We start from the raw sequence: 230,686 nt of genomic DNA, 5'->3' as shown, positions 1-230,686 counted from the left end.
AGCTAGCGAATAGTTTAGAGCAGCAATAACGAAGGCCCCCGCGACAGCTATAAAAGGAATCCAGTGAACACTGTATCCTGTGAATAGCGTCATAAAAGCTACAACCGCAACTGACGCCCCTCCGGTCACACCCAGCAAATCTGGTGATGCAAGCGGATTCCGTATCACGCCTTGAAGCACAGCACCAGCAACCGCCAAGGCAGCGCCGACTAAAACAGCTGCCACAATTCGCGGCATACGGAACTGCATAATAATTAAGTCGCTGCCCTCTTTATTTTTACCCAGCAGTGAAAGGAAGATTTCCTTAACAGGAATGCTTACACCGCCTATGGATAAACAAAGAATAGACAAAGCAATCAGTGCGATGCTTAATATTGCGAGTATTAAGATAGATTTCCCTATTCCTTTATGCATGTTTACTCCTTCTCGCCACATAAATCAAGAAAGGAACACCAATAAGCGCAGTAGCGACACCTACAGGCACCTCCTTGGGCATAAGGATAAACCGTGAAGCAATATCAGCGAATACGAGGAGAATTGCTCCTACCAGCCCACAATAGGGCAATAGCCAGCGATAATCATTTCCAAATATATATCTGCAAAGATGAGGCACAATTAATCCAATGAACGCAATGGGCCCCGCCACCGCAACTGAGCTTCCTGCTAGAAGTACAACAGCAAGGACAGATACAACCCGTATAAGCATCATTCGCTGGCCAAGGCCTTTGGCACTATCATCACCCAAAGCCATGACGTTTAAAGAGCCTGCCAATAGCAGCGCTAAGACCCATCCTAGAAGCATATAAGGAAATACGATAGTTAGATGAGATAATTGTCTCCCAGATACAGAACCGACCATCCAAAACAATGCCGAATCAAGAGATTCTTTATTTATCAACATAATGCCTGAGGAAAGAGAGGAAGCAAATGCAGCTACAGAAGCCCCGGCCAACGTAAGCTTAATTGGCTCAAAACCGCTTCTACCCTGCATTCCCAGTGTAAAAACAAGCAAAGAAGTAGTGGCAGCGCCTGCTAAAGCAATCCAAACCATTCCGTTCATGGTTAGTGACGAGCCCAGCATAGCCAAGCTGACAACAATAAATAGAACAGCGCCTGAATTGATGCCGAATATAGATGGAGAAGCTAACGGATTTTTGGTTAACACTTGCATGATTGCACCCGCAATAGCAAGACTCGCCCCTACTGCTGCCGCAATTAATGCTCGAGGAACTCGCGTATTTCTAATAATTAAATGTGCGTCCGAACCATCAAATTGCGTATAGGCACGCCATAAATCTTTTAATTCGAATAGATGGATGCCATATAGAATACTAACGAGCATACCGATGAGCAGCAACACGGCGCCTGCCCCCAGGCTCACCAGCTTTTTTTTGCGGCTATGGAGCCTTAATGCCATGTTAACTTCACCCCTTTCATCAAAAACAAGCTGACGTCTGATAGTCACGACGTCAGCTTGCTGACTAACAATGCTAAGCTACTTTACATCAAAATAGGCAACAATCTCATCGAGCAATAAATTTGCAGCCTTGTAGCCTCCAGCAGAATTCCAAATCGCTTCATCTACTTTTATTACCTTGTTGTTTTGCACGACATTTAGTTTTTTGAATAACGGATCGTTCATCCATTCCTCTACCACCTTGGATGCATCTGTCTTCCCTGCTGCCTCCGTGACGAAGTAGAATAATACATCCCCATCCATGCTTGGAATCGTTTCTTTGGACATCACTTCAATAAATGAATCCTTATCCTGCGACTCAGGCCGTGCAAATCCTAAATCATTTAAGAGGACGCCCGAGAAGGTTTGCTTCTGATAGATTCGCACCTGGGAAGCGGAGAAGCGTGCAACCGAAATTTTGGTATCGGCTTTGGTGCCTAGCTTCGCTTTCACTTCAGCAACACGCTTGTCGAAATCAGCCATCGCCTTTTCGCCCTCTTCCGTCTTATCCACGGCTTCCATATATAGCTTAAAGTTGATTTTCCAATCTCCAACCAAGTCCTCTGCGAATACGGTTGGCGCAATTTGGCTTAGCTGATCATATATTTTTTCCTGTCTCACCTTGTTCCCGATTATTAGATCTGGCTTCAGGCTCGCGATCATTTCAATATTCGGCTGAAGTTCATCGCCTACAACGGTAACGTCCTGCATCTCATCTTTGATATGGTCGTACCAAGGGTCGCCAATCCAAGATTGCACCGCGCCGATCGGTTTAATGCCCACGGCAAGAAGCGCTTCCGTTCCTTCGTTTGTAAGTATGACAACACGCTCAGGCGCGCCAGTTATCGTTGCTTCCCCCATCGCATGTTTTACTACGCGGGTAACATTTGCTGGTGTGGAGTCGGTTGCAGCTGCTTCAGACACATTAGTGGTTGGTGCAGACGACCCTCCATTTGTTGAACTCGTATTTGACGTACCCGCAGAGCAGGCGCTGAGAAATAAAACAAAGCAAAGCAATAATGATGCAGCCATTGGTGTTCTTGATCCTCTATACATTTTGAATATTCCCACTTTCTTGTATTGATAATGATTTTCATAACCATTACCACTATAACGCCTGATTCTGCGTGGGACAATTGTATATCTTGAACGATCCACAGGATTATTTTGAACCTTTGCTTTAAATTGACCAAGCGACATGCCTACATGTTTTTTGAACATGCGATTGAAATAACTGTCATCTGAGAAACCTACGCTCTCGGCTATTTCTTGCAGCGTTGCATCTGTATTTTGCAAAAGTTCCTTCGCTTTGTCGATTCGAACAGCAATCAAATACTCAATTGGACTTTTACCTGTCGCATGCTTGAATTTTCTTGATAAGTAACTGACGCTGCAATCCAGCAGCTCTGCAAGCTCGTCCAATGTTACTCGGTCTGAAGAGTGCTCATGAATATAACGAACCACTTGTGACACGAGGTCCACCTTTTGGGTCTTCACGTTTTGACTGCTCATTTGACTTAAAAGCTCATAGGCAAATTGATAGAATAGCATTTTTATATGTAATTTCTCCAACAGTTCTGGCTCACGCCATTCCTTGCTCATTAGCTCAACACTATGATATAAGGGGATCGGATAATGAGGTACAAAGCTATATTGCAGTTGGAATGGGTTCTCCGTCTCCATTAGCTTCATTAAAGGTTGGCGAGAAGGCAAAGCGAGAATAGCTTTATAAAAAATCATATAATATTCAAAAGCATCATGAGCGGTAATATCCAGGCACATTCCTTTGCCGCCATGCAAAACATGAAATCGATTCACCATGTGCATCGTTCCATCCGACCACATCTGCGCACTGCCGCGAATCGCATAAAAAAAAGCGCTGGTTGGCAAGCGATACGATCGCAGCTCCTCGCCTGGTTCCATGACCGTATGCCGTATATCCATCACTTTGATCGAAGCATGATTCCATAACATTAGGTGATCACTCATTTTCATCGTGTCGGATCACTCCCTTCTCCCTGTGAAAGCATTACATATAAACATTCATTATCATTATAAATGATAACGATTATCATTTGCAATGTCTGACAGCGTAAATCATGACATTATTTTCAGCAAAGAATCTACTATTGGCTCCAATTTGCGTTTATTTTACTTTTCGCCGTATATGATGCATCAATGGCATAACATTTCTACATATCAAGCAGACCATACGTATCGCGCAGCATTCTAGCAAATTTTGTTCCAATATGTATTTTCTTCATATATACTATTCTTCTTAAGCTATTGCGGACAGGAAGAGAAACGGAGAGGAACAAGTATCATGTCTAAGAAAAGTATCGTTAATCCATTCACTCTGCTCTCACGTCAATTTCAATCCGATCGAACGGAATATAGCAAAATATTTTATTTATTCGGTTATCTGTTTTTCATCGTCGCTGCTTCTACTATCAGTCGAACAGCTGCAGATACTTTATTTCTCAGCAGATACGACGCATCCGTCTTATCGTATATGTATTTGCCCCAAGCAGCCACCCTTCTCTTAACCGGATTTATATACCAAAAGCTATGCGGACGCTTCCGCACCGATCAACTCGTTGTTAGAGTTATAATCATTGCTTCTATGCTCGCACTTCTTTCGCGACTTGCTGTCGGGATTGGCTTTAGCTGGATTTTTCCCGTCATCTACGTCGGATACGATGTACTAAACTTTCTGATGATCGTCTGCTTCTGGCAGTTTGCGACCTCCATTATGGATCAGCGCAAAGCGAAACGCATGATTGGTTTTGTAGGAAGCGGCGGACTCGTTGGCGGTATTTTGAGCGGCTTTGGTCTAAAGCTGCTGGTACAGCCGTTAGGAACCGAAAATTTAATCTTCATCTATGCCGCTGCGCAGCTGCTTTGCCTGCTATTTGTCCTTAAGCTTCTGCGAGGAGTGCCAAATCCTGCCGAGTTTTTCGCGATTAAATCTACTGATAAAAAGTTATCCAAAGCACAAACGCGAGCCGTTGAAGAGAAACAAGGCTTATTCCAAAGCGTGCCTCATCTTAAATATGTGGCGATCATGGCCGGAACACTTACAATCTCGCTTACGCTTATTGATTATCAATTCAAAGTTATTCTTCGCGGCACCTTGCAAAATGAAGAGCTCGCCAGCTTTATGGGCAGCTTTTATGGATTTGCGGGATTGCTCGCGCTAGTTGTCCAATTATTCATTTCCGGCAAAATGATAACCCGCTATGGTGTCATGACTGCCATTCTTGTTTTTCCGATCGTCTTGTTTACAGGTAGCTTCGCTCTCCTCATCATGCCTGTACTTGCCATTGCAACTGCAGTTAAAGCAAGCGATAAGGTGCTTGGCGATACGATATACTCCTCCGTAAGTCAGCTCATCATGTTTCCCGTTGCTCCTGAATGGCGCGGCAGAGCCAAAGGTTTCCTCGATGGCATCGTACGAAATGGTGCCAAAGGGATCGCGGCAATCAGTCTCATTATGCTTTCGCAATGGTTCGCGATTGAGCAATTCAGTTATTTTATTCTTGCGTTAATTGGCTGCTGTATAGTTGCGGCGATAAAAATTAAGAAAAACTATTTAAGCATGCTTTTATCAACTCTTCAATCGAAAAGCATGGACCTGCAAGATGAGCCGGATTTCGTAGATCCAGCAAGTATTCAAATTTTAGCGGCAGCGCTGCATAGGCACGACAAGCAGCAGGCTTTATATGCTTTTGCGATTCTTAGCGGCATTCAAGAGTTTGATATGAATGAGCAGATCACGCCTCTGCTACAGCATCCCGTTCAGGAGCTGCAGATCGAAGCGTTAAAATACCTTCAGTTAAGCACGCCTGCCCTTGGTGAAAGGAAGCTTGAAGCCCATCTTTCTTCATCATCAGTTACCATTCGCGCCTATGCCATCCTTGCCTTATCTGCCTATGCGCTGGAGGAGCAATTAGATCGCATTACTGCCTATCTGCATGATGAGGATGTTCATATACGAGCAGCAGCCATCGTCGGATTAATTAAATATTACGGCATAGAAGGCATGTTCCAAGCCGTCGGCGTATTAAAGGAGCTGCTCAAAAATGGTCAGGAAGAAGAGCGTATTGCCATGGCAGGCTTGTTCGGACAAATTGGCATTGCCAGCTTTTACAAACCGTTGATCCCGATGTTCGAGGACTCCTCCCATCTCGTTCGTATACGGGCATTGGAGTCTGCTTCCACATTGCGAGTACCCGAGCTGGTTCAGTTCATTATTCCGCTTCTTGATGATAGCAAGGTCAGGCTTCAAGCTACTGCTGCATTAACAAGCTATGATGAGGCTATCATCATTCCTATACTTGAAAGCCGCATGACTGCGAAAGAGCTTAACCTTCATTTGCCACGCGTATTAGAGGAAATCGGAACACAAGCTGCACTAGATGCCTTATTGAGGCATTATTTGCTCTTTTCCAGCGAGCTTAGGGAGAAAACGCTTGAGTCTGCAACTCGGATTCATGCTGGAACCAATCAAGTTGACAAAAAACATGCTGAGCATTTGATCGATCAGGAGATTTCCTATTATTTTAAATGGGTGGAGCAACTTGCACTTATGGGTAATACAAATCGTATGAGTGATCTAGCTGAGGCGATTGAACAGATGCGGGTTCGTCATGTAAAAAGGATTTTTCAGCTGCTGGCCTTTCTTTATGACTCAAGGTCCATTCACGCTGTGTATGCCAATTGGCAGGATGGCAATGCTAGGCAGCAGGCTAATGCCATTGAAGTAATTGACCAGCTGCTTAAAGGAAAATTGCGGACTGACATGACAAAAATCATTTCATCGTCTCCCACTCCTGGAGAAGAAGCTCCCTCAGAATTGCATGTTAAAGAAGCAATACAGTGGTTTTATGATCAAAGCGATCCTTGGATTAATCTAAATATTGATTATTTAACACAATCAGACGATAAGCTTGAGCAGGATTCACTTATGAAACAAATTCATTTGCTCAAACGCGTAGCGTTGTTTGCTGGTTTAACAGGCCGTGATTTCTTCAACATCGCGATGCGCCTGCAAAAGGTATGGGTAAATAAAGGAGTCAAAATCGTTCGCGAAGGAGATGCTGGTGACTCTCTCTATCTTATTGAACAAGGCCGTACAGGCATTTATATCCATGGCCACAAAATTAATGAGCTCAGCGCTTACGATTATTTTGGCGAGATAAGCGTCATCACGCAAAGAGTTCGCTCTGCAACCGTTATAGCGGAAGAGGATGTCGTCCTATACGAGCTGACTTCGAGTGCATTTTACGAAATGATTTTTGATCGAACCGAAATTGCTATGGAGCTGATGAAGCAGTTGTCGCTTCGATTGCGTAACACCAATGAGAAGGTTTCAAGAGTCGTTCTGGATGCTGCAATAGAAGAAGCCGCTGTCGAGGATCATGCTCTTGCGTCAATTGAAGCTGAAGACCGAAACGAGACGATTATTAGGCGTATTCTAGTGCTGCAGAAGATTAGCCTTTTTGCCCATTGCTCACAAGAAGACTTTATAAAGCTGGCTCGAATGGTGGAAGAATCCGTGTATGAGCCCGGTGAGAGAATTTGTGGCATTGGTGAGGATGGTGACACCATGTACGGAATTATTGAGGGGAAAGTGCAAGTGCATAAGGGATCTGAGCAGCTTGCAACACTCGAGGTCGGACAATGTTTTGGTGAGATGGCCATCATCGACGGACAGCCGCGTTCCGCCGATTGTACAGCCATTAGCCGCACCATTTTGCTAGAGCTGACTAGAGAGCAGGTATTTGCTTTTTGCTTCCAAAAAATTCATGTTTTAAAAGGCTTAATGCGCGTGTTGGTTGAGAGAACGCAGGATACAGAGCGGTTGGTCTGAGTTTATTTTCCAAAAAAACGATAAGAATACTAGACCAAAGTCGAGCACGCTATCCAGTCTTTGGATCAATGCTTAAGTAGAATGATCCCTCTATACTGAAGGAAGTGTTGGTATGAGAGGGGTTTAAACATGCAAAAACAAAGTGCCGTAAAAGCTTGGGCCATGCTTCTAATGTCGCTTCCGAAAGGAATCATAGCATTTGTAATAGCTGTTACAGGTTTATCAGTAAGTTTGCCGCTGATCATCTTATGGGTTGGGTTGCCCATGTTGTGGGCGACACTTGCCGCGTGTCGCTGGATGATGGTCAAGGAACAACAATCTACTCTAGCTTGGTATCGAGGCAATTCCCAATCGCTTCATCGGGTCGACGATCAACTATCTCTTAGCTGGGAAGGCTCGCGGTCATTGTTTCGTCTTCTTGGAAAGGGTCAAACCTACCAAGGTATTCTGTACAGCCTATTGCAGCTTCCGATTGGTATTACCGGGTTTACATTAGGGATTGTCCTGCCGGTTACCGCCTATGCAGTCATGCTTTCCCCATTTGCCTATAAGGTGAGTGCAGACTTCTTCAATTTTGATCTATTTCAGTCCACTTGGACCTTCTTTCCTTTTTACGCAGACATTACTTCTGCACAGCGCTCTTGGATAGCTGGCGGGATCGGCTTAATACTCGTATTTGTGCAACCGATGTTATTGCGAGCGCTCGGACGTATGTATGCCGCATATATTCAGATGATTTCGAAGTCCATTTAGCCACTACGTTACAGCATACAAACAAACCCAGCACCTTTATTAGTACATTATCACGATGTCAATTGCGGTGCTGGAACTGCTATTTTTTTAAGAATGCTGCATACTGCTGCATACTCGAAATAACGGACATGGCATCCGTTATTTCCAACAAGCACAACCTTAAAACGTCGCTGGGCATTCTTAGGCTTGCACCTAACGGACATAGGTTCCGTTATTTCCAATAATTACGTCTAATCTGGATTTTAACGGACATAGGATCCGTTATTCTAGTAAAAAGACAATAAATTCAAGCACTTTAGCCCAAATAGCGGAACATATGTCCGTTAGCTCTACAAAAACAGCCGATTCTACACAAATAAGCGCTCTGGTGTCCGTTACGCTCAAGCAGGTCTGCTTCATCCATCCACTTAGCAGCATTCTACAACGAATCATTTGCCACACACACAACATCCGCGCTGCTCCCGGCCCAAACACACCACCATTATTGTTCCACAACTAATTGTCCACTAACTACACACAACCCGCTAGCACAATTCCACACATGAGCGTCCGCTACAAACACACCACCATTGCCGTTCCACTCTTAATAGTCCACTACATACAACCCGCAAGCACAATTCCGCACATGAGCGTCCGCTATAAGCATACACAATTACTGTTCCACAACCAATTGTCCACTACACACAACCCGCGAGCATAGTTCCGCACATAAGCGTCCGCTATAAGCACACCACCATTACTGTTCTACAACCAATTGTCCACTACACACAACCCGCGAGCACAATTCCACACATGAGCGTCCGTTACAAACATACCACCATTACCGTTTCACACCCACTAGTCCACTACAGACTACCCGCTATCAAAGTTCCGCACATGAGCGTCCGACATTCATTCATTTAATCATTCACTTACTGAATTACTGACTTACTAACTATCTACTCACCGCCAACACCGCTCCATAAACAACATTCCACCTCGCAAGCACCACCCGCTCTCTCCCCCCTTTTTATCTTGTTCATTCCACCCACCTCCTCCCCCATTCGCACCGCATAACCCATCACACAAAAAAAAGCCCGCAGAAGACTCTGCGGGCCAAGATCTTTATTTCTTAGAAACGGATTGGAACCACTCATTAACTTCTTTCGTGATTTGGTCTCCGCCATTTGCTTTCCAGCTGGATACAAACTCATCGAAAGCATCAACCGGCAATTTGCCGTAGATGATTTTGTTGAACGTTTCCATCTCGGATTGACGCAGCAAATTCCATTTCGAAACCATTGTTTCTGTTGCTGCACCTGTAAAGTAGTTTTGTTTGCGAATATCCTTTTGATCCATAACGACTTTTGCTGCATACCAGTTTTCAGGTTTGCGGAATTCAGCCGTTTGTTTCTCGTAAGGTGTTTCCGGAGCAGCTCCGTCAGCAAGCTTAACCAAAGTTGTCATAAATAGATCAGGAATACGAGCCGGACCAGTAATGAACGGGAATTCGTTCGTAAATCCAGGGATTTTATCCTTGTTGCTCGTTGGTTGACCGTCTACGATATCCCAGTCATAACCTTGAGCAAAGCCATGCTCATATTTGCTTCCAACAGTAGGATTAGCTAGGTTTTCAAGCAAGTAGTTGTAGTACAAGAAAATAGCTTCCGGATGCTTCGCATCCTTGTTGATCATAATACTAGCGTTTACGCCAGAGTTCTGCCATTTTGTACCCATGTAACCGTCCGGACCTGCAGGTACCGGGTATGCTTTATATTTGGAGCCTGGTACGTTTTTCAACAAATCTGGAGCCGGCCAATCTGGTACCCAGTTTGCGCCTGGCAAGATGCCTGCTGCGCCTTTTGTCCAGCTTTCTGCTGACTTGCCTTCATCCCACAAAGCGGAGTCTGCATGGATATAACCTTTGTTCATCCATTCTTGAAGCTTCGCAAGTGCTGCTTTTGCTCCTGGATTTACGGAACCGTATTCAAGATTTCCGTCTTTATCTTTGTTCCATTGCTCTTGAACAGAACCGTAAGCACCGAATAACCAGTCAAGTCCGCCCATCCAAGTGTTCGTAGCGCCTTTCAAAGAAATCGCTAGTGGATAAACATCTTTTGGCGCTAGGCCGTCAGGGTTTTCGTTTTTGAATTTGTCCATAATGACTTCAAGATCTGCAATTGTTTTTGGAGCCTCTAGTTTCAGCTTCTCCATCCAATCTTCACGAAGCCAAAGCAGCGTGTTGTCATTGTTCGTGTACTCCATCAATGGCACATTGTATTTCTTGCCATCTCTTGTGAAGGGATACCAAAGCTCAGGGTTTTTCTCAGCATGGTCCTTCCAAACTTTTGTTGCGTACTTGTCAAACAGCTCATCAATTGCAATAAATTGACCAGAATCGATAAGTTGGTTAGTCAATACAGCGTTTGTTGGTACCTTTACAAAATCCGGAAGCTTCTCGCCTGAAGAAATAGCAAGTTGAAGCTTTTGTCTGTATTGATCATCACTTGCTGGATACCAAGTATCCTTATGTTTAATACCAAGTGTTTCAAGCATCCAACGATCGTGGACGTTGTTTTCCTTCGTATCGCCTTTACCGCCATAGTTCTTAATCGGCATCAATACGGTGCTGATTTCAATCGGTGGATCGTATTTGCCAGCGGCGAATGCGCTATCAGCTGTACTAGTACTAGTATTCGTTGAACCTGACTCTTCTTTGTTTACGTTCTTGCCGGTATTACCGCTGCAAGCTGTAACGAAAACGAGTCCCAAAGCTGCAAGTAGAAGCCCTGCTTTTTTGAATTTAGCCATTTTTCTTTTCCCCCTACGGTGTAAGATCCTTACATGAGTAACTTTAACAATTTGTACGGGGGGGTATCTATAGGACATTGTTAGTTTCCATAGGACTCTGTTAGGCTATTGATTGCCGTCCCTATATTCCTGCGGTGTTACACCATACTGGCGTTTGAACACTTTGATAAAATAAGCCGGGTCCAAATAGCCGATTTCCATGCTAATTTCATAAATCTTTTTGCTAGTCGTTTTCAGCTTATGGCAGGCTCGTTCCATGCGCAGACGTGATATATAATCACTTATGCCTTCACCCGTCTCAATCTTATATATTTTGGACAGATGGGTAGGATGCAAATTCACATGGTCAGCGAGCGCTCGCAAAGAAACGTCTTCGTGAAGATGCTCCTCCGCGAAATTTTGAATCTTCTTCACATAAGAAGAACGTATATCTTTAATTTCACTTGAGGTGCCGTCCTTCAGCTTCGAAAGCACGTTAAGCGACCATTTGCGCAGCTTGCTGATCGATGTAAAAGCTTCTCCGCTTTGCAAAGGCTCCATATCTGCCCCTAGCAGCTTGACCAGCGTATGCCCGTTCCGATGTGCCAGCTGTGTGAACGAGGAGGCGATCAAAAATCCAGCCTCCATGCAATGCTCCCATGAGTCGGACCATCTCTCGTCGAGCTCCGCGCAAACGCTTACCAGCTTATCCTCCGCAGCCTCCCAGCGCCCTGCCTCTAATAAGCTAATCAGAGACGGCGGCATATAAAGAGCGTCCAACGGACCATGCGATACGCTTGGCTCCATATCGCCAACCCGCATAACAAATTCTCGCTCGTCCCCTACGATTTGCCTAAAGTAAGCAAACGATTTGCGATAATTATCCTGAAGCTGTTCAGGAAACTTGAAAGATTCTGATAGTACGATGGATAAGGAGCCTTTCAAAAATTGTTTTACTTTATGCTGAAGCTGAATCGCAAGCTTCTCCAAAATCTTCTCTTTTCCAGGGATTGAACCCTTATCCTTCAGTTGAAGCAAAAACACTAAATAACCATGCTCCTCCTTTACTCCCCATACTTCAGAAAATTCACTGAAGATCTCTTCCGCCATATTGATAATGGCATATTCCATCAGCTGTTGACCGTTACTTGTATATTGCCCAAATTCCTCTTCCATACGTACAAGCAGCAGTGTGCAATCTCCATAACTGAACGGCAAGCCATAGCTTTCAAGCTTTCGAGTCCATTCATCCGCAGACATTCGGTAGCCTTTTAACGCATCAATCAGCAACTGACCGCGCAGCAGCGGCAGATTCTCCCTCAGCGTGTACTCTGTCCGCTCCTGCGAGCTGACCGCTTCCCATTCCGCTTGCAATTGGTCAATCGCAGTCTTAACCGCGCTGAACAGTTCGTTATCCGTTGGCGGCTTTAGCAAATAATCTACCGTTTGATTTTGGACCGCTTTTTTGGCAAATTCAAAATCCGAATGTCCTGATAAAATAATACATTTCATTCTTTTATCGCGTTCCCGTATTTTCTCTATGAGTTCAAGCCCCGTCATTTCGGGCATTAAAATATCGGATATGACAATATCAATGGGATTCGTTTCTATAATTTGAAGCGCCTCATGTGCAGAGTAAGCTTTATGAACCTGCTCAATACCAAGAGTATGCCAAGGCTTGTGCATCGATAAATTCTCTACCCAGTGTGCTTCATCATCTACGATTATCATCTGCATGTTGTGTATCTCCTTGTAAAGTAGGATAAGGTCTCTGTTCTTCTCCAGATGCTGTTTCCCATACGATTTCTGTCCGAAATCCTCCTAATGGCGATTTTTTGAAGCATAAATAAGATTTATCGCCAAATTGATGAATGATACGCTGATTCGTATTCCAAAGTCCGCAGCCCATTTCCTCTTTCAATGGCTCACTCATTTTTGTATTCAACGCTTCAAGCACACTTGGCTCAAGCTCCGGGCCATCGTCATCGATATATATTTTGCATAACCCGTCTGACATCTCGCCGGTAATTCGAATTTCTCCAGATGTATAGGATTTCCCTATACCATGAATGACCGCATTTTCTACGATAGGCTGAAGCATAAGCGGCGGTATGCGCTGCTTCAGCATTTCTGCTGGGATATCTATTGTATAATCAATTCTGCCGTTGCGCAGCTTCTGAATGTCCAAATAATTAATGAGTAATTTAATTTCTTCATCCAGCGCGGCGGTTTGTCTCTCCGTTCGAGTCGTATAGCGATAATAGGCGCTTAAATTGTATGCCATCGACACAACCGCTTCCTGTTCTTTCATCTGTGCCATATTAATTATATAGCCCAAACAGTTATATAGAAAATGCGGATTAATTTGAGCCTGTAATTGCTTCAATGTCGCTTCCCTTGACCGAATTTTTTCATTCAGTACATTTTCAATTAAATCTTGGATTTGTCGTGACATATCGTTAAAACGGTAAAATAAAAATGAAAATTCATTATTTACGCTTGAGCTGATCCGAAACGAGAAATCCCCCCGCTGTACGCTTTGCAAACCTTTAATCAATTGCCTGATCGGCCGCTGCACATTACGGTAAAGCAGGATGGAAGCAGATATGCCCACAACAAATAACAAAATCATCGAAACATAAAACAAATTGCGAGTGATCGATATCGGCTTCAATATTTGATCGAGCGGAACAACGTCAACCAAATGCCAGCCCAAATAAGTGGATTTAACCGAGCTCACCAAATAGTTCTCACCATGCAGCTTCACTACCTGCTGTGTTGTGTCTTCCAGCGACTGCTCGTCCAAGTAGGAAACCAACTCTCCTGAAAGCTGTTGATCCGCACTGCGGTTCGTAATCGGAGCGTCACCTTTATGATAAAAAATCGGATCACCCTGTCCGCCTGATTTATAGGTGTCCAGCATGTTTTGGATATTTTCATAACTGAAGCTCGCTTCAATGACCAGATTGCTTCCATTCAGTTTACCTTGCTGGCCATATGATTCGGTATAAAACCAATGAAAGTAACTGGGCTCATTATCGGCCTTAGCTTCGCCATTGCCATAGGTCCATTTCCCGCTCATGTTTCGCTTTAAAAATTCCTCATCGTACTCAGCAGGATTGTTGTAATTTGATATCAACTCTTTGTTTTGTTGCGAGTATACGGTGTATCTGACTGGCCATATGTTAATGACGCCTGATTGCAGTGCCATCTTCTCTTGAACGATAAACCTAGTCTGCATGCGGTCATAACGATCTTCCCATATTTTAAGCCCATTAAATCTCTGCACATTCGGATCTTTCGAGAATGTATTGGAGAAATCGACCATCTGATTAATCCGCGAGTCAATTTGACTGGACAAAAAGGACAACTGTCTCGTGTTCGATAGCTTAAGCTCCTTGCTGACAACGTTAAAGGCCACGTCGTTTGAATACGTATACATGATCACAATGGGGATGAACAAAATTAAGATCAACCCATTCATTTTAGAAAACAGACTAAACCGAGCACCCATCTTTCTTTTGACAAAAGCAAGACCGTTACTAATCTCCATCATTCATTCCTCCAGACGATATCCCCTAACAAAACCATATCAATCCTAACATTATCCTATAGTCCAGTAAGAGAAATGCTTGTTACTATATATAGCAGGGTTTCTTATTATACACAAACCAATTTTATGGAACGGGGGATAGCTATGGAAGCAAACACAGAAAAGCAAGTGACTTTGGAGACCACACCACGAGCAAAAACAAAACACAAATATAAACAACCTTGGATGCTGCATTTCATGGTGCTGCCGGCGGTACTTTCGGTTTTCATCTTCTCCTATATACCGATGACAGGTATTATGATGGCATTTCAAGACTATAAAGCTTCACTTGGAATGATGGGCTCTCCATGGGTAGGCTTGAAGCATTTTGAATACATGTTTCAAAATGATTATTTCTTGCAAATTACGTGGAACACCCTATTTTTTGCTTGCTCCAAAATCGTGCTGAACTTAATCATTCCGTTCATTTTTGCTTTGCTTCTGAATGAAGTCAGGAACATGGGGCTCAAAAGATCAATCCAAACGCTCGTCTATCTGCCGCATTTCCTTTCCTGGGTCACGCTATCCGGAATTTTGATCGATATGCTCGCACAGACAGGAATTATTAATCAATTTATTAGCAATGTATTCGGCATTAAGCCGATTTTCTTTTTGGGCGATGGCGCCTGGTTCCGCTTCACCATTATTTTTAGTGATGTGTGGAAGGAATTTGGATTCAATACGATTATCTTCCTTGCAGCGCTTGCCGGTATTAATCCAGCACTTTATGAAGCTGCTGAAGTTGACGGTGCAGGCCGTATCAAGCAAACGACGCATATTACGATTCCATCTCTCATTCCAATTGCGATTGTAGTTGCAACCTTGGCGCTTGGTAACGTACTAAATGCAAACTTCGACCAAGTGTTCAACTTGTACAGTCCTTTGATTTATCAGCAGGGTGATATTATTGACACCTTTGTCTATCGTGAAGGTCTACTCAGCGGTCAATTCAGCTTTGCAACAGCAGTTAGCCTGTTTAAATCAGGGATCAGCTTGATTCTAATCGTAATTTCTTATCGTCTTGCTTATAAATTTGCCGGTTACCGAATCTTCTAGAAAGGGTGACAACGTATGCACCATAAAACACTGCCATACCGTATTTTCAGCATATTTAACAACGTGTTTTTGATTCTTCTTTCCATATTATGCTTGCTGCCGCTATATCACCTTCTCATGGTTTCCATGAGTGCGTCCGCTCCCGCCAACGCGGGATTGGTCACTTTTTGGCCGATCGGTTTCACATTAGAAGCCTATGCCAAGACGTTCAACAATAGCAATTTCCTAACTTCCTTGTGGGTGTCGACACAGCGGACCATCCTTGGTACGGCGCTTGCTATGCTAGTTAGTACACTTGCTGCTTATGCGCTGTCCAAAGATTCTCATATCTTCCGTGCTCGCAACGTTTATCTTTGGTATTTTGTCGTTACGATGCTATTTGCAGGCGGACTTATTCCAAGCTACCTCCTCATCCTTAAGCTCGGACTAATGAATACTTTATGGGCGCTTATCCTACCAGGTACAGTCGGCGTTTATAACGTTATTCTTTTGCTAAACTTCTTCCGTACTGTTCCTAAGGATCTGGAAGAAGCTGCTTTTATTGATGGAGCCGGCCAGCTGCGCACTTTCTTCATGATTTATTTGCCGATCTCCTTGCCTGCGATTGCAACGGTTTCCTTGTTTATTATGGTCGGACATTGGAATTCCTATTTCGACGGTATCATCTATATGAAAGATGCCGAGAAGCTGCCTCTTGCAAGCTTCATGCAAACGATTATCGTTCAAAAGGATATGACTAAACTTGATCCACAAATGGTTGCCAATATGTCGCAAAGAACCATTAGCGCATCGCAAATCTTTATCGGCGCATTACCGATTCTATTGGTTTATCCTTTCTTGCAGCGTTACTTTGTAAAAGGGATTGTCATTGGTGCGGTTAAGGAATAAGCTCTTGCTGCTTCCCAGCTCCGATTAATAAAACTAAAAGCAGCCCGATTGGGCTGCTTTTTTGTTTTATTCGGCATAGCATCGTTTATATCTAAATTATTGTAATGATTCGCATTTCGTTTCTCCGGAGTGTAACTTGTGATATTCTAATGTTATCCAAATTTTCCAGGAGATGATACCGTTGTTCGATGAAGATATTGATGTTCAAGCGGCGAGCGAGAAAAAGAAAATTTTAAAAAAGCTGCTCATCATATTCATTTCTATCTGCACATTCTTCGCCTTAACTATTGGTGCTGGTGTTTATTGGCTCTTCTATGACATGGGCAGACTGCCGAAGGGAAAATTTCTTATAGAGGCAGCTTCCCCTGATGGGACTTACAGTTTAAAAGCGTACCTTACAAATGGAGGAGCGACTACTCCTTTATCGATTCGCGGTGAATTGGTATTCAATAAACGCAATCATAAAACCAAAAACATTTATTGGAGCGCCCCTGAGGATCTAGCGGTCATCACTTGGAGCGATAACGATACCGTCATCATTAATGGTCACAGTCTTGATGTTCCTCACGATAAATTCGACTTTAGACATCCATAATGACGAGCTGGCTTGCCCTGCACAGCATACATTATCATTTCGGGAATGCGCGTAAACACTTAGTCTCTTCTGCCCTCTATACTCGATTCAAACAAATTTAGATCTACATTCTAGTCCTATTTTCGTCCAATCAGCCCTCATCACAAAAATAGGGCTAGAAAATAGGCTTATTACCGCTCAAAATCTGCCAATTTCCCCATAGTATCCGTTTCAGACATAAATAGAGCTACAATCTAGTCTTATTTTCGCCCAATCAGCCTTCATCACAAAAATAGGGCTAAAAAATAGCCTTTTTATCGCTCACGACCTGCCCACTAAGCACACTATGTCTCATTATGCATATGTGAATCAATTAAAAACGAGGCTGTCCCAAGAGGTCTAAATGACCTCAGGACAGCCCCGTTTCGTTACTATATTATTTACCGCCGGTAAACGTAATTCCTTTAATAAAGAATCGATTGAAGAACGCATAAATCAGCAGCGCTGGAAGCGTAAATACCATCGATGCAGCCATAATGTAGTTCCAGTGGCTAATGTACTGCCCTTTGAACGTATTCAGACCGAGCGTCAGCGTAAACATCGACTTGTCGGACATGAACATGAGCGGCTTCAGGAACTCGTTCCATGCACCCATGAAAACGAAGATCGTTTGAGCTGCTAATGCAGGTATCGCAAGCGGCAGTGCAATGCGGAAAAACACGCCGAACCGATTAAGCCCGTCCATCTCGGCTGCCTCCTCAAGCTCTTTCGGGAAGCTGAGGAAAAATTGCCGCATCATAAAGATAAACGTCGCATTCGCCATCATCGGCAAAGTCAGTGCGGCATACGTGTTCAACAAATCGAGCTGCTTCATAATTAAGTAAGCGGGTACGATCGTCAGTTGGCCTGGAATCATCTGCACCGCTAAGATAAGGATGAACATGATTTTGTTGCCGGCAAATTCAATACGTGCAAGTGCATAACCCGCCATTGAGTTGAACAGCGTATTGCAAACCGTCGCAACAACTGCAATCAAGGCACTGTTGTACATCCACCTGAGGAAAAGCGGCTCTTTCACGAAAATATCATAATAGTTCTGCAAGGTGAATTCTTTCGGAATAAAGTTGATGCCCCCGGAAACAATCTCACTGAGCGGCTTAAACGAAGAGGAAAGCGCCCATAGAAAGGGAGCAACAGTGATGCAGCCGTATGAGAATAACAGGAAATAAAGAATCGCCTTTCCCCATTTGGATTGTTGAAATACCATCTAGTCGCCCTCCTAGTTCAGCTTTTCTTCGGCAAATAGCTTACGCTGTATCAGCGTCACGATCATAATGACAGCAGCCAGCATGACAGCGAGCGCAGAGGCATAGCCGAAGTCGAGATTTTTGAAAGCATATTGATAAATAAGCAGAGCTACGGTCAAGGTCGAGTTATTCGGTCCGCCTGAACCTGCTGAGAAAATATAAGATTGGTCGAAGAGTTGGAAGGTACCGATAATACCCATAACGACCGTAAAGAAGGTCGCAGGCTTAATTAGCGGCAGCGTGATGGAAATAAATCTCCTCCAGCCTCCTGCTCCGTCAAGCATAGCTGACTCGTACAGCGCATCAGGAATGTCTTGTAATGCAGCCAAGAAAACAACCATAAAGAATGGAGCGGTAGACCATATATTCATAAGCATGATCGCCTTCATGGCGACCGCAGGATCTCCAAGCCAGTTGTATCCATGCAAACCGATAAATTCAAGCACTCGGTTCAAAAGACCGTTTGAATTGTAAATCCACATAAAAATAAGTGATAGTACCGCCGACGAAGTGATGGTCGGCATAAAAAATACGATACGGAAGAAGTTTTTGAATTTGAGCTTGGCATTCAAAATAACAGCTAGTAAAATAGCAAACACCGTTTGCAGCGGCACAACAAACAAAGCAAAGGATGCCGTGTTCTTAAGCGCTATCCAGGCTCTTTCATCGCCTGCCATACGCGTGAAGTTTTTAAATCCTACCCATTTGTAACTTACTTCGCCAAGCAGATTGACCTTATGTCCCGATAAATAAAGGGAATAGAATACAGGCAAGAACAAAAAAGTACCAAGAACTAGAATGGTTGGAAGCAAGAACAGATAGCCGGTTACGTTATTTTTCAGCTTTCTTCTCCATGAAGAGACATGGCTCATGCTGCACCTTCTCCTTTCATATCAAAATCAGAGATTGAAGGAGGGAGCGTCTTTCGCTCTCCCTCCTTCACCTCGCTTACTTCGCTGCTGCGATTTCCTTATTCGCAACCGTTTCTGCTTTCTTCATTGCATCTTCAAGCTTCGAATTACCCATAAATGTATCAACGAATTGGTTGTTGAAGTTGCTCATGATTGTAGGAAGTGTGGAGCCTGCTTGCCAAGGCGTTGCATAAGAAGCGCCTGCTACAATTGCACTGCGAAGCTCATCTTTATCGTAGCCAAGCTCTTGTGATACCGATTTACGAGTTGGAAGCGCGAAACCTTTGCTCGTCCACGTTTTCATTCCTTCTTTACCAGTCAAGAAGGAGATCAACTGCCAAGCTGCTTCTTTTTTCTTCGATTCCTTGTTCATTACATAAGCAACAGTGAAAGCCATAGTGCCTTGTTTGCCATTTACAGTTGGAAGCTCAGCTGTGCCGTAATCTAGATCCTTGTAGTTGGATTCCAAGAATGGAATTGCCCAGTTTCCTTCGAATACGATGGAAGCTTTGCCTTGACCGAACATTTCGCCACCCCAGCCAGCACCTACTTCTTTTGGCTCGCCGGATGATTTGTCTACATTGTGCATATCCGTTACAAGCTGCAAACCTTTAAGAGCATCTGGAGCCGCGAATGCAGCATTGCCATTCTCATCTGCAACTTTACCGCCGAATGCTTGAATCATGAACATTTGACGTGCAAGCTCAGGCGCAACACCAAAGCCGAAGCGAACCGTTTTGTCGCCTTCTTTTTTAGTAAGCTTAACTGCTGCTTCTTTCAGCTCATCCCAAGTTGTTGGGGGAGCAGTAATTCCTGCTTCTGCAAAGTCTTTTTTGTTGTAGAACATTGCAAGCGTAGAGAAATCTTTAGGGAAACCGTAGGAAACGCCATCTTGTTTGAAAGCGTCAACCATCGGCTGTTCAAAGTCTGCAACATCAAATTCTGGTGTCACATAGCTATCAAGCGGCTCTAGAACATTACGCTCAATGAGTGCAGGTGCTTCGAATGCATCCAGGTAGAAGACGTCTGGGCCTTCACCGCCAATAAGTCTTGTTTTGATAACATCCATGTATTGATCGGCAATTACTTCATAATTAACCTTTACATTTGGATATTTTGCTTCAAATTCCTTCAACGTTTGGTTTAGCAAATCCTGCTCTTCTGGACTTGCTCCCCAACCTGCAAGTGTAACGGTTACCTTCTCAGCGGCTGGCTCTTTTGTCGCCTCTTGTTCTGTACCGCCGTTCGTTGCTGTATTACCTGTGTTTTTGTTGCCTTCATTGCCCTTGCCACAAGCCGTTAACATAAGAACAACTACCAGCATTAAAGATAAAATTAAAACCCCTGTTTTCTTCATCTTACATACAACCTCCTTAGTAATATGAACTTTGTATATAAAGCATAAAGCGTGAAACCTATGAAATGAGAAGCTCATATCCTGTCAGATTAGACAGTATTTCCACCTCTGGGCCATTGATACCGCGAGTGACGCGCAGGCTTAGAGCGCCGCTACCAATTTGCATTTGCTCTACCAGAAGCTCGTTCATCCCTTGAAGCAAAGATGGCTTAATTGTAATCTGCTTCGTTAGAGCGTTAGGCTGAAGCCCAAGCAACGCTTGCACAAATGTGAGCGGTGTCCCTGCTGCCCATGCCTGCGGAGAACAAGCAACGGGGTAAGGAACTGGCGCACCAAGCGAATCATCATACCCGCAGAACAGCTCAGGCAATCTGTAATACTCAAACTTTGCTGCTGCATCCAATAGTCCTTGCATGACGGTAATCGCTTCTTCTTGGAAGCCTAAATGGCTAAGACCAAGCAAACAAACGGAGTTGTCATGCGGCCATACGCTTCCGTCATGGTAGCTCATCGGGTTGTAGCCGGCTGCTTCCATACTCATCGTACGAATGCCGTAACCACCGAACATGTCAGGAGCAACCAGTCTTTTCGCAACTGCGCTTGCACGCTCAGGAGAAGCAATGCCCGACATTAGAATATGTCCTGAATTCGAAGTGACGGAATCTACGCGCTTCTTATCCTTATCAAGCGCAATCGCGTAAAACTGCTCATCCTCCATCCAGAAGTCGCGCTCAAAGCGAACTCTAAGCTGTTCTGCATCTTGCTCCATGCCAGCGGCTTGTTCCTCATGGCCTAAGCTCTTGAATATAGGGGCAAGCCTTGTAAGCGCTTGGTAAACATAACCTTGAACCTCGACGAGCGCGATTGGAGCCTCTGCATAATCGCCGTTGCGGTGAACAACGGAATCCGCAGAATCTTTCCACCCCTGATTGGCAATCCCTTTAGAAGATTTCTGATAGTACTCCACAAAGGAATCATCGTCGCAGTCACCATATTCCTTCACCCAAGCGAGTGCTGCATTAAGATGAGGCATTAGCTCTTTAACAAACTGAGCATCTCCGGTCCAGTGATAATACTCGGCAGCTAATAGAAGGAATAGCGGCGTCGCATCAATCGTGCCGTAATACGGCGTAAATGGAACCTGATTTGTGCTTGCTAGTTCGCCATACCGAATTTCATGCATCACTTTACCTGGCTGCTCATCGCGCCACTCATCTTCATTCTGGCCTTGATAAGCGGCCATCGTGAGCAGCGTTCCCTTAGCAATTTGCGGGTTTAAGGATAACATCTGCAGCGCAGTAATTAAACTATCACGGCCAAATGGCACCGAGAACCAAGGCAAGCCTGCCACTGGGAATGCTCCATATCCGATATCCGTAAGCAGAACTCTTAAGTCTTGCACTCCGCGATGATGCAGCTTGTTAAATAGCGGTACATCCGTTTGGATGGATGTGGATGAACCATTCCAATCCGCATACGATTGTCTAAGCTTAACCATCGCTTCCGCCGGATCGTGCTGCTGCGGCTCATTGCCGTCAATGATTGGCGCAAAATAGAAAGCGATTGCATGGCTTTCCCGATGGTTCAGTTCCACATCGAAATGGAGCTCGCCTGTCTCGCCTATGCGACTTTCATTTGTATCCCATTTAATCTTCGTTTCACGGCGTACATCGTCAGCTCCAAGATAGCCAATTACTCTTTCCCGTTGGCCGCTTTTCTCTGCCGTCTTTCTTCCCAAATCGCCGTGCTGAAAGCCGCGAACGACAAACATATCTGCAAAATCCGCATCCAATAACACGGAGAAATCAAATTTAATGGCTTTAGGATAATAGCTGGTGAGCTTGAACGTCTCATACAATGCTCCATCATAAATGAAGCGTGTACGTTCAATTTCTACGGACTCACGCCACAAGATAAGCTCGCCCTTCTCTTCCATATGTGGATTGGTAAGGCGAATCGTAGAAATATAATTCTCATCCGCTGCTGAAGACAGCAGTATCGGCTTCTGACCGTTGATTCGGATTTCCATCCTGCTTATCAACCGGGTATCTTTTGTGTAAAGACCCTGACCTGAAACATCACCTTCCGGAATATCTCCATTCCGGTCCGTCATGAGGAATAGATCGTTTTCTTTGATGACTCGATAATCCAAGTGTTTCCCTCATTTCTTCTTGTAATAGCTTTTTTATTCCCTTAAATCAAACAAACATTCGTTTATCCGAAACGTTTCGGAAAAGAGGCAAAAAAATATGCTTACTCATTTTCGACGAAGCAATCTAACTTTCCAAAACGTTTCGGATAAGTTATAATCGAATTATAGATCATGATGAAAGCATTTACAAGAGTCAATTTATTTTTTAATTTTTATCATAATACATTACATGTTTTCAACATTTCGGAGGTATTGTATGGTTACGATTAAAGATATAGCTAAAGCTGCTAGTGTATCTGTTACTACAGTATCGCGTGCCTTGAACGGCTATGACGACGTTAACGAGGGCACTCGGCTCAAAATTAAGACTATAGCAGACCAGCTCGGTTATAGCCCTAATATGGCTGCAAGGTCGCTCATATCGAAAAAAACAAAGACACTTGGCCTCCTTCTCTCCAATGTTACAAGAGACAGCTCCAAAGACAATATCGCTTTCGAAGTCCTTTGCGGAATAAATGACCGTTCAGGCGAACTCGATTATGACCTTGTCCTATTCAGTACAACACCTCAGAAACAAAAGGTAAAATCATATAAAACATTATGCCAGGAACGAGGCGTAGACGGGGTTATCATCATGGGTATTCGATTAGACGATCCTTATTTGGAGGAAATCGTATCGTCTGATATTCCATGCGTCCTTATTGATATCACTCTCCAAGGTCCTAACGTTGGATACGTTACTTCGGATAATACAACGGGTGCTCTTGCGGCAACCAACCATCTGCTCGAATCGGGACATCGCCATATCGCCATGATAAACGGCCATGAGCAAGCAGCTGTAAGCCTGCTTAGGCTAGAGGGCTACCGTCAAGCACTGCAAAGCAGCAGTGTTCCCTTTGATGAAACACTTGTGCTGAATGGTTCATTTTCCGAGCATGGCGGAAGAGAGGCCGCACGCCAACTATTGTCCAGCCGTCCTGAAGTGACTGCTATATTTTGCTCAAGCGACTTAATGGCTCTCGGGGCTTTGCAGGGCGTTAAGGATATGGGGAAAAAGGTACCTGATGATATATCGATCATCGGCTTCGACAACATTGATTTGACGGCTTATTGCACACCCGCGCTTACTACCGTTCACCAGCATAAATACGAGTTAGGCTCCCAAGCGGCGCAAATTCTTATTGAAATGCTCGAAGGTAAAGAAATCATTCACCATGTCATGCTGGGTACAGAACTTATGATTAGAGACAGCGTACGCAGTATTTAATATGTGCTTTGACACGAGAGTGGCAAACAAAGTACATAGTCAAGCAGCAATAACCCAAGTCTACTTACCTTGGGTTACTGTTGTCTTTGAGCAGACTATATTTAGTTCTCAGCCGTTACCGCAAAATAAACCGGAAACACCCCCATTTTCATCCATTCTTTATGGGTGTGCACCTTCATGTCTCGAAATCCTGCAGCAGCCAGCTTCTCTTTCAAATCCTTTGCGGTCAAAAAATTCGCTTGCGCGCGGTTAAACTCCTTAGCCTTACTGCTTAAATGAAAAAACTTATGTATTGCAAATTTCAAACTTTTTTTATTCAATATAGCTCTTCGCGCAAATAAATAATCCAAAATATATCCCGAACCATGTACGAGAAAAAACACCCTTCCTCGCGGGGACAATACACGAAAAACCTCCTGCAGCACCTGCTCCACATGAAGATATTGCAGCGCTACTCTACAAACGACAAAATCAACTGAATGGTTTGCAAGCGGTATATGGTGCGCATCTGCTACTGTTGTGACTACTTTGTTAGAAGCTTCACTTCTATGGAGCAGTGCTTCTAGAAGGCCGATCTGGTGCGCGTCCGAATCGATTCCATATATAATATCTGGCTCGTTCTGAAGTAAAGAGAATACGGTAGCCCCTCCCCCACAGCATAAGTCCAGCATTTTCTTTCGATTTTTGGCCTCTGCGATAAGAAGGTGGTCAAAGGAATCGGGATCATAAAGCTGCCTGTAATATTCATAACAAGCGTAACCAAATGATTTTTCCACAAGCTTAAGATCTTCGGATACAATGCCGTTCATAAGGAGTGTATTCACTTCTTCTGCCGATGGTTTCTGTATCTTTACCCTTCTAATCCCCATTTCTCTGCAAAATAAATAAGCGACACCATCCAATAAACGCCGGTTAGACATAATCTCCGTTTTCGTGGTCACGCTAATGTATCCCCCCGATTTGAGGATCATATTTACTTATGGACATACAGTTGAAATCCGACAATAATTGTTTTATTTTTGCGTATGTATCCCTTAATCCGTAGTATCTTCGAATGCCATTTGACCAAGAGGTGTTAAAAATTTGCGGTTGATCGTAGTCTAAATCATAGGGATGGATATAATAAACGAAATAATCTTTATCGCCTATAATTTTTCGTGCTCCGCTATAAAAAAAACGATAAGGATAAATTCGAAAATACCCTCCTCCGCCCCATGGAATATTAACGCCGCCTAAGCGAAAAGCAGGCAAAGGCACTTCCCATAGATGATCTTTTATTTTAAAAGAATGCGCAACTTTCGAGGACAAATTAAACTTGGAATATAGGTTATTTGGTGTATTCGGACTAATACTAGAATCGTAAGAAAATCCTTCTTCTATTAAAATATCAAGTCCCCAATCTGTCATAGAAAAACAGGGGGCACGATACCCACTCACCTTTGAACCGATCAAATGCTCTAAAATATCTTTTGACAGCCTAATATCCGCTTTAAATTCTAGTGTTGATTGATCATAAACGAGACGATGTGAATAGCCGTGTGATGCAATTTCATGACCTCTTCGATATATTTCTTTCACCAAATCAGGCCTTTTCTCAGCGATCCAGCCTAGGACAAAAAAAGTGCCCGTCGCCTCATATTCGTCGAGAAGGTCCAATATTTGATGAACAGGCTGCTCAAGCCTTAATTCGCAGTCAGCCCATTCGGAAAGAGACAGGTTCGGACTGCAAAACCAATCCTCTACATCGACAGTAAAAGCCATTTTCATGACCATCCCCCCTTCTCCCCCTATTATTCATCAAACCTCACATTATGGCAACATTTGTATTTGATTGAATAATTTTGTATAGGATGGAGTAGAGTTTCTCGTATACTCCTTACCCCGGAAAATCGGTAATAACCCCATCCACTCCAAGCTTTTTCATCCGTATCATATCTTGCTCTGACTGTATCGTCCACGCCATGACCTTCCGGTTGCGATGATGAATTTGCTCTACAATCTTCTCGTCAAGCAATTCATGATTGTAATGAATGTAATCCGCGAAAGAAACAAGTTCATCCAGCGTCTTCTCTGACAGAGGATGCTGATCCTCCTGAATAAGCGCAGCAATTGGGATGTCCGGCAGCAGGGAGTGAATTAGACGGGTCGATTGAAAGTTATAGGATTGAATAATGATACCCACGCTATTTTTCACATGTTCAACCGCTGTAAAATTTCGGCCCTCCTCTAAGCCATTAACTTGGAGCAAAAGCTCATAACGACGTACGACCTCAGCCACCTTCTCTTCCACGCCAGGATAAAGCTTTGATTCTTTAATCTCGATAAGCATGCCTAGCTTTCCAGCAAAACGGTGCATAACTTCTTCGAATGAAACGATCTTCTCATCCGTATCGTCTGTTTTTTTATCATTTTTGGCATCCATATTTTCAAGTTCATTTAATGTATAATCGTCCACAGCGCCTGTATACTGCGTCGTTCTATCCACCGTATCATCGTGAATGACTACTAGTTCACCGTCTTTGCTCAGCTGTACATCAAATTCGATAAAATCAGTACCTAGACGCTCCGCTTGCTCGAAGGCGGCCATCGTATTCTCAGGAGCATCACCAGAAGCCCCGCGATGTGCGATAATTAAAAAACCTTCAGGGGTATTTGGATTAGAAGCAGATACGATTAACGTCATGCAGCAAAGCATGAGCAATAGCAAACCAATACTGCGCCAAACCCGTGATGTTTTCCATTTGCCCATGTTCTAATCTCCTTCTCTCTTAACTCTCACCCTGACTATATGCATAACCAATATTTGTTGCAGCAGGGTCTTACTTTATTAAACATTCAGTGTGTGATCCGAAACGCATTTTCCCAAAACAGTTGCTGCCAATGAACTCACACTCCGTCTTCCTCATGGGGTTTTTCAGAAAAAAAAGGATGTCCCTAAAGGTCATAGACCTTCAGAGACATCCCATCTAAGATTGATGCAAGACGTGCAAGAGAACACTGCTTAATCAACCTTCATTTACCTATGAGCGACTGCATCAGGCCTATTGCTCGCAACAGCATGATCATCTTGCTCAAAAAGCATACCGTCCTTGATTGTTACGATCCGGTCACATAAATCCAATACACGCTCGTCATGGGTGACCATAACAGCCGCCTTGCCCCGTTGCTTAACCTCAGTAGCCATGAGCTCCACTACCGCTCTACCCCGTTTAGAATCGAGGCTTGCTGTCGGCTCGTCGGCTAGAATAACGCCGGGATCATTCATGAATGCCCTAGCAATGGCAACCCGTTGGCGTTCTCCGCCGGACAGCTTCTCAGGATAATAATTCATCCGATGCAGCAGTCCTACTTTCTCAAGAAGCGCTTTAGCTTTCACAAGCGCTTCTTTTCCATCAGTACCTGCTAGCTTCGATACGAGCAGCAGTTGATCCACTACTCTTAAATAAGGGACAAGATTGGATGCTTGAAAAATAAAACCAAGATTTTTGACTCTAACCTCACTTAATTCACTTGAGGATAAATTCGTAACATCCTTCTCATTAATTAAGATCCGTCCGCTTGACGGTGAGAGCAGCGCCCCCGCTATGGAAAGAAAAGTACTTTTGCCCGAACCCGATGGTCCGACAACAGCGACAAACTCACCTGCTTTTACGCTTAAAGAAACCTTTTGCAGCGCCGTAACAGCCGTTTCACCTTCGCCATACACTTTATTTACATGTTCAAGAATAAGTTTTTCCTTCATTATTCAACCCTCCCAATCGCTTCAATCGCATCTACTTTTGCAATCCGATTTAAGGACAGCAACGCACCGATAATCGAGACTAGAATAAGTAAACCGGAATATTGAGACAATATATTTACACCTAATTCAAAAGGCATGCTCGCTGGCAAAATCGCACTTACGCCAAAAGTAAGTCCGATACTGATTGCAACAGCCACAATGGCCAAAAGCAATACTTGACCCACTAAATTTGCTGCCAGATAGGACGTCTTTGCTCCGATTGCCTTCAACACTCCAAATTGGCTAATTTTCTGCAGTGTAATGACATAGAAGAAAACAGCTTGTATGAAAGCGGCAATAACAATTAAGAAAGCGATCATCATCGTCAGGGAGCCTTGCTCTTCTTTAAAGCCCGGAATGCCCTGTACCGCTTCTTTTTTTGTAATAACCTCCGTATCTGCTACACTTTTTTGCAATGATTCTTTGTTTAGATTATCTGTATGAATGACAATAGCGTTATAGGAAGCTGTTTGTTTACCAAAGGATGCTTGCATCAGCTTATTAAAATTTTGGATATCCATAAATGCAACCGGCGTATGACTGAACTTCTGATTAGTGGCAAAACCGACGACCTTCCATTCAATGCCGAGCTCTTGATCACCTAGCGTATCGCCAATTTGCACGCCTTGTTCTTTTAACGAGGAGTCAACGACCACTTCATTGTTCGCCCCCATGCTTTTCCCTTCAGTAATACTAGGCATTACCTTTCCACTTGGCTCGATACCAAACAAAGCAATATCTATCTTCTTCTTGGAATCATTCCGATATACCGAAAGCATCGTTTGCCCAAGCGGTTCGGATTGTGAGAGTCCTTCTAATTGCCTGACCTCCTCCAGCTTCTCGGTACCTAGTGCGGACCGCGTCAGCTTATGCTCGGAATCCGTCTGAAGCACGAAATAATCGGCGTCCATATTTTTTAGAATGGATGCATTATCTGATGAAAGCCCATTGGCTAATCCTGAAACCATAAAGGTTAACCATGCGACCAGAACCATTATTAATCCAATTAGAAAATATCTGCCTTTCGCATATTTCAATTCGCGCAGCGCTAGAAACATGTTCAACCATCTCCATTCCTTCTCTTGATAGCTGAAGTTTACGTTTGGAATATGAACAGAGCGTGAATGGCTCATTACAATGTGAAATTAACCTCAAAATAAACAAAAAAAAGCTCGAGCCGCGATGGGCTCAAGCTTCTACTTGCCTATAATTGACGCAATGCTGGCACTTCTACTGTTCTACTTGCCGCTGTATTCCGAAGTTGCTGTATCGAGCATAGACTGCCAATTGGCAAAATCCGTTTCTCTTGCAACGTGTCGATCAAATAGCTCATCCGGAATGTTCTGAACATCTTCTCTTGTTTCTACTTGAAAGTTGCCCTTCTCAAGAAACGCGCTAAAGCTTGTAAAGCTGGAATGCTTGCTCATAAACGATTCTTTAAACAAATCATCAAATGAAACATGATTTGGATCTTCCTGAATCGACTTCTGTCCTTGCAATTCCTTCAACAAATCTTCGAATGACATTGGCTTTTGCTTTCTCAGACGATCACCCCTAGGTCAATTTATTATATTTCGGCTTTCTTCGTTGCTTAACTGATCAGAACCCCATCAGGACGTTCGGTTACTACAGGTATAGTTTTGCGAATCATTTTCTCAATATCCTTCAAATAAGGAATTTCATCCACTTCGCAAAAAGAGATGGCGATTCCACTTAATCCAGCTCTGCCTGTACGGCCAATGCGATGAACATACGTTTCTGAAATATTAGGAAGGTTGAAATTAATGACATGCGAAAGCTCGTCAATATCGATACCTCTCGCCGCAATATCTGTGGCAACCAGTACTCGAGTTGCACCGCTTCTAAAATTAGTTAACGCATTTTGGCGGGCATTTTGAGACTTGTTTCCATGAATAGCCTGTGCAGAAATATTCACTTTAGTCAGTCCGCGCACTACGCGATCTGCTCCATGCTTCGTCCGAGTAAATACAAGCGCCGAAGCGATGGATTTATCCTGCAGCAGGTCATTCAATAAATCTTGTTTATTACCTTTATCTACAAAATAGACAGATTGCTCTATTCGATCCACTGTTGAGGAAGCTGGAGTTATTTCCACTTTCGCCGGATTAACAAGCAGCGTTTTGACAAGCTTCGAAATTTCTGGAGGCATCGTAGCCGAGAAAAAGAGTGTTTGCTTTTTTCTTGGCATTTTGGCGATGATTCTCTTCACGTCGTGAATAAAGCCCATATCGAGCATTCGATCTGCTTCATCAAGCACTAATATTTGTACATATTGCAAATCAACAAACTTTTGATTAATAAGATCGATAAGTCTGCCTGGAGTGGCAATAATAACATCAGCGCCTTGTCGAAGTGCACGCTCCTGAACCTTCTGTGAAACGCCGCCCACGATAGCTACACTGCGCAGGTCGGTAAATTGTCCGTACGCACGCATGTTTTCTTCTATCTGGAGGGCAAGCTCTCTTGTAGGTGTCAAAATCAATGAGCGAATACGTCGCTGTGCCCCCGGTTTAGTGGGTTGGCCGCTTAATAACTGAATGATGGGTAATGCGAATGCAGCCGTTTTCCCTGTCCCTGTCTGAGCGCAGCCAAACAAATCTTTGCCCGCTAGTACGACGGGAATGGCCTGCTCCTGAATAGGCGTAGGCTTCGTGTAGTTTTCCTTGGTTAGCGCCTTCAGTATTGCAGGGCTAAAATTTAGATCATTAAAAGTCATCTTTTCTCCTTCATTTGAAGCCTTATATTCTCAATCATGCTGCTTTTATAATCGCATAGCATTTCCAAAAACCGTTCCTTTAAGACATAACAAGTAAGTATAGCATAATAAAACGATATAATCGACATAAACCTCTACCCTTGAGACAGTAGCCTATGCCCATTTTTCAACCTTTAATTAAAAGTCATCCAAACGGTATTTCCCAAAGGCTCAAAGCCTTGCTTATACCAAAAGTTCCTTGTTTTATCCAACGTATATACATACATCTTTTTATTCGGATATTTTGCTTTAACCCATTGAATAAAGGTAGCAGCGTAACCCTTGCCTTCAAATTCCTTTAAAACATCAAGTGCTTCTATAAATACAAAGTTCTTTTTGTTTTTAATCTCAATATAAAAGTCCCGCTCCAAATACTTCTCATCATCGCTAAAATAATCTTGTTCTGCTTTCTGAATCAGCTGCTTGGCGTTATCGTACTCCCAAACGACTCCGTATCCAACCATCTCGTCCTCAGCCTCGATGACGTAAATGTTTTCCGGAAGCTCTGATTTGTCCTTTTGGCTAAGCTCCCCTGCGTGATAGGCGGAGTGTATATCGCTTAACAGGTTCTGCATTTCTTGATCAAATGGTTTCGCAATAATAGTAGGCATTTTCAATCCCCTTTTTGCTACTCAAAGCATATAACGTTTCCAAACAAAAAGAAGCAGGGTATCATCTTGTACCCTGCTTCTCCTATTGATTGATTTTGTATCGTTTATTAGTCTTAGACATCTTACCATAAATGATCGAAGCCAACTAGTCGTTCTCTTTTCCAATTGTCATCTAGGCTGATTTGCCGAGCCCAATATCGATTATTCCATTAACGATTCTTTTTCCTGAAATTTTGCAGCGTATGGACAAGCTTATCTCGCGCATCCTTGTTTTTCATTAAATAAGTGACGCCAGCTCCAATTGCAGTTATCAATAGTTTTTTCTTGCTCATGGGTACTACCTCCCTGAATTCGTCTTTGTATGAATGTACCCTGTTTATTGAGTTTTTAAGCACGTTGAATACGAAAATTACCTGCGGAGCCAGCAAGGCTAGAACAGAAATAAAGCACGCTGCATCTAATGTTCATGATTTCCCTCGATTAGTGATAAAAATCATTAGTATGTATAAGAAGTAAACATAACCATTTGAAAAATAGACGATATAATAGAGATACAGCAAAAAACCTCCTTTTGACAGGAGGCCAGTTATCATGATTACAGTGTCATAGCTTGACCATGCCTTGCTAGAAACTCTTCCTTCTCTTTGTAATCCGGCATAATGCTGCCCACTCGTCTCCAGAAGGAACGATCATGATTCATATGCGTCAGATGGCAAAGCTCATGGATGACGACATAATCGATTACCTCAAGCGGAGCCATCGCCAGTCGATAATTAAAGGTTAATTTTTTACTTGAGCTGCAGCTTCCCCACTTCGTTCTTGACTCTTCGATTTCGAAGCTTTTATGTTTTACTTTCAGCTGCTCTTGATATCGTTTGATTCGTTCTCCAATGATTTTCTTACAGCTTGCAAAATAAAACTTTTTAAGATTGATTTTTAACTCCTCTTCACTCAGATCAGCTGTGTCGATCAATTCATGAAGAAAGTACTCTTTTCCAAGGTGAAGGAATTTTCCTTGCTCTTGATATTCTTTTGTCTTAGGGGTATCTCGAACCTTCGCGATCTGCTGCAATCTCTGAGTGAGCTGTTTACCATGCTGCTCCACGGCCCGCATGACATTCTCTTCCGTTGTTCCATTGGGAGCCTTCACGGTTATGAATCCCAATGAGTCCATTTGGATATATATCTTTTTTCTATTGGCATATTCAACATTAAACTCAATGATATGATTTTCAAATTCGATTTTCATAGCGACCATCATTTCTATTAGGTTATTTCTGAATCCCTTTCATTTTATCACAACTACAACAATGACCGTTCAAAATGCTTTTTTCTAGCATGCTATGGGTTTAACTCGATGTTGTTTTTAAAGATCGAGTTAAACCTCTATTTCCTGTGCGGAATATCCCATTTTTATTATATTTTTGTAAAATATTCCCCTTTTATCATCGTAATTTACCCCTTCCTTTCATGAAATCAACGTCTCATGCTAGGAATAGTTATACAAAATAAATGCAAGTTTTGCAGGAGGTGATACCAAATTATCCCCTTTTAATTCCGTGACAGTTGGTGATTGTGACTGCCAAATTCGGTCTCGGAAAAGCAAGAACCCGCCCAAAATACTCCGTAACACATTGAGAAAACAACCACACCCAGACTTGCACATGAATGCTAATGCTGCAATGTTCGACTATGAAAATTAGAGGTGATATGGTGAATATTTTTGCAAGAAAAAAAGGAATGAAGTTTGTCATTATGTTTATGTGTCTCGCACTTCTCGTTTCTCCTTTCCTTGACACAACAACAGCTTATGGGAATGAAGCAGCGTTGCCAGCATTGAACGAAGCTGCTCGAGCCGTAACGGATGCTGTCTATGAGGCAGCCCCTCCCGTCCCTCAAAACCTAACTGTTGTAACCGATTCCATCACTGCGACGAGTGCACAGCTTAAATGGGATGTTCATCCAGAGCAAGCTGACGTTGATGTATGGTACTACGTAACTCCAGACCCTGCTAATCCAACAAAAGAAGATATAAACAACTATTTAGCTACAGGGAAAGGCGGCAGTGTGGAGCTGCAAAACTTGCAGCCTAATACGACGTACAAGCTGTATACCACTTGGTACAAGAGACCTTACACGCGGGTGTTGCGAAGCAACTACGTTGAATTTACGACACTTGCCGGCGAGCCTTCCAATGAGCCGACTGGCAATCCAGGACCTAGCAACCTAAGTATTGTGAATGTTACACATAATACGGTAACCGTTACCTTTGATCCTGCGCATAAGCTAGATGATTACTGGGTTTGGAATCCGGACAATCCTCCTCTTAACAAAGATCCTTATTCCGGCTTCACACAAGTAGGAGGCAGTACGATTGGCGGATTAAAGGAAGAAACCAAATATACCTTCTTCTTAGGTCCGAACGGTACTCAATATGCTAATCTAACAGATAAACAGAAGAGCAATTCGATTACTTTCACTACGCCAAAGGATACAAGTGAATATAAAGAACCGCCATTAACGCCTCCTCAATATTTAAAGGTAAGCGATATTACATCATCCAATATTACGTTCAAATGGACAGGCAGTCCTGATGCCAACGGCTATGACTTCTATGTTAACGGTGGATGGAAAGGCGGAATATGGAATGGCTCCGACACATTCATCTATACGTTCCCAGAAGGTGGACTTACAGCAGGCAGCATCTACAAATTTATGGTTGGCGCGCAAAATGGCGCTTCCGGCAAAGATCCGGTTAACGGCCCACCTTTAGAAATCAAATGGGGCGAGCTTGCGGCGCCGCTCGATCTTCAAGTCATTACAGCCAACCGCACAACTGCTTCTCTAGGCTGGGCACCGACCCCTGGCGCAACGAGCTACGACATCTATGAAGCAGGCAAGCTTATCGGCTCCAGCGATTCCAATCGGTATGTTGCTGAGGGTTTAACAGAAGGCAAATCCTACAGCTTTACAGTTGCAGCCAAAAATGCGCTATGGAAATCAGCTGCCAGCAGCGCAGCAACGACGATTCCAGGTGCGGACTACACTAATTTCACCTATTACGGCAGCTGGTTTTCCTATGACAATAATCGTCAATACTTTCCAGAAGACATCGATGTTTCACAGCTTACACATCTCAACTACGCCTTCTCCGATATATGCTGGCGTAAAGTTGGTTCAAACGGTGTAGCTTGCCAAAATAAAGACATTCCGCTGCAAGAGAATTATGTTTTCGACGGAGAGCTTGTGCTTGGAGACCAGAAGGTCGATATTGAGCAGATTGCTGCTTTTAACAAAATTAAAAATAATAACCCTGAGCTGAAGCTGATGGCTTCCGTAGGCGGCTGGACATTCTCCAATCATTTCTCCGACATGGCTGCATCTGAGGTCACACGTCGTACGTTTGCGAATTCCGTCGTTAAATATTTGCGTACGTATAAGATGGATGGACTCGATATCGACTGGGAATATCCGGTTGAGGGCGGAGAATCGGATAATATCAATCGTCCAGAGGATAAACAAAACTTCACTCTTCTCATGCAAACCGTTCGTGCAGCGCTTGATGCAGCCGGCTCCATCGATGGCAAATATTATTTGCTCACCATCGCATCCGGTCAAGGAGATGATTTCGTAGTCAATGCTGACTTCGTAAATTCTGTTCAATACCTAGATATGATCAACATTATGAGCTATGACTATAGCGGAAGCTGGGAACTGCGGGCTTTCCATAATTCGCCTCTCTATCAAGACCCTAATAATGTAAGAGCCTCTGCGAAGCGCAACAATGTTAGAGGCGCCTTGCTTGGTCATTTGAACGGCGGCGTTCCGGCTTTTAAACTAAACATGGGTGTTCCTTATTATGGAATAGGCTGGAAGGGTTGTTCCGCAAACGGTGAATATCAAAACTGCACATCCATTCCTTATGGATCATGGGAGAGCGGTAAGTTCGATTTTGCCGAGGTTGAGAACAATATGATAGACCAAAACGGATATACCCGTTACTGGAACGAGCATTCAAAGGTCGCTTATGTTTACAATAGTGAAACCGGAATGTTTATTACTTATAATGACCAAACAACAATGATGTATAGCACTTCGCTTGTCAAAACGTTGGATTTGGCTGGCGTTATGACTTGGGACATTAGCGGTGACCGCAACAAAACACTTACAACGCAGTTGATCAGTGATCTTCCGATTGACGGGAAGGTGAATGAAAACGCACTAGCTGCTCCTCAAAATGTAACAAAGCTCAGCGCGGACAAACAATCCTTTGAAATCAAATGGGATGCTGTCCAAGGGGCTGCTGGCTATGAGGTATTCGTGAACGCCATATTTACAGGATATACAGCGAATACGCAGTTTAAAGCAGACAAGCTGAACCTTGGATCAGACTACACCGTTACCGTGCTCAGTATCAGAAAAGACGGCAATAACATTACAGAGGTTTCTCCTGCAAGCAGTGCACTGGTTGTAAGTACAGCAGGCGTAATATCTCCAGCTCATCTCACGGTTACGAGTTCAACCTATGACGCGATTAGCGTTCAATGGACAGCTTCTCCGAAAGCAGATGGGTATGACGTTTATCTGGGTGATAAATTGGTGGAATCTACAACTGCTACAAACTACACGTTTACGCAACTAACGCACAGTACGACCTATTCCATTGGTGTAGTAGCCATTACTAAAAATGAGGATGAGATAATCGAAAAGTCCGAAATGACAAAACTAGAGGCAAAAACATTAGATTACACGGCTCCGCCAGAGTCGTCATCTGGGAACCCGCAAGCGGTCAAAGATAAAAATGAGCTTGATTCCAACGTTACGAAATCCGGCGGCAAGTGGACCGTTACGATTTTGAAAGATGCGGCTATTCAAACGATTGGAGCGGCTAGCTCCGCCGAGCTAAAAGTGACTGTCGGCAACGATGCAGCCCAAGTGGATGTCATCCTTCCTAAGGAAGTTATTGCAGCGCTTGCCAGCAAAAACGATAAGGCGAATTTGTCCATCATCTGGAACGGAGTTACCTATGTCATTCCAGCCCATGCGATTCACCTGAAATCAGATATCAAAATTTCGATTACTCCACCGACTGCGAGCGAAGCAGCTACAATTGAACAAGTGACGAAAAAGAATGGCTATACGCTAAAAGTTTCGTCGCTTGATTTTAAGATTTTTAAGCTAATAGCTGACAACAAATATGAGGAAGTCACTGATTTTGGCCAGTCTGTTCTCACCCGTATTTATCAATTGAATGCTAAAGATATAGATACAAACCGTGCAAACGGCGTTGTTTACTTGCCTGGCACAAATGAATTCCGTCCACTCCATACGGTGTTCAAAAAAGACGATAAAGGCGGAGTTACCGCTCATCTGGTCAGCAACGGCAACAGCATCTATACCATTGTCGAATCCAGCTTCAACTTCAAAGACGTGACGGCTGAATGGAACAAAAACCATATCGAGCGTGCAGCAGCCAAATTAATCGTTTTTGGACAATCGAATGAACAATTCGGAGGAAACACGATCATCACTAGGGCTGAATTTATTTCCATGATCAGCAGAGGCCTCGGCATCGTGCCAAAAGTAGAAGGCGCTCCATTTGATGATGTAGCGGCAGATTCCAAATATGCTGGAGATATTGCATTAGCTAAGGAATTAGGCATCATTACAGGCAAGAGCGAGCAGCTATTTGATCCGAACGGTACGATTACTCGCCAGGACATGGCAGTCATTTTGGCAAAAGTGATGAAGCTGATTGATCGTACGGCAGACGGTGACGCAGCATTGCTTGAGTCATTCCGTGATCAAGCTTCTATATCATCCTATGCTAAAGCTTCCGTTGCACTATTAGTTAAAGAACAAATTTTGCAAGGCGTATCCGAGACGAAATTTGATCCTCAGTCGAAAGTGACGAAAGCACAGGCAGTCGTAGCCGTGATGAGATTGCTTGATGATTTGGGATTAGCGAGCAAATAACCTTTTTAAAAAATGCAAAAGAGGGACGGCGCAGTTTGAACTGCTCCGTCCCTCTTCTATTACTGTACTGTCTGCATTTTCTCGTATAAATTAAATTCCCCCATCGCATTGGAGGATAAACCTTTATGTTCATACCCGCAGCTTAGGTAGAATGCATTGAGCTTCGGATTATTCGCAATACAGTCCAGCCGAATACGGTCTTTTCCCTCAAAATGAATACCTGATCCTGCCCAATCCACAATGGCCTCACCTAAGTTTTTGCCTGCAACCTCACGGTTAATGTTAAGTCGATGCAGATAGATGGACTGTTCATGCCCCTCTTCGCCCCATAGCTCGCGATCCCAAGCGCTTGCTTGCTGCATAAGCATGACCATTCCTGCCAATCGGTTGCCTTGCCTAAATAGGTATACTTCACCGCGTTTAATTGCCTCAGGCGTTTGATGAGAATCCTCACCCTTCAACAAGCCGCTCCACTGCGTAGAGCCTTTGCTCTTTAGCCATTTAGCTGTTTGGATGAGAAGCTGCAATACAGCTTCCGTATCCTCTGGTTTTGCTTGATATACGTTGATATCCGGTTGAATGACGCCAATATGATCCGTGCGTGTAAATATAGACATGTTGATTAACCTCCATATAATAGGTCCTTCTATTATAACCCTTCTCGTCTTATTTCAGCTATGTCAGCCCTCTTCCATGCGTCCTTCGCATTACATACTGAATCACATGCAGATAAATTTCCTTTTTGTTCCATAAATCGACAGACTCTGCATCTATTATTATTTAAAATTACTCATTGAAGGCATAAACGCAGAATCTTGCTTTTTCTTGTGATTTCATGAAATGAAGGAGGCCTACATAAGAAAGAATTGCAGAATTAAGCTGAGGCATCTCTAAATTAGATTGTTTAAGATGAGAGGATGAATAAAATGAACCAGAAGAAAAAATCTATTTGGCTTAAATGTACCGTATTTTTGTTATTGTTAACTCTTTTCGTTCAGTTGCCAGTAAACGCATTGGCGGCAGATGCGAATAGTGATACTGCAGCACCAGCAATCCTAAATGTAAATCCATCAAATCAAGCGATCGTATATACATCTATGCCAATGATTACAGCTGTACTGAAGGACGCAGGTTCAGGGATTGATTCAGCAACCATATCCGTGAAGGTTAACACCATCAAAGTTCCTCATATTTATGATCCAGGTTCTAAAATCGTGGCAGCAGCTACTGCTAATTTGCCAAATGGCACGTATTCGCTAACGATCGATGCTAACGATCAAGCAGGAAATAAAGCGTTGCAATGGAGCTCTACTTTTAGTGTTTCCGTTGATCAAACGAACGGTAAAATCTATTACCTCGCATTAGGTGACTCTTTGGCAGCTGGATTAGCCCCAGATACATCTATTGGTATCGGCTATACCGATATGCTGGCACAATATTTACACAGCTCCGGGTTTCTTGGGGAATTCAATAAAAATCATACCTCGCCAGGCTACACCACACAAAACATACTCGATAATATAAAAAATAATGTACCTACTCCAGATCGAGTGACTATCAAACAGGCTATTGCTAAATCCAATGTCATTACAATTGATGCCGGAGCAAATGATTTTATACAAAAGCTAGACAGTCAATTTAATATGGACCCCGTGCTTGTAAAAAGCTTGTTAGAGCAAGTCGGTGCCAATATGGCCGCTATCCTAACGGAGATCCGCCAGTTAAATCCAAAGGCCAGCATTTATATCATGGGGTATTATGATGCATTCCATAACTTCGCATTACCTGCTCTGCAGAAGCTATTGCTAACATCCGTTTTAGATGAACTAAATGCGGTAATTGCAGCCGTATCCCAAAAAGCCGGAGCCGTATTTGTACCAACCAAAGAGGCCATTGCTATAGATTATACGAAAAACTTACCGGTCCCTACCAATATTCATCCGAGCCAACAAGGATATAAGGCGATAGCTGATGCCATCTGGAATGTGATGCAAACGCAATACGCTTGGTCACCTAGCAGCACATTAACTGCAAAAGATATTGCTTCATCAAGTCTGACCTTGAACTGGACACCTGCGAATGGTGCGATTTCAGAATATAAAGTTTTTGCAGGTGCAAAAGAAATAGGCACGGTATCAGGAAGCGTATATAACTACAACGTAACCTCTTTATCGCCAGATACTTCGTATGCTTTTAAAGTAGAGTCTAAGCTCTCGAACGGTTTATGGAGCACAAATGGACCCGAGCTCACGCAAAAGACAGCCACAGCCACAGCCCCGCCTACGTCCGGATCTGGTGGAGCTCCGTCGTCAACAGTCAACCAGCTTACCGCAGCTCAGTTGAACGATCTTATTAAATCATCTGGAACAGCTTCTAATGTTGCGATTGAACTAACAAAAGATTCTTACACTTTATTGCCTAATAATGCGGGTGAATTATTACAGTCAAGCAAAAAAGGCTTAGAAATAAAATCAAACGGACAATCCGTTGTCATCCCATCTGCTGTGCTAACCGCACTAGCGAAAAAGCTGACAGCTGATGCTTTGAAGGACGCTCAAATTAAAGTTTCCTTTAAAGCCATCGAAGCTGCCTCCGTCAGTTCTTCCGTATATGCTGCCAATGCGGCAAGTGGTGCTGTAATTAAACAATATGGTTCTTTGTATGAGTTTGATTTGGCGATAGAATCGAAGGACGGCAAATCAACAAGACTGGATCATTTTATCGATCCCGTCACTTTAAATTTCAAACTAGCTTCAAGCACTGCTAATCCAGAACTGCTTGGCATTTACTACCTCAATGAATCCTCGAAGAAATGGGAATACGTAGGGGGAAAAAGAAGTACAGACAATGGCGCAATTGAAGCTGCATTAACCCATAATTCAAAATATGCTGTGCTGGAATACACGAAGACGTATAAGGATGTGCCATCGACCCACTGGGCATTTACTACAATTCAAGCATTAAGTGCTAAGCAAGTGATCGAGGGCGTATCAGAAGAAGAGTTCGCACCTTCAAAAACTACAACAAGAGCACAATTTGTGACCATGCTAGTACGCTCCCTTGGCATTCAAGCTGCGGGTACACCATCTGCCTTTGCTGATGTTGCTCAAGGAGCATGGTATTCTGAGGCTGTATCAACAGCCGTTCAAGCAGGCATTGTCAAAGGAATCGATGATTCACACTTCGCTCCTAATGCCAGCATTACCCGTGAGCAAATGGCTGTGCTCCTCGTTAGAGCATATGAATACAAATCAGGAATTTCGCTGCAAGCAAGCGATAAGCTGTCTCTCTATGCAGATGCCAATAAAGTCTCATCATGGGCGATCGCAGATTTAAACAAAGCCATAGCTGCCGGACTCATGACTGGACGAGACGAAGAAAGCTTTGAACCAGAGGCTGTTACTGTGCGTTCCGAAACCGCTAAAGCGATCTTCAACTTGCTTACTAAATGAAGCTGCCATACAACAAAAACCACGTCCTCGGACGTGGTTTTTGTTCATAAATGCGCTATATTAAAGGTAATTTTGTTGTTATGCACGAATTTCAGTTGAAATAACGATTAAAATTTTAGGAGTGAAGTGCTATGATACATCTGTTTCGCTATAACTGGGTTGTTCGAGACGAATGGTTTGAATTATGTAATCAACTTTCCATAGAGCAATTGACGCTTAAGCGTATTGGAGGACCGGGCAGTATTCTTTACACACTGTTTCACATCGTTGATGTAGAATATAGTTGGATGCGCGGAATACAAGGTAAACCAGACATTCAAGTTCAGTTTGAAGACTATATGTCGCTCCAACAAGTGAAAGCACTATCCGATAGCTGGAACAAAGAAATGCGCGAATACCTAGATACATGGACAATCGAATTTGACCATGAACAGGTAACCATTCCGTGGAACGATGGACATTATACAAAAGGTGAAATCCTGCGTCATGTGATCGCTCACGAAATACACCATATGGGACAGCTCTCCGTCTGGATAAGAGAGCTTGGGCTAAAGCCAGTGTCAGCAAATGTGATTGGAAAAAATTTATCATAAAATAAAGTTAGGGATCATATTTAAAAAACTGGATAATCCATATGTCGAAGCTAAAAAACATAAATAGTGCTTCACCGGAGGAAGTAGCTGATTGGCTTGAGCATGATGTGAGGTATTAGAAAAAAACAGAGAGTCTATCGAGGACGAAGAAAAATAAATAAAAACAACGGTAGTTTTTAATAGATCGTTGCTTTTAGAATTAAATTTCTAAAAATCATCTATTATAATAAGATACCTCTATAATTGTTTATGGGTGTTGGATTTAACTTTAATTTGGGGGTGTTGGAAATAGATAACGGTGCTTTTGTTGCAATTTTTTCGAGTTTTATGGCAAACACTCCATAGCTTCATGCTCATCTACAACAATGTGAAAGAATGCTTGCCTTTTGTTTGAGAGCTTCGTCAGATTCCCCCTTTCATTTCTTACTGCTGTACTATCGTTTGACCGATCAAGCTAGTATCATCGACCCATTGTCCCCCTGCTGTACTCACCAGGAGTTATTCCTACTATCTTCTTGAATGCTTTAGAAAAATGATGAATATCTGAAAACCCACAATAACTTGCGATCTGCTCTTGTGTCAGCTTGGATGCAAGCAGCAGATCACAAGCATGATCTATGCGTGTTTTTAACAAATATTGATGCGGTGTTACACCGTACTGCATTTTAAATACATCGTTAAATCTTGAAGTAGATAGATTAGCTCTTCGCGCCATATCAACTACCGATAAAGGTTCGCTCAAGTTAAACGAAAAATAAGAAGTAATCCAATTTAATGCCTGCGGTGACATTTGCTTCACATGATTGGCAGGTATGTAATCCTCTAGTATGGAGGTGATCAATTCCATCATTCGGGTTTGTGCCTTCAATTGCATAATGGAGTCTTTATACTGCCAAAATTCCACCACTTGCAAAAATGTATCCCGAAATTTAGATGGATGACTTAGCTTCAGCTTCACCGGAATATGAGTTTGGAACTGCTCGTCCAATCTCGGCTGCATAAGATGCTGATAGGGGGTCAAATCCAATTGGCCCGCTCGTGTTGGGAAGCTTTGGTCGCTAGTCGTGCTATAAAATATATCAAAGTGTGCAAACGGCGTTACCGTATTCGTTGTCCCTTCCAAACGATTCACACTATTCGGCTGAATGAAACAAAACTCACCTTTTTCGAATGGATAGGCCACCCCATCAACTGTGAACAAGCATTCCCCTTCCTGTACATAGACAAGCAAGTAATCAAGCAAGCGGCGTTCCGGCAGTACCCACGGTTTTCGCAGCGCAAAATCGCACTCCCGTATATAGGGCACGATCCGGTGGTTCATCGTTGCATCCATGCCAGGTTTCATGAACATCCTCATCCTCTACTCGTAATTACTCACAGAATATCATATCTATCCCACAATTACAGTTGTTTTTGACAAACTTATTTGAAGCTTTGACAAAGCCAGATCATAGAAGAATCCTTTACACTGTATGTATTGCGAAGCTGAAACAAACACATACAATTAGGAGGAAATATGATGAATGAAAACAATAGGTTAAGCACGCTGCCCCTGCTTGAAGAAAGCTATTCTCTCACGCAAGAACAAATCGCTTCTTATCAAAAAGATGGCCATCTCTTTTTAAAAAATGTCGCATCCGCAGAAATGATAGAAACGTATGAACCAATCATTAGTGACTTGGTATTTAAGCACAATTACCATGATAAACCGGTCTCTGAACGGGATACTTACGGCAAAGCTTTTATACAAGTAGGCAACCTTTGGGAGATGAGTGAGGCTGCAGCTGCATTCACACTGGCAAAACGTTTTGCAAGAATAGCTGCAGAATTAATGGGTGTTGAGGGTGTCCGGATTTATCATGATCAAGCATTATTCAAAGAACCTGGCGGCGGTCATACGCCATGGCATCAAGACCAAATTTATTGGCCTTTCGATACCAATAATACCATTACGCTGTGGATGCCGCTGGTCCCTATTCCTGAAGAAGTGGGTACAATGAACTTTGCTTCCGGCACCAATCATTTGGGTTATGTCAGCAGGCAAGAAATTTCGGATGAATCACATAAAACCCTTGGTCAATTCATCGAAGGACGCAGCATTCCTCAAGTAAATTACGGTGCTATGGCGGCTGGAGACGCTACCTTCCATGCAGGTTGGACCATCCACTCTGCTCCGGGTAATCCAACTGACCATATGCGCAAGGTGATGACCATTATCTACTATGCAGACGGTACACTCGTTGGTGAGCCAGACAGCAAGGCAAGACGCTCTGATCTTGAAAATTGGCTGCCAGGCTGCAAGCCGGGCGGAATCGCAGCGAGTATTAAAAATCCGTTGGTTTATAAGAGGGAAAACGAATAATAAATAGTTTTAATAAAACAAAAAGAAGAGGGGCTGCGTGCACCCCTCTTCTTGATTTATTCAAATATACCCTGACTTGTTTTAACTCTTTAAGCTTCTTCTAATTATTATACAGCTCACTCTTAGTCTTATTTGTTTTCACACTAGCTTTCTTAAGAGCCGATTTCACAAGAGATTTCAAATAGCTATTCAATTCCCCTTACATTCTATCAATTCCAGTCCGTATATAAGGAATCGCTAATTTGATAAATTCTTCCGGCGGTGTCTTGTGACTATTTCTTCGCCATTCTACAGAAACCCCATAAATTCCCCAGCTTAATAGGACAGCTGTAAGTTTTAGAGCTTCATCCTTCTCCGCTTTATGCTGCTTTAACAACATTTTATAAAAAATAATTTCAAGCTGTTCCCTAATAATACGGGCAATGGTATCTTCGTAGCCTCTATGGCAACGACTGGATAATGACTTTTGAAAATTTGTTACAGCTTCAAAGATGCTAACAAATACTTCTTCATTTAGTTCGTCATTTTGATAAAAGTCATAATTCAAATTGACTAACAATACTTCTGACAGTACTTTTTCCAATAAGTTGTGTATATCTTCAAAATGATAATAAAAAGTTGCACGATTAATCATCGCTTCTGTAGTTATATCTTTTATCGTAATATCTTTAAATTCCTTTTTCCCTGAAAGTTCAATGAAAGAATCCATAATTAATTTGCGGGTACGTAGAACTCGGGGGTCCGACTTTGATTCTGTCATTTTGTTAACCTCCTACTTTTTAAACAACTTCTTAAATGTGTTGTATAAACGACACATCCGCAGAACTATTGGTGTTGATGATTTTTATTATGATTTAAAATTTAATTGCAAGCAAATAAATATGTATTTCGCTAGCGAGGTATAAGTATTTGCTTTTCATCGCTTATCTTTACTTATTAAAAGAGAAATGAGGAATTAAAATGGGGAACAATAATAATATGGTTTGTGATCTACAAACAGGCGTATGCGGAGTAGCTGAAGAGGAGGAAGTGGAGATTATTGATTTTAATCAGCCCACAAAAACAGTTAATCTTTACTATGTAACCGATCCTATTTGTTCGCATTGCTGGGCGCTTGAACCTGTGCTTCGTCGTTTTGTAGAGCAATACGGGAACTTTTTTAACTTTCATACGGTTATGGGCGGTTTGCTGGAAAAATGGCATGATGGACCAATCGATCCGGCAAACGGCATTCATAAACCAGCCGATGTGGCCCCTCACTGGAGAGAAGTTGGAGAGCATTCAAGAATGCCAATTGATGGGACTTTAATGATAGATAATCCAGTTCAATCATCCTACCCGCCTTCTCGTGTATTTAAGGTGATTCAAAAAAATCATACTGATGCAAAAGCAACAGAATATTTGCGTCGTTCAAGAGAAGCACTGTTTGCATTTAATCAAAATATATCAGATAAATCGGTTATGATTGAAATCGCAAATCATATCGGCCTTGATGGAAAAGCAATTGTAAACGAAGCTGAACAACAGGTCGGTCTTCAATTGTTACATGAAGATTTTGATCTAGTTAGAAGGTTGGGTGTCAGAGGTTTCCCTACCATTATTATGACTAATGAGGAGAATAAGGGCGTAAAAATTGTTGGCAGCCGTCCGTTGGATAACTATGTTGACGGTTTGAAAAAAGTTCTGAATCTCGAAGATTTACAACCCAAACCAATCGCTTCCCTTTCTGACTTGCTTGAAAAAGAAAAGCTTCTTTTCTCCAAAGAAATTGAAGTCATGTATGATGTTGAACAAGCAGTCGTAAAATTTTTTATTGAACAAGAGCTTCCAACAAATCATTATCAAGTGAATGAAATTTTAGGAGAATTATATTTTACCGCTACTAAATAAACAAAGGGAAGTGACTATAATGTCGTACGTATTACAAGTGGATTTTAAAATGATTGGTCCGTTCGGAGATGAGATGGCAGAGGCGTTTTCTGATTTAGCAAAAATTATCAACGAAGAAGATGGATTCATATGGAAAATCTGGACAGAAAATTCCGAAAAAAATGAAGCCGGTGGAACTTATTTGTTTGAAACAAAAGAAACGGCTGAAAAATATAACATTATGCACACTAGCAGATTAGTTGACTTTGGTATAACAGATATCAATGCTAAAATCTTTTCCGTCAATCCCAAACTTACTGAAATCAATAAGGGACCTGCTTATTGCAATGAGAATTCTAGTCCGGGAAATCCTACTTCATAGTTATCCCTAGCGTAGAATACGTTCGGGCTTTAAATGGCTCTTAAAATGCTAATTACTAACGAGCGACACAAAGCACTCCACATGTGTGGAGTGCTTAACATAGCGATATAAACTATTACAAAGCTATTACCTTCTTCAGCTCGACTTCCGTCAGAATAACCTTGTATTACTTGCTCGCTAGCGCCATAACAATCCACGAAGTAACCTTTAGCATCTTACATGCTTGCGTTTGAAGCCAAGCCGCTGTTTATCAACTGCTTTTTGAAGCTGTTCAGATGCGACCAAAAAACTGTTTTTTTTCTTGTCCCGATTAACTTCTACCGGACCAACTTCCAATGCAATATCCATTGCTTTATCATGGAGCCGCATGTAGGATACCCCTACTGTGTAAATAAAATTATTCATTGCATATTTTGTTCGTTCGGGAGCATCATGAATCGTATTTTTCACAGTTTCGAGCAGATAGGCCATTTTGCTTTCGGTAAATTCATCATCCGGCCGACTCCCCAAAAGCCAGCAGTAACAACTCCAGCCCGCAGACATTTTCAGTTCTTCTCCGCTTTCGATCCACTTGTCAGCCACTTCTTGTGCAATATCGGCTTCTGCCAAGGTTACCGCAACAACATAGTCGGACAGCATATAAAAATAAGCTCCATCCATCCAACGGTCATAATCCGCTTCCGTCATCGCATTGGGATCTGCAATAATTCCGGCAAAATACATGGCGTCGTAGTTCCCTGTAGCATAAAGCTGCTCAGCCAACGGTTGATTTATTTTTGTTTTTTTGAAAATGGGCTTCATTTGGCCTGTAGCAACACCAAAAAGCGGTTCCTGTGCGCCATTGGATTGGTATATTTTTTTAGTTCGATCCTTGCCAAGAGCTTCAAGCTCCTGCATAACCATTTCTAAATTCATTGTTTTACACTCCCTTTTGAGATTTCACCGTCTTCTCCTACACCAGCAGTTTGTTTCAGTTGCATTAGTAACTTTTCATCCTATTTCAATGACCTTCTATGAAAAAACCACAGATCAGTAAGATTTTATTTAACCTTAAAAATCATTTTTCGCGTCCGTTTCACATCAAAACCTCAACGAAGACAAGTATATGTTACCACTATTTGAGCACAGAGAATATGAAATGAAGTTAAAAAATCTTTCCTTACTAGAGCTCAACTACATGAACCTTACATGGGATTATATCTAGCTTCGGCACTTCATGCTTGAACCTGCCCCAATACCTTATTCGAAAATGTCGTTCAAACGAAAAATATGCCCCAGAGAAAATTCTCTGAGGCATTTATTCAATGGAGCATCTCTGCTCCTATTTCTTTTTCTTCACTTTCTTGTTCGCGGCTTTTTCAATATTCTCAGCAACTCTGTATTTTACGATCTCACCAATTAATTCGTAAGGTATAGGCTCGTCTAAAGGGAAGCTAATCGACCCTTTTGCCCCTTTATACGGGGATAATTGCTGTTTAAAGGCCTCAATTCCGCTTGGAGCCGGATACAAGCCGATATGATTTTTGTATGCTGCAAAATGAACAAGGTTCCCAAGGAACACGAAGGTCGGCATTTGATAGCTGATTTTTTCTGTCGCTTCTGGTGCAGCCACTTTAATCACGCCTCTTATCTTCTCCAAAATGTCCTGAATCTCAGGAGAATAATGGGCGATATACTGATCAATTGTCTCAAATGTGATTTTATTGCCTTCCATGGCTGCTCCTTTCGGGCCTTCGTTATTTGCGGCGCTTCTGGGCCATTCTCGAATAAATGATAAATGCTGCGACAAGCATGCTAATGAAACCAACATTTTCTGCCGGTCCCTGTTCCATCCCAAATACCATACAAAGATTCGTAATAAGGCTTTTTACAAGCAGTGCTATGACAATCAGCATTAACGGACGAATAAAATTATATTTCTTCATCTTTAGTACCACTCCTGACGACGCCCATAGTAGATCAGCTCCCGCTAAAACTAGCAATTGAAATCGCTTTAATAGGAGCAATCCCGGCAAGTATACCAGTTTCCAGCCTGATCGTCCAACCTTTCCGCGCAGCTGGCTTCTACAAGGTCCTCGCCTGTCCATGCCTTGCCAGAAACTCCTCATTTTCTTTGTAATCCGGAATGATGCTTCCTACGAGTCGCCAATAAGAACTATGATTTATATGGGTAAGATGGCAAAGCTCAAGGATGATTATATAGTCGATCACCTCAATAGGAGCCATCGCACCAGATTCCCCCATTATATCCCCATCTTTAACAGCCAAGCAGAAAGCTTTTCCTCCCGCCCCTTAACATCGTCGCTATCAAAATGATATTTCCCTAAATACTGCTCGCCAACAATCTCTCCATCCTCCATCAACAGGACGCGCTCGGTTTTGGCAGCGACCTTGACGTCGTGCGTGACCAGCAGTATGGTGGTTCCGGATTGGTTGATACTGCCAAGCAGCTCCATGATGTCAGATGTCGCTTTCGAGTTTAGTGCTCCCGTCGGCTCATCTCCGAGAATAATCTTCGGCTGGTTCATGAGCGCCCGGCAAATGCTCACCCGTTGGAGCTGTCCGCCGGAAGCCTGCGTTATATCGCGGTCTGCGAGCGCAGAGATTCCTGTTTTCTTCATCAACTCCTCCGCTCGCAGGCGAATGGAGTCCCGGCTCTCTTTGGCTGCAAAATATTCGGAGAGAATGATATTATCGAGCATGCTGAGATTTTTGAGGAGATGGATCTGCTGAAAAATAAACCCCATTTTGTTCTGGCGCAGCTGATCCAATTCCTTCTCTGAAAGGGAGGAAATATTTTGCCCATCAAACAAGACTTGTCCGGAAGTCATCCGATCCATTCCGCTAATTGTGTAGAGCAAGGTCGACTTTCCCGAGCCTGACGCCCCCATGACGGCAACGAACTCGCCCTCGTGTATCTGCAGATTAATATTTTTCAGTACGGCTTGTTCTTGCCCTTTGCTTATTGAATAGGTTTTATTCAGGTCTGTAATCTCCAATATGTGGTTCATGCTTTATCCCCTCATTCGGTTATCATTCTCGTCATGCTGTATTTTTTCATCGATAGCGTGCCTACCAGCGTTGCAATGGTGACAACTAAACCAAGAGCTAATGGATACAAGAAATAAGATACCCATGGGTTCGTCACAAACTGGATATTGGAGGCTCCCATCGAAGACATCAGCAAACCTACCAGACTTTGCCCAAACGTATGGGCCATAAGCGTACCCATGAGAATACCGCCTGCAAGCACAACCAGTATCCGTATCACGTACTGCTTTCGAATATGTGCGGCGGCAATACCAAGGCTTCTCATAATGGCGATGCCGGAATAATCTTTTGCGGTCAGCAGCTTTAAGAAAAGCGAAGTAATCAGAATGGAGATAAACACAGCAATGATAACGGCAAGTACCGTAACCATCTTGATCTGCTTAATCGTCGAGCCGAGTGTCTGATGCATATAATCTTGGAGATGCGTCACTTTCACCCCTGGAAAAAGACCCGTATATTCGGTTATTTTGGCCCCTATATCGCTGCCATGTCTAATGTCCGCATTAAGGGTATACCAGAGTACATCCTCCGGTTGATAGGGCAGCAGCGCTTTGGCTGTTTTGCCGCCATTGGTCACGTCCTGATAAATGCCGCTAACGGTCATCTCATGCTGCTTACCGTTAATGACTAATATCAGCGCGTCTCCCACTTTTTTCGACAGAGCGTCAGCGTTCAGACTGGAGAGAGCCATATCGTTTTTGTTGATAGGAGCGTTGCCGCTGCTGTATTTCAATGGAAAAATGGAGAAATCCCCCGTTTCAACCTGTATGCTCTCTAATGCTCCTTCACTTCCTACGACGCTGTATTTACTCGTCACGAGCGGAGAAAATTTCACGATATCCGTATCTTGAGCAAGGTAATGCTGAACTTCGTCAAATCTATCCTGCATGTGATCGGATTGCTGCAAATCCATTCGCATATCACTTTGTCCGACCCCCATATACGCAACGAAGCTAGGTGACTGCATCGTATGCAGGAAATTGACCGGAACAATGATGATGAAGAAGCAAATGACAAAAATAATAAACAATAAAAGATACATTTTAAACCGTCCGACGACATCTTTCAGCGCCAAAAATACGTTAACACTAGGAATTCTGCTTTTATAAAGCGGCAACCGCTTCGTATTCACCTTAAGCTCGCCCATCGCACCGGCTCGCAGCGCTTCAACCGCCGAGATTTTATGAAATCGTCTCAGCACAAGGGTGCAGAAGAGCAGAACGAAAGCAAACACCAATCCAGCTACCAAAATAGGAATCAAGCTTTGTAGAATGCTTTGCGGAGCAATCCCGATATACAACGCCATATTGGATAGGAATAGCGGACGAATACAAAGGGAAACCACATATCCGAAAAGACTAGCGCCCCCCGCCAGAACAATATATTTGGTCAGATAGATGTTGCGAATATGCTGTTGACGGATGCCGAAGGCTTTCATAACGCCAATCTCTTTATAATCCTCTTCCAGCGTGGTCAGTATGGTGAACCGCAGACACAGCACCGCAATAAGAATTAATAAGCTGCTGACCAGAAAAATGATGACGGCGACCACCCCGTCCGTTAATGCATGAAGCATCTGGAACAAGGAATAGTCAATAGCAGGGCCTTTTGCCGGTAATCCGGCTGACTGGTATGCTGTCTTGAATTCATTGAGCTTGCTTAGTTCCTTAAGCTGAAATGCAATCATATACTCGATTTCTCCGGTCATACTCTTCAACGTTTCATGATCCGCTGCGCTTACGACGAATCGCTTGGAGCTGATAATCGAAGGATTCATTTGAACATCCCGCACAAAGTCTGTAATGGTGAACGTCATGTCTGATGATCCAGCCGAAACTCGAATCGTATCGCCCAGGTTCAAATGATGCTGCTGCCTATAATAAATAGGAACCGCAATCTCCCCGTCCAAAACCTCAATTCGCTTATTATCTAATGTAAGTAAATAATCAAAGCTCTTGTTCTGCACGACAAAGCCGTTATCCATTACGCTGCTGCTATCGGCTTCCTGATTGTCGCCAAAATAGAGATTAGCATTGTCGATCACCAGCATTTCAGAGATTTGTTCACTCTTGACAAGGGAGTTCTCTGCCGCAAAGCTCTGAATGGCAGCTCTATCCACGGGTCCGGCGTGCATCTGCACGTAGTGCGGCGCACTAGATACAGTAAACAAATGGTTAATCGAGCGAAATAGCTGCGTCATCATCGTTGTCCCGCTGGAAGCAAGCAGCACAGACAGCATAATGAACACGAAAAGGATAATCGTAATCGCCTTATTTCGTTTAAAATCTTTTTTTAATATTTTCGCTAGCATGTCAGCCCCTCCTTTCCTTACTTTGTCTCCAGCGCCCGAATCGACTTCATCCTTGCCATTACAAGTGCTAAAACGATGACCAAAACGCCAGAAATAATAAATAACAAGCCGATACCGCGCCCTTGGCCGCTGCCAATCCATTTTCCAACCGTGGAGGCTAGAAGCCCTCCTTCATCCATTAGAGGATTAAATATATGGTCGGATAAAAGACCCGCCGATGCATACGCAGCGACATAGCCGAATTGGGAGACCACTCCGATCATTCCCCAAGCTCTGCCTTGTGCTTCGTTTGGTATATTTGTTCGAATCAATACATCCGCGCTTGTATTAACGAAGGGCAAGGTTGCAAAAAACAGAAAGCCCGCGGCTGCGATTACGTAAATATTCGATGATACTCCAATAAGCGAGAAGAAAATACCAGCGACCAAAAGACCGACCGACAGCACGCGCGTATACCGCTGATTAACGTTGAAGACGCCAATAAACAAGCTGCCAAGCAGCAGCCCTGTCGCACTGACCGATTGGACGATCCCTAATGTCTTGGCATTAGATAACGGAAGCACCATGGGCGTAAATAAGGTTTGCAAAATGCCCATATAAAAGGTGACTACGGTCAGCAGCAGCGTAAGCGCTAAGACTCCTTTTCTAGATACAAGAACTTGCCAGCCCTCTTTCAAGTCCTTTGCTAAGCTGAACTGCTTCTTGCTGACAGATTTAGTAACCAGGCTTCGGCGAACGGCAGAAATCGTAATAATCGTGATAAATACCGTGCTTATATCGATAATCAGAAGTGCTTCGATATCCACCACAGCAAGCAGCATGCCCGCGAGAAGAGGGGAAAATAAATACTTAGAAGAGCCGGCAAGCTGCACAAGTCCACTCGCTTTCGCAAACTGTTCTTCGGGCAGCAAATCGGTAATCGTCGCTTTATAAGCCGGATCGGTCAACGATGCGAATATAGAGCTGATCGTCACCCCCACACAGAGCTGCCAAAGCTGTGCCTCGCCAGAGAACATGACGATTACAATATAAATGAGCCCAAGCGCCGAACCCCCATCACCTAGCAGCATCATGAGCCGTCGATCGAATCGGTCAGCCAATACCCCGCCAACAGGACTTAACAGGATCATCGGCAAAAAGGTGCACAGCGTTACCAGCGACACCGCCGTGGCGGAATGGGTCGTCTGGAAGACATAAACCCCTAAGCCGAACGCGGTTAAGCCGCTTCCGATACTAGAGACAAGTTCTCCCAACCATAAAATGATAAATTTTCGAAAAGCATTATTGGCCATTTGGCTTACCGTCTACCGGGTCCGCTTGCTCAAAGAGTCTTGCCACGTACGCGAAGCTGCCTTTCTCTGCTCCAAGCAACGTTTCCATGGCATAAATGAAGCCTTGAATTTTTTGAGATATCTCCTGCGGCTGCCAGTTGAATATGCCCTCATCAAATAGGGTTACAGCAGACACAAGCAGTAGCTCTATTGCTTCCTTCGGATATGGCGTGGCAAACAGCTTTTCTCTTATTCCTTGTTGTGTAACCTCCTGCAAAATAGGAGTCAGCTTGCGCACCGTCTCTGACAAGCTTTTTTGATGCATTTGGGCGTTATTGACGTCATGCAGCGTATCCATCAGCTTGCTTTTGGGGCTGCTAGATGCCGGCTTTTGAGCTAGCATAATGTATAGAAACTTTTCGTGGACGGTAAGGCTAGCGTTGGCTGCGATTTCTTTGGCTGCCAGCACCCCGCTATCCACAATTCTGACGACGATTGCATCCATCACTTCTTCTTTCGATTTGAAGTAATAGTAGAAGGTTCCTTTTGCAATTCCGATTTCTTTCAAAATATCGTTGATCGTCGTCTTGTCGTAACCCTTGGTATGGAATAAAGCTTCCGCAGTATCCAATATTTCATTTTTCCGTTCTTCCGGCTCTTTGAGCGTTCTCATGAAAACTCCTCCGTTCTCTAGACCGACCGTCAGTCTATGAAAGGATTATAATATATGATCCTTATTTTGTAAATAAGGAGAATGAAGCGGGGTAACACAGCCGAATGAGTAATACGCAAAAAAGACGCATAAGAGCTCTGCTCTCTGCGCCTTATTGGTGATGGTACCTGCAATCATGTGGAAACAGTTGAAGGCTATACAAAACAGTTATAATAGCTGGCCAAATCTGCATATGAATCTAGTTTATACTTATCAACTCTCTATTTCACTAGCGTAATACCGAAAGCAGATCCCGCATTTCCAGCAAATACGATATATCCGTTCGCAGGCAGTACGACTTCATTTTTACCGCTAATGACCGTATTATTCACCAGTGCACCCGCTTCATCGTATACCATAAAACCACCTTTAGCTGGCATCTTGACTACCATTTTCTTGCCAGCAGCTGTTTCGGGAACGCTGAACCATCTAGCATAACCGTCAGCTTGAATTGTAGTTATCGACGATTTGCCTTTATACAGCGGCTTCACTCCATCCTCGCTCATATACACGGTTGCAGCCGCATTAAGGTACTCTACGCTCTCTTTAGCATAAAAAAGAATACTCAGTGTATCTCGGCCTGCTGTTCCAGGAATCTGATGCTGGCTCTCAGCCGTATTGGCACCTGTTATTTTTATATCATTGAAATAGCCTTGGCTTGTCTTTATTGTTGGCCTAATCATGTTCATATTGGCAATGGAACTGAATTTCTCGTTGACTGGATAGTAGGATTTGCCTTCTCTTTTTGCCCACGCATCTGCCGTTTCTTTATCCAGCACTGCACCTTCCAATTTCTCCGCTTTGTATTCAGAAAATGCAAGCTGGCCTAATTCAGGTACTGAAACATACTGGCTCATCCATAAATAAGTCCGTCCGTTGCTTTCTTTTACAAAACTAACCTTCGTGCTTCCATCTTCATCAACAAAAGTTCCATCCTTGGTGTATATAAATTTCTGATCTGGAGCAACCATTCCTGACAACGACAGTTCCCCGTCTTTTATTGCTACATTCCACTGATCGCCTTGAGTACTGTAATAACCTGCGTACTTCGCAAGATCTTTTGGCATGTCAGCCTTAACCGGTTTGCCAAATGATTTATCTGGCTTGATCTCTTTAATTACGCCCTTCTCTTTCATCGCCTGAAGGAGCAATTCACTCGCTAGCAGCTGATTTATTGAGGAGCTACCGCCTGATGTAATGACTGCTGCAGCCATGTTCTGCTCGGGAAGCACGACGAAGGAGGAATGATACATCTGTGTGTCTCCTCCTTTGACGAGGGCTTTTATACCATAATCATTGAAAGGGAATAAGCGTACGCTATCCCAACCAAGTCCGTAGTCCATCGAGTTATCCGCTTCTTCGGGCCATAATCCCTTCCTATACTCTTCTTGCTCCATGGCCTGTGATGATTTGATGGAGAGTACGTCCGCTCTCTTCCCAGTAAAGATTTGCGAGAATCGAACCAAATCCTCCGCAGTAGAGTAGACTCCGCCTGTACCAATCGCATTGGTCGTCTCCGTTGGAAGCTGGCCCTCATAGGTAGGAGAGTAAAGGCCGGCGAATTTGCTCGTCTCTACCATGTCTTGTGGCGTCATGGTATGGTTCATACCCAAAGGCACAGCAAAATTGTCATGAATGAATGCAGTAAATGTCTTTTTACTGACTCTTTCTACAAGAATTTCTGCGAGCGTGAATCCATCATTACAATACACTGAAAAAGCTCCCGGTTCTGCCTTTAATTTCTGTGTAGACAAGTTCTTTAGCAGCGAATCGTGTACGTATGTATCTGGATCATTAAATAAAAATGCACTGTTTAAACTCGAACCCTGCAAACCAGATGAGTGATTCAACAACATGCGTGGAGTAATCTTTTTATAACGTTCATCTTCCATCTTAAAATCCGTAATATAGTGTACGACGGGGGTATCGAGATTGATCTTACCTTCATCCACTAATTTCATGACTGCTGACGCGGTAAACATTTTGCTCGTAGAGCCAATACCATAGATGGTTTCCTTCGTTAAAGGGATTTTTCCTTCTATGTCGTTAACTCCTGATTGTCCCGATACTTTGATCACTCCATTATCGATCAAGGCATACTGCACGCTAGGTATTCCATATTGTTCAGTTAGAAGTGCCGCTTTCTCAGAAGCAATCTTCTCTAGCGTCTTAGAAGAAACCGAAGCTACGGTGCTGGAAGCCATTGCGTTTGTAGGAATAAGCGGGGTCAGAACTAAGGCCGCTGCAAGCGTCCATATAACTCTCTTTTTCATATCATCCACATCCCTTTTTCTCTCATTTTGTACGATTACGAATTTTTATGATTCAATTCTAGCCTGTACTGTGTCTCCTTTCTTACCGTCATTCTAGCATTCCAGTCTTACACGCTATTAAACTTAACCTTAATTCCATCTACGATATTTAGAAAACAGTTAAGTTTCTGTTAAGGCTTGCTCCATAATTGAGTAGTGTTCTGAAAATAAAAAAAACCGCGTTAATCGCGGTTGGGATAAAACAATGTTTTATATGTCATTTCTATTAGTAAAATTTATTTGGATCCTTATATACTTCATCATCTGTATTTAGATTCAATCTTATTTTATGATTTGTATATGAAATAGAATAACTCAATTTTTCTCTCTGTTCATGTTTTGTTAATCTCTTAAATTTATTTCCACTAACCATCATATCAAAATAAATCGTATTGTCCTTATCCATATGCCAGGCCGTTGTTTTTATTATCTGATAGACAGTGAAAAAGTTCTATATCAAAGTTGGTCTGGCGCCTCTTATCTCTTAGCTCTTATAAACCAAAAAATTCCTCAGACGTTTTTCTCGTAGCCTCAGCTACCTCTTCTACTGGTTTTCCTATACACCGTGATACAGTTTGCAAAATGTGTGGTAAGAAAGCCGGCTCATTCCGTCCATCCTGCGGCTTCCCTTTCAAATCCCGTGGCGTTAAAAATGGCCCATCCGTCTCGATCATGAGCCGGTCCAGCGGAATCATCCTTACAAGCTCTTTCAGGTGTTTGCCTCTTCGCTCATCACAAATCCAGCCTGTGATTCCAATATGGAATCCCATTTCGAGATAAGCCTTAAGTTCTGGCAAAGTCCCCGTAAAACAATGGACGACCGCTTTCCGAACCGATTGTTCCTTAAGAATGGCTATAAAATCCGAAAATGCTTCCCGCTCATGCAGAAACAGCGGCATATCCTGCTCAAGCGCTAAATCAATTTGCTTGGCAAACCATTTGCGTTGTACATCCCGTGGAGAGAAATCTCGGTTATAATCTAGTCCGCATTCTCCGATAGCAACCACCTGTGGCTGTGCCGCCAGTTGTTTGAGCTGCTTCATTGTCGCATCTGTACAGCTCTTCGCATCGTGTGGATGAACACCCGCAGTAGAGTACAGCTTTCCGGGTAAACGACCTGCATAGCGGGCAGCTTCCATGCTGTTCCTCAAGCTTGTTCCCGTAATAACAAGTGGAGAAACCCCATTTGCTTCCGCCCTTTCAACCACCTGTTCACGATCTTGATTATACAATCGATGCATCAAGTTGACGCCAATATCTATAATTTTATGCTCCATTTTTTATTTGCTCCGTTCGATTTCATTTCTTGTTGCTTCTAATGTACATACATACTCACCACATCCAAATTATTCTAATTATATTATAAGCATTTCAAATCAATGGAGGGTAGGGACTGTTTGATTAAAAGCATTTTTTACAATGAAATGATATTGCTTCAATGGTTACTTTCATTTTTCAACTTAGCTATATTCCTTTGCATCCAACACATGCATTTCACTTTGAAGCCACAGAAAAAAGCTAATATAGGCGTGGAATCATCTCCTACATGAACTGTTGCTCCACTACCCAATAATCACAATAAATTAAAATATTGACGCAAAAGATAATAGTGTATATATTATATATATACGGTAGATACTCTATCAACGAGAACGAGGTAATGAAACATGAAAATTATTATATCCAACGCATCAAGCGATCCGATTTACATCCAAATAATGAACCAGATTAGGCAGAGCATCTTGAGCAATGAAATACGTGCAGGTGAACTCCTTCCCTCCATTAGGCAGCTTGCCAAGGATTTGCAAGTTAGTGTAATTACAACTAAGCGTGTTTATGAAGAGTTAGAGAAAGAGAAGTTAATCGACTCAGTTGTAGGTAAGGGCTGTTTCGTATCAGGAGCAAATAAAGACTTTATTCGGGAGCAGCGTATGAAACTATTAGAAGAGAAAATGATAGAAATCATTCGAGAAAGCAAGGAACTAAACATGAGTCAACAAGATCTAATCAATCATTTCACTCTCTTTTTCGAGGAGGAACAGACCCCATGAATGCAATAGAATTACGTAATCTTACGAAAACGTACAATCAATTTACAGTCGATAATGTATCTTTAGATGTAAAAAAGGGCTACATAACCGGACTGATTGGTCCGAATGGTGTTGGTAAAAGCACTTTGATCAAAATGATGCTCGGCATGATCCGTCCAGACTCCGGTAGTGTAAAAATATTAGGCCGCGCTATGCCTGAACATGAAGTTGATATTAAGCAGCGCATCGGCATCGTGTCGGATGACTGCTTCTATTATGAACATCTTACGATTCGTGATATGAAGGAGATGATCGCACCTTTCTACAAAAAGTGGAGCAATACTAAGTTTAACGGCTTACTTGAACAATTCGAGTTGTCTCCTAAGAAGAAGATCGATGAGTTATCAAAGGGGATGAAAATCAAGTTTTCACTTGCAGTTGCCTTATCGCATGAGGCAGAGCTCTTAATTATGGATGAGCCAACCTCTGGACTTGATCCTGTGTTTAGAAGAGAATTGCTTGATCTACTTGGGGATATGATGCAGGACGAGAGAAATACCATTATATTTTCGACCCATATTACAACAGATTTAGATCGCATTGCTGACTACATTACTTTCATCAATCGTGGAAAGCTCGTATTTAATGAATCAAAAGATGAAGTATTCGAGAGGTATGCAATCGTCAAAGGTGACTTGCAACTGCTTGATTCGGATATACGAAGCAATTTTATCGGGATTCGTGAGACTGATGTTGGGTTTGAGGGCTTAGTAAACAATAGGCAAGATGCCTTACAGTTGTTTGGCAATTATGTTGTTTTCGATAAACCATCCTTAGAAGACATCATCTATTACACCGCTAAGGGAGGACGAATTCATGCTTAACTTGCTTCGTAAAGACTTCATCGCTTTAAAAAGCTCACTAGGGCTTATTATACTTTTTCTCGCTGTATACAGTATTGCATTTATACCAAAACATGAATCTTCTATTCACCTTGTGGCTATCTATACAGCTTGTGCATCACTTAGTCTAGGTATGATGATTGATATCAAAAAAAATCACCATAATTTTCTGGTCACGCTGCCGATTAGCCGTAAACATATTGTAAAAGCGAAATACATAACAGCCATCATTTACACACTTTTTGGAGTCCTTGCTTCTTATGGGATTCACTCTCTCGTTAAACTAGCATTCCCTCAGCTAAACAAGCCGGATTATTCGGTCATAGACATGCTAGTTCCATTAGGAATAGTGCTTGTTCTAACTTCCATCTATATGCCGCTCTTTTACACACTTAGTAAAAAAGGAACCGGTATTATAAATTTCGTATTTATGATTATCCTAATTGCTCTGGCGCAGCCTACAGCTATGTTTATGAATATGATAAACAACCAAGGCTTTAGCAATGACCAAACGCTATTTCTTATCCCGATTGCTGTCTTACTGTTATTCATTGCTTCCTATTACTTAACTGTACATCTGTTTACTAGAAAGGACTTATAGGAGGCCGCACAAGTATATAATAGTGATTAAATGATAAGGAGAACTGGTCAAATGAAAGTTACACCAAACAAAGGTCGATCTAATCTAAAAAGAAGTTGGATGTTTCCGTTGGGGCTATTTCTTGTTTTACAATTATTCTTTATTATCTGTGATCGTTTTTCATGGGCGCCAAACTTGCAAGAAGGGGCATTATTTAACCGGATCTATAACTCCATATCTCATTCGAAGCTGTTTACAGAATGGTTCGTCCCTTATAAAACCACACAATTCAACATATTCACAGCAATCTTTTCTATTACTTTACTTCCCGTTGCATTAATAAGTGCAGTAAAAAGCAACGATTCCAGAAAATGAATGGTTTAGTACTTATATTGTCTGCCGTTCCTCTAAACACAAAACCAGCTCATGCAAATTCCGCATGAGCTAGTTCAATGTCTATTGTTTAGTAAATATGGATCAGACTTTTCCGATCAATTGTTTATACGATGTAGTAAAACTACAGCCTCCACATGAACCGTCCAAGGAAACATATCCACCGGCACAACCTCAGCCGTCCTATACCCGCCGTCCTCCAGCACGCGCAAATCCCTTGCCAGTGTAGACGGATTGCAGCTCACATACACCACTCGCTCCGGCTTCATTGCCAGAATCGTCTCAAGCAGTGCAGGATCGCAGCCTTTGCGCGGTGGATCCACGACAATAACATCGGCCGTTATGCCTTCCTTGCGCCAGCGAGGAATAACAACCTCCGCAGGGCCCGCCTCGAACGAGGCATTCGTAATGCCGTTAAGCGCTGCATTCCGCGCAGCATCCTCGATTGCCTCGGGTACGATTTCAACGCCATAAACGCGTCCAGCCTGCCTTGCAAGAAACAACGATATCGTACCAATGCCGCAATAAGCGTCAATCACGGTTTCCGAGCCTGTTAAGCCTGCATACTCGACCGCTTTACGATATAACTCCACCGTTTGCATCGGGTTCACTTGATAGAACGATCTCGCCGATATTGCGAAGCGAATGCCGTCGAGTTCATCATAGATAACCTCGCTGCCCCAGAGGACACGAGTCTCATCACCGAATATAACGTTCGTATTCCGCTCGTTCACATTTTGAACGATGCTCTTCACGCCCGGGAGCTCCTCGCGGATGCGCCTAACCCATTCATCCGACGAAGGCAGCTTCCTGCTGTTCGTGACCAACACGACCATGATCTCGCCGGTGACAACGCCTGTCCGTGCCATCACATGGCGCAGTACGCCGCGGCCAGTTTCCTCATCATAAGGTGTGGCGCCAAGCTCACGTCCAATTCGTTTTACGACACGAATAACCTCATCATTATGCTCATGCTCAATCAGACAATCGTCCATATCGATAATCCGATGGCTGCCGCGGGCGTAGAATCCTGCAATTAATTGACCATCTTTAGAACTGGTGCCGATCGGTACTGATGCTTTATTGCGATAACGCCAAGGCTCGTCCATTCCAACAGTAGGGTGAACAACAATCCCAGTAGACGCATTCTCACCATCCGACAGATTGCCTTCACCATCCACATTCAGTTTGCCGATTCGCATCAAGTTATCCACAACATGCTGGCGTTTCCACTCCAGCTGCGCCGGATAATCGAAATGCTGCAGTTGGCAGCCGCCGCATTCCTTATAAATATCACAAGGCGGTTCTATACGCGATGGGCTCTTAAGCATCAGCTCTTCAAGCTTCGCATAACCATACTGCTTCTTTACCTTCATCACCTTCGCGCGCACACGCTCACCAGGAAGTGCTCCCTGTATAAAAAGGGTAAAACCGTCAGCGCGGCCTACCCCTTCTCCATCATGTGTCAGGCCGATAATATCGACGGTGACTTCTTCATTTTTCTGAAAAGGCGCATCTGCTGAAAACGCCGCTGCACGAGTACCCGTACCCGCAGCACTGCGCGATCTGCCTTTGCCGCCTCTGCTTCTACCTTTGTTCATAAACTCTCTCCGCTCTATCTTCAATGCTGTTGCATGCTAGTTCCTATTTATCATTCCCAGATTTCCGAATACATAAGGGCTTAACGGTAAGTCGATTCCCCAGTCTCATCAGCAAAAATACGCAAATGCGACGGCAGCACCGAAAAAGTACACGGCAGCACGCCGCCATATTCGCCATCGAGGTTAATTTGCACATAATCCGGTGTAGTCACCTTTAGTTCATTCGTCCGAAAATGAATCACATGTGGATCGTTCAAATGCTCACCGCGCAGCGCAAGCGTCACAAGCTTTATAAATTCCGGCAGATTGCATTTGCGGATAAGCAGGACGTCAAGAAGCCCGTCATCAAGCTTGGAGTCCGGCGCCAATCGCTCGAAACCGCCAACCGAATTGCTGTTGCATATGAGGAACATCATGAACTCATCATGGAATTCACCTACACCAGCTGCATGAAAAGTCAGCTCAGTTGGCCGAAGTCGGGTCATTTTCTCCATGCCCTTCATATAATATGCCAGCTGCCCAATCATCGTCTTAAGCTTGCTAGGCACATCATAGGTCAGTTCCGTTAAGGAGCCGCCCCCAGCAATATTAATAAAATAGCGATCATTCGCCTTACCGACATCAATCGGCCGGCTATATTGCTGAATAATAAGGTCGACTGCGTACTCCCAATGCTTCGGAATACCCATCGCCCGTGCGAAATCATTGGTTGTGCCTACTGGCAATATGCCAAGCGGAGGTCGATTCGCCTTGTTCGTCAAGCCGTTGATAACCTCATAAAGCGTACCGTCACCGCCTGCAGCAATGATCATATCATAACCGCGGTCCGCGGCTTCAGCCGCTGCAAGCGTAGCATCACCCTCGCCTATCGTGGCGTGGCAGCTCGTCTCAATACCGCCCTGTTCAAGACGCTGAAGAATATCTGGCAATCTTTTTTTCATTTCTTCTCTTCCCGATGTCGGGTTATATATAAGTCTTGCTCGTTTGATTGCCATCTCGGTTCACCCCTAACAATCATTCAACCTAACATTTATTCTGTAAACGTGACATGCTTCTCTTCGCGCAACCGTTGTAAACCGTCGATCATCTGATGCTCCAGCCACTGCTCAATCGCTGCATTAGGAAGCATCGCCTTGCCGTTATAGCGATATACAAAACCATTAAGCCGATTTGGAATGACATGATTAGTAAAATAGCCTTGGCTCAGAAATAGCGGCACAACAATGACCGCTTCCTGTGGATTCGCTGCCTGCATCACTGCCAGCTTTCCTGCCGCTTGATCTGGCAATAGCATGGCATACTCTGCGCGCTTATATCCACCGAGCCCTCTAACCCGCTCGCCAAGCTTCTTCAGCCCTTCCTGCCAGCGCTCATGAAATACCTTTTCTTTGCTTCCGTGGCCAATAAGCAGTAATGATTCTGACTCTGGTCTTGTGGATAAGGGTGCAATGTTTGAAGCCAGCAGCTCTGCAATTTGGGGATCATCGTCAATTGGGAGACCATAATGAATTGTAGCTTTGACTCGAAATGTACCTAAGTCACCCTCCAGATCGGAAACCCATGGAAAACCAAATGCTTGCCCAATTTCATCCACATGTGTACTACCCGAAGAAACGAACAGCGGCACTACGAACATATCCGTAACACCTTGCCGCTCTAATTCATCAATGCCATCCTGAATAAGCCGTCCCTCCACGATCTCGAGAAAGGACGACATAATTGGAACACCTGATAAACTGGGCGAAGCTGCTGCTGCTGCAATCGCCTCATCGACTAACTGTACCCATGCAGCTTCTCTGGAGCCGTGGCTAATGATTAGAATGCCTGGCTTCATCGAATGATTCCTACCTTCCAAGCCGTTCTAAAGCCATTTTATAACCGTCATTGCCATAGTTCAAGCAACGCTTCACTCTCGATATTGTTGCTGTACTCGCGCCTGTCTCGGCTTCAATCGCATTATAAGTGCTGCCTTTTCCGAGCATCCGTGCTACTTCAAGTCTTTGCGATAACGATTGGATCTCATTCACCGTACACAGATCATCGAAGAAAACATAACATTCCTCAACTGACTTCAATGTAAGCACCGCTTCGAATAATTGATCTATTGCTTTATCGTTCAGCTTTTTAAGCTGCATGCGAATTCACTCCTATTAAAACTAATGCTACTATTGTAACTTTTTTACCCGTTTTTTTCAAACATTACCGAATTAACGCAAGGAAATGCTCCACTTATTTGACGCGAACTCACATACAAGCAGCAGGCATTTATCTAGAAAAAAATCTGCACCCCGAGACATTCGTCCAATCCTTATGTTCGCCTACTCCATAAACTGTTATAAAAGAAGGGTTGTGATCCGTGTGAACTATCGCAATAACCCCGGTACCGGCAACCAGCAAAACGATTGGCACGGCGGCCAGCGTCTGGCACAAGAGCCGTTCAGCAAATCGTCTGGCGCAAAGTCGAGCGGTTTCAGCTTTGGCGGAAACCTGCCAACAATGCCGCCGGCTTCGCAGCAGGCGCAGGATATCCTGCCCGTCGTTGTACCGGATACAGCTGCTGAGCTTATAGAATCGACCACTAGCACCAAAGCAAGCGGCTTCTCACTTGCCAATCTAGGCGAAATTAAAGGTTATATCGATCGTTTGGGCGGCATCGACGGTATCTTAACGACCGTGACAAAGGTCCAGAAGGTCATGTCGAGCGTTTCTCAGATGGCTCCGCTAGTCAAAGTGCTTATGGGCTCCTTCAGCAAAAAAGACAAATCTGATGACGATGATTCTGACGAATGGAAACCAAAGCGCCGCAAACGCCGCAAGCCAAGAGCTGGTTCCGGCTCAGGCAAAAAAACAGTTCGTCGTCGCCGTACTACGCCTAAGAAACGTTAAAAACAAATTCCAAGGTTTATTCTAAACATATTTAACCTACATCTATTAAAGTGAAGCACCCTGATTGCCGCGAATAGCGCAGCGATCGGGGTGTATTTTATTTCATCCATTTATGCACATGATCACACTAAAAATAAAATAGTTATCCAGCTGTGGATAACCCATTTCCCTTGTCTGTCCACATAAAAACTGTTTGAATTCGTATATCATTGTTATGAACTGTGTACAAGTACAACCTTCGACAGCTTTCGTCAGCTTCCATCTTGCAATCCATACACAGCTGTTCGTACAATGTGCATATGTTTTCTGCTTATGCTGAAAATATATAAATATTCAAAAGAAAAACGAATCAATTCTGCCGCATATTATGGTAGCAACGAAGCTACAGCGGCTTTAAAACCATCAAATGTGGAACTCATACACAGCTGTTATTAATTATGTGCATAGATGCAATTTTCGCGAATTTTCGATAAACGTTGTCCACAGTGGGTAAACGTTAGAAGAGAACACAAAAAATAGTGAGGAACATCTCATTCCCCATGAGCCTAGGCTCATGGCGAGTGAGGTTTTCCTCACTATCTCATTTAAAGAGTCAGATCACTATATTACCGAAGAGTAATCTTTTTTTCAAGCTTTTCTTATAGGAAGAAGAAATGAATGATCCAGTAGAAAAACATCGCCATGATGATTGTAATGGGAATTGTAATAACCCACGCAACGATGATACGACCTGCAACTCCCCATTTAACAGCGGAGAAACGTTTCGCGCTGCCGACACCAAGGATTGAAGACGTAATAACATGTGTTGTACTTACTGGAAGATGAAGCATCGTAGCCGTCAAAATAACGGCTGCTGAACCAATGTCAGCTGCAAAGCCGTTGATTGGCTCGATTTTGAAAATTTTTGTCCCCATCGTTTTGATGATTTTCCAGCCGCCGACTGAGGTACCGAGCGCCATTGCTGTCGCCGCGGAAATTTTAACCCATAGCGGAACGTCCATCGTGGTTTGAATACCGGAAGCAACTAGAGCAAATACGATAATACCCATTGCTTTTTGAGCGTCATTCGTACCGTGAGAGAACGATTGGAAAGCAGCTGTCAGGATTTGACCGAAGCGAAATCCTTTATTCACCTGATGCGGACTTGATTTGGCAAAGATTTTCTTGAGAATCCACATAATGATAAAACCTGCGGAGAAAGCAATGAGCGGTGAAAAAATCAACGCTTGTACAATCTTGATCAATCCGCCGCTGTTAATTGCGCTCATGCCTGCTCCGCCGATTACTGCGCCTGCGAGGGAGCCAATCAAAGCATGTGAGGATGAGGAAGGAATACCGAACCACCAAGTAATCAGGTTCCATGCGATTGCTGACAATAGAGCCGCAATAACTATGGGAACGCCGTGCTCCAGCTCTGCTGGATTGGCTACACCTTTACCAATTGTGGCCGCAACGCCTGTAAACGTAATCGCACCGACAAAGTTCATTACGGCGGCCATTACGATTGCAACTCTAGGTTTTAACGCCCGAGTCGACACGGCAGTTGCAATCGCATTTGCCGTATCATGAAATCCATTTATAAAATCAAACGAAAGCGCTAGAAATACGACAATCCATAGAACCATTAAATCCATTGTAAAAGACTCCCACTCTCTAGATTAGCTATTACGCATAATGATCGATTCCAGCGTATTGGCAACGTCCTCGCAGTAGTCGGTCGTTTGCTCTAGCATCTCATAAATCTCTTTGCGCTTCATCAGCTCAATTGGATCTGTGACATTTGCGAACAAGCTCTTGATGCAAACCCGAAGCAGATCGTCAGCTTGGTTCTCCAGCTCGTTAAGTGCAATATTTGGCTCGCGTATAGCAAGCAGCTTCCGTTCTGTAAGCAAATAAATTGCTTTCTTAATTTGATGCGACGAACGAACGAGAATATCGCCAAACAACGTTATGTACTCGTCCTTCTCAAGAATGTTGTACATTTCAAAACGAGATGCGCAAGCTTCGATGCCATCAAGCACATCATCAAGCGAAGTCGTCAGGGCCATAATATCTTCACGTTCAATCGGAGTGATGAACGTTTTGTTCAGCTCCTTCAAAATCGTGTGTACATGCTTGTCGCATCTACTTTCGTATTCCTTCATGGTCTTGGCGAAAGCTGATACATCCGATAGGTCTGACAATCCTTTGGCAAAGTACTCCACAGCCTCGACAATTGCGTCAGCCATTTCTTCGAACGTCTTAAAGAAAATATCCTTTTTCTTGAACATCGTAATCCCCTTTACACGACTTGATGTTTAGGCGCACTGCTATGAGCCCACAATATCTTAACATAGTTTACATGTGAATTGTTAAGAGAATGTAAAGGTTTTATGAAAAATTTTAGATTTTCATAAAAAATATAAAAAAGACGCAATCCTGTAACAAGATTGCGTCCTTTTGATCCTTGGAAGCTCATCCGTCAACGTCTGTTAACAGTGTCTCCAACTTGCTACGTTTGTACCCATGTTACATGCCCTTCGAATGTCGGTTTGTTTGGCACGATATGAAAGAAAGTTTTTCCAGGGACAAACGGCAGCTCTGCTCCATTCTTTACAATTCGAATCATTCCATCTGGAGCTCTTACCCATTCTGCTTCGATCGCTTTACCTTTCTGGAACAGAATCGCCGAGCCCCCTTTTGTCAGATCGACGGCCAATCGTCCCTCTTTATCAAGCGTCTTGTGATCCGCTCCAAGAACAACCAAATTTGTACCGGAAAGCTGTTCATTATTGTTCATATCAATATGCGGTTTGTCGCCTATCGACCGTTTGTATAAGCCTGATACTGAATCGTACTTGTATCCAACGTTATAATTTTTGAGCATAAAATTTATTGTAATGTCGGCTGCCGGGACACCAACCTCTGTGGAACCCGCTTCCGCGAACGTATAAGGCGGAACCTGCTTGTCCATGCTGTATTTCTTTTTCTCTGCGCCTGTACGCAGCTTCTCTAGATTTGAATACAAATTATGGGGAGCCTTGCGTTCCTTGCTTCTCCAGAAGTAGCTGCCTGCATTCGAAATTTCATCCAAATAAGGTTTGCCTTGCCTTTGCAGCACTGCATAACCATCATTGCTCGCCCCTGCATGGGCAAGCACAGCGCCATAACTGTCTCCAATATCAATAAGATAAGGTCTAATGCTGCGTATAGGTCCAATCGTATCGGTTATTGCGCTCGTACTCTGAAATACGGCAATTAAACGAGTAATGCCGCCTTCCGCAAGCACTTCCCAGATTACGTCAGCGTTTGTTAAACCAGATTGTGGACGAGCTGCTGCGAAATTATTAATCATAACAACAATCGGTCTTGAGGTTGCCGCATTTTCCAATTTCAGTCCGCTTAGCGGAGCATCATAAGGGAGCGGCGTCGGGGCTGTCACTGGCTCATCCGTGCTATTAGGATCAATAATATCATTTGTCTCTGTCGGTGTATCGTTGCTGCCTTTCCCTCCACTGCAAGCTGTAATAAGGAGTATAAGCGATAATAATAGCAAAACTGCCGATTTTCGAATTCTTTTATTCATGCGTTAACCTGCCTTTTCCCGCTAAAACATAGCTTGTATTCGTTTTCATATTACTTCCATTTAAACACAATTGAGGGCGTATGTCTCGACAAATAAGTTGCTTTCCAGGTTAAAAAATCCAATTTTTTCATATCATATCCCAATTTCCCAACATAAAGCTTGGTCTTAGCACCGCATGGACGTACGACAAAAAAATAGAAGGGACAAGCTCTTGGCTAACAAGAACTTGCCCCTTCTATTTGTTCATGCCGCTTTAAATACTCCAGTGATGCCATTCTTCTTGCTGTTTATCAAGTCCGTTTAGCCAATCTGAGGTTACGCGAATCGCTTCCTCCTGATGATTGCGAGCGGAGTAGGTGTGATTCGCTTGAAAAATAATTTCCTTATCGCAAAGGCCCTCATTGCGGGTCCAGAACACCTTCTGGTATAAGAAGCTGTAATCGACAGGTATAAGCTCATCGCTAGTACCGTGAACCAGCAGCACCTCGCCGCCAAATTTAGTAGCTGCTTGGAAAGGCTGATGTTGAAGCAGCGAATCAAAAAATACAGGCTGCAGCGTATACCCTTGATAATCGGAGCTTCCTCCAGTTACAGCATCGTCATAGCTGCTGCGTCCTACGATCCGTACAATATCATTGAACGGATAAGCAACAGGCGACCAAAGCACAAGACGTTTAGCGCGCTTATCTTTAACTGCTGTCATAATCGCTACCGCCCCGCCAAGGCTGTGGCCAAGCAATACGATTCTGAGCGGATCAACACATTCCATGCTTGATAAATAATCAATCGCGCTTCTAGTCTGATCTACCATGGAATCAAAGCCGAGAGCACCGTAATCACCGCTGCTCTCGCCGCAGCCGCCATAATCGAAACGAAGGACATAAGAGCCTTGCGCCGCAAGCGCTCTAGCCGTTTTTACAAACAAACGGTCAACGCCTATGCGAGAGCCTATGAATCCATGGCATATAATGATGGCTTGTTTTTTTTCTGAATCGTTTTTATTTCCATCCGTAGGGTAATGCAGCGTTGCCGCAAGCTCAAGCTCGTTATGTCGCAGCGTCAAGTGCTTTTCCATCCGATAACCTCCTGAAAGCCTATATATAATAATTCCTACCCGTATACTATGAATTAATATTAAAACCATAATATCATCACTGCTCTGTACCTGTCAATCTCACAAAGAAAATAAAACCAGCAAACTTTATACTGCTCCTAATCGGGACATACTACCCATATGTTTGGCAGATTCACATTTTAGGAGGTGCAAAGCTATGCCTTTATGGATTGCCTTTATAAAGGATCACTGGCTGTCCTTGCTGCTTATTATAGGAATCGCAGTTGCGATATCGTTTGTATATGCGAACCGCAAGCTGCTGTTCTATAAAGAATGACGATAGGAGCACCGCGAGCAGCTGAGGGAATGGATTATTCCTCATGCATGATCGGCACTCGAATCGTCACAATTGTTCCGGCTCCACGTTCGCTGTCAATGGTTAACTGACCGCCGTGGAGCTCAATGATCTCCTTGCAAATAGCTAGTCCGAGTCCAGATCCGCCATGGCCGGTACTCGCTTTATAAAACTTTTCAGTGACATGAGGCAAGTCCTCTGCTTCAATTCCACAGCCTGTATCCGCTATCGTGAGCATCGCGCTATCTTGTTCGATGGTCGTTGCTACATGAATGGTGCCGCCAGCAGGTGTAAACTTGAGCGCATTGTCAATTAGATTAATGATTACCTGCTTGAGCCGATTCGCATCCCCTCGAACAACAATTGGGCTTTTTCCATAGTTAGCCAAAATACGTACCCGCGTATGCTCCTCGCGAACCCCTAGCTGATTAACCGTTTCTTTAACCGGACCATTGAAATCAAGCACTTCACTATGCAGCTCCATCGTCCTAGCCGACAGCTTCGAGAAATCGAGCAAATCTTCAACCAGCCCCGATAAGCGCTCCGTTTCCTTGCTAATAATGGATAAGCCCAGCTTTACCTCTTCATCATCCTCGGTAGGCTCGCTTTCCTTTAATGTTTCACTCCAGCCCTTAATCGATGTAAGCGGGGTGCGAAGCTCATGGGATATCGAAGAAATAAAGTCATCCTTCAGCTTCTCACGTTTGCTAAGCTCTAATACCATTGCATTAAACGTTTCCGCTAGCTGACCAATTTCATCATCATTCCGCTGAATAGCCCGATGCGTCCAATCTCCCTCGGCCATATAGCGCGCCGCTCGAGTAAGCTCTCGAATCGGCTTCACGATTCGCTGGGCGAGAAACAAGCTTAAGCCAAGAAACAACAGGACAACTCCGATTCCAACCGCTGTTGCCATCCGGATAAGCAAGCTCACCATCGCATCTACTTGATTTAAGGAAGCTGAATAACGAAGCATGGATACGACCCGCGTTTCATTCCAAAGCGGTATCGTGACCGACATGACCCGCTCTCCATAATAAGGGTCAACTCCCCGCCAGCTTCCCGTTGTCCCTGCAATCGCGGACTTTACGTCAGCAGTCGTATAACGAATATCTGGTGCAAAACCGTCGGAATCGATCCGAATTTGCCCCGTGCTATCAAGAAGCTGCAGCCTAGTGCCGCTTTCAACCATGTATTGCAAAATATAATCGCCCTGATCCTTCACTGTAAGCGAGGAAAGCGAACGGCTGTGCAGTGTTAACGCCGACTCCGCACGTTGTTTAACGGAGCTCTGCGCGCTTCCGTAATAGTAGTTCCACATTAATGCTGCGAACACGCCACCAAGTACGCTGACGACAAGCACGATGAGCAGCAAATAGCTCCACACCATTCTCGTTTGTACGCTTTTCATTCGTCGCCGCCCCGCTTCCACCGATAACCATAACCCCAAACCGTTTCAATAAAGGCTGGATCGGATGGGTTTTTCTCGATTTTCTGGCGAATTCTTCGAATATTCACGTCCACTACCTTAAGATCTCCAACATAATATCTGCCCCATACCTCTGTCAAAATATGATCTCGGCTGACGCTCTCGCCGACTCGTTCCATCAATAGTCGTACAAGCGTCCATTCCGTAGGCGTCAAAATAATTTCCTTGCCCTGCTTCCACAGCTTCCGCTCTGCTACAGAGAGCCGGAACGGCTGTACATGCAGCTCCTGATGATGAAAGCCCCCGCTTCCATAATTCATCGTAGGCTGCTGTTCTTCTATCGGACGCTGTACATTAAATGCAGATGTCGGTGCCGCTATAGGCGCTGCTTCGCCACGGTACACTTCCTCACTTGCCGCAATCGATTCAGATGCAGCACCAACCTCTTGCTCCTGATCATCCAGCTGAGGCTTCATTCTCCGATAGAGCGACTTAATCCGCGCAATAAGCTCGCCTGGACTGAACGGCTTTTGCACATAATCATCTGCACCTAGCTCCAGCCCATGAATTTTATCCTCTTCCTGCGACTTCGCCGTTAGCATAATAATACCCATGCGCGGATAGCGGGCACGCAGCTGCTCGCACACTTCAAACCCGCTGATCGTCGGCAGCATAACGTCGAGCAGCGCAATATCGATAGGCCCTTCTGTATCTGCAAGCGCTAACGCTGATTCGCCAGTTTCCGCCTCTATCACTTCCATATCGTTGCGCTTTAGATTAATGCGGACAAAGCCGCGGATGGACTCCTCGTCCTCCAACAATAATATACGCATAGCTTAAAGCACCCGCTTTTCTCTCTTAATCGTTACGGATAGTAAGCGAAGATGCAAACTCTGCTTCTACCCCTGCCATCTCGCTAAAAGCTTGCCGATCTGCTTCAGGCCACTCGGCTGGAGCTTCCACTACGAATGAAACCGCAAAAACATTACCGCTGTCCGTCATAAGCTGCCGATATCGTTTAGATTGCTGCTTCCAAGTTGATTCAACGCTATCCCACTGCTTCTGCGGTACTGCATATAAGGTCGCCAGTTTGGCTGTCTTATTCAATTTTTCATTCCAGTAATCGATAGACACAAGGGCATGCGGCTCGTTCAAGCTGTGCATCGTATAACGGCCTAACCATTGTTCAGGTATACGAAGCTGTATACCATAACTATAATCAGAAAATTCCTCTGTTATTTTCACAAAATCAGATTTACCGTCCCATTGCATCCATTCATCCAACCATTTGGAATCGGAATAAGGAACCTCTGAATAACCCGGAGCCTCTTTCGTCCATGGCAGTTCAAAAATGCCATCGCCATTTATATCCTTGCTCATCGTTGGCGTTCCGCTAATTCCTTCCTGCCCTATAGAACGATTCGGATAAACGAGCCTGAGCTTGTTTCGCTCCCAAACGTACATAGTGGTATAAGTACTATGCGCGCCGGTCGACGCTTCCAAAATAATACCTCTACGAGTAGGTGAAATCCGTCCAATGAGCAAACGATCATAACTATTCACTTCTTTATACAGGTTCTCTGTATGTATTTCCCGCATGCTCCCGTTGATCCAATTGTAAATGGTTAAATGGAATTCAGGCAGCGCCATTTCTTGATTCGTACCGATCTCCGATATAATCGCAAGCTCAATTCGTCCATCTTCATTAATGTCGCCCGTATCTCCATAAGAATAAGGCAAGGTCTCCATAGGCTTCAATGTCAATTTGCCGACGTCGTTGCGTACTGGCTTCGATTTAAACGAATAAATCTCGAGCACATTCGGACTATCAAAAGCTCCGATCCACCCGATCATGATTTCCATTTGACCATCGTTATCGAGATCCTCTATTTTCAGCCAATCGATTAATCTGGCCAGCGGCTGCTGAATAAGCACCCACGGCTTCCATACTGAATTCGTATATTTGAACACCATTAACTCAGGTGAACTGTATTCATTGTAATAAGAAACGATAGCCTCTTCCGTTCCGTCACCGTCCACATCAATGAGGCGTATGGCTTCCATATGATCCTCTCTAAGAGGAAGTGTCAGCTTGCTGTAATCCGGTAAATTTTTTTCAATTGCCTGCACGATAGCCTGTTTCTCGGGTGAAATAGCAGGCTTCTGCAGAAGATCTGCAGGCGCGGCTGTATAACGACAGCCAGCTGCGAGCAATAGGAGTGGAATCAAGCCACCGAGCATTAAGCTCCATCTCATGATTGGTCCACGCCTATTTCTCACATTACTATCACTTGCGTTATCCAACGTTGCAGCCTCCTCGTGCATGTTCCCAGTTAAGCCAATTGATCGGCAGTCACTAACGTATAACCCATATTTTCCAAAAGATCAATGATAGCAGGTAAAGCGTGTACCGTATTTTTAACATGTTTGCTTCCAAAAGAATGCATTAATATCATACCATTTGGTTTAGCTTCTTTCTTAATCATTTTAATCATATCGGAAGACGAGGTGCCCGCCCAGTCGCGCGTGTCGATATTCCAGCCAATTAGTTCACGATGATTTTCTTTCACTAATGCTTTAACTGTATCCGATACCGCCCCATAAGGTGCGCGGACCATTGCTGGTGTTATGCCGATCGCTTCTTTAATTGCGTTGTCTGCTTCTTTAAATTGTTCAATAATTCCCTGCTCGTCTAGCTTAGATAAATCCTTATGATTATTTGTATGATTGCCAATTGCATGCCCTTCGTCTACAATACGCTGCAGCACTTCTGGATTTTTCGTAACTTGTTGCCCGACTACAAAGAAAGTGGCCTTAACTCCTTTTTCCTTCAGGATATCCAAAATATCGGTTGTATAACGCTTGTCTGGACCATCGTCGAACGTGAGCGCGATAAGTTTTTTACCTTTGTCAGGCTTTGATGCTGCTATAACTTGATCCGGCTTGTCCAGCTTTTCCGTTACAGGAACTTCAGGTTTTCCCTTGTCTGGTTCGACTGGCTTATTATCCACATCGCCATGAATGATATCACCGTCTTTGCCTCCGTTGTTACCGATAATAACGACATCTCCGTCACCAGTGGTTCCGCTTCCCGTTTCTGGCCCTTTCTCGTTGTTCCCATTATCTACAATGGAATTTTTCTCACCTGTCAAAAGCGTTGATAAGCTTAATCCGCCTTTTGCCCCACAAGCACTGAGGCTCATGATTACTACAATCGATAGAACTCCTAAAAACAAAAAACGACGCTGTCTTACTTTTTTCATTACACTCACCTTCTATTCCTCGCTGATAGATTCATTGTAACGCTGCGGCATATTGATAGAGTTACAAATTAGTAACACCTTTCGAGTGATTTTGACACACTTGGCACAAAAATAGGCGAAAATAAAAAAAAGCCAACCAGAGATTTCTGGTTGACCAAAATAAAGGAAAGACCATATTTTTATTTCGTACTAAGCAACTTAGATTAGTGCTTTAGCTGCGATGTCCGTTCGGTTTTGCTTGCCTTCAAAATCGATCACGCTAACCGCTTCATACGCGCGTGCACGAGCCTCTGCAATGTCGCGGCCGCGGCCAACGATACCTAGAACGCGTCCGCCGTTTGTAACGAATTGCCCATCCTTTTCAGCAGTTCCAGCATGGAACACGAGAGCTCCCTGCGCTTCTGCTTCTGCAAGACCGGTGATTACGCGACCTTTTGGATAAGAAGCTGGATACCCTTCCGATGCGACAACAACACAAACGGCTGCTTCCTCGCTCCACTGAATATCAAGCTGATCCAAATTGCCATTCAGCGATGCAAGCACGATGTCGATCAGATCCGTTTGCAAACGAGGCAGTACAACCTGCGTTTCTGGATCTCCCATGCGAGCATTAAATTCGATCGTTTTTGGACCGTCCTTCGTAATCATAAGACCAGCGAACAAAACGCCGCGGAATGGACGGCCTTCGCTGACCATCGCTTTTGCCGTTGGAATGATGATGTTCTGAATCGATTCGTCAATAATGGCTTGATCGATATGAGGCAGCGGTGTATAGGTACCCATGCCGCCTGTATTTGGACCTTTGTCTCCATCAAAGATGGGCTTATGATCCTGTGCTGGAACCATAGCGCGAACCGTCTCACCGTCAACGAAAGCGAGAATGGACATCTCTTGCCCTACTAAGCATTCCTCGATAACGATTTGGCTTCCTGCTTGGCCGAATACTTTATCAACCATCATGTCGCGCAGCGCTTGCTCCGCTTCCTCTAGCGTAGCTGCAACCGTAACGCCTTTGCCAGCTGCGAGCCCGTCAGCTTTAATAACGATAGGAGCGGATTGCTCGCGAAGGTAAGCGGATGCTGATTCATAATCGGTGAATGTTTCATATTTCGCCGTAGGAATATCGTATTTTTTCAATAGATTTTTCATGAAAATTTTGCTGCCTTCGATTTCAGCCGCATTTTTGCGAGGACCGTATGCCACGATTCCTGCTGCTTCGAATGCGTCTACGATACCATCTGCAAGCGGATCATCTGGACCTACAAAAACAAGATCAATTGCAGCATCCTTTGCAAACTGAATAAGCTCATCAAATTGATTGACCGCGATCGGTACAATTTCAGCTAGCTGAGCAATACCTGCGTTGCCCGGTGCGCAAAAAATTTCTACTACCTTCTCGCTTTTCTTAAGCGCCCATACGATTGCATGCTCTCGTCCGCCGCCGCCAACTACCAAAATACGCATAACCGATAACCTCCCAAATGACTAAATACAAGTAAAAACGCCTTCGGCGACCTTTGTACGCTGAAGCAGCTTTGACGAATAAAAACAAGCCCTTTATAAGCTAACAAACTTATTTTAAAAAATGCAGCCGCCGCCCGCGCCAGCTGTCTGTCGTTAACGTGCGGCTGCCTATTTGAATAGCTGCGCCAGGTTCTAGTGTTTAAAGTGACGTACGCTTGTGAACACCATCGCGATGTTGTTCGCATTAGCCGCAGCAATCGACTCTTCGTCTTTGATTGAGCCGCCTGGTTGAATGATCGCTGTGATGCCAGCTTTAGCAGCAAGCTCTACCGTATCGCCCATTGGGAAAAATGCGTCCGATGCAAGTGATGCTCCTTTTGCCGCTTCGCCAGCTTGTTCAATTGCAATGCGTGCTGCGCCGACGCGGTTCATTTGACCAGCGCCAACGCCAATCGTCATATCGTCCTTCGCAAGCAAAATCGCATTCGATTTTACATGTTTAACAACTTTCCAGCCGAATAGCAGCTGTTTCAGCTCTTCCGCAGTCGGTTTGCGATCTGTAACAAACTGCAAATCTGCTTCTGTAACCGAATGAACGTCGCTCTCTTGTACGAGCATACCGCCGTCAACTGAAGTAACAAGCCATTCCGGCTTGCGCTCACCAGCTGCCGAAAGCTCTCCCAGCTTCATCAAACGGATATTTTTCTTCTTCGTCAAAATCTCAAGCGCTTCAGGCGTAAAGTCAGGCGCGATGATGATTTCGAGGAAAATACCGCCAAGCAGCTCAGCTGTGTCTGCACCGATCGTACGGTTAGCAGCTACGATACCGCCGAAGATCGACGTTGGGTCTGCTGCATACGCTTTTTGATAAGCTTCATGGATTGTAGCGCCGATTCCTACGCCGCAAGGATTCATATGTTTGACTGCAACGACCGCTGGCTCGTCGAATTCTTTTAGAATTGCGAGTGAAGCGTTGGCATCGCTAATATTGTTATAGGAAAGCTCTTTGCCGTGCAGCTGCTCAGCAGTCGTTACGTTGCCTGCTGCTGCAAGCGGCTTGCTGTAGAATGCAGCTTTCTGGTGCGGGTTCTCGCCGTAACGCAGATCCTGTACCTTCTCATAAGTAACGGTGTACGTTTCAGGCAATGATTCGCCCACTTGCTTGGTCAAGTAATCAGAGATAAGGGAATCATAAGCCGCAGTATGACGGAACACTTTGGCAGTCAGGCGTTTGCGCGTCTCAAGCGTCGTATCGCCTTGTGCTTTCAATTCCTCAATCACCGTACCGTAGTCGGCTGTATCTACTACAACCGTTACGAATGCGTGGTTTTTGGCAGCTGAACGAAGCATCGTCGGGCCGCCGATATCGATATTTTCGATTGCATCCTCATAGGAAACATCAGGTTTCGCAATCGTTTCTTTGAACGGATACAAGTTAACGACAACGAGGTCGATGTAATCCAGACCAAGCTCCTTCATCGTGTTCTGATGCTCTTCATTGTCACGCACCGCGAGCAAGCCGCTATGTACGGCCGGGTGAAGCGTTTTGACACGACCATCCAAAACCTCCGGGAAGCCCGTTACATCGGAAATACCGATAACCGGAATGCCTTCCTTTTGCAGCAGGCTGAATGTACCGCCCGTCGAAATAATTTGCACACCTTGGCTAGCCAGTTCTCTAGAAAACTCCACGATTCCTGACTTATCCGAAACACTAATTAACGCTCTGCGAATTGCCATGCAAATCCCTCCTCATCTATTTGACCAAACAATTTCTCTTCTCCAAATATTGCATCCACACTTGCCGATATTAGATCTTATTTCAATAAACGATTAGCCGTTTACTGTCACATAACGACCATTCAGTGTGACGCGACCCTTCGCGATATGCTGAATAACTGAGGGCAGCAGCGCTTGCTCGGCTGCGTGAATACGCTCCGCGAGTGATTCTTCCGTATCTCCGTCCAGCACTTCGACTGCCTGCTGCGCGATAATTGGTCCGCTGTCCATGCCGCCGTCCACGTAGTGAACGGTGACGCCAGTCAGCTTAACGCCATACGAAAGTGCCTGCCCGATGCCGTTCACGCCGGGAAATGCCGGCAGCAGCGCCGGATGAATATTAATCATCCGACCATAAAACGGCTCAACCAGCAAAGGCGTAATAATGCGCATGTAGCCTGCAAGCACGATCAGCTCCACGCCGCGCCGCGCTAGCTCAGCGATAATTTCCGTCTCATAAGCTTCGCGAGACGGGTATTCCTTCGGCGTGAACAGGAACGTGTCCACACCTGCCTTCCGTGCGCGCTCCACAACGGGAGCGGCAGGCTTGTCACAAACAAGAAGCTCGATGGTTACATCGAGCTTCCCTTCCTGCACCGCATCTACAATCGCTTGGAAATTCGTACCTTGTCCCGAAGCGAAAACAGCGATGCGAAGTGCTCCCATTATACTTCCGCTCCCGTAAACGTTACGATGCGGCTTCCTTCCGTAACCGTTCCGATACGGTAAGCCTGCTCACCAAGCTCAGAAGCGATGCGAAGTGCTTCATTTGCTTGATCAGCTGGAACAACAACAACTAGACCAATACCCATATTGAAAGTCGTGAACATATCACGATTCGTAATCGCGCCTTTATTTTGCATCAAATCGAAGATTGGCAAAATCGGCCATGAGCCGTATTCCACATCAACGTTCACACCGTCAGGAAGTACCCGCGGAATGTTCTCGATAAAGCCGCCGCCAGTAATATGCGCCATGCCCTTCACTTCCACTTGCTCAACCAGCTTAAGCGCCGATTTCACGTAGATGCGTGTTGGCTCAATCAGCACATCGCCTAGCTTCGCGCCGCCAAGCTCTTCAAGCTCTTGATCAAGCGAATAACCTGCGTCTTCAAGCAGCAAGCGGCGAACGAGCGAGAAGCCGTTGCTGTGAATACCGCTGGAAGCAAAACCGATAACCGCATCGCCAGCAGCGATAGTTGATCCGTCGATCATTTTTTTCTTATCCACAATACCTACTGTAAAACCAGCGATATCGTATTCTCCGCCTTGATACATGCCCGGCATTTCAGCTGTTTCGCCGCCGATGAGTGAACAGCCAGCTTGTACGCAGCCTTCTGCAATACCTTTAACGATCGCTTCGATTTTCTCAGGAACGACCTTGTCGCATGCCAAGTAATCAAGGAAGAACAACGGCTCTGCGCCTTGTACGATAATATCGTTCACGCACATGGCTACGGCATCAATGCCGATCGTGTCATGCTTGTCCATGGCAAAAGCAAGCTTCAGCTTCGTTCCGACGCCATCTGTTCCAGACACGAGTACAGGCTCATCGTACTTGTCCTTGTTTAGGCTGAACAGTCCGCCAAAGCCGCCAAGCTCTGCCAGCACCTCTGGACGGTAAGTCCGTTTTACGTGCTTCTTCATCCGTTCAACCGCTTCGTTGCCTGCCGCGATATCGACGCCGGCTTTTTTGTACGCTTCTGACACTCTCGGTCAACTCCTTAACTAATTTAGGAGCAGCAATCGCTCCATGAGGTTAATCATTTATGTTATTAACAGCTGCAGCTTTTGTCTGATTCTTCGTTAACTGGTGTTGGGTAGTCATTATCGAAGCAAGCTAGGCACATGCCGCGATTATAAGCCCCATCATTGCCGCCAACAGACTCAACAAAACCTTCATTGCTTATAAAAGATAATGAATCAGCATTAATTTGCTTGCGGATTTCCTCTACTGTCCTTGAAGAAGCAATGAGCTCTTTGCGGTCAGGAGTATCAATTCCGTAGTAGCATGGGTTTTTGAAAGGCGGCGATGTGATGCGCACATGCACCTCAGTCGCTCCTGCTTCACGAAGCAGGTTTACGATCCGCAGCGATGTTGTGCCCCGAACGATTGAATCATCAATCATAACGACACGTTTGCCTTCCACTACTTTACGAACGGCAGACAGCTTCATTTTTACACCCTTCTCGCGAAGCTCTTGAGAAGGCTGGATGAATGTCCGGCCGGTATATTTGTTTTTGATAAGGCCAAGCTCGTATGGAATACCGGTTTGCTCCGCATATCCAATTGCTGCTGAAATACTCGAATCCGGCACACCCGTTACGATATCCGCATCAACAAAAGATTCGGAAGCAAGCTGGCGACCCATCCGTTTGCGGGCCATATGAATATTAATGCCGTTGATATCACTATCAGGACGGGCAAAATAAATATACTCCATCGCACAAGTTGCGCGGCGGTCAACCTCCGCGTAACGTTCCTCGCGCATGCCGTCTGCATCAAGAATGAGCAATTCACCAGGCTGTACATCACGCTCATACACGGCACCAATTGTCTCGAATGCACACGACTCCGACGAGAATACATAACCTTCGCCAATACGGCCCATAACAAGCGGACGAAGAGCATGCGGATCAGCTGCAACGAGCAGCTTGTCGTTCGTCATAATCAAGAAAGCAAATCCGCCAACGATGCGCTGCAGTGCTTCCTTCGCAGCCGTCTCGAAATCCTTCGATGAACGTGCAATAAGATGCGCGATAACTTCCGTGTCGCTGGACGTTTGGAAGATCGAGCCGGACATCTCAAGCTCACGACGAATTTCCGGCGCATTCACGATATTGCCGTTTGTAGCAACCGCAAGGTCACCGTCGCGATAGCGGAAAATAAGCGGCTGTGCGTTCGCAAGCTTACTTTCTCCCGCTGTCGAATAACGTACATGGCCGATAGAGCGGTCCCCGGCAAGCATATCAAGATTTTCCTTGTTGAATACTTCTTTTACGAGACCCATACCGCGGTGATAAGCGAACTTATTGCCATTTTTCGTATCAACCGTACAGATTCCCGCACTTTCCTCACCGCGATGCTGAAGCGCATGAAGACCATAATAGGACAGGTTGGACGCTTCGGGGAGATTAAAAACCCCGAAAACGCCACATTCCTCACGCAATTTATCAAACATATCGTCACGGCCAATACCTTCGTTATAGTGGTCGCCCGTCCATAACAAAGGTTCCTGTCTTATTTGTTCATCAGACATGGAATCGCATCCTTCCAGACCTTCTCCAGTTGTGTTACCGGCGCCTGAATGCCGGATTTTCCGTTTACGCTTATGGTCAGGCTGCTGCCTTTAACGTTACCAACTTGTGCATGAACAACGCCTTGCTCTGTAAGCCATGCTTGCAATGCCGCTGCTTGATCCGGCTTAGCCGACAGCAAGATACGGGATTGCGATTCGCTGAACAATAGGTGATCAGCACGTAGATCAGATGACAATGCCACTTCTGCGCCTAGACGGCCGCTAATGCATGATTCTGCAACAGCTACCGCAATACCGCCTTCGGACAAGTCATGAGCCGATGCTACGAGACCTTTTTGAATCGCGCCAAGGACAGCATCCAGAACCTTCTTCTCTGTAGCAAGATCGATTTCTGGAGGACGGCCAGCAGCAGCGCCTTGCGTAACGTACTGGAATTCGCTTCCGCCCATTTCCGCTTTTGTTTCGCCTACGAGAATAATAACGTCGCCCTCTGCTTTGAAGCCTTGCGTTGTGATGTGATCGATGTCGTGTACAAGACCGACCATACCGATTACTGGTGTCGGGTAAATAGCACCCTTCGCGTTCTCATTGTACAAGCTTACGTTACCGCCGATAACTGGTGTGTTAAGCACGACGCAAGCCTCGGACATCCCGTCTGCCGATTTCTCAAGCTGCCAGAATACTTCTGGCTTCTCAGGGTTACCGAAGTTAAGGTTGTCAGTTACAGCAAGCGGCTCAGCGCCTGAGCACACGATATTACGTGCAGCTTCTGCCACCGCAATACGTCCGCCTACTTCTGGATCTAGATATACGTAACGTCCGTTGCAATCCGTTGTCATCGCAAGCGCTTTGCGCGTACCGCGAATCGTTACGACTGCCGCATCGGAGCCTGGCTGAACAGCTGTCGATGTACGAACCATGTAGTCATATTGATTGTAAACCCACTCTTTGCTAGCAACTGTCGGGGAAGCAAGAACCTTCTCCAGCGCGCCAGTCAAATCCGTTACTTCATCATATGCCGATGTATCTACTGCGGCATTCTCGCAGTAATATGCAGGCTCTTTCGATGGTTTGTCGTATACAGGGCACTCGTCAACGAGCGCTTTAACCGGCATATCGGCAACCTCTTGGCCTTGGTGGAACAAACGAAGACGACCGTCATCCGTTACTTTACCTACTTTGGCGCAAATAATGCCCCAACGATCAAAAATTTCCTTCGCTTGCGCTTCATGCTGCGGCTCTACGACGAAGAGCATACGCTCTTGCGACTCGGAAAGCATCATTTCATAAGGCGTCATGCCTGTCTCACGCTGCGGTACCTCATCAAGGTAAAGCTCAAGGCCGTTGCCAGCTTTCGAAGCCATCTCAGCACTGGAGCAAGTAAGACCCGCTGCGCCCATGTCTTGAATACCAAGAACGATACCGGAGTTGATCAGCTCAAGCGTTGCTTCCATAACCAGCTTCTCCATGAATGGATCGCCGACTTGAACAGCTGTACGCTTTTCTTCTGATTCCTCGGAAAGCTCAACCGATGCAAAAGTAGCACCGTGAATACCGTCGCGGCCAGTAGCAGGACCAACGTAGAATACCGGGTTGCCTACCCCTTTTGCGACACCGCGCTGAATTTTATCATGATCGATTAGGCCAACGCACATCGCGTTAACGAGCGGATTGCCCTCGTAGCTCTCATCGAACATAACCTCGCCCGCAACTGTCGGAATACCGATACAGTTGCCGTAGCCAGCAATTCCGCTAACGACGTGCTCAAACAAATATTTAACGCGCTCATTTTCAAGACGGCCAAAACGCAAGCTGTTCAGCAATGCGATTGGGCGTGCACCCATGGAGAAAATGTCGCGGATAATGCCGCCTACGCCAGTTGCAGCGCCTTGGTAAGGCTCAACCGCTGATGGATGGTTATGCGATTCGATTTTGAATACAACCGCTTGGTTGTCGCCGATATCGACGATACCCGCGCCTTCGCCCGGTCCCATGAGAACGCGAGGTCCTGTGATCGGGAATTTTTTCAAAATAGGCTTGGAGTTTTTGTAAGAGCAATGCTCTGACCACATAACGCTGAATACGCCGATCTCCGTGTAGTTTGGCTTACGGCCAAGAAAGCCGCAAATGAGCTCAAATTCATAATCGGATACACCAAACTGGCTGTAAATTTTTTGCTCGGCAATTTGCTCCGCTGTCGGTTCCTTAGCTGTTAACTGCTGCGCCATGTTGTTCCCTCCATGCATTCAAAATCGATGTAAACATCCGTTTGCCGTCTTCCGAGCCAAGCAATTGATCAACTGCACGCTCTGGATGCGGCATCATGCCTACTACGTTACCTGCTTTGTTGCTAATGCCCGCAATGTTCTCTACAGAACCGTTCGGATTCGTGTCGCCCGCATAGCGGAAAATAATTTGATCGTTCGCTTTAAGCTCAGCAAGCGTTGCGTCGTCGCAATAGTAGTTGCCTTCGCCGTGTGCGATTGGAATATTTATAATTTCACCTTGCGAATATTGGTTGGTAAATGCTGTGTTGTTGTTTACCACTTCAAGCGGCGCTTGATGGCAGCGGAACTTCAGTCCGTTGTTGCGAATCAAGGCGCCTGGCAGAAGGCCAGCCTCCGTCAAGATTTGGAATCCGTTGCAAATGCCTAGAATATATTTGCCTGCTTCGGCTGCTTTTTGAACTTCCGCCATAACAGCAGCGAATTGCGCAATTGCGCCGCAGCGCAGGTAATCGCCGTAAGAGAAGCCTCCAGGTACTAGAATCGCATCATAAGAAGACAAGTCTGTAGCTGTGTGCCATACGTAGTCAACCGACTGGCCGATCGTGTCTTCGACTGCTTTGTAGCAATCGATGTCACAGTTGGAGCCTGGAAATACAAGTACTGCAAACTTCATCGCCCTATCCCTCCAGCTCAAAACGGAAATCTTCTACAACCGTGTTTGCAAACAGCTTCTCGCACATAGCTTTAATGCGTACTTCCGCTTCTGCGCGGTCAGTCGTATCAAGCTCAAGCTCCAAATATTTGCCGATGCGTACTTTTTCGACTTCAGAGAAACCAAGTGTGTGAAGCGCTCCTTGTACAGCGGTTCCTTGTGGATCCAAAACGTTTTGCTTGATAGTGACGTAGACGGTTGCCTTCATAATAGCCTCCTGAAAATGTGGGTTTTTTCTCGCAGCAGATTTTCGTCAAAATGTGATTGCCGCTCGGGCGTGGGAGTTATTGCTTACGCCGCTTTCGAAGCCGGGAAATTCTGATTACACGCTTTGCGGTAATTTCCCGGCTTCAAGAAGCGATCGCTGTCGCTCTCCAGCAACAACTTCCCACTCTCCGAGCTCACACACTTTGAGATAAAACCTTTGCGAGGGTGGTCGGTGAAGCGTTTGTTTGGCGGCCGCGCTATCGCTGGCCACCATGATTATTGTGATTGGCCTGTGCTTGCACTGCCAGTCAATATTTTTGCTGCAGCCCTGCACTTTCGTGCTCAGGCTGTTGTTAATGGGGTGCAGCAGCGCTCTCGCTGACTGCCTGCCTTAGCGGCATGCGCTTCAGCACCCCTATGTCAGCGTCATCGCTCTCGCTCGACGTTGTTAAAGTCATTCCATCCGGCCTTCATCGCCGGATTTTCATATAACGGGAGTTCCTACCGTTAAATCAATCATAAATGCAAGTTTGCTGCGAATAGCGGGAATTTCGGGCGTTATTTGCATCAATTTCGGCGTCCTAGCTCGATTTCACAGCATTTAACGCCCGTTTTTCCCTTTAATTCAATTATGAATGCTAATTTGCTGCGAATAGCGGGAATTTTGGGCGTTAATTGCATCAATTTCGGCGTCCTAGCTCGATTTCGCAGCATTTAACGCCCGTTTTCCCGTTCTTCACTAAGCTAACAAAGCTTCCTACAGCTCTACGCCAGTAAGACGGCGGTAGATATCGCGGTAGCGGGACGTTGTTTCAGCTACTACGGAATCCGGCAGCGGTGCTGGCTTGCTGTCGCGATCCCAATCTGAGCCTAGCAAGTACGTGCGAACCGGCTCTTTGTCCATGCTGTCGATCTCGATATCCAGCGCATAATTGCCTTCCGCCCAGAAGCGGGAGGAGTCAGGCGTGAAGATTTCGTCGATCAAGATCACTTTGCCGTCGATGAGTCCAAACTCGAATTTGCAATCGGCAAGGATGATGCCATGCTCTGCGCAATAGCCATGAGCGTATTCGTACAGCTTGATGCTGCGGTCACGAAGCTCCTCGGCAAGCTCAGCACCGACCATTTCAGCCATTTTCTCAAATGGGATGTCCTCATCGTGACCAACGTCGTTTTTCGCTGCCGGCGTAAAAATTGGAGCAGGAAAACGTTCGTTTTTGCGGAGGCCCGCTGGAAGCTCTATACCGTTAATCGCTGACGTTTGCTGATACTGTCTCCAGCCGCCGCCAGTGATATAGCCGCGAACCACACATTCGATATCGATGCGCTCCGCTTTGCGGGTAACCATAATCCGGTTTTTGAGCAGCTCCGGCTCGGTTACGAGACCGCCAAGCTTCTCCACATCGGTATGAACGACGTGGTTCACTTGAATGTCAGCGGTTTGCTCGAACCAGTAAGCGGACAAACGGTTCAGCACATTGCCCTTGTCCGGCACTGCCGGGTCAAGCACGTAGTCGAATGCGGAAATGCGGTCGGTTACGACGATGAGGAAATGCTCGCCCAGATCGTACAGCTCACGAACCTTTCCTTTGTAAATCAGCGGAGCTTTAATATAATCGACAGCTGTCGATAGAGCTTGCGATGGTGCAGTCATCAGGCCAGCCTCCCCTTAAATCAATCCAAGACGTGTGAAAATCGTATCAACATGCTTTAGATGCCAAGCTGGATCGAAGCAATCATCGATTTCTTCTGTCGTCAGCACGCTTGTAATTTCCTCTGTCTCACCAATGAGTTCGCGGAATTGACGTTTTGTTTCCCATGCCTGCATTGCACGCGGTTGAACCGTGTCATAAGCTTTCTCACGACTGAAGCCTTTGTCGATCAGCTTCGTCAATACGCGGCCAGAGAATGGCACGCCATATGTCGCTTGCATGTTGCGCTTCATGTTTTCCGGGAACACGGTCAGGTTGTTGATGATGTTGCCCAAACGGTTCAGCATGTAGTTAAGCAGCATCGTTGCATCCGGCAAAATAATACGTTCAACAGACGAGTGGCTAATATCGCGTTCATGCCAAAGGGCAATGTTCTCGTAAGCTGTAACCATATGTCCGCGAATAACGCGGGACAAACCGGAAATGTTCTCGCAGCCGATTGGATTGCGTTTGTGCGGCATTGCGGATGAACCTTTTTGACCTTTTGCGAACGCTTCTTCTACTTCACGGAACTCACTCTTCTGCAAAGCGCGAATTTCAGTTGCAAACTTATCAAGCGAAGAGGCTACGAGTGCAAGAGTCGCCATATATTCAGCGTGACGATCACGCTGCAGCGTTTGTGTTGAGATTGGAGCTGCGGTAATGCCAAGCTTCTTGCATACAAATTCTTCAACAAAAGGATCGATATCTGCGAATGTACCTACCGCACCGGACATTTTACCGAACTGCACGTTGTTCGCAGCATGGTGGAAACGCTCCAGGTTACGCTTCATTTCCTCATACCAAAGCGCCATTTTCAGACCAAAGGTTGTTGGTTGCGCGTGTACGCCATGCGTACGGCCCATCATCGGCGTATCCTTGTATTGCAATGCTTTGTTCTTAAGAATTTCGATAAAACGTTCGATATCTTTCACAAGAATCGCGTTAGCTTGAAGAAGCAAATAACCGATAGCTGTATCTACAACGTCCGTAGAAGTAAGGCCGTAATGCACCCATTTGCCTTCAGGGCCTGCTTTCTCAGATACGGCGCGTGTAAACGCGATAACGTCATGACGAGTGTCCTGCTCAATTTCATAAATCCGATCGATATCGAAATCAGCTGATGCGCGAAGCGCGACAACGTCTTCCTTCGGAATAACGCCTAGCTCAGACCAAGCCTCGCATGCGCAAAGCTCAACTTCCAGCCATGCTCTGAATTTATTTTCCTCTGTCCAAATAGCTCTCATTTCCGGTCTGCTGTAACGATCTAACATGATTGCTTCACACCTTCCAAATAGTTGTTTCTTCGATCCAGCTAAGCGCAGCATCCGTCGTTTCTGCCAAAACATTGACATGGCCCATCTTCCGCTTCACAACAGCTTCCTTTTTCCCGTACAAATGCAATTTCGGAGCGACATTCAAGCGCTTAGCCGCTTCATCCGCGCGAGCTGTGAGCTCTAGAAGCGGTGCGACATGCTCACCCAGCACGTTCACCATAACAACAGGACTCATAAGCGTCGTATCTCCGAGCGGCAGATTGCATACCGCGCGTACATGCTGCTCGAACTGTGACGTTCGGCAGGCTTCCATCGTGTAGTGACCGCTGTTATGCGGGCGTGGTGCAAGCTCATTTACGAACAGCTCACCATCCGCTGTAACGAACAGCTCTACTGCAATTAGACCAACTACGCCTAATCCCTCAGCGATACGCTCTGCAAGCCGTTCTGCTTGCTGCTGCAAATCCTCCGTAATTCTTGCTGGCACGATAGACAAATGCAATATATTATCGACGTGTATGTTTTCCGCGACAGGGAAGACCTTGATCTCACCCTGCGGACTTCTCGCCGCTATAACTGATATTTCCTTATCAAAACGAATGAACTGCTCAAGCACCAGTTGGACGCGCGCTCGTGCTAAGGTCTCATACGCTTCTTCTATTTCGCTTTCGCTGCGAATGACCCATTGGCCTTTGCCATCGTAACCGCCCATAGCTGTTTTCAATACGCAAGGTGTTCCAAAGGCGGTAACAGCCTCGCGCAGCTCGTCTGCGCTGCGAATCTCGCGGTAAGGGGCAACACGTACGCCAGCTGCTTCAATCGCCCGCTTCTCGCGAAGCCGATGCTGCGTTGTATACAGCAGCTCACTTCCCTGCGGCACATAAGACTCTGCCATCAGCATCGCCGCTACATCTGCATCCACATTCTCGAATTCGTATGTGATGACGTCCGATCGTTTTGCAAGCTCCCTCGCTGCATCGTGATTGTCGTAAGCTGCGACGATTTGCTCTGCTACTTGTCCAGTCGGAGCATCCGGCGTTGGATCAAGAGCAATGAAGCGATACCCCATCGCGCTGCCTGCATTCGCCATCATTCGTCCAAGCTGCCCGCCGCCTAATATGCCGATCGTACTGCCCGGCAACAGCGTCTTAATCGTTTGCTTGTCCGTTTTTTGACTCATAACGTCTCACTGCTTTCCAGCACTTCCTGCTTTACACGCTCGCGACGAGCGATTACACGCGCTTGCACCTCGGGATCAAACGCTCCCAGCATTTGTGCCGCGAGCAGTCCAGCATTCGTTCCGCCTGCGTTGCCAATGGCTACCGTAGCTACTGGAATGCCGCCAGGCATTTGAACGATAGAGAGCAAGGAATCAAGTCCGCTCAAATTCGAGGACTTCACGGGAACGCCAATAACCGGCAAAATCGTCTTAGCAGCGACCATGCCGGGCAAATGTGCAGCTCCGCCGGCTCCGGCAATAATTACCTTAAGCCCTCGTTCTACTGCAGTTTCTGCATACTCGAACATTAAATCCGGTGTCCGATGCGCAGAAACGACTTTTTTCTCATAAGGAATTTGCAATTCCTCTAGTACGTCGCAGGCTAATTTCATTGTGTCCCAATCCGATTTGCTGCCCATGATGACGCCAACCTTCGCAGACATGCGTTCAAACCCACTTTCATCTATAAGATAATTAATGATCAAGCATCCTATAAAACAACACATCCAAAATAGAAAAGGCCCTTCAGCAGCCATAAGAATGGGGATGCCGCAGGACCGGAGCGGAAGCACAGACCGGTATTCATGCGAATCCATGGCCAATCAAGCTTCACTTCAATGAGGACGAGACAAATCGTGCTGCAGAGCCGAAAAGACAACAGAAGGCTGCCCCGTAAAGGAGGCAACCAGTGTCCAACTAACAAGGCACTTTGCAGACTTGCATTTGCTTTATGGCGATCCGAAACCTTACGATTCGACATCGCTTATCGTCTCATTTTGCTCGTAGTCCGAAAATTAAGGTTCTCGGGTAGAAACATTCAGGCCTGATCCCGAATATATACGAGTAAACTTTAAATGAAATAGTAGGAAGACAAACAAACAGCAATACGTTCCAGCGGACAATTCCGCCTCAAACCTATTCTAGTTTATCTAATCCCCAAACCACTGTCAATGAAATACGAACATTAAAAGAGAATGTTTTATAAAGGTTCGTTTTTTTGAACAAAATAATCGGAAATCCCGTATGAAATAACCATATTTAGGTGTATCGCACCTGATCATTCCCTAAACTTACCTTCTTTACTATTCTGTACAACCCCCATTCGTATTGGCTGTCGTGCTTTTTCTTTGGCCTCTTCCTTATCATTCCCATTTCTCCGTCTGCCTTAAGCGAGCGGATTGACATTTCCCATTCGAATGCGAGAGCCATTTAATGAATACATTATAAAAGAGTCTTTTCTTAGCATTCAGGCAGGCACCGCAGCCGAGACCGCAATAGCTAATCATTTTAAAAAGGAGGCTCGAATAGGGTGCATATTCATGTCGTGCAAAAAGGAGATTCCATCTATAAGCTTTCTCAAATATACGATTTGTCGATAAACGACATCACAGATGCAAACGGCCTTAGCGATCCAAACGTACTCGTTATTGGTCAGGCGCTTATTATTCCAACTGATGCAAGCACTCATAAAGTACATTACGGTGAATCGCTCTGGCTAATCGCCCAGCGATATGGCGTTACACTGCAGGAGCTCGCGAAAATAAACAAAATCTCTAATCCCGCCCTTATTTACCCGGGGCAAACACTTGTTATTCCTCAAACCGTGCGGCCAACAATTGAAGTAAACGCCTATACACAGAAATTTGACGCTGCCGGTGTTCGTTTAATTGAGGACATTGGCCAACATCTAACCTATTTAAACCCATTCAGTTACCGTGTACAGGCTGACGGTACTTTTACGCTTTTAGATGATTCAGCTATTATAAATGCAGCCTACCAGACACAAACAACGCCTATGATGGTTCTAACTAATTTCGAAAACGGCACATTCAGTCCTGATACTGCCCATGCGGTGCTCGCAGATGCCGGGCTTCAACAAAAACTCATAACGAGCATTCTCGTTATGATGAAGCAAAAAGGTTATCTAGCGCTCAATGTTGATTTCGAATATGTTCCGCCTGCCGATCGTGAGTTATTTCAACATTTTATTCAAAATCTCGTCGACAGCCTGCACCCGGAAAATTATCTCGTATCCGTTTGCCTCGCGCCCAAGCTGAATGCCGACCAAGCAGGCACGCTATATGAAGCGCATGATTACCAGGCACTAGGCCGCATCGCCGATTTTGTTATTCTCATGACCTATGAATGGGGCTGGTCGGGCGGGCCGCCGCGAGCCGTCGCTCCGCTGAACGAGGTCAACAAGGTGCTGCAATATGCCCTCAGCGTTATTCCTCCCCAAAAAATCGTAATGGGCATGCCTTTGTATGGCTACGATTGGACACTTCCCTACGTCCAAGGCGGAAAGTGGGCACCGACGATCAGTCCGCATGAAGCGGTAATTCGTGCGAATACTTACGGAGCCACTATTCAATATGATGATGAGGGACAATCACCTTACTATAACTATTACGACAAGGAAGGCCGAGAGCATGTGGTCTGGTATGAGGATGCACGCAGCGTTCAAGCCAAATTCAATCTTGTCAAAATATATAAGCTTCGCGGCATCGGCTATTGGGTGCTCGGCGTACCGTTCCCGCAAAACTGGTATGTGCTGCAAGCCAATTTTAAAGTGAAAAAGCTCATATAATTAATGATTTAATACAGATAAAAAGAAGGGCCGTATCGTTCGGCATAATCGAACGGTACGGCCTTCTTTTTTATTTATTAAACCAACCACACCGTTTTTGCAGTGGCAGGTACACGCTGCGGCTCTGGAGCCGTCATATCCGGATAACCTAGGTAAATAAAACCTACGATTTGATCTTGTTCACGCAGGCCGAATGTTTCTCTCATAATCGGGTGGTACATTGGATCGCCCGAACGCAATATCGCCCCAAGTCCATTCGCATGTGCTGAAAGCAGCAAATTTTGCACCGCTGCTTGAGCAGCAGCAAGCTCCTCTGCCAGTACAGCACGCGGATCATCCGACGGTGAGCATACTGCCGCAATAACGACTGGGGCACGGAATGCTTTGGTACGTTCTTTAGCCAAACGATCTTCAAGCGGCTGTCCGCTCAGCTCAGGAACAGCGGCCGCGGATACACGCGCATATCCTTCTGCAAGCCGCCCTCTGCCTTCACCCGTCATCACAATAAATGACCAAGGCTGCGTATTATGATGGCTAGGCGCCCAAACAGCTGCATCCAACAACCGTTCAATAAGTGCACGGTCAACAGGGTCCTTCTTCACTCTTCCAATCGTTCTTCTCGTGCGAATCGCTTCTTCTATGTTCATTTCAGCTTCTCCTCCACCCAAATGTCTATAATAAGATGCTTAAAAGCTTATTGCTCAAACAGATGCAAATATTCGCCGTATCCTTCTTCCTCCAGCTTATCCTTGCCGATAAAACGCAGTGAGGCGGAATTGATGCAATAACGAAGCCCCGTCGGCTGCGGTCCATCATCAAATACATGACCGAGATGAGAATCGCCCTCTTTGCTGCGAACCTCGACCCGTACCATATAATGCGAGGAGTCCGTATGCTCAGAAACAGCTGCTGCTTGCAGCGGCTTCGTGAAGCTCGGCCAACCGCAGCCAGCATCGTACTTATCGCGGGAGCTGAACAGCGGCTCTCCAGAAACGATATCTACATAAATGCCATCCTCGGTGTGATCCCAATACTCCCCTGTGAATGGACGTTCTGTTCCACTGTTTTGTGTGACCTCATACTGGATCGGCGTAAGACGCTGCTTCAATTCTGCAGGGTCTTTCTTAATCGCCCAGTTTTGTGAAATAAAAGCGTCGCGGCCAGAGCCTTTACGATACATTTTGTAACGATACGGATTCGATTTGTGATAGCCCTGGTGATAGTCCTCTGCCGGATAAAAAGTTTGCGCCGGTTCGATTTCCGTTACGATTGGCCGGTCGAAGCGACCGCTAGCTTCAAGCTCTTGTCTAGAAGCTTCCGCCAGCTCGCGCTGCTCTTCATCATAATAATAAATACCTGTCCGATAAGATTCCCCGCGATCATGGAACTGACCGCCTGCATCCGTAGGGTCGATTTGCTTCCAGAAAATATCAAGCAGCTTCTCATAAGGGAAGATCGCAGGATCATACGTAATTTGTACCGCTTCCGCATGACCTGTCGTCTCCGAGCATACTTCCTGATACGTTGGGTTTACCGTATGTCCACCCGTATATCCGGATACGACCGATATAATTCCCGGCATTTCCTCGAATGGCGATACCATGCACCAGAAGCAGCCTCCTGCGAACATTGCTTTTGCTTCTTTTCGGCTCGCGCCGTTATTTGTAATTGGTTGATCCATGCTGATCATCCTCCTAGTTGGTTCAAATGATAATGAATCTCTATTATACAATACTAGGTGGGCTAACAACAAAAAAAGGAGGAAACATCGCTTGGCAGCGACGTTTCCTCCTTCTATTGGTTATTTAAAGTCCGAGCCTGGAAAAAATACGAATAAGATCGGTAATGAGCTTGCGCCCGGTGATGAATACTGAATCGTTACTTCTGGCGCAGGCTGCATGCCAGCTGCTCCAGCGGGTTGATTCGGTTGCGTATAGATCAATGCGCCTTCGCCTACCTTCACATGACCGCCTGAAGGGACGTACACCACTTTTCCATTTACACTTACTGCGCCTTGGAAAATTCCCGCTCGAGGATTAAGAATAATCCGTGTTCCCCAAGCGACATTTTTGAGCTTGACGGTCGTTACGGCACCATATTCCCCGCCGTTAATTGTCATTCCGCCTGTCAATGCATCTACACCTGCCATAGCAGGGCCACGTTGACCTAAGCGCAGCTTACTTTCTGTAACGCCAACCTTCTCATTCACTTCAATATATTGATCGGTATCGAAGAACTTGCCGCGATTTCCGACCTTCTCCAGCTCAGTAACCATAGACACTGCACTAATCGGGTCGGTGTCTACTTTAAGCGCCATCGTGGAAAATGTCAGCTTACCGTCCATATCGACATCAAGCAAGCCCGAGAAACCTTCGTCTGGATTCATAATAATTTTCTCAAGCTCCGGCAGCAGCACAGCGGAAGTGCCAGGCTCAATAATCATCTCGCGCGGCTGTGAGCTTGCAAAATATCTAGCCACTGCAGCCGATCCAAATTGCATTGCACTAACGCTTGGTCCAGCAAGACCGCGGTTGCCAATCGTCAGCTTCACGCTTTCGCTTTCGTTATTCGTAACCACAACCGCCAGCTTTAATCGCTCGTCTGAGCCGTTGCGGTGATGAAGGAATAAACGACTTGCATCATTCAAAGTATCTTCGTACAGCAAACCTTCTCCAAAGAAACGCTCCGGCGCATTCGACATATACAATGTGCGGCCGCCTTTGGATTCAATCGTATCCACCTCTTTGAAGGTGTTCATTAGCTTCCCGTCAACTTCAAATTTATCGCCCGGGTTACCATAACGCATGTAATATTCATAAGGCGTATACATAACCTCTTCTGTTACACGAATATCTTGAGACACGACTTCACTTCGTGCGCCATCGTTGTCGTAGACACTTTGAGTAACGGTATAAACACCTGGCTCAAAATATGTACTTTTACGGCCGGTCCACTCTGTCTTCACGATTTTACCATCAGGGTCATAGCTCAAATCCTTAAATTCGATTGGCTCCCCGAGTTTCACCTCATACGGAGCTTCGAAGCGGGCTACTGGCGGCACGTTTGGCTCCGGCTGAATCGTTATGCTAATTTGCTTAAGCTGTGCATTAAACACATAAGTCGCATTCCACAGCAGCTTGACTGCTGATAAAGGCACATGCATCGTTCCATTAATTTGTGTAGCTGCATTAGGCAGTACAACGTAGCTTCCGTTGCGATTCGCACCGCGCATATTATTGTTCAGTGTAACTTTGTTGAAATAAGTATCGATATGAGTGCCTTTACTATCAGCATAAACGCTTGCTCCAACGGAAGTAGCAATCGTCCGAACAGGAATCATCGTAACTCCCTTTACTACCGGCAGCGGCGCCGTCATTTGCTGCGCCTTGCCGTTTATCGTCATTTTTTTCGAACCATGCACAAACTCCACCTTTATCGGCTGACGCTCAGCTGCATTAGCTTCCTCCTTCACTCCAAATCCAGTACCTGCCAGCGAAACGAGTAAGCCTGCTATGAGAACTCGCTTAGTCATTTGCTTAAACCAATTCTGTGTTTTCATCTTGTTCTCCTTCCAATTTGCGGCATCGGCTGCCGCATCCCTTATGGTTAGACGCCGAAAGGAGGGAGAATGTTCCGGTCCGATTTGAAATTTACAGGAAATTCCCATATATCGCAAAGGACATCTACGTTTGTCTTTGTTACAATAAGATGACATCCGCAACTATTTAGGAGCAATTGAAGTCTAATCTATGTACCCTTGCTAGCAGTTCGTTCATCCGATCTTTCGTGCAAGTGACTATCAAGAGAGGTGAATGAATAGAATGAGTGATTTGATTTTGGAACAACGCACTGCCAGCCAATTCGATAAGAAAACACGCAGAAAGAAAGGAAACCGTACCTTCCTTCTTTTTGTCTGCATATGGGTCATTATTATATGCTCCGGCATATTGGGCGCCAAATGGTATACCGAACGGATTCAGCAGACGTTATCCGCAAACTTGGAGCAGCAAACCGCTGGCCAAATTGCGGCTATGCAGCAAGCTTATGAGGCTCGCATGCTGAAGCTCGAAACCGACTACACCGCAGATCTTGCTGAGCTAAAGGCAAAAGTCGATGCGCTAAATGAACTGCTTACGTTCACGAAGGACAACGCCGCTTCCAAAACGGACAACAGCAACAAGCTGTATACGCAGTTGAATGAAGTGAAAAAACAGCTTAATGAGCTGCAGAAGAGCTTGGACGTGCTCAAATGAATATAACCGTCAAAGCGTTAAATCGAACTGCACTGCTTGCCTGTGCACCTTTTCTAGGCATTATGATCTGGCTGTTATTGTCCGATATCGTTATTCAATTATCTGCTGAAGCCTTTCCAAAGCCCATTACCGAGCAAACAAGGCTTCCCGAATCCGATATTAAGCATGCCGCTGCCGGCCTTGACCTCGCACAGGAGACAGCATCACAAACACGAGAGTCCATTCAAAGACAGCTGAAGCTGTACAAAGAAACGAATGCCGATATGGCAAAGATATCCTCCATGGCTGCATCGCAGGCAATGAGACCTTTGCAAATTTACGACCGCAATATTACGAGCAAGCTTGGCAAGGTCGCCGGTACGATTGAATCGGACAAGCTAAGAGCACAGCTTTTCTACATAAAAGCAGAAAACTTCTCGGCGTACGCGCTCAAGGTGAAGCTTAAGAGCAAAGATGCGATGACGATGTCGCTCGGCGGTGAAGAGCTTGGACAAGCAGAGACTACTCTCGCCGCAGTAGCCCGGCACGGAGCTGTTGCCGGCATTAATGCAGGCGGCTTTGCAGATGGACGAGGCAAAAGATATCCGCTAAGCACAACCATTGTGGACGGAGATTACGTGACAAGCTTCGAACCGCCGCGTGCGGATTTGTTTTTTGTAGGCTTAAACGAGCAAAATGAGCTCATCGGAGGAAAATTCGCAAGCAAACAACAGCTGGATGCCAAAAACCCGAAATTCGGTGCATCCTTTGTTCCTGTACTGCTGCGCGGCGGATCTCCACAACCGATCCCAGCCAAATGGCAGACCAGTCCAAAGCGCGCGCCACGGACCGTCATTGCTAATTTTAAGGATGATCAGCTGCTATTTCTTGTAGCTGACGGCTACAACGAATCAGGCAGCTCAGGGGCTACGCTTGGTGAAATGCAGCTATTGCTGCAGCGCTATGGCGCCGTTGACGGCTACAACCTGGATGGCGGCGGCTCGTCCTCGCTCATTTTTAACGGAAGAGTCATTAATAAGCCTTCCGACGGACAGCTTCGCAAGCTGCCGACGCACTTTTTGTTATTTAAATAATTAGGCCTGCATAGCGCGATGAAGATGATTTCTGAATATACTATTATCGAACTCCTAAGTTTTGACCCCTACTACTGTTCTTCGGAAAGGAGCAGCACGAATGGGCATTGGATCGAAATGGTACCGCAAATCATTATTGACGATTACAGGCATTCCTCTGGTAGAAAGGCTTTCAACTACGTATGGAAAAAAACTCGCGAGCCGATTTATTGCGGGGGAGACGCTTGAAGAGGCTTTGCTTGAGCTCGAAAAGCTAGGCAAGCTAGGCATTATGGCAACGCTTGACCATCTTGGCGAAGGTATACAGGACTTAAGCGAGGCATCAGCATACAGAGATCAATATTTGAAGCTAATCGAAGGCATAGCTGATCGAAAAGCTAATTCTCATGTATCGCTGAAGCCTACTCAAATGGGTCTCGCTCTTGACCAAGCGGCTTGTTACGCCAATATTCGAGACGTAGTCAAGCATGCAAGGCGCCATCGAAACTTCGTTCGAATTGACATGGAGAATACGCCTTACACGCAAGCTACAATCGATATCGTTAAAAGGCTCCACAAAGAAGGCTTAACCAATGTCGGCACCGTGCTGCAGGCTTACCTATTCCGAACGGAGCAGGATGTTAACGATATGCTTCAAGCACGCATAAGCTTGCGACTCGTTAAAGGCGCCTACAAAGAATCGAGTGAGGTCGCCTATCAAGATAAAAACGAGGTCATCGACAATTTCAAAAGCATGATCAAGGCTCATTTGGACAAAGGCATCTATACTGCCATTGCCTCACATGATGATGCTATTATTAGCTGGGTAAAAGCTTATGCGCGCACGAACCGTATTGCCAAAAGCGCCTTCGAGTTCCAAATGCTCTACGGCCTCCGAATGAATGAACAGGCGAAGCTCGCAAAGGAAGGCTACCGCATCCGCTGTTACGTCCCTTACGGCGCCATGTGGTACCCCTACTTCACCCGCCGACTTGCCGAGAAACCTGCAAACCTTATGCTCGTTCTTAAAAACATGTCCGGTCTAAAGAAGGCATCCCCTAAGTAAAAACAGTCGAGCAGGATAGCTTTACCTGCTCGACTGTTTTTTTCTATCGATCTTCGTACCAATACCCTTTGACCCCCTTCTCTAGGCGAAGCAGAGCTTCCAAATAATAATAATCGCCCCAAATCATAAAATCGTCCGGAGACGATCCGCCTCGAACATGGTAAGAGCCTCTTTTGATCAGGCCTTCCACATTCGGCTCATTGATGGTCGAATAATTGAGTACAAGCGACTCCATCACAAGCCGTATTCTGCGTTCGAAATACGCGCGCTCCGGGTCACTCTCATCCATCAAATCGAGCAGCTCCAACAAACCGGCGCAAAAGATGGCAGAAGCCGAGCTGTCACGAGGCGTTCCAGACTCGATAGGCGCATTAAAGTCCCAATAAGCCACTTCATCCTCTGGCAGATGGCTCAAGAAAAACCGCGCCAGCCTTTTTGACGTCTCTAGGTAAAGCCGATCCTCCGTATACCGGTACGACAGCGCGAATCCATATACACCCCATGCTTGTCCCCGTGTCCACGTCGACCCGTTTGTGTAGCCTTGAGCTGTATCGCCGCCGATCGGTTCGCCATTTTTTTGATCAAAATGAAAGGTATGATAGGACGAGTCATCCCCGCGGACCAGATAACGTCGGCTCTTGTCAGCATGGAGGACCGCAGCCTGACGGTACCGTTCATCGCCTGTCTGCTCGAAGGCCCAGTAAAGCAAAGGCAAATTCATCATGCAGTCGATAATAATGCGGCCGCCGTTTACAGAGTCGCCAGCAGGTCCCCACGCTTGAAAATATTGACCCAGCTCGCGCCACCTTGCCATTAGTTTGTCGGCGGCCCTTAAAGCAAGCTGCCTCGCAGCTTCATCCTTTTCTATGATCCACTGTGCTTTAGCCGACAGCGAGTACAAAAATCCGATATCATGATGATCCAGCACCCGGTCCGCTTCATAGCGCTCCCGGAAGCTTTCAACGGTTCGGGCTGCCGCTTGCCGAAATGCGTCATCGCCGCTGTACTCGTAACAAAGCCATAACATGCCGGACCAAAAGCCGTCGGTCCAATCCTCATTGGCGTTCAACTCATACGAGCGGCCACCGTCCGTGCTGACATGTGGAAATTGATCGCCAAATTTGCCGATATTCCGCCTCGTCTTCTGTAAAGCGTCCTCAATAGCTGTTTGCCATACGCTCATCGGATTCATCCTCCCCATATTCCGGCATCATTCAAAAATAAAAGACGGCTCTCAGCCTCACCGCTCTAGAGCTTCTCTTCCGTCCCTACTCTGCCTATACTGTCCCGGCGTTATGCCTTCGTACTTTTTAAACACCCTTAGCAAAGATTGGCTGCTTGCAAAGCCGCATTGCTCGGCAATATCTTGAATGGCGTGGTTGGTCTCAGCAAGCAGCGATTTCACCTTGTCAACACGCCGCTTATTAACAAAATCAACGAGATTCTCTCCGGTTTGCTCTTTGAAAAATCGAGATAAGTAAGTCGGATTAATATCGAAAGCAAGCGAAATGCTCGTCAGGCTAATATTCATATCATTCAAGTTATGAAGGACATGCTCGACAACTTGGCTCTTCAAATCGGTATTATGGCTTTTCTTCTTTTGCTGCAAATAATCACAGGCTTTCTTTAGGAAGTCCAAAATTTCTTCTTCCATCTCTGCGAAGGTTTCGCATTCTGTAATCTGCTTAATTAAATCCGTTTTCTCCACCATAATTTCTTTCGTGCTAAGTTGAAGCTGCTCTACCGCTTTCAGCATCGTGCCGACGAGTTCGAACATCAGCAATTTTCCCATTTGAATGGACAGCGTTCCCTCGGAAAAATTCGTAATGAGGATACGCTGCAGGACAGCTGCCGCCTCATCGTAATTGCCTGCCGCCATCAAGTTAATTAATTGACGTTCGGTATCGAGCGGATAATACAAATCATTTTTGGGACGCTTAATCGATTCATAGGAAATGATTTGGTTGGAGCCAAGAACAAGCTTATATTCCAGAGACTCGACCGCTTCCTCGTAACATTTTGGGAGCGTCGACCAAAACGTATGGATATCACTGACACCCACGGAAAAACGAACGAAAAATTTATCTTGAATAAAACGTTTAGCGTCATTTGCCACTTTGAGCAGCTCTTTCTTTGCTTCCTTCTCTTTCCCTAGGACGTTTACAACGCAAGCAATCATGCCGTCAACTTCCGTGAAATAAGTGCGATGGCCTGCGGATAACAGCTCCTCAAAAATGTTCGTAACGATCAGGTAAACGAATTGAAGCTTCCTCTCCGCATCCATTTCTTGATTCGCCTGAAACAGCCGTTCATAGTCTTCGATCTGCAGCAGCAAGACGGCAAACCGGTCTGTCTCGAACCGAAAATCAAACGATTCAATGGCTTGCGGCAGTGCGGAGCTCATATCCACACGGCCTTTCAGCAGACGGGCCAAAAATTGGTTGCGCAGCACTTGATGCTGCTCGAGCAGCTTTCTACTTGCTTCATCTTGGATGGCTGCGCTGTCGGTCATAAACGATTGCAGAACCGCAAATTCGTTCGGCATATTCATCATGTTTGTTTTGACCTTTGTTGAAACAAAATTCATCATATTTTGAATAGGGGCATAATTTCTTCGCGTAAGCCAAAAGGCGCTAAGTCCGCCCAGTCCGATGCAAAGCAGCATCGCAATATAAATCAAATTTTTCAGCAGCTTCACTTTAGCGGAATACACTTGCTCCGGCAAAACCGAAATATAGGTCCAATTCGTCGTATCCGACTTCACATAAGATATGGCCGCATCGTTGCCGTCCACTAATTCCGTAAGAAAACCGCGTTGATTGCTCATTTTCGGTATCGGCAGCTCAGCCAGTCCAGTCTGAGGGCCAGTAATCATGATGGGATGGCCCTCGCGATCGAGGATATAAACCGAACCCTCGGTTGCTAGACCGACTTTCGAAATCGCTTGCTTGAGCCGATCCTGATTGAGCAGCACAACAAGAGTCGCAGGGGCAGCTTTAATCTCTTGAATTGGCAAGGATTGCACGTAAACGAGCGAGTTTTCCGTTTGTTTGGCGCCTTCATTTAATGTAACGAAAAGACCAGCATGGCTCGCCCGGAGCCACTCTGTCCATTCCGCAAAGCTTTTTCCCGATGCCTTATGGAGCACGGAATACAAATCGTCTGCCGGCATAAACGTCGTTGTCGTTATCCCATATTCTTTGTTCTTGAGATAGATATAGGCATCGGTTATATTGCCGTTGGCAATCGTATAAGACTGAAGGCTCGAGATCATTTCCATCGTGCCGAACCTGGCTTCCGCCGTATCCAACGTTTCACGGTTTAAATACGTCATGACTTTCGGGTCAAACGATAATTGCGTGCCTAACCTTCGAATGTCAGTGATCTGATTGTCCACTAATTGCCGAACCTGATCGAGGAGCGTGTCGTTAGCTCTGCGCACTTCCTTGACCAGCATTTCTTGTGATTGCAGTAGGACGATTAAGGTAATAAGGATTGGAATAAATAAGACAAATAAATACGAGTACAGCCAAAACTTATAAACCTTGCGTTTCATATGAGCATCCACCGCCAGAGAATTATACTCCGAGTATATACCAACTACTCTTTTACCGCACCGATCATAACGCCCTTCGCGAAAAACTTTTGCAGAAACGGATATACAAGCAATATTGGAAGCGTCGCAACCATAATCGTGGCATATTTGATGCTTTCCCTGATTCCTTCTTGATCCGCCATCGCGTCTCCCAGCTGCATGGAGCTCGTATCGTTAATGACCAATATTTCTCGTAAAATGATCTGCAGCGGAAATAATTCACGGTCACGGATAAACAACATCGCATTGAACCAAGAATTCCAGTGGGCAACGCCGTAGTAAAGAATCATAACCGCGATAATCGGCATGGAAAGCGGGACGACGATTTTGAATAAAATGCCGAACTCCCCGGAGCCATCTATTTTGGCAGATTCGATCAAGCTCTCGGGAATCGCCTCGAAGGAGGTGCGCATGATGATCAGATTCCATGTGCTGATTGCGACCGGCACGATTAATGCCAGCAAGCTGTTGCCCATATGCAGCCAATTGTTGATCAATAAATAAGTAGGAATCAGTCCGCCGCTAAAATACATTGTAAAAATGATAGCGATCATAATCGGTTTGCGCAGCATGAACTTACGGGACAAGCCGTAGGCGCCAAGCGCCGTGAAAAACAAGTTAAACAGCGTTCCAGAGAAGAGGATCAGGAGCGTATTCCGGTATCCGCTGAATATATTAGGATTGTCGAGCACGCGGGAGTAAGCCTCCCAGCTAAATCCAAGCGGACCTAGGAGCATGCCTTGATGTGCAATCAATCGATTAGAGTCGCTTAAGGAAGCCATTACGACATGATAAAAAGGATAAATGGTGACGACGATAAGCAAAAGCATGAGAATGGCGTTCAATATATCAAATGTGCGGTCTGTCATCGTATTATTTTTCAAGTTCCCATTCCCCCTTACCATAATCGGTTCCCGGATACCCGGCGGGAAAACCAGTTGGCGCTGATGAGCAAAACAAAGTTGATGCCAGCTTGAAACAAGCCGACGGCAGAAGTAAAGCTGTAATCCTGGCCTTCCGCAAGCCCTTTCCTGTACACAAAGGAAGAGATAATATCCGCAGTCTCATAGGTATTCGGATTGTAGAGCAATATAATCTTCTCAAATCCGATATCCATAAGCCCCCCGATTCGAAGAATGAGCAGAATCATAATGATTGGAATCAATCCCGGAAGCGTAATGCTCCACATTTGCCTAAACCTCCCGGCACCATCGACTCTGGCCGCTTCGTAGAGCTCGGGATTAATGCCGCTGAGCGCCGCCAAGAAGATGATGGACGACCAGCCAAGCTCCTGCCATATGCTGGAGAATACATAAATGAACCGAAAGTTAGCGGCATCGCCAAGCAAAGTAGTGCGTTCGCCCCCGAAAAATTCGATCATCGTACTGATAATCCCATCACGGTTCGTAAAATCGAGAATGAGTCCGCAAATGACAATGAGCGATACAAAGTGAGGCAGATAGACGACCGTTTGAACGACGTTTTTGAACAGCTTCAAACGGATTTCATTGAGCAAAATAGCAAGAATAATCGGCGCTGGAAAACCAAACAAGAGCTGATAGAAGCTTAGCAGCAGCGTATTGCGCAGCACCCGCCAAAAGTAGATGCTGTCAAAAAAGTCCTTGAAATTGTCAAGGCCAACCCATGGGCTTCCCCATACACCCTTGGCAATACTGAAATCCTTAAAGGCAATAATCGAACCGTACATCGGAAGATATTTAAAAATAAAATAATACAAAACAACTGGCAGCACCATAAAATAGATGGCTTTATTTCTCACAAGATCGTTAGCTAGTTTTCTCATCATCGCAGGTGCACTCTCTTTCCACCGAAATTGATTTTTAAAGGAAGGGGAGTGTGTTCCCCCCTTCCTTCAATCGGTTTAACGTTTGTTGAAACGGTCGAAAGCGGCTTGCTGAATTTCTATCGCGCGCTCGATTCCCATTTTCTTAAACTGCTCGATCGCTTTATCGAAGCTGTCCAAACTAGAGGTGCCCATAATCAGTTTCGTGACAATCTCTGAACGATACGTATCCACATCCGTCATAATTTTGCTGAATTCGCTTGCTTCCTCCGGCGTTAAAGAAACGGGAGGAATGAGAACGGAGGCAGAGTTTTTCGCGAATTTGGCATACGCTTTTACTGCTTCCTTCTGGGCGTCGAGCGAATAGTATTGGTCATTATAACGGTCATCGTCCGGACCCGGGAACGGATAGTTCGCAATGAAGTTTTTCGCCATCGCTTGGCCGATCGGCAGTCCGTCCGGATTTTTCATGATCAAATCCGTAAATTTAGGCTGACCATCCACCAGAGTATACGTTGTGCCGTCAATACCGAAGTTTTTCAGCATAGCGCCTTCTTCGCTGAACAAATAATCAAGCGCCTTGATCGTAGCTTCCGGATTTTTGTTTGCGCTTGTGATGACAGCTCCCGTATTGCTGTAATCCCAGCCGGTTTCTGTGAATTTAGGCTCGTCTCCTTTATTCATTACCGGATATTGAGCGGCGGAAAGCATCGCCTTCGGATCCGCCTGCTGCAAGGAAGGAAGCCATGCGCCCATGCTGCCGCCAATGTAACCGAAGGTAGCGGCTGCCTTGCCTGAAGTGATCTTCGCTTCCTTCGCTTTGTTGTCGTTGGAAGCATAGTCCGGATCAATCAAACCCTCTTTATACCATTTTTGCATACGCGCCAAGTAGTCTTTAAATGCAGGCTGAAGCGGCCCATACTCAATTTTGTCGCCATTCAGATAAAAATCTTTGCCGATGCCGTATGCCCCGATAAAGTCCATCGAGCTTTTTGATCCTAGAAGCATGTCTTTCTCGGACGTATATGGAATGACACCTTTTTTCTCTTTAATCGTTTTTAGAACAATCTCCCATTCGTCGATCGTTTCGGGCAGCTGCAAGCCCAGCTCATCGAGCCAATCCTTCCGTATCATCTGGCCGGAGAACGTTTTGTATTTGCCGTGATCGCCAACCTTCAGGTTAGGGAATACGTAAATATCGCCGTTATCCGCTTTAATTTGCTTGGCGATAAGCGGATATTCCTCGAGAATTTTTTTCAAATTCGGTGCGTGCTGATCAATAAGATCGTTTAATTTAATAATCGTTCCATCCTGAAACAGCTTGGCTGGACCGCCTTGGAAGTTGGACATGTTCCACACAATCAAATCCGGAAGCACATTGGAAGCTACCATCACGCCGAATTGCTGCTGAGCATCGGCACCCGTGCCCGTCGGATGTTCAAAGTCGAATTTCACATTCGTCTTTTTCTCCCATTCCTTCACCATCGCTACATCGCTTAAGCTTTGAACGACGGCTTGCGCATTAGGGTTTAAAGGATGCCAGAGCTTTAGCTTTACAGGTCCAGCCGATTTATCGCCTTTCCCCGCATTTTCTTTCGCTCCGTTGCCGGATGCCGCGTTGTTAGCGGGTTGTTCTGACTTGCCGCTGGAGCAAGCCGTTGCAATTCCTCCGAACATCAATACGATGGCAAGCAGCAGAGCAATTCTAGTAAAAATACTTCTTTTCATGCGTGACTCCCCTTTACGAATTTATTTATGAGGCGCCTGCCGGTTGCCGGCTCGCCTTAATCCCAATCTAATGGATAATAGCAGCCCCGTACATTTTCAATTGCTATAACGGTATTCATTTTTATACAAACAGCGATTTACGATTCTTTACACGATATCCTTTTTTGTAGAAAACCTTTAAACAATGCTGTTGCGACGCCTTATTTCATGATTTCCGCAAAAAAAAAGATGTCCCGGATTCCTAAGAATATTCGGGACATCTTTGCTTCTTCGGGCTATTGAATTATAAGTGCTTGTATTAACCGATTTCCGGCTGATGCTCCGGCTGATGCAGGGCGACCGTGCCGTCATCAAGACGCAGCCATGATTCCACTTTCCGTTCGTTTTCGGTCAAGCGGATCACGCGGGCACCCCGCGGGAAACCTTCCTTGCCGTAAGTGTTGTATCCTGTTGCTCGTCCGTAATAAAGGCGAATCCCGTAAAGCTCTCCCCAATAGTCGTTCGTGTGGTCATGGCCGCAAAAAGTTGCAATCACGTCTCCCTGTGCCAACATCGCTGAGAAGAAACCTGCTTGCGTCTGCGCGGCGCATACCCCCTCATGTTTATGGCCATAGCACACTTCCCGGTCCCACACTTCTTGGTATTCAGGCAGAGGGATGTGAAAGAATGCGAGTGCCGGCAATGCAGCGCCCTGATGACGAGCTTTCCAAGCCTTGGATTGCTCCATGTACCACTGCACTTGATCATGCTGAATCCAATCGTAGCCGGGTACGCCAGGCAGCTTGGAATAATCGCCAGAATCCAGGCAATAGAGCATAGCAGCCTCTTGATCGTTGTCAGACCCAAGTACAGGCAACGCGTAGTTGCCTGTGCCATGGATATCCCGCGGTCCCGGCTCGGCAAACGTGTGAGCGTGCTTTAGCACCTCGCCCATCAGGTCATCGCGGGTAATATCGTTCTCCGTATCGTGGTTGCCGAATACGATTCCCCACGGAATGCCTCTCTGCTCGGCAGCGGCAACCGCGTCCCGAAACGCTTGAAGCGGATCTTGGCATAAGACTGCCCCGTCTGAACCTCTGCCCGTGAAAATGACATCTCCTGTAAACATAACAAAATCCGGTTGTTCAGCCTCAAGTACAAGCTCCATCGTAGCCTTGGAACGCAAATCTAAGTCCGATCCGTCCTGCCAATGAATATCTGTAAACTGGACAATTGTAAAAGTGCCGTCTTTGCGAAAACGAAGCTTTTTGGCGTTTTCCATCTTCATCCTTACTCCCTCTCCATTAGGTATTCAGGTGCTATTGTTTAATGCCCTGATGACGCAATCATAATAATGCCCATAACTACAGCGATCGAAGCCGTAATTCTGCGAGTCCCTTGCGACTCTTTTAATACAAATAGACCAAGGAGCGTGCCAAACACGATTCCTACCTCGCGCATAGGCGCAACTGTAGAAATATTGGCATTTCTGGCTGCAAACAAAAACAGCAAGTACGAGCCCGGAGACAAGATAGCGCCAATCCAAATAATATTAATATGAGTGCGAATAACATGCTTAAGCCGTTTAGAACGAAGAACAGCAGGTGTCAGTCCGAGTACAAAACCGATATTCGTCACCTCAAGCAGCGCAAGTGGAGAAAGATGCTGTAAATTCACTTTATCGATAAGCGTGTAAGTGGTAATGCATAGCCCAACGCTCATCGCCAGCAGTACAGGCTTATAGAAAGACTGCTGATGCCCTTTGCCCGAAGATCTTCCGATCATGACGATGAACCCGATCAGCATAAAGCTGAGTCCGATCCACCCCCACAAAGGCAATGTCTCTTTTAATAGCAATACGCCGATGGCTGGGATAAGCAAGGTTGGTGTCCCCCGCATGATCGGATACACTTGCGATAAATCTCCAGCATTATAGGTGTAAGCGAGCAACAGCGAATAAACGCTTTGCATAATTAGCGATGCCCCGATTAACAGCCACTGTGTCTGAGATAGTGACGCACTCGAAAGTTCATTAATGAGTGTCGGCAGCAAAACAATAGTTGCAGGCATATAAATCACCCATAAGAACAACGCTTTATCCGTACTTTGCTTTGCTAGCATATTCCACACCGCATGCGCCAAACCGGAACACAAGACAAGAATAAGAGAAATAACAATCAATTATGAAACACCTCCATCGATCCTCATTTAGATTCAACTATCAGTTCCACATATTCCAACACAATATCACACAAACACACACATTTACAATATCTTAATATTTACTTTTCATTAGAAAGCAAAAAAAGACCCTTGGTATATAACCAAGAGTCTTTAGGACAGTCAAAGTCCCCTTTATTATTCATCTCTACTCATAAACAATCTCAATGCCGCTCCGTTTATATTTATCGACTAGATCAAGGCTGATCTTCGAATCTGTAACGAAACGTTCTACATCCGCGCAACCGCACACCTTGAGCAGGGAGACTTGATCAAATTTGCTGCTGTCTGCAAGCGCGATCGTGCTTTTTGCGTTTGCTTGCATAATCTTCTTCACCTGTACTTCACCAATCGCGTTGTCGGTAATGCCTTCGTCCAATGTAACTCCGCTCATGCTCATAAAAAACAAGTCTGCATGAAAGCGGGAAGCGAATTCTTCAGCCAAGTCTCCGATAATGCTCTGTTCTGCTTGACGGATAATACCTCCGATCATGATCAGCGTAAAACCGGGGACATCGATTAATTCATTTACGATTGGCAAGGAATTCGTAATAATCGTCAATCGCTCGAACTTTGTCTTGAGCATCTTCGCAATCTGAGTATTGGTTGTGCTTACATCAAGTGCGATGGACATTCCTTCCGTTACATATCGAATGGCGAGCTGTGACAATTCCGTTTTCTCCGTCAAGTAAATCGATTCACGAATCGGCAGCGGGATTTCCCGGCTGTAATCCGGCTCTTTTAAAATCGCACCGCCATGAACCCTCTGCAATAAGCCTAGGTTCTCCAAATGCTCTAGATCGCGCCTTATCGTTTCAAAAGAAACGCCAAACGATTCCATAAGCTCCGACGCTCGAATCGATTTGTCGCTATTTATTTTTTGGATAATTAATTGATGCCGCTGCTGTGCGAACAATTGCTATCACTCCTCTATGCCGTGCCTTCCAGTAATTCCTGCTTCTTGATTAGTAGTCTACCATAAATCAAGGAAAGAGGCTCAGCCGCTAAGAGCAGTGTTCATCTTGTATCCCTTTCATTCGCGGCATTAAATTTTAATGCAATAGCTGCTTTCAGCATTCTCATGTCACGCTCGCTGTCCAAATAAAGCTGTTCCGCTTCTTGCTGCGTGATTCTCTCGAACCGAAAACGGTCGCCGGGCTTTAGCTGTGCAAAAACAGGAATATCGACCGTTGCGACTTGCGCAATACGTAGATAACCTCCCGTTGTCTGTCTGTCCGCCAGCAGCACGATCGGCTCTCCGCCAGCCGGCACTTGGACCGTTCCGTTTGCGACAGCCTCCGAAAGCAGCTCAAGCGGCTTCGCGAGCGTCAGCTTCTCTGTTCCTTCGAGCCGGTATCCCATTCGATCGGACTGTGCGGAAATCTGGAAGCTCTGGCTAAATAAGCTCGCCCGGCTTGTCTCTGTAAACAGCTCGTAATGCGTGCCCGTCATCGCGCGAATGATCGGGTCCGCTAGATTGTCCGCTATCGCAAAATGACTCGCATGCCAATGAGGCACAACGAAGCTGCCATTCCATCCCCGGCGCAAAGCATGATCCATTCGCTCTGACAGCAAGCTCGGCGCCTTAGCTGCCAGTACATCTCCTGACTTTAATGCCCTTCCGAAATAACCTCCGATTGCGCCGCGCAGATACGTACTTTTGCTTCCCATTACCTCCGGTACATCAAATCCGCCCGCAACTGCGAGATAGGAGCGGCAGCCCGATTGGCAAGCTCCGAATTTCACGCTCATTCCCGCGCGAACGAGTACTGGTCTCCATAAGGGCAGCGTCTCACCTCCAGCGGTAACAGACATACGCGCGCCGCAAATAGCGAGCAGCGTATCCTTCTCCATAAAGAGCTCCGTTCCGGTAAGCGTAATTTCCAGCACTGCCTCACTATCCTCGTTGCCGACTAACAGATTAGCCGCACGCGAAGCTCCCGTGTCCATAGCCCCGCCGGCGACTACGCCGTATTTTTGATACCCATGCCTTCCGAGATCTTGTACAGTAACGAGCAAGCCGGGACGAACAACTTTTATAGTCATAATTCACCTTCTAAATAAAGCTTGTACTGCCGCTCCGTTATCGGCTTAAACCTAATCAAGTCCCCCGGTCTAAGCAAGCTTGGAATTTCGTCCTGAGGACGAAATAGAGCAATCGGCGTTCTGCCGATCAGCTGCCAGCCGCCCGGCGTTGCAACCGAATATATGCCCGTTTGCTTGCCAGCTATGCCGACGCTGCCCTGAGGAATGATCGTCCGGGGCGTCTGATGTCTTGGTGCGGCAATCCGCTCAGACATTCCTCCCAAATAAGGAAAGCCTGGCGCAAAGCCGAGCATATGGACCAAGTAGCTGCCCCCAGCATGTATAGCGATCACTTCCTCCTCCGGAAGTCCGTTAAGCTCAGCAACTAGGCTAAGATCAGGACCGTACTCTCCGCCATAGCAAACCGGAATTTCAATCGTTCTATCCGCCTGATCGGAAGATTGCAGCTGCTCTAGAGATAGATACGTCTGCACTCTAGCGCATACCGTTTCAAAGATTGTAGCATGCTGAAGCTCGGCTGCAGTACGGCTTCTCTTCACCAGCAGCGGGTCATAATGGATCGCCACCGAGACGAAGGACGGCACGCATTCGATTAATCCGGTAAATGGTTTATCCTCTAAACGACGACTTAAACTCATGACAATTCGGTTCGTTTCTTCGTCAATGGAGCTGCCTAAACGAATAATAACGGCAGAGTCACCAAGCGGCAGCATTTCAATAGGAGCCTGAGGTTCCGTTGCAGCCTTCTCCATGCTCATACACCCGCCTTCTGAACAGATATGCTCGCTGCCCCTAATGCCGCCCGCAGTCTTATGACATGCTCTACTGCGCCTGGCGTATCCCCATGCACGCATACCGTATCCGCCTTCAAAATAACGCTATGATGCTGCCTTGTATTAACCTCGCCATCTCTGATCATCCTTATCGTTTGCTCTGCAGCGCGAACAGGATCAACAATAACAGCACCTTCCGTCCCTCTCGGCGTTAGTGAGCCGTCCGACTCGTAAGTTCGGTCTGCGAATACTTCATGGATTGTACGCAATCCTATTGCTTCGCCTGCGTGAATAAGCTCACTGCCCGCTAATCCGAACAGCATCAGACTCGGATTAACCTTATATATTGCCTCTGCTATCGCGTCAGCTAACGGTCTGCTCTTCGCAGCCATATTATACAAAGCGCCATGCGGTTTCACATGTGCGACGCTTCCACCTTCTGATTTAGCAAAAGCATACACCGCACCCAGCTGATAAACCGTCAGCTCATATGCCTCCTTCGGCGTTATGGCCATCATCCTTCGACCGAAGCCTGCCAAATCCGGCAGCCCCGGATGCGCTCCAATGGCTACATCATTCTCTAACGCCAGCTTAACCGTGCGCCGTATTGTCGCTGCATCTCCAGCGTGAAAACCGCAAGCAATATTCGCTGAAGTAATATATTTCATCAGCTCGTTATCGAGGCCAGCTGTGTAAACCCCAAAACCTTCTCCCATATCGCAGTTTAAATCCACGCGAAACATATGCTCTCCCCCGTCTGCTCGCCTGCCAAAGCCAGCTCTATTTCCAAAATTATATCAAATTTCAGCGCGAAAATAAGCAGCCCTATCCTCTGCGTCTCTCCACCATAAGGCTAAACTACAAAAAAAAAGAAGCAGCGCCGGTCCAGCGCTGCTTCTTCCATATTTTTTGTTTATTCCCCGCCCATAAATACGTAACGGCCAATGATGAGCACCGCTAGAATCCACATGAGCCAGTGAACCTTGTATTTGCCTTTGCCTGTTACATTAGCAACCGTTGCAAGCAATACGTACGATACGATACCGAACGAAATACCGTTTGCAATGTTGTAAGTAAGCGGCATAAGTGCAAGTGTCAAGAAGGATGGAATCGCATAAACCATATCTGAAAAATCGATATCTTTTACCGATTGCATCATCAGCACGCCTACGATAATGAGTGCAGCAGCTGTAGCCGCACCTGGAACAAGCGCAACGATTGGAGACAAGAAGATAGCAAGCAGGAAGCAAACGCCTGTCGTTACTGCCGTTAGGCCCGTACGTCCGCCTTGCGCAATACCTGCAGAGCTTTCTACGAATGCGGTAACTGTACTTGTACCAAGCACCGCGCCGCCGCTGACGCCGATCGCATCAACGAACATCGCTTTACCTACACGTTTTTTGCCCTTTTCAGCGTCCTTCATGTAGCCTGCACGGTTTGCTGTACCAACAAGCGTACCGAACGTATCGAACATTTCGACGAAAGTAAATGTAAGGATAACCGTTACCAGTCCGACTTCAAATACGCCTGCAAAGTCAAAATGCCAGAAGTTCATTTTGGAGAAATCAGGCACCCATGTTTGACCAGTGAATGCTGCTTTCACATCAACATGGCCCATTAGAATAGCAATAACAGTCGTACCAAGAATACCGAACAAAAGCGCTCCCGGTACACGCAGTACCATCAGCACGCCAATAAGAAGCAATGCGATCACGGTAAGTACAACCGTTTCATTATGGAAGCTTCCCAGTTGAATAACGGTTTCGGAGCCGCTCACTGGTGTGAATTTACCTGCTTCAATGTCTGTGAAGCTTGATACTGCGATTGTCATAATACCGCTGTTTTTCAAGCCGATAATGGTGATGAACAAGCCAATACCGACTGTGATCGCATGCTTCAAGCTGTCTGGAACAGCTGTGATAAGCATTTGGCGAATTTGGGTAAGCGTCAATATGATAAAGATAATACCTGAAATAAATACCGCGGTTAGTCCCATTGCTGGTGAGATCGGTGCGTCCGTTGACGCCGATGCGATAACGACCGATGCAAAATACGCGTTAAGACCCATACCTGGTGCTAGCGCAACTGGGAAGTTAACGAACAAGCCCATTGCGATGGTGAAGATACCTGCTGCTAATGCCGTTGCAAGAAACACGGCAGTCCAATCCAAGCCAGCTGGCGTTAGTATGATTGGATTGACGGCTAATATGTAAGCCATCGTCATGAAAGTCGTCAGCCCCGCCATAATCTCTGTTCTGACATTTGTTCCGTGTTCCTTTAAGCGAAAGAAACGTTCCATTTTGATTACAAACCTCCCAAAAATGTGGTGGAACAAACAAAGAAGCCTAGTAAAAATGCAATAGATCGCATTTCTCCCAGGCTCTGCAAAAAGGGGAAAAAGATACCCGCTGGACCGCTGCGAGCTTTTTCCGCCAATTTCGTAGCCTGATCATTTACGGTGACCGAGTAGAGACTCTCAAGCCGATTCTTGAGATTATACGAAAAGATATGCTGTTGTTGTTTTCCGTTTTCAATTTTAAAGAGAAGTTGCCCATTTTGTCAACAACTTTTACGAACGTTATTGGCAATACATACGTACAACATTCGTTTTTAGCAAACATTTCTAACATTCTACCTTTTTTTGACGAGTGAACGGTACATAAGAAACAGGAAGTATGGAGCTCCAATCAGCATAATGATGAGCCCGGAAGGAATCTCCTTCGGAGCCATCACCGTTCTTCCGATCGTATCCGCAATTACGAGCAGCAAGGCGCCGAGCAGACCTGACAGAATGATCGAGCGCCTTGTGTGATGTCCGACCATCATCCTTACCGCATGCGGCGCCATCAATCCAAGGAAACCAATCGTTCCTACGCTCGCCACCGCTCCCGCAGCAAGCAGCACGCCAATGATCATAGCCCAAAGCCGTGTACCTTTGACCGGTAAGCCGAGACCTGTCGAGCTTTCATCTCCGAAGGCGAGCAGATCAAATTTCCTGCTCAAATAATAGGCCGCCGGTACAAGAATAAGCAGAAAAATAAAAATACTGTTAAAATGGCTCCAGCTTCGGCCATACGTCGTTCCCGTTAGCCAAACAAATGCCGTGCTGCTCCATAGGCTTGCCTTCACGATCATCGCCTGAATACCAGCAGCTCCGATGGCGGACACCGCGATGCCAAGCAGGATCAGAACCGATGGGTTAAGCGATTTGCGCCAAGCTAAGAAAAATACAACAGCGGCAGCTATTGCCCCGCCAGTAATAGCGGCAATTGGCAGCGCGAATATAGGCAGCGTTGGCCATGCAACGAGCACGACCAAAGCGCCAAATCCCGCACCCGAGGTGACGCCGATAATAGAAGCATCTGCGAGCGGATTGCGAACAGCGCTTTGAATGAGCACACCACTGATTGCGAGCGCGATGCCTCCCCCTGCTGCAACGAGGGTGCGCGGAAGCCTTAGATTCAGCAGCACAGAGTAGGAATCGTCACCTGCTCCGAATAGGCTTCTAAGCAATTCCATGATCGGAATTTTTGTACCGCCGAGCGACAAGCTAACGAGAACGACCGCAGCCAGCAATACGGTCATGGCTAAGGCAGTCGGTGCAAAACGCAAGCGGAATGGAGCACCTCCAATGCTCATCGACGACTGTCCTGAGCCCGAACCGGAAATGTTTTTCATCTTGGTAAGCACCAGCCAAATGAGCCAAGGCGCCCCGATAATCGCCATGACGGCGCCTACCGGCATTTCACCGAGACTGCTTCGTACCATGCGGGCAAGCACATCCGCTGCCGTTATGAGCAGCGCTCCCCAAAGCGCGCTCGCAGGAATGAGCAAACGATGATTTCGTATGCCGGAGAGCCTAACCAAATGCGGAGCTACAAGACCAACGAACCCGATCGGCCCTACGACGCTGACCACGATAGCTGCCATAAGCACAGAGAGCGCCAGCCCTCCCGCCCGGGTTAAGCCTACGCGCTGCCCTAATGAACGAGCAGTCGATTCATCCAGCTCGAGCGCATCGAACTTGCGTCCGGCAAGTATCGCAATGACGAGCAATGCCGCCACAAGCGGCCAAGCATACTTCACGCCGCTCCAATCAAGCTGAATTAATGTGCCTCCACCCCAAAGAAACAACGATTGCGTTTCCGTCGCTTTAAAAATATGAATTGCCGACGTAAACGCACCGAGCACCATCGAGACGATCATCCCCGAAAGCGCTAGCCGAACCGGCGTTGCCGCTCGCCCGCCGCCAAGAAAATAAGCAGCCAATGCCGCAAGGAAACCTCCCACTGCCGCCAGCAGGAAAGGTGCCTCATGCTGCAGCGCAGGAAAAGCGACCATGCCGAGCACAACCATAAAATAGGCTCCAGCATTAATGCCCAGTGTATCGGAGGCCGCAAGCGGGTTTTTCGTTATCGTTTGCAATAACGCTCCTGCCGCCGCTAACGCAGCTCCCGCTATAATGCCGATAACGGTCCGCGGCATTCTAATATCCCAAAGCAAATTATGCTCCATCACATCCTGCCGATGAAGCAAGCCGTCAAATACGAATGCTGCTGGAATTTTGGCTTCCCCGAAGCAAAGACTCAGTATGAACAGAAAGAAAAGGGCGGCAAGGCCGCCCCCAAATATACCAATCATTCGCCAAATCATACCCAATGAGGCTTCTTTATTTTGCTTCTTCATGAGCTCGCTCATTTCGTTAATGTATTTACGACTTGGTCTACGATGACTTTGGAGGAGATCGGACCGCCGAACACCCATGTCGTGCTGTCGAGAGCAAACGTACGTTTTTCTTTCACGAAATTAAGACCGTTCCATACCGAATTGTCTTTCAGTGTGCCTGAAAAAATGTCGTCATCCTTTTGAACGATATAGATCAGGTTCGTATCTTGAATAGCCGGCAGTGCTTCTACCGTCGAAGTAGTAAAGCCATACATTTCGAACTGCTCCGGTTTCCAATCGTTTTTGAGACCAATACGATCCAGCGTTTGAACCGCTAGCGAATTATCCATGAATAGACGCATCGTTGCAGCATTCTGATAGCTGAATGCTTGCGTCAGCACATAGTTCAAGCCTTCTTTGCCTGCTGCAGCAAGCTTCGTTTTTGCATCCGCATAATGCTGATCTAGATCGGCAAGTACTTTGTCGCCTTCTGGTGTTTTGCCGACTGCTGCCGCAATAGATTTGAATATATCGATCATTTGCGTGTATTGGTCGCCTTGGCCTTCAACTGGATAAAGGCTGAATAGAAGCGTTGGCGCAATGCCTTTCAGCTGATCGTAGATCGCTTCGTGGCTGTCCGTAATGCCAATAATGAGGTCAGGCTTCAAGGCTGCGATCGTCTCTAGGTTCGGCTCGTGGCGGAAACCAACGTCCGTCACGCCTGCGTCAAGCGGCGCCTCTCCTGTTACCCATTGCTTATAACCCTCGTTGTCCGCGCTGCCTACCGGCTGCATTCCAAGGGCAACCATGTCCTCTGTAAACGTCCACTCCAGCACAACAACCTTTTGAGCCGGCTTCTCAAGGGTAACCTCACCTTTCGCATCCTTCACAACAATCGGACCATCCGCTTTCGCGCCAGCGTCGTTCGTAGCAGGAGCGTTAGTGCTTGCCTTGTTTTCTGCCTTGTTGTTCGCCGCATTATTCGCACCGCAGCCTGCAGCCACCACCATTACGACGATGACCATAATCAAACTCATTAATCGTTTGTTCATTTTTTTTACCCCCTATTTGTTTAAACCCTGCTTCATTCGCTGGGTTGATAACTAATCCCATTTTAGTGATAATGATTATCATGTTCAAATACCTTTGTTATCATATAATCGATAGCACTAGATGTCAATGTAAATATTTTGTATTTACAGCTAATTCCCGATGCAAAGTCTATAGTTAAAAGCAAGCCGAAAAAGGGCGGGAGCTATGCTCCTGCCCTTCCTGCCAACTGCTTTGCAGCCTAGTTTATTCTTTGAAAAAATTCGGCAAATACTTTTTGTTCGCCTCAAGCATTTCTTCAAGCAACGCCTTAGCCACCGCTACGCTTGGAACAAGCGGGTGATGAACGAGCGCTTGCAGCGCGATCCCTTTATCTCCGCTGATTGCAGCTTCAATAGTTAGCGATTCATATGTTTTTACAGCATGCATTAGACCTTTAATTTGCTCTGGAACACGCTGCAAAGGCAGTGGAATCGGGCCTTGAGCCGTAACGACACAGTTAACCTCGATGCTTGCATCTTCAGGCAGAAAATCAATAATGTTGCCGTTTCTAACGTTCAACGTCTGAATATCACGTTTGTCGGTATATAGAGCATGCATCAAGTTAACAGCTGCCTCAGAGTAATAAGCACCGCCGCGCTGCTCAAGCTGCTTTGGCTTCTCCGTCAAATTAACATCCTTGTAAAGCTCAAACAATTCTGTTTCGACCCGGCTTACAACTTCTGCGCGCGTGCCGTTTTTCTCTAGCGAGTCTTTCATATCCGCGAGCATCGAATCCGTCATATAGAAATAACGGAGGTAATACGTTGGTATCGCGCCTAATGAGCGAAGGAAATCTGCATCCCAGTCAAACGCAGTTACGTTTGTAGCGGAATAGTCGCGACCGGCTCCGATCATTTCGTCCAATTTGTCCTCACCGTTTACATAAGCGGCTGTAACCCAGTGCAGATGATTGATCCCTACGAATTCAGGCAATACTTCACTCTCGCTAACGCCATACTCTTTAGCCAGAAACTTTTGAAAGTTAATTGGTGAATTGCATAGACCCACTGTTTTTACTTTGCTGTATTTTTGAACCGCTTCGGTTACAATACCCGCTGGATTCGTGAAATTAAGCATCCAAGCATTCGGCGCAAGCTCTTCAATATCCTTACAAATATCCAGAATGACAGGTACAGTACGAAGCGCTTTAAACATGCCGCCTGGTCCAGTCGTCTCTTGTCCAATTACACCATGTGAAATAGGAATATGCTCATCACGGCGTCTTGCTTCCAGCAAACCTACCCGCATTTGTGTCGTAACGAAATCTGCACCAGCGATCGCTTCACGACGGTCAAGTGTTAGTTTCACTTCGATTGGCAGGCCAGCTTTCTCTACCATCCGCTTCGCAAGCTCGCCAACGATTGCCAGCTTATGACGACCTTCTTCGATATCAACAAGCCAAAGCTCACGAATCGGCATTTCATCATATTTTTTAATAAAGCCTTCTACGATTTCTGGCGTATACGAGGAACCGCCGCCAATGACGGCGACCTTTAGTGGTTTTTTGGACATGTGAATGAGCCTCCCTTAAATGTTTAAACTATTTTTAAAATGTAATTTTTCTAAGTGCTGCATCTACCGCTTCATCAATCACAATGCCGCTGCTATCCATCGCACTCATTACTGCTCCAATAACCGGATCGACCGTCAATCTGACTGTCTGCGCTTGCGGCGAAACCGCTACAACAGCTTCACTGATTGCATCGACCATATGTGTAGAGCCGCCTCGCGACATTACGCTGCCAGCAAGGACAACATCGAATTTTTCTTTTTCCATGCCTAGCCGCTTAATCAACGCATTTACAGAGTTTGCATGCTCACGTCCAGCTTCCTCCAAAAGACGGATGGCTACAGCATCCCCGAGAGCAGCGGCCTCAAACATCACTTTAGCAAGCTCATGTGACGGACGTTTGCCGTTGTCCAGCGCATCATCGTACATCTCTTGAATCGTATGATAGCCAAGCCGCTGGGGAACCATTTCACTAAGAAGTGTCGCTTGCTCTCTGCCTTCCCAAGCACGAATCGCACTGCGAAAAGCGTGAATGGCCAGATCCGTGCCCGAACCATGTCCGTCCCCGAATAAATAACCAAAGCCGCCATACTGCAGTTCTTCCCCTTGAGGGTTGCGAGCAGCAGCGTTAAGGCCAGTTCCGCTAAGAATGACCGCTCCGTAAGATCGGTTCGTCCCCGCACGCATACCAATCATGGTGTCGCATGCAATCGCATGATTTTTATAGTCAAGTGAAGCAATCATCGGTCTTAAAATTGCATAGTCAGGCTCACGATCTGCTCCTGCAAGTCCGAAGTAGGCAAATGTCACCTGATCCTTCGTCACGCCAGCATCCTGAAGCGCTTGCTGACAAGCATGATCTATGCTGTTTTTTGCTGCTTCAAAAGCGGTTTGATGATTTCCATTTCCGCCAAGGCCTCTGCCAAGTACACGTCCTGTCTCATCTACGAGCAGAGCATGTGTCTTGCTGCCTCCTGCATCTATACCAAGGAAAATAATATCGCTCACACTCCTTATTTGTACTTTCTTCTATTTTAAAATAAAAAACATCGTTCTTCTAATGAAAAAGAACGATGTTATAATACTATCTTACTGTCTTTTAGGATCGCAGCTCGGATGGGAGCTTCCCTACGTGCTGCTTGAACAGCCGATTGAAATTAGATAAATTGCGAAATCCGCATTCAGCTGCCACTTCAATAATCTTTTTGTCTGTGGATTCAAGAAGATAAGCCGCCTGTGACAGCCGCATCTGTATCAAATAATCCATGGGCGAGGTCCCAACAACCTGCACAAACAACGTGCTGAACCGAGAGGGACTTAAGTGCGCGGCCTCTGCGAGCTCGCCAAGCGTCCATGGGTATGATATATCAGCCTCGATGTCATTCAGCACGCCTCGAATCGTTTCCATACCACGCACATGCTGCGCTCCCGTTTCATTATTTTTTGCAAAATAGCGATTGACGAATGCAAGCAATTGAATAAGCTTCGCCCGCACCACCACTTCAAAATGCGGCTCCTTCAGCTCAAACTCAGCAGACATGTCTTTAATAATGCCGCCAAGCTCTCCCAGCTTCGGATGCTCTCGATCAAGCACATTATCAAATCTTAACCCAATATCCCGAAATGGAATAAGCAGCTCCGCATCGTAGCGCTGCTCTAAAGCAAGGTAAGACGAATCAAACATAATAATGCTCATGACCAGCTCCTCTGACTCAAACGCACGGTGCAAATCATTGGAATGAATAAGTACGATGTCTCCTTGCTGGAAGTCATAACGGCTCCCGTTGATCAGATAGTAGCCGCTCCCCTTCTGTATGTAGTTAATTTCGAGCGCTTTATGCCAATGCAGTCTTTGAAAGGTCGGGGAAACCCCTACAGATTGCGAAATCGTAATGGGAAAAGCCAGCGGCAGCTCAATCCGATCTTCGCTGATTGAAGGATATAGGTTCATTTGATTTATTCTCCTTAAAGTTTTGCGAATGCAAAACTACTTCGTAAGCATGGGCTTAGGTTCGCGAATGCAAATCTACTCCGTAAAACGAGGTTGGATTTACTATTGTTCTCATCAAAGATTATAGCAGAAATCAGCGTCTTGACGACATCTGTAAGCATTTGGTATTATGTAACCATCGGTTAGTAACCAGTGGTTACTAAAATGAAAAGGAGTGAATGATCATCGCTACTAAAAAAGAATTACGCGCAGAGGAAACAAAACGCGCCATCATCGCCGCAGCTGAGAAGCTGTTCGGAGAACGCGGATACGATTCCGTTTCAATAAGAGAAATTGCAAAGGAAGCCGGCTGCTCTCATACTACGATCTATATTTATTTTCAAGATAAAGAAGCATTGCTTCATGCCTTATCTATGCAGCCCTTACAGCTGTTGAAGGGTGAATTGGACACACTTGCAAAAGACGCCTTCCTATCCGCTGACGAGAAGCTTAAGCGAATGAATGATTTGTTTATTCGGTTCTGCTTAAACAACAGAAGCATGTACGCTATATTTTTTGAAGTTAAATCCTCCCGTGTCGATGAACTGGAGCCTGAGCTAGAAATCAATCGTGTGCGCAATCAGATGTTCAACGTTATCGTCCAGCTTTTGAAAACAAATCTTAATTTGCCTGAAGGCGAGCAGCTCCTAAGCTGTTCACGCATTTATTTCTATATGCTGCGCGGGATTGTTGGCACCTATACGCATTCGGAAGAGAGTGTGGACGCCATTTTCAGCCGACTCTCCACTACCTTTGATCATGCCTTTGAAGCACTCCTTATTGGATTCGACAAGCAGATAAACGAAAGAAGGATTGATACATGACTTTTTTATTGTTTCTCTTTCTATTTATCGTCGTATGCGGCTGGCTTGATGCACGAATTGAACGAAAGGTGGCGAAGTAAATGCTGGCTGGACATTTTGGACTTGCGGCCATTGTAAAAGCGATGGAGCCCAAGGTACCTTTGTGGGTTTTGATGGCAAGCACGCAGCTTCTCGATATCGCGTTTATCCCGCTTCTGCTCACTGGGGCAGAATCTATTGATAAAATAGGCGACGGAGGTTATGGTGAAGCTGTTATCCATGCTGACTATACACATTCTCTGGCTGGAGCTTTGCTAATAGCGATTGTTGCTGCTTTAATTTCATATCGGATATGGAATAAGCGAAGTGCAGCCATCATTGGCTCACTGGTCTTCAGCCATTGGTTGATTGACCTGCTCGTACATCGCAGCGACATGCCGCTCTTGCCGGGAAATTTCGGCGATTTTCCTCTACTTGGCTTCGGACTGTGGAAACTGCCGGCAATTAGCGCCATATTAGAGCTGTCCCTAGTACTATCGGGTGCCTGCCTATATATTTGGTCCATTAAGAAACGAACGGCAAAACAAAACCATGCTGACTCCTCTGCCCCTGTACCATCGAAACGAACCTATGGTGCAGGCTGGATCATGGCGGTATTCCTAATCCTGACATTTGCAGCCGATTATTTCTCACTCTAAGACACAGCTCATACAAAGCCCAAAACCTTCGCGAATCAGCCAGCAGGCTGATACGAGAGTTTTGGGCTTTTTTCGTTATTTAAAATAGCGTTCATTTACACGATTATTTTTATTGACAAAGTATTCCATTCGAGATACATTACATATATCAAATAGATATATCAAATTGATACATTAAGGAGAACGACAATGATTGAGCTAGTTACTTTAGGAATGCTGATGCAAGGGAAAATGAGCGGATATGATATTAAAAAAATAACAGAGCAATCGATCGGAATCTTTTACAAAATGAGCTATGGAAGCCTATACCCCGGACTTAAGCGTCTAGTGGAAAGTGCATACGTGATGGAAGAAGAAACAAATGACAGCAAAAACAAAAAGATGTACAGCATCACAAGCGAAGGGCAGAAGCATTTTATGCAGTGGCTAAGAGAACCCCTTCAATCGAACAAACGCGAGTATCTCATTAAAATCTTCTTTTACGATTACCTTGATGAGCCTACGAAAAAACAAAACTTAATGGCGTATCAACAAAACATCGCGCGCAACATTGCTCAAATGGAGGCTGTTCAGTCCATCGTGTCCAAGGAGCTGGAGCAGCTCGAAGATAAAAACGCTTATTATTACCGAGTATCTGTCATGCATTACGGCTTGCATTTTTTTAAGATGGAAAATGAATTTTTAAAAAAAATAATCGAAAAAGAGGAATTCTAAATGATTACAACGGTCAGCTTTACAGTAAAAAGGCCTATTGTTGCGCTTATTCTAATCGAGCTTATGCTGATGATTTTTGTAGCCGGCGGCAGCGCCTATGTATCGATTGCTGAACTTACGCATCCACTCGCTCCATTTCTAGGCTTTATTCCGATAGCATTATTTCTAGTGATCTATATGACGTTAAAAAAACGGTGGAGCACCTTTTATTTCAGCGGTGTTTCCAAGCTTACAAAGCAGCAATGGCTTGAATATCTTCCTCTGCTGCTCGTCTTAATCGTCTTATTGATCGCCAACAAAGGCTTTCAACCCGCTTCCTTCTCGTTTTTCGCTTATATGCTGCTGTCGCAGCTGTTCTTAGTCGGATTTGTAGAGGAAACATTGTTCCGGGGAATGATGCTGCGGATTCTAATGCCAAAAGGAAAAATGACAGCTGTCATCGTCTCCAGTGCGTTGTTTGGTGTCACACACGCTTTGCAGGCGCTTGGCGGCCAATCGATAGAGGATACTCTTTTGCAAATTGGATATGCGTTTATAGTGGGCTTTGTATTGGCGATGCTGGTCGTTCGGAACCGCGCCATTCTGCTCTCAATCCTCTTCCACGGCTTGCACAACTTTCTAAACTTCACAGGCAATGATCCAGACACACATCTATACGACTATCTCGTCATCGCTATTCTTGCCGTTCAATTAATTTGGCTGCTTTCTTCCTCCAAAAAAAATTCGATTAACACAAACACCATTTACACCTAATATGAAGCGCTACGTGAAGAAGAAAAGCACCAACCAACCGAATGATGGTGCTTGAACTTCATTTTATTGAATTAGCAATGTCCACTAAAACATCAGCTGTTACCTTATCCTCTACACGCTTATCAATCGACAATATATATTGCCAACCATTTTTTTCAAAACGCAATACATCAAACGCAGGAGGTCTATCACCTAATGTTGGTGTCGTACCGTAAACAGCTTTCTCTCCATTCTCTAACTCATATATGCGGATAACATTGCTTTTGCGTGGAAATCCTTTTCGGTGTCCCGAAGGATTCACCCATACCATGTAATGATTATTTGAACCTTGAAGCTCATTAAGGTACTCGATTTCAAAATAGTCGTTTACACCACCAAGTTGATTACATCTTGCCAAATGGTGAGTAAACGGAATCGGCGGCAACTTAAAAGGCAATTTAATCTTTTTTCTGAAGTGAAGATTACATTCACTTAATGCATCTTCAACTGTTTTATAGCCACCATATTCAAAATACATCTTTTCAAAAGGCACACGCTCGTCACTTGATGGCTTTTCGTTATAGGCATATGTAGTTGAGCCAATCATGAAAGTGAAAACAAATATAAACAAGCTAATCCTCTTTATCATCGTATACCACCTTGTAATCTTTTTATCATGTAGCCTTCCCCAAGATCACAATGTCTAACTACTCGTTTCTACAACAACATCTATGCGTGGGCTTCCTAGACGCACTCATTAGCATGAAAAAAGCACCAACTAAGTACATTTCAAATTAGTTCTTTGATTTTGATCAAACGAAAAAAACTCCCTTCTATTTGCTGAATAACACAAATAAAAGAGAGTTTTTTTTGTAATCAATTAATTCCAATCTATTCCCACTCAATAGTTGCAGGTGGTTTCGAAGTTACGTCGTAGACGATACGGTTAACGTTGTCTACTTCATTAACGATACGTACGGAGATTTTCTCAAGCACATCCCAAGGGATACGTGCCCAGTCTGCTGTCATTCCGTCGATTGAAGTTACAGCGCGGATACCAACTGTGTACGAATACGTACGAGCATCGCCCATAACGCCTACGCTCTTCATGTTTGGAAGCGCAGTGAAGTACTGCCAAATTTCACGGTCAAGACCGGCTTTTGCAATTTCATCACGAAGAATCGCATCCGACTCACGAACGATATGAAGCTTGTCCTCTGTTACTTCGCCTAGGACACGAATCGCAAGACCCGGACCTGGGAATGGCTGACGCCATACGATAGCTTCTGGAAGACCACATTCTTCGCCGACTTTACGAACCTCATCCTTGAATAGCGCTTTAAGAGGCTCGATAAGTTTAAACTTAATGTCCTCAGGCAAACCGCCGACATTGTGGTGAGATTTAATCGTTTGAGCTGTAGCTGTACCGCTCTCCACGATGTCTGTGTAAAGTGTACCTTGTGCCAAAAATTCAAAGTCATCCAGCTTGTCCGACTCTTCTTGGAACACATAAATAAATTCATTGCCGATAATTTTACGTTTTTGCTCTGGATCTTCTACGCCCTTCAGCTTGCCAAGGAAACGCTCTTGCGCGTCGATTTTGAGCACTTTCATATCGAATTTGCCTACGAATGTTTCCATAACGCCTTCAGCTTCACCTTTACGGAGCATGCCGTGGTCGATAAACATACAAGTAAGCTGATCGCCGATCGCTTTGTGAAGAAGTATAGCTACAACAGAAGAATCTACGCCGCCGGAAAGCGCGCATAGTACTTTTTTGTCGCCAACTTCATTACGAATATCACGAATAGCATCTTCAATGAACGATTCCATCGTCCATGTGCCATCACAATCACAAACATTGTAAAGAAAGTTGCGAATCATTTCATTACCGAATTCAGAGTGACGAACCTCTGGGTGGAATTGAACGGCAAAGAATCCGCGGTCTGGATTGCTCATCGCTGCAACAGGAGCATGATCCGTACTTGCATCTACTTTGAAGCCTTCAGGCAGCTCAACTACGTGGTCGCCGTGGCTCATCCAAACCGTTTGAACTTTATCTAAGCCAAAGCCGATTTGCGAACCTTCCACAAATTCCACTTCTGCTTTTCCGTATTCGCGTTTGCCAGCGCGCTCAACCTTACCATTAAGCTGATGCGACATCAGCTGCATACCGTAGCAAATACCGAAAATCGGAATGTTCAAATCATAAATCGCAGGGTCAACCATTGGTGAATTCTCTTCATAAACGCTTGCCGGTCCTCCCGAGAATACGATACCCTTCGGCTGTAGTTCACGGATCCGTTCTACCGACGTGTTATACGGCAATAGCTCGCTATATACGCCCAAATCACGAATACGGCGTGCAATAAGTTGGTTATATTGTCCTCCAAAATCGAGTACAACGATGATTTCATTTTGCTTAGTCATTACCGAGCCTCCCTCAAATTATGTAGTAATTATATATAAGGCTGTTTAAGCGAGTCAAGGCAAAGCGGAGTGACAATTCATTGAAGTAAAAATGTAACCGCTTATCTGCTTGATTATAGGCTTATAAATAGAATGTTATTTAATGTGCCAAGTCATACGGAATAGTTGAAAAAAATATGAGTAGCTGCAGACTACTGCTTCATTTCATCCACCCTTTTTCATGCGGATGCCTAAGTTAAGGGCAGATTTTATAGTAAAAACGCTTGATATTCTGCAACTATGCTTATTACGACAGTTACAACAGCTGCTTGAGAAAATAACGGGAAAAGCTCCTGTTAAAATGTCTCATAATGAGCTTTTCAGCGAATTAACAGAAAAAACTCCCGTTAATTCTTGAGAAATAGCCATCATCAGCTAAATCATCAACAATTAACGGGAGAAATTCCTCCTATTGCAATAAAAGCTCAAAAGTACACCATATTAACGGTGGTTTCTCCAGCTAAACTGCGTTTCATGTTTCGTTATATAAATCGACTTACAGCTGGAGCCAAAATGTATCATCGTCTCCTGCAACTATTTAGGAGCCTTGACTGGAATGTCGCTTCTCTTCTGCTTTTGCAGCTTATCCGCGGAGTGCTTCTTCACTTTCTGAATGGGCTGCTTGTCCAGCACCCGCAGAACTGTCCGCAGTGCAGAAGGAGTAGGTGCACCCGGCCAAGGACCAGGCGCAGCAAAATGTGCTTCCTCAAGCCAGCTTGTAAGCTGGCGCAGCGCATCCTGCTGCTCCGCACCGAGCGTCGGCTCAGCGGCGCTCGCATATTCACGCGCCGTTTGCCCCGGCGCCTGCACGCCGAAACGGCGCTGCAGCAGCGGCGCTAACGCGCTGCTCACTGCAATGAAGCTCGCGCGAATCCGCCCATCGGCGTCGCGCGGCGTTTTTCCACTGCGCGGCGCCATATCCTCCGCCGCGCCGCCAGTGGCAGTGCGCCAGCGCGCGACCGCCGCTGGCGCTGCATCCATGTCCGTCACAGATTCATGTGACGGATAGGGCGCGGCTGCGCCGGCGAGCTTCGCGATGCCGGCGTGAGCCGCGCCATAGCGGCGCAGCGCCAGCGAGAGGCGAAGCCGCTGGTGCTGTGCCGCAGCAATGGCCGCGGCCGCAAGCGCTAGCGCGGCCGCGCATGCGGTAACTACAGCGGCGGGCGATGCCGCCGCTGCGCTCTTGGCGGCGCTTTGCGCCGCATGCACGAGGGCGTCTGCTCCTCGTGCAATGGCTTCTGCCGCCGCCTCGAATGAAGCAGCGAGCCGCGATAAGCTGGACTCGCTAAGACCACTTGCTCCGGTTGCTGCTGTTCCTGCTGCACCCATCGCAGGAGCAGCAAGCTGTCCGTCCACAAAACCGACGGACGCGATAGTCGATACATCGCTGAATCCCGGCGTCGGATCAAAGGGTACCCAGCCTGCGCCTGGGAAATATACTTCAACCCAAGCATGCGCATCTGAGCTTTTAACCTCATAATCCACCAGCTTCAAACTATTTTCAGTGGTTTGCCCAGCACTGCTGCTTCCCGCGCTTAGCCCTTCCCTATTCAAACCTTCTGTACTCGAATTAAGCGTTCCTTGCTTCCCGCTATCCTTACTTCCACTGCTCTTATTTAGCGTTCCTTGCTTCCCGCTATCATTACTTCCGCCGCTCTTATTTAGAGCTCCTTGAGCTCCGCTATCATGACTCCCACTACTCAGCTGTTCATTCTTCATACTTCCTGTACTCGTATCTATCGTCCCTTGCGACCCTCTATCATTACTTCCACTGCTCGTACTCAGCGAGCCTATCTCCGCGCTCTCCCCCACTGGAGTGCCTGAAGTAAAGCCTTTCACCCACCTAGCGGGTATCCCTTGCGAACGAAGCAATACGACCATGGCTGTGGAGAAATGCACACAATAGCCCTGCCGCTGCTCGAAGAGGAAATGATCGACGAAGTCGCTTCCTTCCGGCGGAACTGCACTGTCCTCCAGCGAGTAGGTATAGCTCGCTTTCAAAAAGTCCTCGATCGCCTTCACCTGATCGTAGCGGCTCGTAACTCCGCCGCCCGCAACCTCAGCAGCTAATGCAGTTACGCGGCTTGGCAGACTACTGGGCAGCTGCAAATAAGGCTCAAGCTCCGCAGCACTTTCTACTGTTGCCGCCTGCGCTCCGTCACCTGACGATACATTATCGTCAGCGGTACTGCTCAAAGCGCGCAATTGTGCTTCATCCGTTATGGAGAGCACACTCTCTATAGTATATTTCTCAATCTTCGCCGTATCCGATTGTGCGTATAAAGAGCCTTTATCCGCATTGTATACGTAACTTCCAAGCTTCCTGCGCGGATCAGCTGCAACAAGCTCTGTCACATTGCCAAAGTGGCCTGATGCAAAGAGCGGCATCCCCGCTGTCGGCTTAGACCAAACTACGGTTTGTCGAATGAGCGGACCCAGCTGCTTATTTCCAGCTTCTGCTGCTGCCTCAGTGGAGGCTGCTACATCAGAGCCTCGTATAGGACGCAACACAGAGCTACCCGTGGTATCAATCCAGCCCCGGCCGTCATACACCTGCTTTGACTCCCCGCGCCAGTATGCTTTCTCAGTGGAGCTGCCTGTAAATAATACGCTGTTATCCTTTTGTACAGGTGCTCCCAGCACGCCGTCATCAAAACCATAACCCGTAAATGCACTGCCTAATCGTTCAAATCCAGTTTGCCCCATTACATGGATCGACCCTTGCTGATTACCCATAGACTGAATGGTTTGCTCTAAACGATCATTAAGAGAGGCAGTCCAGCTAGCAGGCGGCATCGTTTCACCTTTCCCGCCTGCAAACAAAAGACCGCAGCCAAGTATCATAAGTACAACAAAAACGGAGCTTGATAACCAGCGCATATCAAGACCCCTAAGCTTGCCGGCACCTGTATTAATCATTCGCTTAACACGCGGTACAGAGACAATGGCACCTAGCAGGAGTCCTTCTGCCACGGTTCGCATTAAGCCTCCCATTACATCCATACCCAGCCAGACATGCAGCGTAATCAAATAAACTAACGTGAAACATGCGATGCCCAGAGCGGTCTGCCGCATCCATAATAAAGCCTGCAATGCAGGTGCAAGCATCGCCCAGCCTATAAACAGCAGCAAAGTCCGAAGCTCTCCGGACATTGACCACAGCCCATTTTCTATAATCAGAACGAAATGGTCTCTAAACATGCCTGGAAACGCAAGCAGCCATTGCAAACTGCTTTGATCAGCGCTTTTATAAATCCACATGAGACTTAATATGCATAACAAAGCATTCATAATGAACGAAAGTGCAATCGGCAAACGAAACAGCCCTGCCAGCAGCACCACACCAATAACAAAAATTAGCGGGGCAGGATTATAAATAGCCGACCACTCACCTGCATTCACCCAAGGCAGCAGCCACTCCGATAGCAGTCCGAACAGCAGCAATGTTGTGATCAAACGGTATTCAAACGATTCCTCAGCCGCTTCACCTCGGAGTAAATTATGCTCAGCTTTCAGAGGTTTATCGCTCCTCCCTACTACATCGCTTTTAAGCAAACTCATGATTGTCGCCTCCTTCCTCGGCGTAAGGGAGCGCGTTCATACTCGAAGGGACATGCAGCCACGTCACTTTGACGCCGCCGCTTTCCAACCATTTTTGTTGTTCGCGCATAGCGAAGGTAGGTACATTGCTGCGTGTAATAATAAATAGTTCCAGCCTGCAGCCTTGCTCGCCTGCGAATCCAGCAAGCTCTCCCCAACTCCGGCCGCCTCTCCAATCCGCAGTAAATACAAGTATCGTACTGCCGCGTGCTTGCAGGTTTGATTCCTCGGCGAGTCTCCCAGCAAGAGAGCCCTTTCCATCTGCGCGAAGCAATGCCATGGCATGCAGCATCTCTGATAAATCAGACTGTGTTCCTCCATCAACAGATGATTGCATGACAGGAGAACCTTGTCCAAGCAGCAGTGTCACAGCGTGGCCGAGTGAAGCAGACTGTGCTAGTGCAAGCGAAGCCCAGCCTACACAAGCATCAAACAACCGATCGTCCTGCCCATAAGCCGAAGCAAGCGTATCGACAGCAATAACTGTTTTGGCTGGCCGCTCTAAAGGATGGATTTTGGTCTGTAAGCCGCGACCTTTAGCTGCACTTCGCCAATCCAGATGACGCAGTGAATCTCCTTCACGATATGGACGGCTGTCTGGTCCAAGTCCCGCCGCACTCACCGCCGCTTTGATTTCCTCCCGACCCGCATCTCCTAGGTGATCCGTACTTGGATCAGCTGTCAAAGATTGCACAGCGTATAATGCTGTGCCTCTTGCACGTTCCGCTTTATGTACCTGCTCGGCATGGGGCAGTCCTGGCAGCACTACAAATTCTCCTGCGGTATATAAACGTTTATGGATCGCTGACAAGCCGAGCCAGTCTCCCACTGTAATCGATATAGGCTCGAAGGGATAACGCCCGCGCCGTAAGTTATGAAGAGTATATCGGTAGGTCATCACTTGGCGGAACATTGGCATTAGCACCGTGCGCACGCTTATTTTCGTATTTTCTGATGAACTTTCATTACTCGTCTCATCAGAAATAGCTATCCATACAATAGGTATGAGCAAAGAACGCTTTATTCTCAGGCTAATTTCGAGCTGCCCGCCTTCTCTTGTCATTTCTTGCGGCATCATTCTCATTGCAGTTAATCCCTTGGCAGCCATAATAGGCGCAAGCCCGCTAATGATTATAATCATGCTGAATACGGATAACATAAACCACTCTACTGCACCGCCCCGCATCATGACAGCTGCCAAGCTGCTTGCCCAGCCCGCCGTAATGATACACCAAGCGATCCATCTCGTACGATAAGGATAAGCTAGTTGATCCCATTCCTTATTTACAAGGACAGCTTCTTTTACTTGTACCGTCGCTGCTCTTTGCCCACTCCTATCAAGCGGAGCTGTGTTGTCACCCTCATGAGTATAAGTCGTCGTATCAACAGCCTCATTCTCCGGCGTTCCGCCTTGCAATAATTCATCTTGAAAAGGTGCATTCATCGGCGCTTCCCGCTTCCTACTGCAGCAGGCATCGGACATTCACGTATCGTCCGTCTCATAACTGCAGCTGCATCAGCACCAGCCGCAGTCGCGTTAAAACGCAAAGACAAACGATGCGGAAGTACAGCATCAGCTGACGCCAGCAAATCATCTGGTATCGCAAATCCGCGTCCTTCCATATACGCATTCGCCTGTGATGCCCGCAGCCAGTCGCGCAGAGCGCGTGGGCTTAAGCCCAGCACAACCTCAGGCGCGCGCCTTGTCGCATCGGCTACTTGCACCATATATTCAAGCAGTGCCGGATGCATATGGGTCTGCCTTGCCTCAGCCTGCATTTGCAGCCATTCCTCCGTAGCAATGACAGGACGAAGCCGTTCGGGTTCAATTCGATTGCCATTCGCGTATTGCTCGAGCATCCGCTTCTCTTCCGATGAGCCGGGATAGCCAATCGTCAGCCTCATCATAAACCGATCCAATTGTGCTTCCGGCAGCGTGTTTGTCCCCTCGAAGCTAAGTGGGTTTTGTGTAGCTATGAGCATAAAAGGAACCGGCAGCTTGCGGGTTTTCCCCTCTACCGTCACTCGTCTTTCCTCCATAGCCTCCAAAAGCGCAGACTGCGTGCGCGGCGACGTTCTGTTAATCTCATCAGCAAGCACCACATTGCCCATAATCGGTCCAGGCCGATAGACCAGCTCACTCGTCCGTGCATCAAGCACGACTCCGCCAACAATATCAGCCGGAAGCATGTCGGACGTAAACTGTATTCGTTTAAAATCTCCACCGACCGCTCTAGCAAACGCCTGAGCGAGCAGTGTCTTGCCAACACCCGGCACATCCTCTAGCAAAACATGTCCGCCAGCCAGAAGTGCAGTTAGCGTATTTCGAATGACCTGCTGCTTGCCTAGCAATACACTCTCTACCTTTACTAGCAATCGATGCAGCAGCACCTGTGGTGCTTCCGGCCAATGACTATAACGTTCCTCTTTAGCATCCTCAGAAAATTGGGGAGAAATCATCGTATAAATCGCCTCCTGAAAAATAAATCTATCTATTTTTCAGTGTCCCCAGCTTTCTCTCACTTTAGACCTGCTAGAAACCTTTCTATTACTCCGTTATCCAAATTTCCCGATCGGTATCGTTGTACACATATCTTGTTATCGCAATTCCAAGTTTTTGCAGCGTCTCACGCACTGGAACCACGATCTGCTTCTTGTGCTCATCCATCACAGGTTTCTCCTTGCCGGATTTCGGCTGTACCTGGTTTGTGCTTACGTACGATTCTATGGAATCAGTATTCAGCTCAAGTTCCGTGCTGTCTTCAATCCATTCCACAAGCTTTTGCAGCGACACTTCGATGGCGCCGTTTTTTATTCCGTATTCGCTTGACGCCAGCACGAGACTTTTCTCGCCACGATGCAAAATTAAGTTTGGAACCTGCTTCTTTGTTTGGGCAGACAGGCTGCTTTGACCTAGCTTCTCCGAAAACAAAGTGAGCTTATCCACTTCCTGCTGCGTGACCTGCTTTCTGCTCCACTTGAGTTTGCTTGCCACCCTAAACTGAATAGGTTCAACCTGATCCGTCAGCTTAGCAAATGTGTACCCTTTATCTTTGTAATATTTAATGATGGACGGCAATGCCTTAACAGACTCTGCATGCCCTGCACTGTCATGAAGCAAAACATTCAGCTTGCTTGCAATCTTTGAGCCTTTAATCGTCGTCATAATCTCGGAGGCTGGCACGCCCTGCCGCTTTGAATCTCCACTGTCTACATTCCAGTCATGCACCTGATAACCTGCCGCTTTCATCGCATCAAAGTATCCCTGATCAAAATTGCTATATGTGCCGCCCGGCGCGCGAACTAAGGTGGTTCTAACCCCAGTTGTACGATAGATAGCTTCATCCGTTTTCATCACCTGATCAGCAAATTCAGCAAAACTTCCGTATAAATGATCATATTTATGGTCGAACGTATGATTGCCAATTCCATGTCCTTCCTTCACGATCCGTTTAACTAATTCCGGCTGCTTCAATACATGTTCACCAAGCACAAAAAAAGTTGCCGTTATCCCTTCCCGCTTCAAAATATCCAGCACCTGTTCTGTATTCTTACTAGGTCCGTCATCGAATGTTAAATATAAAATCTTTTGATCTGATCCTAGTGAATCTGCTTTAACTCTATCATTTTGCGATGAAGCAGCAGCAGCTGACGACTTGCCTTGCTCCTGCTTTTTCTCGGTATCGTAAGATGCCTGCACCGTTAGAAGCGGCATCGCCTCATCATTCGTAACCGCAGCAGCGGCACTTGCCTGTACGATCTTCTGATCACTTGCAGCATCGTCTTTATTCACCCCAAAACCATCAGGCTTAAACAAACCAAAACAAACAACTAGTATACAAATCGCTACCCGCCACATCCGCTGCATTCACGCTGCCACCCTTCTCTACCTATGAATAATAAACTGAGCCATTCTGATAGATTATATGAACAGTTGAACTGGTAAATGTCTATGCTAGTCAATTTCAAATGTCAGCTTCGAATAAAACATGAAGACAGCAGTGCGCAACTTATTGTGGTGCATTCGCGTCTTCATTCCATATATATTCCATTTAATTGAAATTCAGGAGAGTGATTGTAATGAAATGGAGCATTGCAGCCGTTATTTTGGTGTTTGCACTCCTGCTGCCAACCTCTGTCAATGCGGCATCTCAGGCAAGCTATGAGTTTAATTGGGATTCCGGCATTCGCTCATATGGAGGAGCACTCGTAAAAAATGGCGTTACATTCGTATCAATGGATAGTGTCCGAGGCGGAGCGGGGCTTGAAGTGAAATGGGATAAAGCGGGAAAGCGGGCTCAATATGACGGTTGGAATAAATCGATTGCGGTGCGACTAGGCAGCAAAACAGGCGTACTCGATGGAAAGATGGTTAAGCTCGAAAGCGCACCATTTTTGTATGAGAAAAATGTTTATTTGCCTGTCCGTTTCGTTGTTGGTGCACTGGGCGGAGATCATATTACGTGGGACGCCAAGAGAAAGACGATAAAGGCTGATCATCTAAAAACGTTCAAGCAATATATCTACTCATACGATGGATCAACTTACACCGTAGAGCCTAAGAAAGGCATTGTCTACGTCACAGACGGCAAGGGTGTGCGGCGAGAGCTCACAAAGCTAGGTGGATCCATTTATGATTATTTGACCTTCAAATTTCAAAAAACACCGGGTGGATTGCTCGTACTTAACCTAGAAGATAACTATGGTGAACCGCATCTTCACAATCAGCTATACACACTCGTCATAAAAGGCGGCAAAGTCATCCAGCAGTCCAGCGTTTATTATTTCCGTCGATTGGAGCAAAATGTGACTCTAGCAGACGGCCAATTGCTCCTGAATGATGGCAAAACTTTGCGCCTGATTAAAGATGGCACCGGAGACGTCATTGAAACGATTGATTTGGTTAGCCTAGGCGGAGAGGATGACAATTATTTTATTGAGTATTTTGACAAGGATGTCTTTCTCTTGCGTGCAAATAAAAACGGCATTTTAAAACTTGTGCATAGAGATGGTATGACGACTACAGTACTTTACAAGGAATTATTGGATGCTAAGCAGCAAGAGTATGTAGAAACAAATGATCTTCCTTATCTCGGCGATTACCTAAGGTTCATCAAGCGTGAAGGCGATATTTTGTATTTCAAAAATGGATTCCCGTACGACAAGGATAATCAAACCTATAGTTTAAGCCTTTCGTAATAAGAAGGAGCTTGTCGGCAGAGATTCGGTATAAAAGCATTGACTAACAATAGCAGTGATGCACAAAACATAAAAAGCTGAGCAGCGATTACTCGCATGCTCAGCTTTTTTATCATTTTAATTAAAGTACGACCTGCTTAAAATGCAGCAACAATCGCGCCTTTGTAGGTCTCATCGATAAATTTCTTCACTTCAGGTGAACGAAGCGCTGCAGCGAGTTTCTGTATCGCTTCGGAATCCTTATTGTCTGGACGCGCAACAAGAATATTCACATAAGGTGAGTCATTTCCTTCAATGAACAGTGCATCTTCTGTAGGAACTAGATCGGCCTCCAGCGCGTAATTCGTGTTGATCATAGCAAGGTCAACCTCACCTAAGACACGCGGCAATGTCGCTGCTTCTACTTCTCTAATATCAAGCTTCTTCGGGTTAGCAACAATGTCTGATACAGTTCCGCTAACGCCTACGCCATCCTTCAGAGTAATCAGTCCATTTGAAGCCATAAGGGCAAGTGCACGTCCGCCATTCGATGGATCATTCGGAATTACAACTTTTGCGCCATCCTTCAGCTCATCGATTTTTTTAATCTTTTTTGAATAAGCGCCAAACGGCTCAATATGAACAGCAGCTACATTTACAAGATCATAACCTTTGTCTTTGTTGAACTGATCCAAATAAGGTGTATGCTGAAAAAAGTTAGCATCAATATTTTTTTCATAAAGCTGTGTATTCGGTTGGATGTAGTCATTGAACTCGATAATTTCGAGATCCACGCCCTGCTCCTTGAGCATTGGCTTTACAAATTCAAGCAGTTTCGCATGTGGAACAGGAGAAGCGCCAACCTTCAGCTTAACCGCTCCAGGCGTTTCTGTTCCTTGATTAGCATTTGATCCTGCTGAGTTGTCATCGGTATTTTTGTTTTGTCCGCAAGCTGCTAATGCAAACATCAGCATTAAAGTTACGATCATATAGCTTGTCTTTTTCATGTTCATTCCTCCATAGTTGTCAATTCATTCTGAGCTGCATCATGCTTCTACTTATTTATTTTCTGCTGTAACGACGCACTAAGGAATCCCCGATCGTTTGCAGCACCTGTACGAGCACGATAAGAAGCGCGACGGTTACCAGCATCACATCGGTTTGGAAACGTTGATATCCGTAGCGCAGTGCCAAGTCACCAAGTCCACCACCGCCGATTACACCCGACATCGCTGTATAAGAGACGAGTGTGACTGCCGTTATTGTAACCGCAGCTAGCAAACTTGGACTAGATTCACGGAGCAGCACGCGGCGTACGATATCCCACTTTGATGCACCCATTGCCTGAGCCGCTTCAATAACGCCGCGATCTACCTCACGCAGCGACGTTTCCACCAGCCTTGCAAAGAAAGGCGTTGCTGCTACGACAAGCGGCGGGATAGACCCCTCTACGCCTAACGTCGTTCCCGTAATGATTTTTGTAAGCGGCATGATCAATATCATCAATATAACGAACGGAACCGAGCGCAGTACGTTGACGATAAATGAAAGGATGCCATACACAATAGGCTGCTGCAGAAGCTGCCGTTTTGAAGTTAGAAACAGGACGACGCCCATGATTAATCCGAAAATAATTGTAAACACGAGCGAGGCTGTCAACATATAGAGCGTATCCTTCGTAGCATCCCAAATTTCAGGAATACGTACGTTTTCGAAGCTCATCATATCGCATCCACCTCCAGCCCATCTCTACGTAAAACATCAATCACTTGATCAATCTCCGCGGCGCTGCCGATCAATTCCACAATAAGCTGACCATAAGGCGTGTGCTTCATACGCGAAACGGTTCCTTGCAAAATCGCAAATTGAACAGACGTTGGCTTCACCGCATTATACAAAATAGGCTCGTAAGTCAACTCGCCAATATAAGTCATGCGAAGCAGGCGCCCTGAGCGGCCTCGCAGCAATTGTCCATTCACGGCGCTATCCGATGCTTGGTCAACAAAGTCGCGGGTAACCGGATGCTCCGGCTTTAAAAATACATGCAGCACATCGCCTATTTCAACGATTTCTCCATCATCAATAACAGCGACACGATCACATATCGAACGTATTACGTTCATTTCATGCGTTATAAGTAAAATTGTAATTCCTAGCTTCTCATTAATGTCGAGCAGCAATGATAATATCGAGTTCGTTGTCTGCGGATCTAATGCCGATGTCGCTTCATCGCAGAGCAATACATCCGGATTGTTTGCGAGCGCTCTCGCGATACCAACACGCTGCTTCTGGCCTCCCGAAAGTTGAGAAGGATATTTATCTGCATGACCTTCAAGCGAAACGAGCTTCAGCAGCTCATCCACACGCTTATTCACCTCTGCCTTTGAAAGCTTGGCGAGAACAAGCGGGAATGCAATATTATCTCGTACCGTAGACATCGATAGCAGGTTGAAATGTTGAAAAATCATTCCGATACGCCTGCGATGCGCTTGCAGCTGTCTCTCTGGCAAGCCGGTAAGCTCCACATTCCCAACATTTACCGTTCCCGATGTTGGTTTTTCCAGCAAATTGACGCAGCGCAGCAGCGTGCTCTTCCCCGCGCCTGAATGACCGATAATTCCAAATATTTCACCTTTACTTACCTTCAAGCTAACGCCACGAACCGCTTCTACTGAAACCGACCCTACTCGATACGATTTTCTGATGTTGTTTAGCCTGATCAAATCTATAACCCCCTATCTAACAAGCAAGTCCATATTTTATAAATGTGACAGCATACTGTCAATGTCAAAATTATCTATTTTACTGTGCTTCATAATTTAACAGCTATATATTCATTTGAGAAAGCTTCCTCTATTGTTTCCCTGCTCCATCTTTTTACTCTTGCACTTGCAGCATAACCGCGGGAACTGTCTCAAAAATAGTAAAGAGCAAGCTCGCTGAAGCAAGAGCTTACTTAGAACAAAATCGTTATTTTTCTATTCTGTTATATGGATGCCTTCGCCAAAATACACTTAAGGGTTCAACGCTTCATCGCACAGACAGCGCATAACATCCCAAAACCATTTGGCTAACGAACTGTATCATGCCTATTATGCAGAAAACTGCTTTTTTGAAGCTTTAACGAATCTTATTAACGTTATCGCGTACTGTACAGGACTCCATGAGCTGTTTTGCTCGAAATAACGATTCTGGAGTTCGTTAGAAATTCAATCCATTATAAATAGATCAAATAAGAGCTGCTGGGTTCGTAAGCTATTTGTCCGATAAGTGGAGTGCATTACTGGCTGCGATTAGCTCAGAGACTCACTATCCCTAAGTTACATCAGGCAAAACAAAAATAGGATTGTCACAAAAGCAGATTAACTCTGTTTTTGCGACAACCCTAGCTAAAGCCATTATTTCAAAGTTACAAGCTGGTCTCTTTCCACATCAAACTTTCCGATTAGCTTTTGTGGATTTTCTTTAAATTTCATAACGGCCATCGTTTTTTCTGTCTTTTGCAGCGATGACCAGGATGAATCCTCCAGTACAACAAATGCATCGACATAAGCTCGGCCGCTCCCAATAATCAAATTCCCTTCATATTTGACTGAAATGGGATTCCCATTTCCATTAATCTTGTCTGACTCTTTTTTGGCAAACAATAAGCCTTCCCCATTTGGAACAGTCGACAAAGATTTAACCTTTTTTGTTTTGCCGTCAGCTTCCACTTCGGTTAGCAGTTCTTTTTTCAATAAGCCTTGAATCGTGGATTGCGACAAATACATTATTTTTTGTCCATCAGCAATTTCGATTTTTATTTCGTACACTTCTTTTGTTTCTAATTGCTCGGCATGTTTGGTTAATACATCATCGATCTGCTGTTTCTCTCCGTATACAATGACACCCTTAGCCTGCGGAAATATTTTTTCGATGATGCTGTCCTTGCCAACATATCCCGCGATTAGGATGACAGCGACAAGCGACAGCATTGCAATTAACAACTTTTTCATTTTTATTCCCCCATATATTTTGTGTGTATTCGATATTCTGCGATCAGCTGAGTTCAAGCTATTTGAACAATTTGTTGACGCCTCCTTCACAAGTCCGTTTTCTATTTCCTATCGTATAAAAAATAGCGATTGCCAACCATCGATTAGGGTGACAATTCAGGTGACAAATTTGTAAGAGTCCAAAACAAAAAAAACAGGACGGAGCAGCTATTTCCTGCTCCGTCCTGTTTTCAATTATTTAGCAGCAGCCGGCTGCAAATCCTTTACGGCATCCAGAACCTGCTCTGCATGCCCCTTCACCCTTACTTTACGCCATTCCTGCACGAGCCTGCCCGCTTCATCGATGAGAAAAGTCGATCGGACAAGACCCATATACTCTCTGCCATAAAGCTTCTTTAATTGCCATACTCCATACAGCTCGCACACCTCATGCTCCACATCAGCTAATAACAGAAAAGGAAGCTCCTTCTTTTCAATAAAACGCTGATGAGACTTTACCGTATCTAGGCTAATCCCCAAAATAACAGTATTTCGTTTCAGCATCTCTGTGTTTGCATCTCGAAAATCACATGATTCCTGTATGCAAGCCGTCGTCATATCCTTTGGATAAAAGTAAAGGACAACATTTTTCCCGCGATAATCACTAAGTGAAACATCTTCTCCATTTGACGCCGGCAATACAAACTCCGGTGCCATATCTCCCACTTGAAGCTGTGTCATGATTAGTCCCCCATCATTTTTGCTGCACACCTATTCAATTAAAACCAAGCCGCTTAAGAGCCGGCTCCTCGGTATCGCTTTACGCCATGGTTCCATAACAACAGCCCTAGAGAGAACACGATAATTCCCATGACCGGAGTTAGGAGCGCGAGCTGTGAGAGATCATCCGACTTCTTCTCAAGAAAATAAGAAGCTGGGATGACGCCTACAAAAGCAAACGGCAGCAGCCATGTTAATACGAAGCGGATCATTTTGTTATAGATATTAACCGGGTAACGTCCATAATTTTGAATGTTGTACATCAATGGCACAATTCCAGTCGGTGCATCCGAATAAAAGGAAATGGCACTAAGTGCCGTGTAGAGCCCCGCATAAATCAGCACTGCGCCTAATATTAAGAGCATCAGTACAAAAAGATCAAGAATCTCGAAAGGCAAACCGAGCTGTGTCCAGCATAGCACCATAATAATAGCCCCAACGAAGGAACCAATTAAAGAAGGCGGATCTACATTTTCGAGGAGCACCTGATATAGGCTGTGTGCTGGGCGGGTTAGAACACGATCCATCTCGCCCTTCACAATATAACGCTCGCTGAAATTCCATATGCTGAAGAAAGTGCTGAACACACCATATGGGATCATGAAGAAACCATAAACGAATACGACCTCTGCCTCAGACCAGCCGCCAAGCGACGGCGTGTGCTGGAACACGATCAGAATAAAGATGAGGTTCATCCCTTGGAACAATAAATCGGAAAGTACCTCGATCCAAAAGTCAGCACGATAAGTAAGACGCGTCTTCGCGTAGTTTTTAATGTATTCCAAAAATAATGATGCGTATCTCATATTTATTATCCCCCTTGCACGAACAACCGCTTGCGAGCGGCGCGCCACGTTAACCAGATTGGCACCAGCAGCCCAACAAACCAAAGCACTTGAATGCCAAACACCTGCAATATTTGATCGCTAGGCGTCCGCCCCGTGAAGACGGAGCTTGGCAAATACGTAATGGCTTGGAATGGCAGCCACTGCATAATAGCTGACAGCCAGCCTGGGAAAAACGCTATCGGCACAACTACGCCTGAGAACAAATCGACCATAACACGTTTCATTCGCATCATGCCTTCGTTATTTTCAACGAAAAATGCGAATAGGCCGGTCAAAATATTAATTTGCGAGTTGATAAGAAAGCTAAAGAACAGCATGACTAAATAAATTAGCCAGGTCATCGGATCTGTCGGTAATTTAACGGGAAATAAGAAACAAACGATAATCATCCCCGGCACCATGAAGAGCAGCATTCGGAACAAGCCTTCTCCGAAACCTTGCATCATTTTTACGACTAAATAGGAATAAGGTCTAATAAGCTGTACTGCTACGCTACCGTCCCTTATTTCATTCGCTATCTCGCGGTCCAGGTTATTAAAGTAAAAAGCACGAGCCATCCACGATACCGCAACGTAGGTTGTCATTTGGGTCACCGTGAAACCGGCCAGCGTCTCCTTGTCCCCATAAATCGCCTGCCATAGAAAGTAATAAGCGCCGATATTAATCGCATAAATAATGATACCGCTATAATAATTAACGCGGTACGCAAGCATCATGATAAACCGTATTCGAATAAAGTCGATATAAGCGCTCATCATGATTGAACCGTCTCCTTGGATGTTGCCGCAGAGCCAGAGGAATAAATGCTTCGAACGATGTCATCGGTGTTTGTTTCGATAATTTTAATGTCGCGAATTTCAACGCCGCCTACAACACACGCCAATGCATCCGAGACATTAACGGCATGCGGGAGCCACATTTTTGCGCTCACTTCATTCTCCATCGTCCATGTTACATCGAGTGTGCTCGTCAACTGCTGCAGCTTGGCAAGCGCAGTATGCCCTGCAAATTGGAACTGAATTTCGCGTCCTTTGCTCCAACGGCTCTTCAGATCCTCCAGTCCGCCATCATAGATAATGCGGCCATCATCAAGCATAATGACGCGAGAACAAAGCGCTTCAATATCCTGGAGATCATGAGTCGTCAGCAAAATAGTCGTACCCTGCTCCTTATTCATTTGCATCAGGAAATCACGAATTTCTGTCTTCACGACGATATCCAGACCAATTGTAGGCTCATCGAGAAAAAGAATGGATGGATTGTGAAGGAGCGAAGCGACAAGCTCGCAGCGCATCCGCTGTCCAAGGCTTAGCTTGCGTACAGGACGATTTAATAAGTCGCCAAGCTGTAGCCGCTCAACAAGCTCGTCAAGACGTTTGCGGAAATCCGCCTCCGAAACCCGGTATACTTTGCGCAATAATTGGAACGATTCAATAACGCCTATATCCCACCACAGCTGAGACCGCTGTCCGAATACAACACCAATCCCATTAACAAACTTCTCTCTATCCTTAAAAGGCACGTAGCCATTCACTTTGAGCTCGCCTGCGGTCGGTACCAAAATACCGGTCAACATTTTGATGGTTGTCGATTTTCCGGCTCCATTCTCGCCAATATACCCGCAAATTTCACCCTGCGGGATTTGAAATGAAATATCCTTTACCGCCGTTACCTCGTTGTACTCGCGTTTAAACAAGTCCTTGAGGGCGCCGGATAGGCCTTCTCGGTTTTTTTGCACGCTGAATTGCTTGCGTAAATCCTTTACATCGATTGCTAACATCTGGTTGTTATAGCCCCTTCCACTTCGACATTTCCTAGGAAATAGCGATCTTTATTTACTTAAAACGATAAAACTTGCTTCTGCATGTCGTTCAGCTTTATAATTTTATGATATGTAATCATACATTAGTTCACGCCTAGCGTAAACGACTGTCTTTGCCTTGTGCAGCGAAGCTTTTGTTTGTTGATGAAATATAAGCTGTTAATAAGGCTCATACTTATGCGTTCTTATATTTCTAACGTATACTGCTCTGCTAACTTCTTTTTTTGGGAGCGGATCATTCGCTATGCCATCTTTGCTCATGCTTACATTGAAATCTACCCTCATTGTTTCAAAACGATTCCGCAATATCTGAAAGGAGCACGTCTAACGAAATGCCTAAAGAGACGAATAAAGAGACGACTGAAGAATCGAAAAATGAGACTGCTAAAATGGCGAAGAAAAAAAGATGGAAAAGGATTTATATCAGCCTCTCTGTCATTCTTGGTGTGGTAGCAGCGTTTGTTATTTATTGGAGCGTAGGTGTTTACAGTGCGCTTGATAAGTTCAGTGATCCAGAGCCAACAAAGGCTCCTATCGAGGATGCTGAAGCAACGCCAGTACCTATTCCTGAATGGGAAGGCAAAGAGCGCGTTAATATATTGCTGCTCGGCGGTGACGCTCGCGGGCTAGACGAGGGGCAAGCGGCTCGTTCAGACTCCATATTGGTTGCATCCTTTGATCCTGTGACCAAGAAAGCACATCTATTCTCCGTTCTTCGCGACACTTACGTCAGCATAGAAGGACATGGGAAAGGCCGTATTAATACAGCACTTACTTTAGGAGAATATCCGCTCGCTATGAAAACGGTTGGAGACCTGCTTGGTCTCGACATACAATATTATGTTTATACCGACTTTGAAGGCTTTAAAAGCCTGATTGACGCAATGGGCGGCATTTACTTTGATGTCGAAAAAGATATGCATTACACCGATAACGCCGACGGCAATCGCTACGATATTGATCTCAAAAAAGGCTACCAGCTGCTTGACGGCGATAAAGCCCTGCAATACGTTCGTTTCCGCCACGATGCGATGAGCGATTTCACAAGAACAGAGCGTCAGAGAAATTTCCTTCAGGCGGTGTCCAAAGAGCTTCAATCGACATGGAACATTATCCAAATGAAAAAAATTCTTGAAAGCGTTCAGCCTTATGTGAAAACAAACATTAGTGTGCCGGATATGCTGAAGCTCGGTCAGCTTGGCGTCAAAAGCCATGTGGCCAGCACAACACAAATACCGCCGATGGACCTCATCGCGGAGGATCGGGTTGGCGGCGCGTCTGTTATTGGAATTAGAGATGAAGATGAGCTGCGCTCCTTCGTACAAACGACGCTGCAGGAAGACAACACCGTTCCAGAACCTACTGCTTCGCCAAGCAGTACACCAAGCGGCAGCGACAACAGCAATAAACAGCAGTAAACATACGTACACGCAACGGCGCTTCAAGTTGCGTGTATTTTGTTTCTAGGTGCGTCGCGGCTGTTCATCTTACGACGCTCTTTCTCAACTTGTTTAAAATGACTTACAACTATGAATCCCATTGGAGGCTGCTTTCCATGACAACAAAGCGACAAAATTCCGAAAAACTATATGAAGAAGCGCTGCAGCATATTGTTGGCGGCGTCAACAGTCCTTCCCGCAGTTATAAAGCGGTAGGCGGCGGCGCACCCGTATTTATGAAACGTGGCGAGGGCGCTTATTTCTGGGATGTCGATGATAACCGCTATATCGACTATTTAGCTGCTTATGGCCCTATTATTACTGGACATGCTCACCCGCATATTACAGAAGCTATCGTTCGTGCAGCTCAGAACGGTACGCTATACGGCACACCAACGGAGCTGGAAATTAAGCTTGCTCGTATGCTGAAAGAAGCCATCCCATCTCTCGACAAGGTGCGGTTCGTCAATTCCGGTACGGAGGCCGTCATGACAACCATTCGTGTCGCTCGCGCCTACACAAAGAAATCCAAAATCATTAAATTCGCAGGCTGCTATCATGGCCATTCAGACCTTGTGCTCGTCGCAGCAGGCTCTGGGCCATCTACTCTGGGCATTCCAGACAGTGCAGGCGTGCCTGCAAGCATCGCTAGTGAAGTCATCACCGTGCCATTTAATGATCTGCCTGCGCTGAAAGCTGCACTCGATCGCTGGGGTCATGAGACTGCCGCTGTTATGGTTGAGCCGATTGTCGGCAACTTCGGTATGGTTATGCCGCATGAAGGCTTTCTAGAGGGGCTTTGCAAGCTCACTCGCGAAGCTGGAGCGCTAGTTATATACGACGAGGTCATCAGCGCCTTCCGCTTCCATTACGGAGCAGCACAGACCTATGTTGCGTTCCCTGATCACCAAGCCATCGAACCGGATTTAACCGCATTAGGCAAAATCATCGGCGGCGGCCTTCCAATCGGTGCATACGGCGGACGCCGTGAAATTATGGAGCAGGTTGCCCCTCTCGGCCCTGCTTATCAAGCAGGTACGATGGCCGGCAATCCTGCCTCGATCTCAGCAGGCATAGCGTGCTTGGAGCTGCTCCAAGAGCCTGGCATTTACGATAGAATGAACGCACTGGCTACGAAGCTTGCAACAGGATTGCACGCCGCTGCCAAGCAGCATGGCATCCCGCTCACAATTAACCAAATTCGCGGCTCCTTCTCCGCACATTTCTGCGATCATCCGATTACGAATTATGATGAAGCGCAGGATACAGACGGCGAGCTGTTCGGCAGATTTTTCAAGCTCATGCTAGATCAAGGCATCAATCTTGCCCCATCCAAATATGAGGCTTGGTTCTTTACGACAGCCCATACCGAGGCAGACATTGATGAAACGATTAAAGCCATTAATTATGCTTTCTCTAACTTGTAATAGTTGTTTAGATCATAAAAAAAAAGCTCAGGAGCTGAAATAGGCTTCTGAGCTTTTTTTATTTCACCTGCTTTACTATAAGCAATCGATCATCCGATGGTGACGGGTTACCGCGGCCATCGGTATTATTCGTGATGACATAAATACGTCCGTCCTTTATCTTTACGTCACGAAGTCTTCCTTCACCTTCGAATACCCTTTCCATGTTTTTGGATGCAGGGTCATAGCGATAAAGCGCTTCGCCTACTAAAGCAGCAATCCATATTCGATTGTTCTCATCGATTGTCGCGCCAGAGGGCGCAATCGCATCTTCGCCGGTATGATAAATAGGCGTTATCATCCCTTCCTGCGCAGCACTGCCATAAATCGCAGGCCAGCCGTAATTGCCGCCCGCTGCAATTTTATTAAGCTCATCATGTCCACCTGGATCTCCCGAAGGACCATGCTCTGTATTAAATAGAACACCTTCACTATTCCAAACAAGCCCTTGAGGATTGCGGTGTCCATAAGAATACACATAGGAGCCGGAAAACGGATTGTTCGCTGGTACCTTGCCTTCTAACGTCATTCGCAAGATTTTTCCTGCAAGGCTGTTACGATCCTGTGCCAGCTCCGGCTGCTGTGCATCTCCCGTTGTTACATAAAGCAGCTTGTCGGGCCCAATCGCCAGCCGTCCGCCATCGTGATTCGCAGCACCAGGAATACCCTCGAGCAGTGCTCGAACCTCATCCCATTGCCCGCCATTTTGTTTAATAAGCACGACTCTGTTCATCACACGACCATTTTCTTCGTACGTATGATACGCGTAGGCCTCTCGAGACTGAGCGAAATCCGGAGCAAGCAGGAAACCTAAAAATCCGCCTTCTCCGCGGTCATGTACACTTTTGAGCAAATGAACCGCTTGACGTGTCGTCGCATCCCCATCCACCTTCACAATATTTCCTTCGCGCTCGCTTATATAAACAATGTCCTCGTCAAAAGTAATGACCCAAGGCACTCGAAGCTCCTTCGCAAGTACAGTGTAAGCCTCGTCTTGCTCTTCTTGCTCTGACGGCTCAGTGCTTTCATCAATTGCCATCGTTTTCTCAGGCTTATCCGTCGCTTCATTTACTTTTGTATTTGTTGACGATGTTTCATTTGGTTCGCATGCAACCAGCATGCCTAAACATAATGTTGTCATCATCATCGCAGCAATTCGTTTTTTCACTGTCACCATCGCTCACTCCTCCTGGCTTATCTCCAGTACTTCCATGCTATTTCATTCGACAAAACACACTGTAAATCCTTGCAAATATAAGTATTTGTAATACATCATTGCATTATGGAGTCACGTTGTCTATAATGGATATCGTGGATCCATAATGATTAACTATAAGTATCAAAGGAGGGTGAGTGTACCCTATGCAATATTCTAAAAGTATCGGATATGCACTTCATGCTTTAATTCACTTAGCCCATGCTGAGCGCGGTCAGAACATAGGTATTAAAGATTTATCTTCTTCTCTCGGAGTTTCAGAGAGCTACTTGTCCAAGATTATGTCCAAGCTGCGCCAGGACGGCATCGTACGTGCTGTGACGGGTGCAAGCGGCGGCTACGAACTTGCTAGAGCTGCAGATCAAATTACATTTTTTGATGTCATTCAAGTTATTGAGGGACGACAGCCTTTATATGAGTGCTTTAATATTGACGATCAGCATCATCATTTATTTTTTGAAGCTGAAGATTTAGAGCCTGAGTCCACTGACCATTCAGAAAATAAGGGATGTCTTGTAAAAAAAGTGATGATTGGTGCTGAACGTCATATGCAGCGGTACCTTCAGCAGCATACGATCCAGTGGGTGGTAGACTCTGCTGCCTTCAATCCATTAACACAAACCGTGAAATAAACAAATCTCACTACTCTTTCTGCGTAAAAATAAAATTAGCCATTCGAGAGAGGATGTTTAACATGGAACAAATGATCGATGCAGCAATTATTGGCGGGGGACCTGCAGGCTTGAGTGCTGCACTTGTACTAGGCAGAGCAAGAAAAAGCGTAGTTGTTATTGATGAAGGGCGTCCGCGCAACCGAGTTACTCGCGAAACTCACGGTTTTCTTACCAGAGACGGCATTAGTCCGGGCGAGTTTCGACGAGTCGCAAAAGAGCAGATTAGCGCATATCCTACGGTTCATTTTGTAGAGGATGCTGCAGTGTCGTTCACTGGAACCGATGGCCATTTTCAAATTACGACTGCACAAGGACAAATCTATCAAAGCAAAAAGCTGCTATTTGCAGCAGGAATGAAAGACATCCCTCTCGATATTAATGGACTGTCTGAAGTATATGGCAAAAGCGCCTTCGTCTGCCCTTATTGTGATGGCTGGGAATTAAGAGACCAACCGCTTATCTTGATTGTCAAAGGCGATAGAGCGCTGCACTCTGCCAAAATGCTGTCTGGTTGGACAAGCCAAATTACCATTTGTACCGATGGTCCTGATGAATGGACCGATGAGCAGCGTGAGGAGCTTAAGCTGCATAACGTTCCTACCTTTAACTCACCTATCCTGCGTATTGAATCTAGCGATGGCATGGTGAAGCAAATTGTGCTGGAGGACGGTACTATTGTTCCGTGTACAGGAATTTTCTTTGCACCAAAGCTTGCTGCAGGCTCAGACTTGCCGCAAACATTAGGCTGCAAGGTCACTGAAGCAGGGACTATTGTTGTTGATATGTTTGGGAAAACAAACATTCCAGGTATCTATGGCGCTGGTGATGCAGCGACGGAGCTGTATCAAGCCATTACGGCTGCTTCAATGGGATCTTTGGCTGCTGTGGGCATTAACAGCGAGCTGCTTGCAGAGGCTTGGAATAGCCGAGTTTAATACTTTCAAATTCATAAAAAAAGCAGCTTCGGCAATTTACAAGCCTAGCTGCTTTTTTGGTGTTTGTTTACACGCTGTCTATTGCGTTTATTCGCTTGCTTTCGCCTCGTCAAGCGCCGAGATAAGCTCCTGCTGAATGTGTCCATTAGACGCTACGATATTTCGCGTTCCCAAATCGTAAGGCTTGCCAACTGTACTCGTCACAATTCCACCCGATTCCTGAACGAGCAGCGAGCCGGCAGCCAGATCCCAGCTATTCAGTCCAATCTCCCAAAACCCGCTCAGGCGTCCTGCTGCGACGTAGGCCATATGCATAGCAGCAGAGCCTGCTATACGGAGATTGCGAACCTGCGGGGCAACTGCTTGAATGCCTTTCAAATTTAGAGGCAGCGCATAATGATGGTCGGCCGGAAGACCTGTTGCAACCAAGCTGCCGCGGAGCGTATCCTCCTTGGATACCTGCATCCGTTTTCCATGCACGTACGCGCCCTTGCCTTTTTCGGCTACAAACAATTCATCTTTCATCGGGTCATAGACCACGCCGACGATCACCTCGCCGTTATGCGCCAAGGCAATGGATACACAGAAAAAAGGAAATCCGTGAACAAAGTTCGTCGTGCCATCAATAGGATCAACGATCCATAAATATTCAGCGTCACGGATGTTCTCCAGCGCGCGCGTTGACGCTTCCGGCCCAGGCTCTACGCCTTCCTCTCCCAAAAACGAATGATGGGGAAAATGAGTCATCACTAGATTTTTTATTAAACGCTCGGAACCTTTATCAATTTCCGTAACAAGATCATGCGAGGAATACTTTATATCAAGGCTTGCAAAATTGCCAAGCTTCGTCTTAATCCATTCTCCTGCTTTCGACGCACAATTAATTGCGACAGCCGTAAAGCTTTTACCGCCAACGACGGAAGTACTGTTCTGATCATTCACGATCCATCACTCTTCCCTCTATGTAAATTCACGAACATTTCTATCCATGTTAAGGTCTACTACGTTTGATGCTTTTACCAAGTTTCGCATGATTACTCCAACCATATCAAAATGAACGCAAGCCTTCAATGATTAATTGTCCCGCAAGCAGAAGAAGCGTCACTCTAAGCAGCCAAAGTAAGCCCTTGCCGCTCATTTTCACAGCAATTGCCGCACCCAGCTTTCCGCCGATCCAAGCTCCAGGCACTAATGCAAGCACGAGCAGCCAATCTGTTTCACCTAGATAAACGTGCATTCCGCTCCCTAGAATTGATGATAAAAAAATAACAAACATTGACGTTGCAGTTGCCATATGAGGCGGAAAACGAAATAACAGCACCATAAGAGGGACAAACAGCGACCCGCCGCCGATTCCAAATAAGCCAGACATGAGACCTACGCCAAAACCGATGCCGAGTGCAGGCATAATACCATAGCTGTACGTATGCACCTCGCCTGATGCATCGGTCATCGTTCGAACGATTGGCCACTGCTTCGAAAACGGTTTCATGTAGTCACGAGCAATTAATAATGATGCCATCAGCAGCATGAAAATACCAAAAACAAGTTGGAATACACCTGCAGGCAGCTTACCCGTAAGAGCGGAGCCAATCATTGCTGCAGGCCCGCTGGTCACAAAAAATATCCAGCCGCTGCGGAAATCAACGATTTTACGTTTGGCATAGCTCAGTGTAGATGCAAGTGCCGTAACGACTAATACCGTTAATGATATGCCAACTGCTGTTGCATGTCCAATAGCTTCTCCCGTTAATGCGGGACCAATGAGCATTAAGACAGGAACGATAATGATACCGCCGCCAAGTCCTACAATACTGCCAAACATCGCTGCTACAACGCCAAGAAGTACAAGAAGTATCCATTCCATGCGAATTCACCTTTTCAGTTACATAATGATGCATCTACTTGGAAGCGCCCGCTATATAATAACACCGCCAAGGCAAGCCCTGACGGTGTTATTTTGCTGCTATACCTACTCAGCAGTAATTTCTACGCGGCCGCCATCCAACACCTTGATGCCTTCTGCGCTTGCTTCCAGTTGCCTTAAGTCTTCTATCAGCTTCATCAAAGCCTCGTCCTTGCTTTTGGCTTCAAGCATGCAATCCAAATATTCGGTATTTCTTGCCGCATGACGCAAAAACTGTACAAGCGGCTCCGCTTCCACATGATCTGCATGACCACGGGGGTCAGATAAGCTTTTTGGACTGGAAGCGTGAATTTTGGGAGGAAGCTGGCTTGTACTAGCTATGCCCAGCCGCTCTCGCTCTTTGTCCCAGGTTTGAACAATACGCGGCCATAAATGCTCATATAATTCGTCATCTGAGATGTCTCCTGCATTAACAGCATGATGGTGAATGTCGAGCACCATCGGAACCTCAACTTGCTCAGCCGCCTCTAGCGTTTCCCTGACATTGAACGTTTTATCATCATTTTCAAGCGTAATCCGATGTTTAAAGCGAGGCGACAAGGAGCTGAACTGGCGAACAAAACGTTCACCAGCTACAACCTTGTCGCCGTATGCTCCACCGATATGTATATTGCATTTTGTCGCTTCATCAAGCCCCATTGCCTCAAGCATAAGAATATGATTGAGCAAATCCAGCTCTGATTTCGCGAGCACCTCCGGTCTAGGCGTGCTGAACACGCAAAAATGATCCGGATGAAAGGATACTCTTATTCCGTGCTTCTGCACGAACTCGCCAACTTCCTGAAATGCTGGCGCTAGCGCTTCAAATGGATTCCAATCCAATAAGTCCTCATGAGTAGCAAGGGGTATAAGCTTTGACGAAAAGCGATACATTTGAATGTCGCTGGCTTTGCAATGCTTCAAAATCCGCAGCGTACTGCGCAGATTTTCCTCTGCTATTCTTTCCAGCTTCCGAATCCCTGCCTCGCGGTCGTTTAGCTTCGAGAAGTTCGCAAACGTCATCGTTCTTGAAGGCGATGCATTCTCAACCTGCAAGCTCATTGCGACAAAACCTAATCTGACAATCATCGATTAGGCCCTCTCTCCAAAAAACATTTCAAAAGCAAGCGCCGTTTGAACTTTTGATTCTTCCTCAGTCAATTTTCTCACGAGCTCCATCTCCACTTGTGTCACTTCTTCGCCTTGAAAATTAATTTCTGCGATAGAAGCTAAAATGCGGACAATCGCAATCGCTTCATTGGCTGGTGTATAAGCAATCACCTTTTGGCCAGTTGGAAATACGCGAAAGCCGCTCTTGACCATTTTGCCCCGACCATACTCCAACAATTCATAGAGCTCTTGTTCGGACTTAAATTTGCACACAGAATTAAACTCAGTTGCAAAACCCATATTTTTTCCCTCCTTTCAGTGAAATTTCTACCGTGCCTTCAAAGGGCTTTACTACCAAACCTTTAAAGGCTTATTTCAAAAATTTATAACATTAATATCAACATATCAAACCTTTAAACCTTTAAACCTTTAATATCAAACCTTTAAAACATTAATATCAAACCTTTAATACATTAATATCAAACCTTTAATACATTAATATCAAACCTTTAATACATTAATATCAAACCCTTAAACCCTTTTCAAGCTTTTCGAACCCACCCAAACCCTCCCTTCCAAGGGAGGGCCCCAAGGGTTGCACCCTCTGGACACCCGCAACTGAACTAACCTAAGAGTTACACTGCGCGCGCTTTCTACTTTTGCGGGGGATCGCTTTCGTCCCTACGGGACACGCTTTACTTTTGGTGCGTTAAAAGATTAATCCTCTTAACCTTTCAAGTCATTCAAAAAATTTTCGTACTTTTCGAGCTTTCAAACTTTTCGAGCTTCACAAACTTTTCGATCCCACCCAAACCCTCCCTTCCAAGGGAGGGCCCCGAGGGTTGCACCCTCTGGACACCCGCAACTGAACTAACCTAGGAGTTACACTGCGCGCGCTTTCTACTTTTGCGGGGGATCGCTTTCGTCCCTGCGGGACACGCTTTACTTTTGGTGCGTTTTTCTCACATACCTTTAAACCCTTTCCGAGCTTTTGGGGCATTTGAAGAACAACTTGTCCATTTTAAGAAGGAAAAAAGATCTTTTACCTGTTTACCTTGGATACAAAGATAAGGATTGAAGCCCCAAAGTAAAAAATAAAAGAAATTTTTCCCCATATCATTTTTCATATGTGTACAAACAGTTATAGAAAGTTATAGAAATTATAACAAGTTAGAGATCGTTAGAAATGCATCTTACGATTGTGATGCTTCACCTGTAAAATCTATCCGTTGCTTCTCCGCGTGGCGGGAAAGAGCTAAGGAAATTAAGGTGTCTAACAATTCTTTATATGGAATGCCGGTTTCTTTCCACATAAGTGGATACATACTGATAGGTGTGAAACCAGGCAATGTGTTGACTTCGTTGATAAAAAGCTGATTGTCGCTTTTGCGAAGGAAAAAATCTACACGTGATAATCCCGAGCCATCAATGGATTGAAATGCACGAACGGCCATTTCGCGAACGGATTCTGTAAGCTCAGGCGACAAATGAGCCGGAATCTGCATCGTCGATTTTCCATCGATGTATTTGGCTTTGTAGTCATAAAATTCGTTAGAAGGCGCAATTTCGCCAGGTAAGGATGCTTTGGCATCATCATTGCCAAGTACGCTTACTTCGATCTCGCGGGCATCCACGAACTCTTCTACAATAACCTTGCGGTCAAAACGGAACGCATAGTTGATGGCATTAATAAGCTCTTCACGGTTTTTCGCTTTGGATACGCCTACACTAGAACCTAGGTTGGCTGGCTTAATAAAGCATGGATAGCCGAGTGAAACCTCGCATTCCATGATGAAGAAAGATGCGTCTCTCTCCCACTGTGTACGGTTGAAGTACCGGAAAATGCATTGCGGCAAGCCTTCTTGCGCAAATACTTTTTTCATTAGAATCTTGTCCATCCCAACGGCAGAAGCGAGAACACCCGCTCCTACGTATGGAATGTTCGCCATTTCGAACAGCCCTTGAATGGTACCATCTTCACCAAATGTTCCGTGCAGCAAAGGAAAAATCACATCAATGCGCGGCTCATCGCCAGCAGTTTTTGAGCTTCTATTCAAGCCTTGAAATAATGGAGCAAGAGCAAAGCCATTTTCCTCAGCCTCGTCTGTTGTGTTGCGTAGATCTTCTACACTGCTTGGTCGGTTATGCAAAACGGCTCCCGTTTTCCATTCGCCTTGCTTCGTAATATAAAAAGGCTTGATTTCATATTTGCTGTAGTCAAATTCACCCATTACAGCGTAAGCCGTTTGCAAAGAGACCTCATGCTCTCCCGATTTCCCCCCGTAAACTAAACCTACTCTAACCTTGCTCCCCATGGCATATCCTCCGGTACAATAATTTATAATAGATCTGCAATATGAAAAAAACGATATTTCGTTTGTTCCGTCCATGCATAGGAATCACGATAATCCCAATAACGATGCCTGCTGGAAACGGTATTCGCATTCACTAGCGGCATACCGAACGAGTCAAAAGCAGTTACGATTGTGCTGTGCTGAAAGCGATGATCACCATTCCAGTCATACGTAATGACATCCCCAAGCTGCAGCTCATCCGCAGATTGCACAACCTCTGCACGCAAGCCTGAGGTCTTTGAACCAGTTAAATAGTTGGTTATCGCGTTTGATACCGCCCAGCTGTAGCTCCACCATTCACTGCCCTTATTTCGGCCCTTATACCACCAGCCCGTTTCTCTCTTACCAGTATAGTTCATCGGAGCATTGCCTGCAAAGATGCACTGGGACACGTAATTGGTACAATTCACCTCAAAAAGCTCATACGCTGGGTTCCCCTCATTCCACCAACGATCCGCATATGCAGCAACCAAATCTCTCCTGTAACGAATACCAGATGGCCTGTGTTTGAATTGCTGTAATAGGTCATAATTTAAGTATGGTGTTGATGGCGAAGATTGTTCGCCAAATAGCTCCGAGTAATCATCGACGGTCATCCAATTGTCTACTGCTGTGCCATAACGCGGTCTTCTTTCCGATATAATTGGCTCAACACGAAGAACATTCCATGAGTGACCAGCGAGCCCTAACCAAAGACGCTCAAATTCAGATCTTTCTTCCATGTAAAAACGCCCAGACTGCTCCATTCTTCTTTTGATGTGGAGACGAATCAACACAGAGACCTCGCTTGATGATTCGTTGACGCGTATGAGCTCTGCTTTTGTTTCGCTTCCTGCTGGAAGCGCGCCTCTAAGCAAATCGCGTTCACGAAGACGCTCAAGCCTGAATCTTAGGCGATCACAATGATCGCGGTCCGTAACGTAATCGGTCAGCACAGCCGCATGCTGATTCGCTTCGGCTTGATTGTACAAGCTAATATAGCGATGAACAGCAGCTTTCCAACCTTGCAGCTTCCCTTGCTGATCGTGCGGATCGTAATCAGAGGAACGAAGCAGCGAGTTTAACTTTGACGTTTGTTGTTTTACTGGCTTTTCTTCCTGATTTGCTCTTTTTTGATTTTGCAGTGCTTGATCGCCGATTTCAGCATTTCGCTCCGCTTGCAACCCGGAAGGCGATGGCTGCTTCTGGATGGCATGCGTTACAACTTTCTGCTGCGACTTGCGCTGAGAAGCTGATGGTTTGGATGATGTTTGGTTATGCTTTTGGCCCTGAGTTCCTGGCCCCCGGTTGCCTGTTCGCGGCATAGCAATCCCTCCTTGACCTTATCGTGAGTGCAAGCGTAAACGGCTGCAGCATCTCTTTTGATGAGGCTAACTCGATTGGCGTTGAAATATAAACTTTTGGGATAGGAATCCAACTTAACCGAATTTACATTTCAATTGTAAAAGACTGCAGCTTCTCCCTTAATGCTTCATGGCCGCCGTTTCACGATGAAATATAAGTTTTTGGATTGACCTTCTCGATAGCAATCTTATATTTCAAGCCTATGCTGCTACAGCTTGCCTTTATGGCATGAGAACGTCATCAAGTATTTCGTGCTAAACTTGTCGCTGATTAACTGCTTCATTATATGAAGCACTCTGCCATTTCATGTAACATTCATTGAGGATCATTTTCAATGCCATTTCCAAGCGCATAAAGACATAATTGGACTTTACGGAAGGACTATTTTAACGATATACTATAGATATAGAAATTATGAAATAGTGTTTCACAGAATGAAACTCAGACTACAGTTAAAAGGAGAATGACGATGTCTACACAAAATCATTATTCAGTTCGCACAACGCTCGACGCTGGCGGCAAGTCTTATGCTTACTACCGTCTAGGCGGACTTGAAGAGCAAGGACTAGGCGATATTTCCAAGCTTCCTTTTTCAATTAAAGTATTGCTTGAGGCTGCTGTTCGTCAATTTGACGGACGCGCAATTACCCCTGAACATGTAAAGCAGCTTGCTACATGGGCTGACGGACGCGAAGATAAAGAAATTCCTTTCATCCCTGCTCGTATCGTTTTGCAGGATTTCACAGGCGTACCGGTTGTCGTTGACCTTGCTGCAATGCGCGACACTGTGAAAAAAGCAGGCGGAGATCCGAAAAAAATCAACCCGCTCGTACCAGTTGACCTTGTAATTGACCACTCGATCATGGTTGATGCATTTGGTTCACCTGAAGCACTTGAATACAATACTAAAGTTGAATTTGAGCGCAACGAAGAGCGTTACCGTTTCCTTCGCTGGGCACAAACAGCATTTGATAACTTCCGCGCGGTTCCACCAGGTACAGGTATCGTTCACCAAGTTAACTTGGAGTACCTTGCATCTGTTGCAGCTACAAAAACAGTTGACGGCGAAACAGTCGTATTCCCTGATTCCCTCGTAGGTACGGATTCCCACACTACGATGATCAACGGTCTAGGCGTAGTAGGCTGGGGCGTTGGCGGTATCGAGGCTGAGGCTGGTATGCTTGGTCAACCGCTTTACTTTGTAATGCCAGAAGTTATCGGCTTCAAATTGACAGGCAAACTTGCAGAAGGTTCAACTGCAACTGACCTTGCGCTTACGGTTACTCAAATTTTGCGTAAAAAAGGCGTTGTTGGTAAATTTGTTGAGTTCTTCGGCCCTGGTCTATCGAACATCAGCCTTGCTGACCGTGCAACAGTTGCCAACATGGCACCAGAATATGGCGCTACAATCGGCTTCTTCCCTGTAGATAACGAGACTCTTAGCTACTTGCGCCAAACTGGCCGCAATGAGGATCTTATTGAGCTTGTTGGCTCTTACTACAAAGCGCAAGACATGTTCCGTACAGACGAGACTCCAGATCCAGTATTCTCGGATGTTGTTGAGCTTGATCTTTCGACAATCGTTCCTTCCCTTGCAGGGCCGAAACGTCCTCAAGACCGCGTAGAGCTTACTGCAATGAAGGAATCTTTCAATAGCATCATCCGCACACCGATTGACAAAGGCGGCTACGGTCTCTCCGATGAGAAAATCGAGCAGTTCGTTACTGTTAATCATAATGACGGCCAAGTTAGCCAAATGGGTACAGGCGCAGTCGTTATCGCAGCTATTACAAGCTGTACGAACACTTCGAACCCAAGCGTAATGGTTGGCGCTGGTCTAGTTGCTAAGAAAGCAGTAGCACTTGGACTTAAGAAACCTGCTTATGTAAAAAGCTCCCTAACACCGGGCTCGCTCGTTGTTACGGAATATTTGACAAAAGCAAATCTAATCGAGCCGCTTGAAGCACTTGGCTTCCACGTTGCTGGTTACGGCTGTGCGACTTGTATCGGTAACTCCGGTCCACTTCCAGACGAAGTAAGCAAAGCGATCATCGACAATGACATGACCGTATCTGCTGTACTTTCCGGTAACCGTAACTTTGAAGGCCGTGTCCACGCACAAGTAAAAGCAAACTACTTGGCTTCTCCGCCACTAGTTATCGCTTATGCGCTTGCTGGAACGACTAACATCGATTTGACAACTGATCCAATTGGTTTCACTGAAGACAACAAGCCTGTATTCCTAAAAGATATTTGGCCAACGTCGCAAGAAATCAACGACGCAATGACAGCTGCGCTTAACCCGCAAATGTTCCGTGACAAATACGAAAACGTATTTACACAAAATGAGCGTTGGAACGCAATTTCGGTACCTAAGGGCGAAAGCTACGAGTGGGATGCAAAATCAACTTACATCCAAAACCCGCCATTCTTCGAAAACCTAAGCTCCGAGCTTTCTGATATCAAAGATATCCATACAGCAAACGTACTTGCTCTTATGGGCGATTCCGTAACAACGGATCATATCTCACCTGCTGGTAACATCACAGTTAACAGCCCAGGCGGTCAATACTTGATCGAAAACGGCGTTAAACGCGAAGACTTCAACTCTTACGGCTCACGTCGTGGTAACCATGAAGTTATGATGCGCGGTACGTTTGCGAACATTCGTATTCGTAACCAAGTGGCTCCAGGTACAGAGGGCGGCGTAACGACTTACCTTCCAACGGATGAAGTCATGTCGATCTACGATGCATCGATGAAATATCAAAACGAAGGCAAAAACCTTGTCGTTCTTGCTGGTAAAGAGTACGGTACAGGTAGCTCGCGTGACTGGGCTGCAAAAGGTACATTCCTACTAGGCGTCAAAGCTGTTATCGCTGAAAGCTTCGAGCGTATTCACCGCTCCAATCTGGTTGGTATGGGCGTATTGCCACTTCAATTCCCAGAAGGTCAAGGCTGGAAGACGCTTAACATCACTGGCCGCGAAACATTCGACATCGTTGGCTTGTCAAATGACGTTACTCCAGGTTCGCAAGTTACCGTTACGGCTACTCGCGAAGACGGCACGACATTCGACTTCCCAGCAATTGTACGTCTTGACTCGGTAGTTGACGTTGATTACTATCGCAACGGCGGTATCCTGCAAACTGTACTTCGTCAAATGATCGCTAACATGTAATAATCTGCGCATATCCTGCGCCGTATCGAAAAAAGAGCTTTGCCGATTTGTCGGCAAAGCTCTTTTTTCGTTTGTTTTTTAGCAATAGGCTTCGCTATTATCGCATAATGCTCATCTTAACGAACATACGTTCCGCTATATGTCCCATTTTGAGCATAAACCTACCTTTTTAAGACCAATAGCGTACCCAATGTCCGTTAGCCGCCCCAAAAGTTAGGATTTGAAGCAAATAACGTATCTGATGTCCGTTACAGCAAGTTTGGTTACTCAAGCTCCCAATTCCAACCTTCTTTACTTCCAATGCTCATTATGAGTTTGACTAAATTACAGCCAGCAATCTAGCCACGTTCCCCTCCCAAAGCAGGCGCGCAGCTATCACGTTAGTCCTGTAGTTTGAGTTTGAACCAAATTAAAGAAAACACCCTGCCACGATCCCCCACCCGGAGCAGGCACGTAACTATCACAATCAAATTAGTTCTCTACTGCACTTGAATCGTCATAGCTTCGCTATTATCGCATAATGCTCATCTTAACGGACATAGGTTCCGTTATTTATAACAATTAACGTCCAAAACAAATTTAACGGACATACGTTCCGCTATTTGTCCCATTTCGAGCATAAACCTACCTTTTTAAGACTAATAGCGTACCCTATGTCCATTAGCCACTCCAAAAGTAAGGAAAAGGAGCAAATAGCGTATCTGATGTCCGTTACCCTCTCTAAAAAAGCAAAACCCCGGAGCATTCGCTCCATCCGATTTGATCACTAAATGCTGTAATTCATATACTCCAATCATTCGTGGAGCATAGCTGCTTGTTAAAAACCTAGATGCAGCAACCGCTAGCTAAGCATCATCCCAGCAAAGGCGTAGCTTAAACGGGATACACTACCCAACAACCCTAATGTGTTTAAATAAAAACAGCAGGCCCGAGGATCACCTCATGCCTGCTGTTTCTTTTATGACTATAGAATCATCGTACCCATCCGTTTAGCGGACTCCATCATGACCGGGGCGTATTCCCTCATCGTTTCCATCGTCATCCTGCTGGCTGGACCCGACACGGATAATGCAGCAGCGAGCTTGCCGGTACGGTTAAAGATAGGCGCCGAAAGCGCCGCTGCTCCCGGTTCCCGTTCCTCGAAGCTTGTGGCATATCCCTGCATACAAATCTCTTCGAGCTGCTGCTTGTATTGATCCAAATCCAGAGAGTACAGCCAAGCTGGATCTCCAAAAATGCTTTCCTGTACGATCGGATCTGAATAAGCGATTAGCACCTTGCTCGATGCACCTGCATAAAGCGGCAGTCTCACGCCTACAGGCGCTACCCGCCTAACGGGTTGATTGCTTTGCACGGCTTGCATACGAATCCGCTCAGAGCCGTCTCTTACGTATATGCTAACGGTCTCGCCCAGCTGGTCGCGTAAACGCTCCATCTCAGGCAGCCAAATTGTTGCTTGATCATCTGAACGTGATAAATGGGCTGACAGCTCCCACATTTTTAAACCCAAATGATATCGGTCTGTCGAGCGATCGCGCTCGATGAAGCCTTTCTCTTCGAGCGTGGCGAGCATCCGGTGCACCGTGCTTTTGTGCAGGCCAACCTGTTCGGCAATCTCAGTCATTGCCCAGTCTGTTTTTGAAATAAAACACAGCAATATATCAAGCGCCCGATCCACTGCTCGAACCGTCGATTTTCCATCTTCCATGCAGCCACAGCTCCCTCTCCAAAAGTTTCATCCAATGAAACCGATTCTCATTCAGTATAACTCATCGCTTCCATTATCGTAAAGAACAGTTGTTTACATTACAGTAATATTACAAATGATTAACATTACCTCGACAACAATTGACAGGCTTATAGGACCGGACTACGATAAAAGTACTAGATAAGAAAAGCGCTTACAACGTTCCGAATAGATGAGTCTAATGGACGGTTACTTACAGAGGGAGGACAACGACATGAGCACGACTATAATGACACCATTGCCACTTGAAGGCGGATTTCCAAAAAACCTTCATCCCTTCCCGCTTGGCGATTCGGATAACCTGTCCCAATTGCGCAAAACCAAAAGCCGCAGCAAGCATTTGCTGGTTGCTTCCATTGCTTCCCTTACGGCAATGTGTTTAATTGCTGTCATTATTTTTCATGGCTATGTCGCATGGATGCTTGCATACCCTTATGTAGCCCCACTCTCCTCTAATCCGCAAGCGGCTATCGGCCTAGATTACGAGGATGTCATTTTCCCTAGCAAAAGCGGCAATACGACGGTCAGCGGCTGGTTCATCCCTGCAGAGAGTGATGCAAGTGTAGCGGCTCCTTCAGCACGAACTGTTGTTTTCAGCCACGGTTATGGCGCTAATCGCGAAGAATCATGGGTACCGATGTATGAGCTCTCGAAGCTGCTGCACGGTTTAAACTATAATATATTGTTGTTTGACTACGGCTATGCATCTAAGGAGTACAAAGCTCCGGCCACTGGCGGCCTTGAGGAGTCACAACAGCTGCTTGCTGCAGTAGATTATGCAAAATCACGCGGAGCGGAGGACATCGTCGTCTGGGGCTTCTCAATGGGTGCAGGAACGGCACTGCAAGCAGGACTGCAGACCGATGAAATTGATGCCATGATACTTGACAGTCTTTTCATCCCGAGCCCCGAGGCATTATTTGATAACTTGAATCAATTTGTTTCATTGCCGCAGTTCTCTTTGCCGCTTATTGAATCGATGATCCCCCTTTGGACGGGTACAAGCTTTGGATCTATTCCGGCAAGCGAGGTTTTATCTAACGTTTACGATATCCCGTTATTTATCATCCACGGCACAGAAGATTCAAAGGCGCCTTACCAAACCGCAGAAGCTATTGCTGAAGGGCAAGGCAACGTTCTATCTCGTTCTTGGATTGTTCCCGAAGGCAAGCACGAATTGCTGTTCCAAGTTCATCCGAGCGAATATATCCAAAGAGCAGCCCTATTTCTAAGCCAAGTCGATCAACAGCTCCAAGCAGAACGAACATAATAATGAAGCACGACATAAGCCCGCTTACCAACGAATACATCTAACATAGATGCATTTGTTGCGAAAAAGGGAGGCGATGGTCGTGCTTTTTGTTTATGGAACGCTCATGCCCGTTCGCGTAATGGAATTAGTTAGACATTGGAAGCTGCAAGAGAAAGAGCATATCGCTGTTATTTTGCAGGCAGCGCCTGAGATGGAGCGTCAGTATGTTCAGCTTCTCCAAGCATGGGAGCCTGTTTTCACCAATACCGCTCAATATACTAATCAATGGCTGGATGAATGGCTTCCCATTCCGTCACGCTTGCCATCCTATATGGAACAAACGATTGAAGCGGTTGTAGAGACATCTCTTGAACAATCAAGAACGTATGTCGATCAACTCAGACAGCTAAATGAGCGCACCGCGTCGGCTTCTTCTGATGTTACCAAATCCGTCATCTCCCACGCCATTCGTGAATCCAACTATTATATCGGCCTAATGAGCTCCTATCGCCAAAAGGTAACCAACTCAGGCAATAATCAGCACCGTGCCATTGTCCAGCAAGTCCCCATCGGGGGACATACACTACCTCCTCTGCCCTATGCTTACAGTGCCCTCGAGCCTTATATCGATGAGCATACGATGCGAATCCATCATGATATACACCATCAGTCCTATGTCGATGGTCTAAATGAAGCGGAATTGCAGCTCAAAATCGCACGAGAGACGAATCAATTTGAGCTGGTTAAGCATTGGGAGCGAGAGCTTGCTTTTAACGGTGCCGGCCACTATTTACATACTCTTTTCTGGAGCATCATGACACCCTATGGTGGAGGTGAGCCGATAGGAGCTTTGAGCCAGCAAATCCGAAATGATTTTGGCAGCTTCTCCGCCTTTAAGAATCAATTTAGCAAGGCAGCGGCGAAGGTGGAGGGCAGCGGCTGGGCGATTCTAGTTTGGAGTCCACGCAGCAGCCGGCTTGAAATATTAACCGCAGAGAAACATCAGAATTTATCACAATGGGATGTTGTGCCTTTGTTAGCCTTGGATGTGTGGGAGCATGCCTATTATTTAAAACATCAAAACAAGCGGCCTGAGTATATTCAAGATTGGTGGAATGTCGTGAATTGGACGTTCGTTAGTGATCGATTTGAAGAAGCTCGAAAGCTTGTGTGGGTGCCATTCTAATCTATTCAGAAAAAAAAGCCCGACACGGGAGCTGGGGACTAAACTGACCCCGGTTCACTGTCGGACTTTTTCAAAATATAAGAAAGTATATTAATTTTCTCATACTTATCTTATATTTCACCGTCAAAGCTGCTTCAGCATCCAGAGGACGCTGAAGGCGTTTTTGCTTGTTTATATCGTCTATTGCTTTAATAATGTCAAAAACTCGGAACGAAGCGCAGGATTGCTGCGGAAGTCGCCTCTTACCGCAGACGTTACGGTCATGCTGCCAGGCTTCTTCACCCCGCGTGAGCACATGCACAAATGCTCACCTTCCACGACGACCATGACGCCATGCGGCTGCAGCTCCTCAGTAAGGATATCCGCAATTTGTGATGTAATCCGCTCTTGCACCTGCAGGCGGCGAGTAATCGCCTCTACGAGTCTAGCAAGCTTGCTAAGACCAGCGATTTTGCCGCTAGGAATGTAGCCAATATGCGCTTTTCCGAAAAACGGCGCCATATGATGCTCGCACTGACTGTAATAAATGATATCTTTTACAATGACAAGCTCTTCATGCTGCTCATCGAACGTAACGCCCAGCACCTCACGAGGATCAACCTCATATCCGGCAAAAATCTCCTCATACATTCGAGTCACACGAGCGGGTGTTTCCAGCAAGCCTTCACGCTCTACATCTTCACCGACAAGTTTCAATATTTCTCTTATGTGATGTTCAATTTGCTCCCGGTTGCTCGAAACACTCGAATTGACGTAATCTTTCTTTCCCGCCATTTCTGAACTCTCCTTCCGGTCCCCCCGCGTCTTTCTTTATCTGCGAGGCATCTTTTGGTTTTTCATCATGTGCTGCGCTTTTTGCATTTGTTGCTTATTCAGATTGTAGCCCATTTGCTTCGCCATTTTCTGAATCATTTCTGGATCATTTTGCATTTTCTCAAGCTGCTTCCGCAGATAGAATACGCCTACAAAAAAGCCCCCAACAGCTCCTGCAATTAAAGTAACAATTGGTACAACAATGTTCACCCACGACATACCTTTCACCTGACCCTTTCCAAATCTCCTGCTGTGTATAATGTTCCCATGATAGCATGTTCACCTCTTGTTCGCAATGAACATGCTGACGCTCCGCTTAACCTTTTTGTGACAATTTTTGATGCTCTATTTCGCACTCTTTTCCAGATCAAGCAGCGCGATTTTAATAGGAAGACCTCCGCCATAACCAATCATTTGGCCGCTTACCCCAATCACGCGATGACAAGGCACGATGATCGAGACAGGGTTGCGATTGTTCGCTCCACCTACGGCACGCATAGCTCCAGGCTGATCCAGCATCACAGCGATATCCTTATAAGTACGCGTTTCCCCATAAGGAATTTGCTGCAAAGCTGCCCACACCTTCTGCTGAAACGGTGTGCCATACATTTGAATAGGCAGATCGAATTGCTGAAGCTCTCTGGCAAAATAAAGCGCCAACTGCCTTGCTGCTTCATTCAGCTGTTCATGAGAGGCTGCTTCGACCCGCGTAATATCCGCGCCAACGTGCCCAAATACACGCTTCGTCCACTGCTCTAGTTTCTCTAATGCCGTATCGTAAGGAGCAAAGTCCAAGTGGCAAATCCCTTTGTCCGTTGCCGTTAACGTCATCGGCCCGATAGGCGAATCGATCTCAGCCGTATAAAGTCGTTCACTCACTTGCGCCACCTGCTTCCAAGGTCTCTTTTGGAATCGTGCTTAATTGAGCAATGGCATTCGCAATCGCCTGCAGTGCTTCCTCATCCGTTTCCTTCACTGATGCTCCAAGCAAAGCAGACTTTGCCTGCTCGCCGCCAATTCGCGCAAGCGACCATGCAGCTGTTCCGCGGAGCACCGGGCGAGGATCCTGCTCCAGCACCTTGATCAAATCCGGCACTGCGCTAGCCTCTTTAAAGTTGCCGAGCGCGATTACTGCATTGCGCTGAATCGGCTTCTTGCCCCTCCAAGCGGAGGATGTTCGGCCATATCTGTCTTGAAACTCCTTGTTGCCTATCGTTAGAAGCGGTACGAGCAGCGGCTTTACTAATTCCATATCCGGCTGCAGCTCTGGTTGATGCGTCCAGTTTTTGCCGCGGTTTATCGGACAGACCGTCTGGCAAGTATCACAGCCATAAAGCCGATTGCCGATTTTTCGCATGAACTCGTCCGATATCATTCCCTTCGTTTGTGTGACAAAGGAGATGCAGCGGCTTGAATTCAATTGACCCGGTCCAACTAGTGCATCCGTCGGGCAAGCGTCAATACATTTGGTGCAGCTGCCGCAGCTTTCCGTTATCGGTTCATCCGGTTCAAATGGAACATTGGTAATCATCTCACCGAGGTAAATCCACGAGCCGAGCTCGGGCGATATAATTGCGCAGTTTTTTGCGCTCCAGCCAATGCCTGCACGCTCAGCAACGGCGCGATCCGACAATGCGCCGGTATCGACCATGCTTTCCACGCGCAAATCCGGCATCCGCTCCCTTAGCCATGCTTCCAGCTTAGCAAGCCGATCACGCAACACTTTATGGTAATCTTCTCCCCAAGCTGAACGTGACATAATGCCTCGCCTTGCACCCGGCTCTGATTTAGGAGGGTCCTTCAGCTTGGATGGATAGGCAATGGCTATTGCAATAATCGACTGCGGATTTTCAAACAACAGCGCTGGATTCGTTCTTTTCTCAATGTCAGGCTCCTCGAAGCCAGACTCTCTTCCGAGCTCGCGGTGCCTAAGCAAAATTTGCTTTAATGATGTGAATGGATCCGCCGAAGCGATCCCTATCTTGTCGATGCCGAGGCTTGGTGCCGCCGCAATCATCTCTTCCTTCAGCTTTGCCCATCTATCTGTCATCATCTATAACCTTTTAATTGCTTCACGAGCCAGCTCGTCACAACGATTATTCCATTCATTATCGCTATGGCCTTTTACCTTTACGTATTCTACTTTATGACGCTGCATAAGCTCCCAAAGCGCTTTCCAAAGCTCTTGGTTCTCAACAGGTTCCTTCTTGCTGTTCTTCCAGCCGTTGCGCAGCCAGCCGTTTATCCAGCCTTTCTGGAAGCAATTCACGACATATGCTGAATCACTATACACCGTCACCTTACAGGGCTCCTTAAGCAGCTTCAACCCTTCGATTACTGCTTGGATTTCCATACGATTGTTCGTCGAGTGTTTCTCTCCACCTGAAATTTCTTTCTGATGAACGCCAAAAAACAGCACTGCTCCCCAGCCGCCCGGCCCCGGATTACCGGAGCATGCACCGTCCGTATAGATCATAACGTCCTTCATAAGAATCCCTCCTAAAGGTTTGCGAATGCAAACCTACTTCGTAAGCAGCAGCTTTTCACACACAAAGTGATTAAAGCGCTCTTATCTTTTTGTAAGGCCATAAAATATAATCGGCTCTGCCGCGAATAAGCTCTTCTGGCACAGCGTGAAACGTCCGGCTGTCCAAGCTCGCCCTAGCATGTCGATTATCCCCCATTACAAAATAGTTTCCTTCACTTATTACTTCTGGCCCGTAGCTCATATCTTCTATTAATGAATCCGTGTAAGGCTCGTCCACTAGCTCGCCGTTACGGTACAATTGTTTATTATGGATTTCAATACGATCACCGGAAACCCCAACGATCCTTTTTACAAGAAACTTTTCCTCGTCTTCCCCCATATCCGGTTCCTTCAAAATAACGACATCACCAACCTTAGGCTTGCCGACCAGGTATACAAATTTATTAACAAACAGCCACTCATGCTCCGTTAACGTCGGCTCCATCGAATGACCTTCTACCTTCGAGAGGTTAAATACAAAAAAATGCAGAAGCAGCACCACAGCAAATGCAACAACCAATGTTTTCGACCAATCAAGCAGTTCTGCGAGCCAATTGGAGCGATTGCTTGCAACAGTATGGGCAGATAATCCCGCATCTACACTGATTCCTGCTTTTTCATTACTTGGCTTGCGATTCTGGTCCTCAAGGCTCATTGTTCCACCTCTTCACTTCGTTTCAGCCAATCCTGATAATACTTCAGCACGAGCTGATCCTGAAAAGGCGATTGCCCTTGATCCATCCGCTTCAAAAGCGCATCAAGACCCTCATGCACCTTTTCTTCGACCATTTTCGGATAGTGGTAAGCCGCTTTGTGCATCTCATATTCGTCTTGATCGACGACTGTTCTTCCACCATCAACTGTACGAATAACGTCCAAATCGTAATCGATATAGGTAAGCACATCACCCTGAATGTACAGCGGTGAGGCAATATTGCAATAATAGCGGACGCCTCCGTCCTCTAGCAGAGCCACAACATTGAACCACTGCCCCGGTATAAAAAAGGAGACTGCTGGGACGCGGCTGATCCATATCTTACCATCAGACTCTTGAATCGGCGTTTGACGGTTTATGAGCACCTTAATGGATTCCGCTTTATGCTGCTCGTCAAGCAGCTCATCAGGCACAAGCCAATTCTGTTGCCATATACGGTGAATGTGACCGTTATGTTTGAAGCTTTTGATGACACAGTGCCGATATGGTTCCATCCCGTTCTCCTCATAAATGTATATAGTAATAAGAAAAGCATATCTGACCGCCAAAAGCAATGGCGATGCAGATATGCCCTGCGTACAACTTACATGCAGTAAAGTTCGCGTTAACCAGCTACAATGCTCAATTTCTGAAAAGATCTGATAAAATCGTTGGCTACATACCCCATCGACTCGTACAGCGGTAAAACTGGCTCGTTGTGCTCGTCCGCGGTAATTAGTATCTTTGTGACACGGCGCTGTTCGAAGCGCTGGCGCAATGCCTGGATAAGCGTTTTACCGATTCCTTTCCTTTGGTGGAGAGGAGATACAGCAATTCGATAATAATAACCTTTGTTATTATCAATCGTACCGATAATCATGCCCACAATTTCGGAATTTTCGACAGCGACTAATACTAAATCACTATCCCATGACAACTGGCGGGCAAAAGCTTCCATCGTTTGTTCGTAGCACTCTTCTGTTAGAACCTCTTCAAGCAGTGCTGTAATTGATCGGTAATCGGACAACTGGAAGGAACGAACATTCATTAAAATTACACCTTCTATACCATGTCATAGTATTGCATTTAAAATATATTACGACAAAATCAAACGAAATCCTGCTTCAATCTTTAATATTCCTTAAAAAAATTAAAGAAATCATCAATTATCTCGTGTAAACGCTTAATATTAAGCGCTTACAACAATTTAATCCATTTATTTCTCTATAAATGCAGTTCTATCTTCCTAATCTGTATATTTTAGCTAGCGTCGAGATACCCTATTTTAGGTTATGTTTGATCGTTTTAGCCCATTCGACTTTTGAAACAATAATGTTGATTTATTCAATCGGATAAGGGATAATGGACTTGGATAACTACATATAATTAGGAGGCTGTAAAAAATGGCACATCAACTACCTGCTTTGCCGTACGCGCACAACGCACTTGAGCCGCATATCGATGCGACTACAATGGAAATTCACCACGGCCGTCACCATAACGCTTACGTGACTAACCTTAACGCTGCTTTGGAGTCCGCTCCAGAATTGCAAAGCAAATCAATCGAAGATTTGATCTCCGATCTTGCTAGCGTTCCTGAAGCAATCCGTACTGCTGTTCGCAACAACGGCGGCGGACATGCTAACCACAGCTTGTTCTGGGAAACAATCGCTCCAAACGCTGGCGGAGCACCTACTGGCGCTCTTGCAGCAGCAATTGAAAGCGAGCTAGGCGGCTTTGAAGCTTTCAAAGCTGACTTCGCAAAAGCAGCAACAACACGTTTCGGCAGCGGCTGGGCATTCCTAGCAGTTGCAAACGGCAAATTGAAAGTATACAGCTTGCCAAACCAAGACAGCCCGATCATGGAAGGCGAAACGCCAATCCTAGGTCTTGATGTATGGGAGCACGCTTACTACCTGAACTACCAAAACAAACGCCCTGATTACATCGCAGCGTTCTGGAACGTAGTTAACTGGGATGAAGTTGGCAAACGTTACGAAGCAGCTGTTAAATAATATTGTTTTTCCAAGCCGGCGCTTGCCTCTTTAATGAGGCAAGCGCCGGCTTTTTTTATTTTTTTATGGTGCGTATAAGGTGCTGGGTGTTGGAGTGGAAAGTTGCTTAAGTGCAGGGAAAAAGAGTGGAATGCTGACAATGCGCATAAGGCACGGAGTTCGAGTTGGAATACAATGCTGCTAATGCAAGTTGAGGTACAACTCTGCCTATCTGCTTCTATTGCAGGAAGTTTAAATACAGCTCATTAATTGTTGGCGTAATATACTAGTCCAACAAACGAATGATTTCTTTTGCGTAAGTGTCCCAAGCTTTGTTATCGGTGTTGATTTCTAGAGTAGGAATGACTGAGTTTGCTGCTGCTTTTCGCAGTTTCAATTGAGTTGCTACCAGTTCATCTGCTGCTGCTTTAATTTCTTCACTACTCTTATTCGACCATTCATCAGGCGTGCGGCTTTGAATTCTTAGTTCAGCTATTTCCGGTGATATCGTTAATAATGCACATTTTGCCCCAAAGTGTAAGAGTTCCTTTTCGATAGCTTCAATTTCATTATTTGTTTTATCAGAATAGGCGACTCTATGATTTAAATGAAACCTTTCTAGTATAAAGAATACACCTCGCGAGCCGCGTGAAGCTCTCCCTAGCTTAGTTGACCATTCTTCTAATTGCCTCAGCATAGCAACTCTTTCACTCAACAATTGGAGATGCTCTTCGTGACTTGATGTTATAAACTGACCACGTACGTTGTGCAGCACCTGTGAATAATGCTCGCTTAAAACGATAACACTTCGCTCAGCTGATTCGTCCTGCGCTTGCATTAGCTTTAACGACTTCAATACCGATGTTTTACCCGCATTCGAAAATCCTTCCAAAATAATGCCCCGCAGTTGATTCACGCAACAACCACCTTCTGTAATTATTTTCATATCATTATATAGGGACAGTTTCGCTATAGGCAAATATATACAATTGATAGACATAGCGTGGCAGAGTGTATTCATTTATCTTCCGAATAGCTAGCCTGTAACTGGATAGAGGTTAGGTTGACCTCATTAGTATCATAGGAGTTTTTACCTTCGATAATGGTCAGGTCGTCTCTCCTTACGGACATAGGTTCCTCTATTTGGCGAAATATCCGTATATTGAAGTTTTAACGGACATAGGATCCTTTATTTGCTGGAATTAGGGCGAATTGAGCTCATTTTAAGTGTAATAACGTATCCTATGTCCGTTAGTAGGCTAAACTTGCGTTTTAAGCCAAAATAGCGGAACTAATGTCCGTTAAGCTCGATAAGAAATACTAGTTCCCTTTTACACCCGCCTCATACGCACACTCACCTCATAGGCTTTTGCCGCATACGCTACAGTAGGATAAATGCCTAATTTGCGATGTAAAGGAGTCTGAGTACTCTCATGGAATATACTTATGCTAATAATGTGAATTCTCGTCCAGCTAGCAAGGGCTGCGGTTGTGGTGGACCTCGAATGATCACGCCAACGCCTCAGCAAGGTGGTTTTGGGCCGGGCGGACCCGGCGGCTTTGGGCCGGGGGGACCCGGCAGTTTTGGCCCAGGTGGTCCCGGCGGTTTTGGCCCAGGGGGACCCGGCGGTTTTGGCCCAGGGGGACCCGGCGGTTTTGGCCCAGGGGGACCCGGCGGTTTTGGGCCGGGCGGTCCCGGCGGCTTTGGCCCAGGGGGACCCGGCGGCTTTGGCCCAGGGGGACCCGGCGGCTTTGGCCCAGGGGGACCCGGCGGCTTTGGCCCAGGGGGACCCGGCGGCTTTGGGCCAGGGGGACCCGGCGGCTTTGGGCCAGGGGGACCCGGCGGCTTTGGGCCAGGGGGACCCGGCGGCTTTGGCCCAGGGGGACCCGGCGGCTTTGGGCCAGGAGGACCCGGCGGCTTTGGGCCGGGGGGCTTCTGGATCGGTGGGCCATGGCTGTTCCCGCCTGCGGGACCACAGGCGACCGTTACGGTTCTCATAAACGGTGGAAGAGCGTTTCCTAGCATAACTGAGGCGTATCGCATTCCTTTCCGACCGGGTTTGAGCATCTATCAGGCTCTAGCGGAAACGGGGGTTGTCAGCCTCAGCTTTAATGGTCAAATTAATTCCGTTAGTGGAGTCCCTATTGGCGGCAATACCAGCTATCAACTTGTACTGAACGGACGCGTAATTCCAGCATCGCTGCTCAGCTTCCCGCTTCAGCGCAATGACTCTGTAGCACTTGAACTCTTTTTAAGCCCAGTTTTGCGCGAGGATGAAATCGAAAATACAAGCATAAAAAACTAATTAAGACTGATGATCGATCGATATACTCCTCATTAAAGACGTCCCACAGCTATACAAAAAAGCTAGAAAAAGCGGTCTCCCCTGACCGACTTTTTCTAGCTTTTTAAACAGCATTCTTTTACTTAATAGCCTTACCTTTGCCACTGAGCAGCTTTAATTGATCGTTCTCGTAGCCGACCTCATAGGTCACTTGGTATTTGCTTAACACATATTTGCCTTCGACCCGCTCATCTACTGAAATAACAGCGATAACGGTAGCTTTGTCTTCTCTGCTCTCCGTCACATGCATATTTTCGATGACCACATTCAGCGTCCCCAAGTAACCTGCCCTGAACTTCTCGTAGCTCGTCCCTTCCTTCCAATTGCCGCCTAGCAATGAATAAGCATACACATAATCGGCATTGTTCAGACTGTCATAAAAATGAGTAACGAGATAATCAGCATATTCCTCAATCTTCGCTTCATCTTCCATCTTCAGTTCCTTATCCGAAAGCTCCAGATCGGGCAGCTTAGTCATCGGTTTAGTAGACCAGCCTTCTGCGATATCGATTACGTTCGCAATGGGGATACTAAAGCCAATTGAACCTTGCTCATAACCAGCAGAATTAATGCCAAGCACCGATCCCGTTTTCTGATCAACGAGCGGTCCACCGCTATTACCAGGAGCAATTGGCGCAGAAATTTGATAGAGATCCGAGTACAAATAGGAATCAATTTTAAACGTTCTTCCTAGTCCGCTGACAATACCGGTAGTAACCGTATTTTGAAATCCGAGCGGACTGCCAACAGCAAGCACTTCGTCCCCGACTTCCGCTCTTTCTTTACGCTCTACCTGCAGCGGCTCCGTTCCAGCCAGTTCCTTCACACGAACAACCGCAATATCCGTTTCCGTGCTAATGCCAATGACTTTTCCGTCCAGCTCGCGCGCATCCGCCGTTTTAATTTTCACAGTATGGGAGCCAGCGACGACATGCGCATTCGTAATGAGATCCCCTTGCTTATTATAAAGGAAGCCTGAGCCTTGATCCCCGTTTTCATTTTCAATCATGACGACCAGCTTCTGCGTTTCAAAAATAATATCCTTAAGAGACTTCTGCTTCGTCTCATCAGCTACCGCAAGCAACGGCTTTCCCGTCAGCCTGTTTGGCACCTCTGAATGAATGGCTAACGCAGCAGCCAATCCTCCACACACAATGAGAGTAGAAGCGATGACGCTAATCCAAGCTCGTTTTCTCATCACATCTTCCCCTTAATCCAAATACCAAGTCGCGTGATCAACGACGACGGTTGTATTCTCTACATAAACCCCATATACCGTACTATTAAAGGTGATTTTCTGGCCTGGATCAACATAATCCGGCGTCGCCTCTGCCTTGCCCTTGCCAACCTCTTTGCCGTCAGCATCGTAGACGATAAATTGAACACTAATCGAATAAATAGGCCGTGTAGCGGCATTTTTCAGCTCACCTACAATATTTAAATCTCCGAACTCATCGAGCGTCGATTCAATTTTAACTACCTCGACGGCTGCCGTCTGATTTTTTAGATCCTCTGCTGCAGCCTGCTGCATCGCTTGCTCTAATCTTCGCTGTTCCCTTTTCTCGTAATCTGCCTGTGCATCAGTTATCTTTTTGGCCAGTGTCATAATCCGCTCATTATCCTTGGCAAAAAGCAGCGCTCGGTCCGTCAGTGCCAACGCGTCCGAATAGTTTTTTTTCTTAAGCAATGCTTCGGCATCCTTATAGCTTATATCGACGATTTTGGCGACAATTTGCTCTTTTACAGCTAGCGCCTCTTCACCGTCTAATTGATTCGCAATGTTGAGCCTTGACTCAAGCTCATCCACTGTATTCAGACCTGCCAGTTCTTCCGTCAGCCTCATGACACCAAGTTTAACGTTATAGCCGTCAAGCTGATGCTTAATCTTTATATAGATTGGCTCTTTATGACCCTTTAATTCACCGCTAATCCGTTCCAGTGTCTGTTCTGCCTCTTCAAGCTTACTCTCCTCCAGCTGCTTCCCTGCAGCTGTAATTGACTGTGCCAGCTCTGCGACAAGGGCAACGATCTCCGCATCCTTCTGCAGAGCGCCAAAGCCTGGACGCGCATCCGAGGCTTCCTGCAGCAGTTTCTGCGCTTTGTCATATTTCCCTGCTAGCGCCTCCGCCTTCGCCTCAACATGAAGCTTGATGACTCTATCATTTATTTCGGATTGATATATATAGTAACTAAATACGGAACCAGCGGTAACAAGCGCTAAAATTATAGGCATCAGCCATGCCAAAATAGAGCTCTTAGCTCTACGTCTCCGCGTTTTTTTAGGCTTGCCCGGCTGCTGGCTTGTTGCGTCTATCTCTACAGAAGCAGCCCGCTCCGATAACAGCATAGATCGCTCAGTACTTAGAGCCGCTGCAGCTTCTTCTCCATCAGCAAGCAATCTGCCGCACTGGCTGCAATAAATGGCATCATCCGTCTGTTTTTTTTCACAATGATGGCAATACACTTCCGTTCATCCCCCAGCCCACGTTTCTCTCTAAACATATCTATCTATTCTATATCAAAAAGTAAATGATCTCCATTTTTTTATAGTGGGAAATGGAGCCATATTTAAAAAAAGCAGCCTATCATGGTCACAATACACTGTGAACAGATAGGCTGCTTCTATTAATGCTCTTTATTTCACGCTATCATTGATGCTTTCGATCCATTTTTCGCTGCCATCTTCATTGCGCTCAGCTTTGTGTGAGATCGTTGCTTCCTGTACATCGCCAAAGCCCCAGTGGCTTTGCGGCATATCAGGGAACAATGGAGCCAGCCCCTGAAGCGGACCGCGATAAAGCATACGATTAATCATCGTAACTGCTTCAACACGAGTAATTTCTTTTTTCGGCTTAAAGCTTCCGTCTGGATAACCGGTTAAAAACTTGCCGTTAAACAAAGCTTCGATCGTGTCTGCTGCCCAGTAGCCTGAAGTATCCTTGAAGTGAGCTGTCGCAGGCGCGCTCACTTCAAGCTTGAGGAACCTTGCCATAACCGCTGCAAGCTCTCCTCTTGTAACTGCCGCATCTGGACGGAAAGAGCCGTCTTCGTATCCGCTGAAGTAGCCGTTTACCGTAACGCTTTGGATGTAGTTCGTCGCCCAGTGACCTTTGCGAATATCGTTAAATGAAAGCGGCTCTTCCACTTTCTCGTTTCCAGATAGTCTTGCAACAATGGCTGCAAGCTCCGCACGAGTCAATGAGCCTTCTGACTTGAATTCCTTATCCGGGTATCCAAGAATATAACGAGTATGAGTAAGTTCCCCGAAGCGATCTGAGAATACATTTACTTTTACTGATGATTGGACAGTGGCATTATTTCCGATAAATTCACCCGAAATATCAAATGCCGTATCTGCTGCTTTCATAAGCGGCCATTCGATGACCATTTTGAAGCTGCCGTTCTGTCCGCCTTGTACATTTGTTACTCTCCATACAATGGTGTTGTCTGTTACGATTCCGCCAGCTGCATCCACAACAACTGCGCCCGCTGGAATCTTGACCTTGATTTCTCCTGCCGCCATTGGACTGCTGGAGTTGTTTTTATAATCCACCGTTAGAGTTGACGTTGTTCCTTCTTTTACTTTGTTCTTGTCGACTGAAAGAGTAAGCGCAGGATTGGCAGATGGAGCGCTTGCCTCAATAGGCGTCAGCTCTAGATCATGTTTGACAATCTCCCATTCAACGGAGAGAACTGGGCTTTTATAGTTATAGAACCCATTCTTCATTACGCTAAGATAATAGTCCGTTTCTGGATACACCATATAGGCATAGAATCCGTGTGCATCCGTCAGCTGTTCTGGACTCGCATTGTCATTTGGTGCAAAACCAACGAGAGCCGGCAAAACAACCTCCGTGTTAGGTGTAATCCCTTTGCCTTTATTTCTTGCTGTGTCCGCGTAATAAAGGACAACGGATGCACCTTCAATAACTGCTTTTGTAACCGAATTAGTAACCGTTCCATATGGATCGACAAGCGCCTCAGAAATATTCATTTCCCCTGAAGCCGTTACTTTGACCCCTGCATGGCTGAAAATAATTTCCTTGCCAGGTTCAACTTCATATCTAATTTCCAGCTCGTATTCTCCAATAGCAAGCCCATTCGCATTAAATACGCCTTGCGGGCTAAGTGCAAATGCTTTCGGAGCTCCACCTTCGGAAATGTAGCTGCCATCCGCTTGTTTCAAATAAATATTTGTTTTAGCAAGCAGATCACTGTTAAACAACGAGGACTTGCCATCTGGCTGCTTAAGCAGCACGATACCTGTTACCGTTTTCTCAGATTCAAAGTTTTCCTCGCCTGCTCCTGTTACTTCACCAACTTGAGCCGATTGCTTATAGGTTACAGGTGTAGGAACGCCGCCAACATCAACCGTTTGCGTCACTTCCAACTCATAAACGACATCGCCTTTCGGAACCACGACATAATAAGCTCCGCTAGCATCGGTAATAACCGTTTCATCAAAGTCTGTGCCTGGAGTGATAACGCCGTCGCCATCTAGATCAAGCGTTACGCGAACACTTGCGCCAGCGATTGGCGAATTCGTATCTCCCTTTGTAATAAACCCTTTAACTGCAGCAGGCAAGAAGGTAATGATGATCTCATCCTGCTCCTTCAAGCCACGCTCTTTGTTGTACACATTCGCTTGAATCGGAATCTGCTGCTCGTTGATGCCTGTAATTTGCTGTGATTTGTACATAACCTTCGCTAACCCTTGTTCGTCAGTGACCGCAGTGTTTCCACCAACAAACGTCCCTTTACCTGCAGGAGCTTCAAAAATAACTGTTACATCTTTAATTGGAGTGCCATCAGCATTTGTAAGCAATGCCGAAAGCTCGGTAGTTGATTTGCCATCGCCCAAAATTTTCTCTGGACTTGCGGTTAACGCCAGTACCGCTTTAACCACTTCAAAGCTGTTATCCGCTAATTTTGTCTCTGAAGGCAATAAGCCTCCTTCAACGTCTAGCGCCTTAAATGTAACTTCGTATTTGCTTGCTGCTGTTAATTCAGGAAGTAAATACGTTGTATTTTCCCACTTCTTATAGCCGTCTGCTACGAAGGTATCCTGATTGACAAGCGTAAGCGGTACGATAATACCGTTCACATTCGCCGTAACGCTCTTAGCAAGCAAGGAACTGACAGCACTCAGCTTAAGCTGTTCGCCTGGAATGATGTTTAATACCTTTGATTCGCCCTGCGCTTTGTCTCCGGCCCATCCATCGAGCGCTCTATGAATATTAATCGTCACCGTTGCAGGAGCTGAAACTTGATTATCTCCATCCGTTACAGTGTACGTAAAGCTATCCTGTCCAGATATAAAATCCGAACCCGGTTTATAGATCCATGTATCACCTGATACATTATAATCGGCAGGCTCTAGCGTACCTTTGCCTGGATTGCTCTCTAAACCGTAAACAAGCTTCGTAACTGTCTCGCGATCTGAACCTTTAAATACAATAATAATATCAGTTGTGCCTTCGGCAACATTTACAGTGATTGGTTCTGCAACCGGCTTGCCGTTGTAGCCAATAGTGATTGCAGCAGCCGCTTCTGCAAATTGTTTCCCATCGCTGCCCCTCCAACCAAATTCAACCGTGCTTCCTTCTGCTAATGAGGTTGAAGGCTGGAATTTAAGACTTTCCAAATCGCTTTTTGCAATGATTTCAGTACTGCCTGGCACCATATAGACAGACTCACCAACAGAAGGTGTGTACCAAAGCGTTCCGCTCTGATTAAAATTTGCTGGAACAATAATCGCAACTTCTTTCAGCAAATCGCCATCTGCATCTGTGTAACGAGGCGATTCCGTGAAATCCGTTGTTTTAAAAGCAATAATTTCACCAGAAAGTCCCGCTTTTATAATGTCGTCTACGACTGGCGGAGTGTTAATAGTAATCGTAACCTTCTTGTTTTCCTTCGCATATTGCTTGCCGTCCGAGCCGTTCCAGTCGAATGTTACTGAACCCGTCACGCCTGCAGCAGGCACAAAGGTTAAACCATCTAAGTCACTTGCTTTAATGACAAAGCCGGCAGTCGTAATGTCATAAACTGGGCCATTGCCTATTTGAAAAACAAGCTTGCCTTTTGCAGGATCTGGGAGCGATACGAGCTTTACTCTGCTTAAGCTCTCACTGTTGGAATCGCTGTACGAATCCGTAAAGTCCTTAATTGCAAAAGGCACCGTGCCACCTTTTAATATCTCCTTGTTAATCTGTTCTACCGTTGGAGCAGCATTCGCTTTAATAGTTACCGCAGCTGGCTGCTTCGCGTATTTCGATCCATTATAACCATTCCAATTAAATGCTGCCGTACCTGTGAATCCAGCATCAGCTGGAACAAAGGATAACGTATCCACTTCACCGATCGCAATTTCATCACCGGCTTCAACTGCCTTGCTGCCTAGGAACAAGGAGCCTTGTCCCACTGCTGGCAGAGTAACTATCTTCACACGCTGAAGTCCATTGAAATTAGCAGCACCGTTTGCTTTCGCATATTGGCTTCTAAACTCGTCAGCTGTAAAAGCAGTCGGCTCATATTGAAGACCGTCCTTCGCAATGTTGCTCACGACAGGGTCGTTCGTATAAGTAATGCTCACATTTGCTGGCGATAAAGAATACTGTTTGCCATCAAATCCATCCCAAGTGAAGGCAACTGTGCTTTCTTCCGCCAAATTTGCAGCTGGAACGAAACGCAGCGTATTTAATTCCGTTAAAGAAATTTCAGTATTAGAAGATACTACGAAGTCCACCCCTTCGGATGTATAACGCAGCTTTCCGCTATTGGAAAAGTTGGCTGGCAGGTTAATACGTACTTTCGTCAATAAATCGCCATCCGCATCGCTATATGCATTCGCATTAGTGAAATCGGTAGCTTTCATTTGAACCGTATTGCCAGCTATAGCTGCAAAAGAAATGTTACTAACAATTGGCGCCGTATTAATAGCAATGGTCACTTGCTTATTATCCTTCGCATACTGAACGCCGTCTGAGCCATTCCACTTAAAAGAAACTGTACCGCTGGCATTGCTCGCAGGAACAAAGCTCAGCTTGCCCAAATCAGCTGCACTGATTTCATCGCCCACGGCCACAGCTGCAGCAGAACCGCCGTTAGTGATCATCAGCTTACCGGCAGCTGGCGCAGGTAATGAAACGATTTTCACCTTGCTTAAGTTTTCCTTCGGCAAAGTTGCATCCGTATACTGGCTTGTGAAATCTGAAGCTGTAAATGTCAGTGTTTCACCTTGATTAATAGCCTTATTCATATCTGTTACAACAGGAGCGGCATTTGCAGTAATCGTTACCGTCCCATCGATAGCCGCGTACTTGCTTCCATCGTAGCCATTCCACTTAAATGAAGTCGTGCCCGTTAAACCTGCTGCATCTGGAACGAAGGTCAATTTAGCGACATCTGCCTTAGCAATTTCGTCATCTAATTTAACGTCCACTCCTGCAATCTGGAGATTGCCGCCGCTTGGAAGCGAAACGATTTTCACTTTTTCAAGCTTAGCTGCTTGCGCTTCACCTGTTACACGATAATATTTGCTGCTGAAGTCAGTTAGCGTAAAATTCGTTGGCTCGTATTGAGGTCCCGCTTTTGCAATATCTTTTACCGCGGGGTCAAACGTAGACATCGAATAAATATGCTGAGCTGTTCCAGGTTCATTCTTATCTGGCTGCTTGTCGAACAATATAATATTTACAGTATATTCTTTGCTTGGATCTGCTCCAGGAGCATTAAGTACAATGTTGTCCCATTTCTGCTCGGTTCCTTGCTTGGAGCCGCTAAAGTACTTCTGCGACAAATCCAAATTTTTCTCCCTAATCTCATTGCCGACTTTTGTTTTCTCAATGACGTTGACTTCCATATAAAAGTTTCCGTCTTTTTTAGGCAAGAAACCTGTATTTATCGTTACTTTGTCTTTCGTAACAGCAACAGCGGCTCCGGTAATTTCTCCGGTCTCTCTCACGCCGCCGTCAATGACAAGCTGACCCCAATCGATGGTCGTCACCCAGCCGCTGTTGAAATTAGAAGTATTCATGAAATAATGATGTACGGAAATGCCAACATATAAATCCTGATTGGCGACGATACTATTCCATTGATCAGGTTTAATTTCCAGAACGGTCGTATTCCACACATCATTTTTTCCGGATAAAGCGCCCAAGTTAAATGCTTGAGGGAATTCCTTCTTGTATGTAGCAGACCCAAAATTTGCTGGCCATGGGGTTGTAGGTGCACCTAATGCAATATCTGCAGGGTTAGATGAGAAATATACACGGTCCCACTCGCCTGTACCGCTTTTGTTTGATTCATCGTATTCGTCTACATCAAGAGCCCGTATAAGCATATAAGCGCTTTTTGTAGGTTTGGCTTTAATGTCTTTAATTTTAAATTCGATTGGATAAAGAGGCGTACCGTTCCCCGTGCTGCTGTCTACATCGCCGTCAGCTGCACTGTTCGCAGCTCCGCCGCCCCAGTTATCCGTACCGGTAAAATAAGTTGCTCCTGTATCAAGCGCTGCAGCACTTGCTGCGTATGGAACAGGGAAAAGCTGAACGAGCAGCACCGCAAATGCCATAAATGCGGTAAATAACCGTTTTCGCCACAGTCTGCTGTTCATTCGACCTCTGTTCCTAGAACCTCTTGGTTCCATAGACCTACCATCTTCCATCATTCCCGTACTCTCCTTTACTATTAAGATCGCTTTCAAAAGTTGTCTACTTTCTTATGCCTCTTTTTTATAAGTCCGACGACCTATAATAACATTCGTTTCTGTACAAATTCTGTACATTTTCGACAAGAATAGTGGAAAAAGCTAGAAATTAATAAAAAAAACGACTCCCTCGCATAATTAAATGCTGGAGTCGTTTTTTTGGTATATATATGAATAAATAATAGCTACCTAAGCTTGCTCTTCTTTTATAACCTTAAGGCGTTTCATTACATCATTTGCGCCGCGTCCGTAGTAGTCGTGCAGCAAATTATATTCCGCATACAGCTTCTCGTAAACTGCAACGTTTGCCGGAATCGGCTTGAACGTTTCTTCGCGTACACGAGCCATCTTCTGAGCCGCATCAACAATGCTGTCGAAACCGCCCTTTGCGGCACCAGCTGCTACTGCTCCAAACATCGCTGCACCAAGTGCAGGCGTTTGCTTGGATGCTGCGACCTTGATCTCGCGATTCGTTACATCCGCATAAATCTGCATGAGCAGCGCATTCTTCTGCGGCAGTCCGCCGCATGCGTACAATTCATTTACTTCAACCCCGTTGCTGTGGAACGCATCGACGATTTTGCGTGTGCCAAATGCCGTTGCTTCAAGAAGGGCGCGGTAAATTTCCCAAGGCTTCGTTAGCAAGGTGAGGCCTACAATGGTACCTGTCAAATCCGTATCTACAAGTACCGAACGGTTTCCGTTCCACCAGTCAAGCGCCAGAACGCCGGATTCGCCAACATTCAGCTCGCTGGCTTTGCGAGTCAAATAAACATGTACATTTTCGCCAGCCTGCTCTGCCTCTTGAAGTACGTAGGCTGGAACAGATTCCTCAACGAACCATTCAAAAATATCGCCAACCGCTGATTGTCCCGCTTCGTAGCCAAAGTAACCCGGAATGATACCGTCCTCAACGACGCCGCACATTCCTTCCACTTCCTTCTCTTCCGTTCCGAGCAGCATGTGGCAAATCGATGTTCCCATCGCCATAACCAGCTTGCCTGGCGTAACGACGCCAACACCTGGCACCGCCGCATGTGCATCCACATTGCCAACCGCGATCGCCGTGCCTGGCGCAAGTCCGATGCGTGCAGCCATATCAGGCAGCAATTCTCCAGCCTTCGAGCCAAGCGGTACAACTTCGCCGCGCAGCTTCGTTTCTGTCAGGTTTTCTAAACGAGGATCAAGCGCTTTGAAAAAATCCTTGCTTGGGTAGCCCTCTTGCTTATGCCACATGCCTTTGTAGCCGGCCGTACAGCTGTTGCGAACAATATTGCCGGTCAATTGGCCAATAACCCAGTCCGTCGCTTCAACAAATTTATCTGCAGTTTCATAAATGTCCGGCGCTTCATTCAAAATCTGCCAAGCTTTGGCCATCATCCACTCTGATGATATTTTGCCTCCATAACGCGGCACCCACTTCTCACCGCGCTGCGCTGCCATTTCGTTGATAAGGTTAGCCTCATCTTGTGCAGCGTGATGCTTCCACAGCTTCACCCAGCTATGCGGATTATCCTTGTAGGCATCCTGTACACATAGCGGATTCCCTTCTCCATCGATGGGAAGCATTGTACATGCTGTAAAATCGATGCCTAAACCGATGACATCAGCAGCATGGATACCCGACTCCTTCATTACAGCAGGAACGGACAATTCCAACACTTCAATATAGTCAAGCGGATGCTGAAGCGCCCAGTCATGCTCAAGCTTAATGCCAGATACCGGAAGCTTCTCATCAATAACGTGGTGAGTATACGGCGTGACATGCTCCGCTATCTCGGCACCGTTAGATAGATCCACAAGAACAGCTCGGCCCGATTGCGTGCCGTAGTCTACACCAATTGCGTATTTTTTGCTCATTATCCGAATCCTCCTTATTTTTGGCCGTAGTAGGCGTTCGCTCCATGCTTGCGTAAATAGTGTCGGTCTAATAAAGCTTGATCCATCGGCTGAACATTCGGGTTAAGCTGATACGTATGAAGAGCCATCTTCGCCACTTCCTCCAGCACAACCGCATTATGAACGGCGTTATGCGGGTCTTTGCCCCAGCAAAAAGGAGCGTGGCTGTTTACGAGCACCGAAGGCACTTGGTTTGGATCGATATGGTTTTTATTGAAGGTCTCAACGATGACATTGCCCGTTTCCAGCTCATATGCGCCGTTGATTTCCGCTTCTGTCATCGCGCGTGTGCAAGGCACCTCGCCATAGAAATAGTCGCCATGCGTCGTGCCAAGCGATGGAATAGAGCGCCCCGCCTGTGCCCAGCTTGTCGCCCAAGGCGAATGGGTGTGTACAATTCCGCCTATCGAAGGAAACGCTTTGTAGAGCAGCACATGAGTAGCCGTGTCCGAGGAAGGTCGAAGATTTCCTTCAATCACATTGCCTTCCAAATCTACGACAACCATCTGCTCTGCTTTTAACTCCTCGTAAGGAACGCCGCTCGGCTTAATAACCGCATATCCAGACTCCCTATCTACACCGCTGACGTTGCCCCAAGTAAATGTAACTAATCCGTACTTCGGAAGATCCATATTCGCTTCCCAAACCGCATGCTTCAATGCTTCTAACATGACCACTTATCGCTCCCTTCAAGCTCGCATTTCTATGCTGATCCGCATTCACTTATACGGACATCGCCATAGAATATCTTTACTTTATTATAAGTTGTACGTACAAGTGTGTCACGTCTTTTTTATTCATTCATTTAAAAAGCATTAACCGTTCAGCAACAGCTTAGCTATGCGGCGGTCTAGTTGAATCACGTATAACGAGCTGCGGATCATATATTTTATCCTGCGTTTGTCGCCGCTGGTGCTGCTTATCCAGCATACTAAGCAGCAATTCGACCGCATCCGTGCCCATTTCTGTTTTTGGATGCGCAACGGTTGTCAGCTTCACTTCGGTAGCCGTAGCCAGATTCGCATCATCAAAACCGACAATCGAAAGATCCTCAGGCACCGTTAAGCCAGCCTGCCTTACGATATCAAGCATTTTTACAGCCAGCTCATCGTTATAGCAAATAATAGCGGTCGGCCGTTGATCCGGCTCACGCTGCAGCATCGCAAACAAGGCCTGCATCGGCTTGTCCTGCTTCTCCTCCGTCGTATAGCGCAGCAAATAATCCGGCGGAACCGTGTGCCCTTGCTCCCGATGAGCCCGTAAAAAACCGCGCATCCGGTGTACGCCTTGAAAGTCATCCGTCTTAAAAAATCCAGCGATTCGCGTATGGCCGAGCTTAATTAAATGCTCTGCGGCACGATAGCCGCCAAGCTCGTCATCCACGCGCAAGCATGGCGCATCCACGTCGCTGTATCGTTCATTGAGCATAATGTATGGAATTTTGAGCGCATCGAGCGCCAAAAAATAATTAAAGTTCGGGTTGCCCTCCGCGCTCTTCGTCGGCTCAATAATGAGCCCGGTCAGCGGCTCGCGCAGCATCGACTCCAGGCTGTCCTTTTCTTTATCCTTTTCATTATCCGTGCTCGCCAGCAGAAGTCTTGCCCCTACAGCGCGCAAGCTCGATTCAACGCCTCTGACGATGGTCGGGAATATATAATCTGATATATGGGTCGTAATCATCCCAATCGTCATCCCTTGGGATGAGTTTTTCCGCTCCGGCGCAGACTGATCCGACACGAATGTCCCTTTCCCTTGTACGCGGTAGAGCCAGCCCTCCTGCTCCAAATCACCGAGCGCTTGGCGCACCGTTTGCCGGCTCATCTCGAATTGCTTGCCGATCTCATTCTCCGATGGCAGCTTTTCGTGCGGCTTAAACTGCGCTGTGACGATCCAGGATATAATTTCCTGCTTTAATTGCATATATTTGGGCGTTTGCTGTTCCTTCACTTCACACCTCAACTCCGTTAGTTGTATTCCTGTAGTATATCATACGCGAAACTTGTACGTACATGATCTCAAGCTCTAACCCTAAAACCGGCCAAGAGACAAAATAAAAAGCCGCTCATTGGCGGCCTTCATTTCTCATGAATTAGAACTGCGTTTCCTTCAGCCTCTCCAGCATGTACTTTCTGACCTCATCACCTAGATCCGCACGCTCTAATGCAAAATCAATTGTAGCTTGTACAAAACCAAGCTTGTCGCCTACATCATGTCTAATACCATCGAACCGATAAGCCATTAAAGAAGAGATATGATTCAATTGCTGTAAGCTGTCCGTCAGTTGAATTTCCCCAGCTTTACCTGGCGTCGCTTTCTCAAGCAGATCAAATATGACAGGATCAAGGACGTAGCGTCCAACAACCGCATAGTTGGACGGGGCTTGTCCTTGCGCCGGCTTTTCAATAATGTTGCGTACTCGCGCTACCTGCTTATCCCGCTCAATATCAACAATACCATATTTATGCGTCTGATCCCACGGCACCTCCATCACAGCTACAACAGATGACTGTTCCCTCTCGTACACATCCATCATTTGCCGCAAGCAAGGCGGATCAGCCTTCAAAATATCGTCGCCCAGCAATACCGCGAACGGCTCGTCCGCGATGAAGCGGCGTGCGCAAAGCACTGCATGGCCAAGGCCTAGCGGCTCCTTCTGACGAACATAATAAATATCCGCCAGCTGTGATATTTTCCGCACCATCTCCAGCATTTCTTCGTTATGACGCGCTTCCAGCTCCATTTCGAGCTCGGCAGATTTGTCAAAATGGTCCTCGATCGCCCGTTTGTTGCGTCCACTGACGATTACGATACTCTCGATGCCTGAATTCACAGCCTCTTCTACGATATATTGAATAGCAGGCTTATCGATAATAGGCAGCATTTCTTTCGGCTGCGCTTTCGTAGCCGGCAAAAACCTTGTCCCTAATCCCCCAGCAGGAATGATCGCTTTCCGAATCCGCTTCTCCACCCTCACATCTCCCCCAGCTCTTTGCTTTCTATGCAATCGCTCCTTTTATCATAACGGTTTCACCCTCGTTTTTCCATGTATTCAAAGGCTTCGTCCCATAACTAAGCAGCTGCTCGCGCAAATGGGAGCTTAATCATAAAGCTTGCTCCAGTAAGCTGGTCCGCACTTGGATCAAGCGCGATGGTTCCGCCGTGAATATGAATGATGGTTTGTGCGATCGAAAGCCCAAGCCCGCTCCCGCCTTGGCTTCTATCCCTTGATAAATCCCCTTTATAAAAACGCTCAAATATTCGCTCGCGATCCTCCTCATGAACGCCTATCCCGGTATCGGTAATTCGGACCACGATGGATCCATTCTGTTCGGACAAAGACAAAAAGATTTTGCCGTCCTCTGGTGTAAATTTTATGCTGTTGGCAAGCAAATTCATCCATACCTGATTAAGCTGATCACGATCAGCAGTAATTACCGTTTCCTCCATTAGCAGCTCGACCGTTTGCCTCTTGGCCATCCACTGCGGCTCGCAGGCAAGCACCACATCTCGAAGCTGGCGATCCAGTCGATAGGGCTGCGGGTGAAAAGGATGCTGCTGCGAGTCGAGCGATGCCAAATTAAGCAAATTTTCACTTAGCCGAGAAAGCCGCATGCTCTCTTGCTTAATGATGCTAATATAACGCTCCCGCTCAGCTCCAGTAACCTCCTCGCTGCGCAGTGCTTCTGCGAAGCCGCCAATCGACGTAAGGGGAGACTGCATTTCGTGCGAGACATTGGATACAAAATCCTGACGCATCATTTCAAGCTGTGATAAGCTGAGTGCCATTTTGTTCATGCCCTGCGCAAGCTCACCGAGCTCATCGCCGCGTCTTGCGGGCAGCCGTACACTGAAATCCCCCTGTGACATTCGCGTCGCAGCGTTCGTCATCATTTTTAGAGGCCTCACTAAATAACGGGCCACGATTAGAATAAGTACGCTTCCGACGAGCAGCAGCGTAACAAGCAGCGTGACAGCCGTCCATAAGAAGTTGCTATTTTGCGGAAAACGATTTGGCTGAACGAACAATGCCCATCTTTCATTGCCGAATGACACAAGTTTCCCTAAAGCAGGCGGCGAAGGCGGGCTAACCTCCTCGCTAGTGTATACATCCAGTCTGACAGAGCTGCCGCCGAATACCTTTCTTAGCTGCTCGAATGTCAGTCGCTCCATAATCAGCTCGCTTCGCTCGCCAGCCCTTACTAAATAGTTGGAGCTGCTAATAGCGACAATTGACTGCCCTTGCAAGCTTGAGATCTCTTCCAAAAATGCTTGCAAATCTGCCGGCTTCGAGACGGCATAGAGCTGTTCTATGCGAGCAATCGACTTCTCCAGCTGATTGGGCAGCTGCCCCCTTGCATCCCTCTTGAACATTTGGTTCGTGAATAAAAAAGCGACCCCGATGCTAATCAGAACGATAACGAGGAATGTAGCCGTAATTCGAAAGTAAAGGCCGCGAATCATGACCATACCTCCAGTCGATACCCTAGTCCGCGAATCGTCACGATACGGAAACGATATTGCTCCTCGGGAAAACGATCCCGCAGTCTTTTGATATGGACATCAACGGTTCGCTCGTCCCCCTCATAGTCCATCCCCCATATTTGTTCAATCAGATGATCACGGGCAAAGGTTTTGCCTGGATAGCTTGCCAGCTTGAACAGCAGCTCGAACTCTTTAGGCGGCAATGTTACTTTCTCGCCACCAGCTGACATATGGAAGTCCGTTCGATTCATGAGGACATCGCCGAACTCTACCGTCTGCGAAGCGGTAATCCGGTATCTTTTGAGCAGCGCCTTAACCCGGGCTATGAGCTCCGGCGGATCAAATGGTTTGACCATGTAATCATCCGCACCAAGCTCAAACCCCTTCACCTTTTGCGAGGTTTCCCCCTTGGCAGTCAGCATGAGCAGCGGAATATCATAGCTCGCTCGCAGTTCCGCGCAAAGCGCCCACCCGTCCATGCGGGGCATCATTACATCAATAATTGCAAGATCTGGTCGTACCACGTCCAGCTTCTCTAATGCGTCTATACCATCTATAGCTTCAATGACCTGACAGCCTTCTCTTTTTAGGAAAAGAGCTACCAGCTCGCGAATGTTTGGATCGTCGTCTGCAACTACGATTTTGGGCATTTTTTTCTTCCTCCAATTAGACTTATGTCGTTATGATTTCAGCATACATGACCAACATGAACGTTACATGAACGATATTGACTTTAAAGCTACATTATAATAATTTTAAAGTAGGATTTATTATTCAACGGAATTTTGAATGGAGGATATAGATGATGCATAAAACAATAATTATTGGTACAGGACCTGCCGGATTGACGGCTGCCATTTATTTGGCTCGCGCGAACATGGAGCCGCTCGTTATTGAAGGGTGGCAGCCAGGCGGCCAGCTTACAACAACAACAGAAGTAGAAAACTTCCCAGGTTTCCCTGATGGTATTTTGGGCAGCGAGCTAATGTCCAACATGCGTAAGCAAGCACAGCGTTTTGGTGCAAAATTCAAAACAGGCTCTGTAAAAAGCGTCGACTTCAGCAAACGTCCCTACACGCTTGATGTGGAAGGCATTGGCGAGCTGCAAGCCGAATCCATCATTATCTCTACAGGCGCTTCAGCCAAATACCTCGGCATTCCGGGTGAGCAAGAAAATATCGGTCGCGGCGTAAGCACATGTGCAACTTGTGATGGCTTCTTCTTCCGCGGCAAAAAAATTATTGTAGTAGGCGGCGGCGACTCCGCAATGGAAGAAGCCGTGTTCCTTACTCGCTTCGCTTCCGAAGTAAGAGTAGTTAACCGTCGCAATGAGCTGCGCGCATCAAAAATTATGCAGGATCGCGCTCGTGCGAATGACAAAATCGCATGGAGCCTAAACCGTACACCGCTTGAAGTTGCTGCAACAGGCATGGGCTTGCAAGGGTTGAAGGTGCGCAATAATGAAACGGGCGAGGAAGAATTGCTTGAAACAGACGGCGTATTTATTACGATCGGCCACACGCCTAATACGGGCTTCCTTGGCGGTCAAATCGACACCGATGAGCAAGGCTACATTATTGTGAAGCCGGGCACTTCCGAGACGAACATCCCAGGCGTATACGCTTGTGGCGATGTTCAAGACCGTAATTACCGCCAAGCGATTACCGCTGCTGGAAGCGGCTGTATGGCTGCTCTGGATTGCGAACGCTACTTGGAATCACTAGCGCATGAAGCGGTTAATGCATAATTTTTTTCAAAACTAGACTAGTACAATACGTGCAAATTATGTATAATAAAAGTGTTGAGATTTACAATAGAAAGGCAATGCTACCGCAACCATTTGTTCGCAATATGCTTCGCGTGAGCGGCGCCTGAACGTGTTATGGGAGAAGGTACAACCTCGGCTTATTATGAGCACAGAGGTTGTGCCTTTTTTCGTGTTTCCATATCTTTTCTCACATCATCCATGAAGGAGCGATAATCATGTTATTAGAAGCTGTTTATCACAGACCGAAGCAAAACTGGGCTTACGCCTACGACGGAAAGACGCTGCACCTCCGCTTGCGTACCAAAAAAGACGATGTTGCTGTAGTTGAAGCAATCGTTGGCGACAAGTACGCGTGGGATCAAACGATTACAACGGTCCCTATGCATATTTTCACTTCGGATGCACGATTCGATTATTGGGAAACTTCCGTTATTCCTCCTTTTCGGAGGCTGCGTTATGCGTTCCGCTTAATAAGCGGAGATGAGGCGATTATTTTCTCGGATAAAGGTGTCGAGCTTACACTTCCTGACAACTCAAATTCATTTTTTGATTTCCCATATATTAATCCAATCGATGTATTTGAGCCGCCAGCTTGGGTGAAGGACGCTGTCTTTTATCAAATATTCCCTGAACGCTTCGCGAATGGCGATCCTTCGATCAATCCTGAAAATGTGCTGCCTTGGGGCGGCGAGCCTACGCCAAAAAACTTTTTTGGCGGTGACCTCCAGGGTGTAATTGATCACTTGGATCATATTTCAGCACTTGGCATTAATGCGGTATATTTCACTCCGCTGTTCGAAGCAACGACCAATCACAAGTATGATACACAAGACTACATGAAGGTTGATCCGCATTTTGGCACAAATGAGAAGTTGAAGGAATTGGTTGATGCTTGTCACGCCCGCGGCATTCGTGTCTTGCTTGATGCAGTATTCAATCACTCAGGCAAAACCTTCCCTCCATTTGTCGATGCTCAGAAAAACGGACAGCAGTCAAAATATGCGGATTGGTTCTATGTTCGGGAATGGCCGCTGCAAGTGGTGGACGGCGTTCCGACGTACGAGACCTTCGCATTTGAGCCGCTTATGCCGAAGCTGAACACCGAGCATCCTGAGGTGAAGCAATATTTGTTCGAGGTAGCTCGCTACTGGATCGAGGAGATTGGAATCGACGGCTGGAGACTGGACGTTGCCAATGAGGTTGATCATCAGTTTTGGCGCGAGTTCCGTCAGACGGTAAAAGCAGTGAATAAAGACGCTTATATTTTGGGCGAGATTTGGCATGATTCGATGATGTGGCTGCAGGGTGATCAATTCGATGCGGTTATGAACTACCCTTTCACGAATGCAGTTCTTGATTTCTTTGCTTATCAAACGATTGATGCCTCTGACTTCGCTAATGCGATTGGAGCGCAGCTTGCAGCATATCCGCAGCAAGTAACAGAATCGGCTTTCAACCTGCTCGATAGCCATGATACGCCTCGTCTGCTTACGATCTGCGAGGATAATACGGATGCGATGAAGCTTTCTTCGCTCTTCCAGCTGACCTTCCCTGGAACCCCATGTATTTATTATGGCGATGAGGTAGGCATCAATGGAGCTGGCGATCCAGGCTGCCGCAAATGTATGGTGTGGGATCCAGAGGAGCAAAACCGTGAGTTGCTCACGTTCTATACCGACGCAATCGGACTGCGCCACAAGTACAGCGCGCTTCGCAGCGCCGATATTCGCTTCGTGCACGTTGGCGCAGCAGATGGCACCTTGGTCTATGAGCGTCGTGAAGGCAGCCAACGGCTTCTTATCGCGATGAATGCTCGCGGCGAAGCGGCTGATCTGAGCTTCGTAATTGAAGCTCAGCCGACTGATTGCAACGCTGCTCCTCATGCTGTTGCTTTTAGAGGCTTTGCGAAACCAGCAGCTGCTGCTGCAACTGCTGTAAGCGAGGCTTCTGCATCCCCAGTGGCTGCCTCGATCGAAAATGCTAAGGCCGATGCTAGATCGGTTGCAACAGCTGTCATCACAGATAACGGCGCATCGACATGGTCTGTATTGTTATCAAACACTAGCAAATATGCAGTAAGCTCTTCCGTTGCAAGCAGCAACGACGGTAAACTTCAATTCACATTGCCTGCTTACGGCTATGTGATTTTGGAGCAAACAGCAAGCAACCACTAACCTTGTTTCCTTAGGGCAGTCCAATCGCGGACTGCCCTTTTTTTGGGGGTTGATTCACACGTCCATGTAACACAATAAACACCTATTTGTGCTTACAGACCAGTAACCATAGCTAGTTTCTCACTGTAAGAACACATACGTGCTTACAGCCTCTTTTCTACCTTCCGCATACGCCGAATTCGCTCAATAAGCACTTATACGTGCTTATTGAGCAGCGACCATAGCTAGTTTCTCGCTGTAAGAACACATACGTGCTTACAGCTTGTTTTCTACCCGCCGCATGCGCCGATTTCGCTCAATAAGCACATATACGTGCTTACAGACCAGTAACCTTAGCTAGTTTCTCGCTGTAAGAACACATACGTGCTTACAGTCTCCTGCCTACCCGCCGCATACGCCGAATTCACTCAATAAGCACCTATGTGTGCTTACAGACCAGTAACCTTAGCTAGTTTCTCGCTGTAAGAACACATACGTGCTTACAGTCTCCTGCCTACCCGCCGCATACGCCGAATTAACTCAATAAGCACCTATGTGTGCTTACAGACCAGTAACCATTCTACTTCTCGGCTGTAAGAACACATACGTGCTTACAGCCTCTTTTCTACCTTCTGCATACGCCGATTTTGCTCAATAAGCACCTATGTGTGCTTACAGACCAGTAACCATAGCTAGTTTCTCGTTGTAAGAACACATACGTGCTTACAGCCTCTTTTTTAACCTTCCGCATACGCCGAATTCGCTCAATAAGCACCTATGTGTGCTTACAGACCAGTAACCATAGCTAGTTTCTCGCTGTAAGAACACATACGTGCTTACAGCTTGTTTTCTACCCACCGCATACGCCAAATTCGCTCAATAAGCACCTATTTGTGCTTACAGTCCAGTAACCATAGCTACTTCTCGGCTGTAAGAACACATACGTGCTTACAGCCTCTTTTCAACCCGCCGCATACGTCGAATTCACTCAATAAGCACCTATGTGTGCTTACAGACCAGTAACCATAGCTAGTTTCTCGCTGTAAGAACACATATGTGCCTACATCCTCTTTTCTACCCGCCGCATACGCCGAATTCACTCAATAAGCACCTATGTGTGCTTACAGACCAGTAACCATAGCTACTTCTCGGCTGTAAGAACACATAGGTGCTTACAGTATCCTTTCTACCCGCCGCTTGCGCCGAAATTACTCAATAAGCACCTATGTGTGCTTACAGACCAGTAACCATAGCTACTTCTCGGCTGTAAGAACACATACGTGCTTACAGTCTCCTTTCTACCCACCGCATACGCCGAATTCGCTCAATAAGCACATATACGTGCTTGCAGACCAGTAACCTTAGCTAGTTTCTCGCTGTAAGAACACATACGTGCTTACAGCCTCTTTTCCACCTTCCGCATACGCCGAATTCGCTCAATAAGCACCTATTTGTGCTTACAGATCAGTAACCATAGCTAGTTTCTCGCTGTAAGAACACATACGTGCTTACAGCCTCTTTTCTACCTTCTGCAAACGCCGAATTCGCTTAATAAGCACCTATGTATGCTTACAGCTGTTACTACTACTCGTTACACCGAGATACGTCTGAGGAAATCTTTAATAAATTGAGTCTAGACATTTAATTGACATTCATGCAATAATTACTTAAACGATTAAGTAACTGCTTTTAAACATGCCATTTCCGATATAATAATCCAACAGTCATTATCAAGCTTTAGCAAGCTCTCACGATTCCAATCGTATTAAGGTTGAAGGAGTTGTATCCCCATTAAAAAAGCTACGCTTAAGGACATTGCAAAGGCTGCTCAAGTATCTGTAGCTACTGTCAGTTATGTACTCAACAATGTCTCCAATCAGACGATACCTGAAGAAACAAAATGCCGTGTCCTCGATGCCGCCAAGCAATTGAATTATGTACCCAACCTTGCTGCCAGATCGCTGGTCAAGCAAAAGTCTGGATTGATTGGCATTCTGATTAACAGAGCGGAAAATGAAGGCTTCTGGAAGCAGTTCCGTTATTCTCAGTTTATTAATCGGCTGGAGCGGCTGCTGTCAGATCGCGGCTACCACGTTGTATTATTCAGCTTGGATGCCTCAAGCCCAAATCTCGATATTATCTCGGAACGCAAGCTGGACGGCGTATTTGTTGTTGATGTTAAGGAGGAAAACTTCCACCTGATTTCTAGCCACTTCTCTACTGGCGTCCCTCTAATCGTGGTGGACAGCATGATTGAAGATCCCTTATTTTATAAGGTTAATTACGATTATACTGATGCCTTCACTCATGCATTCGCATCGCTCTTACAGCCTAAGGAGAGCTTTTTGATAATCGACAGCTTCAACAATGCAGACCTCGTTAACCATATTTGTACTCATTCAGGAATAGGACGCGATCAAATTCACGTTGTGGACGAAGAGCATGACTTAAAGGCATTCCTAGAACACAATTCGGATCGGACCGGCATCATTCTGAACGAATTTGTCGCCATCTCAGCAGCTAAATATGTTGATCCAACAAGTTTAACCGTCATTTGCACGGCAGGCTGTCCGGAAATCGCCCCTGCTCCCGCTTCCAAGATATCGTTTGGCGATCGCAAGCCAGAAGAAGCGTTCCAGCTTATGATGCAGCTGCTGAAAGATCCGAAGTCTGGCCCTGCGAATAAATATGTTCTAGTAAAAGCTGAAAAATAAGCAAACGCAGAGTAATCTCTGCTTTTTCTATGATAACTTAAACGATTAAGTCATCCTCTATATCCTTAATAACTGCAGTTAATTATTAACCAAGTCAACCATTCTTATAGGAGGTTATATTATGCTCGGATTAGCAAAAGAATCAAATGGCAGCGCTCCGAATCTTCAACCGCAAGAAGGCTCTGCTTCATCTCTGTGGAAAAACCGAAATTTCATTGCCGTATTCTCCAGCTATAGCTTATCGCTGCTAGGCAATACCTTTCATAGCATCGCGCTTAATCTGTGGGTGCTGCAAACGACAGGAAGCGCCAAGCTCATGTCCGTTGTACTCATTACCCATCTCGTAATCAGCATGCTGTTCGGTTCCTTCGCAGGTACGATTGCGGATCGCACCGATCGTCGCACGTTAATGTGGGTGACAGATATTATCCGTTTTGTGCTCGTCGGCGCCATCGCTGTACTTGTGTACCTGCCTAATATACCGTTTATTTTTATCGTTATTTTGACTGCCATCGTCGCATTTGCAGGGGTCATTCGAACGCCTGCCTTCCAGGCTTCGCTCGTCGAAATTATTGATAAAGAACAAATAACTAAGGCCGTTGGGGTAATCAATATATCCGATAACATCATCCGAATATCTGGCTTTGCTCTTGGAGGTATCGCCGTTGCTGCATTTGGCGGGGCATTTGCAATTGCTATCGATGCAGTAACCTTTCTGCTCTCAGCAGCGCTGCTGCTCTTCACGGGCAAGTTCCCCTATGCAGCGGTTAGAGATACGAAGAAGGCGCAAACCACCTTTAAAGAGGATCTCAAAGCAGGCTTCCGATACGTATGGACGGATCCATTTGCCAGAGCAGCAGTAGTTTTATTACCGGTAGTTATGTTCTTCTTTCTGTCCACCTTCATGCTCATTCAAGTCATGGCCGTCAATGTGTGGCATGCAAAACCGTTTGTATTCGGACTTATAGAGGCGTGCATCCCGCTCGGTTATGTCGTAGGCTCCATTCTGATTATTAAGCTGGATACACGGTTAAAAGGCAGAGGAAAATGGATCATTGGAAGCATGATCCTCATGGGTCCTATGTTCATCGCCATATCACTAATGTCATCTGCATTTGCAGCATTGCCGCTTATCCTTCTGGTTGGCTTCCTCTTCTCCTTCAGTACGACGATCATCTTTATCGCACTTCGGGTAGCCATTGATCCTTCGATGCAAGGCAGAGTATTTGGACTCATCGGAGCTCTAACAAGCGTTGCGCCGCCTGTCGGCTTAGCCGTATTCTCAACCCTATCTGATATACACGGGCCTGCCGTCATCATAGCGATAAGTGGCGCAGCAATGCTCATTATTGGCTGCATCTCCTACATGTATATGAAGGAGATGCGTCACTTCAACTAAACGAATAGACGGACAACGTTTTAAGATTGAACAACTGGGAACTCAGCGATCCGAAGTCGCGCGCAGCCGTACGGGATAAGCGTAATTTCTTCCTCGGGTTCCTTGCTAGCAACAGGTCCTATTGGCAGAGTGCCAGCCGAATTAAGCTCCATGGTCCATTGCGGGATCCGGCGACCGTTCATTCGCAAACGTATCGGTGCGTTCTCAGCTGCGAATGGCTGCCTTACCATTGCTGTGGCTTCCACAATAGGTTTTCCCTGTTCAAGTTCCTTCAGACTCACTCCATAATTCCATGGCGACTCCGGGTAAATCTCCCAGTCATGATAAGGCTCGTATGTGCGATGCTTCTGCCAGCGCTCCTTGATTGGGATAACGAACATAAGCGCTCCGCGCTGCAAGCCGGCTGCACCGTTAGCTCTGCTGATCGTGCGTACCTCCATTGGAAGCCGAAGAGTCAGCTCATCGCCATCGTTCCAAACCTGCCGTAGCACAGCAAAACCTTTTTCGATGATCATAGCAGGCTGCTGTTGTCCGTTGATCAACAGAACCGGCGCGCTGCACCATTCCGGTATTCGTAATTTAATCGGGAATTCAGCTGGCTGATTTACATGCACTGTCATCGTTATCGTTTCTCTAAATGGATATTCCGTTGCTACACGTATGGAAACATCGGTGCTTGCGTCGATAGCAGCTGTGATCGTACAGGGAGCATACGCGATTGCAGCCAAACCGCCATCCTCCGTTGCCATCCACAATCTTGCCGTGTATTTCGGCCATCCTTGATGCATGTTAGCAGTGCAGCAGCCAAAATGCGGCTCAATGCCAAATAGATTGGCTTCATTGTTGTTTTCTGTCCAATTGCGTTTGGCATGCGTACACATAATCTGGTTAGCCTGCTGGTCATATTGATGAACGGTCCAATCCGGGCTGATTGCAGCAGGCAGTGCATTATAAGCAACCTTCTCCAAAATATCACCGAAGGAGCCATCGCCTGTAATCCGAATCAGATGCTCTAAGGAATGCATATATTCCACCACAGAGCACAGCTCCGTACCTTGGCTAGGATGAGTTCCTGCAAGCCATTCGTCACCAGAAAACATGCCGTTAACTTGGCCATGGTAAGTCATCACGCTTGAGATCCCTTTGTATGCAGCTTCGATATGCTGCTTATCCTTTGATTGCATGTAGCGGAGAGCTGGCTGCTTGAATGACATCGCTACGTTAACAACATGAACCCGGTGATCAAATGCCTTCTGCAAGTACCAATAAGGATAGTCTTCATATAAGCCTGTCCAGTCCAGCGTTTGCTCCTGAATCAATTGCGAGAGCTCAAGTAAGAAAGGCTCACCTGTGCGATTGTACAACCAATAAATGCTGATGAGATTTTCGCCGCCTCTAGCCTTTGCCCATTCCTGCAAAGGACGATTCGGCAGCTCCGCAAGCTGATATTTGAAATAGTTCATCAAGAATGGTTCTACCCGTTCATCACCAGTATACTCAGCGTGCTGAATCAGCACCTTGAGCATAATCATTCGGCTCCACCAATCTTCATTTGCGGCAGGTCCGAATTGTCCATCCTCGCGTGCGCTTGCAAGCGTCCATTCGATCCACGGCTTTACTTTGGCCTTAAGCTTGTCCTCATCAAGGAGATAAGCAAGCGGAAGTAGACCATCCAAGTAGTAGGGTCCTCTCTCCCAGCTGTCTCCGTCTCCTCCCAGCCAACCGCTATTTGGCCCGACATAACTCCAAAATTCATCTAGATGCCCTGTCATTCCCTCGCTTTGAATCTCCAGCTGGTCTCTAAGCCAGCCGTCTGGCTTAATCGCACCAAGCGGCAGCTCTTGAAAAGGGGTCGAAGCAAGCGGTGCACGGTTCAAAAATATAGCGCTCAATTTGTCATCTCCTCTATGCTGTTTATGAAGTTGAATTTCATCTAGCCATGCTAGTGATTCTTAACCCGTTTCCTTAAAGAATAAATGATTTGCCCCAAAGGAATACTAATTTGGAAATAAGCTAGTAATGGAGGGAATCGTTAGTAATGAACAATGCAGCTAACCAGAAGGATTCCAGCTCTTCTCAGCTTCGCGTAAAGGATAAGGTTGCGGTCATTACTGGAGCTGGTTCCGGCATAGGACGTGCTGCCGCGCTGCGTCTCGCACAGCAAGGAGCAAAAATCGTTCTTCTCGATCTCATTCACAACCGTACTGAAGAGGTAGAGCAAGAAATAAAGGAACTAGGTGGCGAGTCCTTCTTCATCGATACCGATGTTGCCAATGCTGAACGGATGCAAGATGCGATCCAAGCTGCCGCAAAGCATTTCGGACGAATCGATATTGTGTTCGCTAATGCGGGCATTAACGGCACTCTCGCTCCTATTGAAGATCTGTCGCCCGAGTCATGGGATGAAACGCTAACAACGAATCTAAAGGGAACCTTCCTTACCGTCAAATATGCAATCCCCCATATGAAAAAATCCGGCGGGAGCATCATTATAACGAGCTCTATTAATGGCAATCGTGATTTTTCAGGTGCCGGCATGGCTGCTTACAGCTCCTCCAAGTCAGGTCAGGTCGCTTTTGCCAAGATGGCTGCTCTAGAGCTTGCCCGATATAAAATACGTGTGAATGCCATTTGTCCTGGAGCCATTCAAACGAACATTGGGGAAAACACCCATCGCACTGCTCAAGTAGATAAAATCACCATACCCGTGAACTACCCTGAAGGCAGCCAGCCTCTTGAGCATGGTCCCGGGCAGCCTGAGCAGGTCGCCGATTTAGTGCTATTTCTAGCGTCGCAGGAATCCAGCCATATCTCTGGAACCGAAATTTACATCGATGGGGCAGAAACCTTGCTATAGAAAAAGAAGCCATACAGGATTGGAATGCCTTAGGGATGATCCCTAAGGCATTTTCTACTACGCTAAATTGAGGGCTGAATCACATCACTCTGATCACTTTTTCGTATCAGCTGCCAGCTGAGCGTGGATCGTAACCAGCGCCGCTTGCTCCAATAGTTCAGTTGAACGATTCGGATCGATTTTAATGACTCCCGTCTGAGGGTTCCGAAGCGTCGTCCACACCTCATCCGCATAGTTCTGTATATAATCTTTATACTTCGATTTTTTGTTCATGTCATCCAGCAGCAGCAGATTTTCAAAAAAGATTGAATTGAAAATAATCGGCTGTGTGTAGAGGCGCGAGCTGCCATAAAATTTCAAAGCCGCATCAGCGATGCTTACTGCTTTGTTCAAGTACGATTTTTCACCTGTTGCTTTGTATAAAAGTACGCTGGCTCCAATCATCGTTCCTTGGTTATAGGACCATTGTGTTTTATTAATATTTCCGTTCAGGTCAATATGGTCCCAGTAAAGTCCGTTAGGCGCCAGCATGCAGTCATTTACCCAGTTATACATTTTCTTCGCCCAGTCTAAATAGTATGTATCCTTGCTGATTTCATATAAATACAGTCCTATTTGAGCTGCAGGTGCATTCGATACCGTATTCCGATCCTTGCTCCACGATGCCTGTGTCCAGAAAACGCCGCCAGGGCAAGCATGAGAGGCATCCGTGTCCCAGCCGGATACTTGCAGCTCAAATATTTGCTTTGCTCTATCTAAAGCTGCAATATCACCAGTAATTCGGTAAATTTTTATAAGTTCTATTGCGATCCAATCATTATCATCATAAAAGATGTCACCGCCTCCGCCAAGCGGTGCGCGTACGTAAGAATCGTAGCCTGCAGGTGTCTTCGTGTCATTCCAATATGCAGCTAGACCATCTAATCGATTCTGAATGTCGGTTTTGTATTTCTCGCCCACCGCAGGTATTTTCGCCAAAGCTACGGTTGACTGCATCGTCCCTGCATAAGGCCAAACGTAGGAGTATTTATTGTTCCCAGAATGTGGGCTGTTCTCGCTGTAGAGCTTGGTGTCTGGCTGATAGAAGTAGGTTTGTAGAGCCTGATAAGCCGCTTCAGCCCGTTCTGCATTTTGATTTTTATTCGGTTTGGCCCAGACGCTTTGACCGGACGTCATTAATAAAACAACAATCGACAATGCAACAAAACGGAACGTCTTTACTGGTTTCGGTGTACTCATGATATACCTCCCAAGGATCTACTTAAACTACTCTATATTAATCCAGACTTCTCCAAAGCTGCTGCCGTTTCGAGCAGGATCACGCCGCTAAGCTGTGTGCTGAGCTCGATTTCTTCTTCAAGCGATTCATCCCACCGTTTGCTGAAAAGAATATCCCCCCGGCTCGAAACGCTGCTCCATAGGGACGATGCGTTTGCATACAATACATCTGCTACTTCACTTCCGCTGCCGCTGCCCATCGCAAGGGCCAGCTCGCCTGCGTAACGAACAAAAATGCCTTTAAACAAGCCAGCATCCCCGCCGCCTTCTGCCGGTAAGACATTAGCTTCCTGCGAAGCAAACTCCTCCACAGACGCCTGCCATGTCCGAATAGCATCTTCAAGATAACCTTTTTCGCCCGTAATTTTGTACAGCTCAACTGCTGCTCCAATGAATACGCCCTGGCAATAAGTGAACTTCCAATCCTTATCAATAGTTCCATCGCCTAGACGGTTAGCGCCATCCCACACGAAACCGCTTTCAGGATCAACAAGCACAGCTTTCTGCCAATCGTAAATCTTGATTGCCCATTCTAAATCTTCCTGCTTGCCGAATACCTGATATAGACGTGCAGCCAAAATAGCCGCAGGAGCATTAGCAGGCGTGTTTTTATAATCCAGCTGCGTTTTCTGCCAAGCAATTCCGCCGCCGACATGGTCATTCCATCCCGTCTTAATATCCTCCCATAGCAACTTCGCAGTGTGCCCGTAGGTTTCATCTTGATCAATCAAATACGCGCGAAGCCAGCCAATTGCCATCCATTCCATATCATCGTATAGATTGTTAGGCCATTCTCCGCCGTTTCTCTCCAGAAGGCCTTGATGAAGCATAGCCAACCTTTGCTTATAGATGGAATCACCCGTACGGTTCCATCCATCCACCTGCGTTTCAACCGCATGGGCCATCCACCAATAATGAAAAATCGTGTTGCACGCTCCGCCGGGACATGGCGTCTTAATGTCATACAAGCTGATACTTGGGTTCCAGAACTGAGAATCCAAAGTTCGTTGAGCCTGCTCCGCTCTCATATCCCAGAACGCAGCTTTTACGTTGTTTGCCATCTTCCTCTACCTCCGTTTCACTTTGATCCATTAGGTTTCCCGCGACCTGCAAATTGCTTTAACACGGGATTACGTCCTCTTTGAAAATGTACAATATAAAGCACTTTCAAATAATATACTATATTTCACATGTTAATATGTCAATATGTCATCTTTACATTTCAGACTGTAATTTTCTACAAAAAAAGGCCGTTCCAAGAGCCATATTGGCAGCTCTAAGAAACGACCCTTTATTCTGATCTGACATTAGATAGATACGGTAGAATTTCCTTGAACAATCTCATGCTCCACAATATTGTTCAATTCCGTAGTCTCATTATTCCAAACACGCTGTAATATTTCGACAGCTCTCCTGCCTGTATCACGCTCGTTCTGGCGAACATGAGTAAACAAATAATCGCCAAACGGCTGACTCGGAGAGTCAAAGCAAACAATTTGATAGTCTTCCGGAATCCGTTTCTTTAGGGACAATAGCGCTTCCCGTAAAATAAGAGCAAGATTATATTCCGTAACGACATACGCATTAAGATCCTTATTAATTTCCACGAAATGGCGTACCGTCTCAATATCATACTGTACTTTAATCGTTTGAAACGATTGCGGCAAAGAGCTGTATAGATTCGTCATAATATGCTCAGGTTTAGGTGTAAACCCACGCTGCATGCACGCATCATTAAAACCTTGTATTCGGTCTTCAATCGTCGTCGTATTGTCTGCAGGCGTCGATAAGAAACCGACATGCCGACCCTCTTGATTCAGCAAAATATTCGTAAGGTCGAAGGCTGCCTTTCTGTTGTCTGTATACACAGCGGTAGCCGCAATCCCCTTCAAATATCTGTCCACTAACACAATAGGGAAACCGTTTAATACGAGTCTAAGCACTTCAGCATTATAGTGCTCGCCGTGGCCTGGGAATACGACAATGCCATCGACACCCAGCTTCACAAAAGCACGAATGGCAGCTTCTTCTTCATCACGATTATCGTAAGTCAGCTTCATCATCATGACGCAGCCGCTAATCGCGCATTGCTCTTCTATTCCGCGAATAAGATCAGCACCAAACGAATCGCCAAAGTCGGGCAGAATCACACCTACAATGCGCACAACCTCATCTTCCGGCCTCGCTTCTACGCTTTCTGACTGCTTCTGCAGCTTCGTTTCTTGCAGATCAGGCAAAACCTCCGCCACAAAGGAGCCCTTCCCTTGTATTCTCTCAATGAGTTTATACTGCGAGAGCATCTCCAGCGCTTTCTTAGACGTAATTCGGCTAACGTTAAATTGGGCAGCAAGTTCTTTTTCCGAAGGAACACGCTCCCCTTTTTTCAATTCGCCGTCATTGATTTTTTGAAAAATATAATTATAAATCTGCTCGTATAAAGGATTATCCATTAGCCGACCTGCCTTGTCATAGTATCTTGATATATCAACTATACAACTTTATTATCACGACATCAATATATGAAAAGGCGAAATGGAGCAACGACGCTGCCGTCGCTCCGCTACGTCAATACTAACTTATTCCGAATCTAGTCTTTCTATTTTGGCTGCAGCTTCTATTAAGAAAACTCCGCTCAATTGCACGGATATATCCAGAGGCTCCTGATGAGGCATATCCCAAGCGGGGCCAAACAAGCCAATTTCCTTCGTGCTGCCTTTCGAGAGCAGTGTATCCGCATTATGAAAGATCATTTCTTTAATTCGGACGCTTTCGTTGACTTCATACAAATGGATCAGATAACGAATGAATATGCCTTTGAACAGTCCACCGTCTCCGGTTCCTTCTTCCTTCATCATTCCGGTCTCAGCAACCGTATGATATTTCATAGCCGATACAGCGGTTTTCTCCGCATCTGCCAAATACGTCTTGTCATTTGTATGCTTGTAAAGCTCAACTGCTGCGCCTATATAAGTGCCTTGGTTATAGGTGAATATCCAATTCTTATTGACATTAAGATCACCATTCTCTTCCAGCTTAAGGCCATCATACACAAGACCGCTTTCAGGATCAACCAAATTTTTCTTCTGCCAATCATATATCTTTTTGGCCCATTCCAGATCTTCCTTATCGCCAAAATACTCATACATCCTTGCAGCCAAAATTGCTGCAGGCCCGTTCGAGCATGCATTCCGGCTGTCTCGTTGATCCTTCTTCCAAGCCATGCCGCCCAGCTCATCTTCCCACCAAGCGGTCTTAATATCATTCCACAGCTTTAACACATACCCTTTAACCGTCTCGCTTTTGGTTGCATCATAAAGCCTCAGCGCTGCAAGAGCGAGCCATTCCATATCATCATAAAATTCATTAAACAATGACCCATTTTTTTTAATAATGCTTTTGACGATCCCCTCTGCCCTATCGGTATAAGCAGCATCACCCGTTCTCTCATACCCATCCATCATGGCATCCACGGCATGAGCCTTCCACCAATAGTTTAGGCTCTCCTCGCGTTCTTTGCTATAAGGATAAGCGTTGTTCATCAGCTTCCCATTCTCATTCCAATAATGCTCGACGAGCTTCTCTTCCGCCCATTCCGCATGATTATTGTAATTTTCCAAGCGCTCCTCATTTCCATTGCAGCCTGTCAAGAAAAAGCTGCCGACAAGCAGCATGCATATGCTTTTCATTAAATTCACCTCATCCGTCCCTTCTTCTTGCAGGCTTCCGCCTTTTAACCGACAATACCGCTATGTTCAATACCCTCTACGAGGTATTTTTGCGCGAACAAATACACAATGATTAATGGCACAACAACTAATAATGACATCGTGTTCGTTAAGGTGGCGGTCAGAGGCTGACCCTGCTTCAGTCCAATGGTGGCGCCCTCCAGCATCAAGCCTTCAAATCCAACCAGCAGTGAATTCGATAACAGCTTGAACTGGCTGAAGAACATCGAGGAATAGAAGCTATCCGTCCACTGCCACGAGAAGGAAAATACAAAGATCGTAATCATCATGGAAAATGAGAGCGGAAGAATGATCATGCTGAACGTCCGAAACAAGCCCGAGCCGTCCACATAAGCCGCTTCCTCTAGTTCTTTCGGTATTCCTTTGAAATATTGCCGCATGATCAATATATAAAGCCCATTTTTGAATCCAAAACCGATCATCGATAAAATCGCCATCGGCCACATCGAATCCATCAGCCTAACTGTCCCTCCTGTAAAGGTAGACATCAGGCCGAATAAATCAAAGAAGCTGAACTTCATATAAAGAGAGATCATATACGTTTGCGGCGGAATTAAAATCGTAAGCACCACTAAAGAAAAGATGACGCTTTTCCCTTTAAAGTTAAACCGCGCAAGCCCATAGCCGACCATCGTACAAACCAGCATTTGAATGATACCGCTTAGAAAGGAAATGCCGAACGTGTTCGACAGCCCTTTAAAAAAGGACGTATATTCGATGACTGTTTTGTAATTAAACCATGTAAACTGCCTAGGGATGAAGCGCACCGTGCCATCTATCAAATCCTGCGGGCTCATAAAGCTGTTAGAGAGCTTTACGAGCAGCGGATATAAGATAAGAAACGCCAGCCCAATGAGAAGCAAATAGCGAATAACCGACCAGAACAAGCCATTTATTGCATGCAGATTTAAATATTTAGCCCGCATATTTTTCACTCCCTATTCTGATAAAAGACGAATCTGCTGACAAAAAAGCCAATGACGACAAGGAATACGGCTGCCACCAAAAAATAAATCCATGCCATAGCCGAGGCTGTTCCATATTGGCCAAGCTTCATCGCGTTCGTAATGCTGTGCATAATTTGGTTTTTGCTTCCCGTAAAGGAGTCGATAATCGAATAAATGATATTGACTAGAATCAACGGACTGATCAGCGGGAATGTAATTTTCCAAAAGCACTCCCAAGCGGAACAGCCTTCGATTTTGGCCGATTCGTAGATGGAGGAGGAGATTGCCTGCAGTCCTGCCAAGAAAATAAGAATTTGCACACCTGAACTATTAATGACGGCAAATATATTTTCTGCAGCGCCAACCGTTATATTAACGAGCGCAGGACTGAAATCCAGCATTTGGAACATATATTTTTTTAGCTCCAGATTGCTGAACATCCCGCCTGCCGATTCAGTCACGATTGAAGCGCCCGTATCAAGCCCTGGGATACTCTGATAAGCATTCATAATGGAGTTGCTTAAATCAGCTTTATCAATGATTCCAGTCGCCAAAATAACGGGCACGAAAAAAATTGCTCTAAAAATTCCTCGGCCCTTCATTTTCATATTTAACAAAACGGCAATAAACAAGCTGTACATGACGATAATCGGAATATCGAATAACATGTTCTGAACAGCACCGTAAAGCTGCTTGTTAAAGTTAGGGTCCACTCTTAAAATTTGATGGTAATTGTCCAGCCCAATGAATTTCTCCGAAAATCCGCCTTGGGTTAGAAGATTCACATCCATGAAGCTAAATCGCAACGAATCAATGAATATACCCAGAAACAGCAGGAGAAATCCGAGTACAAAAGGACTGACAAAAACCCAGCCCATCAGATCCCTCTTCTGCGTCACGGTTAGCCTAAACCTTTCTTTTTTGTTTATGGCTGCAGACAATTTGTTCATTGCCGGTGATCCTCCTCGCTTGGTTTAAGGATTAATGACCGCGTAACCCAATCCATCTACTGCGGTACCCTCAACCTCAATTCCTTTATCGCTGTAATTAACAATAATCGCTTTACCATTTTCATAAGTTGTTTTGTAAACCTCTTCACCAAGCCGCTCATGATTCACGATCGCCTGATCCTGAACATGCTTCAATACATTGTTCATTTCTGCATAGATGGCTGCAGCGCTCTCCTCCCAATCATCAAACTGGGAAGCGTACAAATCATCGAACAACGAAGCATCCTTCAGCAGGCTGTTCTCCCCGTAATTCAACTTGAAATAGACACCGCTGCCGTATTCCAGAGCTTTCAAAACAGCCGGACGCAGCTCGCTCGCTAGGTTCAAGGCTTCGCTCGCATACCCAATATAGCCATGCAGCGCAATTTGAATAAATGGTACCTGCGCATCTGCTATCGAGAAGGAGCTGTCCTCATCAGGTAGGTTCAAAATATGATTAACATAAGGAAAGGTGTACGCGTTTCCGTCGTCTGTAATAATATCCTCATAATCCTCTTTTGCTTTAGCTAAAACGTCTGTCGTTATTTTTTTTGTGTCCTGTCGATTGATTTGAGCTCGGTTCTTAAAGTTGGAATTCAAGCTTTCTCCCATCGTCGACAAGGATAATGCCTTTAAACCAAGCGAATGATAGTCTTTGGAAAATTTATTGTAATAACCTGAAATTTTGTCCGGATTAATTCCCCACACGCTGCTCTCATACTCAAGCGTAGCTACATTGAACAACCCTTTATAGCTAGTTTTCTGAAACAAGGAACGAATGCTGTCCTTTTGCGGCTTAAAGCCATCGAATGCTTTATTAGAAGAAACAAATAGCATATCCACATCCGGGAACACCTTTGCCCCCAGCTTCTCCGCTTTCTCTGACAGCTTGCGCAATCCCTTTGCACCGCCGAGCACGGACTCTACCTTCATTTTTGTAGGTGCGGTATGGCTCATGCCTCCGTTATACCATCCGGTATAGCGAAATTTAATGTTTTGGATACCGCTTTGCGACAGCTCATCCAGCATTAGTCCCGCTTGATCGAAGGAAGTGACTGCCACTTGGCTGCGAAACGGAATACCCAGCTTCCGCACCATCTTATCGACAGAACCCATCGTATCCAAGTAGAACGGAATGTTCTCTTCGGCACTCATTTTGCTCAAGCTTCCTTTATCAACGAGATACTGACGATATGCCTTTGCCATTCCAACGTAATTTGCATCGTCTCCTGTAAGGAAGAAGTACTTCATGACGATGTTGCCGGTATAAGCATTTTTCTCGTAAATAATCCAAGGAGCTTGCTCAAAAGCATTTTTGGCAATAAAAGAGTCTTTGTTTCGAATGGTGAAGTTAGCATAAGCCGTGTTATAGGAGTGATTAATGCCGCCCATAACGCCATTAATATCCGCTACCGCATCGCCCTCTTCAATAACCGAGAATAGCGCTGCTCCATCCTTCTTGATGCCAAACACCGGCGCTCGAAACTCTTGTTTGAAGCTGCCTCTTGGCGACTGCGTTAATGCATAATCCGGCCCGTACATTTTCCCTGTCGTTAATAGCGTATTTTTGCTTGCATCATTATTGAAATTGAGGAGCGTTCCCGAGCCGTCTGGAAGGAATACATACCCCTCCTCGCCGGTTTGCCCTGCACCGAAATAATTCAGCAAGGAAAGCTTCACAAGATTAAAACGGGATTGATCATATTCGATGTTGCCGTTATAAAGAGTGACCGATAGACCGCCGTCCGCAAGCACGTAATCCAGACTCATTTTAAAATAAGGGAATACGGAATCATCTCCGTCGTATCCTACCTCAGCGTAGTCTTCTTCCTGCTTCTCGTACGTATAGCCTGCTTCCTTGACGTAGTTTTCCAATACCTTCTTGTCCCGCTCCTTGACGGAGGTTTTCAGCACATAAATATCTTCTTTCTCCAAAACAGGGTATTTCGCGATCAGCTCCTTGCCTTTGCTCCCTTCTACATCAGCACGACTGTAGAGGATATAGTAGGCTAATAGCTTCTTCTTATCCCGATCAGCTTCCATATGATCAAGAACATTTTGCTCAAATTTGGACTTCGTAATTTGACGCGGCAGCAGCATGCGCTGTTCCTCGCGCCCGATAACCATGTCCACTCTTATACCGTTATCAATCTTGCCCCAACTCACCTGATCCAGCTTCATCGCATGCGTGTAGCTGTTCATTTCCAAGTCGCCTTCTTTGCCTTGCACATTATAGACAAGCTTGACCTGCGACATAAGCTCTTGCTTCATTGCATCACTAGCTTTCGGGTCTTCCAGAGCACTTGGCGGGTTGGAATAAAATTTGCTTCCCGTCTCTTTATCTTCAACCGCCACGCCGCCCGATTCATTATCGAAGTACAGCAGGAGGCGATCGTTCTCAGCAGCAAGTGCCAATCCGCCATCCTTTACAGCTTTTTTCATGTTTGGCGGGCTTGCTTTTGCTACAACTGCTGTTTCTGCTGTTGTTGCTTCAACTGCCTCCGCCGTTTTCCCATTTGTCGGTATCCCGAGCGTAATGGCAACCACTATGACCAATAGCCTGGAGATAATCCCCTTGGCATTCATATCGCTGACCTCCTATCCACCATCTTGTTCTACAACCGAAACGTAATTTCATTGATGATCGTCGTAATAAAGGAATTCATATTTTGCAGGATGTTAATGAACAGCACCGTAAGGAAAGCAATGAACCCCATCCCTACTATAGAAATAGCAGAGGTATAGAAATTCTTGAATGGACTGTAATCATTGGTCACCAATACACCTATAAATATGAGCCCGAGAGACCAGCCTAACGCTAGGGTTGTAAAAAAGGTAATAAACTGCTGCTCTTCCAAAACAACGATATTGCTGAATAGGGTGACAGGAATCGTAATGATCACCATCGGGACTAACGAATAGGAAGACGCGATAAAAATATCTTTAAGGCTTCCTTCACCATCCATCAATGTTGTAAGACCCCAGTTTGCACAGCACCATAATCCAAATGGAATAAGGACGCTAAGCAGCGTATCCCAAAGCTCAATAACACGCCAGTCGGAAGGGTACAATATGTATCCGCCTGCCAGCTGTTTAAAGATGTCTACAGCCATAACGGCTGCAACAATAATGACAGCGGCACGAACGCTGCCTCTTTTCTCATGCTTCAAATCCCAAAACCCGTCAAACGGATGGAACATCACATGGAAGGAATAAAGCAGCTCTTCCCACAGCGTTCGCTTGCCCGGCTTTCTCCAGCCCGCTGTGTTGACCTTCTTGGCATATTTGAAAAATCTGTACACTAGCCATAGAATGGCTGCTGCGACTATTGGAATGAGGATAATAAATTTGCTTACTATTTCTTTCCGATACTCCGCAAAAGCTTTGAAATAATGATCCCAGTCATTGGCCAGCTTGTAATTGTGCATCGCTTCCTTGTATTCTTCTTTGCGCATATTGGACTGCGCCACACCGGAATACGCCATCTCAAGCGTCGGATTCATCTTCAAAACCCGCTGCCATGCAGCGATGGATTCATCGTAATTGCGATTCTTGCGATGATGAATCGCTGCTGCAATGTTAGCGCCGTATTCAGTCCGCCTAAATACAGTCAGCTTGCTTGAATCCTTATCCAGCACAAGCAGATTATTGCTCTGGTAAGCGAGTGCTGAAGCGCTCTGGAACACGCCTTCCTGTGTTCCGTACCCTCCAAATACATAAAGAAGATTGCCGTTATCGTCGTAAGTAAAAATCTTATTTTGCGAAGAATCGAGCGTGCTGTACGCCCCGTCATCTGCCAATGCTACATCAATAAAACGTGAAACCTTGTCGGTTGTTTGAATATCTCCAGCAGGCGGATAAGCGCCATTTCGTTTCAATACATCGATGCCTGTATTGTTCAGCCGCTTAATTGGCGCATGCTTACTCGATTTGTCCCGGTTAATGAGTGCGCTGTATTGGTTTCTGGCATGGATCGCACTGCTCGTAACATAAGCAAAGCCGAGCTCATCGATCGTAATGTTGTTGTACTCGGTCGGTACGCTTTTGGCCGTGCGGCTCTTCTGCTCCTTGGTCGTCACCAGCTTCCAGAACAAATCGGACACTTTGGGCACTACCTTCTCCGCACCGACAAAACCTTCGAATCCTCCGTCAGCATTCAGAGCAATAACACCCATGTTTGTGCTCTTCGAAATAACATAGATAAGACCGGATGGATCAACACCGATTGCCGATGGCTCGTAAATAAAGCCGGCAGGAAACACATCCGAATCCGGTGCCTCCAATATTTTCTCTACGCTTCCATCCTGATGAAGCACGACGATTCTAGCGTTTTTGGAGTCGGCAACGTAAATCAGCCCCTCCTCTGACACAAATATGCCGCTTGGCGTGTTGAATTGATCCTTCGTCACGCCGTCCTCATGGACAAACTCCGTAATTTCTCGTTTTATTCGGTACTGTTCATCGAGAATAATAATTCTGTTCGATCCCGTATCTGCGATATAAACCGAGTTATTGTTGTCTACAAACAAATCCAGAGGCTGGTTCAGCCCAGCGCCCTCGATCCCCATCGCCTTGGCGTTTAACACTTTGTCTGGCACATAAGCGTCAGGAGAAACGAGATACTCCCCGTCATAATCATAAAAATAGGTTTTATATGGAACCATGGCGGAAGCTGATTCAATACCGAAGCTGCACAACAATAATAGTGCGGCCAAAAACAAAATCCACTTTTTTCTAACCACCGCATTCTTCCCCTTCCATGCCTATTCTTTCATGCCTGATGCAGACATGGTCTCTATAATCTTCGACTGAGAGATGATAAACACGATGATAGGCACAATCATCATCAGCACCGCTGCAGCCGATCCTGTCCCTGTACGGGCAATTCCGCCGGCTAAGATTTGGGACAACGCATAGTTTAAGGTTTTCAGCTCCTCGCTTTGGATGAAGTGATTCGCGCCGATTCCCCACAAACCTTGCATGGAGAAGATGATGAGCGTCAGCCAAGCAGGCTTAACCATTGGCATAACAATTGACCAGAAAATCTTCCATTCGCTGGAGCCGTCAATGCGAGCCGATTCCAAGATGGCGTCAGGAATCATCTGATCCATAAACTGCTTCATGAGATACAATCCGAGCGAGGATGCAAATGCCGGAACAATAATAGCCTGATACGAATCAATCCAGCCTAACGAAGAAATGATGATAAAGTTCGGTATTTGGGTAACGACACCGCTAAACATAAGCGAGAGCACGACCGTGCTGAACATGATTCCTTTGCCAGGAAACTTATGCTTGGATAAGACATAAGCGCATAAGGAAGCGATGACCACATGGCCAGCCGTACCAACAGCTGTTATAAATACAGTGTTAAAGATGTACCGGCTGAAGGGCACCCACGAGTCGCTCATGACTGCGAGCAAATCTCTGAAGTTATCTAAGGTTGGGTTATTTACTAGAAACCGCGGAGGGAAAAACCAAATTTCCTCCAATGGCTTAATTGAATTTGAAATCGCATAAACCAGTGGCAGCATCATAAAAATGCCAAACAGCAGCAAAAACAAATAGATGCCAAAATCCGCAAAAAAGGAACGTTTAATGCCGCTCTTGCTTCGATGAAGCTTGATTTGAATCACTTCATTCACCTACCTTTGCCAGAAGCATTTGCACAATCTTATTCGCTCCAATCATGATGATAAATAGAATGGTAGCTATAGCAGAGGCATAGCCCATCTCATAACGTATGGCGCCGTAATCCTCCAAGTGGTTAACGATGGTATGCGCTGCATAGCTGTTGCTCGGCATGCCGCACAATGCGGTAACAATGGCGCCGGTGCCGAATGCGCCTGTAATGCTCATTACCGCCCCGAACATAAGCTGCGGCTTCATCGAAGGCAGCGTGACATACCAAAGCTCCTGCCACCGATTTTTAACCCCATCCATAGCCGCTGCTTCATAAAGCGTTCGATCTATCCCCTGCAATCCCGCAATAAAGGAGAGGAAGCTCGTTCCAACGCTGGTCCATAAAGCAACGATGACGACGAGAGTCATCATATATTTCGGATTCTCAAACCATAGAATAGGCGAAGAGATGACATTATAACGAAGCAGAATAGCATTGGCATAACCATAAGCGTCCTTGTTGAAGAAAATGCCCCAAACCAAATAAATGTTTCCCGAAATGGATGGCGCGTAAAAAATTAAAGTTAAAATCGTTCTCAGCGACTTCGGCAGCTCATTAATAAGCCAAGCGAACACTAGACACATGATATAACCGATCGGACCTACCATCACAGCTAGCAGGAACGTATTTCCGATCGCTTTAATGAAAATATCATCGCCTAGAAACAGCCTTATATAGTTGTCCATGCCAACGAAGATAGGCGCTTCAAGCAAGTTAAACGAGAAAAAACCTAAAATCAATGAAATAATGACAGGCAGAGCAGTAAAAGCAAAAAACAAAATCATGTAGGGAGCTGCAAAGAGGTAGGACACTTTATTTTTTTTAATCGACTTCCAGCCCTGCTCCAATTTTCGCAAGACCGGATTACCCTGCCTCTTAGGGTCAACAGCTCCTGATATCACCAAATCTCTACTCATGAATGGGGTCCTCCTGAATCAGTAAAATCGCAAGGCAGCATCATTCCAACTTGAACTCCCGCCTTTTTCGCGTTATTTCAGTATTAACTTCTTTCACATAGTCCAGAAGAGATTCAGGATCTCCGTTGTTATACGCCGTTGCGGCAGCAAATCCAATACTTCTTGTCACATAGTAACCGCCCGGCACCTCCGGTGTACCTGTTGCGAACGACCACTGCGTCATCAAATGGTCATACTCTGTTTTCGTCCAAGGCATATTAACAAGGGCTTCCATATTGGCGGTCGCTTGTTTGGCTGCCTTGCCGAGAATCGCTTCCATTTCCATTCCGAATCTGGACTGCGTCTCTGCACTCGTCCACCACTCCATAAAGCGCCATGCGTCATCCTTTTTCTGTACTCCCTTAAGCATCATGATCGCTGTCCCCGTCGACGGCGTCGCACGGTTCAATTGTCCATCCTCCATCACCGTTCCAGGAAGCGGAGCAAATTCCCACAGTCCTTTAATTTCAGGAGCAAACGCGATTAATTGGTTGTATGTCGTATAATCCGCGATGCCTATCGGCATTTCCCCAGTTCGGAAGCGGTTGCTGAAATCATAATCCCTCGGAAACTTATAGGTCGTGAACAGCTCCGTCTGCTTCTGGAACGCGTCGATCGTCAGATCGTCTTCCAGCGTTGAGCGGCTGCGCTCCTTGTTGTAAAGCTCCCCATTTTTCTGATACAAAAAGATTTGCAAGCCGGTAATATCCGCCGGAAAACCAATTTGCATATTTTGTTTCTGAATTTCCGGTATTAGCTTGTAAAACTCATCCCATGTCTCTGGAGCCTTCAGCCCCATATCATGCAAAATATCTTTCCGATAAAACATCATGGGAAACGATTGCGTTTCCGGCAAAGCGTATACTTTTCCGTCTAATTCGAAGGGCACTAATGCACTAGGATGGAATCTAGAGGCAATAGCATCATAGTTCGGCATGTCTTTGATGTTCTCCACCGCATGTCTTAACGCGTATTGAATAGGGTCGGCAGCTAGATTTCCCATCGCCACATCCGGCCCCGTACCTGCGAGCACCGATGGCAAAAGCGTTCCTTCCGTTACCAGCTTGAGCTTTACGTTTATGCCCGATTCCGGCGTAAACGTGTCATTGATCATTTCCCTAATAATTTGCGATTGATCGCGTCCAGACGTCAGCCATACTTCGAGCGGCTCTCCTTTGGTTTCACCTTCTGTATTCAAGGCATTGTAATCCACAAAGAAAGACATCGAAAAAGACTTCGCTTCAAACATCATTTTTTTGAAAAAGGATGCATCCGCTTTTGGCAGCTTCTTGGACAACGGCATCACGCTAAAATAATCGACCGTTAAAGGCTGCTCGCCTACCGTCAAGATCCACGTACCAAGCGCGCCTACATTTTCTTTAAAAGGGGTAAACGTCTTCGCAATATTGGCTTCCGGATTTTTAACCATTTGCTCGAGCTGGAAGGCGACTTTATCGAGCAGCACCATGTTTTCGCCTTTTTGACCAACCAGCGCCTCCATGTCAGCCGATACTTCTCTAAGTATCGCGGCATGCTCCCTCATGGCAGCTATGGCATCCGGTATTAATTTCTCAAAGCCGTAATCACGATACAAATCCGGCTCAGCGCCGGTTATCATCAGAATTTGCCGATATACGGCATTCAGTTGAAATAAACTATCATCAACCCTGTTCAGCACATCAGCCAAATCTCCGAGCGTGACCTCCATCGTCAGCTCATGCTCGCCCGGTTCTAGGTAAAAAGAAAACGCCTGATCGTCGTTCCCAAACGTTTTCACTTGCCAGTTGTTCCCGTATTTAAATTTCACAGCTTTCGCTTCTTTAAACGGTACGGCTCCATCCAGCAAAATTTTACGGTTGACGTACATCCCAGCTAATTTGTTTTGCTTGAATCTCGTTGCAATCTTGTATAGGCCCGCTTCCTCTACCGTGAATCGGTAGCTGATCCATTGACCAGGCATTTTCCATTTATCGCCGCCTATGCTGTTCAAGCGAAGCTTCGATGGGTCCTGCGGCTCGGTTATAGCTGATGAGCGATCGGACACCGGATATAGCGTATTATCAGATTTCTCAAAGCTGTTTTCCGCTTGAACCTTAATTGTCTCGGCGTCCGCTTCCTTATAGCCTTTTGCTTCATAACCCGCTTTTACTTCATCATAGGTCGGAAGCTCCTCCGCTTTATAAATACGAACGGTATTTAAAACCACTGATTCCCTCACCGATTCGAATCCAATGGTATGCTTACCTTTTTCCAAATAAAATAGTAATGGATCGTTATAATAGCCAAGCAAATCATGCAACAGCACCGTTCTCCATCTAGGCGCTTCTGTCTGTTTCGGCCTAATGTCATTTCCTTTTTTGTCTTGCGCAATCTCGCTTTTGTCCTTCCAAACCCGTGATAAATTTATGTATTTCGCTTCGTTATAAGGTACTTCACCGTCAATTGATATCATTCTTTCAATGGAATTGCCTTTCCCATCTATCGGGTAATAAAGCAGTTCTACATTGTACATGCCACTCTCAGGAACGTTAATTTCCCATTCAATCTTTCCGATTTCGCCCGTAAGAACAGATTTGCCTTCCTTTCCTTCAAAATGATCGAGGGTTTTCAAATCTCCCTCCGCATTCGTATACGCATCCGCCTTGATCACAATATCCGCTTTCCCAGCTTTTTTATCGGCGTGCTGTTCAAGATAGGTACGGTAGCTTTGCAGCTTGATTAAGTTGTCATCCTTGCTTGCAAATGCCGCATGCGGCCAAACAATCACCAACAAACAAAAGGCGATTGCTGCAACTGATAATTTCGCTATTTTATTATTCATAAACGTTCAACTCGCACCGTCATATTTGTTTCCTCCATATGGACAGAGATTCATTGCCTTTTCGTGAACGATAGGGAAAGCAGCCTCTTTTTTTTGCAAAAAAAAGAAAAGGGGCTGTTGCGCTAGCAGCAATCGTCATCTGTCTGACAGCCCCTTTATCTATTTGGTGAAAGCTGCTATTCCGCCTTTTTCTCTTCCTCAGGCTTCGGTTCAGGCTCTACGAATTCACCTTTCAGCCTTAAAGCAAGCTCCTCAAGACCAATATTTACAGCATCCTCGATTTCCGCAACCTTGGAGGCAGGCTCTAGGTTCTGATCGTAGAACCCAACATCGGGAATGAGTGCCAAACCACTGTGTACATTGCCTTGCATTTGCTGACCGATGAACGCCATGTCCGACACGCCATAATTTTTCAGCTGCAAGAGCGTTTGAAGCGATTCCTCATCACGCAACTGAGTGAGAGCAATTTCATCCATCCAAATTTTCTCTTCGCTTTGCGCTTTCCACGCTAGTGCATCCAAGATAAGTCCGGTTTTATCAAGCTCTTTGTTCGTTACCGGCACTGCGATCGAAGGAGCATCATGGCTTACCCAATCAAGGTAATCGTCTGTGTTATTGCCCATAGGCAATGGGATAAAGCCAAAGTCACTTTCCATTTCATAAATCGGATCAATAACGCCTCTGCCTCTGGAGTAGGCTAAAAACAGCGATTTCCCTTCTGCAAAAGCTTTCACGTAAGCGTCCATATCCTCGCCTTCGTTTTTCGGGAAGAACGTATCACCTTTTTTCGCCATCTTCTTAATCATTTCAATCGTCTCGTATGCTTTTGGTGTATTTACTGCATATTTCATTTTTCCATCACTGGCGATATCAATGATTTTATTGCCGGATGCCAGATAAAGCGCTACAGAAATATCCCAGTCATGTCCAGTCGCCAGTCCATAACGGTCATTGCTGTCCATCACGCCATCACCATTTAGATCACGTTTTGCCGCTTGCTCCATCTCGAGCATTTTCTGGAATGTCCATTGTTTGTTTTTTACCAGCTCATAAGGATTTTCAAGACCTAGCTCTTGAATAATGCTTTTGTTGAATGCCAGAACCCATACTTCATCCCCCTGGTTAGCGAATGGAGCTGCTGTTCCATATGTTCTGTTGTCATAAGTGAGCAAGAATGAAGTGTTGTATTCCTTCCAATAATCTTGATCCATCCGAAGGTTAGGAATCGTATTCATGTCCACAATACGCTTGCCGTTGATATGTCTTCCCAGCTCCCAAGTAGGAGCAACGATGATGTCAGCGTATTTGTCGCCCGCCAGTACCGCCGCGCCAAACTCTTCCTCGGAATGTTTTCTCACTTCAATTTTTACGTTGTATGTTTCTTCTACCCACTTGATTCGATCAATAATGGCATTGGCGTGATCAGAGCTTCCTTCTTGCGGGAACCATCTGTTCGCATTGTTATCCGCAACGATAAATTTATAACCGCCTAAATCTTTTACTGGAGGAGCTCCGTCATCTGGTGTTGCTTCCGGACTTGGCGAGGCTGTGTTTTCTGCCTTGTTCGTTGCTTCAGCCGTCTCCTTGTCTTTGCCTCCGCCGTTATTACTTGTGCAAGCACTCGCAAAGATGGAAATAATGAGGACGCATACGACTAACAAAAACATTCTCTTTTGTTTCATTTTTCTGCCCCTTTCAAATCTTTTATTTGTTATGCAAGTCCTGTCCTCAGCGGAGTCAGGCCCGCTCTAACACAAGTGGAGGTCAAACCAATTAAAAGAGATGCTGTTTCTTGTCTTCTACGAGTTTATAAATAAGTTCACCGAGTAAGCTGTTAGCCCATGCAAACCACGGTCTCGTGAATTCATTCGGATTGTCTACGTGAAAACCCTCATGCATAAAACCAGTACCGCCATCTGAGCTGATTATCGTTCTTAGAAGTTCTTGTATTTCTGCGTCGTTGTCTGAAGTGAGCGCTTGCATGACTAGGCTGATATGCCATATGTAATTCGTGGGAGTATGTGGGCTTCCGATCCCTCTAGCTGCTTTTCCTGCGTAATAATAGGGATTCTCTTCACTTAAAATAAACCTTCTCGTATTCTGATAGATGATATCCTCTTTGCTTGTATATCCGAGATAAGGAATCGACAGCAGGCTTGGCACATTAGCATCGTCCATCAAGTTGTAATTTCCTAAGCCATCTGTTTCGTAAGCGTATATTTCGCCAAACGTTTCATGCTTGTATATCCCAAATGCTTTGATGCCGGCATCGATTTCGCCACCTAATTTCTTGGCTGCGAGCGCCAGCGTTTCGTCTTTGTATATGTCTTGGGCGATTTCTTCCACATATCTCAGCACAACAACAGCGAACATATTCGCAGGAATCAAATAATGATATTTGCACGAATCGTCGCTTGGCCTAAAACCCGACCATGTCATCCCTGTATAGGCAACGGGACTCCCTTTTCCATCGTGGCTTAACGTATCCGATTCTGGACAATTAAATCTTTGGAAGCTGTAGCTCGATTGTTCTGCATGCTTCTGCTCGACTGTCCAAAGCCCAATAATTTTGTTAACCGCTTCTTTAAAAGCATCATCAAACATTGCGGTGCTGTTTGTGGCCTTCCAGTACAAATAAGCGAGCTGTATCGGGTAACATAGGGAATCAATTTCATATTTTCTTTCCCATACCCATGGATTGCCCTCGGTTGCATCTTCCGTATGTCCCCTGTTGTCCGGGCCTTTATTGAATGCGTTTGCATAAGGATCAATCTGGATATATTGCATTTGCCTTTTGATAAGTCCCTCTATCATTTTCTGATAGTGGCTGTCTGAAACAGCCAGTGGAATATAATGCCGAACCTGAGCTGATGAATCACGCAGCCACATGGCTGGTATATCACCCGTAAATACAAAAGTGGTTCCATCCTCTAGCCATTCCGTCGTCGTCTCCAGCGTGTTATAGAAGCAGTTTTTATAAAACTTAACGATTTCAGGCCACTTTTCCAGAGATGAAATCAATGCGTCACTCTTTTTCATATCGGTAATAGACAGATTCATTCGCAAACATTCCTCCTAATGGTGATCCTTCTACAAGTTGGATAAAGCTTCGTGATAAGCGCTTACAAATAGTATATTATAAACAATATGTCAACATGTCAATATACCAACTAGTAATTTCCTTAATTTTTTTACAAAATTTGAATACAAATGGGCTGGAATCGCATTGGAACGCACAAAAAAAAGAGGGAGCAGCACCGGCGGTGCAGCTCCCTCTTACCGTATTATTTTAATATGACTGTGGTGTAAGCCGGAATGGTCAGTTTCCCATTATCCAACTTTGCCCCATCATTGCTTGAGCGAATGATCCCCTCGTATGATCCAAAAGTTTTGGATGGCTGAAGATCAGCCATCTGATCCTCGCCCGATAGATTGTGCACAACGAGCACTCTCTCGCTAGCAATGACGCGAACATATACACTTAGCTTCTGATTGGCAGGCTCCAGCTTAAACTCGGCTATTCCGCCATTGCGCAAAGCGGGCTCCTCGTTCCGCCACTTTATGAGCTCGCGATAATGGTTTAACAGCGAATTCTTATCTGCTGTCTGTGCCTCAACAGATACCGTCTCGGCATTCCCATTGAATCGCGATTTCTCCCAAGTGGTTTGGCCTTCTCCTCCACTTGCTGCGCTATACCAAGGCATTGGCTCACGAATGTATTCATCCGGCTTAGCCCCTTTCATGCCCAGCTCCTCACCATAATAAAGGTACGGGGTGCCTGGCAAAGTAAGCAGCATTGCAGCAGCCATCTTGGCATGATTAATATTGCCGTTTAAAACCGTCATGACACGATTCTGGTCATGATTGCTTAGGAACGGCGCATCAACAAATGTACCACCAGATGATTTCTCGTAAACGCCGTATGCACGTCCTAGAGAATAAGCTAAGTCTGCATCCTTCTCCGTATCGGCCGCACTCAGCAGCCGAACAGCTAGATCAAAGTGGAATGCGGAGTTCAGCGCTTGGTCAAAGTAAGGCGCAATAACCGTTAGTGAATCCCAAACCTCTCCGATCAGATAAGCATCTGGCTTCACTTTGTTCATGCCAGCTCGGAACTCTTGCCACCAAGCTTTATTTTTCGCTTGAATCTCAGGCGTGCTGGCCGTAGACGCGAAGTCGCCGTAAATATGCTTTGCCGCATCAAGGCGGAAGCCGTCCAGCCCCTGCTCCAGCCAGTATTGTCCGATCTTAATCAATTCCTCGCGAACCTTCGGCTCGTCAAAGTTCAGATCGGGCATGCCTTCCCAGAAGACACCTAAATACTTGAGACTGCCATAGCTATGCCATGGATCACCACCAACTGCCCCATCTGCTCTAACCTTCTCACCTTGTTTAGCAAATGTGTACCAGCTGCGGTAAGGACTGTTCTCATCCTTTAATGCTTCTTTGAACCAAGGATGTTCCTTGCTCGAATGATTAACGACAAGATCCATAATAACTTTAATATCGCGCTTATGCGCTTCATCCAACAGCTTCTGCAAATCATCCAGCGTGCCGTATTCCGGATTTACCGCATAATAATCGGTTGTATCATAGCCATGGTAGCTTGGCGAAGCGTTAATCGGCATTAGCCAAATACCGCTAACCCCAAGCTCCTTTAAGTAATCAAGCTTAGCGGTTACACCATTCAAATCGCCGATTCCATCTCCGTTCGTATCATAGAAGGAACGGACAAATATTTCATAGTATACGCCGCCAGGCTGCTCATCTACTGTGTAAGCAGCAGTGGAAGCTTCCCCGCTTGCACCTTCTTCATCCGCTTCTGCAGAAGCTGTGCTACTTGGTTTATTATTGTTCGCCGCCTCCTCTGAAGAGCAAGCAGCGAGCATAATAAAGATTAGCGAGCATAACAGGACTATCGCATAACGCAAACGGCTGCGGTTCATTCTCTTATCCTTTCGAAGCGCCAGACATCAGCCCTTGTACAAGGAAGCGCTGCAAGAAGATGAATAGGAGAGTAATCGGGATCGCAATCAACACCGCACCCGCGGCAAACAACGTGAAGTTGCTGTTCTGATAATTGCTTACAAGATCCCACATTCCTACAGCAAGTGTCCAGTTGTCTTTGCTTCGAAGTACCAATCTTGCAAAGATAAAGTCTACCCATGAACCAGCAAATGTAGTCAGCGCTACATAGGTTAACATCGGACGCGACAGCGGAAGCATGATTTTTACGAACACCTGCAGATGAGTTGCTCCGTCGATCCGAGCCGCTTCATCCAAGCTCCGAGGAATCGTATCGTAAAAGCCTTTAACGACAAAGCCACCGAGCACTGCACCAGCAGAATATACGATAATGAGCGCCGCATGTGTATCGAGCAGGTTAAGCTGCAATAAGAAGATAAAGATAGCGATCATACTCATGAAGCCAGGGAACATGCCCAGTACAAGCATAATCGTCAGTGTCATCTTACGGCCGCGGAAGCGGAAGCGCGACAACGCGTACATGCTGAGCGTGACCAGAATCGTAGAGAAGATCATCGTCAACGTCGCAATTTTGAGCGTATTCACGTACCAAACACCGTATTGGAAGCTTGGATTCGTAAATAACTCCTTATAATGAACAATTGTGAATGTATCAGGAATAAGACTGTCGCTAAACAGAGCCGTGCCCGGGCGAAGCGAGGATAGCAGCACCCAAAGAGCAGGATAGATAGCGCACACAGCTATAAATATTAGAACGACATAGCTAAGTGTCAGGCGCACAATATTGGCGGTTTTCCGGCCCATTTTCATTGAATCATATCCTCCTCTTTAAATGACCGTGAGCGACGATAGTTATAAATAGAGAACGACGCTACGATCAAGAAAATGATGATACCGATCGCGGATGCCATATTGAACTGACTGTTGTTCAGCGTTAGCTTATACAACCAGGTTACAAGCAAGTCCGTGCTGCCGGCGTACTGGTAATCACCTTTAACCGGGTCACCGTTCGTGAGCAAGAAAATAACGTTAAAGTTATTCATGTTGCCAGCGAACTGTGTAATCAGAATCGGTGCCGTCGAGAACAAAATAAATGGCATCGTAATAATACGGAATTTCTGTATGCCTGTTGCGCCGTCAACATCGGCAGCTTCGTACAGGTCTTTCGGAATTGCAGTCAATACGCCTAGAATAAGTACCATTGAAACCGGGATACCAATCCACATATTAACGATAATAACCGTTACCTTTGCCCAAAATGGATCTGTCAGCCAAGGCAGCTTGCCCATACCAAAAAACTTTAAGTATTGATTGATCGGACCAAATTGTCCATTAAACAAATTTCTCATGACGAGCAAGGAGATCAATTGCGGAATGGCATAAGGAATAATGAACAATGTCCGCCATAGCTTTTTAAAACGAATGCCTTTTTGCTCAATTAGCAGCGCAACTAACAAACCGCCGAAATACGTCGTTACCGTTGCAATAACAGCCCATACAATCGTCCAAGTAAATACGCCAACGAATGTATGGCTCCACGTTTTCAAAGTCAATAGATTAGCAAACGTTTGGAAGCCTACCCAGTCAACCAGCTTAGCTGGCGGAATATGATCAGGCGATGCGTAGTTGGTGAAAGCAAGCATAATCATGAAGATAATCGGCATGATCGTTAGAAACAATACACCGAGCGCCGGAAGCGTAAGCAGTAAGTGCGGAAAATTACGATCCGTTACATAAGCCCACGTCTTCCGAAAGCTTGCTGGCGCCACTCCTGCGTCTCTTTGCTTGCCGTTCAGATAAGCATCGCGGATATTCATAACATAGATAAAGACAAATAACAGGAATAAAATTAACGTTATTAATCCACTGATTAGAAGAAAGATCGAATGGTCTCCCTCTACACGAACACTGATTTTACCTATTTTCTCAAGCCCTTGCGTTTTCTCTCCGAGCGTGACAACTCCCCAAATCGCTCTTCCTAGGTTTGGAATAAAATACATGAGCGCCGCTGCTTCAACAGCAAGCATAATTAAGCCTTTTATAAATTGGCGGTTATACAATTGGCCAAGACCCATTACGAGTAACGACAATATAGCCGCGGTGCTGCGATGACGATTCATCCCGCCTGGCTCCCTTCCTTTCATATAAAAAAACTTGTTGCAACTTGCTAGTATGGAAAGTATCGCTTATAAAACATCGGTTCACCCGCCGAAGGAATTCGGCGGGTGAAACCGTTGATATGATGTTATTTCGATGCCGCTGCGCCGTTGTTAGCGTCTTTAATTTGTTGCACGGCATTGTCTAAAGCTGCTTTTGCATCTTTGCCGGAGTTCCATACGTCAGAGAATGCTGCTCCGATAGGAGTCCATACATTGCCCATCTCAGGGATGGAAGGCATTGGCGTCGATTGGTTGAATTGCTCCAAGAAACCTTTTACCACTTCATTGCCTTGTACAGTAGGATCTGCTGCTGCTTCTGTGTTCGCAGGAATAGCGCCTGTCAGTTCAAAGTTTTTCAACTGAGCTTCTTTTGTAGATGCATAGTAAGAGAATAGACGTGCTGCATTCGGGTATTTCGAGAATGAGTTAACATACCAAGCTTTAATGCCTGAGAAGGAAGAAGCCGGTTGGCCGTTGATGCTAGGCAATGGAGCTACGCCGAAATCGATGCCAGCGTTTCTGTAATCGCCGATAGTCCAAGGTCCGTTAATATCCATTGCAAGTGTACCGCCGATGAACAAACCTTTTTTAATATCGTAGTTGATATCGCCAGAGTTAAGCGGCAAAATGCTGTCTTTCAATGAACCGTAGTATTTCAAACCAGCGATTGCGCCTTCTGTGTTAAGGCCGATATCGTCTTTGTTTTGACCGTTATCGCCGTATACATAACCGCCAGTTGAGATGAACGGATAGCTGAAGTAGAAGTTTCCTACATCCCACATAAGACCGTATTTGTTGTTTTTCGTATCGTTGAACGTTTTCGAGAATGCTACTACCTCATCAAACGTTTTTGGAGCTTCTTTGATTAGTGCTTTGTTATAAAACAATGCGTATGTTTCTACCGAGCGCGGGTATCCATAAAGCACGCCGTCATAAGATACTGCATTTACTGCAATTTCCGAGTTTGCGCTTCTTGATTGCTCTTCATAGTAGTCATTTGGCAAAACCAATCCAGCTGTTACTGCTTTACCAAGGTTATCATGAGGGAAAAGAACAACGTCAGCGCCAAGACCTGCAGGGCCGTCTGTAACCAGCTTGTTTACTTGATCGCCTGCGCCGATTTCCTCGAATTTAATTTCAATGCCGTATTTTGCAGTGAATTCCTTCGCGATGGCTTCAACGAAAGGACGTTCCTCTTTACTTTCCCATATAAGCAGTGATGCGCCTTCTTCAGGAACGATTTCTTCTGATGCAGTACCTTCGTTAGCAGGTGTATTATTCGTTGGAGCATTTGTTGCATTTCCAGTTTTCTCTGTGTTTTCTGCCTTATTTGTTCCACCACAAGCGGAAACGATAAACAAGGCTGTGATTAATGACATTACAAACCACTTTTTCATGCTAGGTGATCCCCCTCCATAATGTGTTTCATGCCTTTTTTTTGAATTCGCGGCGTTCCAACAATTCCTCAAGCTCTTTTCTAATAGGCTGCATTCGCACAAACGTTTTATTCATCGTTCTGAAAAGCTTACTTCCATCATAAATTGGTAAGCTCAACAATGCGCAAACGTTTGTACAAATCATACTAGAAAATAATTTGTGAGCGGTTTTTATGCCGTTTCACAGCTGAAAACATGGTGGAATTGTTTTGAAAGCGTTCTATTCGTGGATTCATCATACAACAAGGTGCACGGTTTGTTAAAACGTTTGCACAGTTCAATATTCCGCTTAAATACGGAGTTATCTTCAATTTTCTTCGATATTCTCCTTCTCATTCAGTTTTTCAATATTTGTGAAACGCTTACTTTAGATATATATTTACTTTTAGGCAACAGTTGCATTAGGATGAAGCATATAAAGCAAGCACGTTTGCGCGGGTGGGGGTTCAACTTAATATGGTAACCATTAAAGATATTGCAAAAGCTGCAGGGGTATCTCCTTCCACTGTATCAAGAGTCGTCTCTAATCATCCTAGAATTAGCAAGGCAACCTCTCAGAAGGTCAAACGGTATATGGAAGAAATGGGCTACCATCCTAACGTGATGGCGAAGAGTCTGGTATCAAAAACAACACAAACCTTAGCCATTATGCTGCCTCGACCAGCTGAAGAGCTGTTTCAGGACTTTTTCTTCGGTGAATTGCTTCGCGGAATACTGACGCAATCAACAAGAGCGGGATACGATATGCTGCTTACCGCAGCGACGTCGCCAAGCGACGAGACGGAAACCGTATCGCGTCTTGTATTCGGTAGACGAGTTGACGGCGTTATCTTGTTATCCTCTCGGGTAAATGACCCTTTAATCGACCTATTGGACAAACATAAGTTTCCTACTGTATTAATAGGCCGCACAGAAAATCGGCCTAATATATTATCAGTCGATAATAACAATGAGCAAGCAGCTTATGATGCGACGCAGCATCTCATTGTCCAAGGCCATGAAAGAATCGGTTTTGTTAGCGGTCCGCCATCATTAACCGTTGCACATGACCGGATGGAAGGCTACCGCAGAGCCATGTCCGAAGCCGGTTTGCCTGTTCGATCCGAATGGATCGTTGAAGGCGAGTTTCTTCAGCAAAGCGGCTATCGTGCCATGTCATTTATGATGAGCCTGCCTGAAAGGCCTAGCGGCCTTGTTGTCATCGATGATGTGGTCGGATTCGGCGTATTGCGCGGCCTGACAGAGCTTGGGTACAAGGTGCCTGATGATCTTAGCATCGTAAGTTTCAATAACATTGCATTGTCCGAACTTGCAACACCGCCGATCAGCTCGATAGATATCGGAACCTATCAGCTCGGCTATACCGCATCACAAATGTTGATTCGTCTTATCCAAGAAGAAAGCATACACCAGAACAGAATGATTATTCCGCATCGGCTGATCGTTCGCGAATCATCGATTCAAACCGTATCCAAGAGGAGTTGACAGCATGTCAAATAAAAAACCATTTTTAGTGGATGCCATTATCGGCAATTCAAAGTTTCTCGCATCGCTTGGCCGCACAGGCAAAATGTATCGCCTGTGGTGGCCGAACATTGATTTGCCGCAGCATGTAGACGCTATCCGCACAGGAATTCAGTGGGCGCAATCCCCTGTTTCCTGGTTCGATGAAGAAACGAACGGCTTCACTCATGAGACGGCATATGTTGCAAAAACAAACATTTTGCAAGTGAATGCTCGTACTGAACAACAGCCCGTTCAAGTGGACAGCTTGCATTTTGCTGTTCCGGGCGAAGATATTATCGTTCGTGAATACACGTTCACAAACGTCAGCGATCAACCTGCTTCCTTCTCGTTTATCGTTCACTCTTCTTTTCTCGTAAGCGAGAATAATCTATATAACACAACAATGTTTAATGCCGCTGAAGATTCCTTGGTTCATTTCCGCCATAAGTATTATTTTGCGCTTTCAAGTGCAAACGTATGCACAGGTTATCAATCAGGAATCAACTGGGATAACGTTCAGCATGGTGAGTTAAACGGCAACAACATTGATATGAAGCCAGATGGTGCATTGAACTGGCGTATCAATGAGCTTGCAGCAGGCGCATCTGTAACGATTCCCGTCTATATAACAGCCGGCCATGATGAAGAAAGCGTACTGCAACAAATGCGTACTGCAAAAAGCAAAACAAGCGCAGAATGGGTCCAAGAAACGACTACCTACTGGCATGAATTTTTGGCTGCCGCTGCCCCTTGTCCGATTGACGACAACGAAATCTCAGATCTATATGACCGATCCCTGCTTATGTTCAAGCTCATGTCCGATGAGCAAACGGGCAGCATTATCGCTGCTCCAGAATTCGATGAAAATTTCACGCGCTGCGGGGGTTATTCCTACTGCTGGGGCCGAGATGCCGCATTCATTACAACTGCGCTTGATAAAGCAGGTCTTGGCGCTCTGTCCGACAGCTTCTATGCATGGACGCTTTCTGCGCAATCACCAGATGGTTCATGGCAGCAGCGGCATTATCATGATGGCAGCTTAGCGCCGTCATGGGGTTTGCAAATTGATGAAGGCTCGTCGATTCTTTGGGGAATGTGGCAGCATTATTTGGAGAAAAAGGACTCTGATTTCGCTAAGCAGGTATGGCCTGCTGTAGAGAAAGGCGCATCCTTCTTGATGAGCTTCCTCGATGCAGAGAGCGGCTTGCCGAAGCCTAGCATCGACCTGTGGGAAGAGCGTGAAGCATCGCATACGTACTCCTCTGCCGCTGTATACGGCGGGTTGACGGCAGCAGCGAGCTTTGCCGAGCTAGCAGGCAGACCTGAGCTTGCAGCTGAATGGACGGCTGCTGCGGAGCGGATTTCAGCAGCGATCAAAGAGCTATGCTGGAACGAGGAAGGCGGCCGATTCTACCGCGGAGTTGACCTAACAGTAAACGCAGGCAAATACGAGCAAGCCTTGGCAGCTGGCTCAACTGGTTATGTGACTGAGGGCAATAAAGGCTACAAGAAGCATGTTCTCGATCATGATGCTGTAATCGATATCAGCCTGCTTGGCATCGCTGTACCGTTTGGAGCGGTAGCGGCAGATGATGAATCCATGCGCCGCACTGCAGATGCAGTTGAAGCTGCATTGACTGTACCAGGCGTCGGCGGCATTAAGCGTTATGAGGACGATATCTATATTGGCGGTAACCCATGGATTCTCACTACTTTATGGCTTGCTCACTATCGCATTCAAACCGGCAGCATAGATGAAGCGAAGCAATTGCTGAAGTGGGCGATGGACCATCGCACAGAGACCGGCCTCCTGCCAGAGCAAGTAGACAAAAACACCGGCGAAACCGCTTGGGTTGTCCCGCTTACTTGGTCGCATGCCATGTTTATATTGACGATTTTCATGCTTGCGGATGCAGAAGCAAAGTAAAACCTGCTCTATCCGATTTTAAAGAATCTCAAATACATCAAACCCCGACGGCTGCTTGAACCGTCGGGGTTTTTTATGCTTGAATTCCGCGCTGCTGATTTACATCAAGACCAATTGTAGACGGCAGTGTCAGACGTGCCTGTCGAACTCGCAGGAGAAGTAAACGAGCGGTTCGTTCCACTCTCCCAGATAACATTACCGAGACTGTCCTTCTTAATGAACTTGAATTCGAAGGTCGTCCCTTTCGGCACACTTACTGGCAGGAACCATACTGGATAGTTCGGATTCATCATCGCTTCCGTCGATTTAGCTGCATCCCAGCTGCCAAGCTCAGGAATGCTGCCGACGATATGAATATTTTGTCCAACTGCCGTTGTAGCGTTGACCTTAAAGATGACCTGCACCTGATCACCCGACAGTACCTCGTAAGTAAAGCTATTGCTGACATTTGTCCCTTTCGTAACCGTAATGCTGCTTGAACCGGCAGCTACAGCTGGAACGACAGCTTCGATAAACGTATCATTGTTGGAAACGATCGTTGCAGCAGCCGTACCGAATTTCACGGTAGCCGTACCGCCTAAGCCCGTTCCGTAAATATAAACGGTATTGCCTGGGCGTCCTGAGGTAGAAACTACATCTCCGATTCTTGGAACGGTAGTGCCAAGCGATGGATTGTATGCCAAAATGTTAACCTCGCCGCCTGAGAGCGTAAAGCTGGAAATTTTATTTTGACCTGATACGCTCGTAACCGTATTCGACGCGCCCATTAGCAGGCCGGACAATCCATCTGTGTATGTTCCTACCGGCAACGTTGTATTAATTGCAGGAACCGTATACGAAATATCTGGCTGTCTATTTACAGCGACAATCACTTGCTTGTCGTAGAACTGACGCTGATAAACGAGAACATTGTCTGTGCTGTACAGGATAGAAGTTGTACCATAAGCGATCGCTTCGTTGGACTGGCGCAATGCCGATAGATTCTTGATCACTTTGAAAGCAGTTGTCGTCTCATCGAAAGCAGCCGCCTTCTGCATAAATGAACGGCCAGCAATATCGCTGCTGTCCGCGGAGGACATATACTGCTCCGTACCGTAATAAATATTTGGTGTTCCACGTGATGTCATAAGCGTTGCGAGCGCAGCGTGATAAGGCTTATTGTTCGATTGAATATAGCGGAACCGCGTAACGTCGTGGTTGTCGAGGAATGTTACCGCTTGATTCTCATAGGAATAATCGGCGCTCGTTTGTGTCAGCATATTACCGAAAGTAGACATCGTCTCGGAGAAGTTGCCGAAAGCATTTGTTGCAGAACGATAAAATTCAAAATCAAGATTATTCACGCCCGTACGGTCAGGGAAGGTACGGAATTCATCATATTTCGGGTCAGGTCTGCTGATAAAAAATTCACCAAAATGAGTGAGCGGTCCGCCTGCAGCGGAGTCAATGGCATCTTTCAAGCCTTTTGTAAATGCAGGATTCATATGCAGCGTTGCATCATGGCGGAAGCCATCAACGCCCTTCGATTTCCAGAACGTCGCTGCCTTCTCCAAATGCGCAACTACATTGGCATTCTCTTGCGAGAAATCCGCAAGCGAGCCGAGCTCCTTATGACGGAAGCCATAACGAGAATTGTCGCCTGCGCGATCGCCTAATCCGTGAAACCAGCCGTTTACATCATTATTCGGGTCGGCGATTAAATTTTCTATTTTGCCATCATTGTTGTAATCGTAAGGGTTGCCAGCAGCATTGAAGGCATAATTGCCGCTTGCGTCTTTATCCGGCTCATAGAGCTTGCCGTCTTCTGGAGAATTGCCGTTAGTCGGGTTTTGCCAGCGGCTCGTATGATTCGTTACAAAATCAATGACCAGCTTCATTCCTTGATTATGGAGAGCATCACGAAGATTCTCAAAGTCCTTCATCAGCCCAAAATGCTGATTCGTTGCAAAATAATTGCGGACATGATACCCATGGAAGCTCGTCCATTTATTCATGCTGCCGCCAGGCTGGTAATCCTCAATTACAGTATCTCTATTCTCGTAAGGTGCGGATATCCAAACAGCTGTTACACCCATATTTTTCAAATAAGGAATTTTGTCGATAATCCCTTGCCAATCTCCGCCTTGATAAAGCTTTAAATCATTGCCATCCCCTTTGCCATCGCCATTCGCATCATCAAATAAAGCAGCGGAGGAGCCAGCAGGGATATTATTGCTTGTGTTGCCATCATAAAATCGATCCGTAATAATTTGGTACACCGTATCCTTTGGCGTAACTGGACTAAGCGCGGACGATGCGGTTAATGCCTCTGCTTCTCTTGGATTAACACTAATTGCCGGCAATACAAGTGCTGCTGCTAATACGAACAAAGCTAACCTTTTCCCTATAACCTTCATCCATTCAACACTCCCCACTATTTTGAAATGCAGATTTATTGCCTAGTTCAAAAAATACCCTCCGTTTAGACGCATGATTTCACCTAGGCTCCTAGAAGTTTGGCATCCCCCCCTTCATAGACTGCAAGTCATCGCGCTGCTTCTGTTCATTTCTTTACTGCTGTGCTTTGCCTAATGGTCAGCTCGACTCCAATTACGACCTTGCGATCGACAGCAGCATCCTTATCCATTTGTGCAGTCAGCAATTTCACAGCCGTCTGTCCTTTGAGCACAATATCCTGATGAACGGTCGTTAAGCCGGGCACCATATAATGGCTGTTTTGATTATCGTCAAAACCCATTACGGACACATCACGCGGCACAACGATACCAAGATCATGCAAGCCTTTAATTAGTCCAATAGCGAGAACATCCGATAAAGCGAATACAGCCGTTAGCTCCTGTCCTCTTGAAGCGATTTGAGATGCAGTGCGATAACCGCCAATGGATGAGGTAGGAACCTCGAAAACATAGTCGCTTTGGTAGGTCAATCCCGCTTCTTTCAGCGCTCTCTTATAGCCGAGCCACCGTCTGTGATTAACGCCTTCTTCCAGCAGTGTCCCGGTCAATAATGCGATGTTCTGGTGTCCAAGCGATAACAGATGTTTTGTTCCGATATAACCGCCAAGCTCATCATCCAACCCAACTTGGTACAGCTCATCGTTTTTTAAATAACTATCCATAAATACACAAGGCACATTCAAATCTAAAATTCGCTCGTATATCGGTGAACCCTCAAATACGCCAATAATGATCAAACCATCCAAATGGCGTTCACGAACGAATGAAAAGGTTTCATCCGGCTCCACCCCGACAAGAAGCACATGCAGCTTCTCGTTCCGTGCTCCTTCTTCAATGCCCGTAACAAGCTGCCAATAAAACGGATTGTCATGCAGCCTGCCTTTCTCCAAAAAAGGGACAATGACCGCTATTAGCGATGATTTCTTATCCTTTAAATTGCGAGCGGACATGCTTGGCGTGAAGTTCATCTCAGCGATAGCTGCTTGAACCGACTGAACCGTATTAGGCGCTACTCTGCCTGTTCCATTCAGCACGTTGGATACTGTAGCAATCGATACTTTTGCGCGTTTAGCAACGTCTTTAATCGTTATTCGTTCCTGACTCATGACGAACCACCTTTACAATAATTAAACGTTTCATCTACGTAAAAGACTTATGAACAAAGAGTTTATATTAGGATATATATGAAATTAATATATAATTGATTAAACGTTTCATTTAATAATTCATACTATATTTTATCCTGTATATTTCTGTCAATCATTATTTTGTAAGCGCTCTACTTTATCCGGTCAGATGGCTTCTTCTACTCTGTAATAAAAAGAAAAATGAGCTTCAATGCCAATAAGATGTTTCAACTCTAACAAAATGGTGTATACATATTGACAGACATCTTCTAGTTTGTAATAATTATAAACAAGGAGTTAGTCTAATTTAATTCAGAATTTGCAATCAACCTTTCCATTTTTGTATTCACTGACTGCAAATAGCGCAAACTACCATCAGAAAGGATGATCATTATGACAACACCTACAACTGTACAACAACATTTGAATCGCCAAATCGCCAACTGGAGCGTACTTTACATCAAGCTGCACAATTATCACTGGTACGTAAAGGGCTCTCAGTTTTTCACTTTGCATGCAAAATTCCAAGAGCTTTATGAAGAAGCTGCGCTTCATGTCGATGAAATCGCTGAACGCTTGCTTGCCGTGAAGGGTACGCCTATCGCAACCATGAAAGATTATTTGAAAACTTCAAGCATTGAAGAAGCATCCAATAAGGAAGATGCTACGCAAATGGTTGAGCAATTGATTAAAGATTTTACAACCGTAATCGGTGAACTGAAAGACGGCATGGAGGCCGCACAAAAGGCTGACGACGAAACAACAGCCGACATGCTCCTTGCTATTCATACGACACTTGAGAAGCATGTATGGATGCTTACCGCTTTTAATGGCAAATAATTGTTGCACGTCCTATGCAAAAAGGAGCTTCGGCAGTATACTCACTGTCGAAGCTCCTTTATTTGCTTAGTGTTCTAGCCTGATACATCCATTATTAATCGCTGTTCATTTTGAGAACATCAACCGCTTTGAGCTTGAGTGCTGCTCTAGCTGGCGTAATATTAATGAGAAGAGAGGCCAGCAGCAAGCCAGCTATAATGGGAAAAACAATATCGAATGGATACTCATATAGGAGTGCCGACTTATCGCCTTTCAAATCCGCTTTCACACTCTCGACAAACATATGAACCCCGCTAAGGCCTATCGCTAAGCCTGACAACAAACCCATCAAGCTTATAACAAAACCTTCAATAAACAGCATCCAAAATATGGACTTTCCGGGAACGCCGATGCAGCGCATCATTCCGATCTGTTTGCTCCGCTCGCGCACGGCTCTAAACAAAATAATCGCAAGACCTAGCAAACCAATAAGAGCGGATATAACCGTAAAACCTATGAATCCATAGCCAATTTGTTTATTAATCAATTGCTCCGCTGTATTTTGTACATAAGGAACATGAAAGGCCAACACGCCTTCAAGTGCAAATCTTTCCTCCAGCTCCTTAGCCAGCTTAATGTCTTTATAATCAAATTGGAATAAAACGAAACCAAGATCGGTTTGGTTGGGCCATTTGTGACCCAGCGGACGCAGCTCATCTACAACTTTTTTGTTCATCAAGGTTGTGCCATAGAAATCTATTAATCCGGAAGCTGCGTCGTTATTTAAAAAACCAGAGATAATGAAATCTCGTTTCTGTTCGGGAACCCAAGCTTCTTCTCTCGATCGGAGCTTGCTTTTATATACAGGAAGCGTAATCTTATCGCCTGCCTTGAGATTCAATAATTGCTCAGGAAACTTCTCTTTATAATAGTCAGGCAGGATCACATATGCAGGATCATTCAGTACAGCGTGCCATGCTTCAGCATCGCTTGAGAACGCTGGTGATCGTGCATTTAATGCAAAGTTGTTATTAAGCAGGAGCTCCTTCGTAACGGGTATAATAGCTTGAGCTATGCCGTTCTCCTGCATACTAAGCATATAAGGCTCCACGACAACTTTCCCCTTCATATGCTCCTGTATCAACGGGTCAGCAGCGGCAACCGCTTCAATTTTATCCTTCTCCAGCTCAGATTGGTATACAGCATAACCACCAAAACCTAAGACGGTTTGATTTATGCGATCAACATTCCCGCTAGCTTGTAAAAGCTGCGTAATGCCAACCAAAAATGTAATCAACATCATAACAAGTGCAAATAAAAGCGATGCTGTGTACGTTCGTCCTTTATGTTGATTCGGGTATTTAACAGCGAGGAGCATGGATATCGGCGGAACACCAATAAACCGCAGCAGCTTTTGCAGCGGGACAGTCATTTTCCCCACTACATTAAGCGCGATAAATAACACTGTAAACACGGATGCTATCCAAGTAAGCACAATGGTAAGCATGTTGTCATTCGTTAATTCTGGCGGATCGATAAATGCAAATATAAAATGAACACAAGTAGCGGATAAACCCGCAGCGATTACCCAGCGGTTACGCGTTCGTTTCCACCCTCTCGCTCGCAAGGTCCCGCCGTCCGCTGAAGGCCCTCGCAGCGCTTCAACAATATTGAACCTGCTTGCTTTGCGAGCTGTTAATCCAGAAATGAAAAGAAGAAACAGCAAGGTTGCTGCGAATACAGCTGCTGCTGTTAGGATTGAAACATGAGCTGTAATCGGCACAACGAGACCGGCCATTTGAGACAAATCCGCAGCATAGAAGCTATAAAAAAATTGTATCAAACCATAACCGCCAGACAACCCAATTAGCGTACCAAGCAGCGCACTAGCTACTGACAGCAAGAGCGCTTCAACCATGAACATAGCAGATATATTGTCTCGCGAGAATCCGATTGCTCGTAGAATACCGTACATCTCCCGCCTGGAATCGCCAATCATGACCAGCACCTGCCGCATAAACAGCATGCTCGATATAACGGCTACAATACTGATCATGCCAATAATGATCGAATAGTTCATATCATCGACTTCATTTTTATATTTGCTCTTTAAATTTTCTACATTGTATGTCTGGCCTGAAACAAAAAACATGCCGCCCAAGTTTACAGATGGATCAGTGCTTCCCGCAAGTATAGCCTCATAGCCATCTCCAGCTTGGCCAGACATTTGACGCACTGCTTGCTCCGTACCGATTATTGTACCGGCAAATGCACCATATTCTTGGTAGCCAGTGAGTCCCCGCTGCTCTACTACCGCTCGAATGCGAAATAACTTATCTTTGCCCGAGACAGAAACCTTAAGCGCGTCACCGACATCAACATGCAGAAGCTTGGCTATGTCACGGTTAATAATAAGCTCATCGTCAGTCAAGCCATTTGTCCATAAGTCTTCAAATGCAGGATCAAACCTAGCAGCTTCCTCCATAGAGAAGCCCATAAACAGTATATTTTTCAGGATGGATTGTTCACCCGTATTTGCAGCCTCAGCAAAAACAGCCGCTTCCGCTTTTACATAGGGAAGAATTGTATAATCGCTTTTTCGAGAGAAGTCTATTAAAAATGCAGCCTCTTGCGCTGAGAAGCCTTCAGAATTAAGCTTCTCCGGCGTTAGCTTCCAGTTGATCGGGCCTAGATGCTTCTCAATCCAAGCTGCCCCGCTTCGCTCGACCGATTCATAGTTTACAGCACTAATGGCGATCAGCATGGCCCCGATGGCGCCAGCCATTATCGTGATCAACGTCTGCTTCCATTGTTTTCTCAAATGACTCAGCGCCATTCGCCATACAAGACGAGACGTTAGCATGACGAAACGCCCCCATCATGGATAACACGTCCGTTTTGCAAGCGAATGGTGCGTGATGTTCGGTTAGCTACTTGTTGATCATGCGTCACAATAACGATCGTTGTGTTGTAATGGCGATTGAGCATCTCCAGCATGCCAATGATTTGATCCGCCGTTTCCGTATCAAGCGCGCCTGTAGGCTCATCTGCCCAAATGATATCGGGTCTCCCCACAATAGCTCTAGCGATAGCAACTCGTTGATTCTGACCGCCCGATAGTTGATTAGGATATTGATTAGCTTTATCAGACAGCCCAACCTCTTTGAGCGCTTCAAACGCTCTCTCTTTGGCCTTATTGGCATCACTGCCAGCGGCAATAAGCGGCAGCGCCGTATTCTCCCAAGCATTCAGCACCGGTATGAGATGATAGGATTGAAACACGAACCCCATCTTCGCAAGCCGCAGCTTAGCGATCTTTTCGTCTTCCCATGAATGGATGGGCGCATCTCCAATCCATACTTCACCTTTATCGCTGGACTCGATGCCAGCCATAATATGCAGCAGCGTTGATTTGCCGCAACCGGAGGCACCCGTAATGGATACCATTTCTCCTTTAGTAATTGTAAAAGATACGTCCCTCAGCGCTCTGACCGCTGCTTCTCCCTTGCCATACGTCTTGCATAATTCTTTTATCTTTATCATTTCTTCAAATCTCACCCCTTGTTCCATTGAATGCTATCACTTTATCAAATCGATATGCATTCTTAATGGAGCAAATATGCAGAACTTGTGCAGATGGCTAGTCTTTTATAATGGGGAGGCTTAATGTAAAAGCAGCTCCTTTGCCATAGCTGCTCGACACATCAAGCGTTCCGCTGTGGGCATGCGCGAATTGCTTCGCTATAGCGAGCCCAAGGCCCAGCCCTGAGCCGCGTTTGCTTGCTCTAGCTTGCCCAGCTCCTCTGTAAAAGCGGTCAAAAACAAAAGCAAGCTCCTCCTCTTCAATACCCAAACCATCATCGATAATCGCCAATTCCGCATATCCAGCTTCTAAGCGGAGCTCGATTCGCAGCTCATGGCGTGCATGCTGCAGCGCATTCCCAATCAAATTAATAATAATTTGTCTGATTCTTGCTTCATCCGCATAGATACGAATATCATGCTCAATATGTATCGTTGTCTGTACCGTATGTTCATCCGATTGAACGACAAGCGTCTCAGCAACCGCCGCAGCTAGCTCGGTAAGTGAAAACCAGCTTTTGCTTAAGGACAAATGGCCAGATTCCGCTAACGACAGCTCCTGTAAATCACGAACTAACTTAGTCAGACGCAGCGTCTCATCATGAAGCGATACAGTACGCGCTAATGGCAGCGGCAGTCCCTCCTGAATAGCATGGTCCAGCTGCGTCCGCATGACTGCAATCGGCGTTCGAAGCTCATGAGCAATGTCAGCTACCATCGTTCGCCTAACCGTTTCTAGGCGTTCTACGCGCCGCGCAAGTTCATCTATTTGATCGAGCGCATCCGTGAGATGCATGTCCCCGTCTATACGATTA

185 protein-coding genes, 1 pseudogene and 2 riboswitches (2 of these 188 cut by a window edge) are annotated in these 230,686 nt (G+C 45.7%); of the genes and pseudogenes, 44 read left to right on the top strand and 142 right to left on the bottom strand.

The annotated features are described in order from the left end of the window. The 3 genes from AC1DOV_RS03890 to AC1DOV_RS03880 form a co-directional block, all read right to left on the bottom strand. Nucleotides 1–414, bottom strand: the beginning of a protein-coding gene (locus AC1DOV_RS03890; RefSeq protein WP_477549207.1) for a FecCD family ABC transporter permease. The gene continues 585 nt to the left of window position 1, outside the view; 414 of the gene's 999 nt are visible here — the first part of the coding sequence; its start codon is at nucleotides 412–414; its stop codon lies off the left edge, out of view. After that, on the bottom strand, nucleotides 407–1,417 hold the full coding sequence (locus AC1DOV_RS03885) for a FecCD family ABC transporter permease (RefSeq protein WP_477549206.1): 1,011 nt from the start codon (nucleotides 1,415–1,417) through the stop codon (nucleotides 407–409). The genes AC1DOV_RS03890 and AC1DOV_RS03885 overlap by 8 nt, the downstream gene beginning before the upstream one ends. A gap of 78 nt (nucleotides 1,418–1,495) precedes the next feature. Continuing rightward, nucleotides 1,496–3,451 (bottom strand): ABC transporter substrate-binding protein, encoded by a 1,956-nt coding sequence (locus tag AC1DOV_RS03880; RefSeq protein WP_477549205.1) that lies wholly within the window; start codon nucleotides 3,449–3,451, stop codon nucleotides 1,496–1,498. 328 nt (nucleotides 3,452–3,779) lie between these two features. Between AC1DOV_RS03880 and AC1DOV_RS03875 the strand changes: the two genes are divergently transcribed. After that, nucleotides 3,780–7,328: an Npt1/Npt2 family nucleotide transporter gene (locus AC1DOV_RS03875; protein ID WP_477549204.1), complete on the top strand. Its 3,549-nt coding sequence runs from the start codon at nucleotides 3,780–3,782 to the stop codon at nucleotides 7,326–7,328. 129 nt (nucleotides 7,329–7,457) lie between these two features. Then, nucleotides 7,458–8,081, top strand: a complete 624-nt coding sequence (locus AC1DOV_RS03870; RefSeq protein WP_477549203.1) for a sensor domain-containing protein — start codon at nucleotides 7,458–7,460, stop codon at nucleotides 8,079–8,081. A gap of 261 nt (nucleotides 8,082–8,342) precedes the next feature. Here AC1DOV_RS03870 and AC1DOV_RS03865 read toward each other — a convergent pair whose 3' ends face one another. From AC1DOV_RS03865 to AC1DOV_RS03850, 4 genes are all read right to left on the bottom strand, one after another. After that, nucleotides 8,343–8,531, bottom strand: coding sequence for a hypothetical protein (locus AC1DOV_RS03865; RefSeq protein WP_477510496.1), 189 nt, complete (start codon nucleotides 8,529–8,531; stop codon nucleotides 8,343–8,345). Nucleotides 8,532–9,185: 654 nt separating this feature from the next. After that, entirely contained in the window at nucleotides 9,186–10,871 is a 1,686-nt protein-coding gene (locus AC1DOV_RS03860; protein ID WP_339207061.1) for a type 2 periplasmic-binding domain-containing protein, read from the bottom strand. 105 nt (nucleotides 10,872–10,976) lie between these two features. Further along, nucleotides 10,977–12,587 carry a response regulator transcription factor gene (locus AC1DOV_RS03855; RefSeq protein WP_477510495.1) on the bottom strand — a complete coding sequence of 537 codons (1,611 nt, stop codon included), beginning with the start codon at nucleotides 12,585–12,587 and terminating at the stop codon, nucleotides 10,977–10,979. After that, complete coding sequence (locus AC1DOV_RS03850; protein ID WP_477510494.1) at nucleotides 12,565–14,406, bottom strand: cache domain-containing sensor histidine kinase; 1,842 nt, start codon at nucleotides 14,404–14,406, stop codon at nucleotides 12,565–12,567. Before AC1DOV_RS03850 ends, AC1DOV_RS03855 begins: the two co-directional genes overlap by 23 nt. Nucleotides 14,407–14,547: 141 nt before the next feature. Between AC1DOV_RS03850 and AC1DOV_RS03845 the strand changes: the two genes are divergently transcribed. The 3 genes from AC1DOV_RS03845 (at nucleotide 14,548) to AC1DOV_RS03835 (ending at nucleotide 16,981) form a co-directional block, all read left to right on the top strand. Beyond that, nucleotides 14,548–15,498 carry an ABC transporter permease gene (locus tag AC1DOV_RS03845; RefSeq protein ID WP_339207058.1) on the top strand — a complete coding sequence of 317 codons (951 nt, stop codon included), beginning with the start codon at nucleotides 14,548–14,550 and terminating at the stop codon, nucleotides 15,496–15,498. Between the two features lie 15 nt (nucleotides 15,499–15,513). After that, the gene (locus AC1DOV_RS03840) at nucleotides 15,514–16,386 is read left to right on the top strand and encodes a carbohydrate ABC transporter permease (protein ID WP_339207057.1); all 873 of its coding nucleotides are present in this window, start codon (nucleotides 15,514–15,516) and stop codon (nucleotides 16,384–16,386) included. Nucleotides 16,387–16,567: 181 nt separating this feature from the next. After that, nucleotides 16,568–16,981, top strand: coding sequence for a DUF5412 domain-containing protein (locus tag AC1DOV_RS03835; protein WP_477549202.1), 414 nt, complete (start codon nucleotides 16,568–16,570; stop codon nucleotides 16,979–16,981). Between the two features lie 415 nt (nucleotides 16,982–17,396). Here the strand turns inward: AC1DOV_RS03835 and AC1DOV_RS03830 are convergent, their stop codons facing one another. The 4 genes from AC1DOV_RS03830 to AC1DOV_RS03815 all read right to left on the bottom strand — a co-directional run bounded on the left by AC1DOV_RS03830 (nucleotide 17,397) and on the right by AC1DOV_RS03815 (nucleotide 22,687). Next, nucleotides 17,397–18,227 (bottom strand): carbohydrate ABC transporter permease, encoded by an 831-nt coding sequence (locus AC1DOV_RS03830; protein ID WP_076271479.1) that lies wholly within the window; start codon nucleotides 18,225–18,227, stop codon nucleotides 17,397–17,399. Between the two features lie 12 nt (nucleotides 18,228–18,239). Next, the gene (locus tag AC1DOV_RS03825; RefSeq protein WP_076271480.1) at nucleotides 18,240–19,139 is read right to left on the bottom strand and encodes a carbohydrate ABC transporter permease; all 900 of its coding nucleotides are present in this window, start codon (nucleotides 19,137–19,139) and stop codon (nucleotides 18,240–18,242) included. Nucleotides 19,140–19,215: 76 nt separating this feature from the next. Next, nucleotides 19,216–20,535, bottom strand: a complete 1,320-nt coding sequence (locus AC1DOV_RS03820) for an ABC transporter substrate-binding protein (RefSeq protein ID WP_477549201.1) — start codon at nucleotides 20,533–20,535, stop codon at nucleotides 19,216–19,218. A gap of 58 nt (nucleotides 20,536–20,593) precedes the next feature. Next, nucleotides 20,594–22,687: an amylo-alpha-1,6-glucosidase gene (locus tag AC1DOV_RS03815; RefSeq protein WP_477549200.1), complete on the bottom strand. Its 2,094-nt coding sequence runs from the start codon at nucleotides 22,685–22,687 to the stop codon at nucleotides 20,594–20,596. 256 nt (nucleotides 22,688–22,943) lie between these two features. Between AC1DOV_RS03815 and AC1DOV_RS03810 the strand changes: the two genes are divergently transcribed. Then, nucleotides 22,944–23,954: a LacI family DNA-binding transcriptional regulator gene (locus tag AC1DOV_RS03810; RefSeq protein WP_477510490.1), complete on the top strand. Its 1,011-nt coding sequence runs from the start codon at nucleotides 22,944–22,946 to the stop codon at nucleotides 23,952–23,954. A 101-nt stretch (nucleotides 23,955–24,055) separates the two neighbouring features. On the opposite strand, the gene AC1DOV_RS03805 is transcribed toward AC1DOV_RS03810, so the two are convergent. The 10 genes from AC1DOV_RS03805 to AC1DOV_RS03760 form a co-directional block, all read right to left on the bottom strand. After that, nucleotides 24,056–24,895, bottom strand: coding sequence for a class I SAM-dependent methyltransferase (locus tag AC1DOV_RS03805; RefSeq protein ID WP_441884179.1), 840 nt, complete (start codon nucleotides 24,893–24,895; stop codon nucleotides 24,056–24,058). Nucleotide 24,896: 1 nt separating this feature from the next. After that, on the bottom strand, nucleotides 24,897–25,721 hold the full coding sequence (locus AC1DOV_RS03800) for a polysaccharide deacetylase family protein (RefSeq protein ID WP_477549199.1): 825 nt from the start codon (nucleotides 25,719–25,721) through the stop codon (nucleotides 24,897–24,899). A gap of 109 nt (nucleotides 25,722–25,830) precedes the next feature. Continuing rightward, a complete protein-coding gene (locus AC1DOV_RS03795; protein ID WP_441884173.1) occupies nucleotides 25,831–26,703 on the bottom strand; it encodes a glycerophosphodiester phosphodiesterase in 873 nt (290 codons plus the stop codon). A 267-nt stretch (nucleotides 26,704–26,970) separates the two neighbouring features. Next, entirely contained in the window at nucleotides 26,971–27,696 is a 726-nt protein-coding gene (locus AC1DOV_RS03790; protein WP_477549198.1) for an ABC transporter ATP-binding protein, read from the bottom strand. Beyond that, nucleotides 27,696–28,868, bottom strand: a complete 1,173-nt coding sequence (locus AC1DOV_RS03785; RefSeq protein ID WP_477549197.1) for an ABC transporter permease — start codon at nucleotides 28,866–28,868, stop codon at nucleotides 27,696–27,698. The genes AC1DOV_RS03790 and AC1DOV_RS03785 overlap by 1 nt, the downstream gene beginning before the upstream one ends. A gap of 105 nt (nucleotides 28,869–28,973) precedes the next feature. Next, on the bottom strand, nucleotides 28,974–29,261 hold the full coding sequence (locus tag AC1DOV_RS03780) for a hypothetical protein (protein WP_076271489.1): 288 nt from the start codon (nucleotides 29,259–29,261) through the stop codon (nucleotides 28,974–28,976). Nucleotides 29,262–29,326: 65 nt separating this feature from the next. Beyond that, nucleotides 29,327–30,472, bottom strand: a complete 1,146-nt coding sequence (locus AC1DOV_RS03775; RefSeq protein WP_477510485.1) for a DEAD/DEAH box helicase — start codon at nucleotides 30,470–30,472, stop codon at nucleotides 29,327–29,329. A gap of 173 nt (nucleotides 30,473–30,645) precedes the next feature. Further along, nucleotides 30,646–31,122 (bottom strand): GNAT family N-acetyltransferase, encoded by a 477-nt coding sequence (locus AC1DOV_RS03770; RefSeq protein ID WP_441884164.1) that lies wholly within the window; start codon nucleotides 31,120–31,122, stop codon nucleotides 30,646–30,648. Between the two features lie 209 nt (nucleotides 31,123–31,331). After that, nucleotides 31,332–31,454 carry a hypothetical protein gene (locus AC1DOV_RS03765; protein WP_256711082.1) on the bottom strand — a complete coding sequence of 41 codons (123 nt, stop codon included), beginning with the start codon at nucleotides 31,452–31,454 and terminating at the stop codon, nucleotides 31,332–31,334. 263 nt (nucleotides 31,455–31,717) lie between these two features. Next, nucleotides 31,718–32,371, bottom strand: coding sequence for a M48 family metallopeptidase (locus AC1DOV_RS03760; protein WP_430060975.1), 654 nt, complete (start codon nucleotides 32,369–32,371; stop codon nucleotides 31,718–31,720). Nucleotides 32,372–32,832: 461 nt separating this feature from the next. On the opposite strand from AC1DOV_RS03760, the gene AC1DOV_RS03755 reads away from it, so the two are divergent. Next, a complete protein-coding gene (locus tag AC1DOV_RS03755) occupies nucleotides 32,833–37,098 on the top strand; it encodes a glycosyl hydrolase family 18 protein (RefSeq protein ID WP_477549196.1) in 4,266 nt (1,421 codons plus the stop codon). A gap of 59 nt (nucleotides 37,099–37,157) precedes the next feature. Here AC1DOV_RS03755 and AC1DOV_RS03750 read toward each other — a convergent pair whose 3' ends face one another. Next, nucleotides 37,158–37,715 (bottom strand): GNAT family N-acetyltransferase, encoded by a 558-nt coding sequence (locus AC1DOV_RS03750; RefSeq protein WP_477510482.1) that lies wholly within the window; start codon nucleotides 37,713–37,715, stop codon nucleotides 37,158–37,160. Between the two features lie 309 nt (nucleotides 37,716–38,024). Here AC1DOV_RS03750 and AC1DOV_RS03745 point away from each other — a divergent pair, with 309 nt between their 5' ends. Together AC1DOV_RS03745 and AC1DOV_RS03740 are read left to right on the top strand one after the other, a co-directional pair. Beyond that, nucleotides 38,025–40,550: an S-layer homology domain-containing protein gene (locus tag AC1DOV_RS03745; RefSeq protein ID WP_477549195.1), complete on the top strand. Its 2,526-nt coding sequence runs from the start codon at nucleotides 38,025–38,027 to the stop codon at nucleotides 40,548–40,550. A gap of 131 nt (nucleotides 40,551–40,681) precedes the next feature. Then, on the top strand, nucleotides 40,682–41,143 hold the full coding sequence (locus AC1DOV_RS03740) for a DinB family protein (protein WP_477549194.1): 462 nt from the start codon (nucleotides 40,682–40,684) through the stop codon (nucleotides 41,141–41,143). A 460-nt stretch (nucleotides 41,144–41,603) separates the two neighbouring features. On the opposite strand, the gene AC1DOV_RS03735 is transcribed toward AC1DOV_RS03740, so the two are convergent. Next, nucleotides 41,604–42,488 carry a helix-turn-helix domain-containing protein gene (locus AC1DOV_RS03735; RefSeq protein ID WP_441884150.1) on the bottom strand — a complete coding sequence of 295 codons (885 nt, stop codon included), beginning with the start codon at nucleotides 42,486–42,488 and terminating at the stop codon, nucleotides 41,604–41,606. 174 nt (nucleotides 42,489–42,662) lie between these two features. On the opposite strand from AC1DOV_RS03735, the gene AC1DOV_RS03730 reads away from it, so the two are divergent. Next, nucleotides 42,663–43,505, top strand: coding sequence for a phytanoyl-CoA dioxygenase family protein (locus AC1DOV_RS03730; protein ID WP_441884147.1), 843 nt, complete (start codon nucleotides 42,663–42,665; stop codon nucleotides 43,503–43,505). Between the two features lie 199 nt (nucleotides 43,506–43,704). Here the strand turns inward: AC1DOV_RS03730 and AC1DOV_RS03725 are convergent, their stop codons facing one another. Continuing rightward, nucleotides 43,705–44,265 carry a TetR/AcrR family transcriptional regulator gene (locus AC1DOV_RS03725; RefSeq protein ID WP_441884144.1) on the bottom strand — a complete coding sequence of 187 codons (561 nt, stop codon included), beginning with the start codon at nucleotides 44,263–44,265 and terminating at the stop codon, nucleotides 43,705–43,707. A gap of 200 nt (nucleotides 44,266–44,465) precedes the next feature. Here AC1DOV_RS03725 and AC1DOV_RS03720 point away from each other — a divergent pair, with 200 nt between their 5' ends. Both AC1DOV_RS03720 and AC1DOV_RS03715 read left to right on the top strand, forming a co-directional pair. Beyond that, nucleotides 44,466–45,395: a DsbA family protein gene (locus AC1DOV_RS03720; RefSeq protein ID WP_477549193.1), complete on the top strand. Its 930-nt coding sequence runs from the start codon at nucleotides 44,466–44,468 to the stop codon at nucleotides 45,393–45,395. Nucleotides 45,396–45,414: 19 nt separating this feature from the next. Beyond that, nucleotides 45,415–45,756 (top strand): monooxygenase, encoded by a 342-nt coding sequence (locus AC1DOV_RS03715; protein ID WP_477549192.1) that lies wholly within the window; start codon nucleotides 45,415–45,417, stop codon nucleotides 45,754–45,756. Nucleotides 45,757–45,963: 207 nt separating this feature from the next. Here the strand turns inward: AC1DOV_RS03715 and AC1DOV_RS03710 are convergent, their stop codons facing one another. The 10 genes and pseudogenes from AC1DOV_RS03710 to AC1DOV_RS03665 all read right to left on the bottom strand — a co-directional run bounded on the left by AC1DOV_RS03710 (nucleotide 45,964) and on the right by AC1DOV_RS03665 (nucleotide 56,690). Beyond that, nucleotides 45,964–46,671 (bottom strand): DNA alkylation repair protein, encoded by a 708-nt coding sequence (locus AC1DOV_RS03710; RefSeq protein ID WP_477549191.1) that lies wholly within the window; start codon nucleotides 46,669–46,671, stop codon nucleotides 45,964–45,966. A 406-nt stretch (nucleotides 46,672–47,077) separates the two neighbouring features. Next, nucleotides 47,078–47,470 (bottom strand): iron chaperone, encoded by a 393-nt coding sequence (locus tag AC1DOV_RS03705; protein WP_477549190.1) that lies wholly within the window; start codon nucleotides 47,468–47,470, stop codon nucleotides 47,078–47,080. Between the two features lie 22 nt (nucleotides 47,471–47,492). Next, nucleotides 47,493–47,843 carry a hypothetical protein gene (locus AC1DOV_RS03700; protein WP_477510476.1) on the bottom strand — a complete coding sequence of 117 codons (351 nt, stop codon included), beginning with the start codon at nucleotides 47,841–47,843 and terminating at the stop codon, nucleotides 47,493–47,495. Next, nucleotides 47,821–47,985 (bottom strand): annotated as a pseudogene (locus AC1DOV_RS03695) (M48 metallopeptidase family protein); the annotation flags it as partial. The pseudogene AC1DOV_RS03695 and the gene AC1DOV_RS03700, both read right to left, overlap by 23 nt. Before the next feature lie 14 nt (nucleotides 47,986–47,999). After that, complete coding sequence (locus AC1DOV_RS03690) at nucleotides 48,000–48,767, bottom strand: ABC transporter ATP-binding protein (protein ID WP_477549189.1); 768 nt, start codon at nucleotides 48,765–48,767, stop codon at nucleotides 48,000–48,002. Between the two features lie 11 nt (nucleotides 48,768–48,778). Continuing rightward, entirely contained in the window at nucleotides 48,779–51,118 is a 2,340-nt protein-coding gene (locus AC1DOV_RS03685; RefSeq protein ID WP_477549188.1) for an ABC transporter permease, read from the bottom strand. A 17-nt stretch (nucleotides 51,119–51,135) separates the two neighbouring features. After that, nucleotides 51,136–52,410 (bottom strand): MFS transporter, encoded by a 1,275-nt coding sequence (locus tag AC1DOV_RS03680; RefSeq protein ID WP_477549187.1) that lies wholly within the window; start codon nucleotides 52,408–52,410, stop codon nucleotides 51,136–51,138. Further along, on the bottom strand, nucleotides 52,400–53,062 hold the full coding sequence (locus tag AC1DOV_RS03675; RefSeq protein ID WP_477549186.1) for a TetR/AcrR family transcriptional regulator: 663 nt from the start codon (nucleotides 53,060–53,062) through the stop codon (nucleotides 52,400–52,402). The genes AC1DOV_RS03680 and AC1DOV_RS03675 overlap by 11 nt, the downstream gene beginning before the upstream one ends. A gap of 260 nt (nucleotides 53,063–53,322) precedes the next feature. Then, the gene (locus AC1DOV_RS03670) at nucleotides 53,323–55,374 is read right to left on the bottom strand and encodes a serine hydrolase domain-containing protein (RefSeq protein ID WP_477549185.1); all 2,052 of its coding nucleotides are present in this window, start codon (nucleotides 55,372–55,374) and stop codon (nucleotides 53,323–53,325) included. Between the two features lie 530 nt (nucleotides 55,375–55,904). Continuing rightward, nucleotides 55,905–56,690: a TatD family hydrolase gene (locus AC1DOV_RS03665; protein ID WP_477549184.1), complete on the bottom strand. Its 786-nt coding sequence runs from the start codon at nucleotides 56,688–56,690 to the stop codon at nucleotides 55,905–55,907. A gap of 390 nt (nucleotides 56,691–57,080) precedes the next feature. On the opposite strand from AC1DOV_RS03665, the gene AC1DOV_RS03660 reads away from it, so the two are divergent. From AC1DOV_RS03660 to AC1DOV_RS03645, 4 genes are read left to right on the top strand one after another with little or no spacing between them, the layout of a single operon-like run. Next, nucleotides 57,081–57,464 carry a GntR family transcriptional regulator gene (locus AC1DOV_RS03660; protein WP_441884111.1) on the top strand — a complete coding sequence of 128 codons (384 nt, stop codon included), beginning with the start codon at nucleotides 57,081–57,083 and terminating at the stop codon, nucleotides 57,462–57,464. Next, a complete protein-coding gene (locus tag AC1DOV_RS03655) occupies nucleotides 57,461–58,327 on the top strand; it encodes an ABC transporter ATP-binding protein (RefSeq protein WP_441884108.1) in 867 nt (288 codons plus the stop codon). The genes AC1DOV_RS03660 and AC1DOV_RS03655 overlap by 4 nt, the downstream gene beginning before the upstream one ends. Next, the gene (locus AC1DOV_RS03650) at nucleotides 58,320–58,946 is read left to right on the top strand and encodes an ABC-2 transporter permease (RefSeq protein ID WP_477549183.1); all 627 of its coding nucleotides are present in this window, start codon (nucleotides 58,320–58,322) and stop codon (nucleotides 58,944–58,946) included. The genes AC1DOV_RS03655 and AC1DOV_RS03650 overlap by 8 nt, the downstream gene beginning before the upstream one ends. Nucleotides 58,947–58,976: 30 nt before the next feature. Then, complete coding sequence (locus tag AC1DOV_RS03645; RefSeq protein ID WP_477549182.1) at nucleotides 58,977–59,300, top strand: YfzA family protein; 324 nt, start codon at nucleotides 58,977–58,979, stop codon at nucleotides 59,298–59,300. A gap of 116 nt (nucleotides 59,301–59,416) precedes the next feature. Here the strand turns inward: AC1DOV_RS03645 and rlmD are convergent, their stop codons facing one another. From rlmD to AC1DOV_RS03625, 4 genes are all read right to left on the bottom strand, one after another. Continuing rightward, entirely contained in the window at nucleotides 59,417–60,919 is a 1,503-nt protein-coding gene (gene rlmD / locus AC1DOV_RS03640) for a 23S rRNA (uracil(1939)-C(5))-methyltransferase RlmD (RefSeq protein ID WP_477549181.1), read from the bottom strand. Nucleotides 60,920–60,999: 80 nt separating this feature from the next. Continuing rightward, nucleotides 61,000–61,908 carry a diacylglycerol kinase gene (locus AC1DOV_RS03635; RefSeq protein ID WP_339209506.1) on the bottom strand — a complete coding sequence of 303 codons (909 nt, stop codon included), beginning with the start codon at nucleotides 61,906–61,908 and terminating at the stop codon, nucleotides 61,000–61,002. 41 nt (nucleotides 61,909–61,949) lie between these two features. Beyond that, complete coding sequence (locus AC1DOV_RS03630) at nucleotides 61,950–62,753, bottom strand: sirohydrochlorin chelatase (RefSeq protein WP_477549180.1); 804 nt, start codon at nucleotides 62,751–62,753, stop codon at nucleotides 61,950–61,952. A 10-nt stretch (nucleotides 62,754–62,763) separates the two neighbouring features. Further along, on the bottom strand, nucleotides 62,764–63,054 hold the full coding sequence (locus tag AC1DOV_RS03625; protein WP_054026535.1) for a YerC/YecD family TrpR-related protein: 291 nt from the start codon (nucleotides 63,052–63,054) through the stop codon (nucleotides 62,764–62,766). 223 nt (nucleotides 63,055–63,277) lie between these two features. Here AC1DOV_RS03625 and AC1DOV_RS03620 point away from each other — a divergent pair, with 223 nt between their 5' ends. Beyond that, nucleotides 63,278–63,805: a tyrosine protein kinase gene (locus tag AC1DOV_RS03620; RefSeq protein WP_477549179.1), complete on the top strand. Its 528-nt coding sequence runs from the start codon at nucleotides 63,278–63,280 to the stop codon at nucleotides 63,803–63,805. Between the two features lie 638 nt (nucleotides 63,806–64,443). Here the strand turns inward: AC1DOV_RS03620 and AC1DOV_RS03615 are convergent. The 16 genes from AC1DOV_RS03615 to purS all read right to left on the bottom strand — a co-directional run bounded on the left by AC1DOV_RS03615 (nucleotide 64,444) and on the right by purS (nucleotide 83,124). After that, complete coding sequence (locus AC1DOV_RS03615) at nucleotides 64,444–65,439, bottom strand: inorganic phosphate transporter (RefSeq protein WP_076271085.1); 996 nt, start codon at nucleotides 65,437–65,439, stop codon at nucleotides 64,444–64,446. 24 nt (nucleotides 65,440–65,463) lie between these two features. Further along, entirely contained in the window at nucleotides 65,464–66,075 is a 612-nt protein-coding gene (locus tag AC1DOV_RS03610; protein ID WP_076271086.1) for a DUF47 domain-containing protein, read from the bottom strand. A gap of 221 nt (nucleotides 66,076–66,296) precedes the next feature. Then, nucleotides 66,297–67,370, bottom strand: a complete 1,074-nt coding sequence (locus tag AC1DOV_RS03605; protein ID WP_477549178.1) for a DUF3048 domain-containing protein — start codon at nucleotides 67,368–67,370, stop codon at nucleotides 66,297–66,299. Nucleotides 67,371–67,623: 253 nt separating this feature from the next. Continuing rightward, entirely contained in the window at nucleotides 67,624–68,445 is an 822-nt protein-coding gene (locus tag AC1DOV_RS03600; protein WP_475446354.1) for an alpha/beta hydrolase, read from the bottom strand. A 350-nt stretch (nucleotides 68,446–68,795) separates the two neighbouring features. Continuing rightward, nucleotides 68,796–70,190 carry a sensor histidine kinase gene (locus tag AC1DOV_RS03595; RefSeq protein WP_477510464.1) on the bottom strand — a complete coding sequence of 465 codons (1,395 nt, stop codon included), beginning with the start codon at nucleotides 70,188–70,190 and terminating at the stop codon, nucleotides 68,796–68,798. Continuing rightward, complete coding sequence (locus AC1DOV_RS03590; RefSeq protein ID WP_441884081.1) at nucleotides 70,187–71,041, bottom strand: response regulator transcription factor; 855 nt, start codon at nucleotides 71,039–71,041, stop codon at nucleotides 70,187–70,189. The genes AC1DOV_RS03595 and AC1DOV_RS03590 overlap by 4 nt, the downstream gene beginning before the upstream one ends. Nucleotides 71,042–71,066: 25 nt before the next feature. Beyond that, nucleotides 71,067–72,512: a hypothetical protein gene (locus AC1DOV_RS03585; RefSeq protein ID WP_441884078.1), complete on the bottom strand. Its 1,446-nt coding sequence runs from the start codon at nucleotides 72,510–72,512 to the stop codon at nucleotides 71,067–71,069. A gap of 29 nt (nucleotides 72,513–72,541) precedes the next feature. Next, nucleotides 72,542–73,471, bottom strand: coding sequence for a polysaccharide deacetylase family protein (locus AC1DOV_RS03580; protein ID WP_441884075.1), 930 nt, complete (start codon nucleotides 73,469–73,471; stop codon nucleotides 72,542–72,544). Between the two features lie 198 nt (nucleotides 73,472–73,669). Beyond that, entirely contained in the window at nucleotides 73,670–74,935 is a 1,266-nt protein-coding gene (gene purD, locus AC1DOV_RS03575; protein WP_441884072.1) for a phosphoribosylamine--glycine ligase, read from the bottom strand. Nucleotides 74,936–75,127: 192 nt separating this feature from the next. Next, a complete protein-coding gene (purH, locus tag AC1DOV_RS03570) occupies nucleotides 75,128–76,675 on the bottom strand; it encodes a bifunctional phosphoribosylaminoimidazolecarboxamide formyltransferase/IMP cyclohydrolase (protein WP_441884069.1) in 1,548 nt (515 codons plus the stop codon). 93 nt (nucleotides 76,676–76,768) lie between these two features. Beyond that, on the bottom strand, nucleotides 76,769–77,380 hold the full coding sequence (gene purN / locus AC1DOV_RS03565) for a phosphoribosylglycinamide formyltransferase (RefSeq protein ID WP_441884066.1): 612 nt from the start codon (nucleotides 77,378–77,380) through the stop codon (nucleotides 76,769–76,771). After that, complete coding sequence (gene purM / locus AC1DOV_RS03560; protein ID WP_441884063.1) at nucleotides 77,380–78,423, bottom strand: phosphoribosylformylglycinamidine cyclo-ligase; 1,044 nt, start codon at nucleotides 78,421–78,423, stop codon at nucleotides 77,380–77,382. The genes purN and purM overlap by 1 nt, the downstream gene beginning before the upstream one ends. A 65-nt stretch (nucleotides 78,424–78,488) precedes the next feature. Further along, on the bottom strand, nucleotides 78,489–79,973 hold the full coding sequence (gene purF / locus AC1DOV_RS03555) for an amidophosphoribosyltransferase (protein WP_076271096.1): 1,485 nt from the start codon (nucleotides 79,971–79,973) through the stop codon (nucleotides 78,489–78,491). Then, entirely contained in the window at nucleotides 79,955–82,201 is a 2,247-nt protein-coding gene (gene purL, locus AC1DOV_RS03550) for a phosphoribosylformylglycinamidine synthase subunit PurL (protein ID WP_477549177.1), read from the bottom strand. Before purL ends, purF begins: the two co-directional genes overlap by 19 nt. Beyond that, the gene (gene purQ / locus AC1DOV_RS03545) at nucleotides 82,179–82,874 is read right to left on the bottom strand and encodes a phosphoribosylformylglycinamidine synthase subunit PurQ (RefSeq protein ID WP_076271098.1); all 696 of its coding nucleotides are present in this window, start codon (nucleotides 82,872–82,874) and stop codon (nucleotides 82,179–82,181) included. Before purQ ends, purL begins: the two co-directional genes overlap by 23 nt. A 4-nt stretch (nucleotides 82,875–82,878) precedes the next feature. Beyond that, the gene (purS, locus tag AC1DOV_RS03540) at nucleotides 82,879–83,124 is read right to left on the bottom strand and encodes a phosphoribosylformylglycinamidine synthase subunit PurS (RefSeq protein WP_175598164.1); all 246 of its coding nucleotides are present in this window, start codon (nucleotides 83,122–83,124) and stop codon (nucleotides 82,879–82,881) included. Between the two features lie 228 nt (nucleotides 83,125–83,352). Here purS and AC1DOV_RS03535 point away from each other — a divergent pair, with 228 nt between their 5' ends. Continuing rightward, the gene (locus AC1DOV_RS03535; RefSeq protein WP_477549176.1) at nucleotides 83,353–83,502 is read left to right on the top strand and encodes a hypothetical protein; all 150 of its coding nucleotides are present in this window, start codon (nucleotides 83,353–83,355) and stop codon (nucleotides 83,500–83,502) included. A gap of 375 nt (nucleotides 83,503–83,877) precedes the next feature. On the opposite strand, the gene AC1DOV_RS03530 is transcribed toward AC1DOV_RS03535, so the two are convergent. Genes AC1DOV_RS03530 through AC1DOV_RS03510 form a run of 5 tightly spaced genes read right to left on the bottom strand, consistent with a single transcriptional unit; the run spans nucleotide 83,878 to nucleotide 88,067 of the window. Continuing rightward, nucleotides 83,878–84,774, bottom strand: a complete 897-nt coding sequence (locus AC1DOV_RS03530; RefSeq protein ID WP_076271099.1) for a phosphoribosylaminoimidazolesuccinocarboxamide synthase — start codon at nucleotides 84,772–84,774, stop codon at nucleotides 83,878–83,880. A gap of 15 nt (nucleotides 84,775–84,789) precedes the next feature. Then, the gene (gene purB, locus AC1DOV_RS03525; RefSeq protein ID WP_076271100.1) at nucleotides 84,790–86,085 is read right to left on the bottom strand and encodes an adenylosuccinate lyase; all 1,296 of its coding nucleotides are present in this window, start codon (nucleotides 86,083–86,085) and stop codon (nucleotides 84,790–84,792) included. 7 nt (nucleotides 86,086–86,092) lie between these two features. Beyond that, a complete protein-coding gene (gene purK, locus AC1DOV_RS03520) occupies nucleotides 86,093–87,268 on the bottom strand; it encodes a 5-(carboxyamino)imidazole ribonucleotide synthase (protein ID WP_441884054.1) in 1,176 nt (391 codons plus the stop codon). Further along, on the bottom strand, nucleotides 87,265–87,750 hold the full coding sequence (gene purE / locus AC1DOV_RS03515) for a 5-(carboxyamino)imidazole ribonucleotide mutase (RefSeq protein ID WP_339206946.1): 486 nt from the start codon (nucleotides 87,748–87,750) through the stop codon (nucleotides 87,265–87,267). Before purE ends, purK begins: the two co-directional genes overlap by 4 nt. A gap of 47 nt (nucleotides 87,751–87,797) precedes the next feature. Continuing rightward, nucleotides 87,798–88,067, bottom strand: coding sequence for a hypothetical protein (locus tag AC1DOV_RS03510; RefSeq protein WP_441884051.1), 270 nt, complete (start codon nucleotides 88,065–88,067; stop codon nucleotides 87,798–87,800). Between the two features lie 3 nt (nucleotides 88,068–88,070). Then, nucleotides 88,071–88,170, bottom strand: a riboswitch (purine riboswitch). A gap of 446 nt (nucleotides 88,171–88,616) precedes the next feature. On the opposite strand from AC1DOV_RS03510, the gene AC1DOV_RS03505 reads away from it, so the two are divergent. Next, entirely contained in the window at nucleotides 88,617–89,894 is a 1,278-nt protein-coding gene (locus AC1DOV_RS03505) for a LysM peptidoglycan-binding domain-containing protein (protein WP_477549175.1), read from the top strand. Nucleotides 89,895–89,971: 77 nt separating this feature from the next. On the opposite strand, the gene AC1DOV_RS03500 is transcribed toward AC1DOV_RS03505, so the two are convergent. The 3 genes from AC1DOV_RS03500 to AC1DOV_RS03490 form a co-directional block, all read right to left on the bottom strand. Next, nucleotides 89,972–90,541, bottom strand: coding sequence for a nitroreductase family protein (locus tag AC1DOV_RS03500; RefSeq protein WP_477549174.1), 570 nt, complete (start codon nucleotides 90,539–90,541; stop codon nucleotides 89,972–89,974). 47 nt (nucleotides 90,542–90,588) lie between these two features. Next, the gene (gene msrA / locus AC1DOV_RS03495; protein WP_441885207.1) at nucleotides 90,589–91,575 is read right to left on the bottom strand and encodes a peptide-methionine (S)-S-oxide reductase MsrA; all 987 of its coding nucleotides are present in this window, start codon (nucleotides 91,573–91,575) and stop codon (nucleotides 90,589–90,591) included. 120 nt (nucleotides 91,576–91,695) lie between these two features. Continuing rightward, on the bottom strand, nucleotides 91,696–93,453 hold the full coding sequence (locus AC1DOV_RS03490) for a stalk domain-containing protein (RefSeq protein WP_441885205.1): 1,758 nt from the start codon (nucleotides 93,451–93,453) through the stop codon (nucleotides 91,696–91,698). 262 nt (nucleotides 93,454–93,715) lie between these two features. Between AC1DOV_RS03490 and AC1DOV_RS03485 the strand changes: the two genes are divergently transcribed. The 3 genes from AC1DOV_RS03485 to AC1DOV_RS03475 all read left to right on the top strand — a co-directional run bounded on the left by AC1DOV_RS03485 (nucleotide 93,716) and on the right by AC1DOV_RS03475 (nucleotide 96,265). Beyond that, nucleotides 93,716–94,147 (top strand): hypothetical protein, encoded by a 432-nt coding sequence (locus AC1DOV_RS03485; RefSeq protein ID WP_339206942.1) that lies wholly within the window; start codon nucleotides 93,716–93,718, stop codon nucleotides 94,145–94,147. Beyond that, nucleotides 94,144–95,220, top strand: a complete 1,077-nt coding sequence (locus AC1DOV_RS03480; RefSeq protein WP_339206941.1) for a phosphodiester glycosidase family protein — start codon at nucleotides 94,144–94,146, stop codon at nucleotides 95,218–95,220. Before AC1DOV_RS03485 ends, AC1DOV_RS03480 begins: the two co-directional genes overlap by 4 nt. Before the next feature lie 100 nt (nucleotides 95,221–95,320). Continuing rightward, on the top strand, nucleotides 95,321–96,265 hold the full coding sequence (locus tag AC1DOV_RS03475; protein WP_477549173.1) for a proline dehydrogenase family protein: 945 nt from the start codon (nucleotides 95,321–95,323) through the stop codon (nucleotides 96,263–96,265). Nucleotides 96,266–96,308: 43 nt separating this feature from the next. Here AC1DOV_RS03475 and AC1DOV_RS03470 read toward each other — a convergent pair whose 3' ends face one another. The 17 genes from AC1DOV_RS03470 to AC1DOV_RS03390 form a co-directional block, all read right to left on the bottom strand. After that, complete coding sequence (locus AC1DOV_RS03470; RefSeq protein WP_477510451.1) at nucleotides 96,309–97,448, bottom strand: glycoside hydrolase family 88 protein; 1,140 nt, start codon at nucleotides 97,446–97,448, stop codon at nucleotides 96,309–96,311. A gap of 57 nt (nucleotides 97,449–97,505) precedes the next feature. Next, nucleotides 97,506–99,821, bottom strand: a complete 2,316-nt coding sequence (locus tag AC1DOV_RS03465; protein WP_477527674.1) for a helix-turn-helix domain-containing protein — start codon at nucleotides 99,819–99,821, stop codon at nucleotides 97,506–97,508. A 44-nt stretch (nucleotides 99,822–99,865) separates the two neighbouring features. Continuing rightward, nucleotides 99,866–100,765: a carbohydrate ABC transporter permease gene (locus tag AC1DOV_RS03460; protein ID WP_076271112.1), complete on the bottom strand. Its 900-nt coding sequence runs from the start codon at nucleotides 100,763–100,765 to the stop codon at nucleotides 99,866–99,868. Continuing rightward, nucleotides 100,759–101,664: an ABC transporter permease gene (locus AC1DOV_RS03455; RefSeq protein ID WP_054027178.1), complete on the bottom strand. Its 906-nt coding sequence runs from the start codon at nucleotides 101,662–101,664 to the stop codon at nucleotides 100,759–100,761. The genes AC1DOV_RS03460 and AC1DOV_RS03455 overlap by 7 nt, the downstream gene beginning before the upstream one ends. Nucleotides 101,665–101,742: 78 nt before the next feature. Further along, on the bottom strand, nucleotides 101,743–103,392 hold the full coding sequence (locus AC1DOV_RS03450) for a type 2 periplasmic-binding domain-containing protein (RefSeq protein ID WP_477510449.1): 1,650 nt from the start codon (nucleotides 103,390–103,392) through the stop codon (nucleotides 101,743–101,745). Between the two features lie 298 nt (nucleotides 103,393–103,690). Next, nucleotides 103,691–104,659 carry a metallophosphoesterase family protein gene (locus AC1DOV_RS03445; RefSeq protein ID WP_477510448.1) on the bottom strand — a complete coding sequence of 323 codons (969 nt, stop codon included), beginning with the start codon at nucleotides 104,657–104,659 and terminating at the stop codon, nucleotides 103,691–103,693. Nucleotides 104,660–104,697: 38 nt separating this feature from the next. After that, complete coding sequence (locus AC1DOV_RS03440) at nucleotides 104,698–105,552, bottom strand: DMT family transporter (protein WP_076271114.1); 855 nt, start codon at nucleotides 105,550–105,552, stop codon at nucleotides 104,698–104,700. Between the two features lie 187 nt (nucleotides 105,553–105,739). Then, on the bottom strand, nucleotides 105,740–106,507 hold the full coding sequence (locus tag AC1DOV_RS03435) for a DeoR/GlpR family DNA-binding transcription regulator (protein WP_076271115.1): 768 nt from the start codon (nucleotides 106,505–106,507) through the stop codon (nucleotides 105,740–105,742). Between the two features lie 101 nt (nucleotides 106,508–106,608). Further along, nucleotides 106,609–107,637: a 5-oxoprolinase subunit C family protein gene (locus tag AC1DOV_RS03430; RefSeq protein WP_477549172.1), complete on the bottom strand. Its 1,029-nt coding sequence runs from the start codon at nucleotides 107,635–107,637 to the stop codon at nucleotides 106,609–106,611. Then, the gene (gene pxpB / locus AC1DOV_RS03425; RefSeq protein ID WP_477549171.1) at nucleotides 107,634–108,395 is read right to left on the bottom strand and encodes a 5-oxoprolinase subunit PxpB; all 762 of its coding nucleotides are present in this window, start codon (nucleotides 108,393–108,395) and stop codon (nucleotides 107,634–107,636) included. Before pxpB ends, AC1DOV_RS03430 begins: the two co-directional genes overlap by 4 nt. Next, a complete protein-coding gene (locus AC1DOV_RS03420) occupies nucleotides 108,392–109,153 on the bottom strand; it encodes a 5-oxoprolinase subunit PxpA (protein ID WP_477549170.1) in 762 nt (253 codons plus the stop codon). Before AC1DOV_RS03420 ends, pxpB begins: the two co-directional genes overlap by 4 nt. 170 nt (nucleotides 109,154–109,323) lie before the next feature. After that, complete coding sequence (locus tag AC1DOV_RS03415; RefSeq protein ID WP_441885182.1) at nucleotides 109,324–110,709, bottom strand: NCS2 family permease; 1,386 nt, start codon at nucleotides 110,707–110,709, stop codon at nucleotides 109,324–109,326. A 122-nt stretch (nucleotides 110,710–110,831) separates the two neighbouring features. Further along, nucleotides 110,832–110,932, bottom strand: a riboswitch (purine riboswitch). Nucleotides 110,933–111,041: 109 nt separating this feature from the next. Further along, nucleotides 111,042–113,096, bottom strand: coding sequence for an iron ABC transporter permease (locus AC1DOV_RS03410; protein ID WP_477549169.1), 2,055 nt, complete (start codon nucleotides 113,094–113,096; stop codon nucleotides 111,042–111,044). 8 nt (nucleotides 113,097–113,104) lie between these two features. Beyond that, a complete protein-coding gene (locus AC1DOV_RS03405) occupies nucleotides 113,105–114,127 on the bottom strand; it encodes an ABC transporter substrate-binding protein (protein ID WP_441885179.1) in 1,023 nt (340 codons plus the stop codon). A 244-nt stretch (nucleotides 114,128–114,371) separates the two neighbouring features. Next, the gene (locus AC1DOV_RS03400) at nucleotides 114,372–115,679 is read right to left on the bottom strand and encodes a 6-phospho-beta-glucosidase (RefSeq protein ID WP_441885178.1); all 1,308 of its coding nucleotides are present in this window, start codon (nucleotides 115,677–115,679) and stop codon (nucleotides 114,372–114,374) included. A gap of 34 nt (nucleotides 115,680–115,713) precedes the next feature. Further along, nucleotides 115,714–116,685: an N-acetylglucosamine kinase gene (locus AC1DOV_RS03395; RefSeq protein WP_441885176.1), complete on the bottom strand. Its 972-nt coding sequence runs from the start codon at nucleotides 116,683–116,685 to the stop codon at nucleotides 115,714–115,716. A gap of 91 nt (nucleotides 116,686–116,776) precedes the next feature. After that, on the bottom strand, nucleotides 116,777–117,628 hold the full coding sequence (locus AC1DOV_RS03390; protein ID WP_076271121.1) for an AraC family transcriptional regulator: 852 nt from the start codon (nucleotides 117,626–117,628) through the stop codon (nucleotides 116,777–116,779). A 218-nt stretch (nucleotides 117,629–117,846) separates the two neighbouring features. On the opposite strand from AC1DOV_RS03390, the gene AC1DOV_RS03385 reads away from it, so the two are divergent. From AC1DOV_RS03385 to AC1DOV_RS03370, 4 genes are all read left to right on the top strand, one after another. After that, nucleotides 117,847–118,491: a TetR/AcrR family transcriptional regulator gene (locus AC1DOV_RS03385; protein ID WP_441885174.1), complete on the top strand. Its 645-nt coding sequence runs from the start codon at nucleotides 117,847–117,849 to the stop codon at nucleotides 118,489–118,491. Between the two features lie 80 nt (nucleotides 118,492–118,571). Further along, nucleotides 118,572–119,168: a permease gene (locus AC1DOV_RS03380; RefSeq protein WP_441885172.1), complete on the top strand. Its 597-nt coding sequence runs from the start codon at nucleotides 118,572–118,574 to the stop codon at nucleotides 119,166–119,168. A 189-nt stretch (nucleotides 119,169–119,357) separates the two neighbouring features. After that, nucleotides 119,358–119,882, top strand: coding sequence for a PadR family transcriptional regulator (locus AC1DOV_RS03375; protein ID WP_441885170.1), 525 nt, complete (start codon nucleotides 119,358–119,360; stop codon nucleotides 119,880–119,882). Continuing rightward, a complete protein-coding gene (locus AC1DOV_RS03370) occupies nucleotides 119,883–120,635 on the top strand; it encodes a lysostaphin resistance A-like protein (protein ID WP_477549168.1) in 753 nt (250 codons plus the stop codon). It begins immediately after the preceding gene. A gap of 58 nt (nucleotides 120,636–120,693) precedes the next feature. Here AC1DOV_RS03370 and AC1DOV_RS03365 read toward each other — a convergent pair whose 3' ends face one another. From AC1DOV_RS03365 to AC1DOV_RS03340, 6 genes are all read right to left on the bottom strand, one after another. Continuing rightward, entirely contained in the window at nucleotides 120,694–121,263 is a 570-nt protein-coding gene (locus AC1DOV_RS03365) for a hypothetical protein (protein WP_441885166.1), read from the bottom strand. A gap of 242 nt (nucleotides 121,264–121,505) precedes the next feature. Next, nucleotides 121,506–123,044 (bottom strand): glutamine-hydrolyzing GMP synthase, encoded by a 1,539-nt coding sequence (gene guaA, locus AC1DOV_RS03360; RefSeq protein ID WP_441885164.1) that lies wholly within the window; start codon nucleotides 123,042–123,044, stop codon nucleotides 121,506–121,508. Between the two features lie 573 nt (nucleotides 123,045–123,617). Next, on the bottom strand, nucleotides 123,618–126,644 hold the full coding sequence (locus tag AC1DOV_RS03355; RefSeq protein ID WP_477549167.1) for a DUF4129 domain-containing transglutaminase family protein: 3,027 nt from the start codon (nucleotides 126,642–126,644) through the stop codon (nucleotides 123,618–123,620). After that, the gene (locus tag AC1DOV_RS03350) at nucleotides 126,631–128,127 is read right to left on the bottom strand and encodes a DUF58 domain-containing protein (protein ID WP_477549166.1); all 1,497 of its coding nucleotides are present in this window, start codon (nucleotides 128,125–128,127) and stop codon (nucleotides 126,631–126,633) included. The genes AC1DOV_RS03355 and AC1DOV_RS03350 overlap by 14 nt, the downstream gene beginning before the upstream one ends. Then, complete coding sequence (locus AC1DOV_RS03345; protein WP_477549165.1) at nucleotides 128,124–129,143, bottom strand: AAA family ATPase; 1,020 nt, start codon at nucleotides 129,141–129,143, stop codon at nucleotides 128,124–128,126. The genes AC1DOV_RS03350 and AC1DOV_RS03345 overlap by 4 nt, the downstream gene beginning before the upstream one ends. An 88-nt stretch (nucleotides 129,144–129,231) precedes the next feature. Further along, nucleotides 129,232–130,551 carry a polysaccharide deacetylase family protein gene (locus AC1DOV_RS03340; RefSeq protein WP_477549164.1) on the bottom strand — a complete coding sequence of 440 codons (1,320 nt, stop codon included), beginning with the start codon at nucleotides 130,549–130,551 and terminating at the stop codon, nucleotides 129,232–129,234. Nucleotides 130,552–130,763: 212 nt separating this feature from the next. Between AC1DOV_RS03340 and AC1DOV_RS03335 the strand changes: the two genes are divergently transcribed. Next, complete coding sequence (locus AC1DOV_RS03335; protein ID WP_477549163.1) at nucleotides 130,764–131,882, top strand: copper amine oxidase N-terminal domain-containing protein; 1,119 nt, start codon at nucleotides 130,764–130,766, stop codon at nucleotides 131,880–131,882. A 137-nt stretch (nucleotides 131,883–132,019) separates the two neighbouring features. Here AC1DOV_RS03335 and AC1DOV_RS03330 read toward each other — a convergent pair whose 3' ends face one another. From AC1DOV_RS03330 to AC1DOV_RS03295, 8 genes are all read right to left on the bottom strand, one after another. After that, the gene (locus AC1DOV_RS03330) at nucleotides 132,020–132,868 is read right to left on the bottom strand and encodes a MetQ/NlpA family ABC transporter substrate-binding protein (RefSeq protein WP_339206896.1); all 849 of its coding nucleotides are present in this window, start codon (nucleotides 132,866–132,868) and stop codon (nucleotides 132,020–132,022) included. A 55-nt stretch (nucleotides 132,869–132,923) separates the two neighbouring features. Beyond that, nucleotides 132,924–133,586, bottom strand: coding sequence for a methionine ABC transporter permease (locus tag AC1DOV_RS03325; protein WP_076271133.1), 663 nt, complete (start codon nucleotides 133,584–133,586; stop codon nucleotides 132,924–132,926). After that, nucleotides 133,583–134,584: a methionine ABC transporter ATP-binding protein gene (locus AC1DOV_RS03320; RefSeq protein ID WP_477549162.1), complete on the bottom strand. Its 1,002-nt coding sequence runs from the start codon at nucleotides 134,582–134,584 to the stop codon at nucleotides 133,583–133,585. The genes AC1DOV_RS03325 and AC1DOV_RS03320 overlap by 4 nt, the downstream gene beginning before the upstream one ends. Nucleotides 134,585–135,259: 675 nt before the next feature. Next, on the bottom strand, nucleotides 135,260–135,856 hold the full coding sequence (locus tag AC1DOV_RS03315; protein WP_477510431.1) for a lipoprotein BA_5634 family protein: 597 nt from the start codon (nucleotides 135,854–135,856) through the stop codon (nucleotides 135,260–135,262). A 234-nt stretch (nucleotides 135,857–136,090) separates the two neighbouring features. Then, nucleotides 136,091–136,576 carry a thioredoxin-dependent thiol peroxidase gene (bcp, locus tag AC1DOV_RS03310; RefSeq protein WP_441885149.1) on the bottom strand — a complete coding sequence of 162 codons (486 nt, stop codon included), beginning with the start codon at nucleotides 136,574–136,576 and terminating at the stop codon, nucleotides 136,091–136,093. Nucleotides 136,577–136,629: 53 nt separating this feature from the next. Continuing rightward, complete coding sequence (locus tag AC1DOV_RS03305; protein ID WP_441885147.1) at nucleotides 136,630–137,421, bottom strand: ABC transporter permease; 792 nt, start codon at nucleotides 137,419–137,421, stop codon at nucleotides 136,630–136,632. 5 nt (nucleotides 137,422–137,426) lie between these two features. Further along, a complete protein-coding gene (locus AC1DOV_RS03300; protein WP_076271138.1) occupies nucleotides 137,427–138,221 on the bottom strand; it encodes an ABC transporter permease in 795 nt (264 codons plus the stop codon). Continuing rightward, nucleotides 138,218–139,243 (bottom strand): ABC transporter ATP-binding protein, encoded by a 1,026-nt coding sequence (locus AC1DOV_RS03295; RefSeq protein ID WP_339206887.1) that lies wholly within the window; start codon nucleotides 139,241–139,243, stop codon nucleotides 138,218–138,220. The genes AC1DOV_RS03300 and AC1DOV_RS03295 overlap by 4 nt, the downstream gene beginning before the upstream one ends. A gap of 374 nt (nucleotides 139,244–139,617) precedes the next feature. Here AC1DOV_RS03295 and AC1DOV_RS03290 point away from each other — a divergent pair, with 374 nt between their 5' ends. After that, nucleotides 139,618–140,703, top strand: coding sequence for an LCP family protein (locus AC1DOV_RS03290; protein WP_441885144.1), 1,086 nt, complete (start codon nucleotides 139,618–139,620; stop codon nucleotides 140,701–140,703). Between the two features lie 137 nt (nucleotides 140,704–140,840). Then, on the top strand, nucleotides 140,841–142,151 hold the full coding sequence (locus tag AC1DOV_RS03285; RefSeq protein ID WP_477549161.1) for a glutamate-1-semialdehyde 2,1-aminomutase: 1,311 nt from the start codon (nucleotides 140,841–140,843) through the stop codon (nucleotides 142,149–142,151). A gap of 58 nt (nucleotides 142,152–142,209) precedes the next feature. Here AC1DOV_RS03285 and AC1DOV_RS03280 read toward each other — a convergent pair whose 3' ends face one another. Further along, the gene (locus AC1DOV_RS03280; RefSeq protein WP_477549160.1) at nucleotides 142,210–143,367 is read right to left on the bottom strand and encodes a PQQ-dependent sugar dehydrogenase; all 1,158 of its coding nucleotides are present in this window, start codon (nucleotides 143,365–143,367) and stop codon (nucleotides 142,210–142,212) included. A gap of 185 nt (nucleotides 143,368–143,552) precedes the next feature. Between AC1DOV_RS03280 and AC1DOV_RS03275 the strand changes: the two genes are divergently transcribed. After that, entirely contained in the window at nucleotides 143,553–144,038 is a 486-nt protein-coding gene (locus AC1DOV_RS03275) for an RrF2 family transcriptional regulator (RefSeq protein ID WP_477549159.1), read from the top strand. A 62-nt stretch (nucleotides 144,039–144,100) separates the two neighbouring features. Continuing rightward, nucleotides 144,101–145,015: an NAD(P)/FAD-dependent oxidoreductase gene (locus tag AC1DOV_RS03270; RefSeq protein ID WP_477549158.1), complete on the top strand. Its 915-nt coding sequence runs from the start codon at nucleotides 144,101–144,103 to the stop codon at nucleotides 145,013–145,015. 87 nt (nucleotides 145,016–145,102) lie between these two features. Here AC1DOV_RS03270 and AC1DOV_RS03265 read toward each other — a convergent pair whose 3' ends face one another. From AC1DOV_RS03265 to AC1DOV_RS03240, 6 genes are all read right to left on the bottom strand, one after another. Next, nucleotides 145,103–145,957, bottom strand: coding sequence for an inositol monophosphatase family protein (locus AC1DOV_RS03265; RefSeq protein ID WP_477549157.1), 855 nt, complete (start codon nucleotides 145,955–145,957; stop codon nucleotides 145,103–145,105). Between the two features lie 106 nt (nucleotides 145,958–146,063). Beyond that, on the bottom strand, nucleotides 146,064–146,882 hold the full coding sequence (locus AC1DOV_RS03260) for a sulfite exporter TauE/SafE family protein (protein WP_441885134.1): 819 nt from the start codon (nucleotides 146,880–146,882) through the stop codon (nucleotides 146,064–146,066). A 105-nt stretch (nucleotides 146,883–146,987) separates the two neighbouring features. Continuing rightward, entirely contained in the window at nucleotides 146,988–148,010 is a 1,023-nt protein-coding gene (gene uvsE / locus AC1DOV_RS03255) for a UV DNA damage repair endonuclease UvsE (protein WP_441885132.1), read from the bottom strand. A gap of 3 nt (nucleotides 148,011–148,013) precedes the next feature. After that, the gene (locus AC1DOV_RS03250; RefSeq protein WP_054026471.1) at nucleotides 148,014–148,331 is read right to left on the bottom strand and encodes a hypothetical protein; all 318 of its coding nucleotides are present in this window, start codon (nucleotides 148,329–148,331) and stop codon (nucleotides 148,014–148,016) included. An 893-nt stretch (nucleotides 148,332–149,224) separates the two neighbouring features. Continuing rightward, on the bottom strand, nucleotides 149,225–150,346 hold the full coding sequence (locus tag AC1DOV_RS03245) for a D-alanine--D-alanine ligase (protein WP_477549156.1): 1,122 nt from the start codon (nucleotides 150,344–150,346) through the stop codon (nucleotides 149,225–149,227). A 23-nt stretch (nucleotides 150,347–150,369) separates the two neighbouring features. Continuing rightward, nucleotides 150,370–151,689 carry an amidase domain-containing protein gene (locus AC1DOV_RS03240; protein ID WP_477512572.1) on the bottom strand — a complete coding sequence of 440 codons (1,320 nt, stop codon included), beginning with the start codon at nucleotides 151,687–151,689 and terminating at the stop codon, nucleotides 150,370–150,372. Nucleotides 151,690–152,198: 509 nt separating this feature from the next. Here AC1DOV_RS03240 and acnA point away from each other — a divergent pair. Further along, the gene (gene acnA, locus AC1DOV_RS03235; protein WP_076271908.1) at nucleotides 152,199–154,910 is read left to right on the top strand and encodes an aconitate hydratase AcnA; all 2,712 of its coding nucleotides are present in this window, start codon (nucleotides 152,199–152,201) and stop codon (nucleotides 154,908–154,910) included. 964 nt (nucleotides 154,911–155,874) lie between these two features. Here acnA and AC1DOV_RS03230 read toward each other — a convergent pair. Further along, nucleotides 155,875–156,618: an IclR family transcriptional regulator gene (locus tag AC1DOV_RS03230; protein ID WP_477549155.1), complete on the bottom strand. Its 744-nt coding sequence runs from the start codon at nucleotides 156,616–156,618 to the stop codon at nucleotides 155,875–155,877. Between the two features lie 253 nt (nucleotides 156,619–156,871). Here AC1DOV_RS03230 and AC1DOV_RS03225 point away from each other — a divergent pair, with 253 nt between their 5' ends. Together AC1DOV_RS03225 and AC1DOV_RS03220 are read left to right on the top strand one after the other, a co-directional pair. Continuing rightward, the gene (locus AC1DOV_RS03225) at nucleotides 156,872–157,927 is read left to right on the top strand and encodes an alpha/beta hydrolase (RefSeq protein WP_441885124.1); all 1,056 of its coding nucleotides are present in this window, start codon (nucleotides 156,872–156,874) and stop codon (nucleotides 157,925–157,927) included. An 82-nt stretch (nucleotides 157,928–158,009) separates the two neighbouring features. Further along, a complete protein-coding gene (locus tag AC1DOV_RS03220) occupies nucleotides 158,010–159,095 on the top strand; it encodes a Fe-Mn family superoxide dismutase (RefSeq protein ID WP_477549154.1) in 1,086 nt (361 codons plus the stop codon). 180 nt (nucleotides 159,096–159,275) lie between these two features. Here the strand turns inward: AC1DOV_RS03220 and folE are convergent, their stop codons facing one another. The 8 genes from folE to AC1DOV_RS03180 all read right to left on the bottom strand — a co-directional run bounded on the left by folE (nucleotide 159,276) and on the right by AC1DOV_RS03180 (nucleotide 164,177). Then, a complete protein-coding gene (gene folE, locus AC1DOV_RS03215; protein WP_477549153.1) occupies nucleotides 159,276–159,869 on the bottom strand; it encodes a GTP cyclohydrolase I FolE in 594 nt (197 codons plus the stop codon). 36 nt (nucleotides 159,870–159,905) lie between these two features. Next, nucleotides 159,906–160,127, bottom strand: coding sequence for a YneF family protein (locus AC1DOV_RS03210; protein WP_053372732.1), 222 nt, complete (start codon nucleotides 160,125–160,127; stop codon nucleotides 159,906–159,908). A 126-nt stretch (nucleotides 160,128–160,253) separates the two neighbouring features. Beyond that, on the bottom strand, nucleotides 160,254–160,787 hold the full coding sequence (locus tag AC1DOV_RS03205) for a methylated-DNA--[protein]-cysteine S-methyltransferase (RefSeq protein ID WP_477549152.1): 534 nt from the start codon (nucleotides 160,785–160,787) through the stop codon (nucleotides 160,254–160,256). Then, a complete protein-coding gene (gene queG, locus AC1DOV_RS03200; protein ID WP_477549151.1) occupies nucleotides 160,780–161,961 on the bottom strand; it encodes a tRNA epoxyqueuosine(34) reductase QueG in 1,182 nt (393 codons plus the stop codon). The genes AC1DOV_RS03205 and queG overlap by 8 nt, the downstream gene beginning before the upstream one ends. Beyond that, nucleotides 161,962–162,396 (bottom strand): ribonuclease HI, encoded by a 435-nt coding sequence (gene rnhA / locus AC1DOV_RS03195; protein WP_477512568.1) that lies wholly within the window; start codon nucleotides 162,394–162,396, stop codon nucleotides 161,962–161,964. A 70-nt stretch (nucleotides 162,397–162,466) separates the two neighbouring features. Continuing rightward, on the bottom strand, nucleotides 162,467–163,090 hold the full coding sequence (gene lepB, locus AC1DOV_RS03190) for a signal peptidase I (protein ID WP_477512567.1): 624 nt from the start codon (nucleotides 163,088–163,090) through the stop codon (nucleotides 162,467–162,469). Beyond that, entirely contained in the window at nucleotides 163,087–163,644 is a 558-nt protein-coding gene (locus AC1DOV_RS03185; protein WP_477512566.1) for a DUF402 domain-containing protein, read from the bottom strand. Before AC1DOV_RS03185 ends, lepB begins: the two co-directional genes overlap by 4 nt. A 110-nt stretch (nucleotides 163,645–163,754) precedes the next feature. Continuing rightward, nucleotides 163,755–164,177 (bottom strand): GNAT family N-acetyltransferase, encoded by a 423-nt coding sequence (locus AC1DOV_RS03180; RefSeq protein WP_339206861.1) that lies wholly within the window; start codon nucleotides 164,175–164,177, stop codon nucleotides 163,755–163,757. A gap of 355 nt (nucleotides 164,178–164,532) precedes the next feature. Between AC1DOV_RS03180 and AC1DOV_RS03175 the strand changes: the two genes are divergently transcribed. Beyond that, nucleotides 164,533–165,144 (top strand): superoxide dismutase, encoded by a 612-nt coding sequence (locus AC1DOV_RS03175; RefSeq protein ID WP_076268860.1) that lies wholly within the window; start codon nucleotides 164,533–164,535, stop codon nucleotides 165,142–165,144. Between the two features lie 265 nt (nucleotides 165,145–165,409). Here AC1DOV_RS03175 and AC1DOV_RS03170 read toward each other — a convergent pair whose 3' ends face one another. Next, nucleotides 165,410–166,039, bottom strand: a complete 630-nt coding sequence (locus AC1DOV_RS03170) for a hypothetical protein (protein ID WP_477512564.1) — start codon at nucleotides 166,037–166,039, stop codon at nucleotides 165,410–165,412. Between the two features lie 517 nt (nucleotides 166,040–166,556). Between AC1DOV_RS03170 and AC1DOV_RS03165 the strand changes: the two genes are divergently transcribed. Then, nucleotides 166,557–167,429, top strand: coding sequence for a hypothetical protein (locus AC1DOV_RS03165; protein ID WP_477549150.1), 873 nt, complete (start codon nucleotides 166,557–166,559; stop codon nucleotides 167,427–167,429). Between the two features lie 118 nt (nucleotides 167,430–167,547). Here the strand turns inward: AC1DOV_RS03165 and AC1DOV_RS03160 are convergent, their stop codons facing one another. The 9 genes from AC1DOV_RS03160 to AC1DOV_RS03120 form a co-directional block, all read right to left on the bottom strand. Continuing rightward, the gene (locus AC1DOV_RS03160; protein WP_076268858.1) at nucleotides 167,548–168,666 is read right to left on the bottom strand and encodes a S1C family serine protease; all 1,119 of its coding nucleotides are present in this window, start codon (nucleotides 168,664–168,666) and stop codon (nucleotides 167,548–167,550) included. A 12-nt stretch (nucleotides 168,667–168,678) separates the two neighbouring features. Next, nucleotides 168,679–169,932 (bottom strand): FxLYD domain-containing protein, encoded by a 1,254-nt coding sequence (locus AC1DOV_RS03155; RefSeq protein WP_477549149.1) that lies wholly within the window; start codon nucleotides 169,930–169,932, stop codon nucleotides 168,679–168,681. Between the two features lie 171 nt (nucleotides 169,933–170,103). Continuing rightward, nucleotides 170,104–176,088, bottom strand: coding sequence for an S-layer homology domain-containing protein (locus AC1DOV_RS03150; RefSeq protein ID WP_477549148.1), 5,985 nt, complete (start codon nucleotides 176,086–176,088; stop codon nucleotides 170,104–170,106). A 282-nt stretch (nucleotides 176,089–176,370) separates the two neighbouring features. Further along, entirely contained in the window at nucleotides 176,371–178,041 is a 1,671-nt protein-coding gene (locus tag AC1DOV_RS03145; protein WP_076268855.1) for a ribulokinase, read from the bottom strand. Nucleotides 178,042–178,055: 14 nt separating this feature from the next. Continuing rightward, nucleotides 178,056–178,751, bottom strand: coding sequence for an L-ribulose-5-phosphate 4-epimerase (araD, locus tag AC1DOV_RS03140; RefSeq protein ID WP_441907995.1), 696 nt, complete (start codon nucleotides 178,749–178,751; stop codon nucleotides 178,056–178,058). A 163-nt stretch (nucleotides 178,752–178,914) separates the two neighbouring features. After that, nucleotides 178,915–180,027: a substrate-binding domain-containing protein gene (locus AC1DOV_RS03135; RefSeq protein ID WP_477549147.1), complete on the bottom strand. Its 1,113-nt coding sequence runs from the start codon at nucleotides 180,025–180,027 to the stop codon at nucleotides 178,915–178,917. A 142-nt stretch (nucleotides 180,028–180,169) separates the two neighbouring features. Further along, nucleotides 180,170–181,048, bottom strand: coding sequence for a UTP--glucose-1-phosphate uridylyltransferase GalU (galU, locus tag AC1DOV_RS03130; protein WP_477512560.1), 879 nt, complete (start codon nucleotides 181,046–181,048; stop codon nucleotides 180,170–180,172). A 101-nt stretch (nucleotides 181,049–181,149) separates the two neighbouring features. Continuing rightward, nucleotides 181,150–182,541, bottom strand: coding sequence for an ATP-binding protein (locus AC1DOV_RS03125; RefSeq protein ID WP_477549146.1), 1,392 nt, complete (start codon nucleotides 182,539–182,541; stop codon nucleotides 181,150–181,152). Next, nucleotides 182,538–183,212 carry a response regulator transcription factor gene (locus AC1DOV_RS03120; RefSeq protein ID WP_339206842.1) on the bottom strand — a complete coding sequence of 225 codons (675 nt, stop codon included), beginning with the start codon at nucleotides 183,210–183,212 and terminating at the stop codon, nucleotides 182,538–182,540. The genes AC1DOV_RS03125 and AC1DOV_RS03120 overlap by 4 nt, the downstream gene beginning before the upstream one ends. Nucleotides 183,213–183,367: 155 nt before the next feature. Here AC1DOV_RS03120 and trxB point away from each other — a divergent pair, with 155 nt between their 5' ends. From trxB to AC1DOV_RS03100, 4 genes are all read left to right on the top strand, one after another. Next, nucleotides 183,368–184,309, top strand: coding sequence for a thioredoxin-disulfide reductase (gene trxB, locus AC1DOV_RS03115; protein WP_477549223.1), 942 nt, complete (start codon nucleotides 183,368–183,370; stop codon nucleotides 184,307–184,309). 236 nt (nucleotides 184,310–184,545) lie between these two features. Next, nucleotides 184,546–186,504: a glycoside hydrolase family 13 protein gene (locus AC1DOV_RS03110; RefSeq protein ID WP_477549145.1), complete on the top strand. Its 1,959-nt coding sequence runs from the start codon at nucleotides 184,546–184,548 to the stop codon at nucleotides 186,502–186,504. Between the two features lie 1,763 nt (nucleotides 186,505–188,267). Next, nucleotides 188,268–189,197, top strand: coding sequence for a LacI family DNA-binding transcriptional regulator (locus tag AC1DOV_RS03105; RefSeq protein ID WP_477549222.1), 930 nt, complete (start codon nucleotides 188,268–188,270; stop codon nucleotides 189,195–189,197). Between the two features lie 121 nt (nucleotides 189,198–189,318). After that, nucleotides 189,319–190,596: an MFS transporter gene (locus AC1DOV_RS03100; protein ID WP_477549144.1), complete on the top strand. Its 1,278-nt coding sequence runs from the start codon at nucleotides 189,319–189,321 to the stop codon at nucleotides 190,594–190,596. 20 nt (nucleotides 190,597–190,616) lie between these two features. Here AC1DOV_RS03100 and AC1DOV_RS03095 read toward each other — a convergent pair whose 3' ends face one another. Continuing rightward, nucleotides 190,617–192,488 carry a beta-L-arabinofuranosidase domain-containing protein gene (locus AC1DOV_RS03095; protein ID WP_477549143.1) on the bottom strand — a complete coding sequence of 624 codons (1,872 nt, stop codon included), beginning with the start codon at nucleotides 192,486–192,488 and terminating at the stop codon, nucleotides 190,617–190,619. Between the two features lie 146 nt (nucleotides 192,489–192,634). Here AC1DOV_RS03095 and AC1DOV_RS03090 point away from each other — a divergent pair, with 146 nt between their 5' ends. Then, complete coding sequence (locus AC1DOV_RS03090) at nucleotides 192,635–193,453, top strand: SDR family oxidoreductase (protein ID WP_477549142.1); 819 nt, start codon at nucleotides 192,635–192,637, stop codon at nucleotides 193,451–193,453. Between the two features lie 93 nt (nucleotides 193,454–193,546). Here AC1DOV_RS03090 and AC1DOV_RS03085 read toward each other — a convergent pair whose 3' ends face one another. The 17 genes from AC1DOV_RS03085 to AC1DOV_RS03005 form a co-directional block, all read right to left on the bottom strand. Next, the gene (locus AC1DOV_RS03085) at nucleotides 193,547–194,692 is read right to left on the bottom strand and encodes a glycoside hydrolase family 76 protein (protein WP_477549141.1); all 1,146 of its coding nucleotides are present in this window, start codon (nucleotides 194,690–194,692) and stop codon (nucleotides 193,547–193,549) included. 32 nt (nucleotides 194,693–194,724) lie between these two features. Beyond that, nucleotides 194,725–195,792 (bottom strand): glycoside hydrolase family 76 protein, encoded by a 1,068-nt coding sequence (locus AC1DOV_RS03080; protein ID WP_477512439.1) that lies wholly within the window; start codon nucleotides 195,790–195,792, stop codon nucleotides 194,725–194,727. Nucleotides 195,793–196,038: 246 nt separating this feature from the next. Then, on the bottom strand, nucleotides 196,039–197,181 hold the full coding sequence (locus AC1DOV_RS03075) for a GntR family transcriptional regulator (RefSeq protein WP_477512438.1): 1,143 nt from the start codon (nucleotides 197,179–197,181) through the stop codon (nucleotides 196,039–196,041). Nucleotides 197,182–197,307: 126 nt separating this feature from the next. Then, complete coding sequence (locus AC1DOV_RS03070; protein ID WP_477549140.1) at nucleotides 197,308–198,417, bottom strand: glycoside hydrolase family 76 protein; 1,110 nt, start codon at nucleotides 198,415–198,417, stop codon at nucleotides 197,308–197,310. A 44-nt stretch (nucleotides 198,418–198,461) separates the two neighbouring features. Further along, nucleotides 198,462–199,403: a carbohydrate ABC transporter permease gene (locus AC1DOV_RS03065; protein WP_076268841.1), complete on the bottom strand. Its 942-nt coding sequence runs from the start codon at nucleotides 199,401–199,403 to the stop codon at nucleotides 198,462–198,464. Between the two features lie 5 nt (nucleotides 199,404–199,408). Next, entirely contained in the window at nucleotides 199,409–200,374 is a 966-nt protein-coding gene (locus tag AC1DOV_RS03060) for a carbohydrate ABC transporter permease (protein ID WP_076268840.1), read from the bottom strand. Nucleotides 200,375–200,398: 24 nt separating this feature from the next. Next, entirely contained in the window at nucleotides 200,399–202,999 is a 2,601-nt protein-coding gene (locus AC1DOV_RS03055; protein WP_477549139.1) for a DUF5696 domain-containing protein, read from the bottom strand. Nucleotides 203,000–203,028: 29 nt separating this feature from the next. After that, entirely contained in the window at nucleotides 203,029–205,155 is a 2,127-nt protein-coding gene (locus AC1DOV_RS03050) for a YIP1 family protein (RefSeq protein WP_477549138.1), read from the bottom strand. A gap of 21 nt (nucleotides 205,156–205,176) precedes the next feature. Continuing rightward, a complete protein-coding gene (locus AC1DOV_RS03045) occupies nucleotides 205,177–206,049 on the bottom strand; it encodes a carbohydrate ABC transporter permease (protein WP_430055165.1) in 873 nt (290 codons plus the stop codon). Between the two features lies 1 nt (nucleotide 206,050). Then, a complete protein-coding gene (locus tag AC1DOV_RS03040) occupies nucleotides 206,051–207,013 on the bottom strand; it encodes a carbohydrate ABC transporter permease (RefSeq protein WP_076268836.1) in 963 nt (320 codons plus the stop codon). 40 nt (nucleotides 207,014–207,053) lie between these two features. Continuing rightward, complete coding sequence (locus tag AC1DOV_RS03035; protein ID WP_477549137.1) at nucleotides 207,054–209,873, bottom strand: extracellular solute-binding protein; 2,820 nt, start codon at nucleotides 209,871–209,873, stop codon at nucleotides 207,054–207,056. A 176-nt stretch (nucleotides 209,874–210,049) separates the two neighbouring features. After that, nucleotides 210,050–211,555 (bottom strand): ABC transporter substrate-binding protein, encoded by a 1,506-nt coding sequence (locus AC1DOV_RS03030; protein WP_339206816.1) that lies wholly within the window; start codon nucleotides 211,553–211,555, stop codon nucleotides 210,050–210,052. A gap of 91 nt (nucleotides 211,556–211,646) precedes the next feature. Further along, complete coding sequence (locus AC1DOV_RS03025; protein WP_477512444.1) at nucleotides 211,647–212,912, bottom strand: glycoside hydrolase family 125 protein; 1,266 nt, start codon at nucleotides 212,910–212,912, stop codon at nucleotides 211,647–211,649. A gap of 245 nt (nucleotides 212,913–213,157) precedes the next feature. Further along, nucleotides 213,158–214,819 carry an alpha-amylase family glycosyl hydrolase gene (locus tag AC1DOV_RS03020; protein WP_477549136.1) on the bottom strand — a complete coding sequence of 554 codons (1,662 nt, stop codon included), beginning with the start codon at nucleotides 214,817–214,819 and terminating at the stop codon, nucleotides 213,158–213,160. Between the two features lie 4 nt (nucleotides 214,820–214,823). Next, nucleotides 214,824–215,663, bottom strand: a complete 840-nt coding sequence (locus AC1DOV_RS03015) for a sugar ABC transporter permease (RefSeq protein ID WP_076268893.1) — start codon at nucleotides 215,661–215,663, stop codon at nucleotides 214,824–214,826. Nucleotides 215,664–215,665: 2 nt separating this feature from the next. Next, a complete protein-coding gene (locus AC1DOV_RS03010; protein WP_076268830.1) occupies nucleotides 215,666–216,979 on the bottom strand; it encodes a carbohydrate ABC transporter permease in 1,314 nt (437 codons plus the stop codon). Between the two features lie 125 nt (nucleotides 216,980–217,104). Then, nucleotides 217,105–218,415 carry a sugar ABC transporter substrate-binding protein gene (locus tag AC1DOV_RS03005; RefSeq protein ID WP_441878547.1) on the bottom strand — a complete coding sequence of 437 codons (1,311 nt, stop codon included), beginning with the start codon at nucleotides 218,413–218,415 and terminating at the stop codon, nucleotides 217,105–217,107. A 495-nt stretch (nucleotides 218,416–218,910) separates the two neighbouring features. On the opposite strand from AC1DOV_RS03005, the gene AC1DOV_RS03000 reads away from it, so the two are divergent. After that, a complete protein-coding gene (locus tag AC1DOV_RS03000; protein WP_076268828.1) occupies nucleotides 218,911–219,939 on the top strand; it encodes a LacI family DNA-binding transcriptional regulator in 1,029 nt (342 codons plus the stop codon). Between the two features lie 4 nt (nucleotides 219,940–219,943). Beyond that, nucleotides 219,944–221,887: a glycoside hydrolase family 15 protein gene (locus tag AC1DOV_RS02995; protein WP_477549135.1), complete on the top strand. Its 1,944-nt coding sequence runs from the start codon at nucleotides 219,944–219,946 to the stop codon at nucleotides 221,885–221,887. A 104-nt stretch (nucleotides 221,888–221,991) separates the two neighbouring features. Here the strand turns inward: AC1DOV_RS02995 and AC1DOV_RS02990 are convergent, their stop codons facing one another. Both AC1DOV_RS02990 and AC1DOV_RS02985 read right to left on the bottom strand, forming a co-directional pair. Next, nucleotides 221,992–224,283 carry an alpha-amylase family glycosyl hydrolase gene (locus tag AC1DOV_RS02990; RefSeq protein WP_477549134.1) on the bottom strand — a complete coding sequence of 764 codons (2,292 nt, stop codon included), beginning with the start codon at nucleotides 224,281–224,283 and terminating at the stop codon, nucleotides 221,992–221,994. Between the two features lie 146 nt (nucleotides 224,284–224,429). After that, nucleotides 224,430–225,449 (bottom strand): LacI family DNA-binding transcriptional regulator, encoded by a 1,020-nt coding sequence (locus AC1DOV_RS02985; RefSeq protein WP_477549133.1) that lies wholly within the window; start codon nucleotides 225,447–225,449, stop codon nucleotides 224,430–224,432. 414 nt (nucleotides 225,450–225,863) lie between these two features. On the opposite strand from AC1DOV_RS02985, the gene AC1DOV_RS02980 reads away from it, so the two are divergent. Further along, nucleotides 225,864–226,310, top strand: coding sequence for a Dps family protein (locus AC1DOV_RS02980; protein ID WP_430055183.1), 447 nt, complete (start codon nucleotides 225,864–225,866; stop codon nucleotides 226,308–226,310). A 94-nt stretch (nucleotides 226,311–226,404) separates the two neighbouring features. On the opposite strand, the gene AC1DOV_RS02975 is transcribed toward AC1DOV_RS02980, so the two are convergent. The 3 genes from AC1DOV_RS02975 to AC1DOV_RS02965 form a co-directional block, all read right to left on the bottom strand. Then, nucleotides 226,405–229,152 carry an ABC transporter permease gene (locus AC1DOV_RS02975; RefSeq protein ID WP_477549132.1) on the bottom strand — a complete coding sequence of 916 codons (2,748 nt, stop codon included), beginning with the start codon at nucleotides 229,150–229,152 and terminating at the stop codon, nucleotides 226,405–226,407. Further along, the gene (locus tag AC1DOV_RS02970) at nucleotides 229,146–229,832 is read right to left on the bottom strand and encodes an ABC transporter ATP-binding protein (protein ID WP_475446220.1); all 687 of its coding nucleotides are present in this window, start codon (nucleotides 229,830–229,832) and stop codon (nucleotides 229,146–229,148) included. The genes AC1DOV_RS02975 and AC1DOV_RS02970 overlap by 7 nt, the downstream gene beginning before the upstream one ends. Nucleotides 229,833–229,929: 97 nt before the next feature. After that, nucleotides 229,930–230,686 carry the 3' portion of a sensor histidine kinase gene (locus tag AC1DOV_RS02965; protein WP_477549131.1) on the bottom strand. 554 nt of this gene lie beyond the right edge of the window, so the window shows 757 of its 1,311 coding nt (coding positions 555–1,311); the start codon falls outside the window, past its right edge — the gene reads right to left on this strand; the stop codon is at nucleotides 229,930–229,932.

It is taken from the genome of Paenibacillus sp. 01T47 (assembly GCF_056398245.1).
This window is presented reverse-complemented; position numbering and strand designations above follow the sequence as displayed.

Bases quoted from the DNA above. Each gene is read 5' to 3' on its own strand.
- AC1DOV_RS03855 (WP_477510495.1), bottom strand. From the start codon at position 12,587: ATGCAGATGATAATCGTAGATGATGAAGCACACTGGGTAGAGAATTTA.
- AC1DOV_RS03610 (WP_076271086.1), bottom strand. From the start codon at position 66,075: ATGTTCAAGAAAAAGGATATTTTCTTTAAGACGTTCGAAGAAATGGCT.
- AC1DOV_RS03745 (WP_477549195.1), top strand. From the start codon at position 38,025: ATGAACCAGAAGAAAAAATCTATTTGGCTTAAATGTACCGTATTTTTG.
- AC1DOV_RS03750 (WP_477510482.1), bottom strand. From the start codon at position 37,715: ATGTCTATATTTACACGCACGGATCATATTGGCGTCATTCAACCGGAT.
- AC1DOV_RS03230 (WP_477549155.1), bottom strand. From the start codon at position 156,618: ATGGAAGATGGAAAATCGACGGTTCGAGCAGTGGATCGGGCGCTTGAT.
- AC1DOV_RS03700 (WP_477510476.1), bottom strand. From the start codon at position 47,843: ATGGACAGGCGAGGACCTTGTAGAAGCCAGCTGCGCGGAAAGGTTGGA.
- AC1DOV_RS03415 (WP_441885182.1), bottom strand. From the start codon at position 110,709: ATGGAACGTTTCTTTCGCTTAAAGGAACACGGAACAAATGTCAGAACA.
- AC1DOV_RS03030 (WP_339206816.1), bottom strand. From the start codon at position 211,555: ATGAAACAAAAGAGAATGTTTTTGTTAGTCGTATGCGTCCTCATTATT.
- purD (WP_441884072.1), bottom strand. From the start codon at position 74,935: ATGCGTATTTTGGTAGTTGGCGGCGGCGGACGAGAGCATGCAATCGTA.
- AC1DOV_RS03680 (WP_477549187.1), bottom strand. From the start codon at position 52,410: ATGGCCAATAATGCTTTTCGAAAATTTATCATTTTATGGTTGGGAGAA.
- AC1DOV_RS03725 (WP_441884144.1), bottom strand. From the start codon at position 44,265: ATGACAGAATCAAAGTCGGACCCCCGAGTTCTACGTACCCGCAAATTA.
- AC1DOV_RS03375 (WP_441885170.1), top strand. From the start codon at position 119,358: ATGATTGAGCTAGTTACTTTAGGAATGCTGATGCAAGGGAAAATGAGC.
- AC1DOV_RS03710 (WP_477549191.1), bottom strand. From the start codon at position 46,671: ATGAATTTAGAAATGGTTATGCAGGAGCTTGAAGCTCTTGGCAAGGAT.
- AC1DOV_RS03180 (WP_339206861.1), bottom strand. From the start codon at position 164,177: ATGAATGTTCGTTCCTTCCAGTTGTCCGATTACCGATCAATTACAGCA.
- lepB (WP_477512567.1), bottom strand. From the start codon at position 163,090: ATGAGCCTTGAGGACCAGAATCGCAAGCCAAGTAATGAAAAAGCAGGA.
- AC1DOV_RS03660 (WP_441884111.1), top strand. From the start codon at position 57,081: ATGAAAATTATTATATCCAACGCATCAAGCGATCCGATTTACATCCAA.
- AC1DOV_RS03820 (WP_477549201.1), bottom strand. From the start codon at position 20,535: ATGAAGAAAACAGGGGTTTTAATTTTATCTTTAATGCTGGTAGTTGTT.
- AC1DOV_RS03880 (WP_477549205.1), bottom strand. From the start codon at position 3,451: ATGAAAATGAGTGATCACCTAATGTTATGGAATCATGCTTCGATCAAA.
- AC1DOV_RS03485 (WP_339206942.1), top strand. From the start codon at position 93,716: ATGAGTGATTTGATTTTGGAACAACGCACTGCCAGCCAATTCGATAAG.
- AC1DOV_RS03015 (WP_076268893.1), bottom strand. From the start codon at position 215,663: ATGGGCCGGAAAACCGCCAATATTGTGCGCCTGACACTTAGCTATGTC.
- AC1DOV_RS03810 (WP_477510490.1), top strand. From the start codon at position 22,944: ATGGTTACGATTAAAGATATAGCTAAAGCTGCTAGTGTATCTGTTACT.
- AC1DOV_RS03765 (WP_256711082.1), bottom strand. From the start codon at position 31,454: ATGAGCAAGAAAAAACTATTGATAACTGCAATTGGAGCTGGCGTCACT.
- AC1DOV_RS03790 (WP_477549198.1), bottom strand. From the start codon at position 27,696: ATGAAGGAAAAACTTATTCTTGAACATGTAAATAAAGTGTATGGCGAA.
- AC1DOV_RS03760 (WP_430060975.1), bottom strand. From the start codon at position 32,371: ATGAAAATCGAATTTGAAAATCATATCATTGAGTTTAATGTTGAATAT.
- AC1DOV_RS03470 (WP_477510451.1), bottom strand. From the start codon at position 97,448: ATGAGCGTATGGCAAACAGCTATTGAGGACGCTTTACAGAAGACGAGG.
- AC1DOV_RS03175 (WP_076268860.1), top strand. From the start codon at position 164,533: ATGGCACATCAACTACCTGCTTTGCCGTACGCGCACAACGCACTTGAG.
- AC1DOV_RS03825 (WP_076271480.1), bottom strand. From the start codon at position 19,139: ATGAGCCATGTCTCTTCATGGAGAAGAAAGCTGAAAAATAACGTAACC.
- AC1DOV_RS03735 (WP_441884150.1), bottom strand. From the start codon at position 42,488: ATGAAACCTGGCATGGATGCAACGATGAACCACCGGATCGTGCCCTAT.
- queG (WP_477549151.1), bottom strand. From the start codon at position 161,961: ATGATGACAGATAGATGGGCAAAGCTGAAGGAAGAGATGATTGCGGCG.
- AC1DOV_RS03340 (WP_477549164.1), bottom strand. From the start codon at position 130,551: ATGCAGCGGATGTGGCGGGTAGCGATTTGTATACTAGTTGTTTGTTTT.
- AC1DOV_RS03580 (WP_441884075.1), bottom strand. From the start codon at position 73,471: ATGAAAAAAGTAAGACAGCGTCGTTTTTTGTTTTTAGGAGTTCTATCG.
- purB (WP_076271100.1), bottom strand. From the start codon at position 86,085: ATGTTAGATCGTTACAGCAGACCGGAAATGAGAGCTATTTGGACAGAG.
- AC1DOV_RS03145 (WP_076268855.1), bottom strand. From the start codon at position 178,041: ATGAGCAAAAAATACGCAATTGGTGTAGACTACGGCACGCAATCGGGC.
- AC1DOV_RS03370 (WP_477549168.1), top strand. From the start codon at position 119,883: ATGATTACAACGGTCAGCTTTACAGTAAAAAGGCCTATTGTTGCGCTT.
- AC1DOV_RS03305 (WP_441885147.1), bottom strand. From the start codon at position 137,421: ATGAGATACGCATCATTATTTTTGGAATACATTAAAAACTACGCGAAG.
- AC1DOV_RS03860 (WP_339207061.1), bottom strand. From the start codon at position 10,871: ATGGCTAAATTCAAAAAAGCAGGGCTTCTACTTGCAGCTTTGGGACTC.
- AC1DOV_RS03875 (WP_477549204.1), top strand. From the start codon at position 3,780: ATGTCTAAGAAAAGTATCGTTAATCCATTCACTCTGCTCTCACGTCAA.
- AC1DOV_RS03740 (WP_477549194.1), top strand. From the start codon at position 40,682: ATGATACATCTGTTTCGCTATAACTGGGTTGTTCGAGACGAATGGTTT.
- AC1DOV_RS03730 (WP_441884147.1), top strand. From the start codon at position 42,663: ATGAATGAAAACAATAGGTTAAGCACGCTGCCCCTGCTTGAAGAAAGC.
- AC1DOV_RS03290 (WP_441885144.1), top strand. From the start codon at position 139,618: ATGCCTAAAGAGACGAATAAAGAGACGACTGAAGAATCGAAAAATGAG.
- AC1DOV_RS03000 (WP_076268828.1), top strand. From the start codon at position 218,911: ATGGTAACCATTAAAGATATTGCAAAAGCTGCAGGGGTATCTCCTTCC.
- AC1DOV_RS03065 (WP_076268841.1), bottom strand. From the start codon at position 199,403: ATGCGGGCTAAATATTTAAATCTGCATGCAATAAATGGCTTGTTCTGG.
- AC1DOV_RS03865 (WP_477510496.1), bottom strand. From the start codon at position 8,531: ATGTTGTGTGTGTGGCAAATGATTCGTTGTAGAATGCTGCTAAGTGGA.
- uvsE (WP_441885132.1), bottom strand. From the start codon at position 148,010: ATGATTGTCAGATTAGGTTTTGTCGCAATGAGCTTGCAGGTTGAGAAT.
- AC1DOV_RS03450 (WP_477510449.1), bottom strand. From the start codon at position 103,392: ATGAAAAGAAGTATTTTTACTAGAATTGCTCTGCTGCTTGCCATCGTA.
- AC1DOV_RS03295 (WP_339206887.1), bottom strand. From the start codon at position 139,243: ATGTTAGCAATCGATGTAAAGGATTTACGCAAGCAATTCAGCGTGCAA.
- AC1DOV_RS03400 (WP_441885178.1), bottom strand. From the start codon at position 115,679: ATGTCCAAAAAACCACTAAAGGTCGCCGTCATTGGCGGCGGTTCCTCG.
- AC1DOV_RS03840 (WP_339207057.1), top strand. From the start codon at position 15,514: ATGCACCATAAAACACTGCCATACCGTATTTTCAGCATATTTAACAAC.
- AC1DOV_RS03685 (WP_477549188.1), bottom strand. From the start codon at position 51,118: ATGCTAGCGAAAATATTAAAAAAAGATTTTAAACGAAATAAGGCGATT.
- AC1DOV_RS03125 (WP_477549146.1), bottom strand. From the start codon at position 182,541: ATGATTCGCGGCCTTTACTTTCGAATTACGGCTACATTCCTCGTTATC.
- AC1DOV_RS03665 (WP_477549184.1), bottom strand. From the start codon at position 56,690: ATGGAGCATAAAATTATAGATATTGGCGTCAACTTGATGCATCGATTG.
- AC1DOV_RS03315 (WP_477510431.1), bottom strand. From the start codon at position 135,856: ATGAAAAAGTTGTTAATTGCAATGCTGTCGCTTGTCGCTGTCATCCTA.
- AC1DOV_RS03755 (WP_477549196.1), top strand. From the start codon at position 32,833: ATGGTGAATATTTTTGCAAGAAAAAAAGGAATGAAGTTTGTCATTATG.
- AC1DOV_RS03385 (WP_441885174.1), top strand. From the start codon at position 117,847: ATGATCATCGCTACTAAAAAAGAATTACGCGCAGAGGAAACAAAACGC.
- AC1DOV_RS03595 (WP_477510464.1), bottom strand. From the start codon at position 70,190: ATGAAAAGCGTACAAACGAGAATGGTGTGGAGCTATTTGCTGCTCATC.
- AC1DOV_RS03270 (WP_477549158.1), top strand. From the start codon at position 144,101: ATGGAACAAATGATCGATGCAGCAATTATTGGCGGGGGACCTGCAGGC.
- acnA (WP_076271908.1), top strand. From the start codon at position 152,199: ATGTCTACACAAAATCATTATTCAGTTCGCACAACGCTCGACGCTGGC.
- AC1DOV_RS03465 (WP_477527674.1), bottom strand. From the start codon at position 99,821: ATGAAACGCAAGGTTTATAAGTTTTGGCTGTACTCGTATTTATTTGTC.
- purH (WP_441884069.1), bottom strand. From the start codon at position 76,675: ATGGCAATTCGCAGAGCGTTAATTAGTGTTTCGGATAAGTCAGGAATC.
- AC1DOV_RS03040 (WP_076268836.1), bottom strand. From the start codon at position 207,013: ATGAGTAGAGATTTGGTGATATCAGGAGCTGTTGACCCTAAGAGGCAG.
- AC1DOV_RS03455 (WP_054027178.1), bottom strand. From the start codon at position 101,664: ATGAGAAAACTAGCTAACGATCTTGTGAGAAATAAAGCCATCTATTTT.
- AC1DOV_RS03600 (WP_475446354.1), bottom strand. From the start codon at position 68,445: ATGGAAAAGCACTTGACGCTGCGACATAACGAGCTTGAGCTTGCGGCA.
- araD (WP_441907995.1), bottom strand. From the start codon at position 178,751: ATGTTAGAAGCATTGAAGCATGCGGTTTGGGAAGCGAATATGGATCTT.
- folE (WP_477549153.1), bottom strand. From the start codon at position 159,869: ATGGCGGGAAAGAAAGATTACGTCAATTCGAGTGTTTCGAGCAACCGG.
- AC1DOV_RS03795 (WP_441884173.1), bottom strand. From the start codon at position 26,703: ATGGGCAAATGGAAAACATCACGGGTTTGGCGCAGTATTGGTTTGCTA.
- rlmD (WP_477549181.1), bottom strand. From the start codon at position 60,919: ATGAACAAAGGTAGAAGCAGAGGCGGCAAAGGCAGATCGCGCAGTGCT.
- AC1DOV_RS02980 (WP_430055183.1), top strand. From the start codon at position 225,864: ATGACAACACCTACAACTGTACAACAACATTTGAATCGCCAAATCGCC.
- AC1DOV_RS03615 (WP_076271085.1), bottom strand. From the start codon at position 65,439: ATGGATTTAATGGTTCTATGGATTGTCGTATTTCTAGCGCTTTCGTTT.
- AC1DOV_RS03165 (WP_477549150.1), top strand. From the start codon at position 166,557: ATGGAATATACTTATGCTAATAATGTGAATTCTCGTCCAGCTAGCAAG.
- AC1DOV_RS03405 (WP_441885179.1), bottom strand. From the start codon at position 114,127: ATGAACAAACGATTAATGAGTTTGATTATGGTCATCGTCGTAATGGTG.
- AC1DOV_RS03365 (WP_441885166.1), bottom strand. From the start codon at position 121,263: ATGATAAAGAGGATTAGCTTGTTTATATTTGTTTTCACTTTCATGATT.
- msrA (WP_441885207.1), bottom strand. From the start codon at position 91,575: ATGGATCAACCAATTACAAATAACGGCGCGAGCCGAAAAGAAGCAAAA.
- AC1DOV_RS03020 (WP_477549136.1), bottom strand. From the start codon at position 214,819: ATGAACCGCAGCCGTTTGCGTTATGCGATAGTCCTGTTATGCTCGCTA.
- AC1DOV_RS03010 (WP_076268830.1), bottom strand. From the start codon at position 216,979: ATGAATCGTCATCGCAGCACCGCGGCTATATTGTCGTTACTCGTAATG.
- AC1DOV_RS03655 (WP_441884108.1), top strand. From the start codon at position 57,461: ATGAATGCAATAGAATTACGTAATCTTACGAAAACGTACAATCAATTT.
- AC1DOV_RS03005 (WP_441878547.1), bottom strand. From the start codon at position 218,415: ATGAAAAAGTGGTTTGTAATGTCATTAATCACAGCCTTGTTTATCGTT.
- AC1DOV_RS03410 (WP_477549169.1), bottom strand. From the start codon at position 113,096: ATGAAGAAGCAAAATAAAGAAGCCTCATTGGGTATGATTTGGCGAATG.
- AC1DOV_RS03275 (WP_477549159.1), top strand. From the start codon at position 143,553: ATGCAATATTCTAAAAGTATCGGATATGCACTTCATGCTTTAATTCAC.
- trxB (WP_477549223.1), top strand. From the start codon at position 183,368: ATGCATAAAACAATAATTATTGGTACAGGACCTGCCGGATTGACGGCT.
- AC1DOV_RS03185 (WP_477512566.1), bottom strand. From the start codon at position 163,644: ATGGAACCATATCGGCACTGTGTCATCAAAAGCTTCAAACATAACGGT.
- AC1DOV_RS03715 (WP_477549192.1), top strand. From the start codon at position 45,415: ATGTCGTACGTATTACAAGTGGATTTTAAAATGATTGGTCCGTTCGGA.
- AC1DOV_RS03460 (WP_076271112.1), bottom strand. From the start codon at position 100,765: ATGGTAAGGGGGAATGGGAACTTGAAAAATAATACGATGACAGACCGC.
- purN (WP_441884066.1), bottom strand. From the start codon at position 77,380: ATGGGAGCACTTCGCATCGCTGTTTTCGCTTCGGGACAAGGTACGAAT.
- AC1DOV_RS03500 (WP_477549174.1), bottom strand. From the start codon at position 90,541: ATGAACATAGAAGAAGCGATTCGCACGAGAAGAACGATTGGAAGAGTG.
- AC1DOV_RS03490 (WP_441885205.1), bottom strand. From the start codon at position 93,453: ATGAAAACACAGAATTGGTTTAAGCAAATGACTAAGCGAGTTCTCATA.
- pxpB (WP_477549171.1), bottom strand. From the start codon at position 108,395: ATGAGCATGGAGAAGGCTGCAACGGAACCTCAGGCTCCTATTGAAATG.
- guaA (WP_441885164.1), bottom strand. From the start codon at position 123,044: ATGACTAAGCAAAATGAAATCATCGTTGTACTCGATTTTGGAGGACAA.
- purE (WP_339206946.1), bottom strand. From the start codon at position 87,750: ATGTCTGCGAAGGTTGGCGTCATCATGGGCAGCAAATCGGATTGGGAC.
- AC1DOV_RS03110 (WP_477549145.1), top strand. From the start codon at position 184,546: ATGTTATTAGAAGCTGTTTATCACAGACCGAAGCAAAACTGGGCTTAC.
- AC1DOV_RS03025 (WP_477512444.1), bottom strand. From the start codon at position 212,912: ATGAAAAAGAGTGACGCATTGATTTCATCTCTGGAAAAGTGGCCTGAA.
- AC1DOV_RS03445 (WP_477510448.1), bottom strand. From the start codon at position 104,659: ATGAAGATGGAAAACGCCAAAAAGCTTCGTTTTCGCAAAGACGGCACT.
- AC1DOV_RS03120 (WP_339206842.1), bottom strand. From the start codon at position 183,212: ATGCCCAAAATCGTAGTTGCAGACGACGATCCAAACATTCGCGAGCTG.
- AC1DOV_RS02975 (WP_477549132.1), bottom strand. From the start codon at position 229,152: ATGCTAACGTCTCGTCTTGTATGGCGAATGGCGCTGAGTCATTTGAGA.
- AC1DOV_RS03260 (WP_441885134.1), bottom strand. From the start codon at position 146,882: ATGGAATGGATACTTCTTGTACTTCTTGGCGTTGTAGCAGCGATGTTT.
- purQ (WP_076271098.1), bottom strand. From the start codon at position 82,874: ATGAAGTTTGCAGTACTTGTATTTCCAGGCTCCAACTGTGACATCGAT.
- AC1DOV_RS03420 (WP_477549170.1), bottom strand. From the start codon at position 109,153: ATGTTTCGCGTGGATTTAAACTGCGATATGGGAGAAGGTTTTGGGGTT.
- AC1DOV_RS03645 (WP_477549182.1), top strand. From the start codon at position 58,977: ATGATAAGGAGAACTGGTCAAATGAAAGTTACACCAAACAAAGGTCGA.
- AC1DOV_RS03280 (WP_477549160.1), bottom strand. From the start codon at position 143,367: ATGGTGACAGTGAAAAAACGAATTGCTGCGATGATGATGACAACATTA.
- AC1DOV_RS03345 (WP_477549165.1), bottom strand. From the start codon at position 129,143: ATGATTTCTCCCCAATTTTCTGAGGATGCTAAAGAGGAACGTTATAGT.
- AC1DOV_RS03675 (WP_477549186.1), bottom strand. From the start codon at position 53,062: ATGAGAACGCTCAAAGAGCCGGAAGAACGGAAAAATGAAATATTGGAT.
- AC1DOV_RS03430 (WP_477549172.1), bottom strand. From the start codon at position 107,637: ATGACTATAAAAGTTGTTCGTCCCGGCTTGCTCGTTACTGTACAAGAT.
- AC1DOV_RS03390 (WP_076271121.1), bottom strand. From the start codon at position 117,628: ATGAACCTATATCCTTCAATCAGCGAAGATCGGATTGAGCTGCCGCTG.
- AC1DOV_RS03250 (WP_054026471.1), bottom strand. From the start codon at position 148,331: ATGGGTTTTGCAACTGAGTTTAATTCTGTGTGCAAATTTAAGTCCGAA.
- AC1DOV_RS03690 (WP_477549189.1), bottom strand. From the start codon at position 48,767: ATGAACCACATATTGGAGATTACAGACCTGAATAAAACCTATTCAATA.
- AC1DOV_RS03845 (WP_339207058.1), top strand. From the start codon at position 14,548: ATGGAAGCAAACACAGAAAAGCAAGTGACTTTGGAGACCACACCACGA.
- AC1DOV_RS03670 (WP_477549185.1), bottom strand. From the start codon at position 55,374: ATGAAAAAGAGAGTTATATGGACGCTTGCAGCGGCCTTAGTTCTGACC.
- AC1DOV_RS03075 (WP_477512438.1), bottom strand. From the start codon at position 197,181: ATGGATAATCCTTTATACGAGCAGATTTATAATTATATTTTTCAAAAA.
- AC1DOV_RS03530 (WP_076271099.1), bottom strand. From the start codon at position 84,774: ATGACTGCACCATCGCAAGCTCTATCGACAGCTGTCGATTATATTAAA.
- AC1DOV_RS03350 (WP_477549166.1), bottom strand. From the start codon at position 128,127: ATGAATGCACCTTTTCAAGATGAATTATTGCAAGGCGGAACGCCGGAG.
- AC1DOV_RS03630 (WP_477549180.1), bottom strand. From the start codon at position 62,753: ATGAAGCCAGGCATTCTAATCATTAGCCACGGCTCCAGAGAAGCTGCA.
- purK (WP_441884054.1), bottom strand. From the start codon at position 87,268: ATGAGTCAAAAAACGGACAAGCAAACGATTAAGACGCTGTTGCCGGGC.
- AC1DOV_RS03625 (WP_054026535.1), bottom strand. From the start codon at position 63,054: ATGCAGCTTAAAAAGCTGAACGATAAAGCAATAGATCAATTATTCGAA.
- AC1DOV_RS03510 (WP_441884051.1), bottom strand. From the start codon at position 88,067: ATGTCGAATCGTAAGGTTTCGGATCGCCATAAAGCAAATGCAAGTCTG.
- purL (WP_477549177.1), bottom strand. From the start codon at position 82,201: ATGGCGCAGCAGTTAACAGCTAAGGAACCGACAGCGGAGCAAATTGCC.
- AC1DOV_RS03720 (WP_477549193.1), top strand. From the start codon at position 44,466: ATGGGGAACAATAATAATATGGTTTGTGATCTACAAACAGGCGTATGC.
- AC1DOV_RS03300 (WP_076271138.1), bottom strand. From the start codon at position 138,221: ATGATGAGCGCTTATATCGACTTTATTCGAATACGGTTTATCATGATG.
- AC1DOV_RS03240 (WP_477512572.1), bottom strand. From the start codon at position 151,689: ATGCCGCGAACAGGCAACCGGGGGCCAGGAACTCAGGGCCAAAAGCAT.
- AC1DOV_RS03055 (WP_477549139.1), bottom strand. From the start codon at position 202,999: ATGAATGCCAAGGGGATTATCTCCAGGCTATTGGTCATAGTGGTTGCC.
- AC1DOV_RS03090 (WP_477549142.1), top strand. From the start codon at position 192,635: ATGAACAATGCAGCTAACCAGAAGGATTCCAGCTCTTCTCAGCTTCGC.
- AC1DOV_RS03475 (WP_477549173.1), top strand. From the start codon at position 95,321: ATGGGCATTGGATCGAAATGGTACCGCAAATCATTATTGACGATTACA.
- AC1DOV_RS03800 (WP_477549199.1), bottom strand. From the start codon at position 25,721: ATGAAAATGGCTTTTACTGTCGATGTAGAGGATTGGTTTTGCAGTCCG.
- AC1DOV_RS02985 (WP_477549133.1), bottom strand. From the start codon at position 225,449: ATGAGTCAGGAACGAATAACGATTAAAGACGTTGCTAAACGCGCAAAA.
- AC1DOV_RS03100 (WP_477549144.1), top strand. From the start codon at position 189,319: ATGCTCGGATTAGCAAAAGAATCAAATGGCAGCGCTCCGAATCTTCAA.
- AC1DOV_RS03650 (WP_477549183.1), top strand. From the start codon at position 58,320: ATGCTTAACTTGCTTCGTAAAGACTTCATCGCTTTAAAAAGCTCACTA.
- bcp (WP_441885149.1), bottom strand. From the start codon at position 136,576: ATGACACAGCTTCAAGTGGGAGATATGGCACCGGAGTTTGTATTGCCG.
- AC1DOV_RS03080 (WP_477512439.1), bottom strand. From the start codon at position 195,792: ATGGCAAACAACGTAAAAGCTGCGTTCTGGGATATGAGAGCGGAGCAG.
- AC1DOV_RS03245 (WP_477549156.1), bottom strand. From the start codon at position 150,346: ATGGGGAGCAAGGTTAGAGTAGGTTTAGTTTACGGGGGGAAATCGGGA.
- AC1DOV_RS03870 (WP_477549203.1), top strand. From the start codon at position 7,458: ATGCAAAAACAAAGTGCCGTAAAAGCTTGGGCCATGCTTCTAATGTCG.
- AC1DOV_RS03605 (WP_477549178.1), bottom strand. From the start codon at position 67,370: ATGAATAAAAGAATTCGAAAATCGGCAGTTTTGCTATTATTATCGCTT.
- AC1DOV_RS03480 (WP_339206941.1), top strand. From the start codon at position 94,144: ATGAATATAACCGTCAAAGCGTTAAATCGAACTGCACTGCTTGCCTGT.
- AC1DOV_RS03770 (WP_441884164.1), bottom strand. From the start codon at position 31,122: ATGCCTACTATTATTGCGAAACCATTTGATCAAGAAATGCAGAACCTG.
- AC1DOV_RS03380 (WP_441885172.1), top strand. From the start codon at position 118,572: ATGCTGGCTGGACATTTTGGACTTGCGGCCATTGTAAAAGCGATGGAG.
- AC1DOV_RS03850 (WP_477510494.1), bottom strand. From the start codon at position 14,406: ATGATGGAGATTAGTAACGGTCTTGCTTTTGTCAAAAGAAAGATGGGT.
- AC1DOV_RS03070 (WP_477549140.1), bottom strand. From the start codon at position 198,417: ATGAAAAGCATATGCATGCTGCTTGTCGGCAGCTTTTTCTTGACAGGC.
- AC1DOV_RS02990 (WP_477549134.1), bottom strand. From the start codon at position 224,283: ATGAAGGTTATAGGGAAAAGGTTAGCTTTGTTCGTATTAGCAGCAGCA.
- AC1DOV_RS03325 (WP_076271133.1), bottom strand. From the start codon at position 133,586: ATGATGAGCTTCGAAAACGTACGTATTCCTGAAATTTGGGATGCTACG.
- AC1DOV_RS03335 (WP_477549163.1), top strand. From the start codon at position 130,764: ATGAAATGGAGCATTGCAGCCGTTATTTTGGTGTTTGCACTCCTGCTG.
- AC1DOV_RS03225 (WP_441885124.1), top strand. From the start codon at position 156,872: ATGAGCACGACTATAATGACACCATTGCCACTTGAAGGCGGATTTCCA.
- AC1DOV_RS03160 (WP_076268858.1), bottom strand. From the start codon at position 168,666: ATGAGAAAACGAGCTTGGATTAGCGTCATCGCTTCTACTCTCATTGTG.
- AC1DOV_RS03590 (WP_441884081.1), bottom strand. From the start codon at position 71,041: ATGCGTATATTATTGTTGGAGGACGAGGAGTCCATCCGCGGCTTTGTC.
- AC1DOV_RS03355 (WP_477549167.1), bottom strand. From the start codon at position 126,644: ATGAGTTTGCTTAAAAGCGATGTAGTAGGGAGGAGCGATAAACCTCTG.
- AC1DOV_RS03785 (WP_477549197.1), bottom strand. From the start codon at position 28,868: ATGAGCCATTCACGCTCTGTTCATATTCCAAACGTAAACTTCAGCTAT.
- AC1DOV_RS03330 (WP_339206896.1), bottom strand. From the start codon at position 132,868: ATGAAAAAGACAAGCTATATGATCGTAACTTTAATGCTGATGTTTGCA.
- AC1DOV_RS03085 (WP_477549141.1), bottom strand. From the start codon at position 194,692: ATGAGTACACCGAAACCAGTAAAGACGTTCCGTTTTGTTGCATTGTCG.
- AC1DOV_RS03775 (WP_477510485.1), bottom strand. From the start codon at position 30,472: ATGACTTTTAATGATCTAAATTTTAGCCCTGCAATACTGAAGGCGCTA.
- AC1DOV_RS03830 (WP_076271479.1), bottom strand. From the start codon at position 18,227: ATGGTATTTCAACAATCCAAATGGGGAAAGGCGATTCTTTATTTCCTG.
- AC1DOV_RS02970 (WP_475446220.1), bottom strand. From the start codon at position 229,832: ATGATAAAGATAAAAGAATTATGCAAGACGTATGGCAAGGGAGAAGCA.
- AC1DOV_RS03060 (WP_076268840.1), bottom strand. From the start codon at position 200,374: ATGAACAAATTGTCTGCAGCCATAAACAAAAAAGAAAGGTTTAGGCTA.
- AC1DOV_RS03780 (WP_076271489.1), bottom strand. From the start codon at position 29,261: ATGTCATTCGAAGATTTGTTGAAGGAATTGCAAGGACAGAAGTCGATT.
- AC1DOV_RS03705 (WP_477549190.1), bottom strand. From the start codon at position 47,470: ATGGAAGGCAATAAAATCACATTTGAGACAATTGATCAGTATATCGCC.
- purF (WP_076271096.1), bottom strand. From the start codon at position 79,973: ATGTCTGATGAACAAATAAGACAGGAACCTTTGTTATGGACGGGCGAC.
- rnhA (WP_477512568.1), bottom strand. From the start codon at position 162,396: ATGAAGGACGTTATGATCTATACGGACGGTGCATGCTCCGGTAATCCG.
- AC1DOV_RS03150 (WP_477549148.1), bottom strand. From the start codon at position 176,088: ATGAACAGCAGACTGTGGCGAAAACGGTTATTTACCGCATTTATGGCA.
- AC1DOV_RS03885 (WP_477549206.1), bottom strand. From the start codon at position 1,417: ATGGCATTAAGGCTCCATAGCCGCAAAAAAAAGCTGGTGAGCCTGGGG.
- AC1DOV_RS03285 (WP_477549161.1), top strand. From the start codon at position 140,841: ATGACAACAAAGCGACAAAATTCCGAAAAACTATATGAAGAAGCGCTG.
- AC1DOV_RS03035 (WP_477549137.1), bottom strand. From the start codon at position 209,873: ATGAATAATAAAATAGCGAAATTATCAGTTGCAGCAATCGCCTTTTGT.
- AC1DOV_RS02995 (WP_477549135.1), top strand. From the start codon at position 219,944: ATGTCAAATAAAAAACCATTTTTAGTGGATGCCATTATCGGCAATTCA.
- AC1DOV_RS03210 (WP_053372732.1), bottom strand. From the start codon at position 160,127: ATGTCGTGGGTGAACATTGTTGTACCAATTGTTACTTTAATTGCAGGA.